A 226,182-nucleotide genomic window follows, 5' to 3' on the forward strand; every position below is an offset into this window, starting at 1 on the left:
GGACCGAGAATTTCGCCGAGCGCGTGGCCGAGATCACCAAAGGGCAGGGTGTGGATGTGGTGATGGATTCCGTTGGGGCGGACACGTTCGAGGGATCTTTGGATTCCCTCAAGCCGCTGGGCATGATGATTTCTTTCGGAAATGCTTCGGGCCCGGTGCCACCCTTCAATATCGGTGTTCTGGGTCAAAAGGGTTCACTTAAGATCACCCGGCCCACGCTGTTCACGCATATCTCGGATCATGCGGTGTGTCAGGCAATGGCCCGACGACTATTTGGCAAAGTTGAAGGCGGTGAGGTCAAGATCCATGTGGATCAACGCTTTGCGCTTGATCAGGTCGCTGATGCGCATCGCGCGCTTGAGGCGCGGCAAACAACCGGCAGCACAATTTTGGATGTGTGAGACGCGACCCGGCTGAAAAAGCCGGGTCATAAGTTTTCAGACAACAGTTATCAAAAACGATACGTCGCCCGGATCTGCAATGTGGTTGCGTCGACATCCACACCAGTTGCGTTGAAATTGTCGAATTCGTGGTACAGCAGTTCCCCACCGATGCTCACATTGGGTGCCACGATCTGCTCATAGCCCGCGCCGATGAACCAGCCGTCATCGCTGCCGAGGGTGTCTGTCCCGGCTTCGGCATACCCGACCGTGCCGTACAGAAGACCTTGTGGGTTAACTTTGTACCCTGCGCGCGCTTTCAGGCGCCATACGTCTTCGACGGTAGCGGCTCCGGCCAGATCCACATCGGTCCAGTCGTAATCAAAGCCGCCGCCAACAACCCAGGTTCCCAGATCATAGTCGTAACCCAGTACAATACCACCGATTGCGCCGTCTCCGTCGACGCCAGATACGTTGGTGTCCACGTCGATGTAACCCAACTGCAGACCACCGTAGAAGCCGGTCCAATTGCCCGAAGATTGCGCCAGCGCTGATCCGGCCGTCAGTGTCGCGGCTGTTGCGATGAGAGCCAATTTCAAAGTCATCTCATTTCCTTTCGTTCGAAACTCTGCACGAGCGAGCCTCTGCTCACCTATGCAAACCGATACGATCCAGCTTGGTCACCGGATCATTGATTTCTACGTATTCCAGCCCGAAATCCGGCGCTTGAAGATACAGGCAAGCGCCTGTGCCCTGTTCAGCCGGGCACTTAGTATACTGAAAAGATAGGAAAGGATCTGAGGTCTTCAAACGACATGCGGCGACGGAACGCTCCGCCGCCGACACGCCTGACATTTTCAGCGGATTATTGCGCTTGCAGCTCCGCAGGGGTCTTGTCAGCGATGGTTTCCCAATTTGCGCTGGCGCTTTCGATGAAGCCCGGGATGTCGCCTTCCCAACGTTCCTGGATATCTTGCGAAAGGTTCAGGTACAGCTTGTTGTCAACGATTTTCCAGTGGTTCGGGTCGCCGTCGAACTTGAAGCCCATGGCCGCGCCAAATGCACAGTAGCCACCGTATGCGGGCAGGTATGCTTCGGGGTTGGCTTCAAAAGCGGCTTTGTTTTCTTCCGACGAGAAACGGTACAGCGCTTCATCATGCAGCGTGGTGATGCGGTAATCGCCCTTGGTTGCTTCACCGGCGGTGAAGTAGGCAACCGGGTCATAGCCCTGCATCGCCAGGCCGGTCGAGCTTGCGTTGATTTCCACGCCTGCAGCCAAAGTCGAAGTTGCCAGCGCGACGGACAGAGCGACGCCGCCGATCAGAGATTTAAAAGTGTTCATTGCTTCACCTTTCGTGAAAGGAGCCTTGTCTTGGTGCAAGCGCAGGCCCCGGTTGTTGTCCTGTGCGGCCCGTAATTGACCGTCACGACAGCGATCTGGGAAGCGGGGTGATCACGTTCAAAGCAATGAATTGTGATTGTGCAGCAGCAAAGATGTCGTGTTCAAAAATGCAGAGCTTAGCAGATTTGGTCAGGCACAAGGCCCAGTACAAAAGTGATGACTTTGCTGGCGGGCATTTCACAGGGCCGCAGCAACGCCCCGCTGTCTCGCGTCTGGTACAGATTCAGGCTGATATAGTCCGCGCCGCCCCGCTCATGGGCGACCAGTTTGTGCGACTTGCCACCAGCCATCCGCTGCCGCACGACAACATAGCTGCGCCCATTCGAAGTGCCGGTAAAGCTGCCTTCCGGCAGCGCCAGAAACGCTGACAAGAACGCGTCGGGTGCCGTCACGGTTTCCCGATTTTCGGTTCTGTCCCGGCCTTGATCCGTGCCACATTCGAGCCATGACGCCAATAGATCAGAAGCGTCAGGATGATCCCCAGAATAAAGGTGGATCCGTTTGTAAGAACCAATACCCAGGTTGTCGACAGTGCCGCCGCAGCCAATGCGCCGACCGACGAAATCCGCCAGATTGCGGCCGCGACCAGCCAGCTCAGGCAGCAGGCCACACCGACGCGCCAGTCCAGCGCCAGCCACAGCCCCAGAAAGGTTGCCACGCCTTTCCCGCCTTGGAAGCCAAGCCAAATCGGGAAGCAATGGCCCACAAATGCCATAAGCGCTGCGATTTGGGCGGCATCTTCGCCCGCATAGGCGCGCGCAACAAGAACGGCCACAGCCCCCTTAGCGGCGTCAAACAGCAACGTCAGGGCTGCAGCGGCCTTGTTTCCAGTGCGCAGAACGTTTGTGGCCCCGATATTGCCCGACCCTATTTCGCGCAGGTTGCCCAGCCCCATGACCTTGGCCAGGATCAACCCAAAGGGGATGGATCCCAACAGGTATCCAATCAAAGCCCACAAGAGTAAATCCTCTGCCGAATTTCCGATAATGGGCATTAAGGTCTCCGGAACACTTCTTGGCCTGCAACATAAGTTGCTAAGACCTTACCTTGCATCCGCTGGCCGTCAAATGGCGTGTTTTGCGATTTGGATTTTAAGGCAAACCGATCAAGCAAAAAGGGCACATCCGGGTCGAAAAGAACCAGATCAGCCGGGGCGTCTTCGGCCAATCGGCCGCTCTTCAGTCCCAACCGTTTTGCGGGGTTGAGCGCCATGGCCCTAAAAAGGGTCGGCAGGTCCAGTTGATCTGCGTGATACAGGCGGAGTGCAGCAGGCAGCAGCGTTTCCAAAGCGACCGCACCCGAGGCCGCCTCTTCAAACGGCAGGCGCTTGCTTTCTTCGTCCTGCGGTGTGTGCATCGAACTGATGGTGTCGATCAGCCCTGTCCGCACAGCCTCGATCACCGCTTGCCGGTCATCCTCGGACCGTAGCGGCGGTTTGACCTTAAAGAAGGTGCGATAGTCGGCCACGTCCAACTCATTCAGGGTCAGATGGTGGATCGATGTGCCGGCAGTGATGTCCAGCCCATTGCGCTTGGCCCGTTCCAGCGCGGGCAGGGCGCGGGCGGTGGTGATCTGATCGGCGTGGTAGGTCGCTCCGGTCATCTCAAGCAGGGCAATATCACGATCCAGACCCATGCGTTCCGCCATCGGCGATACGGCAGGCAGGCCGCGCAACGCTGCGAACTTGCCGCTGGTCGCCGCCGCCCCGGCGCTGAGACCGGGTTCCTGAGGGTGGGCGATCACCAACGCGTCACAGGATTTTGCGTAGGTCAGCGCGCGGGAAAACACCTTGGTATTGGTGATGACATGATCGCAATCGGTAAAGGCCACAGCGCCTGCGTCCTGCAAAAACCCGATCTCGGTCATCTCACGCCCTTCGCGCCCTTTGGTCAGCGCAGCCATCGGCAGCACGTTGACAGGCGCATCCGCCTGCGCGCGCCGGGTCGCGAATTCCAACGTCTCAGGCGTATCCACTGCTGGCAGCGTATCGGGACGGGTGACGATGGTGGTCACACCACCGGCAGCGGCGGCCAGACCTGCAGACTTGTAGCTTTCCTTGTGCCGCTCGCCCGGTTCACACACTTTGACGCCGATATCGACGATACCGGGGGCAAGGCACTTTCCGTTGCAATCGATGATCTGCCCGTCAGAACCCGGCGCGTTTCCTTCCCCTCGGTCAACGATCCGGTCATCGGCCACCTGTAGCCAGCCGATTGTATCCGTCCCGGCCTCCGGGTCGATCAGGCGGGCGTTGGTGAAGAGAACGGTGCTCATGGCATGGCCCTTTCGATGGCGGCTTTGGTTGCGGCAGGGTCGGCTTGATACTTGATCAGGTGCTTGTCACCACTCTTGGTGACGATCTGAACAAAGCTGCCCATGGTGTTGACCGTTTGGATCTGGCTCAAAGGCACCTTGCGCGGGCCAGGGCCGGTTAGGGTGGTGTCCGACATTTCCCAATTGGCGACCAACTCTTCCGAGGCCAGATACCAGGCGCGGATGCCAATGGCGGCCAGACCTGCGGGAGCACCGGTCCAGATGTACGGATTTCCGATCAGCCACAAAACGAGCATGGCACCACCCATGGCGACAGCGGCCAGCCAGGCGTTGGTGCGGATATAGGCCCCTTTATCCGGGGCGAAGATCACAAGATCAGCCATATGACGCCTCCGATGACTAAAAGCGCGGCCAGCGCCAGAACAGCTGACCCGACGCGGCGGGGGTGGTCATCCGTAGGAGCGGCTTGCGGTGCCGAAAAAGGCTTGGCGCTTTCGGTTTCAATGACCCCACCGGTCCAGTTCGTGGCCTCTTCCGTGAACAGACCGATCAGGCGCAAACGAGGATCAGGTTTCAACGTCGCCGGGCGTCCTTGAAACGCAGCGCTGCGCAAGACTATAACCCAGCCGTCTATCGCGGCCAGAGCGTCCTGATCCAACTGATCTGAGGACACGCCGCAACCTTCGGTCAGATAGCCATACAGCCCAAGGTCTTCGAGGTCGGACACCGGGAAGATATCGATCTGCTCAGGATCCAACCCATCGACCCCAAGTACTTGGTCGGCAGCGCCGGGCTCGCGCAGAAACTTCGCCTCTTCCGGGCGCATGTCCAGCGTAAACAGGCGCAAGACGCCGCGTTCGTGGGGGGCGACGGTCAGATCGCTCATGCGGCCTCGCGCAGGTTGCGGGCCAGCAGATCCATCGCGGCCATACGAACTGCGACGCCCATTTCCACCTGTTCCTGAATGACGGACCGGTTGATGTCATCGGCCAGCGTGCCGTCGATCTCAACCCCTCGGTTCATCGGGCCGGGGTGCATGACAATAGCATCAGGCTTGGCCTGAGCCAGCTTTGCGGCATCCAGCCCATAGCGGTGATAGTATTCGCGTTCCGAGGGGATGAACCCGCCATCCATCCGCTCTTTCTGAAGGCGCAGCATCATGACAACGTCAACGTCTTTCAACCCCTCGTTCATGTCGTCATAAATCTCGGCCCCGAACTCGGCAAACTGGCTGGGCACCAGTGTCGGCGGGCCAATCAGGCGAATACGGTTTTCCATTTTGCCCAACAGGATCAGGTTTGATCGCGCGACGCGGGAATGGGCCACGTCGCCGCAAATCGCGATGTTCAGCCTGTGCAGGCGTCCCTTGGCACGTCGGATCGTCAAGGCGTCCAACAGGGCCTGCGTAGGGTGTTCGTGTTTGCCGTCGCCCGCATTCAGAACGGCGCAATTGACCTTTTGCGCCAGCAAGTCGACCGCGCCGGAATGCGGATGCCGGACCACCAGCAGATCCGGGTGCATTGCGTTCAATGTCATCGCAGTGTCGATCAGGGTTTCACCTTTTTTGATCGAACTGGCCTGCATTGCCATGTTCATCACATCTGCACCCAGACGCTTGCCCGCCAGTTCGAAACTGGCTTGCGTGCGGGTCGAGTTTTCAAAGAACATGTTGATCTGGGTCAGCCCCGACAGCACGTCTGAATGCTTGGTCGACTGGCGGTTCATGTCGACATAGGTCTCGGCCAGATCCAGAATTTCGGTGATATCGGATTGCGACAGATGCTCGATGCCAAGAAGGTGACGATGGGCGAAACGCATGGGCGGGCTCCTGTCTGACAATCGGGCCGCTTATAGAAAGCTGGGCGGCGCAAGGCAACCTAAGGTTCGGTACCCTCTGGCAGTTTTTCGCAGCCGCCCTCGGGCAGGCATTGTTCACCCGGCTTGCACCATTTGCCATAACCGCAGTCGATGGCCTTGATCGGCACGCAGCCCTGATGGGCCGAGCATTTGAAGCCAGGGCGGCATTGCGAACCGGTTTCTTCGCACAAGAACCACCCAGGGCGGGAACAGCCCCCGCCGGGCAGGCAGGAGGAGCCACGCGCGCAGGTGCGCCCGTCGTCGCACGTGGTGGGCGGCGTTGTGTCCAGGTCGGGTGTGATCCGTTCGCATTCGCCACGCCCGTTGCAAAAACTGTCGCCCGGGCAATCCAGGCGAGACGTGCATTTGTTCAGGCCCGCGGGTGCACATCTGGTTCCACCGGCCACGCAACGTTCGAACGGGCCGCAGGTGCGACCGCCACCACAATAGGTGCCGCCCAGCGGAATACAGTGGCCATCAAAGCTGCATCTTTGCCCGCCCGAACAGCAGGTGCTGCCACATTTGAACTGACCCGCACGGCACTGCCCATGTGTGTCGTGAAACGTCGCCAAAGCCGGATCGCCGGTAAGGGCCAGCACAAGACCAAGCAGGAGGAATCGCAGAATTCTGAGCATCGCGCCCTGATGGTCGGCGCGACAGAGCGACCGATCAAGCCCTATTCGCTTTCCCTCAGCGTTTAGGCAGGTAAATTATCCGTATGGAATCGGGCTTGGACTATTACTCTGCACGGGCGCTGCTGGAATGGCAGATCGAACTGGGCGCGACCGAGGCAATCGGGGATGCGCCGGTTGATCGGTATGCGTTGCCGGATACGTCGCCCAAGCCCAAGAAGGCAGAAGCGGCCTCCGCTCCTCAGACGAAACCTAAACAGGCTGACCCGGTTGCCGTAGCGCAGGCTGCAGCGCAGGGGGCAGGGTCTCTGGACCAATTGCGCGCGGCGATGGAGGCTTTTGATCATTGCGAGCTAAAGCGCGGGGCACGACAGTTGGTTTTTGCCGACGGCATCCCCGGCGCAAAGGTGATGATCATCGGCGAAGCCCCCGGCCGCGACGAAGATCGTGAAGGCAAGCCCTTTGTCGGTCGCGCCGGTCAGTTGCTGGACCGGATGCTGGCGGCAATTGATCTGGATCGCCGCGAAAACGTGTATATCACCAACGTACTACCATGGCGGCCTCCGCAGAACCGCGATCCCAAGCCCGAAGAAATCGGGATGATGAAACCTTTCCTTGAGCGTCACGTTGCGTTGGCCAAGCCCGAAGTTCTGGTGGTGATGGGCAATATCAGCTGTCAGGCAGTGCTGGGAAAACGGGGTATCACTCGTTTACGCGGCAATTGGGATCAGGCGATGGATTTGCCGGTGATCCCGATGTTCCACCCGGCCTATCTGTTGCGTCAGCCGCAGATGAAACGGCAGGCTTGGGCTGATCTGCTGGAATTGAAAGCGCGGCTGCGAGGCGCAACATGAAGGTTCTGGCCTTTTCCGATTTGCATATGGCGCGCAATCGCGCCGCGGATCTGGTAGCGGCCAGTGTTGACGCGGATTTGGTCATTGGCGCGGGTGATTATTGCAACATGCGTCAGGGTCTGGATGAGGCGATGCAAATGCTTGCGGGCATTTCTGCCCCGCTGGTGTTGATTCCAGGAAATGCAGAAAGCGCAGAAGAACTGGGCGATGCCGCGCCGGAAGGTGTTCATGTTTTGCACGGGTCCGGTATGACACTCGACGGGCTTCGCCTGTTTGGTCTTGGTTATGGCGTGCCGGCCACGCCGTTTGGCGAGTGGTCCTGCGACCTGACCGAAGGTGCTGCGACCGAGATGCTCGACCGGTGCGATGCGGCTGACGTCCTGATCGTGCATTCTCCGCCCAAAGGCTATGGGGATCAGACGTCGCAAGGTCTGTCGGTTGGGTCGACGGCAGTGCGCGATGCCATAGAGCGGCTTCAGCCAGGTTATACGGTCTTTGGACATGTGCACGAAAGTTGGGGCTATCGCGGAACGCTGGGCCGTACGCAATTGGCCAATCTGGGGCCAAAGCCGAATTGGTTTGAGGTAGAGCCATGATCGACACCATCACTTTTCTGGCTTTCATTCCGGCTGCCTTGGCGCTGAACTTCACACCGGGTGCGGATATGATGTTTTGCTTTGGTCAGGGGTTGCGCTCCGGCCCACGGCCTGCGGTGTCGGCCAGTGCCGGTGTGGCGGTCGGGTTGATGATCCATGTTCTGTTGGCCGGTCTGGGTCTTGGGGCCGCAGTCGCGGCGATGCCGTGGCTGTTCGACGTGATCCGCTGGATGGGCGTTACATATCTGCTCTATCTGGCCTGGGGCGCGATCCGTAACGGTGCGATCACCGAAGATGCGCCGGTCCGTCCAACGCATCTGGCATTTCGGGATGGGATGCTGGTCAACTTGACCAACCCCAAGGTCATCCTGTTTGTGCTGGCTTTCATCCCGCAGTTTGTGAACCCCGCCACGGGCTCTGTTCTGCTTCAGTTTCTAACCTTTGGTGTTATCATCGCAGTCGGAGCGTTTGTGGTAAACGGGCTGGTGGGCATATTCGCGGGCGGCGCGGGTCGGGTGCTGGTCGGCAACCCGCGCGCCTCTCGTATTATTGGCTGGGTTACAGGCGGTATTTTTGCCGCGCTTGCCATCCGGCTTGCGATTTTGGAAAGGGCCTGACGCAAGATGTCACGCATTGACGAAAACAAAGAGTTCATCCCAGTCAAAATTGCCGTCCTGACCGTGTCGGATACACGGTCGATGGACGAAGATCGCTCGGGTCAGACTCTGGTGGACCGGATCGAAAAAGCGGGCCACGTGGTGGCTGATCGCAAGATTATTAGGGACGAACGTGATCAGATTGCCGATCAACTGCGTGCCTGGGTGGAGGATGATCAGATTGACGTTGTGATCTCGACCGGAGGCACCGGTTTGACCGGGCGCGACGTGACCGTCGAGGCGCATCGCGACGTCTATGAGAAAGAGATCGACGCGTTCGGTACTGTGTTCACAATCATCTCGATGGAGAAAATCGGCACCTCGGCGGTGCAGTCCCGTGCAACGGGTGGGGTTGCCGGTGGTACGTATCTTTTCGCACTGCCCGGCAGCCCGGGCGCCTGCAAGGATGCGTGGGACGGGATACTCGAAAAACAGTTCGATTATAGGCATCGCCCCTGCAATTTTGTGGAAATAATGCCCAGATTGGACGAACACCTGCGACGGAAGTAGACTGGTCATACGTTCAAATCCGTGTAACCGCTTTGTGGCTTGGCATAATTCGTGATCCAGCTACATGTTGGGGACGGCAGCGTGGTGCAACCGGGGTAACTGACTGATGCGATTTTTGCGGCAAAGTCTTGTCGGTATTTTTCTGGCGTTTCTGACGCTGGCTTTGCTGTTTGTTGCCGCGCAGATAATTGTAAGCGCGGTGCAAGACGTTTTGACCCGGGAAGACGCTGCACCGCCTTCGCGTGAAAGAGTCTTTGCGGTTGCGGTGCGTCAGGCCGAGGCAGAAACCGTCACCCCCTATCTTGAGGCATTCGGAGAGGTTCAAAGCCGCCGCAGGCTGGAATTGCGTGCGGCGTTGGGCGGGCGCGTGGTTGCGCTGGCTGAAGACTTTGAGGATGGTGGCACAGTCTCGGCGGGTGAGGTGCTGGTTGAACTGGACCCGGCGGATGCGCAATCAGCACTGGATCGGGCCAAATCCGATCTTTTGGATGCCCAGTTTGAAGAACGTGATGCCGAACGGTCGTTACTACTGGCGCAGGACGAGTTGAAATCAGCCGAGGCGCAGGCGGACCTGCGTGAACGGGCGTTGCAACGTCAGCGTGACTTGCAATCCCGTGGGGTTGGTGCCGCGGCTAGCGTAGAAGAGGCTGAACTGGCTGCAACCTCGGCGCAGCAAGCGGTTCTGGCCCGCCGCATCGCGCTGGCGCAGGCAGAATCCCGTGTTGATCAGGCCATGACTTTGCAGTCCCGTGCGGTGATCGCATTGGAAGCGGCAGAGCGTGACCTAGAAGACATGACGGTGCGGGCTGGGTTTGGCGGCACGCTGACCGACGTGACACTGGTAGAAGGACGGCTGGTGTCGGCCAACGAAAAGCTAGCAGAATTGGTTGATCCCAACGCCCTTGAAGTGGCGTTCCGGGTCTCAACGGCGCAGTATGTCCGCCTGTTGGATGAAAACGACAGACTGATCAACGCCCCGGTTACTGTGTCGCTGGAAGTCACCGGCGCTGATCTGACTGCTGCGGGTCAGATCAGTCGCGACAGCGGTTCCGCCGGAGAAGGCCAGACCGGGCGGTTGATCTATGCTCGTCTGCAAGAGGCGTCAGGTTTCAAGCCCGGCGATTTTGTGACGGTTTCGGTTCAAGAACAACCAGTCGCAAATGTATACCGATTACCTTCTTCCGTGCTTGATGCGTCGGGTACGGTTCTGGTTCTGGGCGCGGACGACCGCCTGGAAAGTCTTCCGGTGCAGTTGGTTCGCAGGCAAGGGGATGAGGTCCTGTTGCGTGGCGACGGGCTTGAGGGGCGCGAAGTTGTCATCGGGCGTACGCCTCTGCTGGGCTCCGGCGTGCGGGTGCGACCGTTGCGTGTTGAGGCCGGTGCAGACCCGGACATGGTTGAGTTAAGCCCTTCGAAACGGGCCGCGCTTGTGGCGCAAATCGAGGCCAGCCAGACAATGCCGCAGGACGAGAAATCGCAGCTTCTGGGCCAATTGCAGGAAGCGCGCGTGCCGGCCGCTCTGATACGTCGTCTTGAAACCAAGGCCGGAGGCTGAGCGCCATGATGCGCGAGATACCCGGCGCAGCGGGCGGCATTCTCAGTTACTTCACCCGCCATCGGACCGTTGCCAATCTTCTGTTGCTGGTCATGCTGGTTTTGGGTGCGGCGGCCATTCCCAACATGCGAGCACAGTTCTTTCCCGACGTGGTCTTGGAGCGTGTCGATGTCAGCGTCACCTGGGACGGTGCTGGGCCGGAGGACATGGATGCGGGCATTGTCCAGCTTCTAGAACCTGCGTTGCTGGCAGTGGAAGGCGTAACCAGTACCGAGGCCAGTTCGCACCCTGGCTGGACACGAATACGGCTTGAGTTTGAGCCAAACTGGGACATGTCCCGCGCAATTGAGGACGTTCGAACCGCAGTAGATGGTGTCTCGGACCTGCCTGAAGACGCTGAAGAACCCAAAATCCAGCGCGGCGTTTGGCGTGATCGGGTGACGGATCTTATCATCAGCGGCCCATCAGACACGGCGCAACTGGCCAAACTGACCGATGAACTGATCAACCGCCTGTTCGCTGCCGGTGTCACCCGCACCAGTATCAGGGGTATTGCCGCACCGCAGATTATTGTCGAAGTGTCAACGGCGCAGTTGATCGCAAACGACATCACAATGGCCGAAATCGCGTCGGCTATCGGGGCCGAAGTTAATACGGACCCTGCGGGTGCAGTGGAAGGTGCAGGTGCGCGCATTCGGGCCGGAACCGAAAAGCGAAGACCTGAGCAGATCGAAGCCATTGCACTACGAACCAACGACGATGGGTCGAAGCTGCGGGTTGGCGACATAGCTCGCGTTAGGGTCGAAGGAGTAACGCGCGACCGCAGCTATTTTGTCGGTGATCACCCTGCCATGTCGATCCGGGTTGACCGGTCAAACCAGGGCGATGCCATCGAAATCCAGCACACGGTTGAAGATGTCGCCCGCGAGATGCAGGCAAGTGTGCCCGAAGGCGTAAAGATCGAGTTGATCCGTACCCGGGCCCAGGCCATCACAGACCGGCTGAACATCCTTGTCGACAATGGGTTGATGGGTTTGGGCCTTGTGGTCTGCCTGTTGTTCCTTTTCCTGAATGCCCGCATCGCTTTCTGGGTTGCGGCGGGTATTCCTGTGGCCATGTCGGCTGCCATTGCGCTGATGTATTTAGGTGGGTTGTCGCTGAACATGGTCTCATTGTTTGGCCTGATCATAACCCTTGGTATCGTGGTGGATGACGCCATTGTGGTGGGCGAACACGCCGATTTCCGCGCCCGTCGTCTGGGCGAGCCGCCTATGGTGGCCGCTGAACGCGCAGCCCGACGCATGGCGATGCCGGTTCTGGCAGCGACCGTCACGACGGTGATTGCGTTCTTTGGTCTGACCCTTGTAGGTGGTCGCTTCGGCGAGTTGATACGCGATATTCCGTTCACGGTGATTGCGGTTCTGATCGCGTCGCTGGTTGAGTGCTTTCTTATTCTGCCCAACCATATGGCGCACGCGATTGCGCATTCTGCCAAGGAACACTGGTACGATCTACCGAACCGTGTTGTGAACCGGGGCTTCCGCTGGGTGCGGGACCACCTGTTCCGTCCGTTGATCGCCTGGGTGATCTGGGCGCGATACGTTGTTGTGGCTTTGATGATCGCTATTCTGGCCAGTCAGGTTGCCCTGTTCATCCGTGGCGATGTGAACTGGCGATTCTTCAACGCGCCTGAACGCAGCTCCGTCAGTGGCGGGTTCATCATGCGCGAAGGTTCGACCCGGTCGGATACGCTGGAAATGATGCGCATTGTACAGGACGCCACCGACGAGCTGGGTCAGATTTATGAAGAACGTTATGGCCAGAATCCGATCGAATTTGTTCTGGCCGAGGTCGGGGGCACCGCGGGCCGTGGTCTGGCGGCGGCAGACGGCAAAGACGGCAGCGTGCTGGGTGGGATTTCGATCGAATTGATTGATGCCGACCTGCGGCCCTATTCCAGTTTTGAATTTGTGGGCGAATTGCAGGACTTCGTGCCACGGCACCCGAATGTCGAGGTGTTGACTTTCCGGGGCTGGCGGTCCGGCCCCGGCGGAGATGCCATTGATGTGCAATTTTATGGATCGGACGTGAATGTTCTGAAGGCGGCCTCAGAGGACCTGCAGACCGCGTTGTCGAAATTCCCCGAAGTCTCGGCGCTAGAAGACACTCTGGCCTATGACAAGGAAGAGTTCATTCTGGACCTGACGGCACAGGGGCAAGCTTTGGGCTTTCGGATCGAAACGCTGGGCCGCGCGTTGCGCAACCGCCTTAACGGGATCGAGGCCGCCACCTTCCCCGATGGCCCGCGTAGCACCGAAATTAGGGTTGAATTGCCTGAGGGCGAGTTGACGGCAGACTTCCTTGAACGCACCCTTATGCGTTCGCCTAATGGGGTTTATGTTCCGCTGGCCGACATCGTTTCCGTCGAACGAAAAACCGGGTTTTCCGTCGTCCGGCGCGAAAACGGACTGAGGGTGGTTTCAGTTACAGGAGATATTTCCGAAGACGACCCTGCGCGAGCGGCTGAAATAGAACGCATGATGCAGGACGAGATACTACCCAACATCGCCGCAGAACGTCAGGTTGAATGGCGTATGTCGGGTCTGAGTGAGCAAGAAAACGAATTCCTGGCCGAAGCGCGCACCGGGTTGATCCTGTGTCTGACCGGGATCTACCTTGTGCTGGCCTGGGTGTTTGCAAGCTGGTCGAGGCCGTTGGTGGTTATGGCGATTATCCCCTTTGGCCTCGTTGGGGCGATCTGGGGGCATTACATCTGGGATGTTCCGCTCAGTATGTTCACGGTGGTCGGATTGCTGGGAATGACCGGGATCATTATCAACGACTCGATTGTGCTTGTGACCACGATAGATGGGTATCAGCAGGATCGCGGTCTGGTGCCATCGATTGTCGAGGGCACGGCCGACAGGCTGAGACCCGTTATGTTGACCACACTGACAACGGTTCTTGGGCTTGCACCGCTGCTCTACGAGGGCTCGCAACAGGCGCAATTCCTGAAACCGACCGTGATCACCTTGGTCTATGGACTTGGGTTTGGGATGCTTCTGGTGCTGATCCTCGTGCCTGCCCTGCTGGCGATCCTCAACGATGTTGCACGCCCGATGACCGCCATGCGCCGCGCGTTTCGCGCGCCAGACCGGGTGGTTCGGGGCGCTTTGATGGCGACAGGAGCCGCTTTGGCGGTTTGGTTTTTTCTGACGATGATCTGGCCAACAGTTACCGGTGCGCCGATAGGTATTTTCCAGGGCCTTTATGCTGACGCAGACGGTATCCCGGTTTTGCAGATGGGGCTGGGCGCGTTCCTTGCCGGAGCCCTGCCTATTCTGGTGCTGAGCATGGTACTGTCTGCGTTGTTCTATGGTCGGTTCACCCGTTCAGCGGGAACTTAACCTTCACGCAGAGCGAATTCCATCAGATCGGCAACCCGCGCGCTCATCGGCAGGTCGCCTTCGCGTATTTGTTCGATCGGAAACCAACGTGCATCCAGTGCGTCGTCGCCAGCTTCGGGCGCGCCAGAGAGATACGTGCAGGCGACACCGACCAGAAGGTAGTGGGACAGGACTTGCCCATTGGGGTCGTGCCGCAGAAGATCCAGATTCTTGAGATAGTGTGACGGCTCTGCAATCACCGAGGTTTCCTCACGCAGTTCGCGCTGTGCTGCTTGCAGAACGGTCTCGCCCCATTCCACATGCCCGCCCGGAAAGCCCCACAACCCGGCATCTGGTTGTTTGCTGCGCTGTACCAGAAGCACCTGATCCTGACGCAGAACAACCGCCAAAGCGCCGATTTTTGGAGTTTGGATCACAAGGTCAGCCCGCGCTGCAACCCAGAATGTCGACCGCGTGATTGGCGCCCAGAACGGTGATCCGGATTTCAGATCGGTCCAGCGCGAAAGGTGCACCAGACGCGTTGATGATTTCAGCCTGCGCCACTAGCGTATTGCCCTCGCGTTGCGAGACCGGTTGCGATGCCCAGAGAACCGGGTTTCCGGGCTCGATCACGGCGACTTCGCGGCCCCCCGCAGATGGCATCGTCACCCGAGCTTCGATTTGAATTCCGTCTTGAGTTGGCGTGAGAGTACACGTGGCCTTGCTGACACGGGCTTCCTGCGCCGAGTAGGGACGTTGCGCCAGAGCCGCAGCAATGGCTGGGTTGCGGCCTGCTTCTGAGTCCAGTGTGTGGTCAAAGCCCAAACGTTCCGGGATACACACGTCTTTGCAAACACCCAGATCCATCTCACCTTGCAGGCGTACGGGTTTGGCAGGGTTTCGCGGTGTAATTTCAATCGGCAAGATCAACTGGTTTTCATATCCGATCGACTGCAAACCATTTTGGTCAAAAATCTCGGGCGCGGGCCAGGTGATGTCCACATGCCCAACGTTGCTTGAGCGTTTCCAGTCGAACTGGGGCGGGATGCCAGCATCACCGGGCGCCCGCCAATAGGTTTTCCAGCCGTCTTTGAGGGTTAACCTCAAGGCGCTCAGATACGTGCCGTTTGCGGTTCGACCGCCGTCCAGAACATCCAGTTTCACCACACCGTCCAAACTCTGTGCAGTGGCAGCAGAGGACAGGGTCAGGCAAGCAAACGCAAGGGCGGCTGTGGATTTGATCGACATCTTCATCCCTCATACATGCGCGGGCTGGGGCCGGATTCCAAGTCACGATCCGGTCACTGCAATGAAATCTGTCGAATTACCCGTTGTTCTCTTGCAAACACAGGGGTGGCGGGGCCATTGTTGACAGAGTTGAGAAAGAGATGACGTCCCATGGATCTGACCGGAAAACTGTTGATTGCGATGCCCGGTATGGGCGACCCGCGATTCGAACATTCGGTGGTTTACATGTGCAGCCACGGCGATGACGGCGCCATGGGGCTGATCATCAACAAACCCTCGGACCTGCGCATCAAGACCTTGCTGGGCCAATTGAACATTGCGTGCCGTATTCCGGTTGTTGGCGAACGGCTGGTTCATTTTGGCGGCCCTGTCGAGATGTCGCGCGGCTTTGTTCTGCACAGCGCGGACTATGAGGCCAACTTGCATTCGATGCAGATCTCGGAAGAGTTCAGCATGACCGCGACGCTGGATGTGCTGGAAGACCTTGCCTCTGGCGTCGGGCCGCTGAATTCGATGTTGGCACTGGGTTATTCCGGCTGGGGTCCAGGTCAGCTTGAAGATGAAATCGCGATGAATGGCTGGCTGACCACTGAAGCCGCTTCGAAGCTGGTCTTCGACGTGCCGGATGATGAAAAATGGGAGGCTGCGCTGGCAACCTTGGGCGTGGATCCTTTGACGTTGTCCGCCAGCGCCGGCCGCGCCTGATCAACTGTCGCGTGGCGCTGCCGCGCGTCGCAGCCGGTCGTTGATAGCTGCGCCCAATCCACTATCAGGGATCGTAGAAACGGCGATTGGTCGGCCAGTCTTGTTCAATTCATGCAAGCAGGCAAAAAGGTTTGCGGCGGCCTCAGTCAGGTTGCCGTCCACGGACAGGTTCAAATCACAATCTACTGGGCCAAAGCCCAGCAAGACCTCGTCCCCCTGGCGCGATTCCGCATTCAGGCGGACTGGCGCGTCCGGCGCGTAATGTGATTGCAACTGTCCCGGAGCGGTGAGCAGATCACCGGATTGATGCAGGTGCAGATGTACCCCCAGTTCCTGTTCGATCTGTTCCAGCGCGACGCCGCCGGGTCGTAGTAATGTGGGCTGTCCGGTCAGGCCGACGATTGTGGATTCCACGCCAACGCCGCACGGCCCGGCGTCCAGAATTGCGGCGATCCTGCCGCCCAGACCCGACCACACGTGATCTGCTGTTGTGGGGCTGATCTGCCCTGACGGGTTTGCCGAAGGCGCCGCAATCGGCCCGTCGAATGCTGTCAACAAGGCGCGCGCGGTGGGATGCGCAGGCACCCGAACCGCCAGCGTGTCCAAACCGGCCGTCACAAGCGAGGATATTCCGTGCCCCCCGCGCAGCGGTAAAACCAGAGTAAGTGGACCGGGCCAGAAGGCGCGCGCCAGTTGTTCGGCCTGATCGGACCATTGCACAAACCTTTGCGCCGCGCTGACCGAGGCGACATGGGCGATCAGCGGGTTGAAGCTGGGCCGCCCCTTGGCTTCGTAAATCGACGCGACGGCCTCTCCGTTTCGGGCGTCTCCGCCTAGCCCATAAACCGTTTCGGTGGGCAGGGCGACAAGAAGGCCTTGACGCAACAAATCTGCCGCCCGCGCGATGCCGTCGGGATCAGCCGTCAGTTCCTGAGTGCCGGATGAGATCATATCTGGTGACGCCGCGTTTTGGTTGCCTGAAACATGAGGAACAGTAGGTAATCGATCAAGACCCATACGCTTACCGGCGCTTGTCCCTGATTCCAAGCCCGTCGACGTATTCTGATCCTCTAGACGTTCGAGAGTTGTCATGCCCTATCGCGCCCCAATCTCAGACTATCAGTTTCTGCTGCACCATGTGGTCGGGTTCGACCAGATCGCTGCGACCGAAAAGTTCGCCGAGGCCAGCATCGATGTCGTGAACGCAATCCTGACCGAAGCCGGAAAGATGTGTGAAGAGGTTATGGCCCCGTTGCAGCGCACTGGTGATCTGGATCCTGCGCGTCTTGAAAACGGCGTGGTCAAAAGCCCCGAGGGATTTGCAGCGGGCTGGAAGGCGATTGCCGAGGGGGGGTGGATTGGAATGAGCGGTGATCCCGAACACGGTGGAATGGGCTTGCCGATAACCATCGCAACAGCCGTAAACGAAATGATGAGCGCAGCGTGCCTGTCCTTGCAGGTCGCGCCGTTGATGAGCCAGGGCCAGATCGAGGCGTTGGAACATCACGCCAGTGAAGACCTCAAGGCCCTTTATTTGCCCAAATTGATGTCGGGTGAGTGGTCGGGAACAATGAACCTGACCGAACCACAGGCTGGTTCGGATGTGGGCGCATTGACCACCAAGGCTGAGCCGAACAGTGATGGGACGTATGCGATCACAGGGCAAAAGATTTACATCTCGTGGGGTGACAACGACTTTGCCGGGAATATCTGCCACCTGGTGCTGGCTCGTTTGCCGGATGGTGTGCCCGGCACAAAAGGAATATCCCTGTTCTTGGTGCCAAAACACCTGCCGGATACAAACGGGAACCCTGGCGTAGCCAATGACCTGCATGTGGTATCTCTGGAGCACAAAATGGGCCTGCACGGCTCACCTACCTGTGTGATGCAGTATGATGGAGCCAAAGGCTGGCTTGTTGGACAAGAGCACGGTGGCATGGCCGCAATGTTTACCATGATGAACAACGCGCGTCTGGGCGTGGGCGGACAGGGCGTCGGCGTTGCGGAAGGCGCTTATCAACATGCGCTGGCTTATGCGCAGGATCGCAAGCAGGGCAAAACGCCGTCAGGTGCAATCATCGACCATGCGGATGTGCGTCGCATGCTGATGGACATGCGGGCTGATGTTTTCGCGGCGCGTGCCATTTTGGTGTCCAATGCTGCCGCGATAGACATGGCCGAGGCCACCGGAGACGCAGACTGGGTTGCGCGCGCGGCCCTGTTGACGCCGATTGGCAAAGCGTTTGGAACGCAAACAGGCATACGCGTGGCCGAAACCGGTGTTCAGGTGCATGGCGGCATGGGGTATATCGAAGAAACCGGGGCCGCGCAGTTCTATCGCGATGTCCGGGTGACTGCGATTTACGAAGGTACAAACGGAATTCAGGCGATGGATCTTGTCGCACGCAAGATGATGGATGGGGGCGAGGCAGCGTCGAACCTTCTGGACGAGATTGAGGATCAGGCCGAGCGCGCCCGCGCCACTATGCCCGATTTGGCGGGTCCGGTCTGGGAGGCCACTGAAACACTGCGCGAGGCGACCGAATGGCTTGTGGCGCAGGACAATATGAACGACCGCTTTGCAGGTGCGGCGGCGTATTTGCAGGCTTTTGCCCGCGTGCTGGGCGGGCATTACCACCTGACCGCAGCTCTGGCTGACCCTGATGGACCACGGGCCAAGTTGGCGCGATACTATATCAACGCTTTGCTTCCCGAACATTCTGGTCTTTTGGCCCGTGTTCAGGGTGGGGCGGATGATCTTTTTGCGCTGAGCGTGGACGAGTTGGCAGCCTGATGGACGGGGATCGCGTGTTGGGAATCAGATATCCGTGGGCTGAACCGCCCGCGACAGGTGAAGCCATCCAGATCGCCGACGGGGTTCTTTGGATGCGCCTGCCGCTGCCAATGGCTCTGGATCACGTCAATATCTATGCTCTGGACGATGGTGATGGCTGGACGGTAATTGACACCGGCCTGTCCTCGAACAAGACGCGGCGCATCTGGCAGACTTTGATGGACGGCCCTTTGGCGGGCAAACCGATAAAACGTGTGGTTGTCACGCATCATCACCCCGATCACGTGGGCAATGCAGGTTGGTTTCAGTCGGAACACGGGGCTGAGCTGGTGACCAGCAGAACCTCATGGTTGTTTGCGCGGATGCTGACGTTGGATGTGCAAGAGACATGGCCGCAGGAGACGCTTGATTTCTATCGCAGTGCTGGCATGTCACCCGAAGTGCTGAACGCAAGAATGCAGGATCGTCCATTCAATTTTGCCGACACGGTCTACCCCATGCCCTTGGGCTTTACCCGTGTAAAGCAGGGCGACGTGATCCGCATGGGCGGACGGGACTGGGATGTTCACATGGGCAATGGCCACGCCCCGGAACACGCCACTTTCTGGAGCCGCGATGACAATCTGGTTCTTAGTGGCGATCAGATCCTCAGCTCGATCAGCCCCAATCTGGGTGTCTATGCAACCGAGCCCATGGCCGACCCGGTTTCGGCCTGGATGGAGGCGTGCGAGCGACTTCAAGCACTGGCCCGGCCTGATCATCTTGTTCTGGGGGGTCACAAACTCCCCTTTACCGGTCTGCCTTTGCGCATGAAACAACTGATCGACAACCACCACAGCGCGTTGGAGCGTTTGCTGGACCATCTGGACGAACCGAAATCCGCCGCCGATTGTTTTCTGCCGCTATTCAAACGCACAATCCGCGAAGGTGAATATGGGCTCGCGCTGGTCGAGGCGGTTGCACATATGAATCATCTCTACCACATTGACGCTGTGACCCGAACGCAGCGTGCGGACGGGGCTTGGCTGTATCAGCGCAAAGGGTAGAAAAGAATGCAGGACCAGATTGAAACCTCGGCCGAGGCCGCCGAAGCCGCCGCCTTGCCGCGCTGCCATGAGGTTCACGCCGATCCAAAAGCCGAGTCCGGCACTAAAACCCTTCCTGAGCCTTTGAACAAGCCGGTGGAAAACAAAAGCCCCGCGCAATGGGCTTATGAACGACTGATCATGTATATCCAGAACTTTGAAAAAACACTGGATGGCGACCACGAGGTCGCAATGGGCTTTACCGGTGGGGATGCTGGTGTGATGCGGATCGAAGGTATGGGATATTTCGACCCCGATATGATCACGTTCTATGGCTCGGACGGGGCAGGGGCTCGCACGCAATTGGTGCAGCACGTCAGCCAGTTGAACGTAATGCTGCGTGCGTTGCCCAAATCGGTCGAAGATAAGCCCGCAAACCGCATCGGTTTCCGTCTGGCTGCTGATCTGGAAGACAGCTGACTTGCAATTCACGCTTGCGCGCCTTTGAATGAGTGCATCATTTCGGAGGCCGCCGCGTGAGCAGATTTTTTCAAGCCGTTTCACATGCCTATGCCGGGGCCTGGGCCCGGCGTATGGTCTTTGTCCCGATCTATATTGCTGTGCGTCTGCTGCTGGTGGCGTTGATCGCGCCAGGTGTCGCGGTGGCGGTCAACTTGGCGGTTTCGCTGTCGGATCAGACGGCGCTGACGGATCAGGACATTGCAATGTTCCTGTTGTCTCCGGCAGGGTTTATCGCGGGTATCGCGGTTCTCAGCCTGTTTTTGCTGGCCGAAGTCTTTGTGTTCTCGGTCATGGCCGGGTCTTTGCGCATGGGCGAAAGCGACCCTTGGCGCGCGGGCAGCGCGGCGCTGGCGCTGAACCTGTCCCGCTTTCCGGCGCTGTTTGGGTTTGCGGTTCGGTTTATTTTGCGCGTGCTGCTGCTTGCCCTGCCATTTGTGGCCGCCGCGGGGCTGATCGCGTGGTGGACGCTGACGGAATATGACATCAACTACTACCTGACTTTCCATCCGCCCGCCTTTCAGGTGGCGGTGGTCCTGATTGGATTGGTGGTTCTGGCGCTGGCTTGGGTTTTGATCCGACGTCTATCCGGTTGGGCACTGGCCCTGCATCTGGTGCTGTTTGAAGATGCGTCACCTCGAGTGGCTTTCTCGCAAAGCGAGCAGAGGATGGAAGGCCAGCGTGGGCGATTAAAGATCGAACTTGCCCTGTGGCTGGCGACGCGGCTTGTCATTGCGGCTTTGATCGCAGGGGTGGCCAGCCTTTTGTTTGCGCTGGTGCCGATACAGGAAGGCGGCAGCCTAAGGCTTGCGCTGATCTTCAGTCTCATCATCGCAGGGCTTTGGTCTTTGGCGGGGTTGGTTCTGGCGGCGACTGCGTTGGGCGCACTTGCCGTTTTGCTGGATGGTTTTTTTGACTCAGAGGCCAAGGAAGTTGCTCACCCTGAACCCAGGAAAATCCGCGCGCCCGTATTTTTAACCGTCGCAGCGGCGCTGGCCGCATTGGGTATTGGCCTTTGGTTCGGGCAGGGCCTGCTGGAACGTGTGCAGGCTCCGGATCACGCCGAGGTGATCGGCCACCGGGGTGCAGCGGCAATTCGGCCTGAAAACACCATGGCTGCGGTGTTGAAGGCGATCGAGGATGGCGCGGATTGGGTCGAGATTGACGTGCAGGAAACGGCCGATGATGTGGTCATCGTGGCCCATGACAGCGATTTCATGAAGCTGGCAGGCGTCAACCTGAAGGTCTGGGACGCCACTATGGAGGACGTGGCAGGCATTGATATTGGCAGCTGGTTCGGGCCGGAATATGCCTCGGAACGCACGCCGACCCTGCGCGAGGTTTTGGAAGCGGCCAAGGGCAAGTCCAAGGTCCTGATTGAGCTGAAATACTATGGTCACGATGTCGATCTGGAAAATCGGGTGATCAATCTGGTGGAAGAACTGGGGATGCAGGACGACATTGCCACCATGTCCCTGAAGTATCCGGCGGTGCAAAAGATGAAAAAGTTGCGCCCCGACTGGCGGTCCGGCGTGTTGGCGGCCACTGCCGTTGGGGACCTGTCGGGCCTGGAAGGCGAATTCGTCGCGGTCAATGCAGGGATGGTGACACCGGGTTTGATCCGCAAGGTGCAGGATGCGGGCAAGGATATTTACGTCTGGACGGTGAATGATCCGTTGCAGATGTCCAAAATGGCCTCGATGGGTGTGGACGGGCTAATCACCGACCGCCCCGCAATGGCCAACGAGGTTCTGCGTGTGCGTGCTGAAATGGGGCCAGGTGAGCGGCTGTTGCTGTGGCTGGCAACAACGTTTGGATTGCAGGTCGATACCGAGGCAATGCGTGATGAAAGCCCTTAATTTAACACTGTTCGTATCATTGCTGCCGCTGCCTGCCTTGTCTCAGGATCTGATGCGCAGTTTTGAGTTGCCGTCGCACCGTGCCCTTGTGGACCAAAGCCTAAGCGCCGAGTTGACCGCGTTTGAAACCGACGGCTGTTCGGGCGGACTGTCGGCCAGTTGGCGCTGGGTCGCCAAGCAGTTCCCCCAAGTCGGCGAGCTGTATGAAGAGCACCCGCCATGGGAATATTGTTGCTTGACCCATGACCAAGCCTACCACAACGCGGGCGGCGCGGCGACGGCAGAGGAAAGCTATGATGCGCGTCTTGCAGCGGATGACGCCTTGCATGCTTGTGTGGTGGAGCATGGAAAACGCTATGCTGAAGATTACGCCGACCGATACGACATGACGCCCAAGCAGATTCGCGACGTGCACGCGATTACAGCGGATGCGATGTATGGTGCCGTGCGATTTGGCGGTGGGCCATGCAGTGGCCTGCCGTGGCGGTGGGGGTTTGGGTATCCGGGGTGTTCGATCCTCAGGTAAGCACACCCTGCGCGCGAATGACGTGGTGACAGGCGTTTGGTTTTCTATTATCCAACAGATCAAACACGCGAACTGGGATTCTGAGACTCATGGCTGAACACAAGCACGGCGAAATGGACATCACCGTCCAAACCAAAACTTTCAACGGTTTCATCAAAGCCACCACATGGTGCGTGGTTGCGATTGCCCTTTTGTGCCTGTTCCTGGCGGTTTTCGCCTCCTAAGCATTTCGGGTGGCAACGTTGTTCAGGGTTTTGATCGCCTGCCTTCTGGCAGCAACTGTGGCTGGCTGCGCAAGCTCGAATCGCCCGCAGGCGGATCGGGCGGAAATCGTTGCGCGATCCTACAGCGCACAGGGTCCATCGACGCTGACACTGTACACGATGATCAACACACGCACTGGTTCAGGTGCGCATACATCCTTGATGATTTCGGGCAGCGAACGGGTGATCTTTGATCCAGCCGGTTCGTTTCGTGCGGACGTGGTTCCGATAAAGGACGACGTTCTTTATGGCATTACCCCGGCGGTCGAGCGCGCCTACCGCAGTTCGCACGCGCGCGAGACACATTATGCCCGCATTCAGACAATTCAGGTGACCCCGCAGCAGGCTGAAATTGCCCTGCAACTGGCCAAACAATCCGGCCCGGTTGCCGGGGCGTTTTGTACCAATTCAACCGCGCAACTGTTGAAGCAGGTGCCTGGGTTCGAGCAAATTGACGTAACCTTCTACCCGGTCAAACTGTCCGAGCAATTTGCACAACTGCCGGCCGTAACGACCGAAGAATATCGCGAAAACGATGATGCCGACCTGCAAAAAGGTCTGGCCGCCAATAACGCGCGCCTCAATCAGTTGGACGCTGCTTTATCCCAATAGATACAGCAACCCATACAGCGTGGCGGCCCCCGAAAAGATGGCCGCCAGAACGTTTTTGCTGATCACCCCCACAACCAATGCAACGGCTGCCGCTGACATGCGGGGCAGGTCCGGTTGCCCTTCGGTGGCCGAGGGCCAAACGACCAAAGGCGCTATCAGGGCGGGAAGAATGGCGACGGCCGTATAGCGCAGGTGACGCAGTAGCCAGGGCGGCATCGGGCGATCGCCCACAAGCCCGATAAAGGTAAAGCGCAGTGCGTAACTGCCCACCGCCAGGCCCACAATAATGATCCACATGGTGGTCGGGTCGATCTGGGTCATGACGGCGACCTCCGTTCCAGCATCAGTTCGGCTTGTGCACCGGCCATCATCCCGGCCATCCCGGCAATCAACAGACCCAGATTGTACGGCACACCCACTGTCAGCAGCGCGACAACTATGGCGACAAGGGCCGCAATCACATGCGCCAGGGTGCGCATCATTGGCCCGACCATGGCCAGAAAAGTAATCGGAAGAGCAAAATCCAGCGCCCAACTTTCCGGGAATTGCGCGCCAAGGACAGCGCCGATTATGGTCGCCAAGACCCAAAGCGGCGTGATCGGTGTAACCGAGCCGAAAAAATATGCAATGCGCTGGGGGATTGTCAGGTCAGGCTCTTTCTCGAACCGCACAATCGAACAGGCATAAGACTGATCAACGATCAGATAGGCGGCACAGGCGCGCTGCCACAGGGGGGCCGCACCCAGATAGGGCGTGAGTGACGCGGAATACATCGCGACCCTCAGGTTCACGGCCAGCGCCGAGATCAACACGATTATTGTTGGGGTTTGATCCTGTAAAAGTTGCAGCGCCGTGAACTGGGCGGCTCCGGCAAAAACGGTCGCCGAAAAGGCGATGGTTTGAACAATGTCCAACCCGGCTTCGGTCGCGAAAACGCCGAACAACAGACCAAAGGGGACGGCGACAAAGACAAAGGGTGTCCCGTCCCGAAAACCTTTCCAGAAGTACGACTTGGATGTGGCAGTGGCCATGGCTAAATCCTATGGTGACGCATGCAGCAGTAACTGTCTTGAGAAGGGGTTGCAATTGGCCACGGAATTCGACCTGTCAGACTATCTTATAGCGCCCGATCCCGGCGCCGCTCGCCTGACCCGTGCGGTTGAGGGTGTGGACCAGAACGGCGAGGTCAGCCAGATCTCGGTGGTCGAGGAACGCCCGTTGACGATCTTCCTCAATTCTCAGGAAATCGTGACGGCGATGACGATTGGTGACTATCCCGAATATCTGGCGCTGGGCTTCCTGCGCAATCAGGGGATGCTGCTTGCGGATGATCAGATTACCCGTGTGGAGTATGACGACGATCTTGAGACCGTTGTTGTGCGAACAGCGCGCGAGACATCATACGAAGACAAGCTGAAGAAAAAGACCCGGACCAGCGGCTGCGCCGTCGGAACGGTGTTTGGCGACATGATGGAGGGGCTTGAGGACGTGCAGTTACCGCAGGTTCAGGTGCGGACCTCATGGCTCTACGATCTCGCCTCAAAAATCAACCGCACCCCGTCGCTGTATCTTGAGGCGGGGGCAATCCATGGCACGGTCCTATGTAAGGAAAACCGCCCGCTGGTCTATATGGAGGATGTGGGCCGCCACAACGCCGTCGACAAGATCGCGGGTTGGATGCTGTCCGAAGGTGAAGGTGCGGCGGACAAGATCCTTTACACCACAGGTCGCTTGACATCCGAGATGGTGATCAAAACGGCTATGATGGGTATCCCGGTTTTGGCGTCGCGCTCAGGCTTCACCGCTTGGGGCGTCGAGATCGCGCGTGAGGTTGGGCTGACCCTGATTGGCCGGATGCGCGGACAGCGCTTTGTCTGCCTGTCGGGCGAGGACCGCCTGCTGCGCGACGTGGATCCGTCAACCGTTGCGGTCGAAGACAAGAAGCATCGTCGGAAGAGTGCGGGATGAGCGCGATGTATTTCTTTCTCTTGATCCCACCGTTTGTGATTTCTATCGGGTTGCTTTGGCTGATGCTCCGCGCCCATCGTCGCTATGAACTCTTTAAAAAAACGCTGGTCGATGGCATGGGAGTGCTTGATGAAGACACGCTCAGTGTTTTGGGCTGGAAAAGCCGCAGGTTCGTAAGTGGCTGGGAAACCCTTGCCGTATGGATGCCTGGATGGCAGTCCGTTGGGCTAGACTACCAACTGCAACAGCAAGACCTTCAGCGCCTAGCGATACGAGGGTTGCCAAAAGCAATTGCCCACACACCAACAGTTGAACTATCAGCGCGGAGGTATCGCTTGGGGTTCTGGTGCTTTGTAGCTCCTGGAACGTTCATAGTTCTAACTTTTGGATCGGTGCACGTTGCGCAATGGCTTGACGCTTCTTTGTCAATTTCACCAAGTGTTTCTTATTTGGTTCTTTTGGTTTTCTTTCTCGTTTCTGTTCTTTCGCCTCTGACCAAGTTCAAAAGATGGCCTGACATCGAGGACCAATCATGACCAAACCCCTCGGCATTATCCTCGCAGGTGGACAGGCGACCCGGATGGGCGGCGGTGACAAGGGCCTGTTGCAGATCAATGGGCAAAGCTTGCTCTCACATGTGATTGACCGTTTGTCCCCACAGGTCAGTGGGCTGGCTCTGAACGCCAACGGCGACGCCGAGCGGTTTTCCGACCTGAACCTGCCTGTGCTTCCTGACACAATCGAAGGGTTTGCGGGGCCTTTGGCCGGGGTTTTGGCCGGGCTCGACTGGGCGGCAGAGCAAGGCGCGGACAGCATTGTGACCGCTGCTGCTGACACGCCGTTCTTCCCACGCGATTTAGTGGTGCGGCTGCAAGATGCAGCAGCGGGGCAGGCGCACCCTCTGGTTCTGGCCACAACCCCGCGCACCGGGGACGAGGCGCTGAAATCCGGCGGTGGCAAGCGGGTTAACCGGCATCCAACCTTTGGCCTCTGGCCTGTCGCGCTGCGCGACGATCTGCGGGTGGCGCTGACGGACGGGCTGCGCAAGGTGGTGCTGTGGACCGATAAACATGATGGGCGAGAGGCTTTGTTCGACGCCGACCCGTTTGACCCGTTCTTCAACGTCAACACGCCGGCAGATCTGGATCGCGCCCGAACATTGTTGGAGCAGGCATGAGGGTCTTTGGCGTCACCGGCTGGAAGAATGCTGGCAAAACCGGACTGATGGAACGGCTGGTGGCCGAGATCACAGGCCGGGGCGTTACTGTGTCGACTGTCAAACATGCGCATCACAGTGTCGATGTGGATCAACTCGGCACCGACAGTCACCGCCACCGCATGGCAGGGGCCAGTGAAGTTCTGCTTGCCTCAGGTCAGCGCATTGCCGTGATGCAAGAGCTGCGCGGCACGCCAGAGCCCCCTTTGGCCGATCTTTTGGCCCGGCTTTCACCGGTTGATCTGGTGCTGATTGAAGGTTTCAAGCGCGAAGACCATCCAAAAGTTGAAGCTTTCCGCGCTGAGGCGGGCCATGCGCTGATGGCCCCAAAGAACAAGACTATTCGGGCCGTGGCCAGCGACACTCCGCTAGATCTGGACCGCCCGGTTTTCGACTTGAACGACACTGCCGGGATCGCCGACTTCATCCTCAAAGAGGTCGGTTTGTGAGTTTGTTCCAGACCTTTGCCATGGTGGATTGGTCTGGCGGAAACGACACCGGGCCGACCCCGCGCAAAGATGCGATTTGGGCCAGCATTGTGCGCGAAGGGCACGTTTTGCAACCCGAATACCTGCGCAACAGGGAGGTCGCCGAACAGTGGCTTCAGGCCCTGATCCGTACCGAGCTTGAGGCCGGTCGCCGCCTGTTTCTGGGGTTCGATTTCCCGTTTGGCTATCCAGCGGGGTTCGCCCGGGCGGTGACGGGTTCGGACGACCCTCTGGTTTTGTGGGACTGGTTCGAGCGGCATATTGAGGATACGCCCAAGGCGAATAACCGATTTGATCTGGCTGGCCGGATCAACCTGAAGTTTGGCGGAAAAGGCCCGTTCTGGATGAACGGTTTGCGTCGTGACATCGACGGTCTACCGCGCAGAAAAGCGGACTATTCTAATCCTTTCCCGGACCGCCGCGATGTAGAAACCTTGGCCAGGGGCAGCTTTACCTGCTGGCAGATGGCAGGTGCGGGGGCTGTTGGCGGGCAGGTGATGATGGGGCTTCCGGTTCTGAACCGCCTCCGCCACCTTTTCGCAGGAAAGATCGCGGTCTGGCCGTTTGAAACACTGGATGAGCCAGTTGCTTTTGTGGAAATCTGGCCCTCGCTCAATTTAGGCAAACCTCCTCAGGGCAGGATCAAGGATGCCTGGCAGGTCGAACAGGTCGCCTTGACTCTGTCACGTTTGACAGAGCAGGAGTTGGATGCGCAATTGAATGTCTCAGCGGCAGAGGAAGGTTGGATATTGGGTGTAGCTCAGGACAAGCCGAACATAGCCCCGCCGCCATTGCGAAACGATTGTTTCGCGTTGCCTGCCGGGGTGGAGTGGACACCTGTAGACGAGGCGTTGGCCTATCTGCGCGACAGATTGCATCCGATCACGTCAGTGGAAACGCTTGAGCTGTCCAAGGCAAGTGGCCGCATTCTGGCCGAGGATGTGATCGCCCAACGCTCAAATCCGCCCCAGCCTAACACGGCAGTGGACGGGTTCGGGTTTGCGGGTCCCGTCCCGGAAGGCGCTCAGGTCATGCCGTTGATTGATGGGCGCGCGGCTGCGGGGATGCCGTTTGATGGTCACGTGCCCGACGGCCTGGCCTTGCGTGTCCTGACGGGCGCAGCACTGCCTGATGGTGTGGATACGGTTATTCTGGAAGAGGATGTCACGGTCAAAGACGGGCATATTGCCTTCCGCGGTCCGCTGAAAAAAGGCGCGAACACGCGGCGCGCGGGTGAAGATGTGATGGCAGGTGATGTGGCTTTGCCCGCCGGGCGTCGGTTGACTCCTGCCGATCTCGCGTTGCTGTCTGCTGTGGGTATCGCGAAGGTGAATGTGCGTCAGCCGTTGCGTGTGGCGGTGGTCTCGACCGGTGATGAGTTGATCGAACCCGGAGAAAGCGCAGGTCCGGGACAGATTTTCGATGCCAACCGCCCTATGCTGCTTTCGTTGATCGAACGCATGGGATTTGTGCCAGTTGACATGGGGCGTGTTGCAGATGATCGGAATGCTTTGAGGGACCGGTTGGATCAAGCCTCAGCACGGGCTGATGTGATCCTGACCAGCGGAGGCGCATCAGCAGGCGATGAAGATCATGTGTCCGCCTTGTTGCAAGAGGCGGGGGCGATGCAGCACTGGCGGATCGCGTTAAAGCCGGGGCGCCCGCTGGCTTTGGGTTTGTGGTCAGGCGTGCCTGTGTTTGGCCTGCCGGGCAACCCGGTTGCTGCCATGGTCTGCACGTTGATCTTTGCGCGTCCTGCGCTGGGCCTGATGTCGGGCGAAGGCTGGACGGAACCGCAAGGGTTTGACGTTCCTGCCGCGTTTGAGAAACGCAAAAAACCGGGCCGCCGTGAATACTTGCGCGCCCGCATGCGGGATGGACGGGCCGAAGTGTTTCATTCGGAAGGCTCGGGCCGGATCAGCGGCCTCAGCTGGGCCGAAGGGCTGGTCGAAATCGAGGATGGCGCGCGGCACATCAAACCGGGCGATACCGTGCGTTTCATACCGTATGGGAGCTTTGGTATTTGACCATCGCGATTTCATCCGGCTTCGCTGATCACGAACGCGCGCAGGCAGCGGCGCTGTTCTGGCAGGCGTTTTCGGCCAAGCTGCATAAGGTCATGGGGCCAGATGAAAAGGGTTTGGCCTTCTTTGAAATCGCTTTGAACCCGAATTTCGCGCTCGTCGCGCGCGATGACGCGGGTCATATGTTGGGGCTGGCGGGGTTCAAAACGCGCGACGGCGGTTTGGCTGGTGGCAGGATGTCTGATCTTGCCGGAACCTATGGCTGGTTCGGGGCCGTGTGGCGCGCCTGTATATTAAGCCTGCTGGAACGTGAACTGAAACCGGAGGTCTTTCAGATGGACGGAATATTTGTCGCTGCTGATGCCCGAGGCAGAGGCGTGGGTACGGCCCTTTTGAATGCCATTAAACAAGAGGCCCGCGATCAGGGCATGTCCGAGGTTCAGCTGGATGTGATCGATACCAACCCGCGCGCCCGGGCCTTGTACGAGCGGGAAGGGTTCCGGCCAGTGGGTGAGGAAAAAACCGGGCCGCTCAAATACCTCTTCGGCTTTAGCAGCGCGACCAAGATGTCCTGGCCGGTGGCACATTCCTAGTCGAAGGTTCCTGCCACGCGACCCAGCAACATAAAGGCCCTTGCAGTACGCGTTTCACCCAACGCGCTGAGTTCCGCGTCGCTTGCGTTGGGTTCGAACTCGGCCATCATCTTGTCAAAACGGCGCAGGAAATGATGGGCAGCGTCGCGGAAAATCGGGTCCTGTTTCATCCGTGCTGCTGTCAGCGCCAGTGAGGACCTGTCGCGGACACCTCCTAACGCGGCCACTGCGCGGCCGCGTGTGCCTTGAGCGAATTGGCGCCAGATTTCTGGCCGGGCCATGTCGGGACGCAGGTCATCCATATAGATGCCTTCCTGACTGAGCAGAGTCAGAACGTCCTGCGAGGCTTGTACAAGCTGCGCTGTCTTGCGGTCTTTCAGCGCGACACGCAATGCGTTGAAGCCTTCGGTGTCATCCTGCGTTTCCGGGAAGTTCAGAGCACGGATGAAAATGGCTGTGCTGAGCGGCGGCGCGATGTCTTCCGCAGGTGTACCCAGCTCCAGCGAGGTTTGGTCGCCCAAAGCAGAAGCCTGCGTCGCACTTGTAGTCGGACTGGTGCGCTTGGTTGAAAACGTCGCCAGCGCGTTTTCCGTTTTCCGGGTGGCCGCTGCAATTTCGTCCAACTTTTTGCTTACAGCTGGCTCATAGGTGCTCGAGGCCCGCTGCTGCTGCGCCACATAGGCCTGCCGGATGGCATCAATCGCCGTTTGCAGCCGTGCGCTTTCTTCGCGCATGACCCGGCTGGCACGCATTGCCGTAGCTGCGACCCAGATCATGGCCACGGGCATAAACACCGCCAGAAAGGTAACGATGAACCCACCGTTTTGACCCTGTTCCGGAAGCACCAGAAAGACAACCGACACCACCAGCCAGATCAGGCTGAGCACCAGTGCGGCAATCTCAATTTCAGTCAAAGCCGGTGTCTTTGGGCGATCATAGATGCCCAGCGAGGTCGGTTTTTCAGTTTCCGGGTCAGGTTTGGGCCCCGACATTACATGCGCTCCGGTCAGGCGTACTCGATACTCAGAATTTCATAGGAACGCACGCCGCCGGGGGTGCGCACTTCAACACTGTCGCCTTCGTCCTTGCCAATCAGGGCACGGGCGATGGGGGATTTGATGTTCAGCAGGCCGGCTTCAATATTGGCTTCGTACTCGCCAACGATCTGCCAGGTTTTCTCTTCATCAGTGTCTTCATCGACCAGGGTCACCTTTGCACCGAACTTGACTGCCCCAGACAGCTTTGCCGGATCAATGACATCGGCCAGCGACAGAATGCCTTCCAGCTCTTTGATGCGACCTTCGATGAAACCCTGCTTTTCACGGGCCGAGTGATACTCGGCGTTTTCCTTCAGGTCGCCCAATTCGCGTGCCGAGGCAATCGCTTCGATGATCGCCGGGCGTTCAACGGATTTGAGGTTCTTCAGCTCAGCCGCAAGCGCGGCATTGCCCGCAGGCGTCATCGGGATCTTTTCCATACTCTCTACGTCCACGTATAAATTGAGTCGCCCCGCCGCACGGAAGCGTCGGGGCGAATGTAGGGTTGGCAGTTACCTGACCCAAATACTGCGTGAATTGCAAGAGGGGACAGCAGTTGCAGCGATCAATTCGCGACTTCGCGCCGTCGTGTGGATTTTGGCTGCGGTCTGTGGCGATGATCAGGGTGCCGGGATCTGTGCCATCGCTGCGAAGGGGTGCAAAGCCACATCATCTCAATCATATTGTACAACCTCGAATTCGATACCGTTATCGTCACGGAAGTAAAACCTGCGCCCCGGTTCGTAATCCGCGTGGTTATGAGGCTCAAACCCTGCTTTTCGAACTTTGGCTTCGGTCGCATCGATATCTTCAACCAGAACGCCCACATGATTGAGGCCGCCAACAACGTCATAGCTGCTGTTGGCCAGGGGTTTGGGGTCTTGCGGCGCATACAGCGCCAGATATGTATGCGTACTGCCCACATGGACAGTGTAGCCACCCAAGGTTGCCGGCCCTTCCCAGCGGGTTTTCCAGTCAAAGACCTGCTCCATCCATGCGGCTGAAGCCTGCGGGTCGCGGACAGTGAAGTTGGTGTGTTCAAGCGTTGCCATCATGGGATCTCCTGTTTTTAGGCTTGTCCCGACTCAAGCTAATTTCTAAACCTAACTTTAGGTCAAGGTATTTTTTTGAGGATGTGATGGCTGTTTCAGAAGGGCTGGCAATCGGCGCACTGGCCCGGCGTACCGGGCTGGCGGTGTCAGCTATCCGTTACTATGAGGCGCAGGGATTGATCTCGCCATGGCGCAACTCGGGCGGACAGCGGCGCTATCAGCGCGCAGATATTCGACGATTGAGCTTTGTGATGATTGCGCAGCAATTTGGTCTGACCCTGCCCGAAATCCGCGAGGTGCTGTCGGGTCTGCCCGGAAACCGCACCCCAACGCCGCAGGATTGGAAGGCCATAAGCGTGCAGTTGCGCGCTCATCTGGATCAGCGAATCGATACGCTGACGCGGTTGCGCGACAATCTGGATGGGTGCATCGGATGTGGGTGTCTCAGTCTGCCAAAATGTGCGCTTTACAACCCCGATGACCGGGTAAAATCCAATGGTAGCGGTCCCAGGTATCTGATGGGGGACACACCAGAGGCTTGAAGTGTCGAATAGCGGCATTGTTACGCCGTGTTTCGATTGACCAATGTCTTTGCAACCATGTAATCAGCCGTGAAACAAAATTGCGCCGACCGCATGTAGAAAGCGCCAATTCGGAAAGTTAGCTAAGGAGCCCGCGATGGCCGAGATTGAACGCGAAGCGATGGAATACGACGTGGTGATCGTGGGTGCAGGCCCCGCGGGCCTGTCGGCGGCCATCCGTCTGAAACAGCTGGATGCCGACCTGAACGTCGTGGTTCTGGAAAAAGGCTCGGAAGTTGGCGCGCATATCCTGTCGGGTGCGGTGCTTGACCCCTGCGGTTTGGACGCTCTGATCCCCGATTGGAAAGAAAAAGGCGCGCCGCTGAACGTGCCTGTGCACGAAGATAACTTCTACATGCTGGGCGAAGCCGGCAAGCTGCGTATCCCCAACTTCCCGATGCCGCCACTGATGAACAACCACGGCAACTACATTGTCTCGATGGGCAATGTCTGCCGCTGGATGGCGGAACAGGCAGAAGAGCTTGGCGTTGAAATCTTCCCGGGCATGGCGTGTTCGGAGCTGGTCTATGGCGAAAATGGCGAAGTCAAAGGCGTTGTCGCCGGTGTCTTTGGTCTGGAAGCTGACGGCTCGTACGGGCCTAACACTGAGCCGGGCATGGAGCTGCATGGTAAATATGTCTTCCTGTCGGAAGGCGTGCGCGGCTCGCTGTCCAAAGAAGTTATTGCCAAATACGATCTGCAAGCTGGCAAAGAAGTGCAGAAATACGGCGTTGGCATGAAAGAGATCTGGGAGATCGACCCGGCCAAGCACAAAGAAGGTTCGGTCACGCACACAATGGGTTGGCCGCTGGGCAGCAACGCGGGTGGTGGATCCTTCATCTATCATCTTGAAAACAATCAGGTCTATGTCGGTTTCGTGGTTCACTTGAACTACAAGAACCCGCACCTGTATCCCTACATGGAATTCCAGCGCTTCAAGCACCATCCGATGGTGGCCGACCTGCTGAAAGGCGGCAAGCGCGTGGCCTATGGTGCGCGTGCGATCACCGAGGGCGGCTATCAGTCGATGCCTAAGCTGGTGGCACCGGGTGTGGCGCTTCTGGGTTGCTCGGCGGGCATGGTCAACGTGCCGCGCATCAAGGGCAACCATAACGCGATGCTGTCAGGTAAGGCTGCGGCAGAGGCCGCGTTCGACGCCATCAAGGCCGAGCGTTCGGGTGATGAGCTGACCGCATACGAGACCGAAGTGCGCGATGGTCCCATCGGCAGCGACTTGAAGAAGGTCCGCAACGTAAAACCGATCTGGTCGAAATGGGGTCTGACCGCATCGCTGATGCTGGGCGGTCTGGACATGTGGACCAACACGCTGGGCTTTTCGCTGTTCGGGACGGTAGGACATGGCAAAAACGATGCAGACTCGACCGAAGATGCAAGCAAGCACCAGCCCATCGAATACCCGAAGCCAGACGGCGTGCTGTCGTTTGATCGCTTGACCAACGTGTCCTTCGCCGCGACCAATCACGAGGAAAGCCAGCCTTGCCACCTGCGTCTGGCCGACCCCGAAGTGCCGGTCAAAGTCAACCTGCCCAAGTTTGACGAACCGGCGCAGCGCTATTGCCCGGCTGGCGTTTACGAGGTGGTCGAGGATGAAACGGCGGGCCCGCGATTCGTCATCAACTTCCAAAACTGCGTGCACTGCAAAACCTGCGACATCAAGGATCCAAGCCAAAACATCACTTGGACCACGCCGCAGGGTGGGGACGGTCCGAACTATCCCAACATGTAAGCAAAAAACTGGGCACTGGCAGGGTCGTGAAGGCTCTGCCATTGCCTCTTGCCAGCCAAAGCCCTAGCTTGTTTGTCAGTCAACGATAGCAAGGCAGGATTTCGGTGGTTTCCCTGGTTCGTCGCGCGGCTCTGTCCGTGCTGCTCATGTCGTCGGTCGCAGTCCCGGCATTCTCAGACTCGGGCGCAGGGTCGTATCTGGCCGGGCGGCAGGCAATTTACGAAAGTGATTATACCGCTGCCGAGCGGTATTATGCACAGGCTCTGAAGTTCGATTCTCAAAACCCGTTACTCTTGGAAAGCGTTGTGGTGGCACGCCTTGCGCTGGGCGAGATTGAACGCGCCTTACCTGTTGCCGAGCAGATCGAAGAAGCGAACCTGCCCAGCCAGGCCGCGCGCATGGCGATTGCGGCCAATTTGGTTGCAGATGACAAGTATGACGTCCTTTTAACGCGCAATCCGGAAACTCAGGGCGTTGGACCGCTGGTGGACGGGTTGATGGTCGCCTGGGCCCATTTGGGCCAGGGTGAAATGACCAAGGCGATGCAGCAGTTCGATACTGTAGCCACGCAAGACGGCTTGAAAGAGTTTGCGTTGTATCACAAGGCTATGGCATTAGCCTCGATCGGCGATTTTGAAGGGGCCGAGGCCATCTTTGCAGACAATGACGGTGCGGTGGCGCGTTTTACGCGTCGGGCGGCTTTGGCGCGAGCCGAAGTGCTGTCCCAGCTGGATCAGAACGAAGACGCCCTTCAGTTTCTTGAGGACGTATTTGTTGCTGGTAGCGACCCGACCATCGAAACCTACACCAGCCAGCTGGAGGCGGGTGAAACACTCCCCTTCACCCATGCCCGCTCGGCGCGGGATGGCATGGCCGAGATTTTCTTTACCGTTGGTGCCGCGCTGAACTCTGAGGCGTCGCCGGACTACGTTCTGCTCTATACACGATTGGCAAGTTTTCTACGCCCTGACCACGTGGATGCCATTCTGTTGAGCGCCGATCTTCTAGATCAACTGGAGCAATATGATCTGGCGGTTGCGGCGTATCGTATGGTTCCAGCAGACAGCAACGATCATCACGCGGCCGAGTTGGGTCGCGCCGAAGTACTGGACCGCTCAGGCAAAACCGATGCCGCCGTTGAGGTTTTGCAAAACCTTGCAGCACAAGACCCTGACCTTCCGGGTGTGCACGTGGCTTTGGCCGATCTGCAGCGACGTCAGGAAAACTATCAGGCGGCAGTGACGTCTTATGACACGGCAATTGGGCTGACGGACAACGCAGCAGGCGGCAACTGGTTCTTGCACTATGCCCGTGGCATCAGCCATGAGCGGCTGAAGCAGTGGGATCAGGCCGAAGCTGACTTCCGACGCGCACTTGAGCTGAACCCCGATCAGCCACAGGTTCTGAACTATCTGGGCTATTCGCTTGTCGAGCGTAAAGAGAAGCTGGACGAGGCACTGGACATGATCCAGCGTGCCGTCGCGGCCCGCCCGGACAGCGGCTACATCGTCGACAGCTTGGGCTGGGTCCTGTTCCGTCTGGGCCGCTATGACGAAGCGGTTGAGCAGATGGAACGCGCCGTTGAGCTGATGCCTGTCGATCCGGTGGTGAACGACCATCTTGGCGATGTCTACTGGGCCGTAGGCCGTGCGCGCGAGGCTGAATTCCAGTGGAAACGGGCGCTGTCCTTCATTGATCCCGAAGATACCGATGGCGAAGCCGACCCAGAGCGCATTCGCCGCAAGATCGAAGTTGGGCTGGATGCCGTTTTGGCCGAAGAAGGTGCAGAGCCTTTGAAGGTCGCTAATGGAAATTAAGGCGTTTGCGCCAGCCAAGATCAACCTGACCCTACATGTGACCGGCCTCCGGACAGATGGCTATCACCTGTTGGATTCATTGGTGGTTTTTGCTGATTTGGGCGATCAACTGACGTTCAAACCCGGCCCCGCATTGTCCATGGATGTACGCGGCGAGTTTGCCGATGGCGTCCCCGCGGACAGCCGCAATCTGGTGTGGAAAGCTGCCGAAGGCGTGGGTTGGACCGGGCATATCGATCTCAGCAAGTCCTTGCCCCACGGAGCGGGCATTGGGGGCGGCTCGTCAGATGCTGCGGCCACGCTTGGGGCTTTGGCTGGGCAGGGTTATGACGCTCCGCCGGATCTGCCCCTGTCACTTGGGGCAGATGTGCCCGTCTGTCAGGAAGGCCGAGCGATCAGAATGCGGGGCATTGGTGATCAACTGGGTGCTGTAAACCTTCCGCGCCTGCCCGCTTTGTTGGTCAACCCGAATGTGCATGTGCCAACGGGGGCCGTTTTCAAGGCACTGGCCAGCAGAGACAATCCGCGGATGCCTGAGCATATCCCTGAGTTTCAAAACGCTACCGACTGCGCCTTGTGGCTAAGCGATCAGCGTAACGATTTGGAAGTGCCCGCCATGGGCGCTGCGCAAGAGATTGAACAGGTTCTAGACACACTGCAAACGACAAATCGCGCCCTCATCGCGCGTATGTCGGGGTCAGGGTCAACCTGCTTTGCGCTGTATCCGACGATGAAAGACGCGCATTTCGCAGCCTATGAGATCGGCGCAGCGCATCCTGATTGGTGGTGCCGCGCCACTCAGCTTAATTGAGACGCGAGACCACGTAGTCTGCCAGTTCACGCAGCAGGCTGCGAATTTCGTGATCCGGCAATACATCCAGCGACGCCTTGGCCTTGTTCGCCCAACCCAAGGCGTCCTGCCGGGTCTCTTCCAGCGTAGCGTATTTGCCCATCAAACGCAGCGCATGATCCAGATCGCCTTCCTGTTGACGGCCTTTTTCAATCGTCCGCTCCCAGAATGCGCGCTCGTCCGGTGTTGCTTGGGCCACGGCTTTGATCACCGGTAGGGTCAGCTTGCGCTCGCGGAAATCATCGCCCACGTTCTTTCCAGTTGCTTTGCTGTCGCCCTGATAGTCCAGCAGGTCGTCTGCAATCTGGAATGCAATGCCCAATGAGTCGCCATAGTCGAACAGAGCTTTAACTTGTTCTTCCGAAGCGCCAGCGATCACACCACCGACCTCAGTAGCGGCGGAAAACAGGGCGGCTGTTTTGCCGCGCACAACCTGCAGATAGACGCTCTCATCCGTACGCAGATCGGTAGCTGCTGTCATCTGCAGCACTTCGCCTTCGGCAATCGTGGCCGAGGCGTTGGCCAGAATGTCCAGCACCCGCAGCGAGCCTGTTTCGACCATCAGCTGGAAGCTGCGCGAAAACAGGTAATCGCCGACCAGAACGCTGGATTTGTTGTCCCACAGCAAATTTGCAGTGGGACGACCGCGCCGTTGGGCGCTTTCGTCTACCACATCGTCATGCAGCAGCGTCGCGGTGTGGATAAATTCGACCGTGGCCGCAAGCCGCACATGGTGATCACCGGTATACCCAAACAGGCGCGCCGCCGCCAATGTCAGCATCGGACGCAGTCGCTTTCCGCCCGCATCCACAAGATGTTGTGTCACCTCTGGGATTCGCGGCGCATGGTCCGACGCCATCCGCGTGCGGATCAGGCCGTTTACGGCCTCCATCTCGCCCGCCAACAATTCGGCGAGGCGCTCATGCGGTTTTGAAATCATGTCGACGGTCATCACACTCCTGATACAAGGCTCGACTTCCGCCTCGCCTTGCCCTTACATCCATCCCCATGAAAGAACTATTGCGCAGTACCGATCCGACAATCCTGGCCTTTGCATCCGCTCTTCTTGAAGGCGAGGATATAGACTGCTTTCAGATGGACGTAAATATGAGCATCCTCGAAGGTGGTATCGGAATCTTTCCGCGCCGCCTGATGGTGCGGTCCGAAGATCTGACTCGCGCCGAACGTGTGATGCGCGATAACGAGATTCCGCTGGGCCGATGACCCGCTTTGAAGACAAAGAACTGACCCGTAACGATTTCCTGGGTGGCCGGGTTCGACTGCTGCAACCCGAAGCCGGTTATCGCGCTGGCGTAGACCCCGTTTTTCTGGCCGCGTCAGTGCCTGCCCGGACCGGCCAGTCGGTGTTAGAGCTGGGCTGTGGCGCGGGGGCCGCTATTCTGTGCCTGTCCGCTCGGGTGCCGGGTCTTAAGCTGACCGGGGTCGAGTTACAGCCCGCCTATGCAGATTTGGCGCGTCGGAACGCAGAAATGAACGGTGTAGATCTGGATTTGGTCGAGGCAGACCTGACAGCTTTGCCAACAGCCATTCGGCAGCGTCAGTTCGATCACGTCATTGCCAATCCCCCCTATTACCTGGCCGGAGCACATAGTCGCGCCAACGACACCGGCCGCAGCATCGCGTTGGGAGAAGACACACCTTTGCAGGACTGGATTTCAGTGGCGGCCAAACGTCTGGCTCCACAAGGGTATCTGCATATGATCCAAAAGGCAGATCGCCTGCCGGATATGATAGTGGCCTGCACGGGCAGGCTGGGGTCGGTTGAAGTGTTGCCCCTTTGTGCGCGTACAGGTCGTGAGACCGAACTGGTGATTTTACGGGCGCGCAAAGGCGGTCGTGCGGCATTTCGCCTCCACGCACCTTTGATTCTGCACAAGGGTGAACGCCATGAAACGGATGGTGAAAGCTATACCGAGCAGGTTTCTGCGGTGCTTCGGCAAGCCGCCCCATTGCCTCGGTTCTGACGTCAATCGGCAATGACCAGCCGATTTTGTCGGATTTATTACAGATTCTGTGCTTGTGCAGCGTGACAGGGTGGAAACGATGTGCTCAACTTCTTACGTGAACTACAGACACGTAAACAAGGAGGATCGCAATGAGCGTGAGCGCACATCTGACGGAACTGAAGAAAAAGCACGAATCTCTCGGTCTCGAAGTGGAACAAGCCCAACGCTCGCCGGGCATTGATGATCTCCATATTGCTCAGTTGAAGAAACAAAAGCTTAAACTGAAGGAAGAGATCGAACGCCTGTCTGCCTAAGATTTCAGGCTGGCGCGGGCCGCGATCAGGGCCCCGCCGGTGATCAACAAGGCCGCGATCGCAAGCCCCCAGGATGGGGCGGCGATCCCGGCCACAACCAAAGCCAGCGTTGACAACAAAGGGGCCGCGTAAGACGAGGTTCCCAGCATTTGAATGTCGCCTTGCTTGACCCCGATGTCCCACACATAGAATGCAAGCCCGACAGGCCCAAGGCCAAGCGCCAGAACCGAGGCCCAGCCAAGGGGCGTGACCGGAAACACTGTGTCTTCCAAAGCCACATGCAGCAGGCCAGACGCCAGTGCGGCTGCAAGGCAAAACACTGCGACCGAACTGGTGGGCGTGTCGCCCAGCTTACGAGACAGAACGGAATAGCCTGACCATGTCAGAGCGCAGAGCAGGGCCAATGCATATCCGGGCAAGTGTTGGGCTTGAAAGCCTGCGCCGCCGCCACCTGCGATAATTACGGCGGCCCCTGCAAATCCAAGACAGGCACCAATCATATGCCCAACACGTAGATGTTCGCCCGGCAGCAATCCCGACATGAGCACGATGAGCAAAGGCCAGAGATAGGCGATCAGCCCAGCCTCGGCGGCTGGGGCCATGCGCAGGGCGGAGAAGTAAAGGGCGTGATACCCGAACAAACCCAAGGCTCCAAACAAGTAGGTGGTCCAGGGAACGCGTTTCAAACTGCTCAACCCGCCTGTGGCAGCGGCCCAGATCAATCCAAGCGTGCCACCAATCGTAAAGCAAATTGTGTTCAGCAATAAGGGCGGCGTGGGAGCAGAGCCGACCGTGAACAAAGCCAGCAAAGCCCACAGCAAGACGGCCACAAAACCGATGGCCGTTGCGCGCATTTTGGTCATCGGTTGGAAACCTCTTCAATCGGTATGATCTTGAACTCATCCGATATATGCGCGGTTTTTTCAATCTCGGTCAGAAACCAATCGCGAAACGCCTCGATCTGAGGTTTCTTCTCGGCCCCTGGAAGGCAAAGAAACCGGAACCGCCCCTGTGTTTCCAAAGCCACTTTGAACGGCGCGACCAAACGGCTTTCGGTCAAGTCCTTGAGAATCATGGCGCGTCGTCCAAGCGCCACACCAACTCCTGCGACGGCGGCATCAATCGCGTGATCGGCATTCGAAAAATGCGCGCCATGGGTCGGGGTGAAATCGATCCCTACTGCACGGAACCAAGCAGGCCAGTCGCAGGGCGGGGTCAGGAAATTGATCGAATCGTCATGGATCAACGGGGCGTGCCGTAGGCTTTCCGGAGTGGCGAATTGTTCTGCCAGTTCCGGTGTCATGACCGGGGTTAGCCATTCCTTTCGCACAGGGACGGAATACAGCCCTTCGTCCGCGGAATTGCCAAAGCGGATGGCGACATCCACATCGTCCCGCTCAAGGTCCATATTGCGCAGAGTAGCCGAGAACTTCAGATCGATCTCAGGGTGTGCGCGGGCAAACTCGTAAAGCCGCGGTGCCAGCCATTTGGCTGTTAGTGCGGGACCGGCGGTCACAGTCAGGCTGGTGTCATCTTCCTGCCTGCGCACGGCGCGCCACGCGGCTTGCAATGTAGCAAAGCCTTCGGCAGCACCGGGTGCCAGAGCGCGCCCGGCCTCTGTCAGCTCTACGGCCCGATTCAGGCGGCGAAACAACGGTCGGCCCAGATGTTCCTCAAGCGACTTGATCTGAAAGGACAGGGCCGCTGGCGTCACATGCAGCTCCGCCGCGGCTTTTGCGAAAGACATATGCCGGGCCGCGGCGTCAAACGCACGGAGCGCGGTAAGCGGGGGAAGATAGTCGCTCATAGTGAAGTAAATCTTAACTGAACACCCAAGAAAGCTCGTTTGTAGCTTTACCACGTAACCCTCATATTCATCTCAGGTCAAACAAAACTGATTTGAATAGGAGACAGCCATGATCGAGATGACGACAAATCCCGCCGCCCAGATGGCGATCCTGCGCGCCCACCAAGAACGCAGCCGTGTGGTTTGGCAGTTTTGGAAACGTATTTTCGGTTCCCGCTGATCGCAGCGCGCGTGATCTTACGGGATAAAAAAGGGCCGGTCCAAAAGGACCGGCCCGTTTTTTCTTCTGATAAATGGATCAGACGAAGAACTGCGCACCGTTGGCCGAGATGGTCGAGCCATTGATGAATTGGGAATCGTCCGAGGCCAGGAACGCCACACAGCGTGCGATTTCTTCGGGCTCACCCAAACGACCTGCCGGGATCTGGCCGATGATGGATTCGCGGACCTTTTCCGGTACGGCCATGACCATTTCAGTTGCGATGTAGCCGGGGCAGATCGCGTTGGCTGTGATACCCGCGCGCGCACCTTCCTGCGCCAAGGACTTTACGATGCCCAGGTCTCCAGCTTTGGTCGCGGCATAGTTCACCTGAGCAAACTGACCTTTCTGACCGTTGATCGAGCTGATGACGATCACGCGACCGAACTTACGCTCGCGCATGCCAGGCCAGACGGGGTGTACGGTGTTGAACACACCGGTCAGGTTGGTGTCGATCACGTCTTTCCACTGATCGGGTGTCATTTTGTGGAACGGCGCGTCACGCGTGATACCCGCGTTGGCGACAACGATGTCGATGGCGCCAACCTCGGCTTCGACTTTTTCGATGCCCGCTTTGGATTCGTCATAATCTGCGACGTTCCACTTATAGGTCTTGATACCGGTTTCTTCGGTGAACTTCGCGGCGGCTTCGTCATTGCCTGCATAGGTGGCGGCAACATTGTATCCTTCGGCTTTGAGCGCCTTGGAAATTGCTGCGCCAATGCCGCGGGAACCGCCGGTGACGAGTGCTGTACGTGCCATTTATGACTCCTTCAATTTTAGTCGTCTTGGTAATGCTGTTACTCTGAGAGGTGATCGTGCGCAATATTGTTTCGTCATGGATCTGATTTTTTCGGGTGGCAATATCGTCGCATCCAAGGGGTATGAGCCTTTTGTAACAAAAAAGGGCGTCCGACGGACGCCCTTTGATATTTAGGTTTCAGTGCACTTAGTCCCGCTCCACACACAGCGCGACACCCATGCCGCCACCGATGCAGAGGGTCGCCAGACCCTTCTTGGCATCCCGGCGCTTCATTTCGAACAGAAGCGTGTTCAGGACACGGCAGCCCGACGCGCCGATCGGGTGGCCAATGGCGATAGCGCCGCCGTTGACGTTTACGATCGACGGATCCCAGCCCATGTCCTTGTTCACGGCGCAGGCTTGCGCAGCAAAGGCTTCGTTGGCCTCAACCAAATCCAGATCGTCAACCGACCAGCCTGCCTTTTCCAGCGCCTTGCGCGAGGCGTAGATCGGGCCAACACCCATGATCGACGGGTCCAAACCGGCGGTTGCGTAGGACGCGATGCGGGCCAAAGGCTCAATCCCGCGTTTCTCGGCATTTTCAGCGGACATCAGCAGGGTCGCCGCCGCGCCGTCATTCAGACCCGAGGCGTTCGCTGCAGTGACCGAACCATCCTTGGTGAAGGCCGGGCGCAGTTTGGCCATGGCTTCCATGGTTGCGCCGTGGCGGATGTATTCGTCCTTGTCCATCACGATATCGCCCTTGCGGGTCTTGATGGTGAAGGGCACGATCTCATCCGCGAACTTGCCTGCCTTCTGGGCGGCTTCGGCCTTATTCTGTGAAGCAACAGCAAATTCATCCTGCATGTCGCGGCTGATCTGCCATTTTTCGGCAACGTTCTCGGCCGTTTGACCCATGTGATAGCCGTTGAAGGCGTCCCACAGACCGTCGCGGATCATGGTGTCGATGTACTTCATGTCACCCATCTTGTGGCCTGCACGCAAAGCGGCGGCGTGGGGTGAAAGGGTCATGTTTTCCTGGCCACCTGCGGCAACGATCTCAGCGTCACCCAACTGGATGTGCTGGGCACCCAGCGCGACAGCGCGCAGACCCGATCCACACACTTGGTTGATGCCCCAGGCTGCGCTTTCCTGCGGCAAACCGGCGTTGATGTGCGCCTGGCGTGCAGGGTTCTGTCCTTGGGCGGCTGTCAGAACCTGACCCATGATGGTTTCGCTAACCTCGCCTTTGTCCACGCCGGCACGTTCGACAACAGCTTCCAGGACGGCGGCGCCCAGATCATGTGCTGGGGTGTTCGCAAACGAACCACTGAAGCTGCCGACACCTGTACGTGCGGCGGATGCGATTACTACGTTGGTCATATGATCAGTCCTTTACCGTCATGGGCCAGCGGAAGTTCTGACGGCGCAGGTCGAGAGGAGCCCCCCGAAACAAGAGCGCCCCGTGTTCCCCGCTCAAGTACTCATGCAATAGCGTAATGCTGCACTTGCAGCAACGGACAGCTTGTCTCAGCGTTGAAAATGCACGATTTTTGCCGACTGACCCAAGGTCAACTTCCTGTTTTTGAAACGCTTTCCTGTTTCCAGGGGGCAGCGACACTTGGCGCGCCAAACAGGTAGCCTTGCAGGCAATCCACGCCGCTGGACGTCAAAAACGCGGCGTCGTCCTGTGTTTCAACCGATTCGGCGGTGATCAGAATTTCAAATTCACGGGCGACAGCGATCAGAGCGCGCACCAGTGTCTGATTGTCGGGGTTGTTGCTGATCCCCCTGACAAACTGCCCATCAATCTTGGCGGCATCGAACAAGAACTCGCGAAAATGGCGAAAGCAAAAATTACTGGCACCGAAATCGTCCAATGCAAAGGCAATGCCGCGATCCTGCAAGCGGTCCATGAAATCGATGACCAGTTCCGGCACTTGCATGGCCGAACTTTCCGAAATTTCAAGGATTAGCCGTTCGCCCAGTGCGGCGTCACGCTTTAAGAACCGATCCAGGGTCGCCGACCACCTGGAATACCCGATCGAGCGGGCGGACATATTGATCGAAAGCCTGATCTCAGGGTTTCTCACCAGTGTGCGCAACCCAAATTCCAGCGCAACGCAATCCAGATCCCGGCCAATCGGGGTGTTTTCGAGTTGCGGCATGAACTCGCGGGCGGGAATAACCCGCCCTGTTTCGTCCAGCACACGAATGAACCCTTCATAAAACGCAACGCCATTAGGAGCGTTTGCCTGCACGACAGGTTGAAATGCCAGCTTGCACTGTTTGTGCTTCACCGCTTCGGTTGCCATCTGAACAATCGAACGATCACGTGTCGACACCGCAGCGTTCAGCGGGCTTTCTGACCCATCGGGCACATTAAGTTGTTTCTTGTTTCCCATAGCGCCGATTCCCATCAGCCCGTGACAGACAGTATGTCCGGGGCAGGTGTTTCGACACAGTTTCGGGGTAAACAGATGAATCTGCGGTTAAGGAGCCAGCAGATTCAGGATTTATCGAGAGATGCTCCAAGCGCGGGCAAGGGACGACGCTGCACTCAGCACCGCTCCTAATACGCCTGTAACCATCAAAGCAAAGCCCAAGGCGATCCATGCCGGTGCAGTGCTGTTCAACGCTGTAACCATCGCGAGCAAAAGGCCGGACAAACCGACATAGGTTGAAATGACTGCCAAACGGTTCATGCCGACCCTCGTTCACTCTTTGACTACAGATGAGTGTCGATATAGCCCCCAAAGCCTGAATTTCAAGAGCGAAGGGTGTGCGCTCGCTGGTGTCAGACCTGCTCTGCCTGTCCAGTGGGCAGTTTTTCATCGAAACGCTCAAACCCGGGCGTTCCGCGATCTTCCGGATGACGGACCAGGTGTTTGGCTTTGATCTGTTCCGAGCTGTCGCGGCTGCCATCGTGGCTGTATCCCGGCGGGGCAAAGCAATAAGCAAGCCGTTGACGTAGTGTCAGACCGGGCTGGGTCGCGTCACGCCAGATTCCGACCCATTCGTGAAAGGCGACGCGCAACGGGTTGAATGTGCCGATATTGTGAACCAGTCCGAAATCGACCCGGTCGTTTTCCTGCTCTGGGACAAAGGTCCCGAACATCTTGTCCCAGATGATGAAGACGCCCGCATAATTGCAATCCAGATAGCGCGCATTCCGGCCGTGATGCGCGCGGTGATGGCTGGGCGTGTTCATAATGGCTTCGAACCAGCGGGGCATCTTTCCGATGGCCTCGGTGTGAATCCAGAACTGATAGATCAGGTTCAATCCACCGACAAACAGGACCATGGCCGGATGGAACCCGATCAGGATCAATGGCGCGCGCACGACCATCATCAGCGTGAAAGTATAAGTCCACGGCTGCCGCAAAGCGGTGGTCAGGTTGTAATGCTGTGAGCTGTGGTGATTGACGTGGTTTGCCCAAACCCAGCGGATGCGGTGGCCAAAACGGTGCACCCAGTAGTAACGGAAATCGTCCAGCACAAAGCACAGAATGATCACCGGGATCGACGTGCCGAGATCCAGCGGTGTGATCTGCCACAGCCACATGAAAAAGCCATACGCAATGAAGCCCAGCAGAAACCCGGACGCGATATTACCTGCGCCCATGATGAGCGAGGTTACTGCATCACGCGTTTCGTATCTCCCGCCTTTGCCTTTGACGGCGATCCACAAAAATTCCGCCAAAATCGCGGCCACAAAAAAGGGAACCGCCCACTGAACGGCATCGGGGAAACTGATCTGGTCGGTCATTCGGGCTCCATCAGGTGACGCCAGTGGGCGCGCTCTATTTCGTCCAGGTGGATAAGAGTGCCGGGGGTGCCGAAGTCGTGAAACTGGATTTCAAAGCCTTCGGGGTGTTCGATCCAATCGAAATCCAGCAAGTGCCGGGCCACAGTGTCGGCACCGAAGGACCACAGCAGCCCTGCGCCGGTTTCGGTACGCACCAGTGCCGCGTGGCGGTCATTCGAGATCGTAACATCAATGATGGTGTCGTCCGGTGCATGCCGCAGCCATTGCGCGCGTGCGGTTTCGGGTGTCAGCACAAAAGGTTCTGAGCGGCCCGTCAGATGCAAAAGCAATGTGATTCCGGCGATTCCTCCGACCACCAGAACCAATAGTATTTCCAACGGCATCCCATCCTCCTGCGGACACCCTGCAAAGACGCGTTGGGGCTGTCAAAGGTGGCGTTGCGTCAGGTACGTTCCAGACGTTCCAGAACTTCGTACTGAACAACACGTTGGACAAAGGGCACCAGCCCATCAGGGCCTGATGCCCGATCCTTAAGGTGAATGCAGATATCCGGACGACGGGCGGCAATGATGCCAACCATCTCTCCGCGAATCGTGTCATCCAGACCTGCCCCCAAAATGGCGCTGGTGATCCGAGGTTCGGCATCCAACTGCTTTCGGACTTCGTCCGTGTCATGCGCGCCCAGCCATTGAATCGGCAAGTGATCCAGTTGTCTGGCCACATCGCCGATCACGTTTGGCAGCTTCCCAATCAAAAGAACCACCGGTTTCATCGCAGCCTCCTTCCCACAAGGTTACAAACGAAAACCGACCCATTTGGGCCGGTTCAAGTGTAGCACAAACAGGGGAAAGCTGCGCAGGCGTCAGCTATTGGCTTCCACAAGCGTCGAAATAATTGCTTTGGCGCTGTCCGAATTCCATTCAGCATCGCCGATCAGGCGGGCAATTTCCTGACCTTCAGGGTCCAGGATGACTGTAATGGGCAGCGCGATCACGCCGAATTCCCGTGCAGCAGCTGAGCTTGGGTCCTGATGACGCGGGAGGTTTTTGATGCCATTTTCTTTAAAGAACTTGGTGATCCCGGCAGGAGAGTTGCGACCGGTGGCCAGTGTCAGGACCTGGAACTTATCGCCTCCGAACTCTTCCTGAAGCTCCGCGATCTGTGGCATCTCTTTGCGGCAGGGCGCACACCATGTGGCCCAGAAGTTCAGCAGCACGTATTTGCCTTCGTAATCCGCAAGCGTACCGACGCCGCCATCATCTTCTAGCTGGAATTCAATGGATTTGGCGGGTTTGGGTTCCTTATGCAGGATCAGGCGTTTCAGACTGTCTTCCCGCAGGGGGGCAAGCGTTTCCGCATCGGTCGCCAAAGCGGCGTTTGCACCCAGCGCAAGGGCCATATAAAGGGGGATCAGACGAAATAGGCGCATATCAACTCCGGGTTTTCTTACATGACCGATCAATCCTCGAACCAGATGTGGGGCGGCCGCTTTGCCGCCGGTCCAGACGCGATCATGGAGGCAATCAATGCCTCGATCGGGTTCGATCAGCGGATGGCAGCCCAGGACATCTCAGGCTCGCGCGCCCATGCCGCCATGCTGGCTGCCACAGGCGTCATAAGTGATAGTGACGCCGAGGCTATTCGGGAAGGGCTGCTCACCGTTTTGTCAGAAATCCAGAACGGGGAGTTTCAGTTTTCGACCGCACTGGAAGACATTCACATGAATGTCGAGGCGCGCCTGAAAGAGGTGATTGGTGAGCCCGCTGGCCGTTTGCACACAGGCCGCTCGCGCAATGACCAGGTGGCGACCGATTTCAAACTTTGGGTGCGGGATCAGTTGGACGCGGCGGAATCGGGCCTTTTGGCCCTGATCCGCGCGCTTTTGGCGCAGGCCCAGGCCGGGGCCGATTGGGTGATGCCCGGTTTCACGCACCTGCAAACCGCGCAGCCGGTAACATGGGGCCACCATATGATGGCCTATGTCGAAATGTTTGGCCGGGACCTGTCCCGTGTCCGCGATGCCCGTGCGCGCATGAACGAATCCCCGCTGGGGGCTGCCGCGCTAGCCGGGACCTCGTTTCCCATCGACCGCCATATGACAGCTGAGGCGCTGGGCTTTGATCGCCCCGCTGCAAACTCGCTTGATGCTGTCAGCGACCGCGACTTTGCCTTGGAGTTCCTGTCGACCGCGTCTATCTGCGCCGTCCACCTGTCGCGTTTTGCCGAGGAGCTTGTGATCTGGTCCTCGGCCCAATTCCGTTTTGTGACACTGTCCGACCGGTTCTCGACCGGCTCGTCGATCATGCCGCAGAAAAAGAACCCTGACGCGGCCGAGCTGATCCGCGCCAAGGTGGGGCGTATCTATGGGGCCAACACCGCGCTGATGATGGTGATGAAGGGCCTACCGCTGGCCTATTCCAAGGACATGCAGGAAGACAAGGAACAGGTCTTTGACGCTGCCGATAACTGGATGCTGGCGCTGGCTGCGATGGAAGGCATGGTCAAGGATATGACCGCCAATCAAGATAGCCTGGCTGCTGCTGCCGGGTCCGGTTTCTCGACCGCCACCGATCTGGCTGACTGGTTGGTGAGGGTTCTGGGCCTGCCATTCCGCGATGCGCATCATGTAACCGGGTCGCTGGTGGCCATGGCCGAAAGCAAAGGCTGCGATCTGCCTGACCTGACGCTGGAGGACATGCAATCGGTTCACGAAGATATCACCGATGACGTCTATTCTGTTCTTACCGTGCAAAACTCGGTAAACTCGCGCCAGTCTTACGGCGGCACGGCCCCCGATCAGGTGCGTGCCCAGATCGAACGATGGAAGGCGATGGTGTGATGACAGCTGTTCGTGCGCTGGCGATCGTGATGTCCGGCCTGATACTGGCCGGATGCGGGGCCGATGGTGAGCCGTCGCAGCCCACTGCAGTTCAACCTACAGCCAGCGCCACGATTGGGGTCGGCACCAGCGGGACCTATGTTGCAGGGGGCGTTGGCCTTAGCCGTGGGCCGCTGGGTATCTATCTAGGGTTCTGAACCTTTTGATATTGCGCACATAGGCCCGTTACCCCACTTAGGACGCGTGCAACAACGCGTCGATTCTCTCAACGAAAAGACACTGACATGAGAACAGTTGGACTGATTTTGGCATTTGCGGCACTGGCGGCATGTGAACCTTCCTCCGCGCGACGCCCCGAGCCTGCGGCAGAGCCCAAGCAATCTGGCAGCGGCATTTCAATCTCTGGCTATGGCCGTGTGGGTGTTTCCACCACAAATTAACAAGGACGCTGAGTGCGGAATCCATTGATCCGCAGTCGCCTTCTGGTCTAAGCGCGCGGGTATGGATCATTTTCTCTACCGCGACGGCGCGCTTTTCGCCGAGGATGTCCCTGTTTCCGAAATCGCTGCAGCGGTCGGAACCCCTTTTTACGTCTATTCGACGGCGACACTGCTGCGTCACTTCAAGCTGTTTGATGATGCGCTGGACGGCACCGATCATCTGGTCTGCTACGCGATGAAAGCGGCCAGCAACCAGGCCATTTTGAAGACCCTGGCACAGGCGGGTGCAGGAATGGACGTGGTTTCGGGCGGGGAATACTTGCGCGCCAAAGCTGCAGGCGTTTCAGGCGACAAGATCGTCTTTTCGGGTGTCGGTAAAACGGCGGACGAGATTCGCACCGCACTGACAGGTGGAATCCGCCAGTTCAACGTTGAATCCGAGCCAGAGATGGACGTGATCAACGCGGTCGCACTAGAGCTGGGCGTTGTTGCGCCGATCACTGTTCGGGTGAACCCTGACGTGGATGCCAAGACCCACGCCAAGATCGCGACCGGCAAGTCCGAAAACAAGTTCGGCATTCCGATTGCGCGCGCCTCCGAGGTCTATGCACATGCCGCCAGCCTGCCGGGGCTGGAGGTGATCGGGATCGACGTCCATATCGGCTCGCAATTGACCGAACTTGAGCCCTTCGAGTTGGCCTATTCCAAGGTTGCTGAACTGACCGAACAGTTGCGCGCTGAAGGTCACAACATACGCCGCCTCGATCTTGGGGGCGGGTTGGGCATCCCCTACACCCGCTCGAATGACGCGCCGCCGTTGCCGGTGGAATATGGCGCCCTGATCAAGAAAACACTCGGCCATCTGGGCTGCGAGATCGAGATCGAGCCGGGCCGCCTGATCGCGGGCAATGCCGGGTTGATGGTCAGCAAGGTGATTTACGTGAAGTCTGGCGAAGGTCGGGATTTCCTGATCCTGGACGGAGCCATGAACGATCTGATCCGCCCGGCGATGTACGAGGCGCATCACGACATCGTTGCGGTACAGGAACCGGCGGCCGGGGTTGAACAGCAACCCTATGACATAGTGGGCCCCGTGTGCGAATCGGGGGATACCTTTGCCAAGCAGCGCAATATGCCGCCTTTGAAATCAGGGGATCTGATCGCCTTCCGCAGCGCAGGCGCGTACGGAGCGGTTATGGCCAGCGAATACAACACCCGCCCGCTGATCCCCGAAGTTTTGGTGAATGGTGATCAATTTGCAGTCATTCGTGAACGGCCAAGCTTTGACGAAATCATAAACCGCGATACCATACCTTCGTGGCTCTGATGCGATAACCGCGCGGGCCCAACCCCGGAGGCCCGCCGTGACCAACAGATCAAACCTGCCCATTCCGCGCCTGTCCTTGTGGTTGACCCACATGGGCATGGTGGCTGAACAGGTATTGCGTGCGTTCTGGCCGCTGTTCTCGATCCTGATGGTCCTGCTTGCGGCGCTGATGCTGGGTCTGCAAGACCAATTTGCCGTTGAGGTCGTTTGGGGCGCGGGCGCGCTGTCGTTGATTTCGATCGTTGTGGCGGGTGTTTGGGGGTTGAGAAGAGTTAGCCTGCCGTCTCGTGCAGATGCGCTCATGCGGTTGGATGAGACGCTGCCCGGTCGCCCGATACAAGCCTTGATGGATGATCAAGCGATTGGGTCCACAGATCAGGACTCGGTCGCACTGTGGCAGGCCCACAAAGACCGGATGGCGCAGCGCGCTGCAGCTGCTGCACCCGCCAAACCTGACTTGCGGCTGGCGTCGCGTGATCCTTACGCGCTGCGCTATGCAGCGCTGTTGGCTTTTGTGGTGGCGGTTCTGTTTGGCTCTTTGTGGCGCGTAGGTTCGGTGGCCGATATGGCGCCCGGAACCGCAAATGCGGGGCAAGGCCCGACATGGGAAGGTTGGGTTGAACCCCCAAGATACACCGGCCTGCCAACGCTGTATCTTGCGGATCAAGCCGATACAGAGCTGTCAGTCCCGAAAGGCAGCCGCATTACCTTGCGGATGTATGGTGAGGTCGGCGCACATAGCCTGACCGAGAACAGTTCGACCTTGGGGACTGAGGCTGCAATCGATCCCGAACAGGAGTTCGTGGCTGAACGTTCAGGCCAAATGCGCATTGATGGCCCTGCAGGCCGCGAATGGGCCGTGCAGGTCATCGACGATGCAACACCAAAGATCGCCGTTGCCGGATCTGCCAAAGCCGAGGCGGGCGGGCAAATGAAGCTGCCCTATGTCGCCAGCGACGATTATGGCGTAGTCTCGGGATCAGCCCGGATCGAATTGGATCTGGCGGCGGTGGATCGCCGTCATGGCCTGACGATCAAGCCTGAGCCGCGAGAGGTGATTGAGATCGAATTGCCAATGCCGATCACCGGTGACCGTGCGGATTTCAGCGAAGATCTGATCGAAGATTTTTCACAGCACCCCTGGGCCCATCTGCCAGTGAAGATCACGTTGATGGCCGTGGATGCGGCAGATCAGCAGTCTGCGTCCGAGCCTTTTATGACTGCCTTGCCAGCCCGTCAATTCTTTGACCCGCTGGCGGCAGCGGTGATCGAACAGCGGCGTGATCTGCTCTGGTCGCGTTCCAACGCACCGCGCGTGGCACAGCTTTTGCGGGCTGTCTCTCATCTGCCAGAGGATCTGTTCCGGTCGGACACTGCTTACCTGCGCTTGCGGGTGGCCTTACGGCGGCTGGAAGCCTTCCAGACCTACGGAGCGCTGAACCCGGAGCAGCAGGAAGAGATCGCGCAAGCCCTGTGGGAGCTTGCCGTGTTGATCGAGGATGGCACCTTGGCGGACGCATTGGAACGTATGCGGCGCGCACAAGAGCGTTTGACCGAAGCGATGCAAAACGGGGCCAGCGACGAAGAAATCGCCGAGCTTATGCAAGAGTTGCGCGAAGCGACGCAGGATTACCTGCAGCAGCTACAACGTCTTGCTCAGCAGAATGGTCAGGAAGGCGAAAACCAGCCCGGACAGAGCGGTGAATCCCTACAGATGACGCAGGATGACCTGCAGCGCATGATGGACCGCATTCAGGAGCTGATGGAGCAAGGTCGGATGGCCGAGGCCCAGCAGGCGCTGGAAGAGTTCCAGCAGATGATGGAAAACATGCGCGTGACCCAGGGTCAGGGGCAAGGCCAACAATCCGAAGGGCAGCAGGCGATGGAAGGTCTGGCTGAAACCCTGCGCGAACAGCAAGGTCTGAGCGATCAGGCGTTCCGCGACTTGCAAGAACAGTTCAACCCCGGTGCGCAATCCGGTGAAAGTCAGGGCAATGAAGGCCGCAATGGCGGGCTTGGCCGGGGGCAAAGCCACGAAGGCCAGGGTGGTCAGGGCCAAGGCTCGGATCAGGCCGGAGAGGGCGAGCAGGGGCAGGGATCACTGGCGGACCGTCAGCAGGCCCTGCGCAATGAACTGAACCGCCAGCAGCAAAATCTGCCCGGCGCCGGTACACCTGAAGGCGACGCGGCCCGGGATGCGCTTGGCCGCGCCGGTCGCGCCATGGACGAGGCGGAACAGGCCCTGCGCGGGGATGATCTGGCCGAAGCCATCGATCGTCAGTCCGAAGCCATGGAAGCGCTGCGCGAGGGGATGCGTTCACTAGGAGAGGCCATGGCCCAGAACCAGCAAAACCAGCCGGGTCAGGGTACACAGGAAGGCGAGGCGCAAGCCAACAATCGCGATCCTCTGGGCCGCAACCCGGGGGCCGGTGGTTCGATCTCAACTGACGAAAACCTGCTGCAGGGCGAAGACGTTTATCGCCGGGCGCGCGAGTTACTGGATGAAATCCGCCGCCGGACCGGAGAAACGGACCGCCCCGAGATTGAGCTGGAATACCTCAAACGTCTGTTGGAGCGGTTTTAACTTTAGTTCTGAGCGCCAGCCTGAGCTTCAAGCCAGATGCGGGCCTGATCCACCAAGGACACATATGAGCTGAGCAGTGGGTCAGCCTGTGGCACGGCTTCGCCGATCTGCTGCGCGTTGCCGTAGATCAGGTACAGAACCACGCCGATGATCAGCATCAGCGCAAATCCGCGAAGGAACCCGCCTGATTTGCGCGGGGCGGGTCCTGCGTCTTCTGTCTCATCCGTGCGCATACTGGAATTGATCGCCTCGACATCCGGAAGCGCATCTTTTTGACCAGCGTCAACAGCGGTCTCCGAGGCGGCTGGTCGCTTGGGCTTGACCTTGGGCTCTGGCGGTTGATCCAATCCCAGATCGGGCTGGCTTTCCAGGTTGCTGCCTTCCTGCGCACGCAACTCCGCCTCGCGCTCGGCTTCTTCTTTAAGAATATTGGCAACTGACGGATCGACGTTGCCCGTAGATGCCGAAGTGTCCGCAACGTCAGAGGTGACCGCTTCTGTGGTCTCAGGCTCTTCTGTCGGCTGATCCGCCGCTTCAACCTGTTCCTGTTCCGGCGCTTCGGCGTCTTCGACTGGCGCGGTTACAGATCCTTCAGGGTGCTTGGGCTGAAACCAGGTCTGATCGCAGTTGGAACACTGCACGTCACGACCTTCCTCGGGGATAACCTCGTCAGGAACTTCGTACTGCGCACCGCAATTCGGACATGTAAGACGCATGCTGCCTCCCCGGCCGGGCGATGGGCCGATAATAGTTTTTTCAGGGATGATATTCCGTTAAGACCCGTCAGCAAAGGGCGTTTTCGGTTTCATGGGCCAAGTGTCACCAATTGGACTCGGTAGAGCCATTGAATCCGCCACCCTGCTCGGGCAAGAAGAGCGGCAAATAATGGGGGCACGTGTGATCGAGCTGGAAAATGTCAGCTACACCTACGGTGGCGGCGAATTGCTGAGCGACGTCTCGGTTCAATTGCAGCCGGGATCGTTTCACTTTCTGACCGGCCCGTCCGGCGCGGGCAAAACAACGCTGCTCAAACTGTGTTATGGGGCCCTGCTGCCAACCTCGGGGCGTCTGAGCGTATTTGATCAGGACATTTCCTCACTTGACCGGGATCAACTGGCTGTGCTGCGTCGTCGTGTCGGTGTCGTACATCAGGATTGTCAGTTCCTGGACCATATGACGCTTGCGGAAAACGTCGCTTTGCCACTGATGGTGTCCGGGCGCTCTGAAACGTCAGAACAGGACAATCTGAACGAATTGCTCAGTTGGGTGGGGCTTGGCGCGCGGCTTGAAGCACACCCGCCTGAATTGTCCGGAGGCGAACGTCAACGCGCTGCCTTGGCCCGTGCTGTTATCCTGTCGCCCGATGTCGTCTTGGCGGACGAGCCCACGGGCAATGTGGATTGGGAAATGTCCCAACGTCTGCTGCGCCTGCTGATCGAGTTGAACAGGATGGGCAAGACAGTATTGATCGCAACCCATGACATGAGCCTGATCCGAGCCGCCAAAAGTCAGGTTCAGGCACGCGTGCTGCGGATTTCTCAGCGCAAGCTGCATCTGGCGGGGGCCGACCTATGACCAGAGCTGAGGTAAATACCCTGCTGCGTGGCGATTCGCGGGCGAACCGTGTCGTTCCGCCAACCGGATACACTGCTCATCTGACTTTGTTTGTTGCCGGGGCGATGGCATTTCTGGTGGTGTTTGCACTGGCGTTGGCGCTTGCGTCTGGCCGGATTGCCGACCGTTGGGCCTCGGAACTGGCGGGGGCCGCAACCCTGAGGATCAATGCCCCCGCAGAGCAGCTTGCTGCGCAGACTGAAGCAGCCTTGTCGGTGCTCAGCCAGACACCTGGCGTCGCGTCTGCTCGCGCCTTAAGTGCCGAGGAACAGGCCGCGCTTTTGTCGCCGTGGTTCGGAATGGACCTGCCTTTGGACAGTTTGCCCATCCCGCAGCTCATCGAAATCACCGAAGGTGAACCGGGAATGGATGTGACGGGTCTGCGTTTGCGTCTGGGAGCCGAAGTGCCGGGCGCGGTGCTGGATGATCATACGCGTTGGCGTGAACCTCTTGTCGAGGCGGCTATGTCGCTACGGCGTTTGGGGTGGATCTCGATCCTGCTGATCGGAGGAGCAACCGCTGCCATGATCACGCTTGCGGCAAATGCGTCTCTGGCGGCCAATGCGCAGATCATCGAGGTGTTGCGTCTGGTTGGCGCGCGCGACAGATTTATCGCCGGGGCTTTTGTCCGGCGCTTTACCTATCGCGCCTTTTTCGGTGCCTTTATTGGGACCTTGCTGGGTATGACGGGCGTTTTGTTGCTGCCCGAAGCCTCGGATGCCGGCGGCTTTCTGAGCGGGGTGGGCTTTCAGGGCACCGATTGGGTGCTGCCCATTCTCATCCCCATTCTTGGCGCGGCTGTCGCCTTTTTCGCCACCTGGGCTGCGGCCCGACGCAAGTTGAAGGAACTTTCCTGATGTTCAAAGCCGTTCAGTGGGTGCGCTCTTTGGTCTTCATGATCGTGATCTACGCCTGGATGCTGATCCTTGGCATTGTATTTCTGCCTTACGCCCTGTTCTCGAAACGCGGGGCTCTGAGGGCGTGTAAAACGTACGCAAATAGCACCATGTGGCTGGCTCGTTGGATGGTGGGTATTCGGTGTGAGGTTCGGGGCACCGCGCCAACCAATGAAGTGGTCGTGGGTGCCAAGCATCAGTCGTTCCTTGATATCATCATGATCTTCAGCGCTATTCCCCATGGGAAGTTCATCATGAAGCGTGAACTCCTGTTTACACCGGTCATCGGAATGTATGCCCGTCGGCTTGGCTGTATTCCGGTCAATCGCGGCAAGCGCGGCGCAGCGGTTGCGAAGATGGTTAAGGACGTGGCGAAAGAGTTTTCAGAACCTGGGCAACTGGTGATCTACCCTCAAGGCACGCGCGTCGCACCAGGGGTTAAGAAACCGTACAAGATCGGTACAGCCGTTCTCTATGAAGGTCTCGGAGTACCCTGTGTGCCAGTGGCTACAAATGCCGGAGTGTTTTGGCCCCGGACCGGGGTCATGCGCAAACCCGGCCTCGCGATCGTGGATTTTCTTGAGCCAATTGAACCCGGGGTTGAGCGGGACGATTTTCTTGGTCGATTGGAAGATGTGATTGAAACACGCTCGAATGAACTGATGCGCGAAGTGGGGTTTGATCCTGATGGACACCATTGACGACATTGCAACGCTGGAAACCCACTATGGGAAACCCGGCGCACCATCTTTGCGTAAGGTCGTTCGTCATCTGACACCATTGTATCGCAAATGGATTATGGCATCGCGCCTTTGTGTGCTCACTACCGTCGGTCCGGAAGGCGTGGACGGCAGCCCGCGTGGCGATGATGGCCCGGTTGTGCTGGAATTGGACCCGCGAACACTGGCCATGCCAGATTGGCGTGGCAACAACCGTTTGGATTCCCTGCGGAACATCGTGCGCGACCCACGTGTTTCATTGATGTTTTTCGTACCCGGATCGAACACAGTCATTCGATTGAACGGAACCGCTAAACTCACGGCTGACGAAGAGCTACGCGCCCGGTTTGAAAAACATGGCAAGCGCCCGGCGACCGTTATTCTGATTGAGATCAGCGAAATTTACAGCCAATGCGCGCGCGCTTTGATGCGGGCTCGAACCTGGACCAGCGAGGATGAAAGCGCGCAGCTTCCAACCGTGGGAGAGCTGCTTGCCGAGGCATCCAGCGGCGACGAAGGTGGCGCACATTATGATGCGGAATGGCATGGGCGCGCCCGGAAAACCATGTGGTAACAGCGGTTCTGCCCTGCCACACCTGCCCTGGATAACTATGAAACAGACAAAGTCGGGATCCCCCGCTTCATCTGGCTCAAAATACCTCGGAGCGCGAGGCAGAGCCTCGCAATACTCCGGTTTCACAAGTATCGGATCAGGAGTGGATTGGCCCGTCACCGCAGGCCAGCGCGGCTTCGCGCACAGCCTCTGAATAGGTTGGGTGCGCGTGACAGGTCAGGGCCAGATCTTCTGCCGAAGCGCCGAACTCCATCGCAACGCAGACCTCATGAATCAGATCACCCGCAGCCGGGCCAATGATGTGAGCCCCAAGAATGCGATCTGTTTCCTTGTCGGCGAGGATTTTCACGAACCCGTCCGAGGCAAAGTTGGCCTTGGCGCGTCCATTGCCCATGAACATGAACTTGCCGACTTTATAGGCGCGCCCTTGTTCCTTCAGCGTTGCTTCGGTCTCACCCACATTTGCAACTTCGGGCCAGGTGTAGATTACGCCTGGAATAACGCCATAGTTCACATGACCATGTTTGCCTGCAACCTGCTCGGCTGCGGCCATGCCCTCGTCTTCAGCTTTGTGCGCCAGCATCGGGCCTTCGGTGACGTCGCCGATGGCATAGATGCCCGGCACGTTGGTTTGCCAGTCGGAACCCACCTTGATCTGGCCGCGTTGGGTCATCTCAACACCCAAGGCGTCCAGTCCCAAACCGTCGGAATACGGCTTGCGCCCAGTGGCGACCAGAACGGTATCGGCGTCGATCACGTGCTCGCTGTCATCCTTGAGCAGTTTGTAGGTGACCTTGGCCTTGGTCTTGGTCGCTTCGGTCTTTTGCACCGCGGCACCCATCACAAAGTTCAGGCCCTGCTTTTTCAATATGCGCTGGAACGTCTTTTGCACTTCGGGGTCCATACCCGGCGTGATTTCCTTGAGGAATTCAATCACCGTCACCTCAGCCCCCAGTCGGCTGTAGACCGAGCCCAGCTCAAGCCCGATCACACCCGCGCCGATGACGACCATTTTTTTCGGGATCTTGCCTAGCGACAGTGCGCCGGTTGAGGTCACAACGACTTTCTCGTCTACTTCGACACCAGGCAGCGAAGAGGGTTCGGACCCAGACGCAATGATGATGTTCTTAGTTTCGTGAACCTCATCGCCAACCTTGACCTGACCAGCGGCAGGGATCGATCCCCAGCCTTTCAACCAGTCGATCTTGTTCTTCTTGAACAGGAATTCGATGCCCTTGGTGTTGCCCTCGATCACCTCGTCCTTGTAGGCCTGCATCTGCTTCCAGTCGACCGAAGGTGCTTTGCCCTTAAGACCCATCTTGGCAAAGTTATGCTCGGCCTCGTGCAGCTGGTGCGAGGCGTGCAGCAACGCCTTAGACGGGATACAGCCCACGTTCAGACAGGTGCCGCCCAGCGTATCGCGCCCTTCGACCACGGCGGTTTTCAGACCAAGCTGAGCGCAGCGGATGGCGCAGACATAGCCGCCGGGACCGGCGCCGATTACGATAACGTCATAGTTTGCCATGGAAGATCTCCTTGAGAATTCGGGCTGTTGCAGGGCAGGAACCTCTGAACAGGATATGGGTTGGCGGTCTCATAGCAAAACCACCAAAAGCATGAGGGTTGTGGCCAGAAACCCGAAGAACCAAATGACGCTGCGCCATGGTTTCCAACCGAAATAGTATGCGGGAACATACATCACGCGCGCGGCCAGATAGGTCCAGGCGCAGGTGGCCGTCAGTGCGTTTTCCTTGCCTGAAACGGTGACGACGACACAAGCTATGGCAAACAGGATCAAGCCTTCGAAATGGTTGTTGAGGGCACGGTAGAGCCGCGCTGTCCCATCCGAGAGCTGATCTTCCAAGGACCCGCCCAATCTGGCCCTGTCACGAGCGGACATGGTTTTGCCCGGACCCAATTCCAGATTTGCAGGGACTGCCATAAGAACAAACTGCAGAACCTGTAGAAGGGCGGCCATGGTCAGTGCTGTCAGTTCTGCATTCATTGCAAGACGCCGTGTTGAGTACGTATGAGTTCTGTGGCGGAGCGTATGCAAAAGGTGTGTCACCCCTGATGCTCCGCCATCATGTTCAGACGGGTGTCAGAACTTTTGTGTGAATATGGGCCACGCCCCCACGTTCATGGTGCATGGCGAGCTCTTCTGACTCGATAAAGTTCTGCGCGCGCTCCAAATCGGTGATTTCGAACAATGCCACGGCATGATCTTTCTGCTCAGGGTCGCGCCAGATATGGAGGTCGCGGATACCCGCGGCCTCACGCATCTTTCGATCTTCCTTGAAGACTTTCAGCCAGACGTCGAAATCGGCCACATCGGCCTGCCAAAGTACATGTGTCGCCATGATTACAGATCCATCAGCAGGCGGCGTGGGTCTTCCAGCGCCTCTTTCACGCGGACAAGGAAGGTCACCGCGCCTTTACCATCGACGATCCGGTGGTCATAGGACAGCGCCAGATACATCATCGGGCGGATCTTGATCTCACCGTTGATGACCATCGGACGATCCTGAATCTTGTGCATCCCCAGAATACCCGACTGCGGGGGGTTCAGGATCGGCGACGACATCAGCGAGCCATAGACACCACCGTTCGAAATGGTGAACGTGCCGCCCTGCATTTCAGCCATGGACAGTTTACCGTCGCGGGCGCGCTTGCCCTTTTCGGCAATGGCTTTTTCGATCGCGGCAAAGGACATGCTGTCCGCATCACGGATGACCGGAACCACCAGACCTTGCGGTGTGCCAGCGGCGACGCCCATGTGGACGAAGTTCTTGTAGACGATGTCATTGCCGTCAATCTCGGCATTCACCTCGGGCACTTCTTTCAACGCATGGCAACAGGCCTTGGTGAAGAACGACATGAAACCAAGACGCACGCCATGTTTCTTCTCGAACTGGTCCTTGTACTGGTTCCGAAGGGCCATCACCTCGGTCATGTCCACCTCGTTATAGGTGGTCAGGATCGCGGCCGTGTTTTGCGCATCCTTAAGACGCTTGGCGATGGTCTGACGCAGACGGGTCATGCGAACGCGTTCTTCGCGGGCCTCGTCTTCAGCCGCAACCGGTGCTCGTGGAGCCTGAGCGGCCGGGGCCGGTGCCGTCGGTGCTGGCGCCGGAGCCGCGGCTGTAGCGACTGCTTTTGCCACGTCTTCCTTCATGATGCGACCATCGCGACCGGTACCAGTGACCTGATCTGCTGACAATCCGGCTTCGGCCATCGCTTTTTCAGCAGAGGGTGCATTCGCCACGTCCTTGCCGGTGCTTGCGGCTGCCGGGGCCGCTGCTGCCGCCTGAGCAGGTGCAGGTGCCGCGCCCGCGGCAGCGCCAGAGATTACGGCCAGTTTGGCGGTTGCATCCACAGTTGCACCCTCCGGCGCAACGATTTCAGCAAGAACACCCGCAGCCGGAGCCGGAACCTCGACCGAGACTTTATCGGTTTCTAATTCACACAACATTTCGTCCTGCGCGACGCTGTCGCCAACCTGTTTGAACCAGGTTGAAACGGTGGCTTCCGTGACGGATTCTCCAAGTGTAGGAACCATCACATCAACAGACCCACCCGCAGCAGCTGGCGCGGCAGCAGGGGCCGCTGCTGCAGCCGGGGCAGCAGCCGCGCCTTCGCCAGCCGTGATGGTGGCAAGCAGAGCATCAACGCCAACGGTGTCGCCTTCGGCGGCTACAATCTCTGCCATCACACCCGCAGAGGGAGAAGGCACTTCCACTGTGACCTTGTCAGTTTCCAACTCACACAGCATCTCATCCACGGCGACCGCATCGCCGGGCTTCTTGAACCATGTGGCAACAGTGGCTTCGGTGACCAACTCGCCAAGCGTGGGAACACGAACTTCAATCGTCATCGCTTACTTTCCTTTAATGCTCAGCGCTTCGTTCACCAGCGCTTCTTGTTGGGCTTTGTGTTGGCTGGCCAAACCCGTCGCGGGCGAGGCCGATGTTGCGCGACCGGCATAGACCGGACGTTTGTGTTTTGCGCCGATCCGGGTCAGAACCCATTCGATATTAGGTTCAATGAACGACCAGGCACCCTGGTTCTTGGGTTCTTCCTGACACCAGACCATCTCGGCTCCTTTGAAGCGCTCAAGCTCGTTGATCAGCGAATGCGCAGGGAAGGGGTAATACTGTTCGATCCGCATCAGGTAGATGTCGTCGATGCCACGCGCATCACGTTCCTCCAGCAGATCGAAATAGACCTTGCCCGAGCACATGACGACCCGCTTGATCTTGTCATCCGCTACCAGCTTGGTGTCCGAATTCCCTTTTTGCGCGTCATCCCACAGCACCCGGTGGAAGCTGGAACCGGTTGTGAAATCCTCGGCGGTGCTGACGGCCAGTTTGTGGCGCAGCAACGACTTGGGTGTCACAAGGATCAGCGGCTTGCGGAAGGTGCGGTGCAACTGACGGCGCAGGATGTGGAAATAGTTTGCGGGCGTCGTACAGTTCGCCACGATCCAGTTGTCCTGACCGCACATTTGCAGGAACCGTTCCAGACGCGCGGATGAGTGTTCGGGGCCTTGGCCTTCGAACCCGTGCGGCAGCAGCGTGACCAGACCGGACATCCGCAGCCATTTCGATTCACCTGAACTGATGAACTGGTCAAACATGATCTGCGCGCCGTTGGCGAAGTCACCAAACTGCGCTTCCCACAGGGTCAGGGCATTGGGTTCAGCAAGCGAATAACCGTATTCAAACCCAAGCACCGCATATTCGGACAGCATCGAGTCAATCACTTCGTAATGCGACTGACCTGCGCGAATGTTGTTCAGCGGGTAATACCGTTCTTCGGTTTCCTGATGGATGAATCCCGAATGGCGTTGGCTGAACGTGCCGCGCGTGGCGTCCTGGCCTGACAGACGCACCGGGTAGCCTTCGGTCAACAGCGATCCGAAGGCCAGTGCCTCACCGGTGGCCCAATCAAAGCCCGTGCCGGATTCAAACATCTGCTTCTTGTGGTCCAGCAGACGACCGACGGTTTTGTGCAGGGCAAACCCGGCCGGGGCGCGGGTCAGCGCGCCGCCGACCTCGGCCAGAGTCTCAGGCGTGATCGCTGTCTCACCGCGCATGTACTCGTCTTTGTTCTTGTCCAGATGCGACCAGCGTCCATCCAGCCAGTCGGCCTTGTTGGGCTTGTAGTCTTTTCCGGCTTCGAACTCGTCGTTCAGGTGTGCCTGGAAGGCGGCCTTCATGTCCTCGATCTCACCCTCGGGGATCAGGCCGTCTTTGACCAAACGCTCGGTGTACAGAGACAGCGTGGTTTTGTGCGTTTTGATCTTTTTGTACATGATTGGGTTGGTGAACATGGGCTCATCGCCCTCGTTGTGACCAAACCGGCGGTAGCAGAAGATATCCAGAACCACATCTTTGTGGAACTTCTGACGGAACTCAGTTGCCACCTTGGCGGCATGTACCACGGCTTCGGGGTCATCCCCGTTCACGTGGAAAATCGGCGCTTCAACCATCAACGCGATATCCGTCGGATAGGGGCTCGAGCGCGAGAAGTGCGGCGCAGTGGTAAAGCCGATCTGGTTGTTTACCACGATATGCATAGTGCCGCCGGTCTTATGACCGCGCAGACCAGACAGACCAAACCCTTCGGCCACGACACCCTGACCGGCAAAGGCCGCGTCGCCATGCAGCAGGATGGCCATGACCTTGGTGCGATCCGTGTCACCAAGCTGATCCTGTTTGGCGCGAACCTTGCCCAGAACCACCGGGTTCACCGCCTCAAGGTGCGAGGGGTTGGCGGTCAGTGACAGGTGCACAGAATTGCCGTCAAACTCACGGTCGCTGGATGCGCCGAGGTGGTATTTCACGTCGCCTGAACCATCCACATCCTCGGGCTTGAAGCTGCCACCCTGGAATTCGTTGAAGATGGCGCGGTACGGTTTGCCCATCACGTTGGCCAGAATGTTCAGACGCCCCCGGTGCGGCATCCCGATGACGATGTCGCTGAGGCCAAGCGCACCACCGCGCTTGATGATCTGCTCCATTGCAGGGATCAGCGCTTCACCGCCGTCCAGACCAAAGCGTTTGGTGCCCATGTATTTGACGTGCAGGAATTTCTCAAAACCCTCGGCCTCAACCATCTTGTTCAGGATCGCCTTGCGGCCTTCCTTGGTGAACGCGATTTCCTTGCCGTAACCTTCGATCCGCTCTTTCAGCCAAGCGGCTTCTTCGGGGTTCGAGATATGCATGTATTGCAGCGCAAAGGTGCCGCAATAGGTCCGCTTCACAATCTCGACGATCTGCCGCATCGAGGCCACCTGAAGCCCCAGAACGTTGTCGATAAAGATCGGCCGGTCCATGTCGGCGTCGGTAAAGCCGTAGGTCTTTGGATCCAGCTCTGGGTGATTGGATGCCGCGCGCATCCCCAGCGGGTCCAGATCTGCGGCCAGATGGCCCCGGATCCGATAGGCCCGGATCAGCATCAGGGCGCGCAGGCTGTCCAGCACGGCGCGTTTGATCTGGTCATCGCTAACCTCAACGCCCTTTGCTTCGGCCTTGTCCTTGATCTTCTTGCCCGCCGCTTTGGCGTCAATCTCGGCCCACTCCCCTGTCAATGCGCCTGTCAGATCATCGGCAGGCATGGGCGGCCAGTCGGTCCGCGCCCAAGAAGGACCTTCGGCCTCGCGCTGCACATCCGGCGCGGCGTCACCCATAGCCTTGAAGAACTCAACCCAGGCCGCGTCTACGGCACCGGGGTTCTTGGTGTATTGGGCGTAAAGCTGCTCCAGATATTCGGCATTGTGCCCCTGCATGAAGCTTGAGGCGTGAAAGGCAGAGTTGGGCGAGTGTTCGGTCATTGGGCTACCTCATATGGGTTGGGACCGTATTGGTTGGTGCCTGGTTGGCTGGGGCGGGTCAGCCACCACAGAACCAGGAGGGGCGACACAAAAAGAACGATAAGTGTCGGAATGACGATCAGCAATGTTGCGCGAGTAAACAATATGTCGAGCGTTCCGCCATGGAACTGGCTGGCAATACCAATGCCAAAGATCAGAACCGCAAAGGCGCCAAGGATCAGAAGGATCGGCAGCAAGGCGTAAAGCCCGCTGCGCCCAGTGTCATGCATCCGCCGCCATGCGACGGCCAGATGGGGGAAAAAGACGATCAGGCCGACAATGCTTTGGACCGGTTGGCTGGACGTGGCGGTGACGGATTTCACCTCATCGCTTTCGGTGACCGAGACCTGCGTGAAGAACTGCCAGTCGATGATCCCGGCGATGAAGCCCCAGATCACGACGAACAGGAAAAAGAACCAGTATTCGGGCCGCGATGCACGGCCCGAAAAAGTGAAGAATTTGGAGAAACACGTTCTGACAGCCTCACTAAAGGTCATATGTTCCGTTCCTCCCCGATTAGACAGCCGAAGCTGCTATATCAGCCAATCGCTTCCAGCACAGCTTCACCCAGCTGCGCCGGGCTTTCGGCTACGACAATACCGGCCGAGCGCATGGCTTCGATCTTGTCCTCGGCACCGCCCTTGCCACCGGCGACAATCGCGCCCGCGTGGCCCATGCGGCGGCCCGGAGGGGCTGTGCGGCCTGCGATGAAACCGGCGGTCGGCTTTTTGCGGCCCTTCTTGGCCTCATCCGCCAGGAACTGTGCCGCTTCTTCCTCGGCAGAGCCACCGATCTCACCGATCATGATGATCGACTCGGTCTCGTCGTCCGCCAGGAACCATTCCAGCACATCAATATGCTCGGTTCCTTTGATCGGGTCGCCGCCGATGCCCACGCAGGTGGACTGACCCAGTCCCACATCGGTGGTCTGCTTGACGGCCTCATAGGTCAGGGTGCCGGAACGCGACACAACGCCGACCGAGCCACGCTTGTGGATGTGACCGGGCATGATGCCGATCTTGCAGGCGTCAGGTGTGATGACACCGGGGCAGTTCGGGCCGATCAGGCGCGAGCTTGAGCCTTCCAGCGCGCGCTTCACCTTCATCATGTCCAGAACCGGGATGCCTTCGGTAATGCAGACGATCACCTCCATCTCGGCATCAATCGCTTCGAGGATCGAGTCAGCCGCGAAGGGCGGCGGCACGTAGATTACCGAGGCGTTGGCTTCGGTCACATGCTTGGCCTCGTGGACCGAGTTGAACACGGGCAGGCCCAGATGCTCCATCCCGCCTTTGCCGGGGGTTACGCCGCCGACCATCTTGGTGCCATAGGCAATGGCCTGTTCGCTGTGGAATGTGCCCTGCGAGCCGGTAAAGCCCTGACAGATCACTTTAGTGTTTTCGTCGATGAGGACTGCCATTTTGTCCCTTTCTCTAGGCGGTGTTGGATTGATTGGGTTCAGTCGCCGGCAGAACCTGCGGCGCATAAGGTATTTTTTCGAGCGTGGCACGACCCAAGGCCAGATTGGCCGTGGTGCGCAGCCCGCTGCTGATTTCAACAATGCCGCGCCGGATCTTTTGCCGGACCAATGGCCAGCCTTTGGGCCGACTGCGCGGTGCCCCCATATTGTATTCGCCGGGCGCTTCGTTGCCCTGTTCGACCATGGCCGGGATCACCTGATAGATGTTGATCTGACGGGCCGCTGGTGAGGCTGACGGGTTGAACAACAGCCCGTCCAACGTGATATCATAGGGTTTCTGTGCCAGAAAATGTTGTGCCGCTTGCCGTGTCAGCGCGTATGCGGCGCCTCCGGGATGGCGAGACCGCATCAGGCGCAGCTCCCGCCCCAGATGGATCAACCGCTTGCGCCCAAGCGCGACATAAAGCTTGGTGCTGCGCCAGCGTTCAAACCGCACGATATCGGCATCTGCGGGCCACCAGGACGGGTCATTCAGCCAATCGGCCAGTTCCGGTGACAGAAACACGTCATCCTCAAGGATCAACGCCTGTTCCGCGTCCGAGGCGATCAATGCTTCCCACGCTTTGGCATGGCTGAGGGTGCAGGCCATATCCTTGGTATGAAAATAACCCCACGGCCCCTCGGCCTTGCATTCGCGCAGGAAATCCTCACGGGTGGCGGCGTCGCAATCAACAGCATTAACGCGCGTAGCCGACAGGCCTGCCTTTTGCAGTTCCTGCTCCATCAAACGCGCCCGCCCTGTGGCGCGTTCTAGACCTATGAGGAAGATGGGGATGGTCATCAGATCGATTGCTTCTTTCGATTCCTCTCAACAAGAAACACTTGCTGAGTTGTTCGCGCTGTGGGGCGGGCTTTAAGCCAACCCCACCGCAAGCAGCTTAACCCTTAACAGCCTTCACGATCTTCTCGGCACCGTCTTTCAGGTTGTCTGCCGCGATCACGTCCAGGCCAGAGGTGTTGATGATCTCTTTGCCTTTCTCGACATTCGTGCCTTCCAGACGCACGACCAGCGGAACCTGCAGGCCGACCTCTTTCACCGCGGCGACAACGCCCTCGGCGATGACGTCACAGCGCATGATGCCGCCGAAGATGTTAACCAGAATGCCTTTGACCTGCGGGTCCGAGGTGATGATCTTGAACGCCTCGGTCACTTTCTCTTTGGTGGCACCGCCACCCACGTCGAGGAAGTTGGCAGGCTCAGCCCCGTACAGCTTGATGATGTCCATGGTGGCCATCGCCAGACCCGCGCCGTTGACCATGCAACCGATCTCACCATCCAGCGCGATATAGTTAAGGTCGTACTTGGAAGCTTCCAGTTCCTTGGGGTCTTCCTCGGTCGTGTCGCGCAGTTCTGCAATATCCGGGTGGCGGTAAACGGCGTTGCCGTCAAACCCGACCTTGGCATCCAGCACTTTCAGGTCGCCGCTGTCCGAGACGATCAGCGGGTTGATCTCCAGCATCTCCATGTCTTTCTCGACGAAGGCATTATACAGCTGGTTCATCAGTTTGACGCATTGCTTGACCTGAGCGCCTTGCAGGCCTAGCGAGAACGCGATGCGGCGACCGTGATAGGGCTGATACCCAGTCGCAGGGTCAACCGAGAAGGACAGGATTTTCTCGGGCGTCGCAGCGGCCACTTCTTCGATGTCCATGCCGCCTTCGGTCGAGCAGACAAACGAAATGCGGCTGGTCTGGCGGTCTACCAGAAGGGCCAGGTACAGTTCACGTTCGATGCCCGAACCAGCTTCGATATAGATGCGGTTGACCTGCTTGCCTGCGGGGCCGGTCTGATGCGTGACCAGCGTGCGGCCCAGCATCTTCTTGGCTTCCTCGGCGGCTTCTTCGACCGATTTGGTCAGACGCACGCCGCCTTTTTCACCGGCGTCGGCTTCTTTGAAGGAACCCTTGCCGCGTCCGCCTGCGTGGATTTGCGCTTTGACTACCCAAAGCGGGCCGTCCAGTTCACCGGCTGCGGTTTTGGCTTCCTCGGCGCGCAGCACGGCGCGACCATCGGAGACCGGAGCGCCATAGCTGCGAAGAAGAGCTTTGGCCTGATATTCGTGAATGTTCATCGAAATTGTCCCGTCTGACTGCGTTTAACCGTTATAGGGGTGTCTAGCGGTCAAGTTTAAAGGGTTTTTTGATGTCCAATGGGTTTTTAGCGAAGATTTTCGCTATTTGTGATCACGGGTTTTTAGCGTGTGATCACAAAAATAGCCAGCGGATGAATTGATTCGAAAAATCTGAACGAGGACCGAAAATCACATTCAAAAAAGGGATTTGCGACGTTTGCGCCAACATTCGCGACCCTGATTAATCTGGGCAAAAGAAAACCGGCCCAGAAATGGGCCGGTCTTGAGTTCCAATCTGAACGCAGTTTTACGCCAGCGAGCTGTCGATGCCTTTGCACGCGTCGATCAGGCCTTTCACGGCGTTGACCGAGTTGTCGAAACCGGCCTGCTCGTCTTCGTTCAGCTTGATGTCGACGATACGTTCAACACCGCCTGCACCGATCACAGTTGGGACGCCAACGTACAGACCATCAACACCCAGCTCACCACTGCAATAGGCAGCGCAAGGCAGAACGCGTTTCTGGTCTTTCAGATAAGCTTCGGCCATTTCGATTGCCGAAGTGGCAGGCGCGTAATAAGCGGAACCTGTTTTCAGCAGGCCAACGATTTCCGCGCCACCGTCACGGGTGCGCTGAACGATGGCGTCCAGCTTTTCCTGCGTGGTCCAGCCCATTTCGACCAGATCGGGCAGCGGGATGCCGGCAACTGTCGAATAGCGTACCGAAGGCACCATGGTGTCGCCGTGACCACCCAGCACAAATGCGGTGACGTCACGCATCGAGACGTTGAATTCTTCCGACAGGAAGTGTGCGAAGCGCGCCGAGTCCAGAACACCAGCCATGCCGCAAACCTTGTTGTGCGGCAAACCCGAGAATTCGCGCAGAGCCCACACCATCGCGTCCAGCGGGTTGGTGATACAGATCACGAAGGCATCGGGTGCGTGCGCGGCGATGCCTTCACCCACCGACTTCATGACTTTCAGGTTGATGCCCAGCAGGTCATCGCGGCTCATGCCTGGCTTGCGAGCCACGCCAGCGGTCACGATGCATACATCCGCACCAGCAATATCGGCATAGTCGCTTGTGCCCGTCATCGAGGCGTCAAAGCCTTCGGATGGGCCGGACTCGGCAATGTCGAGCGCCTTGCCCTGCGGCAGTCCGTCAGCGATGTCAAACAGGACTACGTCACCCAGTTCTTTGACAGCTGCAAGATGCGCAAGCGTGCCGCCGATGTTCCCCGCGCCGATCAGCGCAATCTTGGGTCTGGCCATTTGGAATATCTCCGGTCGGTTTTGAAATCGCGGTCGTGCTAGTCGCTAAAACGGCAATAGGCAAGGGTTCTGCGACGTGGCATACAACCGCATACCGTTTGCGGATCCATGTGTGATTGCGCTAAAGGGCCTTTGAGACAAGCCAAAACCGGGATCGGTGCATGTTCGAATTGAACCTGATGTTTTTTGCTGTGGCGATCCCTGCGGTGATATTTGCAGGTATCTCAAAGGGCGGTTTCGGCTCGGGCGTGGCCTTTGCGTCTTCGTCGATTCTGGCGCTGATACTGGAGCCAGGGCAGGCTTTGGCGCTGATGCTGCCGATTCTGATGGTCATCGATGTGGCCACTTTGGGGCCCTATTGGAAGAGGTGGAGTTGGGCAGATTCGTGGCTGCTGATTTTAGGGGGTGTACCGGGTGTTGCGCTGGGTGCATGGCTCTACCGGGCAACGGACGACGATCTGCTGCGGTTACTGATCGGCGGCATCTCGGTTGGTTTCGTCATCTGGCACGTCGCGCAGACCAAAGGGTGGGTGCGCGGTTTTGCCAACCGTCTACCCCCTTCGGCCGGTTTGTTTGCGGGGCTGGTAGCCGGTTTTACCAGCTTTGTCAGCCACGCCGGGGGTCCGCCGGCTGCTGTATACCTGTTGTCACAAAAACTGTCGAAAACCGAGTTTCAGGCCAGCACTGTGCTGGTTTTTTGGGTCATCAACATCACAAAGTTTGTGCCTTACGCCTTTTTGGGTTTGTTCACATGGCATACGGCACTGGCGGATTTGCTGCTGACACCTTTTGCTATTCTTGGGGCATGGATTGGCGTTCGGGCGCATTTCATCATGTCCGAACGCCTGTTCTTTGGAATTGCCTACGTGTTGTTGACCTTAACGGGCAGCAAACTGATCTGGGACGCGCTTACGTAATCAGGCATTCGGTGGCAAGGCGTCCGCGACTTCCTCATAAGCCTGGCCGGAGGCCACCAGGCACGTGATCCCGTTCGGCAGAGTCACCGTGATCGTCCAACTGCCGCTTTCGCTCGAAGCGAACAGCTCCATAACCGCGCCTTGCCGGGCCAGCCCAAGGCCCCGGCGCGTTTCGCCATAAGTTTCATGAAGCCGTGTCAACACGTCCTCTCGCGGCGCGCAGTTCTGGCCCGCAGCCTGTACCTGTTGTGCCGCCAGAACCATGATCCCCAGACCCATTGTCAACTTGAACAGTGTCTTGTCCATCCCGTACCCCTTCGATTCCATCTGTTGCTCAGGGTGGGGCCGAGGTGGCGAAATTCGGTTAAGGCAAAGCACGTTGCGTCGCTTTTGCTGCGCTGCGGCAAATTTCTTCTTGAACTTTCCGGCAAAAAATGCCCCATTCCGCGCAACTTTATTTCAATGGGAGTGGTCCATGGATCCTCGTCAGCGCCCCTATCGTTCGGTTCTTTACATCCCAGGTTCCAGAGACCGGGCTCTGGACAAGGCACGGACCCTTCCTGTGGATGCGATCATCTTTGATCTGGAGGATGCCGTCGCAGCAGATGAGAAGGACAACGCGCGCGAGACGCTCAAGGCAGCCTTGGCCACTGGTGGTTACGGGGCGCGGGTCAAGATCGTGCGGATCAACGGATTGGACACCAAATGGGGTCGTGCCGACGCCGAGGCTGTGCGTGACATGGATGCTGACGTTGTTCTGTTGCCCAAGGTAAACTCGGCGGCCGACGTGGATGCACTTGCAGCGATCACCGGAGATCTGCCGATTTGGGCCATGATGGAAACACCGCGCGGGATGCTCAACGCGGCAGAGATTGCCGCTCATCCTCTGATGGCTGGCTTTGTTATGGGCACCAATGATCTGGCGAAAGAGCTGCAAACCCGTTTCCGCCCGGACCGTCTGCCGCTTATGACGTCATTGGGTCTGTGCCTGCTGGCTGCCAAGGCCGAAGGTCTGATCATCGTTGATGGCGTGTACAACGCGTTCAAAGACGGCGACGGTCTGGCCGCTGAATGTGCGCAAGGCCGCGATATGGGCTTCGACGGCAAGACACTGATTCATCCGGCTCAGGTGGAAATCACAAATGCCGCCTACGCGCCGTCTGACGACGAGATCGATTTGGCCCGCCGTCAGATCACGGCTTTTGAAGAAGTCGAAGCACAGGGCCAGGGTGTTGCTGTTGTGGATGGGAAGATTGTTGAAAATCTGCACGTTGCAACGGCCCGCGAAATTCTGGCAAAAGCAGAGGCGATTTCAGCTTTGCAAGCGGGGTAAGCCAGCATGGGCTTTGTTCTTCTAATTCTTGGTGTGGCGCTGTGGTGGGCGGCGCACCTGTTCAAACGCGTTGCGCCTGAACGCCGCGCCGCAATGGGCGACAGCGGCATGGGCGCAGTTGCCTTGGCCCTGGTCGCGTCGATTCTGTTGATGATCTTCGGCTATCGTATGACCGATTTCATCTTTGTCTGGGCACCGCCGACCTTTCTGATCCACGTCAACAACCTGTTGGTGCTGATCGCGATCTACATGATGAGCCCTGCTGGCACAAAAGGCCGTTTGCTGAACAAGCTGCGCCATCCGATGCTGGGCGGCTTCAAGCTGTGGGCCTTTGCGCATTTGCTGGTGAACGGCGATCTGGCTTCGATCATCCTGTTTGGCGGGCTTTTGGCATGGGCCGTGGTCGAGGTGATCGTGATCAACAAGTCCGAACCCGAATGGAGCCCGGCTGAGCCCGGAACTTACGGTAAGGACGCGATGTTCTTTGTGGCCTCGATCGTACTGTTGGGGATCATCGGCTATATCCATGGGCTGGTCGGCCCGTCTCCGTTCGGCTCATAAGGACCTCAGGCAATGGCAAAACTCTATCGTTTGTTGACCGAAGAAGACACGTCTGCCTTCTGTCACAAAGTGTCTGACGCGCTGGCCAAAGGGTGGGAACTGTATGGCGACCCGTCCTATGCCTTCGACACAGCAAACAACGTGATGCGCTGTGCGCAGGCTGTGACCAAAGAGGTCGAGGCCGACTATTCCCCTGAAATGAAACTGGGACAGCAGTGATGGCAAAAACAAATCCGGGACGTTTTTTCGAGGACTACGCCGTCGGGCAGGTGCTGCAACATGCCGTACCGCGCACAGTGACCGAAGGAGAGCGTGGTTTGTATCACGCGCTATATCCCGCGCGTCATGCGCTGTATTCCTCGGATGAATTTGCTCGGGATTGTGGTTTGCCGGAAAGCCCGATCGATGATCTGGCGGCCTTCCATTTGGTGTTTGGCAAAACGGTGCCCGATGTTTCGCTGAATGCAGTTGCCAATCTTGGTTATGCCGAAGGCCGTTGGCTAAAGCCCGTCTATGCAGGCGACACGTTGCGTTCGGTGTCCGAGGTGATCGGGGTCAAGCAGAACTCGAACAGGAAAACCGGTGTTGTCTGGGTACGTACCCGCGGGCTGAACCAATTGGACGAGGTGGTCATCGAATATGTTCGTTGGGTTATGGTGCGCAAAGCGAATGTCGATGCACCTGCGCCTGAGACAGTTGTTCCCGAGTTGAAGAAGGTTCTTGATCCTCAGGACCTTATCGTGCCCGAGGGCCTTGATTTTTCGAACTACGATTTTGCATTGGCTGGTGAGCCGCATCGCTGGGGCGATTATGAAATAGGTGAGACCATCGACCACGTGGACGGTGTGACCGTGGAAGAGGCCGAGCATATGTTGGCCACGCGCCTGTGGCAGAATACCGCCAAAGTGCATTTCGACCTGACGTTTCGACCTGAGGGCCGCCTGATCTATGGGGGTCATGTCATTTCGATGGCGCGCACCCTGTCGTTCAATGGCTTGGCAAATGCACAGATGATCGTTGGCCTGAACGGTGGCGCGCATGCCAACCCTTGTTTTGCAGGTGATACCATCAAAGCGTGGTCCGAGGTTCTGGACAAGGCCGAGACTGGCGTACCCGGCGTGGGGGCGATCCGGTTACGTCTGGTCGCCACCAAAGGAGGCGCACCATTCGCGTTAAAAAATGACGAGGGTCGGTACGTGTCGGACGTACTTCTGGACCTCGATTATTGGGCGCTGATGCCGCAATAGGCGAACTGACAGTTATGTGAATGCAATGCGTGCAAGCCGTGCTAGGTTTGCACCATGCATACCCTTCGCGCGATAGTGGCCAGTCTGTTTCTGGCACCCGCAGCCCAAGCCTGTGATCTGGCTTTGGCCTTGGCCGTAGATGTGTCTGGTTCGGTCGACGGCAGCGAGTACCGCATCCAGATGGACGGTCTGGCCGCTGGACTGCGCGACCCGATCGTATCCGAGGCATTGGTCCGCGGTCAGGCACAGTTGATGCTGGTGCAATGGACCGGGTCGTCGCGTCAGCGGATCACGATCCCCTGGACCCGTATCGACAGTTTCGCAGCTTTGGATCGCTTTGCGGAACAGGTTTCTGAGGATCCGCGCATCTGGCGGAACTTTTCAACCGCGATTGGGGAAGCGCTTCAGACAACGCTCGACTCCTTCGAGCCTGTGTCCCACTGCACCCGACATCTGATCGATTTATCCGGCGACGGGGTATCCAATGAAGGCGTCGAGCCGACGCAAGTTCACGCCGCCCTGCGGGACAGAGGCGTTGTTGTCAACGCCCTGGCCATTGAGGAGAGTGAGCCGGACCTGACAGCATATTTCTTTGAGAATGTCATTGTGGGTGAAGGTGCATTTGTAGTTTCAGCGGCCGGATTTGCCGATTACCCGGAACGAATTCGCAGAAAACTGTTGCGCGAAGTGACGCAGCAAACCGCAGGGCTTAAGTGACGCGTCAAAAGATTCGTGATCACATCCTTTTGCCTTTGAAATCGCTAACATTGATGAAGGGGAATGTCATATGTGATCACGACATTATTTTGTGTGATCACATATTGGGAATATCCGCCGGTTTGAGCCGAATTTGCTGTATTTTGCAGCCGCAGCACGTGACAGTGTCGCAAAAAACAGTAAAACGTTCGGTAGCCAACCGAAAAGGAGCCGCCATGGCCGATGTAAATCGGGGCAATCGCCCACTTTCGCCGCATCTGTCGATCTATCGTCCACAGCTGACGTCGGTCACATCTATCCTGACCCGTATCACAGGAAACGCCTTACTAGTCGCGGGCCTGCTGATCGTTTGGTGGTTCCTGGCCGCTGCCACATCGCCCGAAGCGTTTGCCATAGCGAACGGGGTAATCACCTCGATGATCGGGGATCTGGTGATGGCTCTTTCCGTTTGGGGCCTGTGGTATCACACGCTGGCCGGTGTGCGGCACCTGATCTGGGACAACGCGCTTGGCTTGGACCTTCCAACAGCGACCAAACTGGGTTGGGCCGTTGTCATCGGATCGGTGGTGTTGACCCTTCTGACCCTTGTCATCGTCGCGTGATTGGAGGACTGAGATGCGTTATCTGACCGACCGCAAACGCGCCGCTGGCCTTGGCTCGGCGAAATCCGGCACCGCCCATTTCTGGGCCATGAAAGTCAGCTCGGTGGCGTTGCTGATCCTCGTGCCTTTGTTTGTCTTCACGTTTGGCCCGGTTCTGGGTCAGCCGTTTGATGTGGTTCTGGACTACTATTCACGGCCCTTCCCTGCGATTGTTGCAGCGCTGACGCTGGCGGTTGGCTTCAAACACTTCGCAGATGGCGCGCAGGTGATGTTGGAAGACTATGTTCACGGCACGCTTGAAAAGGTCCTGATCATTCTGGTGACCTGCCTGTCATACGGCGCAGCAGCGGCTGGCATCTTCGCCATCGCACGCATTGCCCTTTAATTCCCGGAGCTGAAAGAAATGGCTGCATACGAATACGAAACGCATGATTATGACGTGGTCGTTGTCGGCGCCGGTGGGGCCGGTCTGCGGGCAACGTTGGGTATGGCAGAACAGGGGTTGCGCACCGCGTGCGTGACCAAGGTTTTCCCAACCCGATCGCACACTGTGGCGGCTCAGGGTGGTATCGCGGCGTCCTTGTCGAACATGGGTCCCGACCACTGGCAGTGGCACATGTACGATACTGTCAAAGGGTCTGATTGGCTGGGTGATACCGATGCGATGGAATACCTCGCGCGGGAAGCACCCAAGGCCGTGTACGAGTTGGAGCATTACGGCGTTCCCTTTAGCCGCACCGAAGAAGGCAAGATCTATCAGCGCCCGTTCGGTGGTCACACAACCGAATTCGGTGAAGGCCCCGCCGTGCAGCGGACCTGCGCTGCTGCCGACCGGACTGGCCACGCGATCCTGCATACGCTGTATGGTCAGTCGCTGAAGAACAACGCCGAGTTCTACATCGAATATTTCGCCATCGATCTGATCATGTCCGAGGATGGGCAATGTCAGGGCGTCGTCTGCTGGAAGCTGGACGACGGCACGATGCATGTCTTTAACGCCAAGATGGTTGTTCTGGCGACAGGCGGCTATGGCCGCGCCTATTTCAGCGCGACCTCGGCCCATACCTGTACCGGTGACGGTGGCGGTATGGTGGCCCGCGCAGGTCTGGCATTGCAGGACATGGAGTTTGTGCAGTTCCACCCGACCGGCATCTACGGCTCGGGCTGTCTGATCACCGAAGGTGCGCGGGGCGAGGGTGGCTATCTGACAAACTCGGAAGGCGAGCGGTTCATGGAGCGTTATGCGCCCCAGTACAAGGACCTCGCGCCACGTGACTATGTCTCGCGCTCGATGACGATGGAGATCCGAGAAGGCCGTGGTGTCGGCGCGGAAGGGGATCACATCCACCTGAACCTGTCGCACCTGCCTGCCGAAGCTCTGGCAGAGCGTTTGCCGGGTATCTCGGAAAGCGCAAAGATCTTTGCGGGTGTCGACGTGACCAAGGAACCAATCCCGGTTCTGCCGACCGTTCACTACAACATGGGTGGCATTCCGACCAACTATTGGGGTGAGGTTCTGAACCCCACCGCCGAAGACCCGACCGCTGTTGTCCCCGGTTTGATGGCTGTGGGTGAAGCGGGTTGTGCCTCGGTCCACGGTGCGAACCGTCTGGGATCTAACTCGCTGATCGACCTCGTGGTGTTTGGCCGCGCGGCTGCGATCCGCGCTGGTAAAGTCGTGGATGCCGAAGCGCCGAACCCGGTTCTGAACCAGGCGTCGGTCGATAAAGCCTTTGACCGGTTCGATGAAGTCCGCAACGCAAGCGGCTCGGTCCCGACGGCGGAACTACGCCTTGAGATGCAGAAAACCATGCAAGCGGACGCAGCCGTGTTCCGTACGGCCAAAACAATGGCTGAAGGCGTCGAAAAGATGACCGCGATTGCTGCCAAAATGGACGATCTGAAAGTCACAGACCGTTCGTTGGTCTGGAACAGTGATCTGATGGAAACTTTGGAACTGACCAACCTTATGCCCAACGCGCTGGCGACCATCGTCGGTGCTGAGGCGCGTAAGGAATCCCGTGGCGCCCACGCGCACGAGGATTTCAGCGAGCGTGACGATGAAAACTGGCGCGTGCATACAGTCAGCCGCGTTGAGGGTAACGCAGTTGAGCTGAGCTATCGCCCGGTCATCGTTGATCCGCTGACGACCGAGGAACAGGGCGGTATCAGCCTTCAGAAAATCGCGCCCAAAGCGCGGACGTTCTAAGGGCAGGGAAAGCAGGCAATGCTGCACAAGCGCCAAATATCCGCGATCCTGAAGCAGGCAATTAGCCTGCGGATGGCGCGTACTTGGTGCTTGTCATGACGGTCGAAGTTTTGAAGTCCGGGTCAAGTGACCCCAAGATCATCCTGATCGGTTTGAACCGTTGTGCGACGACTTCGTTTCACAAGCTGTTTCTGAACAGCGGAATTCCGTCCGCGCATTGGGAAGATGAACAGGGACAAAACCTAGCGCATCGTATGATGACCAACATTGCCATGGGGCGCAGGCCCTTGGACGGGTTCGGTGCAGTCCGGGCATTCACTGACATTGCCTTTGTCAATTCACGCTTCATGCTGGACGGCGCTCGGCTCTTTCGTGAACTGCACGCGGCTTACCCGGATGCTTACTTCGTGCTGAACACGCGCAATTGCGAGGACTGGATTACGTCACGGGCCAGCCATTCCAGCGGTGGCTATCTGGAGCGGTGCTGCAAGGCAAATGGCCAAACGGCGGATGAGGTGAAACAGGGCTGGAGGCATATGTACGATGTGCACCATGCCGAAGTCGAAACCTATTTCGACGGAAATCCTCGCTTCCTGCGCTATGATATCGACAAAGATGACCCACAACGCGTTGCGGACTGGCTCTCACCGGATTTCGACGTAAACATTGCCCATTGGGGCCATTATAACCGAGGGGCGTCTGATCGCGCCCGGACAGGCTGAAAGGCGGCCTTGTGCTGAATGGAGAATTGACATGGTTCAACTGACCCTGCCCAAGAATTCCCGGATTACCACCGGCAAGACCTGGCCCAAGCCGGATGGCGCGAAGAATGTGCGCAAGTTCCAGATCTATCGCTGGAATCCCGATGACGGTCAGAACCCGCGTGTCGATACATATTTCGTCGACATGGATACCTGTGGCCCGATGGTTCTGGACGCGCTGATCAAGATCAAGAACGAGATCGACCCAACGTTGACCTTCCGCCGGTCGTGCCGCGAAGGCATCTGTGGCTCTTGTGCGATGAACATCGACGGGATCAACACACTGGCCTGCATTTACGGCATGGACGAGATCAAGGGCGACGTGAAAATTTATCCGCTGCCGCATATGCCGGTGGTCAAGGACCTGATCCCTGATCTGACCCACTTCTACGCGCAACACGCGTCGATCATGCCGTGGTTGGAAACCAAGACCAACCGTCCTGCGAAAGAATGGAAACAGTCGATCGAGGACCGCAAGAAGCTGGATGGTCTCTATGAATGCGTGATGTGCGCAAGCTGCTCGACCTCGTGCCCCAGCTATTGGTGGAACGGTGACCGGTATCTTGGCCCCGCCGCGTTGCTGCATGCGTATCGCTGGATTATCGACAGCCGCGATGAGGCCACAGGCGAACGTCTGGATGAGCTGGAAGATCCGTTCAAGTTGTATCGCTGTCACACCATCATGAATTGCGCCAAGACCTGTCCCAAAGGTCTGAACCCAGCCAAGGCGATTGCCGAAATCAAGAAGATGATGGTGGAACGCGCTGTATAAGCGACGTTGCGTTTTGCGTTAAGCGCATGTCAAACTTGCAAATTTAGGCGATGCAGCCCCGGCTGCGTTGCCTTATTTTTTTGAGCAGGGAGGAGTGATGAGATTAAGTCAGGATCACTCCAATGAGCAAGGACACTTCCAAACAAAAAACCGACGCGAAAGAAGCGTTGGAACTGCTTGAGCAGGCATGGGCGTATTACGTGTCAGAACCCGTGAAAGCTGACAAAGAACCTGAGTTGTTCGAATACGCAAACGCAGCCTGATACGGGCGGTAAGACTTGAATTACGACGGCTAATCGGCAAAGCAAGGCAATGCCTGTTCTTCTGCTTCTGCTGGCGGCCGGTGTATTCGGCTATTTTGTCTGGCGCGCTCGTCATTCTACGCTGACGCGTAATTGTCGGTGGCGCCAAGACAAAAGCCATGGCGTCTGGCGGTGCAGCTTCTGCGGCGCTGAAATCACTTCTCAGGACCAGCCTTTGCGGTGTTTGAGGGCGCGCGACAACTAATTATCTGCTTTTCGCAGGCAGCGTTATGCGCCAGTCTGCATCGCATGACACGTTCTGAACGCCCTATCCCCGTTCCTGAAGATGCTGAGGCGCGTCGCGCGCTGGCCCCCGTAATCTGCTACCCGAACGACGCGTTGCCACGACCAGATGTGTCGTGGATGCGAACCCTGCGCCAAAGCGCAATCAAAACGGGCGAGGTTCTGGTTCCCCCGCGCGATGCGCGATGTTTTGAGGTGCCGGCAGGGCACTTTTTTCGAATTACGTCCGTCGAAGGCCCTCAGGTCGGTGATTTGAACATATGGAATCGCAATGACCTGTCCGAGCGGTTCTATTCAGGTAAAACCCGCGCCCTGCATGGAACGCATCTGACTACCGGAGAACAGATGTGGTCCAGCTTTCCCCATCTGCGTCCTATGGCCACGATCGTTGAAGACACGCTGGAATGGTACGGGATCGACGCCTTTGGCGGGTCGGTCCATGACGTTATCGGTACGCGGTGCGATCCGTATACGGGCAACCTGTTGTCGGGTACGCAATACCACCACTGCTGCCATTCAAACCTGACCCGCGCGCTTGCGGACCATCTGGATCTTCCGCTGGCCGAGGCCGAACTTGCAGTGCATGATGTACTGAACGTCTTTATGTGCACCGGGTTTACGCGCGATACAGGTGAGTACTTTATGAAAGCCTCACCCGTGCGCCCGGGTGATTATCTTGAGTTCTTTGCCGAGATTGATCTGCTCGGCAATCTGAGTGCTTGTCCGGGCGGGGATTGTTCGTCCGAGCATTCCTCGGACACGGCCGCCTGTTTCCCATTGCTGGTCGAAACATTTGCACCCGCTGAAGGTGATTTGAAAGGATGGCAAAGCCCGGCGCGCAATGGGTATGATCGCACGCACGGGCGATAAATACGACAGGCATCTGGTGGTGCCTGCCTATTGTCAGGTGTTCGGGAAAGCCGCCTGAAGGGCGATTTCCACCATGTCACCAAAGCTGCGCTCGCGCTCAGACGACGGCAAAGCTTCTCCGGTCAAAAGGTGATCGGAAACAGTGAGTACGGCCAACGCCCGGCACTTGTGGCGTGCCGCCAGGATGTACAGCTCTGCAGCTTCCATTTCGACGCCCAGAATGCCGTGACGCACCATCTGCTCGTTCAGATCCGGGCGCTCGTCATAAAAGACGTCGGAGGAGTAAATTCCGCCAACATGCGTCGGTGTTCCTTTGGCCGCTGCCGCTGCTGCCGCCGCCTGCAACAAACCCCAGTCGGCGCAGGGCGCAAAGTTCAGCTCTTTCATGATGCCCCGCGAAGGGGTGCCGAGCGTAGTTGATGTCATTGCCAGAATGACATCCCGCACTTTAACGCTGTCCTGCATGCCGCCACATGAACCGATACGGATCAAAGTTTTAGCATCGTAATCGCGGATCAGTTCATTCACGTAAATGGAAAGAGAGGGCATCCCCATACCACTGCCCTGAATAGTAACAGGGTTTCCTTTCCATTTTCCGGTAAAGCCAAGCATTCCACGAACGTCATTGACCTGCTTTACATCTGTCAAAAACGTTTCAGCAGCCCATTTGGCCCGATAAGGATCTCCGGGTAAAAGAACCGTTTCTGCGATTTCGCCTTTTTCAGCGCCAATGTGAATGGTCATTTGTTCAGTTTACCTTGATCAAATTTCCAGTTCGGAAATATCCGCACCAGCTTTTAAGGCGTCATGCACCCATTGAGGTTTGCGGCCTCGCCCCGTCCAGGTCTGTTCCGGGTTCGACGGGTTGCGGTACTTCGCTTTGGTTTTAGGCGTTTTTCCGCCACGTGGCGCATCGCTGGACAATTCAGACAACGAAAAGCCGAACTCTGCCGCGGCTTTTTCTGCCGCCTTCAAAGCCTCTTGCCGTTCGCGTTTTTCGGCGCTGACAAGCGCTTTTTCTATTTCGTCACGTAAAGATAACAGTTCTTTTCGCGACATTTGTTCCAGATTGATCCCCATCAGTCCTCTCCGATTGAATTAAATTACGGTGCGCATTTGCGCGCACCGTATTTCCAAAAACAGGATTATTCCATCCCAAAGATATAAAGGACAGAAACGGGGAAAAAAGAAGTAAACGCCTCAATTATTCAGCGGCAAGCGTTTTGGGGTCTGCCAAAACGACGATATCGCCCATAATTGCGTTCAATTCAAAGTTCTTAGGGGTGTAAACTTTGGCCACCCCCATGGCTTTCAATTTTTCGGCATCTTCATCGGGAATAATCCCACCGACAACAACCGGAATATGGGACAGCCCTTCTTTTTGCAGGCGTGACAATACCTCTTCGACCAGCGGCAGGTGGCTGCCGGACAGGATGGACAGGCCGATCACATGCGCGTCGTCTTCGCGCGCGGCGTCCACGATTTCTTCAGGGGTCAGGCGGATGCCCTCATAGCTGATGTCCATACCGCAATCACGCGCGCGGAAGGCGATCTGTTCTGCCCCGTTGGAATGGCCATCCAAACCGGGTTTCCCGACTAGGAACTTGAGGCGACGACCCAGTTTGTCACTGACCGCGTCGACCGCAGCGCGCAGATCGTCCAACCCTTCAGTTTTGTTCGAAACAGATCCCGAGACACCGGTTGGGCCGCGATACGTGCCATAGACCTTGCGCATCTCTTCCGCCCATTCGCCAGTGGTGACACCTGCTTTGGCCGCAGCGATCGAAGGTTCCATCACGTTGGCTCCGGTCTGCGCTGCTTCGCGCAAGGCTGCCAAGGCTGCCGTGACTGCTGCGTCGTCGCGTTCTGCACGCCATTGGCTCAGGCGGTCGATCTGTTCTTGTTCAACCGCAGGATCGACAACCATGATGCCGCCATCTTCGGCCTGCAAAGGTGAGGCCTCACCTTCAATCCATTTGTTCACACCAACAACAACGGTTTCGTTCCGTTCGATCCGGTTCAGCCGGTCTGCGTTCGAGTCTACGAGGCGGGATTTCATGTACTCGATGGAAGCTACCGCTCCACCCATCGAGTCCAGGTTTGCCAACTCGGCCCGCGCACCTGTTTTCAGGTCTTCAACTTTGGCATCGACGGCGGGGTTGCCATCGAACAAATCGTCGAATTCCAGCAAGTCGGTCTCATATGCCAGAATCTGCTGCATCCGCATCGACCATTGCTGATCCCAGGGGCGCGGCAGGCCAAGAGCCTCGTTCCACGCGGGCAACTGCACCGCACGGGCGCGCGCGTTTTTCGACAGCGTCACGGCCAGCATCTCGATCAGGATGCGATAGACGTTGTTTTCTGGCTGCTGTTCCGTCAGACCCAACGAGTTCACCTGCACTCCATAGCGGAATCGGCGAAATTTGGGGTTCTCGACACCATAGCGTTGTTGCAGAATCTCGTCCCAAAGATCCACAAAGGCGCGCATCTTGCACATTTCGGTAACAAAACGGATACCCGCGTTTACGAAAAACGAAATCCGACCGCACAGCGCTGGAAAATCTTCTGCCGGTACGCGCGGGCGCAGTTCGTCCAACACGGCGATGGCAGTGGCCAACGCATAGGCCAGTTCCTGTTCCGGTGTCGCGCCAGCTTCCTGCAGGTGGTACGAACACACGTTCATAGGGTTCCACTTGGGGACGTTGGTATAGCAATACTCGGCCACGTCCGCGATCATCTTGAGCGACGGTTTGGGCGGGCAAACATAAGTGCCGCGGCTCAGATATTCCTTGATCAGGTCATTCTGAACCGTGCCCTGCAATTTCGACACATCTGCGCCTTGCTCTTCCGCGACAGCGATATAAAGCGCCAAAAGCCATGGGGCAGTGGCGTTGATCGTCATCGAGGTGTTCATCTGCTCAAGCGGGATTTGGTCGAACAGAACCCTCATGTCGCCCAAATGACAAACGGGAACACCTACTTTACCGACTTCACCGCGCGCCAAGGTGTGGTCGCTGTCATAGCCCGTTTGCGTCGGCAGATCGAAGGCCACGGACAGACCGGTTTGCCCTTTCGCCAGGTTCCCCCGGTAAAGCGCATTCGAGGCTTTGGCCGTGGAATGACCGGCATAGGTTCGGATGAGCCAGGGGCGATCTTTCTGCGTCTGCGTCATAGCGGGGCCTCGTGCTTCGGTGGGCAATAAAATTACGTCTTGGGGTTCTAAAGCGCAATTTTCGGGATATGTCAATTCGCTGCGTTGCGGCATCCTTCAATTGTTCAGATTGTGGGCAGTTGCGATTGGTGGCAATGTGCCGCCATGACGCAAACCGTGGAACTTCCGCTTTGGCTTTTCCTGCTGATCGTGGTCTTTGCCATGGTCACTTTTGCTTCGCATTTCCTGTTCCCTTCGGTGCGTTGGTTTTTTCGCCGCAGGTTGGAACGCGCCGTTTCGCGCCTGAATCAAAGGCTTCAACGCCCCATTCAACCGTTCAAGCTGGCGCGGCGGCACGACATGATCCAGCAGTTGATTTACGACCCTCAGGTCGGACGTGCGGTTCAACAACATGCACAGGACGAAGGCATTCCCGAGGCGGTCGCTTTTGAAAAAGCCCGTCGCTACGCGCGCGAGATTGTTCCGTCGTTTTCCGCTTTTGCCTATTTCAGCTTTGCCATCCGTCTCGCCCGTCTGTTGAGCAATACGTTTTACGAAGTCCGACTCAGCCATCAAGACGAGGCTGCGATAAAGAACATCGATCCGGACGCCACCGTGGTTTTTGTGATGAACCATCGCAGCAATATGGACTATGTGCTTGTGACCTATCTGGCGGCACAGCAATCTGCCTTGTCTTATGCTGTTGGCGAATGGGCGCGCGTTTGGCCGCTAAGCCGTTTGATTCGCGCGATGGGAGCTTACTTTATTCGACGCAAATCAGGCAGCGAGCTCTATCGGCAAGTGCTGTCCTGCTATGTGCGCCATGCGACCGAAGCTGGTGTGACGCAAGCCATGTTCCCGGAAGGCGGCTTAAGCCTGACCGGCGCACTGGGTCGCCCAAAGTTGGGTTTGCTGAAATACATTATGGATGGAACCTCGCCCGACGGGCGTGATGTGGTTTTTGTTCCCGTCGCATTGAACTATGACCGGGTGCTTGAAGATGCCATCCTGACCCGCGCAGCCTTGGGGTCAGAGCGCCGGTTTCGCGCTCGGATCGGCGTGATCTCGCGCTGGATTCTCAAGCAGCTCTGGCGACGTCTGATCGGGCGGTACAAGCGATTTGGCGTCGCCTCTGTACGATATGGAGTTCCGATTTCGCTGAAGGAATTTCGCGCTGTCAGCGATGACGATGTCATGACGGATTTGGCCCGAGAACTGATGCAACGCATCGGGCAGGCGATCCCGCTGGTTCCGGCCCCTGCGGCTTGCCGGTTGTTGCAACAGAACGGATCTTTGCCTGAAGAGGCCGTTCGATCCCAAATACTGTCTATGTTGGCCGAAGACGGCCACACGTCGGATCAGGACGAAACGGCAGTGGATAACGCCGTGAATCAGTTGGTCGAGCGCAGGATCTTAAGCCGCCAGTGGGACAATCTGACCCTTTCAGGTCAACGTGAGGATCTGTTGGGCTATTATGCAGCTTCTGTGCCAATCGACAGGAAATCCGATAATACTGCGGCTGCAAAATAACTTTCTGCATCCGCTGGGTCATAAAATTACAAATCAAGGCCGAAAACGGTTGCATTATTACTTGGCGGTCAATATTCACAGTCTGTGAAGCGCGCGATTCTGCGTTGCGGCAATGGTATTGAGAAAAAGGAGGCCAGCATGGCTTTGGACACCGAAAGCGGTATCGCGTCGTACGAGGCACCCGAAAAGGACCTCTATGAAATGGGTGAGATCCCTCCGATGGGATTTGTCCCCAAGCAGATGTATGCCTGGGCCATCCGCAAGGAACGCCACGGCGAGCCGAATACTGCAATGCAGCAGGAAGTGGTCGACGTGCCCGAACTGGACAGCAACGAGGTGCTGGTTCTGGTGATGGCGGCAGGCGTCAACTACAACGGTGTCTGGGCTGCTCTGGGGCAGCCGATCAGCCCGTTTGATGGTCACAAAGCCCCTTATCACATCGCCGGTTCGGATGCGTCAGGCATTGTCTGGGCCGTCGGCGACAAGGTGAAGCGGTGGAAAGTGGGTGATGAAGTCGTTATCCACTGCAACCAGGACGATGGCGACGACGAGGAATGCAACGGTGGTGATCCGATGTACTCTCCCAGCCAGCGAATCTGGGGCTATGAGACGCCGGACGGGTCGTTCAGCCAGTTCACTCGCGTTCAGGCGCAGCAGTTGATGCCGCGCCCCAAGCACCTGACCTGGGAAGAAGCAGCATGCTACACCCTGACTCTGGCGACCGCTTACCGGATGCTTTTTGGCCATGAGCCGCATGATCTGAAACCGGGCCAGAACGTTCTGGTTTGGGGTGCGTCGGGCGGTCTGGGGTCCTATGCGATCCAGCTGATCAACACGGCCGGTGCAAATGCGATTGGCGTGATCTCGGACGAAAGCAAGCGCGACTTCGTCATGGGCTTGGGTGCCAAGGGTGTTCTGAACCGCAAGGACTTCAACTGCTGGGGGCAATTGCCTACGGTGAACACGCCGGAATATGCCGAATGGTTCAAAGAAGCACGCAAGTTCGGCAAGGCGATCTGGGACATCACCGGCAAAGGCAACAACGTGGATATGGTGTTTGAACACCCCGGCGAAAGCACGTTCCCGGTCTCGACCTTTGTTGTCAAAAAAGGCGGTATGGTCGTGATCTGCGCCGGCACTACCGGCTTCAACTGCACCTTCGACGTGCGCTATATGTGGATGCACCAAAAGCGCCTGCAAGGGTCGCACTTTGCGCATCTCAAACAGGCGGCTGCCGCAAACAAGCTGATGGTAGAACGTCGCCTGGATCCCTGCATGTCAGAAGTGTTCACCTGGAACGATCTGCCCGAGGCGCACATGAAGATGCTGCGGAACGAACATAAGCCGGGCAACATGTCTGTCCTTGTGCAGGCACCCCGCACTGGCTTGCGCACCCTGGAAGAAGTTCTCGACGCAGATTGATCCCTCTTTGGGAACGTAGACAAAAAACACCCGCGAATCGCTTGGCCGGTTCGCGGGTGATTTGCGTTTTGACAGAGCCTTGCGGACTTTCAAACACTTACATTTTCTTCCCCCGCTATTTTTGGGGAGTAGAAACCGGTGAATAGGTCGAAAAAGATCATACATGTTATGGTTGTGTTAACGCTTCGTTAACTGTTTCAGAGAGACCCTAATGGCGCAGAATGAGTGGATATTGGACGTATTGTCGGACCTCAATGCTTTCGCCGTTGCGAACGGGTTGAGCGCGCTTGCCGAGCAGCTGGATGACACAAGGCTGATCGCTGCGGCCGAGATTGCGTCCCTGAAGAACGAGGCACGAGCGCCCGCGGATGGGAACGGAAGTCGAATTGGGTCAAATCCTACTGGATTTGGAAAACACCAACACGCTTGAAGAGCTCAGCAACGTTGCAGAGCGATTGCGTAGTATTCTTCAGGTCGAACATCTGACCTATCACTGGGTTGATGGCGCGGGCGATCAGTACGGTTACACCACGTATTCAGACACTTGGGACGAACGCTATCGGGACAAGAACTACCATCGGATTGATCCGGTTATTCTTGGGTGTTTCCAAAGATTTCATCCGGTCGACTGGAAATCTCTGGACTGGTCGAGCAGGATCGCAAAATCCTTTCTTCAAGACGCCCGTAACCACGGTGTTGGCAATCAAGGCTATTCCATTCCGATCCGAGGTCCGAACGGACAGTTTGCCCTATTCACCGTAAACCACAGTTGCGATGATCAGACCTGGCAACGCTTTATTTCGACCTACGGGCGGGATTTGATTTTGGTTGCGCATTTCATCAACCGCAAAGCGCTTGAGTTCGAAAAAGACAGGCAACCGGATTCCACGCGAAATCTGTCACCACGGGAAATAGACGCTATTACCCTTTTGGCTTTGGGCTACAGCCGTGCCCAAGTGGCGCATTCGCTGTCGATTTCAGAGCATACGCTGCGGGTCTATATCGAAAGCGCCCGATCGAAATTGGGCGCTCATAACACCACGCATGCAATCGCAACCGCGCTCAGCCGAGGATTAATAGTGGTTTAAGACCAGCGCGCACCCCACACGCAATATTAACCACGACTCTGTACCCCCTTCGTTCCTGCACAGGACGACAAGGGGAATAAGTCATGTTGCGTTATTTATATGCCGATGAGTTGCACAGATTTCCAACTCTGGCAGAGGGGATGTTCAAGGATCGAGCGGATCAGTTCAAAACCCGGCTGGGGTGGGATGTCCATGTCAATGAACAAGGGGAAGAGCGGGATGAGTATGACGCATTCAACCCGCTTTATGTCATCTGGGAAGAGCCAGACGGCAGTCATGGCGGTTCGATGCGGGTGTTGCCCACAACGGGTCGGGTGATGATCAACGAGGTTTTCGGGCATCTCAACGGCGGAAAACCCATTTGCAGTCCGTTGATCTGGGAAGTGACACGGTTCTGCCTGTCACGCAACGCAGGCCCTCATACGGCCGGGGCCATTATGCTGAGCGGTGGTGAAATGATGGAGGGCTTTGGCCTGACCCATATTGCCGGTGTGTTTGATGCGCGTATGATCCGTATCTATCGTCTGATCGGCTCATCGCCCGAGGTTCTGGGCACTCAGGGCAGTGGGCGGGATCAGATCTCGGTCGGATTGTGGCCTTATTCTGCGGATGATTGCAACCGCGTCGCGAAACGTGCTGGCATCCCGCGCGAACTGTCACGCCTGTGGTTCAACACGGCTTTTGGGCCCAAAAAGCAGCACCGGTTTGCCTTGTCCGCCTAAGCGGCTGAAATCGCCATTCCGCATCTGGTGATGGTCGGCGCGGCCCTGTAGGGTCGCGCCATGTCTTTGCAAAATGTAACCTTCTCTGATGATCAGGCCGCCGCATTTGACAGCATCGCTGAGATGCTGCGATCAGCAGGTGTCGATCTGGAAGATGATGCCCTTCTCAAACTGCCGGGGGCGGGGAAATCGGGCGTAATGGCCGTGATCGGCAAGGCTGGGTCTGGTAAAACCCTGCTGTTGGCTGAACTGTATAAGGCGCTGGCAGAGACCGGGGTGCAGATTGTGTCCGGTGACTATGAAAGTCGCAAGTCCAGGGACAAGCGTAGCCTTGCTATCCTGGCCCCCACCAACAAGGCCGCAAGTGTTCTGCGTCTGCGCGGCGTGCCCGCCACCACAATTCACCGCATTCTCTACACGCCTGTGTACGACCCGGAATACGAGCGCATCGCTGAATGGCTGGCGGGCAACGATGAACGTCCCGAGATTGAAGGACTGACCGATGAAGCCCTGGATCGGGCTGCGGCGTTTTATGAAAACAACAAATCCATGCCAGGGGCACTGGCTGCTGCCGGATTGCGGGGATCGGATTTCATCACGGGGTGGAAACGGCGCGACGAACCTTTGGACATCGGGTTTGTCGATGAAGCGTCGATGCTGGACGACCGTCAATTCGAGGATCTGAAAGAGATTTTTCCAACCCTTCTGTTATTCGGTGATCCGGCCCAGCTGGCACCGGTAAATCAATCGGGCAGCATGGTGTTCGAGGCCTTGCCCGAACCCAGAAAACTGACGCTTCAACGAGTTCACAGACAGGATGCAGACAACCCAATCCTCGATCTGGCCCATGCTCTGGCTGACCCGGCGATGGGGTTTGAAGACTTCGAGCGTTTGGTTGAAGAGACGGCGCGCCGCGACGACAGGGTGGTCTGGGGGCAGCGGGTCGAGGTCGACCTGATGGCGCGCAGCCCGGTTTTGGTTTGGCGCAACGCAACACGCATTCGACTTATTCAGGCGTTCAGGAACGTCCACGGCGCGCCAGAGACCGAGTTATTGGAAGGGGAACCGCTGATTTGTGACGGGATCGAGCTGCCGTTGAAACATCGTAAGAAACGGCTGGATCTTGAGGCGCGCGGGCTGATCAAGGGGGCTCAGGTAGTGTACCTGGGGCCGGGGCGAAAGCCGGGATTCTCGCGGCTGCATGTGATGGGTGCCGAAGACCCTCAGGTCAGCGCGGCGTCGATTGTGCAGATCGAGAAGCCGGATGAGGAAGAACCGTTCATTCCCTTTGCGGCGCGTATGGGCGCAACGTTCCTGCACGGTGCGGCAGTGACTATACATAAGGCGCAAGGTTCTCAGTGGGACACGGTTCAGGTTTTTGCACCGGACATCTACGCCGCAGCCCGAATGGGCCGGACCGAGGCAGGACAACCCTTGTGGAAACGTTTGGCTTATGTGGCGATCACGCGCGCGCAGGAACGTCTGATCTGGGTCGTCCGCAACCGATTGTCGAAGCCAACTTATCCGCTGCGAGTGGACGACCTGCGGGCTGTCCCGGCGGCGTCACTGACATTGGAGGCGGAAGAGACATGACATCCATTATCGTTACCGGCGCAAGCTCTGGTATAGGACTGGCCACGGCGGAACTGTTCCTGGCCCAGGGGTGGACCGTCGGCGTGTTGGCACGCAGTGCGGATAAGCTGAATGCCCTGGCACAAAAGCACGGCAACGCCGTTGCGCTGCCTGCGGATGTAACAGACCCTGAGGCTGTAAAGACTGCGTTCCGAAAGTTTACAGACGAGGTTAGGCGTTTGGACGTCCTGTTCAACAACGCAGGCATCTTTGCACCGGGCGGTACCATCGACGAAATTGCGCTGGAGGATTGGTATCAAAGCGTCAACGTCAACCTGAACGGCATGTTCCTGTGCGCACGCGAAGCCTTTGGGATCATGCGTCAGCAAGACCCTCAAGGAGGGCGGATCATCAATAACGGCTCGATTGCCGCCCATGTTCCGCGTCCGAACTCTGTGCATTATTCGGCGACCAAACATGCAATTACCGGGCTGACCCGCAGCCTGTCTCTGGATGGGCGGTGCTTTGGAATAGCCTGCGGGCAGATCGATATCGGGAACGCCCGGACACAGATGGTTCAGGGGCTGGTGGACGCGGCGCAGGCGGCGGGGGAAACGCCTGACCCGACCATGGCCGTCGAAGACGCGGCGCGATCAGTTCTGCATATGGCAACCCTGCCGCCCGAGGCGAATGTTCAGTTCATGACCGTCATGGCGACGACCATGCCCTATATCGGCAGGGGATAACCGTTACTTGTCGCGCAACAGACGGAATGCCGTCGAAGCGCCCCAGCCAGCAGCAATTGCGATGACCAGAGACATCAGACCGTACCAGACAGGTTGCTGACGCGACATGTTGTACAGGAACCGTTCCAGGCCAACTTTGCGAACATCGATGGTTGTTTCGTACTGCGAAACCACCTCTCCACCGCGCGTCAGGAAGATACGGGCGGCATAATCCCCCTCTGTCAGGTCAGCAGGCATGTCGATTGAGGTGCGGAACAGTGTTTGTTCGTCCACGGCGACCGTGTCTTCGCGGATGGAATACAAGTCTTCTTCCTCGCGAATGCGAACTACCGCGTCTGCGAAATCCTGCGCGCCGCGGATATGCATCGCGGCACCAACGGACCGGATCGCACGTTCTATCGAAATGCGATAACGAAGATCTTCGGTGTCAGTCAGAATGTCATCCAACGGTCCGCTGGTTGCGACCGCGTAAAAGCTGGGCGCAAGATCGACGAGAACACTGTCGGTGTTGACCCAGATCCCCAGCTTCCGTTCTTTGCGGCGTACCGTGACAGGCTCGGACGGACCAGCGACCGCAACGATGACCTCGACCGGTGGGCCGGATGGAATCGGGGTTTCCCGTTTGATGGCCCCGAAGATGAGAAGCTCTGAGCCGTCAAAGGTCGCTGTAATCGCAACGCGATCCTGGCTAAGACCAAGGACAACCTGTTCTTCCGCAGCAAACGCGGGCAGGCACATAAGACAAAAGGCGGCAATGAGTGAACGCAGCATTCTCAGTGCCCTCCGCCGGTTCCAAGCGAATAAAGCTCGGCAGGTTCAAGAAGCAGATCAAGCGCAAGCTTGCCGCACACCGCCAGAACCAAAGCAGCCAGCAAAACGCGCAGTTGTTCTGCCGGCATACGCGCGCCAATCACAGTACCGATCTGCGCGCCAATCACACCGCCAACCAGCAGCAGAACCGCCAGAACAATGTCAACCGTATAGTTCGTGGTGGCGTGCAGCATCGTGGTGAAGGCCGTCACAAAGATGATTTGAAACAGCGATGTGCCGACAACAACCTTTGTGGGCATGCCCAACAGGTAAATCATGGCGGGAACCATGATAAAGCCGCCGCCGACACCCATGATTGCAGACAAAACCCCGACGCAAAGCCCAACCAAAACGGGTGGAATGACCGAGATGTAAAGACCAGATGTGCGGAATCGCATTTTGAAGGGCAGGGCATGAATCCAGCCCCGTTGACGGCGTTTCGCGGCAACAGCTCCGCCTCGTTTTGCCTTTCGCAGCGCCCTGAGGCTTTCGACGAACATCAGGCTGCCGATGACGCCAAGGAAAACGACGTAACACAGTTTGACCAGCAGATCGACCTGACCCAGGCTTTTGAGATAGTTGAAGACAACCACACCCAAAGCGGCCCCGATCAGGCCCCCGACAAGCAACACAGTCCCCATCTTTAGGTCTACGGTTTTTCGTCGGAAATGGGCCAACACGCCGGAAAAGGACGAAGCAACAATCTGATTGGCCTCGGTCGCAACCGCCACCGCTGGTGGAATGCCGATGAAGAACAGCAGCGGCGTCATAAGAAAACCGCCGCCGACCCCGAACATTCCGGACAAGACGCCAACCATTCCACCCAAACCAAGCAGGAGGAATGCATTCACCGATACTTCGGCTATGGGCAGGTAAATGTACATAATACCGTCACTTTGTGTTTTGCGTCGCCGCGCTGCCGCATGCAGTCCATTGGTAAGCCATTGATGCAGTTTTTTGCATGTATATCATTGTCACATGCCTCCCGGCTCGATGAGCCCAAAGATGTCTTCTGATTGCAAAACGAGATCAGCTTTGATTTTGAAAGCACCGCCCAACGTTAGGGAAGCGCCGACAGAAACTTTGGCTATGGGCAGATAGACTTGCATACCCCCTTAGAGCGGGTGCGGCATGCAAAATCAACTCTGCATGCCGCTCTGCAGCGAACAGGACCCAGAATTGATCCTGAACTGGACTTATCAGCGTTCCTTTACGTATGGTTCGCCACCGGCGCGTGGGGGAACGGCTTTGCCGACAAACCCGGCCAGAATCACAACTGTCAGGATGTAGGGCAGGGCGTCCATCACCTGTACCGGGATCACAATTCCGCCCAGGTCGATATTCTGGAAACGCAGGGCAACGGCTTGCAACAGGCCAAACAGCAGACAGGCCCACATGGCATGCCAGGGGCGCCATTTCGCAAAGATGAGCGCCGCCAGTGCGATGAACCCGCGCCCGGCTGTCATTTCCTTGACGAACCCGGCCTGCAATGCGGTGGCCAGATAGGCACCCGCAATGCCGCACAAAACGCCACAGATCGCGACTGCTGCGAAGCGCAGGCCAACCACGGATACGCCCGCTGTATCAACCGCAGCGGGGTTCTCACCCACTGCCCGCAATCGCAGGCCAAAGCGGGTGCGATACAGAACCCACCATGTCGCCGGAACCATCAGAAACGCCACATAGACCAGGATCGAGTGACCCGAGAGCAATTCGGAATAAATCGGGCCGATAATCGGCACACCGCTGATTGCTTCCGCAAATGGGAAATTGATGGGCTCAAATCGCCCACCTCCAAACAGGGACGGTGTCCGCCCGCCTTGCTGGAACCAGCTTTGGGCGACCAGTACGGTCAAACCCGAAGCGAGAAAGTTGATCGCCACGCCCGAGATAAGCTGATTACCTCGGAATGTAATTGACGCCAGCCCGTGGAGCCCCGACAGCAACAATGAAGCTGCAATGCCCGCCAGCAAGCCCAACCAAACTGAACCGGTAACAGCCGCAATGGCTGCGGAAAAGAACGCCGCTATCAGCATTTTGCCTTCGAGGCCAATGTCAAAGATACCAGCACGTTCCGAATAAAGCCCGGCCAGACAGGCCAGCAGCAGCGGGGTGGACAGGCGGATGGTCGAATCCAGGACCTGGATGAGGGTAACGAAGAATTCCATCACTCAGCCCTCTTCCGCATACCAAGGAACAGTTTTTCAAGCGGCATTCGCACCATGTTGTCCAACGCCCCGGTGAACAGAATGACCAACGCCTGAATAACAACGATCAGCTCACGCGGGATCGAAGCCCACAAGGCCAGTTCCGCCCCGCCCTGATAGAGGAAACCAAACAGCAAGGCGGCCAGAAAAACGCCAAACGGGTGGGACCGGCCCATCAGTGCGACTGCGATACCAATGAAGCCCGCGCCCTCGGTCGAATTCAGAACCAGCCGCTCGGCCTCGCCCATCACGTTGTTGATGGCCATCAAACCAGCCAGCGCGCCTGAGATCAGCATGGCTATGATGGTGATCCGAACGGGCGAAATACCAGCGTAAACCGCCCCGGTTTCCGAGTGGCCATAGGCGCGGATTTCATACCCCAGCCGGGTCCGCCAGATCAGCGCCCAGACAACGACACAGGCCAGCAGCGCGATGAAGAACGTGATGTTCGCCGGAGCCCCGCGGAACACCACATTCTCAGCGGTTGAGAACATCGACTGGAAGGTCGGCAGGTGAACGGTTTCGGGGAATCGTGCGGTGGCTGGGTCCTGCGATCCTTGCGGGCGCATGATGTTGACCAGCATGTAGTTCAGGAACGCGGCTGCGATAAAGTTGAACATGATCGTGGTGATCACGATGTGGCTGCCGCGTTTGGCTTGCAAATAGGCCGGAATGGCGGCCCAAAATGCGCCGAACAGCATTGATGCGGCGCAGGCCGCAAGCAAGGCAATGCTCCAATGGGGCCAATCGACATAAAGGCAGACCATAGCGACGCCAAGCCCGCCCAGCATCGCCTGACCTTCGCCGCCGATGTTAAAGAGACGTGCGTGGAACGCCACTGCAACCGCAAGTCCGGTGAACATGAAGTTTGTCGCGTAGTAGAGCGTGTAGCCCCAGCCATAGGTCGACCCCAGCGCGCCGGTCACCATCAGCTGAACCGCTTCGATTGGGTTTTCTCCAATGGCGAGGATGACCAGCGCCGACAGGATTGCGGCCAGTATCAGACTGATCAGCGGGATCAGGATGACATCGGCCCATTTGGGCATTTTTTCCATGTTACGCGGCCTCTCCCGCAACACCGGCCATCAACAGGCCCAGTTCTTTTTCATCCGTCTCATGGGGCAGTCGTTCACCCATGATGTGTCCGTCAAACATCACCGCAATCCGGTCGGAAAGCGAAAAGATCTCTTCCAGCTCGACCGAGACCAACAGAATGGCTTTGCCCTGATCACGCAGAGCGACGATCTGCTTGTGAATGAACTCGATCGCACCGATGTCTACGCCGCGTGTGGGTTGTCCGACCAGCAGCAGATCCGGGTTGCGCTCGATCTCGCGTGCGACAACGATCTTTTGCTGGTTGCCGCCAGAAAAGCTCTTGGCCGCCAACCATGGATCGGGCGGGCGGACGTCGAATTTTTCAATCTTGGCTTCGGTATCGGCGCGCAAGGCGGCATTGTCCATGAAGATGCCGCGTTTGTATGCCGGGTCACGATGATAGCCGAAGGCGACGTTTTCCCACGCGTGGAAATCCATAATCAAACCTTCGCGCTGCCGGTCTTCCGGCACATGTGCGATATGCTGGGCGCGGCGGGCCTGACCGTCCGATCCTGCGCCACTCAGTGCCAAAGGCTGACCATTCAATTTGATCGAACCCTGGCCCGGGCGCATACCGCCCAGAACCTCAAGCAGCTCGGATTGTCCGTTGCCAGCCACCCCGGCGATGCCGACGATTTCACCAGCGCGGACTGTCAGGTCAATACCTTTGACTCGTTCCACACCTGTCGAATCGAAAACGCTCAGCTTTTCAATCTCAAGAATGGGTTTACCGGGTTTGGCAGGAACTTTGTCGACCTGAAGCAGAACCTTGCGGCCTACCATCAGTTCGGCCAACTCTTCGGGGCTGGTTTCGGACGTTTTGACAGTTGCCGTCATCTGTCCCCGTCGCATGACCGAGACGGTGTCGGTATTCTCCATGATCTCACGCAGTTTGTGCGTAATCACGATGATCGTTTTCCCCTCGGCCCGCAGGCGGTCGAGAATGCGGAACAACTGATCTGCTTCAGCTGGGGTCAATACGCCTGTTGGTTCGTCCAGAATCAGAATCTCAGCCTTGCGATACAACGCCTTCAGAATTTCGACGCGCTGTTGCATACCGACACCGATCTCGTCGATGCGTTTGTCTGGGTCGACGAACAGTTCGTACTCTTCTTCCAGGTCTTTCAACTCTTTACGCGCCTTGGACAAAGACGGGGCGAGCAGCCCGCCATCTTCGGCACCCAGCACGATATTTTCCAGAACGGTAAAGTTTTCAACCAGCTTGAAATGCTGGAATACCATCCCGATGCCAGCAGCGATTGCGGCCTGGCTGTCAGGGATATCTGTCTTGGATCCGTTGATCCAGATTTCGCCTTTGTCGGCTTTGTAGAAGCCGTAGAGAATGCTCATCAGCGTGGATTTGCCCGCGCCGTTTTCACCGATGATCCCGTGTATTGTACCGGGGGCGACACTGATCGAGATGTCTTTGTTGGCCTGAACCGGCCCAAAGGCTTTGGAAATCCCTTTGAGCTCAATGGCGGGGACGGTCATGTCTTGTCCTCAATTGCCGAAAGGGCCGCACGGACGGCGCGGCAGAGTGGAAAACGGGGCGGAGGAAACCCCCACCCCGTATGTATTTTTAGAACTGCAGTGCCGGGCAGCTGTCGTTCTCGTAATAGCTGACAACGTTGATGTCGCCGTTGATGATGGCGCTACGCGCATCGTCTACAGCGTCTGCCATGCGGACGGACACGAGTGCTTCGTTGTTTTCATCCATCGCAACGCCAACACCGTCTTCGGCCAGACCCATGGTGAAGATACCGGTTTCTACGTCGTCGCCTGCTTTCATTGCTTCATAAACGGCAACATCCACGCGCTTGAGCATCGAGGTCAGAACTTTGCCCGGATGCAGGTGGTTCTGGTTGCTGTCCACGCCAATCGACAGGATGCCTTCGTCGGCAGCGGTTTGCAGAACGCCAACGCCGGTGCCACCGGCGGCTGCGTAGATCACGTCTGCGCCTTGGCTGATCTGTGCCTTGGTCAGTTCAGATCCTTTCACAGGATCGTTCCATGCAGCCGGAGTGGTGCCGGTCATGTTGGCCACGACGTTGATGTCAGGGTTCACAGCCTTGGCACCCTGCGCGTATCCACAGCCAAAGTGACGGATCAGCGGAATATCCATACCGCCGATGAAACCAACAGTGCCCGATTCCGACGCCATCGCGGCCATCATGCCAACCAGGTACGAACCTTCATGCTCGGCAAAGCCAATCTGACGGATGTTTGGAATGTCCAACCAGTTCACGTCAACGGCGACGAACTTGGTATCCGGATAATCGCCCGCGACTGCTGACAGCGGATCAGCCATACCAAAGCCCATGGTGATGATCGGGTTTGCACCGGATTCGGCAAAGCGGCGCAGGGCCTGCTCACGCTGTGCTTCCGACTGGATTTCGATCTCACGGTACTTTCCACCGGTCTCATTTGCCCAACGCTGCGCGCCGTTATAGGCGGCTTCGTTGAACGATTTGTCAAATTTGCCGCCCAGATCAAAGATCAGCGCCGGTTCAGCCAGAGCGGCACCTGCAGTCAGAGCGACGGCAGCGGCAGCGCTCATCAAGGATTTCATCAGGGTCATTTCGGTCTCCCAGTTTTATGTTGGCACGGGATCAGATTAGTCCCGTTTACCCACGTTTAGCGAGCATAACTGTTGTGATGGCGGGTATTAAGGGGGTTTGCAACCGTCATGGTCAATTGATTCCTGACCAAATGGTCCAAAAAATGTTCACTTGCCCTTAGGGCAGGCGGCATTCCATCACAAGAGCGTCGGTTTTTATGCCCGTATCGCGCGAATAATACGCACGCCGCACGCCGCAGCGATGATACCCGCAGCGTTCATACAAGGCGATTGCCGCCACATTGTCAGCTGCGACGTCCAGAAAGGCCCGGTTTGCCTCCATGGCCGCGGCCTGACGGTGCCATTCACGCATCGTTTCCAGGGCCAGCCCCTGACGTTGTACCGAAGGGTGAGTCGCAATTGTCAGCAACTCGGCCTCTCCCGCGATCACCTGAAACAACGCAAAGCAGCGCGGATCACCAACGTAATACGTAAACGGGTTGTCCAGAAGACTTTCAAATTCGCTGGCAGACCAGGGGCGCGACTGCGTGAACGCAGCGGCATGGGTCGTTGCCATATCGTGAGGCGTCATTCGTCTAACAAGACCGGAGGCACATCACGCGACGGGGCCGCGTCTGCGGGCCGGACATACAGCGGTGCCGGCGGTGCGCTGACATCGCGCCAACGTTCAGCCGTCAGACGTGCAATGGCTTGGGCGTGTTGGTCCGGGTCATTGCAGGAAAACAGCGATCCAAGTGCCTCGGCCTCTACCCTGGGCATCAGGCGTGGATCATTGCTGACGGCCTGAACATAAACCTGATCGCGCGGGGCTGGTATACATGGAATCTGGTCCGCACCGCCGAGCTCCATCAAGGCATCGAAGCCTGAAACACCAACGGCAGGGACGCAGAGGCCCAAGGCAAGCCCGCGTGCGGCAGAGACTGAGATTCGAATTCCAGTGAAATTACCCGGGCCGACACCCACGCCTATGGCGTCAAGATCGGACCACGCGCAACCACCCTGGGCGAGTATGTCTTCGAGCATCGGCATCAGGCGTTCGGCTTGCCCGCGCGACATTACTTCGGCCCGAGAAGTTATGATTTCACGACCGCGCAACAAAGCGGCCGCGCAATGCGCGGCCGATGTATCAAATGCCAGGATCGTCGGGTCAGACGGCAACAGGGCGGACCTCGGTCACTTCGGGGATGTAGTGACGCAGCAGGTTTTCGATACCCATCTTCAGTGTCAGCGTCGAAGACGGGCAGCCTGCGCAGGCCCCCTGCATGTGCAGGTATACGATGCCGCGATCAAAACCATGGAAGGTGATGTCACCACCGTCCTGAGCCACCGCAGGACGCACGCGGCTGTCCAGCAGGTCTTTGATCTGGTTGACGATTTCAGCGTCTTCGCCAGTGTGCTCCGCATGGCCAGATGCGGCAGTTGCATCTGCACCCATAACAGGCTGACCGGATTGGTAATGTTCCATCACCGCACCCAGGATCGCCGGTTTGATGTGATCCCACTGAACCTCATCGGATTTGGTGACAGTGACAAAATCGTTGCCAAAGAACACGCCGGTCACACCGTTAACAGCAAAGATTCGTTTGGCCAGAGGAGATTTCTCGCCCGCTTCTGGCGTTGGGAAATCTGCAGTTCCAGCCTCAAGCACCGTTTGGCCGGGCAGAAATTTCAACGTGGCCGGGTTTGGGGTGGATTCGGTCTGGATGAACATGAGGCAGCTCCGTCTGATGTGCCTCTGATATGCGCGCAGGGACGCGGGAAGTCAAGATTTGGAACGGTTCTAAATTGAAGCCGCGTGTTCCAGCGCCTCATCCAGACGGTCATCGCCCCAATACAACTCTGCTTCGACCAGAAAACTGGGCGCTCCGAACAGATCAAGGTCTTTGGCGCGGTTGGATTGCGCAAACAGCGCAGCCTTGATGTCCGGGTCCTGCACGCGGCCCAAGGTGTCAGTTGGCAAGCCTGCCGTTTCCAGACAATCCATCAGCACATTCTGATCCGAGATATCGCGCCCCGCTCCAAACTCTGCGCTATAGACCGCCCTGACAAAAGCGGCCCGCTCTTTTTGACAATCAATAGCCAGCGAGAGACGTGCTGCCGAAAGAGAATTCTGCGGAAAGGGATCAGGTCGCACAAATGGCAACCCCCGCGCCGTACACAGGCGTTCCATGTCACGCCACATGTACCGCCCCTTGGCAGGGTAGAGGTTAAACGGAGACGTTTGCCATCCCTGAGCTGCAAAAATGGGACCAAGCAGAAAAGGGTGCCATTCGACCGAAACACCCCTGGCTTGCGCCGCGGCTTCTATTCGCATTGCGCTGAGATAGGAATAGGTCGACGCGAATTCGAACCAGAACTGTGTCGTCTTCGCCATCGTCGGTCCTCAGGTGATTTCTTCCAGCTTTTCTTTGCTCAGATCGCCGGGAACAATGGTGATCGGGATCGGAAGGCTGCCCGAGTTTTTCGTCAACTGAGTCACCAGCGGGCCTGGGCCCTTTTTGTCGGTGCCCGCCCCAAGTACAAGAACTCCGATTTCGGGATCAGACTGAACATGTTCTATGATCTGTGGCACCGGATCGCCTTCGCGGATGGCCAGTTCGGGTTCCACATTCTGTTTGTCGCGCATCCATTTTGCAAAAACCTCGTAATGCGCATGGATACGTTCACGCGCTTCTTCGCGCATGGTTTCGGCGACTCCGATCCAATGGTTGAACTCGTCTGGCGGGATCACCGACAGTATCGTCACTCCGCCACCGGTATGTGCGGCACGCATCGCGGCAAAGCGCATGGCGTTCAAGCATTCGCGGCTGTCATCCAGAACAACTAGAAACTTACGCATGGGTGTCCTCTTCAAGTTTCACAGATCATGCCCCAGCGGTTGCGTTGTGGCAACTCGGACACGTTCAAAGTGACATGCTAGCGTTCGCTTGCAGCCCAATCCCAGTAAAGTCCACGGGCGCGGCGGGCAATAGGGCCAACTTGAAATTGCGTATCGTCCAGAGCTGTAACAGGTGTCACCTTGTTCATGTTGCCTGACATGAACACTTCGTCTGCCCCGTGAAAATCCTCGAAACTCAAAACCGTTTCGTGGACCGCAACACCGTCGTCGCGCAAGTTCTTGATATGTCGCGCGCGCGTGATCCCCGCCAGAAACGTGCCGTTGGGGGCCGGGGTGAAGACCTCACCATCTTTGACCATAAAGATGTTGGCCGTTGCGGTTTCAGCCACGTTCCCCATCGCGTCAGCGACCAGAGCGTTCGAGAACCCCTTTGACCGGGCCTCTTGCAACATGCGTGCGTTGTTGGGGTACAGGCAACCGGCCTTGGCGTTTACAACTGCACTTTCCAAAACAGGGCGGCGAAACCTTGTGGTTGTCAAAGTGACCGAGGCTGTGTCCGGTGCCATCGGGATCTCTTCCAGACAAATGGCAAAGCCTGTGCTGTTTTCCTGTGGGACAATGGCGGTCTGGTCGCCGTCGATCCCCCAATACATCGGCCGAATATAGACAGCGGTATCTGCGTCGTAGGATTGCAACCCTTCGCGCACCAACTCCACCATATGTTCAGCTGTTACAGTCGGGGTCAGCATCAAAGCTTCTGCAGATCGGTTTACCCGCGCACAATGCGCGTGCAAGTCGGGTGCAAGGCCCTCGAAATATCGAGCGCCATCAAAGACGGAAGACCCCAACCAGGCCCCGTGATCGGCGGCGCGCATGATGGGGGCATCCCCTTCGTGCCACTGGCCTTCGAAATATGTGCGGATATTCTTGCCTGTTGCCATGATGCCCTCCCAAGCTTTGGGCAAACCTAGGAGGGCGTCAGAAAAAGGTCCAGTGCAATCAGCGTGATGCTGACCCAACCATGCCTACGATTTCGTAGGTCTTGTGCAGGATCGGAGCAGCAATCTCACGCGCACGCTCGGCTCCGCGTGCCAGGATGCGATCAATTTCAGCCTGATCTGCCATCAAACGAGACATTTCGGTCGAGATCGGCGCCAGTTTCGCCACCGCCAGATCGGCAAGCATCGGTTTAAAGTCACCAAACTGCTTGCCGCCGACCTCGGCCAGAACCTGCTCGACACTTTGATCGTTCAGCGCCGCGTAGATATTGACCAGATTGCGCGCTTCGGGGCGATCCTCGAGCCCATCAACATCCGACGGCAGCGCGTCCGGGTCGGTCTTGGCCTTACGGATTTTCTTGGCAATCGCGTCGGCATCATCGGTCAGGTTGATCCGGCTCATGTCTGACGGATCGGATTTTGACATCTTCTTGGACCCGTCCCGCAAGCTCATGACGCGGGTGGCCGCGCCTTCGATTACCGGCTCGGTGATTGGGAAGAAGTCGACGCCAAAGTCGTTGTTGAACTTGATGGCGATATCACGGGTCAACTCCAGATGCTGTTTCTGATCCTCACCGACCGGCACATGGGTCGCGTGATAGATCAGAATGTCAGCCGCCATCAGCGACGGGTAGGCAAACAACCCCAGCGAAGCGTTCTGCTGGTTCTTGCCTGCCTTGTCCTTCCACTGGGTCATGCGTTGCATCCAGCCCATCCGGGCGACGCAGTTAAAGATCCAGCCCAGTTGTGCATGTTCGGGCACCTGGCTTTGGTTGAACAAAATCGACTGTTCGGGGTCGATGCCCGCTGCGATGAAGCCTGCGCATAATTCGCGAGTGTTGTGGGACAGCGCGGCGGGGTCCTGCCATGTGGTGATCGCGTGCAGATCGACCATGCAATAGATGGTTTCGAAATCTGCACCCTGCATATCCACAAAGCGCTTCATTGCGCCCAGATAGTTGCCCAGGGTCAGCCCGCCCGAAGGCTGGATGCCGGAAAACACGCGCGGCGTGAACTGGGTCTCGGTCATCGAAGGGAACTCCCGTCTGGAAAAATCAGCCCCCGTCGCTTACCCATGAGGCACAGGGACGTCAACAGCCGCGAAAGGCCCGCCCAATGAGCAGTGAGCATTACACACCCGCCGTGAACCCTTTGCCGCCCGTTGTTGTGGCGCTGGTTCTGTTCATCATCGGCATTGAACTCGCCTTTACGCTGGGATCGCGCGGTTTGGTCGGAGGGCCAACAGCGGTCGGCTGGCGGCTGGACGCAATACAACATTATGCGTTTTCGGCGGATATCTTCGACTGGATGGTGCTGAACGGGCGCTGGCCGTTTGAACATGTGATCCGGTTCGTGACCTATCCGTTTGTCTCGGCCAATTTCACGCAGGCGGTGTTTGTTTGCGTCTTCGTTCTGGCCATGGGCAAGATGGTCGGTGAAGTGTTTGGCGGCTTCCCCATGCTGCTGATCTTTGTTGTCTCAGGGATCGGGGGGGCGTTGGCCTATGCCGTGCTGCTGGATCCCCGCTATCCTCTGATCGGAGGGTTTCCATCAGTTTACGGCCTGATCGGCGCATTTACCTGGTTGTTGTGGCGAAAGCTGTCTTTGGTTGGCGCAAATCAGGCACGGGCATTTCAGCTCATTGCCGTTCTTATGGGCATTCAATTTCTGTTTGGTCTGATCTTCGGCGGCAATTGGGAGTGGGTCGCCGATCTGGGCGGGTTTGCCACCGGTTTTGGCGTTTCTTTCCTTGTCGCACCCGGCGCCTGGGATCGAATCGTTGGGCGCATACGCCGCGATTGATCAGGAGCGGCGCAGGGCGCGTTTGAACTCGGAAAGTTTGAATGCGCCCAAGAGGTGGCCCAGGCCGAAGTAGGAAGTCGCAGCGACCATAATCAGGACAAGCAGCGCCAGATATCTCCAACCGGGAACATTCAACGTCCAACCAAACGCCAGAAGCGCCGCATACAAGACCACGCCCATGCCAATTGAGGCCAGCACGATCCGACCCGCGCGCTGTTTGAACCGGTCATCGAACCGGGCTTCGTCTCCCATTTTGCGCGCGCCTATGGCCAACAGAACGACCATGGCCCAACCCGCTGTTGATGCAGCAATCGCGGGTGCGATCCAGCCCACAAGCGGGAATAGGCCAAACGCCAGAGCCGCATTCACGATCATTGCCACGACAGCATAGTAAAACGGAGAGCGCGTGTTCTCGCGTGCGAAATACAATGGTTGCAGCAGTTTTTGCAGCATGAAGGCAGGTAGTCCGATGCCATAGATGGCAACGGCCAGCGCTGTGGCTGTGGTATCTTCAGTGGTGAATTGCCCCCGTTCGAACAGCACCGAGACCAGCGGGTTCGGGATGACCAGAAACGCCACGGTCGAAGGCAGGGTCAGCAGCAACATGAACTCTCCGGCTCGGGAAAACGCGTTGCGCGCGCCTTCTTTGTCTTCGGCGCGCAGACGGCGTGACAGGTCGGGCAGCAGAACAATACCGATGGCGATACCAACCACGCCAAGCGGCAGTTGGTACAGCCGATCTGCCGCAAACAGCCAGCTCACGGCCTTTTCGGTTTTCGACGCCACCAATTGACCGACCACCAGATTAACCTGCGTGACCCCCATCGCCAGAGCGGCAGGGACCGCGATGCGGACCATCCTGCGCATCTCGGGCGTGAGTTTAGGCAGGCCGGGCCGAATGCGGATACCAGCCCGTTCTGTTGCAACCCAGACCAGCGCCAATTGAGCGATACCTGCAGCCGGAATAACCGAGATCAGCCACCGAATGACCTCGCCGCCTGAAAGGGCTCCGGCGATCAGCGCCGTGCAGGCAAAGATGTTCAGCAAAACCGGTGCGGCAGCCGCAGCCGCGAACCGACCGGTTGCGTTCAGGACGCCGGAAAAGAGGGCGGCCAAAGACATGAACAGGATGTAAGGAAAGACGACATAGCCATAGTCCACCGCCAAGTCGAACCGCTCGTCGCCATAGAATCCTTCGGCTGTCAGCCAAACCAGACCGGGCATGAACACCAGCGCCAGCCCAACCAGTGCCAAAACGGCCAGCGCCAACAGGTTGAACGCATCCTGCGCAAAGCCCTGTGGGTTCTCATCCGCTTCCAGCCGCTTTGAGAACATGGGCACGAAGGCCGCGTTAAAGGCACCCTCGGCAAAAAAGCGGCGGAACATGTTCGGCAGGCGGAAAGCTGCAACAAACGCGTCCATCACCGGCCCGGGGCCGATCAGCGCGGTCAACAGAATTTCCCGCAGAAACCCAAGTATACGGCTGGCGAGTGTCCAGAAGCCAACTGTGAAAAATCCCGAAATCAACCGGATTTGCTTCATGATGCGGCACGCTCGGCGCCTTCGGTGATCGCCTTGCGCAGCTTCGCCTCCAGTCCGCGTTGTTTGCTCTCGGAATGGTATTTTAATCCGAACATGTCCTTGACGTAAAAGGCGTCCACTACCTGTTCGCCGTAGGTCGCAATCACAGCATTGGCAATGTACACATTCGCCGCCGCCAACGTCCGGGTCAGGTCATAGAGCAGACCGGGGCGATCGCGCGTATCAACTTCGATGATCGTGTAGATTTCGGATCCATCATTGTCGAAAGTGATATGGGTCGGCACGTTGAAGGCCCGTTCGCGTTTCTTGATTTTGTCGCGTGATTTCAGGGCTTCCTTGGCAACCACTTCGCCGCGCAGTGTCTTGTGGATCATCTGCGTCAGGCGGGGCAGGCGCGCGGCTTCGAAAGGACGTCCTTCAGCGTCCTGAATCCAAAACGCATCTGTGACGTAACCGTCTTTGGTTGTGTAACTTCGGGCATCCACGACGTTTGCGCCGACAAGGGCCAATGCCCCGGCAATGCGGGCAAAAATCCCTGGATGGTCGCCCATTGCAAAGCAAGCCCGCGTTGCGTCGCGATCTTCGTCAGGTTCAAGCCTGATCTCCATCGCGCCCGGATCACCACTTTGGTCCAGTGCGTGCAGCATCTCTGCAAACTCGACATGCGTCGCCATATTGAGGCCCTGCCAATACGGATCGTAGTGACGCGCTGTTTCAGTTTTGAGGTCTGACTTGGACCAGCCCGCCAATTCCGTGCGAAGTGCTTTCTTAGCCTCAGCCCCGCGATTGGCGCGGTTGAGGTCTTCCATACCAGTTTCCAGCGCACGCTTGGTTTCTGCGTGCAAGGCGCGCAGCAAGGTGGCTTTCCAATTGTTCCAGGTGTTGGGGCCGACGCCGCGAATATCACAGACGGTGAGAACGGTTAGCAGATCCAGCCGTTTGACCGTTTGTACGGCCTTGGCGAAATCACGAACGGTGCGTGGGTCTGAAATATCGCGTTTTTGCGCCATGTCTGACATCAGCAGGTGATACCGGACCAGCCATTCAACCGTTTCCGACTCTGATTTGCTCAGCCCCAATCGTGGGGCCACTTTGCGCGCGATCTGTGCACCCAGGATCGAATGATCCTCGGGCCGACCTTTGGCAATGTCGTGCAGCAGTAGCGCGACATACAGCACTTTTCGATTTACGCCGCGCTCAAGGATCGAAGAGGCAAGCGGCAAGGATTCCACCAGTTCTCCGCGTTCGATCTGGGCAAGGTTGATGATGCACTGGATGGTATGCTCGTCCACTGTGTAGCTGTGATACATGTTGAACTGCATCATCGCCACGATGTGTTCGAACTCGGGCAAAAAGGCCGACAGGACGCCCAATTCGTTCATCCGTCGCAAAGCACGTTCCGGGTTGCCGTGTTTCAGCAAAAGATCCAGAAAAATCCGCTTGGCTTCTTTGTCGTTGCGCATTTCGTCATCGATCAAATGCAGGTTGGCGCTGACCAGCCGCATCGCATCCGGATGGATCAACATTCCGGTGCGCAGCCCTTCTTCGAACAAACGAAGAAGGTTCAGTTTGTCCGACAGGAACGCATCGGGGTCGGCTACGTCGAGGCGTCCGTGAACCACTTTGTAGCCAGCCTTGACCTTTGGTCTTCTGCGGAAAATACGCTCCAACAACGGCGCGCCTTTCATGTGGAGCGCTTCGAGCTTGGTCAGGAAGATCCGTGTCAGCTCACCGACCCGAGTGGCCTCGCGGAAGTAGCGCTGCATGAACACTTCGACCGCGCGCCGCCCGGCGCGATCCTTATAGCCCATGCGTGCGGCCACTTCGACCTGCATGTCGAAGGTTAGCTGTTCGGTGGCGCGGCCCGTCACCAGATGCAGATGCGATCGCACGGCCCACAGGAAATCTTCGGCCTGAACAAAGGTCTCGAACTCTTCCGGGGTGAACAGACCCAGAGGAACGAGTTCTGCCACGTCCTGCACGCCATAGACATATTTTGCGATCCAATAGAGCGATTGAAGGTCACGCAGACCGCCTTTTCCTTCTTTCACATTGGGTTCGACCATATAGCGCTCACCTTGTTTGAGGTGGCGTTCGTCCCGTTCTTTCAGCTTAGCTTCGATGAATTCGCGTTCGGTTCCTTTGAACAAATCGCTTTTCAGACGTTGATCCAGCTCGTCCGCCAGGGCCTTGTCACCGGCCAGATAGCGTTGTTCCAACATGGCGGTGCGGATCGTGAAATCCTCGGCGCCCAGCCGCAAGCAGTCTTTTATCGTACGAGAGGAATGGCCGACTTTCAGCCGCAAGTCCCACAGAATGTAGAGCATCGATTCGATGACGCTCTCGGCCCAGGCTGTGATTTTGTAGGGGGTTAGGAACAGCAGGTCGACGTCCGAAGATGGCGCCATTTCCCCGCGCCCGTATCCGCCAACGGCCAAAACCGCAATCTTCTCGCCTTGGGTGGGCGTCGCAAGCGGATGTAGGCGTGTGCTGGACACCAGCATCGCCGTACCGACCAGCTGATCCGTTAGATAGGTGTAGGACCGCGTCAGTGCGCGCGCCGCAAAGGGTTGTTTGCCAAAGGCTTCGGCAATAGCAGCGCGCCCGGCCTTTTGCGCGTCGCGCAGAATACGCACCGTTTCAGACCGCATTTTGCTGTTGTCTGCGCATGACTCAAACGCCAGCGCTAGCGCGTCATTGACGCTGGCACTGTCGAAGATGTCTTCAGCGGGGCAGATTAATGAGGTTTCAGGCACAGGGCTGGCGCCCGGCAGATCAGAAGCCGGCGCCAGAGAAGCTTTGTGGGGCAGGGTCAATCACAACCACCTGTTTGTTCTGGATCGTGGCGACGGCCAGACCGCGTTCGTTGGTGCCGTTCGGACGCAGGCGGAATATGCCGCCAACGCCCTGGAAACCGGCGTTCTGAGTCAGGGCTGCAGAGGTCAGAGCATCGGATTTGCCCTGGCTGACCAACGCGCCGATGGCTGCGATACCGTCATAGGCCAACCCGCTGATCGGATGGGGCGCTTCGCCATATGTCGCGTTGTAACGTTGGCGGTAAGCTTGTGCCTTGGACGGATCAGGCAGGGCAAACCATCCACCCTGAACACCCGGCAGTTCCAATGTTTGCGGGGGAATATCCCAGCGCGTCAGACCGATGAATTGCGTCGTGGCCTGTGACACTCCAGCCTCGGGCAGCAATTGCGAGAACAATGGCAGCGCACCAGCCGTTGTGGCCGTCAGGAAAATCGAATCGGCCCCTGTCGAATCAACTGTGGCTTTGATGGAGGGCACCGAGTTGATAACGCCTTGCTGCGAGCGGTCGTATCCAACAGTGCCGGCGTTGTTGACCCGGCTGCTGGCCAGCGCGCTGGCAATGGCGGCTTGTCCCAGCTGACCTGCGGCGTCGTTGCTGTGCACGATCACCGTATTAGCCTTGCCCTGGCTGCCCGCATAGCTCACCAACCGGTTGGCCGTATTGTCAAACGTAGGGCCAAGGACAAAGACGTTCCCACCCGCTATGCTGGTGTTGTTCGAAAACGAAAGAACGTTGATATTGTTGTTCAATACCGCCAACCCGGCGGCATTTGCAGCCTGCGCGTAGACCGGTCCGATGATGATCTTGGCGCCGTCCGCAACGGCTTGCTGGGCCACCGCTGTCGCCGTGTTCGGGTTTCCGGCAGTGTCGTAAACGCGCAGGTCAATTGTCACGTTAGGCAGATCAGACATTGCCAGACGCGCTGCATTTTCCAGACTTTGCGCCAATGCCGCATCGCTTGACTGGCCAGATCCGCTGGGAACAAGTAAGGCAACCGGGACCGGAGCAGAGGTATTGATCGAAGGTCCACCCCCAAGGCCGCCCGGTTCACAGGCGGCCAGAAACGCCGCGGTTGTCAGGGCAGCAGCAGCTTTCGCCAACTTGCTAACGGGCTTGCAAACGGTGAACATCTAAATGAAAACTCCCTGATCCGACGGCTATGAATGCTTCTGTTCTGTCGAGCCGCGATAATAAACGTCACGCTGTGAGGGTCCAGCTTTGAATTTCCAAAAGATCAGATTGGCTGCGGGCCTGTATTTTGTTGCCACTCCGATTGGAACCGCGCGCGATATTACGCTCAGGGCGTTGGATGTTCTTGCTTCAGCCGACGTGATCGCAGCGGAAGACACCCGCAGTTTGCGCCGTTTGATGGAGATTCACGGCATCCCACTCGAGGGGCGCCGGATTCAAGCCTATCACGACCACAGCGGCGCAGGTGCGCGCGATAAACTCATGCAGGCATTGGCGCAGGGGCAATCGGTTGCCTATGCGTCCGAGGCGGGCATGCCGCTGATTGCGGATCCGGGCTATGATCTGGGCAAGCAGGCGGCTGAGGCCGGGCACATGGTGACCTGCGCCCCCGGTGCGTCGGCTGCCTTGACAGCGCTGACCTTGGCAGGTCTTCCGACCGACGCGTTCTTTTTTGCTGGTTTTCTACCCAATGCATCCGGCGCACGCCGCGCCCGGATTGAGGCATTGAAGGACATTCCCGGCACGCTTGTGTTCTACGAATCCCCAAAACGTGTCTCCACCAGCTTGTCAGATCTGGCCATGGTTCTGGGGGCGGATCGACAGGCAGCGCTGTGTCGCGAATTGACCAAGAAGTTCGAAGAGATCCGCCGAGGCACCCTGGCCGATTTGGCCGAGGAGTACCAAGACAAAACGGTCAAAGGTGAAATCGTTGTGTTGGTCGATCGCGGCCATTCGCAAAGCGTTAACGAATCCGATGTAGAAGAGGCACTGAAGCGAGCGTTGGAAAGCCACTCGGTTCGGGATGCGGCGGATCTTGTTTCAAAAATGTATGACCTGCCGCGCCGACCGATTTACCAGAAAGCTCTAAAGCTGGGAAAATGATGACATGGGTCGGCGGACAAATCAGGGCTCTGTTTCCTACCACGCCGGGCAGGCGGCAGAGCTTCGGGTTGCTGAGGATTATGAGCGCCGTGGCTTGACTATTCTGCATAGACGCTGGCGCGGCACGGGTGGTGAAATCGACCTGATCGCGCGCAACGGGGCTGGGCTTGTGTTCATCGAAGTCAAGAAAAGTAGCAGTTTTGACAAGGCAGCGGCCCGGATCAGCCCCAGACAGATTGATCGAATCTACGCCTCAGCTGCTCAGTTTCTAGAGAAAGAACCAAACGGGCAACTCACCGAAGTGCGCTTTGACGCAGCTCTGGTGGATGGGTCTGGCGCAGTTCAAATCATCGAAAACGCCTTTGGTCACAACTAAGCCCCATTGAACCCCAAGGCCTGCTGGGCCATGTATCTGGCGTGAAACTGAGGGACACGCCATGAAAATCGCCTTTCAAATGGACCCGATCGGGGCCGTGGACATCAACGCCGACAGCTCATTCCGGCTGGCGGAAGAGGCGCAGGCGCGCGGGCATTCGTTGTTTTTCTACGGGCCGGATCAACTGGCCTATCAGGAAGGTCGCATCACGGCGCGTGGCCACGACATGACAGTGCAGCGGGTCGCAGGTGATCCGGCGGTGCTGGGACCGGAACGCGAGGTTGATCTGGCTGATTTCGATGTGGTCTGGTTGCGACAGGACCCTCCGTTTGACATGCATTATATCACGTCCACGCATTTGCTGGATCGTCTCAAGGGTCAGACTCTGGTGGTCAACGACCCGTTCTGGGTGCGCAATTATCCGGAAAAGCTGTTGGTGCTGGACTTTCCTGATTTGACACCGCCAACAACGATTGCGCGTGATCTGCAGACGATCAAAGCGTTCAAGGAAAAGCACGGCGATATCATCCTCAAACCACTTTATGGCAATGGCGGCGCAGGCGTGTTCCGACTGGATGCCAATGATCGCAACCTGACGTCTCTGCACGAGCTGTTCACCGGCTTCTCGCGTGAGCCTCTGATTGTGCAGAAATTCCTGCCTGACGTTAGCAATGGCGACAAGCGGGTGATTTTGGTCGATGGTGAGCCCGTTGGCGCGATCAACAGGGTTCCTGCTGCGGGCGAGACACGATCGAACATGCATGTGGGCGGGCGTCCGGAAAAGATCGGTCTGTCAGAGCGTGATCTTGAGATTTGCGCAGCAATTGGCCCCCTGCTTAAAGAAAAAGGTCAGATCTTTGTCGGGATCGACGTCATTGGAGACTATCTGACCGAGATCAACGTGACCTCCCCCACCGGCATTCAAGAGCTTGAGCGCTTTGATGGCGTCAACATCGCCGAAAAAATCTGGCAGGCCATCGAAGCCAAAGTCTAAGCCATGACCCGGGCGCTGATGCGAAAGCTTAGCGCCTCGGCTACGTGCGATCTGTGGACGTTTGCGGATCCTTCCAAATCGGCGATTGTGCGCGCCACGCGCAGAATGCGATGAAACGCGCGGGCGGACAGGCCAAACCGGTCCGCCGCTTTCAGCAAAAGCTCTTTGCCTTCCGCATCGGGTGTTGCGATCTCCTCCAGAACCTTCCCTTCTGCATCCGCGTTTTGGCGCAGATGTGGCGTTTCTTGAAATCGATCCGCCTGAATGGCGCGCGCATTTTCGACCCGTTCAGCGACTGTGGCAGAGCTGGCGCCGGATGGCGGCAGGTCAAGATCGGTGAATTCCACCGGCGGTACTTCTATCCGCAGGTCGAACCTGTCCATCAACGGTCCTGAGATGCGGTTCAAATAGTCCTCACCACAGCCCGGCGCGCGTGAGCAGGCGCGAGAGGGGTCCGTCAGATAACCGCATTTGCAAGGGTTGGCTGCGGCCACCAGCATGAACCGGCAGGGATACTTCACATGCGCATTTGCGCGCGCCACCATGACTTCGCCGGTTTCGATGGGTTGGCGCAGCGTTTCTAGAACGGTGCGTGGAAACTCAGGAAATTCATCCATGAACAGCACGCCGTTATGAGCCAGCGAAATCTCACCGGGTTTCGCGCCTTTGCCGCCCCCGACGATTGCGGCCATCGAGGCCGTATGGTGGGGCTCGCGAAAAGGGCGCGTGCGATTGATGCCGCCTTCGTCCAGCAAACCGCACAAGGACTGGATCATCGAGGTTTCCAAAGCCTCTACTGCGGTCAGGGGGGGCAAGATGCCGGGCAGCCGCGCGGCCAGCATGGATTTACCCGATCCCGGCGTTCCGATCATGATCAGGTGATGACGTCCTGCGGCAGCGATCTCCAGGGCGCGTTTGGCGCGTTCCTGCCCTTTTACATCACGCAGATCCCGCGCGCTGGGCGTCAGGTTTACTTCGCCAGGTTGCGCGGCTGGTAGGGGGGATTGGCCCGAGAAATGGCGCACAACATCGCCCAGAGACCCCGCGCCGATCACCTGCGTTGCGTCGACCCAGGCCGCCTCGGCGCTGGAGGCGCGGGGGCAGAGCAACATACGATCATCAGATGCCGCCGTCATCGCCGCGGGCAGGGCACCAACCACCGGGACCAGAGAACCGTCGAGTGAAAGCTCTCCCAAAGCTACGGTGCTTTCAGCGGCGTCGGCTGGAATGATCTCTAGGGCCGATAGCAGCGCGACGGCTATGGGTAGGTCGAAATGGCTGCCTTCTTTGGGTAGGTCGGCGGGGGACAGGTTGATGGTGATCCGCTTTGAGGGCAAGGCGATTGCCATCGCGCTCAACGCGCTGCGCACGCGGTCGCGGGCTTCGGATACCGCCTTGTCTGGCAGGCCCACGATGGAAAAGGCGGGCAGGCCGGGGGATACGGCGCACTGCACTTCGACCGGGCGGGCATCGACCCCTTGGAAGGCAACGGTATGTGCACGGGCGACCATGGCAGTCCTGTTCTTGGTTAACAGGACGTTGCTGCCATGGTTGTGGTTTAAGAGTCGTTAACGGATGCGCGCAGGGCAGTGAATTTGGGCCACGCGCCGGGGTCAGCCACAGTTTTGTCGCGGCAGAATGGATTGCAGAACCCCCAGTATTGGCCATCCAATTCCAGAAAATCCGCAACCGGTTTGCCGGAATACGGACAAGTCTCGTTGAGGGAAGGGCCGCCTGATACCGGTTTGGCGTTCGAGTCCCCTCCGACCGGCCAGGGCATCGATGACAACTCTTGCGGATAGGGGAATGGGTCATACTTAACTGTCATACCCATTGCGCGCCATTGTCTGACGGCTGGGTCCGACAGGAGGTCTAAACAATAGGCCCGGTTCGCCTCGGACACGGGCAGCCCATAGCCGATGATCCGTGCTGCAACGGGCGTGTAGAACACATCTGCCAGCGAATAGGTGCCGAACAACGGACCGTCTTGCGCACCCGAGATACGCCGCGCGTGTGCCCAGAGTGTCTCAATTCGTTCAAGATCTGCCAGCGTTCCAGAAGACGGAACAAATCCTTCCCAAACGTGCCGCAACTGCATTGCGCATTGGCCGCGCAGGGCGCTGAAACTGGCGACCATTTCAGCGCAGAGCCAGCGGGCGGTTGCCCGTGCGGCGGGATCTTCAGGCCACAACTGTGCGTCTGGGTGACGCTCGGCCAGCGTCTCGGCCATGGCCAGGCTTTCGCCCACAACCGTTCCCTCGGGCAGGCGCAGCGCGGGAACCAGACGGGCTGGGGCCAGCGGTTCCATGTCTTGTTTCATGCTGCCCGAGTACAGGCCGATCATGTGGCTGCGATAAGGCACATTGAATTTCTCAAGCATCAACCAGCCGCGCATGGACCAGCTGGAGAAGAGGCGGTCACCGATGTACAAATCATAAGTCATACATGAACGATGCCGCAGGCCGGTGGCCCAGTAAAACAGTGATTTGTGCGGGGTTAGTTCACGGAAGGTGATTGATCTTGCCGACCGTCCATGAGTTGCCACCTAAGGTAATGTCCGTGACAGACAGATTATCGATCCTGTGCGAAAAGGTTTGCTGCCCGTCCAGATCCAAAGCGCGTTGTACTTGCGTGAGGATCACGCCGAAATGCGCGACGATCACCAGATCGCGCCCCGTGTGCTGAGCCACAAGCGCGTCGATTGCGGTATCGACCCGATTGCGGACGTCGTTCCAGCTTTCGCCCTTCGGTGGGCGGACGTCGCCGGGGTTATCCCAATAGGCAAAGGCCAGTTCAGGGTCTTCTGCTTCGATATCGGCGAATCCGCGCAATTCCCAGCTTCCAAAGTGGATTTCCCGAAGGTCCGGATTGTGAGGCAAGCGAAGGCGTGGCCCCTGAATTGCTGACGCTGTGTCTACAGCGCGCGACAAGTCGGAAGAGATCACAATTGCCTCGGACGGCAGATGATCATGCAGGCGTCTCAAGGCTGCTGTATCGCTCAGGTCCGCAGGCAGATCCGACCAACCGACCATGGTTTTTGCATGTGTCGGCCCGTGACGGACAAGATGCAGGCGCGTCATGGCAATTGGCCTTTCAGAACAGATGGTAATCCGGCTGTCACCTGTACGACCAGATCCGCCTGCGCCGCCAAGGCTATGTTCAGTCGCCCCTGCGCCTCGCGGAATTGGCGAGCGAGAGCGTTGTCCGGGACGATTCCGTGACCTACCTCGTTCGAGACAATCACAACCTGGGCCGGGCAGTCGTTGAGGGCGTCCAGCAGGTTGGTCTGTGCCACTTCCAGATCGGATTCCGCCAGAAGATGGTTGCTTAACCACATGGTGGCACAGTCGATCAGACAAATCTGATCGTGCGGCAGGCGGGCTAGCACCGGTCCCAGATCAAGTGGTTCCTCAAACGTGGTCCAGCCGTCGCCACGCTGTGTCAGATGGCGTTTGACCTTTTGGCGCATCTCGTCATCAAACACTTGTGATGTCGCAAGATAATTCCTGCTTTTCCCTGTGGAAACAATAAGTTCTTCAGCAAAAGCCGACTTGCCCGAGGCAGCCCCCCCAAGAACCAAGGTTAAATCCGACGACACATTTCTTACCTTTGGATGATCCACTTAGTGTTGTTTTGCGTATCGGTCATAGGTCGGCAAAGCAAGCCCGGCCAGCGCCTGCAAAACAGGGGAGAGGTTGATGGCACTGGATAACGCGACAGACTTTTCGATGTCCCGGCAAGCGATGAAGGCTGAGTTGCTGGATGCGGAAACCGAACTAAAGCTGGCTTACGCGTGGCGCGATGAGCGTGATGAACAAGCTCTGCATCGGTTGATCACTGCGTATATGCGGCTGGCGATTTCGATGGCTGCCAAGTTTAAACGCTATGGCGCGCCTATGAATGACCTTATTCAAGAGGCTGGGTTGGGTCTGATGAAGGCGGCAGACAAGTTTGACCCTGATCGCGGTGTGCGTTTCTCGACCTATGCCGTTTGGTGGATCAAAGCGAGCATTCAGGACTATGTGATGCGCAATTGGTCCATGGTTCGGACCGGGTCCACATCTGCCCAAAAGTCGTTGTTTTTCAATATGCGGCGGGTACAGGCCAGGTTAGAGCGTGAGGCGGCGACCGAAGGTTTGGAGTTGGATCGTCACCAGTTGCATCAGATGATTGCCACCGAAATTGGTGTTCCCCTGCGTGATGTCGAAATGATGGAAGGACGTCTTTCCGGTTCAGACTTTTCGCTGAATGCGGTGCAGTCTGCGGACGAAGACGGGCGCGAGTGGATCGATGCGTTAGAGGACGATCGCGAACAGGCTGCGGAATTTGTTGAACACAGCCATGACACAGCGCAACTGCGCGAGTGGTTGCTGATCGCGATGAACGCGCTGAATGACCGCGAACGTTTCATTGTACGTGAGCGCAAGCTGCGAGAGCCTGCAAGGACGTTGGAAAGCCTTGGAGATGAGCTGGGTCTGTCAAAAGAACGTGTGCGCCAGCTAGAGGCCGCGGCTTTTTCAAAAATGCGTAAGAACCTTGAAGGTCAGTCGCGCGAGGTGCAACACTTCATTGCATGAAACATCTTGCGATTCTTGTGTGTGTTCTGGGCTTTATGGTCGCCGCAGTGCGACCTGGCGGAGCAGAGGCTTTAATACCTGACACAGCTCTGACTGCGATGCAGGGCGCCGATGTCTTGATACTTGGTGAGGTACACGACAACCCCACCCATCACCACATTCAGGCCGCAGCACTGACCGCTTTTTCTCCTTCGGCTGTTGTGTGGGAAATGGTCACTGAAGAAGGTGCGCAGCGGTTGGCGCAAAAGGCAGTGTCGGACCCGGAAGAGTTGGGCCGTATCCTGAAATGGGCTGAAAGCGGATGGCCTCCGCTCAGCATGTATTATCCTGTTTTCCAAGCCTCAACTGCGCCCGTGTATGGGGCCATGGTGCCAAGGTCTGCCGCACGCGCTGCGATGGAACGCGGGGCGGCCACCGCTTTGGGCGCGGATGCGGCGCGATTTGGTTTGACGGTTCCTTTACCACCCGATGAACAGGCAGCGCGAGAGGCGGATCAACTGGCCGCTCATTGCGACGCGTTGCCTGCTGAAATGCTGCCTCAGATGGTTGCAATTCAACGCTTGCGTGACGCGGTGCTTGCCCGTGCAGTGGTGCGTGCGATGGAAGAAACCGGCGGACCGGTAGCCGTGATCACCGGCAATGGTCATGCGCGCAAGGATCGTGGGATCCCGACCTATCTTGCGCGCCTTCAGCCGGGATGGAAGGTTGTCGCAGTGGGACAATCCGAAGACGGGATTATCGATGGCGATTTCGACGTGGTAATCGATAGCCCATCGATAGAGCGCGAAGACCCCTGCGCGGCATTCCAGGTGCAAAATTAATCTCTGGAACTACCTGCTGGCCTTGCCTAATGTCGGGGCCGACCGGGACGGGAAGGGCTCAACATGCTGTCATCCAAACGCATTTTGCTGATCATTGGCGGGGGGATTGCGGCCTATAAGTCGCTGGATCTGATCCGCAGGCTGCGCGAGCGTGGAGCTGATGTGACGCCGGTTCTGACCCGCGCAGCAGAAGAATTTGTGACCCCCTTGTCCGTGTCCGCACTTGCAGGCGAAAAAGTCTATCGCGATCTGTTTGATCTGACCGATGAGGCTGAGATGGGGCATATTCAGCTCTCACGCTCGACCGATTTGATCGTCGTGGCCCCTGCAACGGCGGATCTGATGGGCAAGATGGCCTCTGGGCTGGCAAACGATCTGGCATCGACCCTTCTGATGGCGACAGACACGCCTGTTCTTTGCGCGCCCGCGATGAATGTACGGATGTGGGACCACCCGGCAACGCAACGCAACCTAAAGCAGCTGCAGGCGGATGGGGTGCGTTTTGTTGGGCCAAATGAAGGCGACATGGCCTGCGGCGAATACGGTCCGGGCCGCATGTCCGAACCGTTGGAAATCGTTGCGGCGATTGAGGCTCAACTGACAGCGGGAGCTTTGGCTGGCAAACGTGTGCTCGTGACCTCGGGCCCCACGCACGAACCGATTGATCCTGTGCGCTATATCGCGAACCGGTCGTCCGGTGCGCAAGGCTCCGCTGTGGCACGAGCGCTGGCGGATTTGGGGGCCGAGGTGATCTTTGTCACTGGTCCAGCAGATGTGCCCCCTCCGGCAGGTGTACAGGTCGTACCGGTCGAGACGGCGCAACAGATGTCTGACGCGGTCGATGCCGTTCTGCCCGTCGATGCGGGCGTGTTCGCGGCGGCGGTCGCCGATTGGCGTGTGGCGAGTGCATCGGACAAGAAACTGAAGAAAAGCCGGGATGGCTTGCCGGTTCTGGAATTTGCCGAAAACCCGGACATTCTGAAACGTGTATCCCAGATGGATGTGGGCCGCCCGCCGCTGGTGGTGGGCTTTGCGGCGGAAACGGACGATGTGGTTGAACACGCCACCGCCAAGCGCCTTCGCAAAGGCTGCGATTGGATCGTTGCGAACGATGTAAGCCCGGCCACCGGTATCATGGGTGGGTCCGAGAATGCGGTCATTCTGATTTCGGACAGTGGCGCCGAGGAATGGCCGCGTTTGGGTAAGGACGAAGTTGCCCGGCGTCTGGCGGCAAAGATCGCGGACGCATTGGCAGGCTGAAGGAAAGGCATGGGTATGGTTGCAATTCGAGTGATCCGCGAAGACGGTGCTGACCCTGCTGTCGCGCTTCCGTCTTATGAAACAGCTGGGGCCGCCGGGGCGGATGTGCGCGCCAACTTGCCAGGTGGCACCCCTATCGTGCTGGAACCCGGCCAACGCGCTCTCGTGCCAACCGGCCTGCGCATCGAAATACCTCAGGGGTACGAGGTTCAGGTCCGTCCTCGCTCGGGCCTTGCACTGAAACACGGGATTACACTGCCCAACACGCCAGGCACCATCGACAGCGACTATCGCGGACCCTTGGGGGTGATCGTGATGAACGCGGGCCAGGACCGTTTCGAAATTGCCCATGGTGAGCGCATCGCGCAACTGGTGGTCGCCCCTGTCGTGCAGGCCACATTCGAACTGGCTGAAGAATTGGGTGAAACCGGTCGCGGGTCTGGCGGCTTTGGCTCAACCGGGCGCGGCTGATGCTGCTGGTTTTTGTTCTGGCTGCGGGACTTTGGGGCGTTGGCTATATTGCCGGCACGTCAAAAACAGCGCGTGTGGCTTCGGTCAGTGTGTTGTTGGCCGGAGTGATCCTGTCTCATCTGATCTTGCCAGACGGGCATCCGCTGCGTCAGGCGACAGGCGGCTCGGCGGCAATGTGGTTGATCCTTGTAGGTTTCGGCGCGATTGTTTTGGTGTATGGCAGGGGGCTGAAAGCCCTGCGCAATCGCGCAGAGTCCGTTTCAGATCAGGAACCTGCCATGCCCACCGACCGATTTACCGAGACCGAGCTGGACCGCTATGCCCGTCACATCGTTTTGCGCGAATTGGGCGGTCCGGGGCAGAAAAAGCTGAAAAAAGCACGGGTTCTTGTGATTGGCGCGGGTGGTTTGGGTGCCCCGGCTTTGCAATATCTGGCTGCAGCGGGTGTGGGCACAATCGGTGTCATAGATGATGACGTTGTCGAGAACGCCAACCTGCAGCGGCAGGTCATTCACCGGGACACAGATATCGGCATGCCCAAGGTTTTCTCGGCACAGCAGGCGATGGAGGCACAGAACCCGAACGTGGTGGTTCTGCCCTATCATCGCCGGTTGAGTGATGAGATCGCGGCCGATCTGTTTGCCGATTTCGACCTGATCCTTGACGGGACCGATAATTTTGACACGCGCTATCTGGCCAACCGCACGGCCGTCGCGCTGGGCAAGCCGCTGATCTCGGGGGCTTTGTCGCAGTGGGAAGGGCAGCTGAGTGTGTTCGACCCGGCCAATGGCACCCCGTGCTATCAGTGCATTTTCCCCGAGGCGCCAGCCCCCGGTCTGGCCCCGTCCTGTTCCGAGGCCGGGGTGATCGGCCCCTTGCCCGGCATTGTTGGGTCGATGATGGCGGTTGAGGCGATCAAGGTGATCACGGGCGCAGGCATGGCGTTGCGTGGCGAGATGCTGATCTATGACGCTCTGTACGGCGAAAGCCGCAAGATAACGCTGACCCGTCGCGCCGATTGCCCAGTCTGCGGCACCGCGAACGATTAACCTTTCTTTACGCAGGCTTTGGGTTCTGGAACACCCGGCCTTGGCGACTTAGCTATAGGGTCAAAGGAGATCCGAATGACCAACCCGATCCTGTCCAGCTGGACCACCCCGTTTGACATTGCCCCCTTTGCCGAAATCTCAGACGATGATTTCGCCCCGGCGTTGGATCAGGCAATGACAACGCATAACGATCAGATCGCGGCGATTGCCGAGAATTCTGACGCGCCGACCTTTGCCAATACGATTGAGGCTCTGGAGGCTGCGGGCGAGCAGTTGGACAAGGTTCTTTCGGTCTTTTTCACGGTTGCAGGGGCAGACAGCAATCCCAGACGGGAAGAGTTGCAGCGAGAGTTCTCCCCCAAGCTGTCGGCACATTTTTCCGGCATTTCCTCGAACAAGGCGCTGTTCAAACGCGTGGCCGACCTATGGGCGCGGCGCGATGATCTGAACCTGAAAGAGGAACAGGCGCGTGTGCTGATGCTGACCCATCGCGGTTTCGTGCGTGCTGGCGCAGCACTGGCAGGGGAAGACGACACCCGGATGCAAGAGATCAAGTCGCGCCTCGCCTCTTTGGGGACGTCCTTTACTCAAAACCTGTTGGCAGATGAGCGGGACTGGTTCATGGACCTGACCGAAGAGGATCTGCAGGGCCTGCCGGATTTCGTCGTGGACGCGGCACGCGCTGCGGGGCAAGAGAAAGAGGCGCAAGGACCAGTGGTGACCCTGTCGCGGTCGCTGATTGTACCGTTCCTGCAATTCTCACCTCGTCGGGACCTGCGCGAAAAGGCATATCGCGCCTGGGCCGCGCGCGGGGCCAATGGGGGCGACACCGACAACCGCGACATCGCTGCCGAGATTTTGGCGCTGCGTGAGGAACGCGCCAAGCTGCTGGGCTATGACAGTTTCGCCGACTACAAGCTGGAAACCGAAATGGCCCGCACACCGGACCGTGTGCGTGAACTGTTGATGCAGGTGTGGGAACCGGCAAAATCCCGTGCCGATGCTGACGCCGAGATCCTGACACAGATGATGCAGGAAGACGGCATCAACGGCCCGCTGGAAGCCTGGGATTGGCGCTACTACGCCGAAAAGCGGCGCAAGGCGGAGCACGATCTGGATGAGACGGCCCTGAAACCCTATTTGCAACTGGACCGTATGATCGAGGCGTCTTTTGCCTGCGCAAACCGTCTGTTCGGGCTGGAATTCGCGCCGCTGGACGTTCCGCTCTATCACCCGGATTGCCGGGCTTGGGAAGTCACACGTGACGGGCAGCACATCGCCGTTTTCATCGGTGACTACTTTGCTCGGGGATCGAAGCGATCTGGTGCGTGGTGCAGCGCGATGCGGGCGCAGGCGAAGTTCCCGCAGGTTCAGGCACCTGTTGTGATCAATGTCTGCAATTTTGCCAAAGGTGATCCGGCGTTGCTGTCTTATGACGACGCGCGGACATTGTTCCACGAATTCGGCCATGCCCTGCACCAGATGCTGTCGAATGTAACCTATGAAAGCATTTCTGGCACCTCGGTTGCGCGTGATTTCGTAGAACTGCCCAGCCAGCTTTACGAACACTGGCTGGAAGTTCCCGAGGTTCTGGCCGAGTTTGCGACCCATGCCGAAACGGGCGAGCCAATGCCGCAAGAGATGCTGCAGAAGGTGTTAAACGCCGCCAACTTCGATCAAGGATTCCAGACGGTGGAATATGTTGCCTCCGCGCTCGTTGATCTGGCCTTCCATGATGGCGATGCCCCGGCAGATCCGATGGCAAAACAGGCCGAAGTTCTGGCGGAATTGGGGATGCCACATGCTATCGGAATGCGCCACTCCACGCCCCATTTTGCCCATGTCTTTGCCGGTGATGGCTATAGCTCTGGCTACTACAGCTACATGTGGTCCGAGGTGATGGATGCAGATGCGTTTGCCGCCTTTGAAGAGGCGGGCGGCGCCTTTGATCCCGAACGCGCCAAGGCGCTGGAAGACAACATCCTGTCCACCGGCGGGTCGCGAGAGGCGGAAGACCTGTATCTTGCGTTCCGGGGTCGATTGCCGGGTGTGAACGCCCTGTTGAAAGGCCGCGGTCTGATCGCGGCCTGATTTCAGTAGCCCAGAGTGCGGTCTACGAGGTGCACAAAGGGCTCTCCGGCCTCACCGCGCCGGATATTCTCGCAAATAACCTGCGCGGCTGTGATCGGGCGGGTTTCAGACGCGATATGCGGAGTGACGGTGACATTCGGGTGCGCCCAATAGGGGTGCTCGGCAGGCAAGGGCTCGACACGAAATACGTCCAGTGTTGCGTGACCGACGTGACCTGTGTTGAGGGCATCCAATAGCGCATCGTCATCGATCAGCGGGCCACGACCCGGATTGATGATCCGTGCGCCCTTAGGCAGCAAGGCCAGCGTTTCGGCGTTCAGTGCGTTTTCTGTGGCAGGTGTATCAGGAAGCAACAGCACCAAGATCTCTGCCTGAGAAAGCGCTTGCCGCAATCCTTCTGGACCATGCAGACAAACAATGCCGGGAATGTCTTTGGCGGTACGGCTCCAACCGGAGACTTGAAAGTTCAGCGCCGTCAGGGCTCGGGCTGCGGCCTCACCCAACGTGCCCAATCCCAAAATACAGACGTTACGCTCTTGGGCCAAGGGCGGGGCAACAGGGGTCCAGACGCCATCCTGAACGGTAATGTGCTGGTCCATGCCCAGATGGTAGCGCAGGACGTGGCCCACAACCCATTCGGTCATGCCCTGCGTCAGCCCGTGATCCACCATCCGCGCCAATGGGACAGTCAGCGTTTCATTATCCGCGATCTTCTCGACACCTGCCCAAAGGCTCAACACCGCTTTCAATCGCGTATAGGGGGTGAAGTCTTGCAAACCGCCATTCGGAGCATAGACGACATAGTCCGCTTGATCCGGCTCAAACTCGGTGCTCAGCCGTGCGTCGACATTGGCCTCTGCCAGGAAATTGGTCAGCAGCGGCTCATACACGGGCCAAAGCGCAGGGCGCGCGGAAAACAGGACGTTTGCGGGCATCGGGGGCCTTTCAGATCAACGGGGGCGGTGGATATGTGCGCTTTGGACGATGCCAAACGCGGCCATCAGCACCAACATGGCCGAGCCGCCATAGCTGACCATTGGCAGCGGCACTCCAACGACCGGCGCCATGCCCATCACCATCGACATATTGACGGCGAAGAACAGGAAAAAGTTCAGCGCAATGCCCAGAGTGACCAGCGAAGAAAACCGATCCTTGGTCGCAAGCGCCGTCACCATGCAGAACACAAGGATCAGCGCATACAGGATTAACAGGGTGATGCCGCCGACAAAGCCGAACTCTTCCGCCAGCGTCGTGAAAATAAAGTCGGTGTGCTTTTCAGGCAGGAAGTTCAACCGGGACTGTGTCCCTTGCATGAACCCACGTCCATTCCAGCCCCCCGACCCCAAGGCGATCTTGGACTGGGTGATGTGATACCCGGCCCCAAGTGGGTCGGTCGAAGGGTCCAGAAAGGTGTCAATCCGGCGGAATTGATAGTCCTTGAGCAATTGCCATTCGGTCCCGCGGCTGTTGAACACAGCGGCGATCAAACCTACCACCGCAGCGATAACAGCCGCAAAATACGCCCAGTGGACGCCTGCGAGAAACATCAAGCCGCCGCCTGCCGCCAACAACAGGATCGACGTGCCCAGATCGGGTTGTTTCAGAACCAGTAGGGTAGGCAATATGATCAGGGCTACCGGAATAAAGACCCATAGCGGTCGGGACGTTTTGTGGGATGGCAGCCAGTCGTAATAGGCTGCCAGGACCATGACCAGCGCGACCTTCATGACCTCTGAGGGTTGCAGGCGCATGAAGCCAAGGTCTATCCAGCGCTGCGCGCCCATGCCGATAGTGCCGAATAGCTCGACAAACACCAGCAACGCGACCGAGCCCAGATAGGCCAGAACGGACATGTTGCGCCAGAACCAGATTGGCACCAGTGCAATGATGAACATTGCAGTCAGGCCAAGACCGAACCGTTCCATCTGCGGCTCGGCCCAGGGCGTCCACGAACCACCCGCAACCGAATACAACATCAGGAATCCAGCGCTGGCCGTGCTGATCAGCAGCAGGGTCAGCGGCCAGTTCATGTACAGGAATTTGCGAAATCCAGATGGCGTGGATTTGACCGCGTACTCAAGATAGCTCATGCGCGGTCCTTTCCGTCAGGACGCGCTTTGGGGCGACGGTCGCCCTCAAGCCGTTTTTGCTGTTCCTTGATACGGTCACGGTCGCCTACCGGATACGCGTCGAGCGGTGGTGTGCCGTTATAAAGGGCCTGAAGCATGATGTCCCGCGCCACCGGGGCTGCCGCCTTGGACCCCCCGCCACCATGCTCGACCACGACGGCAATCGCGTATTTGGGTTTGTCGTACGGGGCAAAGCTGACGAACAACGCGTGGTCGCGGCGTTCCCAGGGTAAGTCTTCGTTCCGGATCACGCCTGCTGCACGTTCGGCCTTGGTAATGTTTCGTACCTGGCTGGTGCCGGTTTTACCCGCCATGCGGAAATCTTCCGCAATAATACGGCTGCGATAGGCCGTGCCGCGACGGTCGTTTGAAACAGACCACATCGCTTCGCGGATATACTTGAGATTGGCGGGGCTGATCTCAAGCGGTTCCCCCGCGCCGCTGGGCTGTTCAACCCCGTTGATCGACCGCACCAGACGAGGCGAAACCGCACGGCCAGTGGCGATCCGCGCGGTCATGACAGCCAATTGCATGGGCGAGGCCAACATAAAGCCTTGTCCGATGGATGCGTTTGCGGTGTCGCCGATCAGCCATTCTTCGCCGTGGATCCTTTGTTTCCATTCCTGATTGGGCGCCAGTCCAGCGCGTACAGCGGACATGGGAATGTCATGCTTGATGCCCAGCCCAAGCGTGTTGGCCATTTCAGAGATTCGGTCGATGCCGACCTTTATCGCCACGTCGTAGTAGTACACGTCGCAACTGCGTTTCAGTGAAGTGTTGAGGTCCACCATGCCATGGCCGCCACGCTTCCAGCAGTGGAAGCGACGGCTGCCGACTTTCAGATGGCCGGGGCAGTAAACGGTGTTTCCGGGGCCGACGACTCCGGCCTCAAGCGCTGCCAACGCCGTAACCATTTTAAAGGTCGAACCCGGGGGGTAAGTACCCTGAACTGTCTTATTTGCCAGCGGGCGGTACTTATCTTGCGTCAGCATCCGGTAATCTGCGACCGAGATACCACGCACAAACAGGTTGGGATCGAAACTGGGGGCCGAGGCCATCGCGCGCAGATCACCGGTTTCGCAATCGATGACGACGGCAGCGGCGCTTTCGCCAGCCAACCGGGCCTGTGCGTATTGTTGCAGGTCCGCGTCAACGGACAGCTGCAAGTCGGCCCCGGGCTGGCCTTCCTGTCGGTCCAGCTCGCGCATGACACGACCGGTTGCGTTGACTTCGACACGCTTTGCACCGGCCTTGCCGCGCAATGAGATTTCCTGTTTTGCCTCAAGACCCACTTTGCCGATCTGAAACCGGGGGATTCGCAGAACGGGTTCAGGGTCTTCGATCTGGCTGAGATCGTAGTCACTGACCGGTCCGACGTAGCCCACGATATGAGCAAAGTCTTCATAGCGTGGATATTGCCGCGTCAGACCCACTTCGGGTGTGACACCCGGCAAGGCGGGGGCATTGACGGCAACTTTCGATATGTCCTCCCACGTGACCTGATCGGCCAGCGTGACCGGCAGGAACGGGGCCGAGCGGCGCATCTCGGTCTGGGCGCGTTCGATTTCATCATCGTTCAGAGGGATCAGTTCTGACAGTTTTCCGATCACCTGATCCACATCGCCGGCATCTTCGCGCACAATGACGATACGGTAGGATGGAGAGTTCTGGCCAATGATCTGCCCGTTGCGGTCATAGATCCGTCCGCGATTTGGGGGGATCAGGCGGATGTTGATGCGGTTTTCTTCCGCCAACAGGCGATACTCATCGGCCTGATCCACCTGCATGAACCGCATACGTGCCGCCAGCCCGCCAATGAAGGCGGCCTGCAGGCCGCCCAACAACAGTGCTCGCCGTGGCAAGCGTTTATAGGCCAGGCCTTGTGATTTGGGCTTGCGCGGCTTCATGCCCGACCTCCTACCGCGCCGGTATCAGAAACGGTCATGCGACGGACACCGAACACGCTTTGGCTCAGTGCAACGATGACCGGATAGCAGGCAATTGTCAGCACGAGCTGGATCATGACAGGCAACAAAGCGGCCTGTTGCACAGACAAGATTGAAAGAATGATCCTGTTTGCGAAAAACACACCCGCAATAACCACGCCCACCGACATCCATTCTCCGACGAAACCGGCATCTTTCATACCCGGTGCCGCCGAACGCAGATAGGCTGATCCAAAGACAACCAGTGCCGCCAAAAGGCCCGGTGGGCGTTGCAGAAGAAGGTCGGCCATCAGCATCACGACAGCCACAAGCAAGGTCGGAACATAGTCAGGGCGACGCAACACCCAAGCGAAAGTCAGGGCAATCAGAACGTCGGGAAAAGGCCAGCGATCTGGTTGTGCATCCAGCGGCAACAAATGCAGGAACAGCACACCAAATGCCAGCGCTGTGTAGAGACCGCGCATCGCCCAGTTATGCGAGGCAGACTTATCCATCACTAAGCTCTTCAGGCGACAGGGCGGCTTCGGGCCGGGTTGGGCCGACTATACCGCCGGGGTCCCGAATGATCGGGGCCGAGTTGAAGCGTAGAACGCGCAGAAATTCCAGCCGTTCGAAATCAGCGGACAGACGCACCCGCAACCGACCGCCCGGATCCGTTGCGATCTGGCCGATCAGCAAACCAGCCGGGAAAACGCCACCGTCACCTGATGTAATAACCCGGTCGCCGGGACGGACCAGTTCACGGCTTTCAAGGAATTCGACAACCGGTGCCGACGTGTTGTCCCCTTTGATCAACGCGGTCTGGCCCGAGGGCTGGATGGTGGCAGGTATGGCGCTTGTAGCATCTGTCACCAGAATGACGCGGGCTGTATCGGAACCAACACCCGAGATCCGCCCAACAAGGCCGATGCCGTCCATCGTGGCCCATCCATCGACGATGCCGTCGCGTTCGCCCACATTCAGCAGAACGGATTGCCGGAAAGGTGAGCCGCTGTCGGCCATCACAACACCGGTGATATAAGTCAGGCGCGGATCAAGACGTACGTTGTTGAGATCCAACAAACGCGCGTTTTCCTGCTCCAGTTGCAGTGCCGCTTCTTTCCAGGCGCGCATCAGGCGAAGTTCGCTGCGCAGTTCGCGGTTTTGCTCGCTCAGGCGCTGATAGCTTTGGAAGTCACGAACAAGATTGACCGCGCCAGTCACAGGCACCATGGCCCATTCCATCGAGGGTACAACTGCATCCACCACTTGCGCGCGAAACCGTTCAACGCGCGGGCTGTCGATGCGCCAGATCAGGAAGATTCCCAACAGACAAAGGATCACGATCCCCAGCAACAAACGACGCAAGGGGGTTGTGTAGTCATCGTGCTGTGATCGGTCTTTTGCCACAGGTTACCTTCCCGTGCTGCTCGTGCCGAATTCAGACTGCAACTAAAAGGTGCGCGCCTCAGCTCTCGTAGTCAATCGCGTGGCGCAGCTGTTTTTCATATTCTAGCGCCTTGCCGGTGCCCAAAGCCACACAATTCAGGCTTTCGTCGGCAATCGACACGGCCAGACCGGTCTGTTCGCGCAGGGCCAGATCCAGATCACCCAGAAGCGCACCGCCGCCAGTCAGCATCACGCCTCGGTCCACAATATCCGCCGCCAGATCGGGCGGAGTGGTTTCCAGAGCGGTCATAACCGCCTCACAAATCTGCTGTACGGGTTCCGAGAGCGCTTCGGCCACCTGGGCCTGGCTGATCTCGATTTCCTTGGGCACACCATTTAGCAGATCACGCCCACGGATGTGCATCGACTGGCCACGGCCATCGTCGGGCATACGAGCGGTGCCGATGGTGGTCTTGATCCGTTCAGCCGTGGATTCGCCGACCAACAGGTTCTGTTGACGACGCAGATACGAAATGATGGCTTCGTCCATCCGGTCGCCACCGACGCGGACCGAGCGAGCGTACACGATGTCGCCCAGCGACAGAACTGCAACCTCGGTTGTGCCGCCGCCGATGTCGACGACCATGTTGCCGGTCGGGTCGGTGATCGGCATTCCGGCGCCAATCGCGGCTGCAATCGGTTCTGCGATCAGGCCTGCACGGCGCGCGCCTGCGGACAGAACCGACTGACGGATTGCGCGTTTTTCGACCGGGGTCGCACCGTGAGGTACGCAGACGATGATCTTGGGTTTTGAGAAGGTCGAGCGTTTGTGCACCTTGCGGATGAAATGCTTGATCATTTCCTCGGCGGTGTCGAAATCCGCGATCACACCTTCGCGCATCGGGCGGATGGCTTCGATTGAACCGGGGGTCCGGCCCAGCATCAGCTTGGCGTCTTCGCCGACAGCGAGAACCTTTTTCACACCGTCCTTGACGTGATAGGCAACCACCGAGGGTTCAGACAGGATGACACCGCGCCCCTTGACGTAAACCAGCGTGTTTGCTGTTCCAAGGTCGATAGCCATGTCCGCTGTGAACAGGCCGCCCAGATTGCCAAAGATCCCCATGTTTCCCCTGATCCTGTATGTCGGTTTTTCTACTGCCCGCGACTCGACGGTTCCGGGACGGATGACTTATAGGGTGCCATCACGCCCGGTAAAAGGGCTGATTCCGCGACAATCAGCACCTTTCCGCCTTATTGATTGGGACTTTAGAAGGCAAAATGCTCTCTTATCAACACATTTACCACGCCGGCAATCTGGCTGATGTCCAAAAGCACGCATTGTTGGCCTGGGTGCTGAATTATCTGACACGCAAGGACAAGCCGCTCAGCTATGTCGAAACGCATTCCGGGCGGGGTTTGTACAAGCTGGATGCCGAGGAGGCCGTGCGCACCGGAGAGGCCGCAGCGGGGATTAAGTGGGCGCAGCAGGAAGGGTGGTTCGGACCTGATCATCCGATGGCGCAAGTTTTGGAAAACGTTCAAAATCGTCACGGCAATGCCGCGTATCCGGGTTCACCCCTTGTTGCGGCCAATCTGCTGCGGGATCAGGACAGTTTGCATTTTGCGGAACTTCACCCACAAGAACATGCCGCTCTGGCCTTGGCCATGTCGCCCTATGGGGCCAAGGTTTACCAGCAAGACGGTTTTGCGCTGGCGCAATCCTTGCTTCCGCCCACACCACGCAGGGGGATGCTGCTGATCGATCCGAGCTATGAGGTGAAAACCGATTATGACCGCCTGCCCGGCATCATCGCCAAGCTGCACCGCAAATGGAACGTTGGGGTCATTGCGCTGTGGTATCCAATCCTCTCGGACAAGCGCCACCAGGTCATGGTCCGTGCTTTGAAGTCGCAAAACTTGCCCAAAGCTGTCTGTCACGAGGTAACGTTCCCCCCGGTTCGTGAAGGCCATCGGATGGTCGGCTCCGGCATGTTCATCATCAACGCCCCGTTTGGCATCGAAGACGAAATGGAGCGCCTGTCCGCTTTGTTTGACCAGCTTTGAAAAGAAGTTGGGCCCGGCAGCGCGCTCTAAGCGCGCTGCCGGGCCCAAAACCCAAGAAGGGACGGCGAAGCCGGGCCGCCGCGGGTGCGGGAGCCCTTGGGCCGTTCAGGTCAGGTCTTTATAGCTGATCTCACGCTTATCAGCACCGGGACCCGCTTTCTCACGCCGTACGATCAGGCGGTTCAGCGCGTGGATATAGGCTTTGGCAGAGGCCACAACCGTATCCGTGTTCGCAGACTGACCGGTTGCAATCATACCGTCCTCGCTCAGGCGAACTGAAACGGTGGCCTGTGCATCGGTGCCTTCGGTGACCGCGTGAACCTGATACAATTGAAGGCGGGCTGTGTTGGGATAGATTGCCCGGATCGCTTTAAAGGTCGCGTCCACTGGTCCGTCACCATGTTCAGTGGCGATAACGTCTTTGCCGTCCATTTCCAACTCGACCGTGGATTCTGCCTGACCACCCGTGCCGCAGGTCACTTTCATCGAGACAAGCTGCAGGTAGTCATCGTGCTCATCCATGGTCATCAAGGCGATGAGGTCGTCGTCAAACACCTCTTTCTTGCGGTCGGCCAGATCCTTGAACCGCACGAAAATGTCGCGCAACTGGTTGTCACCGACCTCAAAACCCAAAGTCTCAAGTTTGTCGCGCAAAGCCGCTCGGCCCGAGTGTTTGCCCAACGGCAGAGAAGTACCGGACAGGCCAATGTCCTCTGGGCGCATGATTTCGAAGTTTTCGCGGTTCTTGAGCATCCCGTCCTGATGGATGCCGCTTTCATGCGCAAAGGCGTTCTTGCCAACAATGGCCTTGTTGAACTGCACGTTGAACCCCGACACTGTCGCCACCCTGCGTGAGATGTGCATGATCTTGGTGGTGTCGATGCCGGTGCGCCAAGGCATGATGTCATTGCGGGTGCGCAGCGCCATGACAACTTCTTCCAGCGCTGTGTTGCCTGCACGTTCGCCCAACCCGTTGATTGTGCATTCAATCTGGCGCGCACCACCCGCAACGGCCGCCAGCGAGTTCGCGGTCGCCATGCCAAGGTCGTTGTGGCAGTGGGTGGCAAAGATCACCTCATCCGCGCCCGGAACCGTTTCGATCAGGCGTTTGATTAGGTCAGCGCTTTCGACCGGTGCGGTGTATCCCACGGTGTCCGGGATATTGATCGTTGTGGCCCCGGCTTTGATCGCAATCTCGATTACGCGGCACAGGTAGTCCCACTCGGTCCGCGTCGCATCCATTGGCGACCACTGAACGTTTTCGCACAAGTTGCGCGCATGGCTGACCGTTTCGTGGATCTTGTCGGCCATCTCATCCATTGTCAGGTTCGGAATGGCGCGGTGCAGTGGAGAGGTGCCGATAAACGTGTGGATCCGGTTTTGTTCGGCGTGTTTCACGGCCTCCCAGCAGCGGTCAATGTCGGCGAAATTTGCACGGGCCAGACCGCAGATACGGCTGTTTTTAGAACGTTGCGCGATCTCGGAAACGGCCTTGAAGTCGCCCTCGGATGCGATGGGGAAACCGGCTTCGATGATGTCGACGCCCATCTCGTCCAGCAGCTCGGCAATCTCCAGCTTTTCGTCATGGGTCATGGTCGCGCCGGGGCTCTGCTCGCCGTCGCGCAAAGTGGTATCGAAGATCAAGACGCGGTCTTGGTCGGTCACGTTGGTCATGGGAATCTCTTTCTTGTCTGTCCTAAAGCCTTCTTGGCGCGCTGGCGTCCTCCTCTGAGCGGGCGCGCCGGATGGCACGCTCAGAGGCGGATTAGGATCAGTAGGCCACGCAGAGACGCACCGCGCAGGGCGGTGTCGGCACAAAGGATATCTGCACGGTTGATCATGGGATTGAGGTTATACAGAGCCCGCCAGGAATGAAAAGACCAATTTGCGCCCAACAGGTCCTGCGCTGGCTTTCTAATTCCGGACCAACTTGATTGTGTCCTCTGCGCAGCTAGCTGGATGCAGATGAAAACAGCATTGATCATCGGAGCCTCGGGCGGAATTGGCGCAGCGGTTTGTAATACCTTAGAGAGGCAGGGTGTCTCGGTAACGGGTCTGTCGCGGTCATTGGATGGGTTCGATCTGACTGATCCCTACCGAGCGTTGCCGATCATTGATAAGCTAACCGATCCCTTTGACTTGATACTGGTCGCGTCCGGGGCGTTAGAGATCGAAGGGGCCGCACCGGAAAAGACAATTCGTGCGGTTTCAGCCAAGGCGATGATGGATCAGTTTGCGCTCAACGCGGTAGGTCCGGCTTTGGTGCTGAGCCGAGCGCACAGGCTTTTGCCCCGCAAGGGGCGGTCGGTTTTTGCGGTTCTTTCAGCGCGTGTGGGATCCATCGGGGACAATCGGATGGGGGGCTGGATCAGCTACCGGGCCGCCAAGGCTGCGGTCAATCAAGTTGTCCATACCTCGGCCATCGAACTGTCGCGAACGCATAAGCAGGCGATTTGTGTCGCCTTGCATCCGGGAACCGTGAAAACTGCCTTCACAAAAAAATACTTAAATCGGCATCCCGCCGTCGAGCCGGAGGTCGCCGCCAAAAACCTGTTATCCGTGATCAATGGACTTACACCAGCGGATACTGGCGGTTTCTTTGATTGGGCCGGGCAACCCGTTCCTTGGTGAGGGCTTACCCGTCGGAGGCCTCGGGCGTTTCGGCCTGATCGTCTGGCGCAGGCTGTGGATCCGGGGTGTCTGACTCGCTTTGCTGGTCAGAGGCCCGGCCCGGCAAGACTCCGTTTTCCCAAATACCGGTTTCTTCCTGCCCGTTGGCATAGCGCATCGTTCCGCTGCCCTGCCGTTTATTGTCGACAAAGTTTCCTTCGTACACATCGCCGTTCGAATAGGTGGCGACGCCCACGCCTTCGATCTTACCTTCGGACCAGTCGCCTACGTATTTGAAACCGGCAGGTGTTACGATTTCCCCAGCGCCATGCCGTTTTCCGTTCAGAAAATCGCCAGTATAGACGGTGCCGTCGGAATAGGTCGCTTTGCCCTTGCCTTGGCGAACGCCATCAACCCAGTCGCCGTCATAGACCGAGCCGTCTGCGCGGGTCACGACGCCCTTGCCATGGCTTTGCGCGTTCTTGAACTGGCCTTTGTAGATCATTCCGTTGGCATAAGTGGCCGTGCCCTGACCCTCGATCACGCCGGCAATCCAATCGCCTTCATAGGTTGACCCATCGGGATAGGTGATGCGGCCCGTACCCTCAGCCAAATCGGCAACAAAATCGCCGACATAAACCGAACCATCGGGATAAGTCAGCTCTCCCAGACCTTCGATCTGTCCCTGGTTCCAGTCGCCGGTATACACAAAGCCGTCCGTGCCGGTGAATGTACCCTTGCCCTGGCGGCGATCATCGACAAAATCGCCCTCGTACACGTCGCCTTGCGCGTGGGTCACTTTGCCTTTGCCCTGACGGCGCCCTTCTACCAGTTCGCCCTCATAGACATCGCCATTGGCATAGGTCAGACGACCGGTGCCGGTGATCTGATCCTGCGCCCATTCACCGGAATAGATCATGCCGTCGGGCATGGTTTGCTTGCCCGTGCCATCGCGCAATCCTGCGCTGACGTCCCCTTCATACACGCTGCCATCCGCATAGGTAATCTTGGCCTTACCTTGCCGCTGACCATCAACCCAGTCGCCATCATAGATGTATCCGTCGGGAAAAGTCAGAACGCCTTTGCCGTGCCGCTGGGCATTCCTGAACTCGCCTTCATAGCGCGTGCCATTGGCGAATTCGGCAACACCTGTGCCGTTGATCGACCCGTTGGACCATTCACCGTCATAGCTGCTGCCATTGGCATAGACGATCTTGCCGCGCCCTTCGGGCTGGCCCTTGGCAAAACTGCCTTCATAGATCGACCCGTCGGGATAGCGGGTCACGCCCTGGCCCTGAATCTCGCCTTCAACCCACTCGCCCGTGTATTCAAACCCGTTGGGCAGCCGGTAGGTTCCCGTCCCGTGGCGCAGCCCGTTTTCATAGGTGCCTTCATAGACGCCGCCAACTTCGTCATCTTTGATGATGACTGTTCCGTCCTGTGCAAACGCCGTCACTGCGGACAGACTGAGCCCCGCTGCCAAAATCGAATATCGGATCACGTTCATTTTCGGTCCTGCCTGCCGGGTCATCGCTGGTTGCATCTTTGGAGGCAAAACTAGGATACCGTCGAGGGCAGGGCAACGGCTTTTGCCGCATTGGCCTTTTACTCGCGCGGTGATCTGCTAAATGGCAATAGGACTGACGAGGCAAGAGGGCAGCATGGCCGACCGTTTCCGTATCACTCTGGCGCAACTGAACCCCACTGTGGGCGACATTGAAGGCAATGCAGCCAAGGCGTTTACCGCTTGGGAGCAAGGCAAAGCAGCCGGTGCTGATCTAGTAGCCTTCCCCGAGATGTTCATAACCGGGTACAACACGCAGGATCTGATCCAGAAGCCAGTGTTCCACCGTGCGGCCATGGCGGCGGTCGAGGCGTTGGCCAAAACATGCGCAGACGGACCAGCGATTGCCATTGGCGCGCCTTGGGCGGAAGAGGACAAGTTGTTCAACGCCTACCTGATCCTCAAAAACGGGCGGATCACCAGCAAGGTCTTGAAACATCATTTGCCGAACGAAACCGTTTTTGACGAAGTGCGCCTGTACGATGCCGGTCCGCTGGGTGGGCCGTATTCGGTTGGGAACTTCCGAATTGGCAGCCCGATCTGCGAAGATGGGTGGCACCCGGACGTGGCGGAAACGCTCGAAGAAACCGGGGCCGAGTTTCTACTGATCCCCAACGGATCGCCCTATTTCCGCGACAAGTATGACGTACGCCTGAACCATATGGTGGCGCGTGTTGTCGAAACGGGTTTGCCACTGATTTACCTGAATATGGTGGGTGGGCAGGACGATCAGGTCTTTGACGGAGCCAGCTTTGGCCTGAATCCGGGTGGAGAGCTGGCCTTTCGGATGCCTGTTTTTGACGAAACTGTCTCACACGTGGATCTTGAGCGTGGTGACGATGGCTGGCTGATCGCGCCTGCCGAAATCGTTCCTCAGCCTGATGTGTGGGAGCAGGATTATCGCGCGATGGTGCAGTCGTTGCGCGACTATATGGGTAAGACGGGTTTCAAGAAGGCGCTTCTTGGTCTTTCTGGCGGGGTCGATTCCGCGTTGGTTGCAGCCATCGCGGTCGATGCCATCGGGGCCGAAAACGTGCGCTGCGTGATGTTGCCGTCGGAATATACCAGTCAGGCTTCGCTGGATGATGCCGAGGCCGTCGCCAAGGCATTGGGCGTGCACTATGATTTTGTGCCGATTTCCGAGGGCCGGGCCGCGGTAACGAATACTCTGGCGCCGTTGTTTGCGGGGCTGGACGAAGGATTGACCGAGGAAAACATTCAGTCCCGTCTGCGGGGGCTGCTGCTGATGGCGATCTCGAACAAGTTTGGTGAAATGCTGTTAACCACCGGCAACAAGTCTGAGGTCGCGGTGGGCTATGCCACGATCTATGGTGACATGAACGGCGGCTATAATCCGATCAAGGACCTGTACAAAACCCGCGTGTTTGAAACCTGCCGTTGGCGCAACGCCAATCATCGTGACTGGATGATGGGTCCCGAGGGCGAGGTGATCCGCCCGTCCATTATCGACAAACCGCCAAGTGCCGAGTTGCGGGAAGATCAGAAAGACAGCGACAGCTTGCCCGACTACCCGGTTTTGGACGGTATCCTTGAGATTTTGGTCGATCAGGATGGCTCAATCGCCGACTGCGTCGCTGCCGGGTATGACGAAGCCGAGGCCCGGCGGGTCGAACATCTGATTTACATCAGTGAATACAAACGGTTCCAGTCCGCACCCGGTACGCGCCTCAGCAAGCGGGCGTTCTGGCTGGATCGGCGCTATCCAATTGTGAATCGTTGGTGCGATCAGACCTGAGTTTCACGGCAAGGTTAGATTGCGCGGAAACAGTCGTGCACAAATGTGTCGATTGTTCTTAAATCGTGGGAAATCGGGTGCGATTTGAGGCACTTAAAGCTGCCTCAGACTTGTTCCGGTGACATTTTTCTGCCACATTTTTGCTTAGAAGTTGCCCGATGTGGGGCGGGTGCGACGCAATTTAATCTGTACGCGTAAAATTGGTTCGCGGTACGAGCGACGCATCCCGGGTTGGATGTCTGAGTGAACGGTGTGGTGGTAAAATGTACAAGGAATATGACAATTCGCTTCATGCTCCTATGCGAATGCGGACGATGGAATCTCCGCCTCAGGAGCTGAATGAAGAAAAGTTGGATGCAGCAATAGCCGATATGCTGGACGAGCAGCGGGAATTGGACGAGCAAGCCGCCGCCCATTTCCGCACAGAGTTTCCAAGATTGCTGCCTCAGAAAGACGTGACTGCACAGGCCGCGCGCAAGCAAAGCGGGCTGTCTGCGATCCTGCGCCAGAAATGGGCAGAGTTGTCCGGCGCGGCTTAATACGCTTTTTGCTGACACTGATTTCGGCACCTGGGCCACAGGTGTCGAAAATACTGCAAGAGCGCTCGGAATTCACATTGCTTATCCACGGTAGGCAGGTCTCCATACTGGTCCAAGCGACTGATGTAAGACCTGTTAATGACCGCACCCAAACCAACCCCCGTCGAATCTAATCTGGCCCTGCCCAAACGTGTGGATGTTGTCGTCATTGGCGGAGGTATCATTGGCGTTTCAACAGCATTAGAGCTGGCTGAACGCGGCGCTTCTGTTCTTTTGTGTGAAAAGGGTCAGATTGCAGCAGAGCAGAGTTCGCGCAATTGGGGTTGGGTGCGTCTGGGTATGCGAGACCCAAGGGAAATTCCCCTGATGCAAGAGGCGTTGCGCATCTGGCAAACGCTGGACGAGCGTTTGGGGCGCGAAACAGGCTATACCCAATCCGGCATCCTTTTTGGGGCCTCTGGCGCAAGAGACGCAGCCAACCTGCAAAAGTGGATGCGCCATGTTGAGGGATTGCAGACCGGGGCCAGGATGGTGTCCGGCGGTGAGCTTTCCGATTTGCTGCAAGGGCACCAAACAGGTTTGACAACAGCGCTTTACATGCCGCAGGACGGTCGGGCCGAGCCGCAATGGGCTGCCCCGGCCATTGCCGAGGCTGCACGAAACCGGGGTGCAGTGATCATGACGCAATGCGCCGTACGTAGTTTGGATACTCGTGAGGGGCGTGTCGCGGGTGTCTTTACAGAACGTGGAAAAGTGGCCTGTGACCGGGTTGTCCTGGCTGGTGGGGCCTGGTCGCGGTTGTTTGCAGGCAACGCAGGTGTCGCAGTGCCGCAACTCAAGGTTTTGAACACGGTCCTTCGCACATCTCCCGTGCACGATGGGCCTGGACCCGCGTTGTGGTCCGACGATTTTGCCATCCGCAAGCGCGCTGACGGCGGCTATACCATCGCGTCTGGCCACGAAAACACAGTGGACATCGTGCCCGACAGTTTCCGGCTTGCGAGGCAGTTTCTTCCTGCCTTTGCGCAAGAGTGGAAGTCTCTGCGTTTTCGTTTGTCCAAACGCTGGACGATCGAAGCGCGACACGATCGGCGCTGGCTGCCCACCGATGTGACGCCGTTCGAGCAGTGCCGAATTTTGGACCCTGAGCCATCGCAGAAAACGTTGCGGCACGCTTGGGGCCGCGCCTGTAAGGGGTTCCCGGCGCTGGTTAACAGCGAAGTTGTGCAAAGTTGGGCCGGAATGATCGACGTTACGCCTGACGCCATTCCGGTGATCTCAGGTGTGGATGAGTTGCCGGGTCTTTTCATTGGCACAGGATTCTCAGGCCATGGATTTGGCATTGGTCCGGGTGCCGGGCGATTGATCGCCGATCTTGTCGCTGAAACGACGCCTTGCGTGGATCCGGCCGCGTTTTGCCTGTCGCGGTTCACCGACGGTTCGAAAGTGCGACCGGATCCGGGGTATTAACGGCTTAGCCCATCATCTGATAGCTGACCGGAACAAAGCGGAAGCCTTCGCCACGGGTTTCAACAAAGCCAGCTGCTGGAAACGGCATGTGATAGCCGATCATCGGCACCTTGTCTGCGGCCAGCATGCCCAGAACGTTGCGCCGCGATGCGGTCGCAGCCTCTTTGTCGGCGTCAAAGCTAAAGCCCCATTCCGGGTGCGCAAAGGACCAGACATAGTGGTTGGCCAGATCGGCCGTCAGAACCAGCCGCTGACCGTTGCTTTCGAGATGGAAAACCGTGTGACCCGGCGTATGTCCATAAGCAGCGATGGCTGTGATGCCAGATGACACTTCTCCGCCATCCTCGACAAAGGTCATCTTTTCGGCCAATGGTGTGACCTTGGCCGCGACCATGTCGCCGACACGGTTTCCGGCTTCCATCCCGGACCAGAAATCGTATTCGGACGATGCCGTGACATAGCGTGCATTCGGGAAGGTAGGCGCGTCATTTGTGGTCATGCCGCCAATGTGGTCGGGGTGCATATGAGTGATAACAACCACGTCGATCTGATCGGGCGTGACGCCCGCATCGGCCAAAGCTGTCTGAATACCGCCTTGTCCCAGGCCGGTGTCAAACAGAACAAGTTCGGATCCTGTATTGACCAGCGTTGGGGTGAAGAAGAACTGCGCCACGTCGGGTGAGATGAAGTTTTCGGCGGATACCTTTGCGAAATCTTCATCTGACACGTCCTGGCCAAACAGCGCTTTGGCGTCATCACGGGGGACGCTGCCGTCCAGCAATGTGGTGACAGTGAAATCACCCAGAGCAAACGATCTGGCGATGGTTGATTTCGCTTTGGTTTCAGTTCCCGCAGCCAGAATTGGCGTAGCGGCAGAGGCAAAAGGTAAAGCCGCTGCCGCACCAAGTGCTGCCCGGCGGGTCAGTTTGATAGTCATTTTAGGGTCTCCCTGTCTGTGCCAGCAATTCTTTAGATAGGTCCTGTCCGTGAACTTGCCACCTGACGTTGCTGTGAACAGGTCTGCCGACTGGACAAATAGCCGATCCTGTGACAAGAGCCGCGCCAACAGGAGACATCCATGACAACTACCCGTTTCGCCCCGTCGCCCACCGGTTACATCCATGTGGGCAACCTGCGCACCGCCCTGATGAACTATCTGATCGCCCGCAAGGCTGGCGGTACATTCATCCTGCGTATTGACGATACTGACCCCGAGCGCTCGAAAGAAGAATATGTCGATGCCATCAAGCAGGATCTGGAGTGGCTGGGTCTGCATTGGGACAAGGTCGAGCGACAGTCGGACCGCTTGGACCGCTATGCCGAAGCCGCCGATAAGCTGCGTGAAATGGGTCGGTTCTATGAGGCGTTTGAGACGCCGACCGAGTTGGACTTGAAACGCAAGAAGCAATTGAACATGGGCAAGCCACCGGTTTATGACCGGGCCGCGTTGAACCTGTCAGATGCCGAAAAAGACGCCCTGCGCGCCGAACGTGGCAACGGTGTATGGCGCTTCAAGCTGGATCATGAGCGCATCGAATGGAATGACGGCATTTTGGGCGACATCTCGATTGATGCTGCTTCGGTGTCTGACCCCGTATTGATCCGCGGTGACGGTCAGGTGCTTTATACAATTGCGTCCGTTGTGGACGATACCGAAATGGGTGTAACCGACGTTGTACGCGGCTCAGACCACGTGACCAACACTGCAACGCAGATCCAGATCATCGAAGCGCTGGGCGGACAGTGCCCCCGTTTTGCCCACCACTCGCTACTGACCGGCCCGCAAGGTGAGGCATTGTCGAAACGTTTGGGAACACTGGCTCTGCGCGATCTGCGTGAACAGGGCGTGCAGCCGTTGGCTCTGCTGAGCTTGATGGCGCGTTTGGGGTCGTCTGACCCGGTTGAGTTGCGCTCGGACATGGCGGAATTGATCGAAGGGTTTGATGTGAACCGGTTTGGTGCGGCACCAACCAAGTTCGACGTACAGGACCTGTTCCCGCTGACCGCCAAGCACCTGCAATCGCTGCCGCTGTCAGATGTCGCTGATGCGGTAGAGGATGCTGGCGTTCCGGCTGATTTGGCGGAACCCTTCTGGGCCATGGCGCGCGAAAACATTACCACCTTGGCCGATCTGAAAGGCTGGTGGGAACTGTGCCGCGATGGGGCCGAGCCTCTGATTGCCGATGAAGATCGCGAATTTATTGCCGACGCGATCGCTTTGTTGCCCGATGGCCCGTTTGATGGCGAGACCTGGGGTATTTGGACCAAAGCGGTGAAAGAGGCGACAGGCCGCAAGGGCAAAGGCTTGTTCATGCCGCTGCGCAAAGCCCTGACCGGGATGGAACGGGGCCCAGAGATGGCGGCTCTGCTGCCCTTGCTGCAAGTGATCCGCGCACGGGGCTGATCGCCCCGTACCGAAACGATGTAAGCTTAGAATTTGAAAGAGGCAGGCAAATCGTCTGCCTCTTTTTGTTGGTGTGGTTGGATAATCTTCACTGATGCGCGTTCCAGGCGGTTATCTACAAACGCTGTTTCGTCAGGTTTGAGCTGTTGGTGGCGGGGATATTTCGGCTCGGCCCGGTCATTCACAACAGGCGCGTCCCAGCCGTCGGTTGTGGCAAAGAACCGGTCCGCACCATCTTGTCCAAACGCCTTCAGGTATCCCTGCACAACGACATCAATATAACTGAGCAGCAAGGGATGGTGATTGCTGGGTGCGGTGTGCCGGTCATGGGGCACCGCATAAACCGCGATTTCGACATCATGCGTCAGGGTGTGTGAAATCGAATTCGTTGCCGTAACTCGGTCATAGGCCCATTCCCGCTGATCCAGTGCGGCCCAGTCGTTTTTAGGCACATGGGCGATCATGCCTTCGATCTCAGACTCGGGGTCGGGAATTGCGGTCAGGAACGCGACCGGACGCAGATCGGTATGGCGCCATGCCCGTTTCCAGCCTTTCAGTTTCGCGGGGCGCGGGTCGGGAAAGTCATGGGTGGCAAGGTTCACAAGGCTGCCATAGCCAAAGAAATAGGGGTCAGGCATGGATAAGGCGTCCTTTTGATCGATTGATGTATGTCAAACCGCTTTTTTCCCGGACATGCAATAAGGCTGCATCTAGAATTCAGGGAGGCCCTCATGCGGATTACCAAACGGACGAATATCGCTGTGCGCCTGTTGATGTATTGCGCAGCGCACCCGGACAGGTTGGTCACGAAGGCGGAGATCGCCGAAGTGTGCAACATCTCGGAAAACCATCTGGCACAAGTGATCAATCAACTGAGCCAGTTGAACTATCTGAGCACGCAACGGGGTCGCAATGGCGGCATGTCCCTGGCGCGCCCGGCGGAAGAAATTCGGATCGGTGCCGTTTTTCGGCATGTCGAAGGGGCCTTGCCCATTGCCGAGTGTTTTGCGGATGCGGACAATACCTGCCCCTTGACGGATGCCTGCCGGTTGCGGCTGGCGCTGCAAGACGCGGCCGAGGTGTTTTACGCCTCTCTCGATGAGGTTTCGCTGGATGCCTTGGTCTGTGACAACGATCCGTTGCTGAAGCTTCTGCAGCCCGTGGCCTGTGTACGCTGAACTCAGTCGCTGGCGCGTAAAATGCGGGCCGGTCGGGCCGAAAGCGGGCGCAGCGCGAAGGCAAGGCCTGCGCAAAGCGTGACGCCGATCCCGGCCAGAACAATGCCGAGGGCCGAAGACCAGATGATCGCAAAATCCGTCTCGAATATGTAGGTGGCAACGGCCCATCCGCCCAGAATGCCAACCAGCAAGGCGACGCAGCCTGCGGCAGCCCCCAACAAGACAGAGCGCAGGCCAAAGCTGCGCAGGATGCGGCCCCGGTTGGCCCCGAGGGTTTTCAGGATTGCCGCTTCGTATCTGCGGGCAGGTTCGCCTGCCGCTGCGGCTCCGATCAAGACCAGAAATCCGGTTAGCAAAGACACACTTGCGCCGTAAGAAGTGGCGGCGGCGATACCGGCCAGCAGGCCCGAGACACGGTCGATGGCATCGCGTACTCGAATGGCGGTTATGTTGGGGAACTGACCTGCGAGATCCCTGAGGATGGCGGCCTCGGCCTGCTCTTCAGCATAGACAGTGGCGATGAAACTATGCGGTGCACCGGACAGGGCAGAGGGATTCATCGACATAATGAACCCCATGCCTGCGGTCGAGAAATCCACTTCGCGCAGGGATGTCAGTTCTGCCGTAATGTCTCGGCCAAGGATGTTGACGGTCAGTTGGTCGCCAAGTTGCAGGCCCATTTCGGCTGCTTCTTCTGCGGCAAAGCTGACTTGGGGCGTGCCCGAATAATCCTCGGCCCACCACTCCCCGTCGGTTACATTCGCGTTTGCCGGGGGCTGAGCGGAGTAGGTAACACCACGGTCGCCTTCGAGAACCCAATGATCACCAGCCACATCACGGGCAGGGCGGCCATTGATCTGCGTGATGATCCCGCGCAGCATTGGCGCGCTTTCGATGCGGCTGACGGCAGGGTCCGAGGTCAGGCGGTCGGTAAAGCCCGGCATCTGATCTTTCTGGATGTCGACGAAGAAATATGAGGGCGCAACGTCCGGTAGATTGCCAGAGATCGCGTTGCGCAGCGTGCCGTCGATCTGTCCAACGGCGGCCAGAACGGACAAGCCCAGACCGAGCGACAGAACAACCGAGCCTGCACCTTCACGCGGGTCTGAAATGGCGGACAAGGCCCATCGCAGGGCGGGGCGGCCGCGTGCCAGAGGTGCTCCGGCCCGTGCCAGTTTGCGAATGGCATAGGCTGAGAGGGTCAGCAAAACCAACGCGCCCACAAGCCCGCCGCTTGTCCAAAGGGTCAATCGGGTGGATCCGCTGAACCAGGCGGCAACGGCGACAAGCAATACAAGTCCAATTCCTGTGGCGATGACAAAGGTCGGGCGAGGGATCGCTCGGGCCGTGCTCAGCGCATCGCGAAACAGGGTTGCGGCCCGCACGTCTTCGGTTCTGGCCAATGGCCAAAGCGTGAACAGAAATGCGGTGAGCAGCCCATAGATTGCGGCCTCAATCAGTGGTTGCGGATAGAGCGAGAATACTGCCGGAACCGGTAACTGGCTTTCCAACAGAGGCGCCAGAAGCAGCGGAGCCAGCCCACCCAGCGCCAGGCCGAGCGCAATTCCGATCACAGACAGCACGCCGATCTGAAGCATGTAGGTTTGAAAAATCGTCGCGCGATCAGCCCCCAAAGTGCGCAGGGTCGCGACGGTTTCCGTTTTTTGGCTCAGGTACGCGCGCACGGCGGCAGAAACTCCGATACCACCTACGGCAAGGCCCGACAGACCAACAAGAACCAGAAAGGCGCTGAGGCGGCTGACAAACTCGGAAATACCGGGGGCACCGTTACGCGCATCGCTCCATCGCATTCCCGTGCCGTCGAAGGCTTTGTCAGCTTCGGCTGCGATTTCGGAAAGAACAATCGTGTCTGGCAGGTTCAAACGGTATTTGGTTGAGAACAAAGTACCGGGCTCCAGCAACCCGGAGGTCTGTAGCGCTTCGGTCCGCACCAATGTGCGCGGTCCAAGGCCAAACCCATCTGCTGCGCTGTCGGGTTCGTTCACCAGTGCGGCTGTCAGGATAAATTCCTGTGTCCCAAGCTTGAAGCGATCACCGACAGTCAGCCCAAGCCGGTCGATCAGCACTTGCTCCATGATCGCTCCGGGCAAACCGGATGTCCCGTTTAGAGCGTCATCCAGCGTGATGTCTGGCTCAAGCTTAACCGAACCAATCAGGGGATACGCAGTGTCAATGGATTTGACCTGGGTAAGTGCGCGCTCCGGTCCGTCGGCACGGGGTACAACAGCCATCGAGCGGAAATCGACGATCTCGGACACCTGCTCGGATGCTTGCTGCATCCAGGCGCGCTCTGCCTCGTCGGCAAAGCGATAAGTGAACTCAAGCTGCGCATCGCCGCCCAAAAGCGAAGCACCTTCCTGCGCCAATCCGGTTTGAATGGCTTGCCGTACCGACCCTACAGCTGCGATGGCAGCAACGCCGAGGGCCAGACAGGCCAGAAAGATCCGAAATCCCCGCAAGCCGCCGCGTAGCTCGCGACGGGCGAGCCGCCCCGCCAGTCGCAGGCTCATTCGGCGGCCTCCTGCAGGGTTTCTTCTGCAATCCGTCCATCGCGCAAACGGACGACACGATCACAGCGTTCCGCCAGAGAGCGGCTGTGGGTGACAAGAACGAGGGTGGCCTCGTATTTCTGGCGCAGTCCGAACAGCAGATCGACAATCGCGGCGCCATTTGTTTCGTCCAAATTCCCGGTCGGTTCGTCCGCCAACAAAATCTTGGGGCGCGGCGCTGAGGCACGGGCAAGTGCCACCCTTTGCTGTTCACCGCCCGACAATTGCGCCGGGTAATGATCGCGCCGATGCGACAGGCCAACAGCTTCCAGCTCGGCCTCGGCACGGTCGAACGCGTCCTTTTGGCCCGCCAGTTCCAGCGGTGTTGCCACGTTCTCAAGCGCAGTCATGGTCGGGATCAGGTGGAAATTCTGAAACACCACGCCCATGTTGTTGCGTCGAAAGCGGGCCAGAGCATCTTCGTCCATGCTGGTTAGGTCCTGATCCAGCGCGGTGATCTGCCCACTGGTCGCTTGTTCCAACCCACCCATCAACATCAGCAGCGAAGATTTGCCCGACCCGGACGGCCCGATCAGGCCCAGTGTCTCACCCTTGGTCACAGACAACGTAATGTCATGCAGAATATCGACCCGTCCGGCATTGCCATCCAGAGACAAAGCAGCATTTTGGAGAGTGAGAACAGCAGGTGTCATAGGTTTACCCGATTAAGGAGCGGTCTTTTGGGATATGGAGCGATCACCACATTGCGCAAGGCTCTGATGACAGGTCTGTTTATCTTCTGCGGTTTCACGGCCACAGCCGAGCAAGTGGTGATTGCCGCCTTGGGGGATTCGTTGACGCAAGGCTATGGGCTGGTGGAAGAAGACGGGTTTGTACCTCAGCTTGACCGTTGGCTTGAGGGCCAAGGAGCGGATGTGCAGGTGATCAACGCCGGTGTCTCGGGTGACACAACGGCGGGTGGGGCCGCGCGGGTGGAATGGACCCTGACACCGGACGTGGATGGAATGATCGTTGCCTTGGGGGGAAATGACCTGCTGCGCGGGATCGATCCTGCCGTATCGAGAGCCAATTTGAGCAAAATCCTTGAGGTTGCACGGGCAGGTGATGTCGCCGTTCTGCTCATCGGTATACAGGCCCCCGGCAACTATGGGGCCGAGTACAAGCAGGCTTTTGACGCCATGTATCCCGAATTGGCTCAGGAGTATGGAGCATTGTTTGTCAGCAGTTTCTTTGACGGGCTGACAGCCGAGGGCGATCCCGGCGCAGTGTCGCAGTTCATGCAGGCCGACGGCATTCATCCAAATACCGCCGGAGTCGCCCTGATTGTGGATGCGCTGGGCCCGTCCGTTCTGGAGCTTGTAGGGCAGGCAGCGGCCCCCTGACTTTGATCAGACGACAGTGACCACTGTTCCGATTGGGACACGATTGTATAGGTCAATGACATGTTCGTTCAGCATACGGACGCACCCGTTTGACACTGCATGACCAATGGTTTGCGGCTGCGTTGTGCCGTGGATGCGGAAATATGTGTCGACGCCGTTCTGGAATAGATACAGCGCCCGCGCGCCCAGCGGGTTATCTCCGCCACCGGGTTGGACATAGTCATTGTCTTTGAATTTTGCGTAGGCCACCGGGTCCCGTTCGATCATTTCATCGGTCGGACGCCAGGTGGGCCATTCCTTTTTCACATCGATGGTCGCCGATCCAGTAAATTCCAGCCCCGCCTTTCCAACACCACAACCATAGCGGATCGCTTTGCGTGGTTCGGTCACGTAGTAGAGATAGAACGACCGGGGGGCGACCAGAAGCTGCCCAGGCACAAATTGCTTTTTGATGCGCACGAATTGCGGCGTCGGATCATACTCGACCGCTTTCTTGGCGCTGGCAATTCCCGGCAACAGGCTGGCTGCTGTTCCGGCCAGAAAAACACGGCGTGTAAACATCGAAAACCCTCATCGAATGACCAATGAAACTTAAGAACAGTTTCAGTATGATATGATATTTGGTCAATTCTGGGGCAAACATCACGTGGTCGTGATGTGTTCCGGCCGCCACGTAGGCGAGCAGGAGGGAAAGGGCAAGGCCATGCCTTACCCTTAGACTGGCTTAGGCCAGCTGGATGTTGTCGGCGCTTTCACGACCGTCACGACCAGCGCGCAGTTCATACGTGACCTTCTGGTTGTCGGCCAGACCGGTCAGGCCCGAACGTTCGACAGCCGAGATGTGAACGAAGATGTCTTTGCCGCCATCTTCGGGTGCGATAAAGCCGTAGCCTTTGGTGGTGTTGAACCATTTTACGGTGCCTGCGGGCATATCCGTGTCTCCTGTTTGGTGCTGCCCGCGTGGATGCGGCAGCCTGGCGTCGTTGTCTGGATCGATAGACTGAGCGCCGTAAAAGGAGACAGTGGGTCGAAATAGAAAAACGTAAGCTCCTTTCATATGGCATTGAGGTGGCCATGTGGCAAGGGATGATCGCCTGGATTGAACCTTGGCCCCAGAGCCTATTGCGGTGTTTCAAGGGGTTTTTGATCAAAGGGTTGGACTTGCCGTGCCCGGCTCATACGACCGGTGGTTATCCCCGTTTCCGAATAAACGCATAACGAGACAATTGAGAATCGCAGCTTTGCTTGCGGCCCTTTGAGGTACGGAATCAGAGTCGTCTTGCTAAGACGGTATCCTTTGATCTCATAAGTCTTCATTTTAATTCAATTATTGTGATGTTTGAAAAATGACGCTGGGATGCTATGTTTTATGCCAGTGTCGTGGGGGCGATTATGAGAGTTATTTGCACATTAGCGGTTCTGTTTTGGGCCGGAGCGTCAGAAGCTTTGACCGTTTCAGATGGGTCGGAACGTTCGACTGCTGATGGTGATCAATTTTCATCCGAGCTTTTCCCAGGCTTTGATAGCGAAAGACATCGTGAAGAATTGGAATGGGAAAATCTCCGTTTGACCCAAGCACCCGAACCCTCTGAACATGACCGGCATCTTGAAGAGTCGGAGCTATTGCGGGAACGCACCAACCAAGAGCAGGGCGTAACGGAAGGCGCCGTGGCGCAGGCAAACCTTGCAGCTGTTCCGATACCAGCCAGTTGGTTGCTGCTGCTCGGCGCTTTGGCCGGGCTGTTTGGTCTGGGCAAACTTCGCGGAAACCGGTTAGCTTGAGGGCTGCAACTGCTATCATCCATTAGAGCTTTGACTGGGACGCCGGAGTTTGGTTGCTTCGCGCGTAAGAGTCGAAAAACCCAATTCCGTAAGCCGGGCTTCAGCCCGGCTTTCACCATGGCGTTCGGATCGATTGGAGGGTTTCGGTGCGGGTCATTGGCCGATGCTGTTAAATGCGCTTGTATTGCGGGGAGAGCCGGGCCGAAGCCCGGCCTACCAATATGTAAGTGACGCGTTCAAGCAAACATCCAAGTGCTACTCGGAGACTCCTAAGTCCTTTCGCATAACATGCAGTACATTCTGCACGGCGATCGTGCGTTCATGTGATCCGGGTTTTGTATCAACCAGCGCTTTCACCGCCAAGCGTACTGGATGCGGGGCTACGAGTTCGCATCGAGCGATCCAATGGCCTACAAGTAGAGCAGCTTCTTCTGTGCGCTCGATTTCTGAGCGATGCATCGCTTGCCATCGGCCCACATACGCATCTTTGCGTTCCTGAAATCTTAGCTTCTTACGAATATCAGCACGAGTGAGAAGCCATTGAGTGATCACTGTTGCCAGTGATCCAAGCCCCAACGCGCCAATGATGGTAATCCATTCGTTCACCGCGCAAACTTCTTATGCTTCAACCGCTTGGGCTCCAGCGCGTCCGGTCCCAGACGGCGCTTTTTGTCCTCTTCGTAATCCTCAAAGTTGCCCTCGAACCACTCGACATGCGCGTCACCCTCAAACGCCAGAATATGCGTACAAATCCGGTCGAGGAAGAAGCGGTCGTGCGAAATCACAACGGCGCAGCCGGCGAAATCGACCAGTGCGTCTTCCAGCGCGCGCAGGGTTTCGACGTCCAGATCGTTGGTCGGTTCGTCGAGCAGCAGGACGTTGCCGCCCTCTTTCAGCAGGCGGGCCATGTGGACGCGGTTGCGCTCACCGCCTGACAGCAGCGAGACCTTCTTCTGCTGGTCGCCGCCCTTGAAGTTGAAGGACGAGCAATAGGCGCGGGAATTGACCTGAGCATCGCCCAGTTGGATGATCTCGGCGCCGCCGGTGATCGCTTCCCACACGGTGTCGTTGTCTTTGAGGTCATCGCGGGACTGGTCGACATAAGACAGCTCGACCGTGTCGCCCAGTGTGATGGTGCCGCTGTCGGGCTGTTCCTGACCGGTGAGCATCTTGAACAGCGTCGATTTACCCGCGCCGTTGGGGCCGATGACACCGACGATGCCGCCGGGGGGCAGGGCGAAATCCAGTCCTTCGATCAGTTGCTTGTCGCCCATGTGTTTCGAAAGACCCTCGACCTCGATCACCTTGCCGCCAAGGCGCTGACCGTTTGGAATGACGATCTGGGCGCGCGTCAGCTTTTCGCGCTCGGACTGCTCGGCCAGTTCGTTATAGGCGTTGATCCGGGCCTTGGATTTGGCCTGACGGGCCTTCTGGCCCTGACGCATCCATTCCAGTTCGCGCTGCAGGGTCTTCTGCTTGGACTTGTCCTCGCGGGCTTCTTGCTCCAGCCGTTTGGCTTTTTGTTCCAGCCACGCGGAATAGTTACCCTCGTAAGGAATACCCCGGCCACGGTCGAGTTCCAGAATCCAGCCGGTGATGTCATCCAGGAAATAACGGTCGTGAGTGACGATCAGGATGGTGCCCTTGTAGTCGATCAGGTGCTGTTGTAGCCAGGCGATGGTCTCGGCGTCCAGGTGGTTGGTCGGTTCGTCGAGCAGAAGCATGTCGGGCGCTTCGAGCAGCAGCTTGCAGAGCGCCACGCGGCGTTTCTCACCACCCGAGAGGTTGGCGATATTGGCATCGTCCGGCGGGCAGCGCAGCGCCTCCATCGAAACGTCGATCTGGCTGTCGAGGTCCCACAGGTTTTCCGCGTCGATCGCGTCCTGCAGGGTGGTCATTTCCTCCATCAGTTCGTCCGAGTAATTCTCGGCGATCTCCATGGCGATTTCGTTGAAGCGGTCGACCTTGGCCTTTTTCGCGGCGACGCCCAGCATGACATTTTCGCGGACGGTCAGCAATTCATCCAGCTGCGGCTCCTGCGGCAGATAGCCGACCTTGGCACCTTCTGCGGCCCATGCCTCACCAGTGAAATCGGTGTCGAGACCGGCCATGATTTTCATCAGCGTCGATTTACCCGCGCCGTTGACGCCGACGACACCGATTTTCACGCCGGGCAGAAAGCTCAGGTGGATGTTTTCAAAGCACTTCTTGCCACCGGGATAGGTCTTGGAGACACCCTGCATGTGGTAGACATATTGATAGGCGGCCATGTCGCGTCCTCTGGGTAGGGGAAATTGAGTTGAAACGTTGGATATCCGAGGCGGGCGTGCTGGGCAAGCTGGTGGTTTTGTGAATTTCGATTAGTGCCGGTTTCACCTAAACAGGCTTGATCATACAAGGGGTATAGATTGTCTGAATTGGCAAAGTTGATTGAAGGTTGGGCGCAGCCGGGGCGTGTCGAATGGATCGGCCTTCGGTCTGAGAGGCGGTCAGAGATGACTATAGCGGACGAGGTATTGATCGCCACTGACGGGCTCGACGGCGACCGAGGCCGTGCGGGCAAGCGGGCAGTGACTTTGATCCAGCAGGAGCATCTGGCGGCGATTGGCTCGTATTTGGGGCAACAGCCGGTTGCGCCTGAAATCCTGCGGCGCAATCTAGTGGTTTCGGGGATCAATCTGGCGGCGCTCAAGGGGCGCGAGGTGCAGGTGGGCGAGGCCGTTCTGCGCTTTACCGTGATCTGCGCGCCGTGCAGTAGGATGGAAGAGGCTCTGGGTCAGGGCGGTTACTCTGCCGTGCGCGGGCACGGGGGGTGGTGTGCCGAAGTCCTCCGCCCGGGGCGTGTCAAGCTGGGTGATGCGGTGCAACCTGTTGATTGACAACCCCTCTCAGTTCTGAACATCAGCAAGGGATGGAGCGTTACCATATTCCATATGCGCGACCGGGGCAGGTTGTTGGGCTGTTCGGCGGGTCTTTTGATCCTCCGCACAAAGGCCATGTGCACGTCACGCGTGAGGCGACGAAGGCGTTTGGCCTGGATCGGGTGTGGTGGCTGGTCTCGCCGGGCAATCCGTTGAAAGAACATGGGCCAGCCCCGATGGCGCGGCGGTTGCGAGCCGCAAAAGCTGTGATGCAGCACCCGAAGGTTGACGTGACGGATATCGAGGCGCTGACGGGTACGCGGGCGACGGCGGATACTCTGGCAGCGCTTAGGCGGCTGTATCCGCAGGTTCGGTTTGTCTGGTTGATGGGGGCTGACAATCTGGCGCAGTTCCACAAATGGAAAGACTGGCGGCTGATCATGGATAGCGTGCCTGTTGGAGTGGTGGCGCGGCCGGGGGATCGGATCTCGGCCCGGATGTCACCGGCGGCGCGGCTTTATGCGAAGTACCGGATCGACGGGCAGGCGCGGCATCTGCTCGGTCGCGCGCAAGCCCCGGCCTGGTGTTTCGTCAATGTGCCGATGGTTGATGTCAGCTCGACCGAAATCCGGACGCGCGGAGAGTGGCGCGCGCAAGTGTTGCCGGAATAGCCCCTATGGGCGCATAATCTCAGCGAGAGGTTGTGTGATTTTATTCAGTAGGATTTTAATTCAGCTATGGCTGATCGATTTTCACGTCGTGTGTTTCTGGGGGGATTGGGGGTATCTCTGATCCCGGCAGCAGGTCTTGCGCAGGCCCCGCTAGTTTCTCTCAGGCCGCAGATCCGTGGGGTGCCGTTAAGCGGGGCCGAGCGTCTGGTGGCTGCCGCTGGATTAAAGGGCGAGGTTGTGTTTGCGGTTGCGGATGTAGCGACCGGGGCGCAGCTGGAGGTGTTTGGCGATGGGGCCGCCTTGCCCCCCGCCAGTGTCGGCAAAGCGTTGACCGCACTTTATGCGCTGGATGTTCTGGGCGCGGATCACCGGTTTGAAACCCGTTTGGTGGCCGATGGTCGGATCGAAAACGGTATTCTGCATGGCGATTTAATCCTTGTAGGCGGTGGAGACCCCTTGCTGGACACAGATGCGCTGGCCACGATGGCGGCCAACCTGCGCGAGGCTGGGATTACCGAGGTGCGCGGTGCGTTCAAGGTCTATGACGGGGCACTGCCATTTGTGTTCAGCATCGACCCTGGACAGCCGGATCATGTGGGGTACAGTCCTGCCATCAGCGGGATTTCGTTGAATTTCAACCGGGTGCACTTTGAGTGGAAGCGCGCGGGCAAAGGATATGACGTCAGTATGGACGCACGCAGTGCGCGTTATGTTCCTGCGGTCGACGTGGCCTCGATGCGGGTCGAGAGCCGAAGCCTGCCGATTTATACCTATCAACCAAGCGCGCGACAGGATCGCTGGACCGTGGCCAAGGGTGCGCTGGGCAATGGTGGGGCTCGCTGGTTACCGGTGCGCAAACCCGCGCTTTACGCTGGCGATGTGTTTCGAACATTGGCGCGATCAAACGGGATTGTGCTGGGACGGGTGCAGGTGACACGAGAGCGCTCGCAGGGCTTGGATCTTGTGGTGCATCGCAGTGATCCCTTGGAGAGCATTCTAAGCGGGATGTTGAAATATTCGACCAATCTGACGGCTGAGATGGTCGGAATGGCTGCGACAAAGGCACGGGGAGTTTATCCGGGGAACTTGGCAGAGTCGGCGGCCGAGATGAACCGATGGGCCTTGGAGAGCTTTGGCGTCAGCGGTATTGCGATGGTCGATCATTCCGGTTTGGGCGATGCCTCGCGCATCGTGCCCGCAGATCTGGTTTCGGCCTTGGTGGTCGCACAGAAGGCAGGGATATTGCGCCCCTTGATGAAGCCTTTTGCCTTGACCGATCGGAATGGTCGAGTCGTCAAGAACCACCCAGTTAAGGTTGACGCCAAGACCGGGACACTGAACTTTGTTTCCGGGCTGGGCGGTTTCCTGACAACAGCAGACGGGGTCGACCTGGCCTTTGCTATCTTCACGGCAGACGTGGCGAAACGCGCGAAAATACCACGTGCTCAGCGTGAACGTCCGGATGGTGCGCGCAGCTGGAACCGAAGGTCGCGAAAGCTGCAACGCGCACTGCTTGAAAGGTGGGGTTCGCTATATGGCAGTTAAGCTGTGAAACCCGACGACGCCTGTTGTCAGACGGCGTGACGCGCGCGGGCACCGCGTTCAATTGCGGCTGCGTGCAGGCGGTCGATACTCAATTCGTACCGGATTTCTTCCAGCAAACGCAGCTCGGTCTCGGCCAGCGATCCATCTGCGGCGGCAACATCACAGGCCAGCGCATAAGCTGTTTCGTTCAGCCGTTCAGGAAGGTTGTCGCGGATCAGGCCAAACAGAGCATCCAGCCCGTCTTCCTGTTCAAACAAATCAAACACGATCTGTGACACGTGGCGCATCCGGTCGATGTCATACCCGGCGAAGACCGGCAGCATATTCACCGCCACTTCGATCTTGACCAGTTCAGCAGTTCGGATCGTTTCGTCAGATGCCGAAATCGCAACCATGATCGCCACAAGGCAATCCTGTGGGGACATCGGGTGGGGAACTTGCTCGGTCATTCGGTGCATCCTGCTTGGGGTTCTTCAAAAGCGCAGGATAGAAGGGGGGCAGGGCAGGTTCAACATCTTGTTTTGCCGCGCTTGTGCGGAAGGTTGCACCGGTCAGGTATTCATCACTGCCATTCCGCTCAGCAAAAGCCCGGCCCCGATCCAGTAGCGCAGCCCCAGCGTTTCGCCGAAGAACAGCCACGAGGCGAGGGGAACCAACACAAAACTAAGCGCCATGAATGGATAAGCTTGCGACAGAGGCACATGTCTAAGCACATAAATCCAAAGGATGGTAGCGGATCCGTAGATCGCAAGTGCGACAAGCAAAAAAGGGTCAAAAAGGGTGTGTACTACGCCCACTAAGCCTGTGGCGTCGCGTCCGTCGATCCGCCCACCTGCGAGCTTGAACAACACCTGACCGGCGGAAATCATGACAGGTGTCAGCAGCAAGCCTGTCCAGATCAATACCGTTGGCGCGGTGGCGCTCATGCCGCCTGATCCTTTACGGGCTTTTCGTTGCTTTGATCCACAGGGCAATCTTCGCAGTAATAGATGTCGCGCCCGATATCTTCGCAGACATGTACGCTCGGGCTGGGATGTACAGCGCGCAAAAAGCTGTGGGTGTAGGGGAAGAAGTTAAAGTGCGGATTGAAGCTGTAGCGGTATTCCCTCTCACGCGGGACCACAATGATGACGCGCTTGCGCGCGACCCGGCGCAGTTCAGCAATCGCTTGGCGATAATCCAGCAGGTGCTCGATCACATGAGTGCAGATAACGGTGTCGAAGCTGTTGTCGTCAAAGGGCAGATCTTCGATCCGCGCGGCGACATAGGTAATGTTGTCCAGAGCTTCCGCGTCGTCGACCACAAAATCCACGCCGGTCATGGCGGCTATGTCTGGGCGCTGGGCACGGATACGCTGTAAAAGAACACCAGTGCCGCAACCGACATCGCAGATGCTGTCGCCCACGATGTCTTTGGCAATCCGATCTATGCAGGCTTCGGAATTGTCGGTTCCGTTATGAACGCGCGGATGGTCGCGATACAGGGTTTCGTATTCTTCGTCTGTCAGAAAAGGCGCACGTTCACGGAATGCCGCCAGCCGGGTTATATGTTCACCCCAGACCCGACGAGCAAGCCAGTGAAAGGCGGCGCTGTCGCGTAAGATTGGCGGTACGATGTCTTCAAGCACAAAGCGGATCAGATTGGTCGTTTCGCGTCGCATCTTTTGTCCTGTGGTCCGGTAAGCTTCCTGATCTTGCCCTAGTCATACATGGCCCGAGAAGCCCGTGAAATATTCGGGCCAAGTCAGAGCGTACGGCCCGTGTCTTTTTTGTTTCGGAGAGGACAATCGCCCCAGCATTGTGGCTTCAGTAAGGCTGAGCTGTGAAACCTGTGTCTCGGGCCTATTGAAGACAGCGTTCGGGTATTCGGAGTAGTGCAGGAGACTTTAGCCCTTTGAGCATGGGAAAACACCGGCTTCTGGTCAGTTATGGCAGGAAACGGGCCAGTGCTTTATTGACTCATGCTGCACTGGCACAATAGGAGGGGCCGGTCCGGTTGCATGGGGCAACCAAGGCACCTTTCCCGATGGAGCACATTGAAATGTCTGAACTGCGTGAAACCGCGATGTCGTCCAAGGCCTGGCCTTTTGAAGAGGCGCGCCGGTTGCTCAAACGCTATCAGAAAGGTGCTCCGGAAAAGGGGTATGTGTTGTTTGAAACCGGCTATGGCCCTTCGGGTCTGCCGCACATCGGTACCTTCGGTGAGGTTGCGCGGACCACAATGGTAAAGCGTGCGTTCGAAGCGCTTTCTGACATTCCGACCAAGCTGATCTGTTTCTCGGATGATTTGGACGGGATGCGGAAGGTGCCCAGCAATGTGCCGAACCCGGAGATTCTGGAGCAGCATTTACAGCGCCCTTTGACCTCGGTGCCGGATCCGTTTGGTGAATATGACAGCTTTGGCGCGCATAACAACGCGATGCTGCGGCGTTTCCTAGACACATTTGGGTTTGAGTACGAATTCTACTCGGCCAAAGAATTCTATGAGTCCGGGCAGTTTGACGAAATCCTCAAACGTGCGGTTGAACGCTATGATGAAATCATGGCGATCATGCTCAAGAGTTTGCGGGAAGAGCGCCAGCAGACCTATTCGATTTTCCTGCCGCTGCACCCTGAAAGCGGGCGGGTCATGTATGTGCCGATGAAAAAGGTCTGCGCTGAAACATACACCGTGACCTTTGACGATGAGACAGGCAAGGAATGGACCGTTCCCGTCACCGGGGGCCATGTGAAGCTGCAATGGAAGCCGGACTTTGGCGCGCGCTGGGCCGCTCTGGGTGTCGATTTCGAGATGTACGGCAAAGAGCACGCGACGAACGAAAAGATCTATGACTCGATCTGCCGTGCGCTTGGCGGCCGTGCGCCCGAGCATTTCAGCTATGAGCTGTTCCTGGATGAAAACGGTCAAAAAATCTCGAAGTCGTCCGGCAACGGCGTGTCGATTGACGAATGGCTGACCTATGCGCCAACCGAGAGCTTAGCGTATTTCATGTATCAAAAGCCCAAAACAGCCAAGCGGATGCATTTTGATGTGATCCCGAAAGCATACGATGAGTATCATCAGCAGTTGCGTGCCTATCCGGGGCAGGATTTGAAGGCGCAGTTGAACAACCCGGTCTGGCATATCCATGGTGGTGACGTTCCTGAATCGACGCTGATCGTGCCCTTTGCGATGTTGCTGAACCTCGCATCCGTATCGGGGGCGGAGGACAAAGAAACGCTATGGGGCTTTATTCGCCGCTATGCGCCCAACGCAACGGCCGAGAGCCACCCTGACCTGGATCAGGCGGCTGGGTTCGCTGTGCGTTATTTTAACGACTTCGTCAAACCGACGCGCAAGCACCGCGCACCGACGGATCAGGAACGCGAGGCACTGGAGGCACTGAAGGCTGCGCTTGAAGCCTATGATGGCCCCACCGAGGATGAGGCGCTGCAGTCGGTGGTCTATTCGATCGGGCGCGAGCGGTTTGACCCGATGCGCGGCTGGTTCACAGCCCTTTACGAAGTGCTTCTTGGCGCGTCGCAAGGCCCGCGTTTCGGGGGGTTCATCGCGCTGTATGGTGTGCCGGAAACAATTGCTCTGATCGACAAAGCACTGGCCGGAGAGCTGGTCTGATTTGACCTGAACAGGTCTGGGGCTACCCTATCTGCAGGAGGTGGCCCCATGCGTCGATTATTGCTTGCTCTTTCCTTGAGTGCCGGACTGGTGTCGGGGGCGTATGCCCAAAGTTCTGAAATCGAAGCGAACATCGCGGCGCAGATACAAGCCTTCAAGGCCGATGATTTCGCGACGGCCTTTACTTTCGCCAGCCCAAACATTCAGCGGCTCTTCCAAAATCCGGACAACTTTGGAGCAATGGTCCGCAACGGGTATCCCATGGTTTGGCGACCTGCTGATGTACGCTTTCTGGAACTGCGCGAGATTGCCGGGTCATTGTGGCAGAAAGTCATGATCACCGACGGCGATGGGCGCGTTCACATTTTGGACTACCAAATGATCCCTTTGGAAGGTGGTTGGAAAATAAATGGCGTTCAATTGTTGGGTAACGCTGACCCTGCGGCTTGAGGCAACACCACCGTCACGGTGAGATGAGCCGTGGTTAATTCCCTTTCGGTATCCAGACTTTCGCGTTCGGGGTGGACCTGAACACGGGGTTTGGACGCGTCGCATGACCTGCGCGACGCGATTGAGAAAGGGATTTCAATGAACAAGGCAATCACTGACGGCATCGTGTTCATGCCACCTCAATTCGCGAATGGCCTGACAGTCTGGTCTGCCGGGGACGGGACTCCGGGCTCGCCGACCTATGGCGGGTCCGGCACAGGGGTTTTTGCGCCTTCGGATGCGGATTTTGGTGGCTGTCTTGAGATTCTGAAAGTGAACACAACACAGCAGCTGCGCTATATGGGGCAGACGCCGATATTGCCCGGTTGTTACCTGCAGATCAAAGCGCGTGTCAAAGCGATTAGCGGGCCATTGCCTTCGGTGCGGATTGCCGCTTGGGCCGGGGGTGCAGGGGATGCACATGTTGCAGGCGTTGTGGAGCAGGGTCCGGCAACTCAGCTATCGGGTTATGGTTCAGTGCATGAAATTACGGCGATAGTTGGCACCGGCCAACGTCCGGGGGTGGATATGCCTTGGGGTCTTGCCGCGTTGTATGGGCATTTTGGCTTGGACATCGAAGGGGCCAACGGTGCCTTGGTGCGCGTGGATGATCTTGAGATATCCGACGTCACCAATGTCTTCCTTCGTGAAATGATCAGTCTGGTGGATGTTCGGGATTATGGCGCGGTCGGTGATGGTGTTACGGACGACTCCACCGCGTTTGAGGCCGCAGATCAGGCCGCTGGCGGGCGTCGCGTCTATGTTCCGCAGGGAAACTACTATCTTGGGGAAAACACCAGCATGACCTCTGAGATGGAGTTTGAAGGCACCGTTACGATGCCGGATGACAAGATGCTGTTGCTGACCAAAGACTTCCATCTGCCAAGTTACATTGCGGCCTTCGGTGATGAAGAGCTTGCTTTCAAAAAGGCGTTTCAGGCGTTGCTGAATAACGCGGATCATGAATCGCTTGACCTGGGCGGTCGCAAAATCTCGGTAACGGCTCCGATTGACATGGCCGCAGCGGTTCCGAACAAACAAGGCTTTTCCACCCGCCGAGTGATCCGCAACGGTCAGTTCGATGTCAAGAGCAGCACGGCCTGGGATACCGAGACCTTCACATCGGTGGCAACCTATGATCCTTCGGATAGAACGCGACTGACCAATGTGGCCAATGTGGCGAATATTCCTGTGGGTTCGTTGGTGCAGGGCAGTGGTGTGGGCCGCGAAATCTATGTGCGGTCAAAGAACATTGGTGCTGGTGAGATCATCCTGAACGCGCCAATCTATGATGCGTCGGGCACGCAGACGTTCACGTTCCACGCGTTCAAATACCTTCTGGATTTCAGCGGCTTCAATACACTGCGTAAATTCGGCATGGAGCAGATCGAGTTTCAGTGCAACAGCAGATGCAGCGCCATTCGGCTGGCGACTTCGGGCGGCACATTCCAGTTGAAAGATTGTTTTGTCAGCCGCCCGAAAGACCGGGGGATCACCTCGATTGCGACAGGGTGCAAGGGGATGCTGATCGACAATTGTCAGTTCCTGTCGGCGGAAGAATCCTTGCCTGTGACGGATCGATCGTCAATCGGGCTGAACACCAATTCGAACGACGTGAAACTGCGCCACAACCAGGCCGTGCGCTTTAAACACTTTGCCGTTCTGGGCGGTGACAACAACATGGTTCTCGGTAATCATTTTTTCCAAGGTGATGGCATTCCGCAAGGCGTACGCACCGCCGGGTTGATCATGATCGGCACGTATAACAGTTCCACTATTGCCGAAAACTATGTCGACAATTGTTTCATCGAATGGACCAATGAACGGGACGCGTCGCCCGCTTTCACCAGCGGTTTCTCGTTCAGTGCCATGAGCATCACGGACAATATCTTCTATTCAAGTCAGGCGCCGTCCTGGTTCAGCTTTATCATTATTCGTCCATATGGGGCCGGGCATTTCCTGAATGGTTTGGCTGTGACTGGAAACAAGTTTCGGGCCACTAGTGGTTCGATAAATCGGGTGGAAAGGGTGGACACATCTTTTGCGGATCTCAACAACAACAGGCACACGAATGTGACGTTCCGGAACAACACCTACCACGGTGTCACAAAAATGACCGCGCACCCGCTGAGAGTCCGGCGTCAGCAAAACTCGGTCGCAAGTTATTGGCCAGTTTTGTCGAATGGAGAACTGCCGTTCAATGGTAAAGCGCGTAGTTGCGATAGTATTACCGTGCTCGGTGGGCTTACCGGGGTTTTCAATAACCAGGTTTTTGCGGCACCTCACGTCCTGCCCGAGCAGGGGTCGCTGGGTGCTAGCCTGACCCTGAGATGGCCTGAGCAGGTTAAGGGCGAAGTCACTGCGTTGATTCGGATGGAAAAATAATGGCAGCACTGGCCGCTCTAAATAGGGCGGCCAATTCTTCGGGTTTGCCAGGAACACCTCGAGTTGCTTTGCGGTGTGACAGGAAATAGGCGACGTTTTTGTTGGGTGTGCTAGGCTGAGGAAAGCAAATGGAGAATCCCGATGCCGAAAATCGCCAAAGATGCCAGTGTTCAAACAGTTATCACAACCTTCGAAATGACGCCGGGTACTTGTCAGGACCTTTTGGAAGCCTTGACCGACGCTTATGCCGAATTCATTTCCAAGCAGCCGGGTTTTGTTTCCGCAGGGCTGCATGTGAACGACGCGCAAACCCGAATCGCCAACTACTCGCAATGGGAACGGCGCGAAGATTTTCTGGCCATGTTGCGGACGCCTGAGATGCGCGACCGCAACCGCAAGATCAACGAACTATGCAAAAGCTTTGAGCCGGTCATGTATGACGTGGCCGAGACATTCTGAAATTCCTGACCTGAATCAAAGCCTGCAGTATTAATTTGTTTCAAAGTGAGCCTGCAAAACGGAGGCTCACGCTATGTATCACAACATTCTTGTCCCTATCTCATTCGATGCTGAAAGAGACACCTCCGGGCCGTTGAAACTGGCTCAACTGTTGGCCACACCAGACGCGCAGGTGACATTGCTGCATGTGGTCGAGCATATTCCGAACTATGCGATTTCGTATATGCCGCCCGAATACCTGACCGAAGCACGCAAGGCGATTCAGACGGAATTGGATGAATTGGCAGCGCAGTTGCCAAATGCGCGTGGATTGGTGATCGAAGGACACTCTGGCCGCACAATTCTGGATTGGGCCGAAGCCAACTCTCCCGACCTGATCATCATGGCGTCGCATCGACCGGGCATGCAGGATCTGCTGCTGGGTTCAACTGCTTCACATGTCGTACGACATGCTGGGTGTGCTGTGCATGTGGTGCGCTGAACGTCAGAAATCACTTGCTGTCAGGCGATAGGCTTTGCCAAAACCTCCGTTCAGCAAACCATCCTGGATGGTGAACCTGACAAAACTGAAATCGGCGAAATCGATATACAGTTTTGCCTTAGGCCGCAGGCTCAGATACCGCTCACGCAGCGGGGCATACTCTGGCATGTCCCGGTATACCCAATGCGCCACAGCGTGAAGTGTCAGACGGGGATGGGTCAGCGGGTCGCCTTTGTCTTCGGGCTCTCCGACCAGAAGGGCACAATTCGGGTTGGCGTTCAGGGCTTGGGTGTGTTCGGCCAGTGACGAGATCAGCGTGACAGGGCAGCCATCCGTATCCGTAGCCAGCGCGATACGGGACAGTGTTGGCAAACCCGTCTGAGGATGCAAAACCGCCAACGCAGCAAACCGCGCCTGCTCCAAAAGCTCTTTGGCCTGCGCGCGGACCGTTTCGTCTGGGGTTTGGTAGGGACCGGTCACGGTTTGGCGAGACCTCGCAATCAGGGTTTGGCAGTGACACTAAAGCGTAAATCGGCGGCCCGCCAACCTTTCGATCCGATTGCCTCGGCTTTGCCACATATCCATCGTAAGACCCAGGCATGCTGTTCAAGAAACCCATGCAGGACGCGCCTGACCTGAACCCAAGATCAACCCGCCGACACCAGCGGGCCGAGGCCACGCGTCGGCAGGCACTGTCTCCGGTACGCATACTGATCATGGTACTATTGCTGCCCCTCACGACTGTGCTGATCGCGGTGGGCGTTTTCATTCGGGTGTCTGAGTATAATAGGGATGAGGCCGTGATCCACCTGATCGCGCTGGCAGGGTGTGACGCGACGCAGGCCATGGGGATCGGGCCGTTCCGGGAAGGTCAGCCGGGGTACCACACGCGCAATGACCCGGATGGAGACGGCGTTGCCTGTGGGTTTGCCGAGACGCCTGCACCGCAGGCCGCGCAATCTGAAAGCCGCCCAGAGCCGCAACAACGTGCGGTCGGTAACGCCAAATTCGTGCGCCCATAGCGGGCAAAGGGAACCCGTTCAGGACAAATGCGCGCCTGCACAGGTGCGAAAGATTCGCACCTGCGGCGCTGCATCGATCAGGGGAAATTCTGCGACCCCGTCTTGTGTGAAAGCATAGGCGACCTGGTTGTACTCCAACCCATCCAGCACGTTCCCAAAGCCGGTATCCGTCACCGTCAACGCAGATCCTCCGTCGGACAAGACATGGCGTGGGGTGGCGATTTCGATGGGGTTTCGTCCTTCGAACCGCATGGCAAACCACGGGGACTGAGCCCAGACCTGATCTTTCCGAGTAACCGTCAACGTATAGAGCGGCGCAGACGGGTCATAGGTCAGGAAGATCGTCGCCGCACCTGTGTCATGCGAAAGCGTGCAGATATCGCCCACCGTCGCCTCCCACGCGAAAGCCGGGGTGGCCAGGATCAGAGAAGTCAGGATTGCACGCATGGATGGGGATGTAGCCGCTGAACAGGGCAAGACAAGGCCCCGGGGACGCTGGGCTGCAACCCTGAAGTGTCAGAGGCTTGCGCGCAGTGAGGCGCGTGGTTGAAAATGGCCGAAAATCCTACGTATCAATCTGAGATTTCAAGCCCCTGTGCTAGGATGCGCGCGGCGCGGCCGTTCTGGCTGCGCCACATGACAGTTCTGTCACGTGAGGGAGGAAAGCAATGTTTGCACGTATTACCCAATTCAAAATGAAGCCCGGAACGCGCGAGGCCGCCACGGCAAAAATGAACGAATTGAAATCCGAGATCATGGGCATGCCCGGCATGCATTGCTTTACCAACGTGATGAACGAGGACGGATCGGGCTATGTGATCTCGGTGGTGGAAAGCGAAGCGACCTCGAACGCAAACGCGCCCAAAGTGGCCGAGCTGTGGGGCCATTTCGCCGAATTCATGGAAGGCCCGCCCTCACCGGTCGGATACGATGTGATTGCCCATTGGGATAAGGGGTAAAGGTTAGGGCGGGGGTTACCCGCCCTTTCTTTTGGTTGGAGGGAGCAGCGCTTTTGACATCATGCGTGCTGGGCACGGGTGTTCGTCATGCCAAACGTTTGGAATCACAATCTGTGATTTCAAACGTGGAGGAGGGTGAAGCGGGATGCAAAGGTGGAGTATGGGGCGGTGACTTCGTGAGCTGAGAGTAAGGAAACCGCCTTCAATCCCAGTTGATGTCGTCTTGATCAATGAAGCCTGTAACAAAGTTATTTTTGTCGCCTTCCTGAAAAAGCTCTAGAACATACCAAAAGACGCCTGAACCCTCGAGGCCAGGAGAAGAGTACATTGTCGCCGCCTTTTCCATGTTTTCAGGAACCTTTTGAAGCACTTTGCTATTTCTGCTTGCCTTCTCAAAAATTGGCGCACCAGACTTCGGAAAGACTTGGTAATTTATCGACCTTCTTACCCAGCGCAATGATCTTTGAAACGCTTCTTTCTTCCGAATTACGTCAACAGTGTTTTCGAATACGTATGCCGCACGTTGCTGGAGGCCGTCCTCCTCAAAGATATCTAAGGCATTCTTCTCGACCCATTCATCCTCTGATGAATGCCGATACACTTCTGGCGTTAGCCGCCAAATATTCCACCACACTCCATGATCGATCTGTAGCTTAGTGAGTTCTGCGTCAATCCTCCCATGATCAAGCACAATATAGTCAAAAGGGCATTTTACGTGCTCATTGATATACTCGGAGTTGCGAGTGTAGTTCGGCGCAAAGCAACCAAGAGTAACGAATACATTGACGGAGGTTTCACTAGTTTGTTCAAATGCTTTGACATCGTATGGTTTTTCGAACTCTAGAAAAAAGGCTCTTCTAGCAAGGATCAAAACATCTCGATATCGCTCCATCGACAGTGCTTGCTCGCACTCCTTTAGAATGTCTTTTGCCTCACCATCGTTGAGAGTGTCCACCAAACTCAGTGACCAGAAATCCTGATCGAACACCGCGTTAGTAGCTTCGGTAAAGAACTCCTTACAAACACCGAGGTATCCCATTAGTTCGGTGTGATCTGGCCGAACTCCATGATGTTTGGAATTCACGCGAACCTTATTTATTTGAATAAGGCGACTCCTGTACGGCAGTTCTACATCGTTAGGCAGTTTTTCGTTTATTTTGTCGAGATAGCCAGAAAATTCAGTATGCGGCTTAACACTCGAGTTTAGAAAGTCAGCTCCGGCAATAAGAAAAGTTTCGAGCGCGTCGTGAAGTAGGGAAATACATGCAATTACTGCTGGGTTTCGATCAATTGCTGCTTGGTCACTGGCCAATTGATAGAGATATCTAGTAGCAATGAGCTGTTTAATTTGCTTCTCATCAAGTTTCAACTGTTTCACCTAGTTCCTCTTCCGCCGCTTTACATTCCCACCCCGCTGCCCCGGCCTGCCAGCCGTTGAGCGCCCTCGCGACTTCACCGCGTCTTCCGAGGCTTTCTCGACCGCCCATTGGCGTGCCATGGGGTCGTCGGCGACGGCCAGATCGACCGCTTCCAGACGTTTGATCTCATCCCGGATATTGGCGGCCTCTTCGAATTCCAGGTTTTCGGCGGCCTTGCGCATCTTCTCACGCAACCCGTCCAGGTGCGCTTCCAAATTCGCGCCGTGCATCGGTTTGTCGATGGTGGCGGTGACGCGGTTCATGTCGACGTCGCCTTCGTAGAGACCGGCCAGGACGTCCTCGACATTCTTTTTCACTGTCTCGGGCGTGATGCCGTGTTCCTTGTTATAGGCAAGCTGTTTGGCGCGGCGGCGGTTGGTCTCGTTCAGCGCACGCTCCATCGAGCCGGTGATCTTGTCGGCATACATGATCACCCGGCCATCGGCGTTGCGCGCGGCGCGGCCGATGGTTTGCACCAGTGAGGTCTCGGACCTTAAAAAGCCCTCTTTATCCGCGTCCAGAATGGCTACCAACCCGCATTCGGGGATGTCGAGCCCCTCGCGCAGCAGGTTGATGCCGACCAGCACATCGAATGCCCCCAGCCGAAGGTCGCGCAGGATTTCGATGCGTTCCAGCGTGTCGATATCCGAGTGCATGTAACGCACCTTGATGCCCTGCTCGTGCAAATATTCGGTCAGGTCCTCGGCCATGCGTTTGGTCAGCGTGGTGACCAGCGTGCGGAACCCATTGGCGGCGACCTTACGCACCTCGTCCAGCAGGTCGTCGACCTGCATGGAGACAGGGCGGATCTCGACCTCGGGGTCCAGCAGGCCGGTTGGGCGGATGACCTGTTCAGTGAAGACGCCGCCGGTTTGCTCGATCTCCCACTTGGCAGGCGTGGCCGAGACGAAGACCGATTGCGGGCGCATGGCGTCCCATTCCTCGAACTTCAGCGGTCGGTTATCCATGCAGGACGGCAGGCGGAACCCGTGTTCGGCCAGCGTGAATTTGCGCCGATAGTCTCCCCGGTACATGCCGCCGATCTGCGGAACGCTGACGTGGGATTCGTCGGCAAAGACAATGGCGTTGTCGGGGATGAATTCGAACAGGGTCGGGGGCGGTTCACCCGGAGCGCGGCCTGTCAGATAGCGCGAATAGTTCTCGATCCCGTTGCAGACGCCAGTAGCCTCGAGCATTTCCAAATCGAAATTGGTGCGCTGTTCCAGCCGTTGAGCCTCTAACAATTTGCCTTCGCCCACCAGTTGGTCCAGCCGGATGCGAAGTTCCTTTTTGATCCCGATGATCGCCTGCTGCATCGTGGGTTTCGGCGTAACGTAGTGCGAGTTCGCATAAACGCGCACCTGCTCCATCGTCGCGGCGCGTTCCCCGGTCAAAGGGTCGAACTCGGTGATCTGTTCCAGTTCCTCGCCGAAGAAGGACAGCTTCCAGGCGCGATCCTCAAGGTGGGCGGGCCAGATTTCCAGTGAATCGCCCCGCACCCGGAAGGACCCACGCTGGAATGCCTGATCGTTGCGGCGGTATTGCTGGGCGACCAGATCGGCCATTACCTGCCGCTGGTCGTATTCATTGCCGACCTTCAGATCCTGCGTCATCGCCCCGTAGGTTTCGACCGAGCCGATACCGTAGATGCAAGACACTGACGCCACGATGATCACATCGTCACGTTCCAGCAGCGCCCGCGTGGCCGAGTGGCGCATCCGGTCGATCTGTTCGTTGATCTGGGATTCTTTCTCAATGTACGTGTCCGAGCGCGGCACATAAGCTTCGGGTTGGTAGTAGTCGTAATACGAGACGAAGTATTCCACTGAGTTTTCGGGGAAGAAGCCTTTGAACTCTCCGTAAAGCTGTGCCGCCAGTGTTTTGTTCGGTGCAAGGATGATGGCTGGGCGCTGGGTTTCCTCGATCACTTTGGCCATGGTGAATGTTTTACCCGTCCCCGTCGCACCCAACAGCACCTGATCGCGCTCGCCGTCCAATACGCCGCCAGCCAGTTCCCTGATGGCCGTCGGTTGGTCACCTGCCGGGTTGAACTCGGTGTGCATCACAAACTGCTTGCCGCCTTCCAGTTTCAGGCGGGCGCGCACGTCGTCGGCGGTCAGTTGGGTCTTGTCGGAATGGGCGTAAGGCATCGGCAGGCTCCGCAGTCAGGCCCCTACATTTGTTCTTATTTTGTCCGTCTGCAAGGGCTGATCCGGATTCATTGCGCTCTCCACAGTCGGATGCCATGCGGTTGGTGATTCATTGTGATGTCCCAGCGTTTGATAGGTCTCTGATTTATCCCGGGCCAATGACAATTTCTGACATTAGGTCGCGGGCAACAGCCGCGACAATTGCAATCTTGCCCCCGGACGCTCTCTGACGCATAAACGGCTGAGCCAAGTGAGTACGGAGAGGCGACATGCGCGCACGGATTTACCAGCCTTCGCGAAACGCGATGACTTCGGGGATGGCCAAAACCCGCAAATGGGTTCTGGAATACGCCCCGGCCTCAGCGCGTGAGGTCGATCCGCTGATGGGCTGGACATCGTCCAATGACACGCAGACGCAGGTGCGCCTGAAATTCGACACCAAGGAAGAGGCTTTGGACTACGCCAAGGACAACGGTATCGAAGTGCTGGTCAGCGAACCGCACAAGCGCAAACCAAATCTGCGCGCCCGTGGCTATGGCGAGAATTTCGCCACCGACCGGCGCGGCCCCTGGACCCACTGAATGATTGAGATTCGCAGGGCCGATCCAACCTCGGACGCCCTTCGCGCCGTGGTGGACGCGCATTTTGCTCATAGCGAAACGGCAGGTCCTGCCGAAAGCAACCATACAATGGACGCCGAGTCGCTGGCCGGGCCGGGGATTCGGTTCTGGGCGATTTATGAGGGTCAGCAACCTTTAGGGTGTGGCGCGATGAAGATGCTGCCCGACGGAACCGCCGAGGTAAAGTCAGTGCATATTCTGGCGCAGGCGCGGGGCCGTGGTTTGGCGCGGCTGATGATGCAGCACTTGGCAGACTTGGCACGTGCCGAGGGGATTGAGGCCCTGGTTCTGGAGACCGGAGCAGCCCATCTTTCCGAATATGAAGCCGCCCGCAAGCTCTATGAGATATTGGGATATTCCTATTGCGGCCCGATCTTTGGCTATCAGGACGACCCAAACAGCGCCTTCATGCGCTTGGCCCTTGAACCCGGACAATAAAAACCGCAAGAAGGGCGCAGCGGTCCCTTAGCTCAACTGGATAGAGCAGCTGACTTCTAATCAGCAGGTTGAGGGTTCGAGTCCTTCAGGGATCGCCATCTTCATACGAAACACTTGAAACCAATGAAGCGCTCAGGCTCGTTTTGCTCTGTCGCCAAAACGACTCGTTGTTTCGTTGGGTGCGGGCATGTTTCTGAAGCCACCATGCGGCAGGTTGATCAGCACAGGTATCGGAAAGTTTAAGGGGCTGGACGAGGGGGTCATGCCAGCCCCTTTTAAGGGGTCACAGAGTGGTAGTGTGTGTTCCTTAATCGAACCCTACCCTGATTCACCGCGTTCGGAAATTGGGGGATTCCCGTAGACGCGCAAATGCGCGGAATTCGGCGCGTGGTGTATCATCGGAAGACCACGGTAGACCTTGTTTGGCGACCCCTTCGCGTGGGGCGTCGCAAAGATTTCTGATCCATTGAAAAAAGATATTGCAACCGGTTGCAAACAGAATCATTGTTACGTCCAACAACTAGATTCGGGAGAGCTGCATGTTGAAGGTTGGTTTGCTGGGCGCCGGACGCATCGGACGGGTACATGCGCAGGCCATTTCGGCCCACCCAAACAGCAAGCTCTGTGCTGTTTCAGACGCAGTGCCAGAAGCGGCAGAAAGCCTTGCCGGCGAATACGGGGCGCAGGCGCGTGGGTCGGACGAGATCATTGCAGACCCCCAAATTGATGCTGTTCTGATCGCAACGCCAACCGATACGCATTCTGACTTGATTGAAGCTGCCACAGCCGCAGGCAAAGCCGTATTGTGTGAAAAGCCTGTTGATCTGAGCCTGGAACGTGCTGCGCAATGTCTAAATGCTGTGTCCGGGCGGGGTAAGCCTGTGATGATTGGGTTTAACCGCCGGTTCGACCCCAATTTTTCGGCGTTGAAAGCAGGTTTAGAGGCGGGTGAAATCGGCAAAGCAGAGCTGCTGTCGATTACCTCGTTTGACCCGGCACCGCCTCCAGTCAGCTATGTCAAAGTGTCGGGTGGGCTGTTTCGGGACATGATGATCCACGATTTCGACATGGCAAACTATCTTATGGGCGAGGTTCCGGTTGTCGTTACTGCCGTCGGGTCGTCTCTTGTAGATGCCGAGATTGGCGCGGCTGGTGATGTGGATACCGCTGCGGTGACAATGACTTATGCAGATGGTCGTATTGCTGTTATCAAGAACTCGCGCCGTGCGGCCTATGGATATGACCAGCGGGTCGAGTTGCTGGGTTCAGGCGGATTGCTGCAAGCGCAGAACATGCTGGAAAATACGGTGGTCAAATCGACAGCAGAGGGCGTTGTCGGGGCAAAGCCAACCTATTTCTTTCTCGAACGTTACATGCCCGCTTACAAGGTGGAATGGGCCGCGTTTGTCGACGCTGTTGTGAACGGTTCAAAGGTTCCTGTTTCGTTGAAAGACGGTGTTGCCGCGCTTGCCATGGCCGAGGCCGCGACTCTGTCGATGCAATCCGGACAACCGGTTCGGATGGAAGAAATTTTGAAACCGGTTGCAAAATGATCGAAATTCTTCAAACTTACGTCAGCTCGGTTTTTGTGCCGCAGCCAATCAGATTCGGCACAGCCGGATGATCGGGGTTGGTCCCCCGACTTAAGATCAGACTGAAATCATGGGAGGAAACTGAAATGAAGAAATTTGTGAAAGGCGCGCTAGCTGCAGGGGCTTTGGCCCTGGCGACACCTGCGTTTGCACAGGAAATCGTGGTCGTGTCGCACGGCCAGGCCAACGACGCATTCTGGAACGTTGTGAAAAACGGCGTCGAGCAGGCTGGTAAGGACGTCGGCGTGAACGTCGAATACCGCGCACCAGAAACTTTTGACATGGTGGCGATGTCGCAGTTGATCGATGCTGCCGTGAACCAGGAGCCCGACGGCCTGATCGTCTCGATCCCGGATGCGGATGCGCTTGGCCCGTCAATTGAACGTGCCGTAGCTGCCGGTATCCCGGTGATCTCGATCAACTCGGGTTCGGACGTTTCGAAAGATCTGGGTGCTTTGCTGCACGTGGGTCAGGACGAGTTTGACGCGGGCAAAGCTGCAGGTGCCGAGCTGGCATCGATGGGCGGCAAAACAGCAATTTGTGTTAACCACGAAGTCGGCAACGTTGCGCTGGATCTGCGCTGTGCAGGTTTCGCGGAAGGTTTCGGCGGTGACGTCGAAGTGCTGCCGACCTCGAACGACCCGTCGGAAATCGAGTCGAAAGTTGCCGCTGCTCTGGCTGCAAACGAAGCCGTCGATACCGTGATGGCATTGGGTGCAAGCTCGGCCGGTGAGCCGACTGTTGCAGCCGTCAAGGGCTCGGGCCGGGATGTGAATGTTGCGTCCTTTGACCTGTCGGCCAACTTCCTGCAGTCGATCGCGGACGGTGACGCCGCCTTTGCCATCGATCAGCAACAGTATCTGCAAGGGTATCTTGCAGTGAACTTCATGGGCCTGCACGCCAAATACGGCCTGATGCCTGGTGGTAATGTTCCTTCAGGTCCCAACCTGGTGACTCAGGAGAAGGCCGCTCAGGTGATCGAACTGTCCTCGCAGGGCATTCGCTGATCCATTCCGGAACCTGAATAAACTGGGGCGGCGCAGCAGCGCCGTTCCAACCCAAATGGGAGGAAACGATGAGTGACTCAGCTCAAGTCGCCGGGGACGAAAGGGTCAAAAAAGAGCCTTTCATGACCAAACTCATGAAACGGCCCGAACTCGGTGCGATGGCCGGTGTCGTGCTGGTGGTAATCTTTTTTGCCATCACAGCAGACGACTCGATGTTTACCCTGGCCGGGATCATGAACTTCATGACACCTGCCGCACAGTTGGGAATTCTGGCCATCGGTGCCGCGCTGTTGATGATCGGGGGCGAATTTGACCTGTCCATCGGCTCGATGGTGGCGTTTGCGGGCCTGTTCTTTGGCGTCTGTGTGGTCACCTGGCAGTTGCCGCTGATCGTCGCGATCCCAATGACTTTTGTTTTCGCAGCATTTGTCGGGGCGATAAACGGAAACATCGTGATCCGGTCAGGTCTGCCGTCCTTCATCGTGACGCTGGCTTTCCTATTCATTCTGCGCGGTCTGTCGTTGGTTGGCCTGAAGGCCGCCACCGGAGGATCGACCCAGTTGCGTGGCGTTCGTGACGTGGTTGAGAACGACTGGCTGGCTCCGTTCTTTTCAGGCGAGGCTTTCGGCGGCCTGTTTACCTGGCTGGCCGAGAAAGGCATGATCGACACCTTCAAAAGTGGTGCGCCCAAAGTGCCTGGCATCCCGGTTGAAATCCTGTGGTTCATCGTTCTGGCGCTTGCAGCAACTTACGTGCTGCTGCGAACCCCGGCAGGGAACTGGATTTTCGCGTCGGGCGGCGACAGCACGGCGGCGTCAAACTCTGGTGTGCCGGTAAACCGGGTCAAGGTTTCGCTGTTCATGCTGACCGCCTGCTGTGCAGCGCTAGTGGCCATCATCACTGTGATCGACGCTGGTTCGACCGACGCACGTCGTGGGTTCCAGAAAGAGTTTGAGGCGATCATCGCAGCCGTGATCGGCGGCTGTCTGCTGACCGGCGGTTATGGCTCGGCCATTGGCGCGTTCTTTGGTGCGATCATCTTCGGTATGGTTGTCATCGGACTGACCTACACGGACTTCGATCAGGACTGGTTCCAGGTTTTCCTTGGCGCGATGCTGTTGATTGCGGTTCTGTTCAACAACGCGATCCGTAAACGCGTAACCGGGGAGCGTTGATATGACCGAAGATACCAAGTTCCACCACGGCGATGCGGCGACTGATGTGGCGCCCATCGTGGAAATGAAGAACATCGAAAAGCACTTTGGCAACATCATCGCTTTGGCGGGCGTCAGCTTTGACGTCAAACCGGGTGAATGTCATTGCCTGCTGGGCGACAACGGTGCAGGGAAATCGACCTTCATCAAGACCATGTCGGGCGTGCACAAACCCACCAAGGGCGAGATCTTCTTCGAAGGCAAACCGCTGCATTTCGACACGCCTCGGGATGCGATGGAGGCGGGCATTGCGACCGTGTTCCAGGATCTGGCGATGATCCCGCTGATGAGCGTCACGCGCAATTTCTTCATGGGGCGCGAACCGACCAAAGGTAAGGGCCTGATGAAGCGCTTCGATGTCGAACAGGCGAATGATGTCTGCATGGAAGAGATGCGCAAAATGGGCATCAACCTGCGCGGGCCGGATCAGGCCGTGGGCACCTTGTCAGGTGGCGAGCGGCAGACCGTCGCCATTGCTCGTGCCGTGTATTTTGGTGCCAAGATTCTGATCTTGGACGAACCGACCTCGGCCCTTGGCGTACGTCAAACCTCGAACGTTCTGGCGACTATCGACAAGGTACGCAGTCAGGGGGTTGGCGTGGTCTTCATCAGCCATAACGTGCGCCACGCTTTGGCAGTGGGTGACCGGTTTACGGTGCTTAATCGCGGCAAAACGCTGGGTACGGCGACCCGTGGTGAGATTACCCCTGAACAGTTGCAGGACCTGATGGCCGGTGGTCAGGAAATGGCCGAGCTGGAAGGGTCTTTGGGCGGTACAGTCTAAACTTTGAACACCCGGATGCCCTTTCGAGGGCATCCGAACGGGCGGTGACACCTGAGCTCACACTCAATTCAGGCTTGAGGCATTGGCCTGACATCTTCGTAAAAAAGCAACCTGTGGGCCGCTGGCAGCGGTTTCAAGTTGAAAGGGATCATGATGAGCAAGACAGTCCGACTGACAGCGGCGCAGGCTCTGGTGCGTTATCTTGGGGCGCAGATGAACGAGGCTGGAGAGCCCTTTATCGCAGGTGTCTGGGCCATTTTCGGCCATGGCAACGTTGCCGGTTTGGGTGAGGCGCTGCATGGTGTGAAAGACAGCCTGCCCACCTATCGTGGCCATAACGAACAGACCATGGCGCATTGTGCGATTGCCTATGCCAAGCAACTGGGCCGCAAACGGGCGATGTCTGTGACCTCGTCGATCGGACCGGGGGCGACCAATATGGTTACTGCTGCAGCTCTGGCCCATGTGAACCGCCTGCCTGTTTTGCTGCTGCCCGGCGACGTGTTTGCAACCCGTGGGCCCGATCCAGTGCTTCAGCAACCCGAAGTATTCTCGGATGGAACCATCAGCGCGAATGATTGTTTCCGACCGGTCAGCCGCTATTTCGACCGCATCACGCGCCCGGAACACCTGCTGACGGCTTTGCCGCGCGCCTTCCGTACCATGACGGACCCGGCGGACTGCGGTCCGGCCACCTTGGCCTTTTGCCAGGATGTACAGGCCGAGGCATATGATTATCCCGAAAGCTTCTTTGAGCCTCGCGTCTGGTATCAGCGTCGCATTCGCCCGGATGAGGGTGAGCTGGCGCGGGCTGTGGCGGCAATCAAGGCGGCCAAACGCCCTGTGATCGTCGCGGGTGGCGGCGTGCATTATTCGGACGCAACCCCCGCACTGCAAAGCTTTGCCGAGGCGCACAACATCCCGGTGGCCGAAACACAGGCGGGGAAATCCGCATTGGCATGGGATCATCCGCTGAACCTGGGGCCCATTGGTGTGACTGGTGGCGAACCCGCCAACGACATCTGCGCCGAGGCTGATCTTGTGCTGGGCGTTGGCACTCGATTTCAGGATTTCACCACCGGGTCCTGGGGTCTGTTTGCCAACCCCGAACGTGAACTGATCAGCCTGAATACCGCCGCTTATGATGCCGAAAAGCATGGCGCAATGCCGTTGCAATCCGACGCGCGCGTTGGTTTGGGAGAACTCACTGAAGCGCTGGGTAACCATCGTGCGCCGGACCTGCCTGCGACGTTGAAGTCCGACTGGTTTGGCAAGGTTGATGCGCTGACCGATGCGCCAAAAGACAGCAATGCGCTGCCGACGGATATGCAAGTGATCGGTGCGGTGCAGCGGGCCGCCAATGAAAACACCGTGGCGATGTGTGCCGCAGGTACGATGCCGGGCGAGCTGCACAAGCTGTGGAAAGCACCGCGCCCAGGGGCCTATCACATGGAATACGGTTTCAGCTGCATGGGCTATGAGATTGCGGGTGCCATGGGGATCAAGATGGCCCAGCCGGATCGAGATGTGATCTGCTTTACCGGTGACGGCACTTACATGATGGCGAATTCCGAAATGGCGACGGCAGCGATGATGGGGATATCCTTCACCGTTGTTGTCACCGACAACCGCGGTTTCGGCTGCATCAACCGCTTGCAGATGGGCACGGGCGGGGCCGAGTTTAACAACCTTCTAGACCACACAGTCCACGAAACGGCTTCTGCCATCGACTTTGCAGCCCATGCGGCAGCGATGGGGGCGACCTCTGTCAAGGTCAGCTCAATTTCCGAGCTTGAGGACGCGCTGGCCAAACGCAGCGACGTCAAAGGCCCTTACGTTGTGGTGATCGACACCGACCCGTACCCCTCGACCGAGTATGGCGGAACGTGGTGGGAAGTGGCTGTGCCCGAGGTCAGCATCCGCCCCGAAGTGAATGAAAAACGCGCGGCTTATGAAGTCGCCATCAAGGAAAGAAACACGAAATGAGCGTGAAGATCGGTATCTCTCCGATTGCGTGGCAGAATGACGACCTGCCGGATTTGACTGCGGCCTATACGATGGAACAGGCGCTGAAAGAAGCGCGCGAGATTGGCTATACCGGCGTCGAGCGTGGCCAGCGGATGCCCGGCGACACCGAAGGCTTGCGCGCCTATCTGGACGCAAACGACATCGCGCTTTGTGGCGGTTGGTGTTCGGGCGCAACCTTGGTCAACGACTTTGACGCCGAGGTTGCCGCTGTTCGTGAGCAAGTAGAGCAGTTTGTTGCACTGAACAGCCCGTGCATCGTTTATGCCGAATGCTCCAACACCGTTCAGGGGCAGATCGGCACGCCGGTCAATGCCCGCCCCAAATTGTCCAAAGACGAGGTTCTGGCCTATGCCGCCAAGCTGAGTGAGTTGGCCAAGTGGAAGGCTGATCAAGGTATGCCGATGGCATATCACCATCACATGGGCACGATCATCGAAAGCGAGGATGAGGTGAACTGGCTGATGGAGGGGTCAGGCACCGAACTGAAGCTGTGTTTCGATACCGGCCATTTGCTGTTCGGTGGTGGCGATGTGATGGCCACGCTGAACCGCTGGGGTGATCGCGTACATCACGTTCACTTCAAGGACATCCGCCCTGATGTTGTGCAAGACACGCGTGAGAACAACCGCAGCTTCCTGGATGCAGTGATCGCAGGAGCCTTCACCGTGCCTGGCGATGGCTGCATCGATTTTCAGGCCGTCGCAAATGCATTGAAAGCGATGGATTACAACGGTTGGATCGTGGTCGAGGCAGAACAGGACCCTGCCAAAGCGCCGCCCTACGAGTACTCCAAAATGGGCTACGACCACATCGTCGAAGTTTGCGGCAAGGCAGGTTTGGAGATCAGCACTTAAATCACCGCCCCACGGGGCAACACCGAAGCCATGAGAGAGGAGTATGTCATGGTGCATCAAGAACTTGGGTATGTCGGCTATTTCGACCGGGAATCCTGCGATCTGGATGAATTCAAGGTGCTGACCTCGCAAAACTTGACAGCCGATGCGGTTCCTCATGCCGTAGCGGTGGAAAAGAACGTGCCTGTCTACGACATGGACGTGTTGCGCACTGCGTTGACAGATGCCGATCAGCGAAAGTCCCTTCTGGCAGAATGGGCAAGGGTTCTGGGCAAATCTGCTGGCGTGATCGTTCTAAAAGGTGCCTATGCAGATACTTCGGTGATCGACCGGGCAAGCGACGTCTTCCGCGAGATCATCGAAGAAGAGCGCGAGGGCGCTGGCGGCGAGGGCGATCACTTTGCTGCGTCGGGTGCCAATGACCGGATCTGGAATGCGCTGCAAAAACAGTGCCTGCGTGATCCGGAAGGGTTCGCACTCTATTTCGGCAATGCTGCAGTTGCAGCGGCGTGTGAGGCGTGGCTGGGGCCGAATTACCAGATGACCGCGCAGGTCAATCAGGTGCGTCCGGGCGGCAAAGCACAGCAAGCGCATCGGGATTACCATCTTGGGTTCCAGAATGCGGACAGCGCAGCGCGGTATCCGGCGCATGCCCATCACCTGACGGCTGCGCTAACCCTGCAAGGTGCAGTGGCGCATTGCGATATGCCGGTCGAAAGCGGGCCAACCAAGCTGCTACCATTTTCGCAGCTTTACGCGCCCGGATACCTCGCCTTCCACGACCCCGCGCACAGGGACCATTTCGAGCAGGCCTACATCCAGTTGCCACTGAACAAGGGCGATGCGGTGTTCTTCAACCCCGCGCTTTTCCACGCAGCGGGGGAAAACAGCAGCAACGGCATTCACAGGATGGCCAATCTGCTTCAGGTGTCGTCAGCTTTCGGGCGCGCGATGGAAGCCGTCGACCGTGCCGCCATGTCTCAAGCGGTGTTTCCTGCACTTGCGGCCTTGAAACAACGTGGTGATCTGAGTGCCTTGGAAATCAAAGCTGCGATCGGAGCAACCGCCGAGGGGTATCCGTTTCCAACCAACCTCGACACCGATCCACCAGTTGGTGGCAATGCGCCGGACAGCCAGGCCGATATCCTGCGCCGCGCTGTGTCAGAGGGATGGAGCGAGTCGGAATTGGCCGATGCTTTGTCAGCCTTTCGTAACAGACAGGCCGCATAAGGCCCAATCGGGCGGGTCGTTGAGCCCGCCCCAATCGGAGAAGAACTATGGCAGACCTGCTCAAAAAACCCTTTGGCTCCCGTGGCAAGGTGCATGACATCACCCCGGCCAGCGCCGGATGGCGGTATGTAGGGTTTGGGCTTTATCACCTAAAGGCCGGGGACCGGGCAGCTGAAGTCACAGGAGACCGGGAAGTCATTCTGGTGATGGTCGAAGGCAAGGCGAAAATCACTGGTGCCGGGCAGGATTGGGGCGTGTTGGGCGACCGGATGAACGTGTTCGAAAAGACGCCGCCGCATTGCTTGTACCTGCCCAACGGCACCGAATGGGAAGCTGTCGCCGAGACCGATTGCGTAATGGCCGTCTGCTCAGCGCCGGGCAAAGGCGGTCATCAAGCGCGCCGGATCGGGCCTGATGGCATCACACTCACCGAACGCGGCAAGGGTGTGAACACGCGATACATCAATAACATCGCAATGGAGAATGAGGACTATGCCGATAGCCTTCTGGTGACAGAGGTCTTCACACCAAACGGGCACTGGTCTTCGTACCCTAGTCATCGCCATGACGAGGATGACTTCCCCAGGATCACCTATCTGGAAGAGACCTATTACCACCGGCTCAACCCTGCCAATGGGTTCGGGATACAGCGGGTTTACACCGATGACGGTCAACTGGATGAAACGATGGCCGTATCCGATGGCGATGTTGTGACTGTCCCGCGCGGTCATCACCCTTGCGGCGCACCCTATGGGTTTGAGATGTACTACTTGAACGTCATGGCCGGACCTTTGCGAAAATGGCGTTTTGTACCGGCCCCTGAGGTCGAATGGATCATGGAGCGTGACGGATGAGCAAAGATTTCGCCAATTACCCATGCCTTGCAGGCAAGACGGTTTTCATTACAGGTGGGGCCGGAGGAATTGGTGCGGAAACTGTTCGGGCCTTTGCTGAACAGGGGGCCAAGGTCGGGTTTCTGGATCTCAATGCGGATGCCGGACTTGCCTTGTTGTCGGATCTAGAGGGCGAGCGCGCGTTTGCCCAATGCGATTTGCGTGACATTGAGGCAATGAACACTGCAATGGGGCAGTTGGTTGAAGAGTTGGGTGAAGCGGATGTGTTGGTCAACAATGCCGCCCATGATGACCGCCACGACTGGCGCGATGTGACGCCCGAGTATTGGGATGAGCGTATGGCAACCAATATCCGACATATGTTCTTTGCCATTCAGTCGGTAGCTCCCGGCATGATCGCGAAGGGTGCGGGTTCGATCATCAATATCGGGTCAAACTCATGGTGGGAGGCTGGGGCGGGTTTCCCGGCTTATGCTACGGCCAAGTCAGCAGTACACGGCCTGACCCGCACGATGGCGCGCGAGTTGGGCGATTATCGAATCCGTGTGAATGCGGTCGTGCCCGGTTGGATCATGACCGACCGTCAGAAAGACCTGTGGGTCACGCCCGAAGCGCTGGCCAAGCAGGTGGACCGGCAATGCCTGCCGGACCCGATTGAACCGGTTTATGTCGCCCGAATGGTGCTGTTTTTAGCCTCGGACGACGCCGCAATGTGCAGCGCCGGGAACTTCATGGTCGAAGGTGGTTCGATCTGAGAACGTCGAAACATCTGGAGAGCTGACATGCCTCAACCCTTTCAGCTTGCGGCGTGCGCTGAAATGCTTTGGCTAGACAAACCCATGGACTGGCGTGCCGCGCGGCTGACCGAAATGGGGTTCGGAGTGGGCCTTTGGAACTGGCCTTCGTGGGATCTGGGCAAGCTGGAAAGCGTTGGCGCGAACTACACGATAATGAACGGGTATCTTCAGGGGCGCCTTGCTGACAAAGAAGGCGCTGACATGCTGCTGCGATCTGCGCGCGAGACAGCGCGGATTGGTAAGCGCTTGGGTGTGGATCGTCTGAACCTACACGGTACTGGTTTGGGCGATGGTGGAATTCCAATCCGGCAGCACGAGGTCGTGACCGGAGACATGTGGCTGAGGGCACGGGACACATTGCAACGTATCTGTGATCTGGCGGAACAGGAAGATGTTGTTTTCACGCTGGAAAACCTAAACCTGCTGGACCATCCCGGCTGTCCCTTTGGGTCGACCGAAGACGTTCTGGCACTGGTTTCGTCTGTCAATCATCCACGTTTGCGCATCAATCTGGATCTTTATCACACGCAAATCGGTGAAGGGGATCTGCTCCGTTGGTGCAAGAAATGCCTGCCATGGATCGGAGAAGTTCAGGTTGCTGACAATCCCGGCCGGTGTGAACCCGGAACCGGTGAGATCAATTATGCCGCCGTTGCAAGGGCGCTGGATGACATGGGGTATCATGGACCTGTCGGTCTGGAGGCTTTCGCAGCAGACAACCCGGAAACGGCGCTTGAGGCCTTCCGGGTTGCTTTTACGATTTAAAGGCGCTCGCGGACGTTATCGTTGGGGTGGCGCGCCAAAGGCACGGATTACGGTGCGGGCAGCGGCCTCGACCAGGTCGTGGGTTTCCTTCAGTATGGTGACCCGATCAAACCTTTCAGGATCACGATTGACGGCGTCTCGCATGGCGTGACCAAACGCCATACGCAGTTCCGTCCCGATGTTGAACTTGCAGATCGAGGTCTCTCGCGCCAGTTTCATGCGCTGTTCTACCGGCACGCCTGACCCGCCGTGAATGACCAAAGGCACCTCGGTCAAGGCATCAATCTCGGCGATGCGCGCCTCGTCCAAGCCCCCTTCTTTGTTTTGCTGCAAGTGAACATTGCCAACCGAAATCGCCATCGCGTCCACCCCGCTTTCACGTGCGAACTGTGCGGCCTCTTCGGGATCGGTGCCGTTTGAACCTTCACCGCCCGAGTACCCGACAAAGCCGATTTCGCCTTCGCAGGAAATCCCTGCTGCGTGGGCCATTTCGGCAATTGCGGCGGTCTCATCAATATTCTGTTGCAATGGCTTGCGGGACCCGTCGAACATCAAAGAGGTAAACCCGCTGTCCAGCGCGATCTTGCAGTCTTCGAACGTGTACCCGTGATCCAGATGAGCCACGACCGGGACTGAGGCATTTTCAGCCAGATAACGGAACATCTTGCCTAAAATGGGAAGTGGTGTGTGTTCGCGACAGCTGGGTCCGGCCTGCAAAATCACAGGCGCATTCTCGGCTTCAGCAGCGGCCACATACGCGCGCATGTCTTCCCAACCGAGTGTAACCAGCCCGCCAACGGCGTAACCCTGTTCATAGGCAGGTTGCAGGACGTCTTTCAGTGTGACGAGGGTCATTTGAACTTCGCGATCATGTCTTTGATGCCCGGGATCGTTTCGATCTGATAGGCATGTGTGGGTTGGAAATACTGCACCAGCGAGCGTTGGCTCAGCCCGCCGAGGATGGTGAAATAATACATCTCATAGCCCGGCAGAACGCAGCACGGATGATAGCCCTTGTCGATGCAGATCGTTGAGCCATCGACGATGTGATAGGCGTCGCCGGGTTCGTTATCTTCGCGTTGCAACATCTGTAGCCCCGAACCCCAGTTGGGTTTGAAACGGAAATTATAGGTCTCGTCGTGGCGCGTTTCGTCCGGCAGGCGGTTGGTGTCGTGCTTGTGGCTGGGAAAGCCCGACCAGCCGCCCTGACCAACTGTAAACAGCTCGCTCACCAACAGGCGGCCGACTTTGTCGTGCTGTTTTTGCCCGAGGATATGTTTGATCTTTCGATGGGTTTTGGTGCCGTCGCTGCCGTATTGAACAAGGTCGTGCTGGCGCACATCAAACGGGTCCAGCACCTTGTCGTATTTGGCGCCGGCAATGAACACTTCGGTCTCATCCGACACGCAGATCATCTGCACTTTCGCGCCGACAGGCACATAGACGCCTTCGGGTTCGCCATCCCAGACATCTTCGCCCCGGTTACCCAGCTTCGGGAAGGCAACGCCTTCGACGTCGACATCGACGCTGCCGGTGGCTGGAACGATGCAGGTTTCATAGCCGGGAACCTGGTATTCGAACGCCTCACCCTTTCTCAGCTTAACGATGTTGAAATAATTCAGCGGAACCGTTGGGTCATCGGCATCGACGATGGGCTTGTTCTGATTGTCATAGGGCGCGATGTGCATGAGTGTCTCCTATGTGGTCGGGCCGGGGTGTGAGGCAAGGAACGCGTCTAATTCCGAGGTTATCGGCATGGCTGGCGCGCATCCTGGCTGGGATACAACGATCGATGCGCAGGCCGAGCCGCGCATGACAGCATCCCTCAAGTCATGGCCCGCAGCAATTGAGGCCAACAGACCCGCCATGAAACTGTCTCCTGCCCCATTGGGTTTGACGGCCGTGACCGGATAGATGCCGGTTTCGATCTCTTGCCCGTCCACCAACGTGACGGCACCTTTTTCGCCCATTTTGTAGATGACGATCCGACCGGGTTTTTCTGCCAACTGCTTGGCCTTGGCAAAGCCCTTGTCGATACCGCCAGCCATGAACCCGAACTCTTCGTCATTGCCGACGATCAGGTCGCTGGCTTCACCGGCCCGCGACAAGACTTCGGCGGCTACCTCGGGCGAAGGCCAGCTGTAGGGGCGGTAGTCGATATCGAATATGATTGGCAGGCCAACAGCACGCGCGTTTTCGAACGCACGGAATGTGGCGCTGCGTGATGGTTCGGATGCAAAGACCGTGCCCGCCGAGATGACTGCCGAAAAGGACGAATAATCGACCTTGTCCATGTCCTCTTCGGTGACCTGAAAATCGACGGCCCCGTTGCGGTAGATGACATTCTGAAAGTTTTCGATCCGGCTTTCGTAGACGGCCAGCGACATACGGTATTCACCGCCCAAAACGCGGATATAGGTGGTGTCTACGCCATAGTGGCGCAGGCGGTTCAGGCAGAAACGACCGACCGCATCGTCTGAGACTGACGTGATCAGAGAGGCCTGACTGCCCAATTTGACCAACCCGGCGCAAATATTTGCTGAAGAACCACCCAGATCAGCATGGAAGGTGTCGGCATCCTCGCTTTTGACACCGATCGGGTCCGCATACATATCCATGCCAGCACGCCCAAAAACGGCGAAGCGGTTTCCTTTGATACCGTCTATCAAAGCGCTCAAGTCATGTCCTCCGGCAAAGTGGGGTGTGCAAAGTTTGGACCTTGCGCTGAATCGATTCACACGATACTGATTTTGCAACCGGTTGCAAATGATATGTTCGGAGCCGTTGCAGATGCCTGAAATCGGAATTGGAATTGTGGGTGGCGGCTATATGGGCAAGGCTCATTCCGTTGCCATGTCGGCCGTTGGCGCGGTTTTCAACACCGCATTAAGGCCCCGGCTTGAAGTCATTTGTGCGTCCAGCCCCGAAAGCGCTGAACGTTACCGCCTGGCCTATGGTTTTGAACGCGCGACTGACGATTGGCGTGTGCTGGTTAAAGACCCCATGGTCGAAGCCATTGTGATCGCCTCACCGCAATCCACGCATCGTCAGATTGCCGAAGCAGCTTTTGGTCTGGGTAAGCCCGTGTTGTGCGAAAAGCCCTTGGGTGCATCGCTGGAAGACAGTCAGGCCATGGTTGCAGCGGCCGAAGCCGCAGGCGCTGTGAACATGGTTGGGTTCAACTATATTCGCACGCCCGCCAGCCAGTTTGCCCGCCAACTGATCGCCGATGGAGAGATCGGCGACATCACGTGGTTCCGGGGTGAGCACACCGAGGACTTTTACGCTGATCCGCAGGCCCCCGCCACGTGGCGCACAACGGGCATGGCCAATGGCACAATCGGCGACTTGGCCCCGCATATGGTGAACGGAGCGATGGCTCTGGTTGGTCCGATTGCGCAGGTGATGGCCGATGTGGAAACCGTGCATAAAACTCGGCCCGGAGGTGAAGTCACGAATGACGACCATGCCCAGATAATGTGCCGGTTCGAAAACGGCGTTATGGGCAACCTGTATTTCAGCCGCGTCGCGACGGGTCGTAAAATGGGCTATGCGTATGAAATATCAGGCACAAAGGGCGCAATCCGGTTCGATCAGGAGGATCAGAACGCGCTGTGGCTGTATAAGCGGGAAGGGCCCGAAGCCGCGCGTGGGTTCACCAAGATCCTGACAGGTCCCGCGCATCCGGATTATGAACCCTTCTGTCAGGGCCCGGGTCACGGCACCGGCTATCAGGACCAGATCATCATCGAGGCCAAGGACTTTCTGCAGGCCATACATACCGAAGAAGCGATCTGGCCGACCTTCCGTGTCGGGCACGAGGTCAACCGCGTGCTGGCCGCCGCCTTGGCGTCGTCAGACCAGCGACAATGGAAAGACATCAGCGATTTCTGATCGCTCAATCTATGAAATTCTAAAGAGAGACGATGACCATGGCTAAGTTGAGTTGGGGCATGATCGGAGGCGGTGAAGGCAGCCAGATTGGGCCTGCCCATCGATTGGGCGCGCAGGCTGACGGGCTGTTTGAGTTTGCTGCTGGCGCGCTGGACCACCGGCCTGAAGCGGGCCGCGAATACGCGCAACGACTGGGTGTTGCTGCCGACCGTGCATATGGCAACTGGCAAGAGATGCTGGCGGGCGAGAAAGACCGGGATGATCGAATTGATCTGGTGACCATCGCCACGCCAAACTCGACTCATTTCGAGATCGCCAAGGCGTATCTTGAGGCGGGCTTTAACGTCTTGTGCGAAAAGCCGATGACCATGACGGTAGAAGAGGGCGAAGAGATCGTCCGCGTGGCGGAAACTTCAGGCAAGATCTGCGCGGTGAACTACTGCTATTCCGCGTACCCAATGGTACGTCAGGCCCGCGCGATGGTGCGTGCAGGCGACATCGGTAAGGTGCGGTTGGTTGTGACGAACTTCAGCCATGGCCACCATGGCGATGCGACCGACGCAGACAACCCACGTGTGCGCTGGCGCTATGATCCTGCGATGGCAGGTGTCTCGGGGCAGTTCGCAGATTGCGGGATCCACGCACTGCATATGGCCAGCTTTATCTGCGATGACGAGGTGAAGACCCTTTCCGCCGATATGGCTTCGACCATCGCGAGCCGTGAACTGGAAGACGATGCAATGATCAACTTCCGGATGGAGGGCGGCACGGTTGGACGCCTTTGGACGTCATCGGTGGCAATCGGGCGGCAACACGGCTTTGACATTCAGGTCTTTGGCGAAACCGGCGGGTTACGCTGGGCGTCCGAGCAACCCAACCAGTTAATCTATACCCCGGTGGGTGGGCGCACTCAGATCATCGAAAAGGGTGAGGGCGGACTTCACGACGAGGTTCAGCGCTTGTCTCGGGTCGCAATCGCGCACCCCGAAGGGTTCCCGCTGGCTGTTGCCAATATCTATTGCGATCTGGCCGATGCAATTCGTGGTGAAAGCCGGGATGGGCTGCCGGGGGCGGCTGATGGGGTCCGCTCCATCGCCGCTGTCCATGCGGCTGTTGCTTCGGGCAAAGCGGATGGTGCGTGGCAGGATGCCCGCCCGCCAATGTTTCGCTGATCAGGGGCGGGGCCGCAACGTGCCCCGCTCAATCACCCGGCAGGGGAAAATACGGGCCTCGGGATAGCGCTGGGGCTCTTTCAACATCTCGACAACTAGATCGACGGATGAGGTAATGATCTGCTTGATCGGCTGGTGAATCGTCGTCAGATCGATGCTCTCCCAGCGCGACATTTCCATGTCGTTCAACCCAATGATTCCAACATCTTTGCCCGGCTGCAAACCGTGATCTTTCAGCGCTGAAAGTGCGCCAATCGACAGGATGTCGTCACCGCAGAAATAAGCCTGAGCTGGGTTGTCGGCCAAAAGGCCCAGCATCTCGGCCCGCCCTGCCTCGAAAGAGTAAGCCCCAGCAAAACAATGGTTTACTTTAATCTCCGGGTGCTCAGCCATCTCTTCCATAAAGCCGCGACGTCGATCCAGGGCCGAGGTCGCGTCTTTGGGCCCGCCCAGATAGCCGACGCGTGTGTACCCGCGTGCCAAAAGTTCACGGGCGGCCATACGCCCGCATTCCACGTTGTCGATGCCGACGACGTGCACTTCGGGTGAAGTGGCCGAACGTCCAAATGTATGCACCACGGGCACGCCCGCGTCGTGAAAAGCTTTGGCAAAGCTGGGCGGCAGCGTTGACGACGCCACGATGGCAGCATCCACCGAGTATTGCCGCAACATGCGGACGGAATTGGCGGGCTCGGTCTCGTCCGTTAAGTTCACGATCAATGGGCGCAGGCCGCGTTCCTGCAAGGCGCGTGTGAATTGATCGAAGACCTCAAGGAAAATGGGGTTGTGGAAGTTGTTCGAAATCAAGCCGATCAGTTTTGTCCGCCCCGTCGTCAAAGACGAAGCAAGTGCGTTGGGGCTGTAACCCAACTCGCGCGCCGCTTTTTCGACTTTGCTGCGTGTTTTTGCCGAAACCGAAGCGCCTTCGGTGAAGGTGCGAGAGACAGCAGATCGCGAAACACCGGCAAGGGCAGCGACGTCTTTGAGTGTCACGCTCAAGGGTGGCTCCAAGGGCAAAAGGGAAGGGGCATTGAGGCGATTGTCATTGTAAGTTCATTATGCATTATCGACCAATTCCCGCAACCGGTTGCAAAACATCGAAAGACAGATATTCAGTCGTAAAATCTTCATCGAAATGTGAATTATGTGTTCCGAAACAGCACGGATGCCAAGACTTTGCCTTTCGGTTCAGTTGCCTTGGCCTAAGACACACTGGAAACGGACGCAAATGCAACTGCGCTCAGCACCCAGTGATCAAAAATGTCTATTTCGCGGAAATGGGCGCTGTGTGTTCAATTGAAACATAACCCTTGGTATTTTCCGTCAACGTCAGAAGAAAATCTTCGTTTTGGTTCATTTGAACACTGTGGTACTTCATGTGAACGTTACAGAATCGCTTTACAGGGCGGTCAGGCGTCAATCTTGACACGACCTGCCCCAACATTGCTTTGTGACCCAGCCTGGAGGATCCAATGAAAACAACGACGAAATACGCTGCTGCGACCGCTGCGATTTTCGCTGCGCCTACCGCCTTTGCCGCCGATAGGGCAGAAGTTCAGTTCTGGCACGCCATGGGCGGCCAGTTGGGCGAAATCACCGACAAGTTTGCCGATGATTTCAACGCACAGTCGGACAGCTGTGTGATCAACTCGACTTACAAAGGCAACTACACCGAGAACATGACCGCCGCCATCGCCGCCTTCCGCGCGGGCGAGCAGCCGCATATCGTTCAGGTTTTTGAAGTTGGCACTGCAACCATGATGGCCGCAGGCGACAAGGGTGCGATCTATCCTGTCTACAAGCTGATGGAAGACGCGGGCATCGAATTCGATCAGTCGAAATATCTGCCGGCTGTGATTTCATATTACACGGACACCGACGGCAACCTGCTGTCGCTGCCTTTCAACTCGTCGACCCCGGTTTTGTGGTACAACAAGACCGCTCTGGACGCGGCGGGTGTTGCCGTTCCGACGACATGGGATGAAGTGGAAGAGGTGGCGCGCGCGCTGAAGGCCAACGGTGTTGAAAAGCCGTTTTCTTTCGGCTGGCAGTCGTGGTCGAACCTCGAAAACTATTCGGCTTGGCATAACATTGACTTTGGCTCAGAAGAAAATGGCTTTGCCGGCCTGTCGACCGAATTCACCTTCAACAACGACGCGGTTGTAAACCACATCCAACGTATCGCCGATATGGGCAAAGAGGGTCTGTTCGTCTATGGCGGTCGTCGGGGTGACAGCCGCGGTCAGTTCGTGAACGGTGAAACCGCGCTGTGGATCAACTCGTCGGCTTACTATGGCGGCTTCAAGAACGACATCAAGGATTTCGAGTTCGGTCAAACCATGTTGCCGTTGGATTCCGCTCTGGCTGATGCCCCGCAAAACTCGATCATCGGTGGCGCGACCCTTTGGGTTCTGAACGGACACGAACAGCCCGAATACAAGTGCGCGGCCGAGTTCTTCCAGTTCCTGTCAGAGCCTGAGCAGCAAGCCAATTGGCATCAGACCACGGGTTACGTTCCCATCACCACAGCTGCGTATGAGCTGTCAAAGGAACAGGGTTTCTATGAGACCGATCCGGGCACCGATACCGCCATCAAACAGCTGAGCCTGAACGAGCCCACACCGGCTTCGAAAGGTCTGCGCTTTGGCAACTTCGTTCAGATCCGTGACGTGATCAACGAAGAGCTAGAAGCTGTCTGGTCGGGTGAAAAAGACGCTCAGACCGCAATGGATGACGCTGTTGAACGTGGTAACGCCCTGTTGCGTAAATTCCAGGACGCAAACAGCTAAAATACCCCCTCATGGCGCGGTCCCCTTTGGTTTGAGGGGGCCGCGTTCTCGATCCTACTGACTACTGAGATCCGACATGCAGAAACGCGTCGTCTTCCGATCCAAGCTGCTGCCTTACCTTCTGGTGGCACCACAGATCGCCATCACGCTGATCTTCTTTTTCTGGCCATCCTATCAGGCGTTGGAAAGCTCTTTCTTTGTTGAAGATGCGTTTGGGTTTTCCCGCAACTGGGTTGGAATGCAGAATTATGCAGAACTGTTTGCCGACCCCGGTTATCTCAGATCATTCAAAACCACGCTGATTTTCAGCGTTTCGGTTGCCGCCCTCGCCATGAGCATCTCGCTGGGCCTGGCCGTTGCGGCCAACCGTGTGATCCGGGCCGCGACCGCGTATCGTACCCTGCTCATCTGGCCCTATGCGGTTGCGCCCGCTTTGGCCGGGGTGATCTGGTATTTTCTGATGAACCCAAGCCTTGGCATTGTCGCCTATTGGCTGAAAGGGTTGGGGGTGAACTGGAACCATTATGTGAATGGTGATCAGGCGCTGTTGCTGGTGATTGTCGCGGCGGCGTGGAAGCAGATCAGCTATAACTTCCTGTTCTTTTTGGCCGGTTTGCAAAGCATCCCGAAATCGCTGATCGAGGCTGCTGCCATTGACCGCGCCAGCCCGGCGCGGCGGTTCTGGACGATTGTGTTCCCGCTGCTGACGCCCACCACATTCTTTCTGCTTGTGGTCAACCTTGTCTATGCCTTCTTTGACACCTTTGCCCTGGTCCACGCGACAACAGAAGGGGGCCCGGTCGATGCGACCTCGATCCTTGTCTATCGCGTTTATTCCACCGGCTTCGTCGGTCAGGATTACGGCAGTTCAGCTGCCCAGTCGGTTATTCTGATGGCACTGGTGGTTGGCATGACCTTCATCCAATTCCGCTATATCGAGCGTAAGGTGAACTACTGATGGTCGAAAATCGCCCCTTCCTGACCTTCTTGACCCATGCTGCGCTGATCATCGGTGTGCTGTTTCTGTGCTTTCCGGTCTGGATGGCGCTGGTGGCATCAACACACAGTGCCGGTGCGCTGTCCTCGTCCCCCATCCCGATGTGGTTTGGCAATCAGGGCTGGCAGAACTATTCCCTGTTGATCAGCCAGGGCCTGCCCGAAGCGGGCGGAGTACCGCTGGGCCGCATGATGCTGAACAGTGCGATTATGGCCTTTGGGATCACCTTCGGCAAAATCGCCATCTCGATCATCTCGGCCTATGCAGTGGTCTATTTCAAGTTTCCGTTCCGCATGGTCTTTTTCTGGATGATCTTCATCACCCTGATGCTGCCGGTCGAGGTGCGCATTCTGCCCACCTTTGATGTGGTCACCAAAATGGGGCTGCTCAACAGCTATGCAGGGCTGATCGTGCCGCTGATTGCCTCGGCCACAGCAACGCTTCTGTTCCGTCAGTTCTTTCTGACCATCCCTGATGAGCTGGTCGAGGCCGCGCGGATTGATCGTGCCGGGCCATTGCGCTTCTTCTGGGACATCCTGCTGCCGCTGAGCCGCACAAACATCGCGGCGCTGTTCATCATCCTTTTCATCTTTGGCTGGAACCAATACCTGTGGCCGCTTTTGGTGACCACGGACGAAGGTCTCTACACCATCGTTATGGGCATTCAGCGCATGGTGAATTCGGGTGAAAGCCTGCCGGTCTGGCATCTGATCATGGGTACGGCCGTTCTGGCGATGATCCCGCCGGTTCTGGTTGTGATTGCAATGCAAAAGCTCTTTGTCAAAGGGCTTGTGGAAAGCGAGAAATAATATGGCCAATCTGAGCATCAGATCCCTGGGCAAAACCTATCCCGGCGGCGTGTCGGCTGTGCGCGACGTCAATGTCGAGATCCAGGATGGTGAGTTCATCGTACTGGTCGGCCCATCGGGCTGTGGCAAGTCGACTATCCTGCGGATGATTGCAGGACTTGAAACCATCACGACGGGTGATCTGGATATTGATGGTCGCCGTGTGAATGATCTGGAACCCGGAGATCGGGACATTGCAATGGTGTTCCAGAACTATGCGCTTTACCCGCATATGACCGTGCGCGCGAATATGGAATATGGCCTGAAAAACGAAGGTCTGCCGAAAGACGAGATTGCCGAGCGCATTGCCGAGGCATCGCGTACGTTGCGCCTGTCGGAGTATCTGGATCGCAAGCCGCGCCAGCTTTCGGGCGGGCAACGCCAGCGCGTAGCCATGGGACGCGCCATCGTACGCAAACCAAAAGTGTTCTTGTTCGATGAACCGCTGTCTAACCTCGACGCCAAGCTGCGTACCCAATTGCGGGCCGAGCTGAAGGCCCTCCATGCCAGGCTGAACGGCACCTTTATCTATGTGACCCACGATCAGGTCGAAGCGATGTCGCTGGCAGACCGCATCGTGATCATGAGCGAGGGTCAGATCGAACAAATCGGCACACCGATGGACCTGTATCTGCGCCCTGCAACGCGCTTTGTCGCAGAGTTTATCGGCACACCGGCGATGAACTTTATCGACGCAACGGTTGGGTCTGATGGGCATTCTTTGCAGATCGGAGAGCAAATGATTGCGTCCGACGCGCCCATTCAGGCACCGGCAGGCACATCGGTGAATGTTGGTATTCGCCCGGAACATCTTCACCGTGGGCACGGTCACGCGATGCACGTGAAGCTCACAACCGGTTTTGTCGAACAGCTTGGCGCGGACACGATCGTGCATGGCGAAGTGTCTACCAACGGCACGCCTTCGCCTCTGGGTGTTCGTCTTCAGGGTGTTCACATGCCTGAACCTGGCAGTGAACTGGAACTTGGGGCGGCTTTGTCAGATCTGCATCTATTTGATGCGGCCTCTGGGCGTCGTTTGAATACATGAGCGCTGACACAAGCACGCGGTCATCGATCCCATCTAAAGAGCCATCGGGACCCATATGGGACGACATCTCGCGTGCCGTCACGCCGGATATGGCGTTTCGCTGGTACGAAGACATTCGCGATCGCCTGCCCGCAGCGCCAAGCCAAACGGGCGCGTTGCAACATATCCCCGATCTGGGGGAAATTGCAGATCATGCCGACGTGTTCGTCTTTGATGCGTATGGTGTGCTCAATACGGGAACGATCCCGATACCGGGTGCGGCCCGGCGCGTCTCTGACCTGCGCGCTGCTGGTAAATCAGTGTTTGTGCTGACCAATGCTGCCAGTTACGCGGCCACCCAAGCGCGCGAAGTTTTCCGTGATCTGGGCTTTGATTTTACGTTGGAAGAGATCGTTTCCAGCAGAATGGTGTGCGAGCGACATTTGCCGCATCTGCCAAGCGGTGAGAGTTGGGGTGTTGCTGCCCCTGCTGATTGGGCTGGGGATGAGGTCGATGTGCCCACATTACAACTGCTGGACAATGTTGAAGTCTACGATCGGGCGGGCGGCATCCTGTTTCTGAGCACGCTGGACTGGAACAGCGATCGTCAGGCGCTGTTGCTCGACAGTCTGGCCCGCAATCCTCGGCCCGTTGTTGTGGCGAACCCGGATCTGGTTGCGCCGCGTGAAACCTGCCTGACGCGCGAGCCCGGATTTTACGCACATGACTTGCAATCCCGGCTTGGGCTGAAGCCGCAGTTTCACGGCAAACCCTTTGCATCCGTGTATCGTGAGGTCGAACGCAGGTCGGGCGCGGTCGACCTGCGTCGTATTGTCATGGTCGGGGATACGTTGCATACCGACATTCTGGGGGCGCAATCGCATGGCTGGAGATCGGTTCTGATCACCAATCACGGCCTTTTTGCCGGCCAACGCGTGCAAAAATACATTGATGACAGCGGGTTGTACCCGGATTGGATCGCACCAAACATCTGAAAGGGGCGGGGTCTTGGACTTGAACGACAGGCAAAGGACGATCCTGGATCTGGTCCGTCAGTCGGGTCTGCAATCAATTACGGACTTGTCCCGGCAATTCGACGTGGCCACACAGACCATTCGACGCGACATCAATGCGCTGTGCGACGAGGGTCTTGCGCGTCGGGTACATGGCGGGGTGGTTGCCCCCAGCAATCCGGTCAATCTGAACTTCAGATCGCGTCGAGTTATGAACGAAGGGGCCAAGCGCGCCATCGGTCAGGCCGCCGCTCAATTGATCCCGCAGGGGGCAACGGTGATGCTGGGCATCGGAACCACCGTGCAATACGTGGCCGAGGCCTTGCTGGAGCATTCCGATCTGACTGTTGTCACTAATAACCTTGAGGTCGCGACCATCTTTTGCGGTTCAGTCACGGCCGAGGTCCATTTCACTGCTGGTGTCCTGCGGCCTGAAGATCGCGATGTGGTAGGCGGGCAAACATTGCTGGATTACCAAAGGTTCCGCGCAGATTTTGGTGTGATCGGGGCAGGTGGCTTGTCACCGAACCATGGGCTGCTGGACTACAAGGCCATTGACGCGGATGTCAGTCGCATGATCCTGCAGCAATCCCGTCAAGCGCTGTTGGTGGCTGACGCGGGCAAGTGGAACAGATCGCCGAAGTTTCAGGTCGCGGGTTTCGACAGGATCGACACCATGGTGACAAATGAAGCACCACCTTGCGAAATTGAGGGCCTCAGCCTGCATCACGTTGCAGAGCAGCACCTCTGAATCTCCATCTGCGGTTCTTCATGGCAAAGAAAAAGGCCCGCAGAAAACCTGCGGACCTTTTCATGGTACTTTCCGAGCAACTTACTGCGGGATTTCGCCTTCCAGCCCTTCGACATAGAAGTTCATGCCGGCCAGAGTTCCGTCATCAGCCACTTCGCCTTCAGCCAGCCAGTCGCTGCCGTCCTGCTTTTTCAGCGGACCGGTGAAGGGGTGGTACTCGCCCGCAGCCATGGCGGCTTTCAGTGCCAGGGCTTCTTCCTTCACATCAGCCGGAACGGCGTCTGAAATCTCGCCAATTGCAACCATGCCTTCGCGGATGCCATCCCAAGTGTTGGCGCTTTCCCATGTGCCATCCATGACGGCCTGGGTCCGGGCAATATAGTAGGGAGCCCAATCATCGATGATCGACGAGACGCGCGGGAACGGGGCGTATTCGCTCATGTCAGACGCCTGACCAAAGGTAACAACATTGCCAGCCTCTTGTGCAGCAGCCTGCGGCGCGGTCGAGTCGGTGTGTTGCAAGATCACGTCTGCACCCTGTTCGATCAGAACGGTGGCGGCGTCAGCTTCCTTCGCAGGATCAAACCAAGTGTAGGCCCAAACGATCTTGAACTCGACATCCGGGTTCACCTTCTTGGCGTGGATATAGGCCGAGTTGATTCCACGGATCACTTCGGGGATCGGGTAGGACCCGATATAGCCGATGATGTTCGACTTGGTCATGTTACCCGCGATGTGGCCCTGAACGGCGCGGCCTTCGTAGAAACGTGCTGAATAGACCGAGACGTTGTCAGCGGTCTTATAGCCGGTCGCGTGCTCGAATTTCACGTTCGGGAACTTCTTAGCCACGTTGATGGTTGGATCCATATAGCCGAACGAGGTGGTGAAGATCAGATCAGCGCCTTCCAGTGCCATCTGGGTCATCACACGCTCAGCATCGGGACCTTCTGGAACCGACTCCACAAAGACGGTTTCAACCTTGTCGCCAAAGTGGTCCTCGACAGCCAGACGGCCCTTGTTGTGCTCATAGGTCCAGCCGCCGTCACCCACGGGGCCGACATAGACGAAGCCGACCTTGGTTTTGTCTTCGGCCATGGCCCCCGAGGCCAGGCCCAGTGCCATGGCGGCACTTGCCAGAAGTGTAGTGAATTTCATGTGTTACTCCCCAAGTTGGTTCAGTTGGCCCCTAGTGCGAGGCATGGAAGGTCCGGCCCAGTGAGGCAGGTGCGCTGCTCTTGTCGGCCGAAAGGATCACAAGCACAAGGATCGTGATGATGTAAGGCGACATTGCCAGATACTCGACAGGAATGGCAACGCCCGCTGCCTGCAAATTAAGCTGCAACACGGTGATGCCGCCGAACAAATAGGCACCCAGCAAGGCGCGCCACGGTTTCCAGCTGGCAAACACCACCAAGGCCAGAGCGATCCAGCCCACACCGGCTGTCATGCCTTCGGTCCACTGCGGCACGCGGATCAGGCTGATATAGGCACCGCCCAGACCCGCACAGGCCCCGCCGAACAGGATTGCCATGATGCGGATCTTGATGACCTTGTAGCCCAGCGCGTGTGCGGCATCGTGGTTTTCGCCAACCGCGCGCAGGATCAGGCCGACGCGGGTGTATTTCAGCGTCGCCCAGACCGCTGCGGTCAAAGCGATACCGACATAAAGGATTGGGTCATGCTGGAACAGGATCGGGCCTATGATCGGGATATCGCTGATCACCGGGATATGGATGTCGCCCATACTCGGGGGTTTGACACCCACATAGCTTTGCCCCATCAGCGCGCTGAATCCCAGCCCGAACAGGGTCAGGGCAAGACCACTTGCCACCTGATTGGCCAAGGCCACCTGTGTCAACAAAACAAACAGCAGTGACAGCACCGCCCCCCCAATGGCCGCCGCGACAAAGCCCAACCAAGGCGAGCCAGTCTCGACCGAGATCGCAAAGCCACTGATCGCGCCTACGATCATCATGCCCTCGACGCCAAGGTTCAGAACACCTGCTTTCTCAACGACCAGCTCTCCGATTGCGGCCAGCAGCAGGGGGGTTGCGGCCACCATCAGCGAGGCAACCAGAAGGACGGGATTGATTTCACCAAGGTCCATTATGCCACCTCGCTACGCGCCGCACGGATGCGGTAGTTTGTCAAAAGATCGAAAGCCAGAAGGAAAAACAGGAGCATCCCCTGGAAGACTTGGATCGCGGCGGCGGGCAGACCCAGCTGAGACTGCGCGATTTCCCCGCCAATATAAGTCAGCGCCATCAGACCCCCCGCCAGCAGGATGCCCACTGGATGCAGCCGGCCCAGAAAGGCCACGATGATCGCGGTGAAGCCATAGCCAACGTTGAAATCGATGCTGACAACGCCCGAAGGCCCTGAGACCTCGAACATCCCTGCCAGCCCGGCCAGTGCCCCGGACAGACCCAGACAGAACAAGATCAGCCGCGCCGGATTCACACCCGCGAATTTCGCCGCACGTGGCGCTTCACCTGTCAAACGGATGTGAAAACCCAGCATGTGCCGGTTCAGCAGCACATAGGCAAAGATCACAGCAATCAGTGCTGTAACCACGCCCCAATGCATCCCAGACCCGGCGATCAACTCGGCATTATGCGCGCTGTCATATTGCTGCAGGTTGCGCGATCCGGGAAAGCCAAAACCTTCGGGGTTCTTCAGCAGACCCAGCGAAACCGAGGCCAGCATCTGCTCGGCCACATAGACGAGCATAAGCGACACAAGGATTTCATTGGTGCCAAAACGCACTTTCAGAAAGGCCGGTATCATCGCCCAAATCCAGCCGCCGAACGCGCCTGCGATCACCATGATCGGGAAGATGTAAAACGTATCCAAAGGATAAAAGGCCAACCCAGCCCCGGCGCCAAAGATGGCACCCATGATGTACTGACCTTCAGCGCCGATGTTCCAGATACCAGCCCGAAAGCCCAGCGACAGACCGATGGCAATCAAAACCAACGGCGCGCCTTTGACCAACAATTGTGGGCGATAATAGAAGGCAAACTCGCCAAACAGCGGTTCCCAGAAAATGGTGCCAATGGCTTCGATCGGGTTCTTGCCCAGAATGGCAAACAGCACCCCTCCAAACACCATTGTCGCCAGCACCGCCACCAGAGGGGTCGCATAGGACCACGCCTTGGACGGCTGTGGCCGTTTCTCCAACACAATCACCTGCTCATCCCCCTGCGTTCTTCATCTTTTTTAAAATACTCTCGCCGAAGGCGACGCCACAGTTCACACATGCGCCACCTCCATGCCATGGGCACCGCCCATCATCAGGCCGATCTCGTCCACGGTTAGTCCTGTAGTCGCGCGCGGTGCGCTTAGCCGTCCTTCATTCAACGCCGCAAAGCTGTCCGAGATTTCCATCAGCTCATCCAGATCCTGGCTGATGCAGACCACGGCAGTCCCTTTGGCGGCCAGATCCAAGATGGCTTGCCGGATTGCTGCCGCCGCCGCCGCATCCACGCCCCAGGTGGGCTGGTTTACAACCAGAACATCGGGGTTTTGCAGCACTTCACGACCGATCACGAATTTCTGCAGGTTCCCGCCAGACAAAGACCGGGCGGCATTTTCAGGACCCGGCGTGCGGACGTCAAAAGCGCTGATGATCTTTTCGGCAAAGCTCTTGGTTTCGGCCCACTTGAGGAAACCGTTGCTTTCCAGCCCTTCCCGCACCGATCCGGTCAGCAAGGCGTTTTCCGTCAGGCTCATATCCGGGGCTGCCGCATGACCCAGCCGCTCTTCGGGGGCCGTCAGCACACCCAGCTTGCGCCGCGCGGTGGGGCCGAGCTTGCCGATCCGCTGGCCGTTGAACTTGATCGCATCCGCGGCGGTCAGGATTTCACCGGACAACACGCCCAGCAATTCATCCTGCCCATTCCCGGCAACGCCACCGATGCCCAAAACCTCACCCTTGCGGACGGTCATGTGAATGTTCTTCAACGCAGTGCCGAATTCCGAGGGCGACGGGACGGACAGTCCACTGACATCCAGCGCAACTTCACCAAATTCACGCCCCGACCGTTCAGGCGTTTGCAGGGTTGATCCCACCATCATCTCGGCCATGTCCCGCGCGGAAGTTTCAGCAGGCACGCATTCGCCCACATTCTTGCCCAGCCGCAGGATCGTCGCGTGATCACACAGCGTGCGGATTTCTTCCAGCTTGTGCGAGATGTACAGGATCGACGTCCCTTCGGATCGCAGTTTGTTCAGCGTTTCAAACAGAATATCAACCTCTTGCGGGGTCAGCACGCTCGTCGGTTCGTCCATGATCAGCAGTTTGGGGTCCTGCAACAGACAACGGATGATCTCGACCCGCTGGCGTTCACCAGCCGACAGATCGCCAACCGTGCGGTATGGGTCCAAAGGCAATCCGTAGGTCTCGGACACTTCGCGGATGCGCGAGGCCAGATCGCCCATCGGTGGCGGGTTCTCCATCCCCAACGCAATATTCTCGGCCACGTTCAAAGCGTCGAACAACGAGAAATGCTGGAATACCATCGCGATCCCGTCCGCCCGCGCGGCGCGCGGCTCGGGCGGCGCAAAAGGCTGACCGCGCAGCAGCATCGTGCCGCTGTCGGGCTTCACCAACCCATAGATCATCTTGACCAGCGTGGATTTGCCCGCGCCGTTTTCCCCCAGCAGGGCGTGAACTTCGCCCTCGCCGATGTCAAAAGACACCTGATCATTGGCCACGACACCGGGATAGGCTTTGGTCAGCCCTTGCAGGCTCAGAAGTGGAGTGGTCACGCGCTCAGGTCCTTCTTCAACTCGTTCTGCCGGGCCGGGCGCAACAGCTGCGCGGCAACGCCGACGGCGATCATCTGCGGGTGTTTGCCCAGGTTCGGATCACCAATTGGACAGGTGATCCGGCTGATCCGCTCGGGCGAATGCCCAAGGGCCGCCAGCCGCGATCGGAATCGCGCCCATTTCGTAGCCGAGCCGATCAGTCCCGCAAAGCGGAAATCATGTAAAAGCAGCCTGTTGCACAGCTCCAGGTCCAAATTGTGTGAATAGGTCAGCACAAGATGCTCGGCATCGGTCGGTGCGTGCCGAACCAGTTCGGCCGGTTTGGTAGCTGGAACCGTGGTAACTCCGGCGGCAATCGTGTCGGGAAACCGATCCAAGCCGGTGTCGATCCAGGTGATTGCAAGGTCGGGCAGCGGTGAGAGAACATCCACCAAGGCCCGTCCGACATGACCGGCACCCCAAATCCAAAGGTTCCGGTTTGGTTTGTGCACTGGCTCAATCATCCAGCCGTCAATCATCTGGGGTTCAGGTGTGATCCCCTGACCACGCGCAGTTGCCAGCACTCGTTTGACCGACAGCGGCATCTCTTCGCCTGATGTGGCGCGCGCGATGAGAGTTTCATCCAGCGTTTCCAGCGACGCGCGGTCATAGACCTCGCTGAGCAACGAAACCGCGCCACCACAACATTGACCCATCTCGGGTCCAAGCGCGTGATGTGTCAGGCGCGAAGCCTGGGTCTGTGCCCGCGCCGCCTTGGCTGCTTGATATTCCAGCGTCCCTCCGCCGATGGTGCCGCTTTGACTGTCCTTCCAGACAAGCATGGCCGTGCCAACCTCGCGCGGAGACGATCCTTTGATCCCGGCAATAACCACCCGGACCACTCGTCCATGGGTTTCGACCGCCTCCCTCAAAGCCTCCAGGTCAAATCCCATCAGATGCCTCCCTTCATCCTTTGGACACCGCGCCAGACTTCTTCGGCCGTGGCAGGTGCGTCGAGCGCGGGGTAGGTATCGCCACATGCCGCGACCGCGTTCGACAAGGCCAGCCATGCCGAGATGCCCAACATAAAGGGCGGTTCGCCAACCGCTTTCGAGCGATAGATCGTGTCTTCGCGGTTCGCGCCAACCCAAAGCGCGACATTGAAAATGTCAGGCCGGTCAGAGCAGGCAGGGATCTTGTAGGTCGAGGGCGCATGTGTGCGCAGGTTGCCCTTGCCATCCCAGACCAGTTCCTCGGTCGTCAGCCACCCCGCACCTTGCACGTAACCGCCTTCGACCTGCCCGATATCCAGCGCCGGGTTCAGCGATGCGCCCGCGTCATGCAGGATGTCCGTGCGTAGAATGCGGTTTTCACCGGTCAGAGTATCGACGGCAACCTCGGTGACGGACGCGCCATAGGCGAAGTAGAAGAACGGGCGTCCGCGTCCTGCGATCCGGTCCCATTCGATCTTGGGCGTTTTATAGAATCCGGTTGCCGACAAGCTGATCCGGCCCTGATAGGCCAGCGCTGCAGCTTCGGCGAAGGTGTACTTTTCTTCCCCAACCATAACGCGACCATCGGAGAAACTGACCATCGATGGATCAGCCTGATGCCGTTCCGCCAGATAATCTGCCATCCGGTCGCGGATCGTATCACAAGCGGCTTTCACTGCCATGCCGTTCAGGTCACTGCCCGAGGAAGCCGCCGTGGCCGAGGTATTGGGCACCTTGGCTGTATCCGTGGCGGTGATCCTCACCATCTCAAGCGGAATGCCGAAGCGCGACGCGGCGACTTGCGCGACTTTCTGGAACAGGCCCTGTCCCATTTCCGTGCCGCCATGGTTCAGGTGGACCGAGCCGTCTTGGTACACATGCACCAGCGCACCTGCCTGATTAAGGTGGGTCAGCGTGAAGGAAATCCCGAACTTGACCGGCGAGAAGGCAATACCTTTCTTGATCACGCTGTTTTTGGCGTTCCATTCCGCAATGGCGGCTTTTCGCGCGGCGTAGTCGCTGGATTTCAGCAGTGCATCGGTCATTCCGTGCAATTCGAAATCGCTGACTTCCATGCCGTAGGGTGTGGTGTTGCCACCGGCAGTAAGGGGGCGCACCGGCGCGTTCCCGGTTTCCACCGCGCCGCGGCTGGTCAGGTCCTCATGCGGGTCGGGGTGGCCCAGAGGCTTCTCTGTTGGTGCGACCTCAGCAACCGTATGCGCGGGTTCATAGTAGTTCCGGCGACGCAGCTCGACCGGGTCCAGCCTCAGTTCATGCGCGGCGTGATCCATCACGCGCTCGATCCCAACCATCCCCTGCGGGCCGCCAAAGCCGCGATAGGCGGTGGCGGATTGGGTGTTCGTTTTCAACCGGTGGCTTTCGATCCGGGCGTTGGGCAGCAGATAAGCATTGTCGGAATGCAGCATGGCGCGGTCGGCGACGGGCAGGGACAAGTCCTGCGCCCAACCGCAGATGGCGTAGTGAAGGAACGAAACGCCCTGAATATGCCCATGCTCATCGAACCCAGCCTTGTAGGAAATGCGGAACGCGTGACGCTTGCCGGTGATGATCATGTCATCGTCGCGGTCATAGCGCATCTTGCAGGCCTTGCCTGTGGCGCGCGCGGCTATGGCGCAAGCGACAGCCAGCGCGTTGCCTTGGCTTTCCTTGCCGCCAAAGCCGCCGCCCATGCGCCGGGTTTCGACCCGGACAGCGTGCATCGGAACGCCCAACGCGTCCGCCACCTTGTGCTGAATTTCAGTCGGATGCTGGGTGGAGCTGTGCACCAGCATATCCGCGCCTTCATTTGGCACTGCCAAAGCGGCCTGACCTTCCAGGTAGAAATGCTCCTGCCCGCCCAGTTCGAACATGCCTTCAATCACATGTGCCGCGCCTGCGATTGCGGCATCCGCATCGCCTTTGGCGTAAATACGCGGGCCATCCTCGAACCGGCTGTCCGCGGCAAGCGCTTCTTCGACCGTCAGGATTGGTGTTTCTTTGGCATAGTCGATCTTGCCCAGACGTGCGGCCTTGCGCGCTGCCAGATGGCTGGTTGCGACGACCAGAAATACGGGCTGGCCGATATAGTGAACCGTCCCGTCCGACAGCAGCGGCTCATCATGGATCGAAGGCGAGACGTCATTGGCGAAAGGCAGGTCCTCGGCCGTCATCACCATCACAACTCCTTCGGCGGCCTTCACACCCGACAGATCCATCGTGGTAATCTTACCCTTGGCAATCGGGCTAAGGCCAAATGCCAGATGCAGCGTGCCTTTGGGTGTCGGGATGTCGTCCACATATCGCGCCGAGCCGGACACGTGCAGCGGTGCCGCGTCGTGGGGGAGGGGTTTGGTCACGCTCATGCCGACACCTCCAGCACGTTGGTGATCTCGCCCTGGTCTTCGAGGAAATAGCGTTCCAGCATCGCTTTGGCCGTTTCCAGACGATAGATGGCCGAGGCGCGCATGTCCGTGAGTGGTGAATAGTCTTCGGCAAAAGCTGGCAGCGCGGCCGCAACGGTCTCGCGTGTCCAGGGTTTGCCGATCAGTGCGGCCTCGACATGGGTTGTCCGTTTCGGGATACCGGCCATGCCGCCAAACGCGATACGCGCCTGTGTGACGGTGCCGTCCGAAACGGTGACATTGAAACAACCGCAAACGGCCGAGATATCCTGATCGAACCGTTTGCTGAGCTTGTATGCCTTCAGCCTGTCAGGCTGACGCGGGAAGCTAACGGCTTCGACAAATTCTCCCGGCGCACGATCCTGCTTGCCATAGTCGATGAAGAACTCTTCCAACGGGATCGAGCGGCGCGCATCCCCTTTGCGCAGATGTAGTTTTGCATCCAAAGCAATCAGGGCAGGTGGGTTGTCTCCGATAGGAGAGCCATTGGCGATGTTGCCTCCAACGGTTGCTGCATGGCGCACCTGAACGCTGGCATAGCGGCGGATCATCTCGGTATAGGATGGGTGAAGGTCGGCCAGGGCCTCTCCCATGCGGTTCATGTCGACCATTGCACCGAAGCGGGCTTCGGTATCGGTGATCGTGATTTCTTTCAAGTCATCGCAACGGTTGAGGAATATGACCGGGTCCAGATCACGCAGCTGCTTGGTGACCCAAAGACCTACATCGGTTGCGCCGGCAACCAGGGTGGCGCTAGGGTGCTCGGCAAACAGAGACGCCAGTTCGTCAGCGCTGTTGGGGAGGAAGGGGGGCTCTGCCCCCTGGCCTGCGGCCTCCCCCCGAGGTATTTGTGAACAAGAGAAGGACCGGTCGTCAGTGATCCATTTTGGGGTTGGTTCAGCCTCGGCGGTTTTGGCAGCGCGGATGATTGGCGCGTAACCGGTGCAGCGGCACAGGTTCCCTCCAAGCTGGGTGTCGTGATCTGTTGCGCCATTTGCATGACTGGCGACCATCGACATCACAAAACCGGGGGTGCAGAACCCGCACTGAGATCCGTGCAGATCCACCATCGCCTGTTGCACCGGGTGGGCTTCGCCATTCGGGCCCCTAGCGCCTTCGACGGTGCGGACGGCTTTACCATGCAATTGGGGCAGGAACAGGATGCAGGAATTCAGTGCCTTGTGGCCGTCTTCATCCGTGACCATAACGGTGCAGGCCCCGCAATCGCCTTCGTTGCAGCCTTCTTTGGTGCCAGTCAGGCCGCGATCCTCGCGCAGCCAATCCAGCAGGGTCGCCGTTGGATTGACATCCGCCAGCTCCACTGTCTCTCCGTTCAGAAGAAACGTGATATTCATTCGAGAAACCCGTCGCGTTACCCTGTTGCGCCCCTTAGGCCCTCCTTCGATGCGACGTAGAAAGAGCGGCGGGCGAAGTGCTTGCCGTAAGATGTTAGAAACAGCGCGGCTTATCTGGCAAGAAAAACTGCCTATATGATGTACCATTAAGAACGCACAGCATGCTTTTCCTGCTTTTGTGTAGAAGGCAGGCACCTGTAAATAAAGCGCTTTTTGAATGCGCAGCCCGTTCAATCCCGAAGCACCTTCTGAAAAAGCCGAATAATCAACGCCGATTTTTTGTGCATTCCAAAGCTGCGGTTCGCGCTTTTGCAACGCGACAGGCTGGGGTAGCTTAACCCGCATGAGCAGCAATCCTCGATTCATTCACCTCCGCGTTCACACCGAATATTCACTGTTGGAAGGCGCTGTGCGGCTGAAAAAGCTGCCCGCTTTGTGCGAGAAGATGGAGATGCCCGCCGTAGCCGTGACGGACACCAATTCGATGTTCTCGGCATTGGAGTTCTCGGTCACCGCAAGCGGCGCGGGTGTGCAGCCGATCATGGGGTGTCAGGTTGACCTGACCTATGTGCAGGCGCAACCGGGTGAGAAGCCCAAAGCGCCCGCGCCTTTGGTGTTACTGGCGCAATCCGAGGCTGGGTATGAAAACCTGATGAAGCTGAGTTCCTGCCTTTACGTGGACAAGGGCGGACAGCTGCCGCAGGTTACTTTCGAAGAGTTAGCGGATCGGTCGGACGGTTTGATTTGCTTGACCGGCGGTCCGGACGGGCCGGTTGGGATGCTGCTGCAACAGGGTCAACGTCCTGCGGCTGAGGCGCTGGTGGATCGGCTGGCGGGTATGTTCCCGGATCGCCTTTATATTGAGCTTCAGCGCCATCCGGGTGAGGACGGCCAGCCAGAAGCGGAACGCCTGACCGAGCGCGGCCATGTAGAGATGGCTTATGCCAAAAACCTGCCGCTGGTTGCCACCAATGACGTCTATTTTCCGACCTCGGACATGTATGAAGCGCATGATGCGCTGATCTGTATCGCCGAAGGGGCTTATGTTGACCAGCAAGATGGCCGCCGCCGCCTGACCGCGCAGCATTACTTCAAGTCGCAGCAGGAGATGGTGACGCTGTTCGCGGACCTTCCAGAAGCGATTGAGAACACGGTCGAGATTGCCAAGCGTTGTGCCTTTATGGCCTATCGCCGCGATCCGATCCTGCCGAAATTCGCCGATGACGAGGTCGCAGAACTGCGCCGTATCGCCAACGAGGGGTTGCAGAAACGTCTGGCAGTGATCCCACACGCGGTGACGCCCGAGGAATATCAGGAACGGTTGGATTTCGAACTGGGCATTATCGAAGGAATGGGGTTCCCGGGCTACTTCCTGATCGTTGCCGACTTTATCCAATGGGCCAAGGATGAGGATATCCCGGTGGGGCCTGGACGGGGCTCGGGCGCGGGTTCGCTGGTGGCCTATGCGCTCACAATCACCGACCTTGATCCGCTGCGCTATTCGCTGCTGTTCGAACGTTTCCTGAACCCCGAGCGGGTTTCGATGCCGGATTTCGATATCGACTTCTGCATGGACCGCCGCGAAGAGGTGATCCGTTACGTGCAGCAGAAATACGGGCGCGACAAGGTGGGGCAGATTATCACCTTTGGTGCGCTATTGTCGAAGGCCGCCGTGCGCGATATCGGGCGGGTTTTGCAGATGCCTTACGGGCAGGTGGACCGTTTGTCCAAGATGATCCCGGTTGAGGGCGTCAAACCTGTTTCCATTGAAAAAGCGCTGAAAGACGAGCCACGCCTGCGGGAAGAGGCGCGCAATGAAGAGGTGGTGGATCGCCTTCTGACCTACGGCCAACAGGTCGAAGGATTGCTACGCAACGCGTCGACCCACGCAGCGGGCGTTGTGATCGGGGATCGGCCTTTGGACGCGCTGGTGCCTTTGTATCAGGACCCGCGCTCGGACATGCCTGCGACTCAGTTCAACATGAAATGGGTGGAACAGGCCGGGCTGGTCAAATTCGACTTTTTGGGTCTGAAAACCCTGACCGTCATCCAGAACGCCATGGACCTGATCTTCAAGTCCGGTCGCCCTCTGCATATCGCTGCCGATGGCACCGAGCTTTACGAACCCGCTGAAGGGGCTGAGAACCAGATCAACGCCATCCCGCTGGACGATGAAGCTACATACAAGCTCTACTCGGCAGCCAAAACGGTGGCGGTGTTCCAGGTAGAATCTTCGGGGATGATGGATGCGCTCAAGCGCATGAAACCCACCTGTATCGAGGATATCGTGGCCCTTGTGGCGTTGTACCGTCCGGGTCCGATGGAAAACATCCCGACCTATTGTGAGGTGAAAAACGGTCTTCGCGAGATCACCTCGGTTCATCCACTGATCGACCATATCCTTGAGGAAACACAGGGCATCATCGTTTACCAGGAACAGGTGATGCAGATTGCACAGGTCATGGCGGGATACAGCCTTGGCGGTGCTGACCTGTTGCGCCGCGCGATGGGTAAGAAGATCAAGGAGGCGATGGACGCTGAGCGCCCCAAGTTTGAAAAAGGCGCGGGCGAGAACGGCGTGGATGCCAAGAAGGCCAGCGAGGTTTTCGACCTGCTGGAGAAATTCGCCAACTATGGCTTCAACAAATCCCACGCGGCCGCCTATGCGGTGGTCAGTTATCAGACCGGCTGGCTGAAGGCGAACCACCCGGTCGAGTTCATGGCGGGTGTCATGAACTGCGATATCCATCTGACCGACAAGCTGGCGATTTACTTCGAAGAAGTTCGTAAGGGGCTGGAATTGCCCTACGTGCCGCCATGTGTGAATCGTTCCATCGCGACGTTCGATGTAGTGAACGGTGAACTGGTTTATGCGCTGGGCGCGCTGAAAAACGTGGGCGTCGAGGCGATGAACCTTGTGGTTGAAGGGCGCGCGAAAAAACCGTTCGTCAACCTGTTTGACTTTGCGCGTCGTGTGGATCTGAAGAAAGTCGGCAAACGCCCGTTGGAAATGTTGGCGCGGGCCGGGGCGTTTGACGAGCTCGACAAAAACCGCCGCCGTGTGTTCGAAAGCCTTGATCGTCTGGTGCAGTATTCGGCGGCGATTCATGAACAAAAGAACTCGAACCAAGTGTCTCTGTTTGGTGAAGCCGGTGATGACCTGCCTGAACCTCGCCTTTCGCCGACACCGGATTGGCTGCCTGCTGAACGGTTGAGCGAAGAGTTCAAGGCGATCGGTTTCTACCTCTCCGGCCATCCGCTAGACGATTACATGCCTGCGCTTAAACGCAAACAGGTCCTGACGTTGGATGAGGTGATGGAAAAGGCCCGCTCTGGCCCACTGATCGCCAAGATGGCCGGTGTTGTCGCCGGACGGCAGGAACGGAAATCGGCCAAGGGCAACCGCTTTGCTTTTGCACAGCTCTCGGACCCAACAGGCGCTTATGAGGTCACGCTGTTTTCAGACACATTGGAGAAATGCCGCGAGTTTCTGGAAACCGGGGCGCAGGTCGTGTTGACGGCTGAGGCGACGATGGAGGCCGACCAGCTCAAGCTGCTGGGTCGGTCGGTTGGACCAGCGGATTCGCTGGTGGCCGAAGCCGGGGCAACCGGGCTGCGTATTTTCGTTGATGAGGCGCAGGCGGTGTCAACCGTCGCCAAAGTGCTGGAAGACGCCGCGACTGCTGCCAAAGGCGCAGCGCGAGGTCCGATCCAACTGCTGCTGCTGGACCCAAGCCTGCCGGGTGACGTTGAAATGGATCTTGGGCGCGAGTTTCCGATCAACCCGCAGATCAAAGGGGCGATCAAATCGCTGGAAGGTGTGATGAGCGTCGAAGAGATCTGACACCGCTTTGTTGCCAGACAGTTAGCGCCTCGTTAGGCTGATCTGATAGAAATGTCTTTAGGTCATGCCATGGGAGGGCATTGATATGACGTTTGCAGGTCTCACGTTCAGAACAGTTCTATTTGGTGCGGCAGCATCGCTGGCTTTGGTGTCCGCCTCAGCGGGTCTGGCGGATGACAAGGATGACAAGAAGAAAAAGCAGACGATTGAAGGTGCTTTGATCGGTGCTGGCGTAGGCGCTTTGATCGGTGACGGCAAAGGGGCGGCCATCGGCGGTGTAGCCGGTGCAATTATCGGACATAACTGGAAGTGATCGCCATGCGTATGACCCTAACCAAGACCTTTGTTGCAGGGATTAGCGTGTCTCTATCCGGCGCTGCGCTGGCTGATGAGGCGGCGGAGCAGATGGTGCAGGACGCACTACCTGTTATGCACTACACCTGCGCCTCGATTGCGGAAGAGGCAGATGGCGACGAAGCTTTTGTTGTGTCCGTTGTTGAGAAGATGACGGCTCTTTCAATCTACAACCGGCAAATCAACATCGAAGACCACGCGACGACTGATGAGGAAAAAACCCAGCTGCGCGAAACCTTCATCGCTGCTTTGTCCGAGGGGTGCGCGGCAGACAAGAACGCCCTTTTGGGTGGTGTCGTCGATAATGCGGTGAAATCAACGCTGGGGCTGTAGCGCCTCAGTAATGTGGCGGTCGTTCGTCACCAAAGACAACGCCGCCTGATCCTTCCTGCGCGCGTTCTGCCTCTCGTTGCAACAGCATCTCGACCCGACGCGTCAGGCGGTCGATCTCACCTTGCTGACGGGTGACAACCGTGTTCAGTTCTTCCACGGTACGGGTCAGATGGGCGATCTGTTCTTCCAGATGTTGCATAGGGTACTCCTTGATGTGCTGGTCATAGCGACCCTGTGCCGCCATGGCCAGCGAAAGCGCGCCTTGCCCCGATGCGGGCCATGGGATAGACCGCGCGCGGAACAAGGACACTCCCGAGGACGCCCCACATGGCCAAGCCCAAGAAACAGCCCCGCCCCAAGGCCGTAACGCCAAAAGGGTTTCGTGACTATTTCGGCGAGGAAGTCACGCAGCGCACCGAGATGCTGCGGACGATTGCGGGCGTGTATCATCGTTACGGGTTTGACGCCTTGGAAAGCAGCGCGGTTGAGACAGTCGAGGCGCTGGGCAAGTTCCTGCCCGACGTGGATCGCCCAAACGAAGGCGTCTTTGCCTGGCAGGAATTCGACGAAGGCGGCAACGGCGATTGGATGGCCCTGCGCTACGACCTGACCGCTCCGTTGGCCCGCGTCTACGCACAACACCGCAACGATCTGCCGACGCCCTATCGCCGCTATGCGATGGGTCCGGTCTGGCGTAACGAAAAGCCGGGGCCAGGGCGGTATCGCCAGTTCTATCAGTGTGATGCGGATACGGTCGGAACGGCCTCGATGGCTGCAGACGCCGAAATCTGTGCGATGCTGTCGGACACGCTCGAGACTGTAGGTATTCCGCGCGGTGACTATCTGGTGCGGGTCAATAACCGCAAGGTTCTGAACGGCGTGCTCGAGGCGATGGGCCTGGGCGAGGACGCCGCTGCCCGCGACAACGTTCTGCGCACCATCGACAAGTTCGATAAGGTGGGTGAGGCTGGCGTGCGTGAACTGCTGACCAAAGGCCGGTTGGATGCCTCGGGTGCGTTTATTGACGGCGTGGGTCTGAGCGACGATCAGGCCGAGCCGGTGATTGCGTTTTTGACCTCAAAGGCTGCGGATACTGCCGGAACGCTGGCCAACCTGCGCGCCGCTGTGGGCGACAGCAAGATCGGCGCGGATGGCATCGCCGAGTTGGAACAGATTGGCGCGCTGCTGGATGCAGGTGGCTATGGTTCGGACCGGATCGAGATTGATCCTTCGGTTGTACGTGGTCTGGGTTACTACACCGGCCCTGTCTACGAAGCCGAACTGACATTCGAGATTTTTGACGAGAAAGGCCGCAAGCGGCAGTTCGGGTCGGTCTCGGGTGGAGGGCGCTATGACGATCTGGTCAAACGCTTTACCGGGCAGGAGGTACCTGCGACCGGTATCTCGATCGGCGTTGACCGTCTACTGGCTGCTCTGCGTGAAAAGGGGCGGATCGCTGCCCAAGCAACAGGGCCTGTGGTTGTCACGGTCATGGATCGCGACCGGATGGCCGACTATCAAGCAATGGTGGCGGAGCTGCGTAACGCGGGCATTCGCGCCGAGGTCTATCTGGGCAATCCCAAGAACTTCGGCAATCAGCTAAAATACGCGGACAAGCGGAATTCTCCAATAGCAGTGATTGAAGGCGGTGACGAAAAAGCCAATGGCATCGTGCAGATCAAGGACCTGATCCTTGGTGCCAAGATCGCCGAAAGCGCCACGCTGGAGGAATGGAAAGAGCGCCCCAGCCAGTTCGAAGTGCCACGCGGTGATCTGGTCGCGAAGGTGCGCGAAATTCTGGACAGTCAGGACTGACCCATGCCCAACCGTTCCCAGATACAGGCCCGCGCCGCAATGATGCGTGTCCGGTTCGAGGCGGCTGGCGCTCAGGTCGTGGACACGCCCCTGTTGCAGCCGGCGGAAACTTTGCTGGATCTTTACGGCGAAGATATTCGCGCGCGCGCCTATGTGACGTCGGACGCCCTGCGCGGTGAACAGATGCTGCGCCCGGATTTCACGTTGCCCGTAGTGCAGATGCATATGAGCGACGGGGCCGAGCCCGCGCGCTATACCTATTCGGGTGAGGTTTTCAGGCGGCAGGAACACGACCCGGACCGGGCCAATGAGTACATTCAGGTCGGCTATGAAGTGTTTGACCGGAACGATCCCGCCGGGGCCGATGCCGAGGTCTTCTCGCTTTTTGCGCTACAACTGCGCGGTTTGCCGTTGCGCGCGGCCACCGGGGATATCGGTATCCTGACGGCCGCTGTGGCCGGGTTGCGCACGACCGAACGTCGCAAGGCCGCGCTGATGCGCCACCTGTGGCGGCCACGCCGGTTCCGTGTTCTGCTGGATCGTTACGCGGGCAGGACGCCAGAGCCCGAGCTGCGGTCTGATCTGCTGAACGCCACCGAACCGATGGTGTTTGGCGCGCCGATGATCGGTAAACGTCGGGCCTCGGAAATAGAGGCGCGGATCGAAGCTTTGCGCGAGGATCGTGAAACTCCGCCGATTTCTGACAGTGAGCTTGTCGGCTTGGAAACGCTGTTGAATGTGCGTGAGACTATGCCCTTCGCAATGGAGCAACTGCGCGACGTCGCGGTGGACTTGCCGCAGATCACCCCGGCGCTGGACCGGCTGGAGGCCCGCGTGGCCGCGTTGCAGGCGCGCGGTGTCGATGTCGCGCGGTTGGATTTTGAGGCCGCCTATGGCCGGACCTCGATGGAATATTACGACGGGTTTGTTTTTGGTTTTTATGCCGAAGGCCGCCCCGATCTGCCTCCGATCGCGACCGGCGGGCGCTATGATGCGCTGACGCGGCAACTGGGTAACGGGGCCGAAATCCCGGCCGTTGGGGGCGTGCTGCGGCCCGACCTGATGCTCGAGATCGAGGAGGGCGCGCAATGAGCCTGAAACTGGGTGTGCCCTCGAAAGGCCGGTTGATGGAAAAGACCTTCTCGTGGTTCGAGAAGCGCGGCATTGCTTTGTCCCGCAGCGGATCAGATCGGGAATATGCGGGCAAGGTCGAAGGGATCGATGGGGTCTCGCTGGTTCTGCTGTCTGCCGGAGAAATCCCGCGCGAACTGGCGGCGGGGCGGATCCACATGGGTGTCACCGGTATTGATCTGGTGCACGAGAAACTGCCGCGTTGGGAACAGCAGTTGGAAGAGATCTCGCAGCTGGGCTTTGGCAAGGCGGATCTGATCATTGCAACGCCGGCCTGTTGGGTCGATGTCGATACGCTTGACGATCTGGATGCCGCAGCTGCGGCGTTTCGCAAGACCCATGGCCACCGCCTTCGCATTGCGACCAAGTATCACCGGCTGGTGCGCGAGTTTCTGACCGATGCAGGTGTGGCCGATTACACTCTGGTCGACAGCCAAGGTGCGACCGAAGGCACGGTAATGAACGAAACCGCTGAGGCGATTGCCGACATCACCTCGACTGGCGAAACGCTGCGGGCCAACCACCTGAAAATCCTGTCTGACGGTCTGATCCTGCAATCGCAGGCCACGTTGTGGCGTAGCCGGGTTGCTAAATACGACGCGACGGAGAAGGCGGTTCTGTCTGACCTGCTGGATCGGCTGCGTTAAAGCACGCCTATCTCTGCCAGCGCGCGGTTGAGGTCATCCGGCAGGGCATCGTCCTGCTCGCGGTTTTTGGGCAAATCAGCTGGTGTGTCCTCAGGCTTGAGATAACGCCATCCCTGAAACGGGCGCTTCAGGGCGTTCTGAGTCCGATGGACCTCGGGGTCTAGCACAATAGCACAACGGCGGATGCCGTCCTCTCCGATCACCTCATCCAATCGCAGGATGCGCTGACGACACTGGATCACGCCTTTGATGACCCAATAGATTGAGCCGCCATTTAGAATCTCAGCCTCGCGCTTGGGCCACATGCGGGTCACGTGGCGCGGACAGCCGTCCTGATACAGGGGCTTTCTGCTGTCCTGCCAGGCTATCAGCGTATCGACGCTTTCTGACCCGACAGACAGTTTTATGAGGTTTACGTACTTATCCACAGCTTTCCCACAGAGTCGTCCCAAGGTCGATCTTTATATTGTAGCTCGTCATGCGCAGTCATCAAGGTGTTGTGGTCTGGGTGTGATTTAGGGTACTCTGGATACCTCTTTCAAAACAGGGAATCACCAATGAGCCGCTTTGCCGCCCCCATCGCCGAGCAGATCTGGGACATGAAATACCGCTTTAAACAAGCGGACGGCACACCCATCGATCAGACGGTCGAAGACAGTTGGCGACGTATTGCCCGCGATCTGGCGCGGGTCGAAAAAGACCCTTCGCATTGGGAAGAAGAGTTCTATCAGGCGCTGGAGGATTTCCAATACCTGCCAGCCGGGCGGATCACGGCGGGTGCGGGCACGGCGCGGCAGGTGACACTGTTCAACTGCTTCGTCATGGGCACCGTGCCCGACAGCATGGGCGGCATTTTCGATATGCTGAAAGAGGCCGCGCTGACCATGCAGCAGGGCGGGGGGATAGGGTATGATTTCTCGACCATCCGACCGCGCGGTGCAGATGTTAAAGGCGTCGCGGCAGATGCCTCGGGCCCGCTGAGCTTCATGGATGTTTGGGATGCGATGTGCCGCACGATCATGTCCGCAGGCTCGCGCCGTGGGGCGATGATGGCGACCATGCGCTGTGACCACCCTGATATCGAACAGTTTATCACCGCCAAGTCCGACCCGGCCCGTCTGCGCATGTTCAACATGTCGGTGCTGGTAACCGATCCTTTCATGGAGGCCGTCAAGGCCGATGGCCCGTGGGAGCTGGTGTTTGGCGACAAGGTCTATCACACCGTTCAGGCGCGTGATCTGTGGAACAAGATCATGCAGGCGACTTATGATTACGCCGAGCCGGGCGTGATTTTCATCGACCGCATCAATCAGGCCAACAACCTCAGCTATGTTGAGACTATCGCAGCCACCAATCCGTGTGGCGAGCAGCCTCTGCCACCTTATGGCGCGTGTCTGTTGGGCTCGATCAATCTGGCGCGGCTGGTCGCGGACCCGTTTGAGGACGCAGCCCATCTGGACGAGGAGGCTTTGCAAAAGCTTGTCGCCACCGCTGTTCGGATGATGGATAACGTGGTGGATGCCTCGAAATTCCCGCTGGCTGAGCAAGAAGCCGAGGCCCAGGACAAGCGCCGTATCGGTCTTGGCGTAACCGGTCTGGCGGATGCGCTGCTGATGCTGGGCTTGCGCTATGGCTCGGACGAGGCGGCGCGCCAGACCGAGCGCTGGTTGCACGCAATCGCCCGCGCCGCGTATCTGGCGTCGGTCGACTTGGCGAAGGAAAAAGGGGCGTTCCCCCTGTTCAACGCCGAGAAATATTTGGCCAGCGGTACAATGCTTCAGATGGATGAGGATGTGCGCGGTGCGATCCGAGATCATGGTATCCGCAATGCGCTTCTGACCTCGATTGCGCCGACCGGGACGATCTCTTTGTATGCGGGCAATGTGTCGTCGGGAATCGAGCCGGTCTTTGCCTATGCTTATACGCGCAAGGTTTTGCAGAAAGACGGTTCGCGGACCGAAGAAGAGGTCGTGGATTACGCGGTGCAGATGTGGCGCGACAAGTTCGGTGACACAGAACTGCCGGACTATTTCGTCAACGCGCAAACCTTGTCCCCGTCCGATCACGTCAAAATGCAGGCGGCGGCGCAGAAATGGATCGACAGTTCGATTTCCAAGACGATCAACTGCCCCGAAGATATCAGCTTTGACGCCTTTAAAGACGTCTATATGCAGGCTTGGGATCAGGGCTGCAAAGGCTGCACCACCTACCGCCCGAATGATGTGACCGGCTCGGTCCTGACCGTTTCGGAAAGCGATGATAAAGCGCCGGGAGAAAGCGCGGATGCACCGCATGAGGTCGATGGTGGAGACGTGATTTACATGTCTGAACCGCTGGACCGTCCGCAGGCATTGGAAGGGTCCACATACAAGTTGAAGTGGCCCGACAGCGAGCATGCGATTTACCTGACCATCAACGATATCGTCATCGGAAGTCGCCGCCGCCCCTTCGAGGTGTTCATCAATTCGAAGAACATGGAGCATTATGCCTGGACGCTGGCGCTGACCCGCATGATCTCGGCCGTGTTCCGGCGCGGTGGGGATGTGTCCTTTGTCGTCGAAGAGCTGAAGGCCGTGTTCGACCCGCGCGGTGGGGCCTGGGTGCAAGGGAAATACATCCCGTCGATATTGGCCGCTATTGGCGGTGTGATCGAGCAGCACATGATCAATATCGGTTTTCTGGAAGGCGAGGGGATGGGTCTGAAATCCGACCCGCAGGCACAAGTCGTCAACATGGACGCGCCACGCGGCAAAGCCTGCCCGTCCTGTGGTCAGTATGACATGGTGATGATCGAGGGTTGCATGACCTGCCGCAGTTGCGGGCATTCTAAATGCGGCTAAACCGTCGCCTGCCGCACTAATGTGATATTGCGAAAGCGCGCATCAGTCTGCAACTTAACCAGTTGCAGATTGAAGTTCTGAACACAAAAGATTGCCATCGCTCTCTGAGGGCGGTGGCTTTTCTGTTTCGAACCGGACAGCGCTTCCACCATTTGCTTCGAGCCGGGTGATCTGCGAAGCGCACAGATTGCAGCGTATCGATTTTTCTGAGTTGAATCTTAACCCCAACCAACATGCGATCCTGGAAGGAAAGAGCGACCTTAAACTGAGCGCTCAGACTTTAAATTCAAAAAACACTATGTAGAAATGCATTTAAAGGTATTGTGGTGTTATGAACTCGTTAACCAGAATAACACGAGGGATAGGCGTCGCCTTTAAGGATGGCAGGGTGAAGGGCCTGCTAGCCTTCACTACTGGTATGATCCTGTGGGCATCGGTGTTTTACCATTATGTCGAAGGTTGGAGCTGGCTGGATTCTATCTACTTTTCTGTTGTGACAATCTCCACGGTTGGGTTCGGTGACTTTTCTCCTGAAACCGCGGCGGGGAAGATTTTTACGATGGTGTATATCATTGTTGGCCTCGGTATCTTTGTAACCGCAGCGACAACTGTGGCGGATACGATCCTGTCGCAGGACGACGACAAAAAGCAAAAATAAGCAGCGCCAAGTTGAGTCGGTTCTTCTACGGCGCAGACTGCAATGCGCTTCATGAAATTGAATCGCAGCCGGGCTTCTCAAAACTCTTCAACTTACTAACGTCTTTTGCGGGCTAAAAAATATACATATTACGTTTTTTGAGTATAATCTACACAAAACAAGTTTTTGGAGGGATGGTATGGAAAAGACTCAAGATGCGAAGATTGTCGATCTTGCGATACGGTTGCTCTTTCTCGGATTGTTCCTCTACAGCGCTTTGGTCATGGTTGCCCCGCTTGCCAGTGTGGTCATCTGGGCCACGATCCTGTGCGTCGCGCTCTATCCTGTTTTCGATTGGCTGCAATCCAAGATGGGAGGGCGGAAAAAGCTTGCTGCGACAATCCTTGTTTTACTGGGCCTGGTATTGACCCTTGGACCGGTCGCAACGGCTGTATCCGGTGCCGCAGAACTTGGGTCAGATTTTGCAGAACAAGCCGACAGAGGTGAGTTGAAAATCCCACCGGCACCAGAAGGCCTTAAGGAACTGCCGTTGGTCGGAAATAAAATTTCCGAAGTTTGGGGAATGTTTGAGCGCAATCTGGACGGCGCGTTGGCAAAATACGGTGCGCAAATCCTTGAGATCACCAAGTCGCTTTTTGGAAAGGTTCTGGGGATCGGTATCGGACTACTCGGTCTTGCTTTATCCGTTTTGATCATGGGGGCCCTGTTCAGCCCCGGACCAACACTGGTTCAAGGTTTGCAGCGTTTTGCGAACCGTGTTTTCGCTCCGCGTGGCGGCGAATTCATTACACTGGCCGGAGCAACAATCCGAAACGTGACCAAAGGCGTGATCGGCGTGGCGGCCATTCAGGCCTTCGTTGTTTGGATATTGCTGGTTCTCTTTGGGATTTCATCGGCTGCAACGTTGGCATTTATCTGCCTGATACTCTCGATCATTCAGATTGGGCCCGGTTTGGTTCTTTTGCCAGTTATCATCTACGCATGGAGTTCGATGTCCGGGGGTGCGGCTTTGATCTTCACAATATTGGCCATTCCCGTTGCCATAATGGACAGCTTCCTGAGACCAGTGTTCATCTCAAAAGGTCTTGAGACACCCATGCTGGTTATCCTGATCGGTGTTCTCGGAGGCATGATGGCTTACGGTCTGATCGGCATATTTATGGGGCCGGTTCTGTTCGCCGTCTTTTATGAGTTGTTCAAGGTCTGGATCGACTCCCCACCCGCAACTGAAGGTGTTGCGGACGGAGAAGCAAAATGAGGAAGACGATTTGGACAACTCTGGCCGTCATTCTGATCTTTCTGATCTGGTACCTCGTCGCTGACCGAAAAACACCGTTCACCGGAAATGCCAGAGTAAAGGCCATCGCGACCCAGATCGTACCGCAGGTCACTGGGACAGTGACCGAGGTTCTTGTTGAAAACGGTCAGGTCGTATCGGCAGGAGATGTACTGGTTCGGATTGACCCAAGACCTTATGAAATCGACCGCGACAAGGCCGAAGCTGATCTGGAAGCAGCCACACAGGAAGTGGGGGCATCCTCGGCTGAGGTAAGTGCTGCACAAGCCAAACTGGCCAGGGCGCAAAGTGATCTTGATACGATGCGTATTCAAACCGAGCGTGTGTTTGCCCTTGAAAAGAAAGGGTTGATCGCCGTTTCAAAGGCCGATGACGCACGCGGTCAGCTTGCAGAATCTGAAGCGAATTTCGAAAATGCCAAAGCGGATTTGGAAAAAGCCAAGCAAAGGCTGGGTGATGACGGTATAGAAAACCCAAAAATTCAGCGCGCGTTGGCGGCGTTGGCAGATGCAGAGCTGAACCTTGAATGGACGGAATTGCGGGCCCCGGCGACGGGCGTGATATCCAATCTTTTGATCGCCCCCGGTACATATGCCAGATCCGGTCAGGACCTGTTGACGTTTTTGGATGCAACGGATGTCTGGGTTGAGGCTTACTTTACCGAGAATAACCTTGGCCGCGCTTCGGTGGGATCGCCGGTTGACGTCGTGCTGGACATGCACCCCGGCAAAATTGTACCGGGTGTGATTGAGAGTTTTAGCGCGGCCGTATCCCTGAGTGGTGGGGATGAGCCGGGACAATTGGCCAGCCCGCCCAGCACCAAAGGCTTTCTGCGCGAACCGGAACGATTTCCGGTGCGGATCGTTCTGCCAGGATATGAGGCCGGAAACGCCGAAGATGATCTTCGCTTCCAACTTAACGGCCAGGCTGATGTGATAATGTATCTGAGCGACAACTCGCTTCTGAACATGGTCGGTCGGACCTACATTCGCCTGGTTTCCATCCTGTCCTATGCGTACTGAGGACAGGAATTCCGTTATCCGGCTTGCACTGGGTGTGACCGGTGTCTTCGCCTTGGGCTTGTTTTTGGGGTGGCCGCTTGCCGTGGTTGGGGCTGTGTTCACCGCCCTTTTCCTTCAGGCCCCTGCTGCGTTGCCGTTGGCGGCCTTCGCGAAACTGTTCGTCTTTTCGATCGGATTGATGTTCATTTCCTTCCTGCTGTCGTCGGTCTTTGCGCCATATCCCGTTGTGTTCCTCATTCTGGTGGCCATCGGGATTATCCTGTCCTTCATGTGGTCGGTTTCAGGGGCAGGCGTTCTGCCCGGTGTCATCGCCCTGATGGGGGCATTGATGATTCCAAATCTTGTTTTGCAATCACAGGATTTGGCGTTGGTGCTTGTGTTCTGGATACCATTGAACCTGCTATTTGCAGGTTTCGTATCGACCCTGATGTTTGTGTTGCTACCCGCCGAACCTCAGACGGGTGCTCAGAAGAAAGCCGCGGCGTCTTCGGACTTTGATCCCAATCGGCGGATTGTAAGAATGTCGCTTGTTACGGTGCCGTTTGCCATGGCGTTTTTTATCTCTGGCGCGTCTGCTTTGTTGGTCCTGTTCTTTGTTGCGCTTCTGAGCCAGCAACTTGCTGCAATGCCATCGATGGGCAAAACGGTTGCCAAAGCCATGCTGACGGCAAACCTTCTCGGAGCGGCAATATCAATCATCTGCTACGAGCTAAACGTCATCGCGCCAGTCATTCTGACACCGATCCTGGTATGCCTGTTTTTCTGCCTGTCACTCGGGGCCCTTGGAAAAACTCAGACCCCGCTGGCTGCAGCGGCAGGTTCGGCGTTAACGACGGTACTTATCGTTTATGGCGGGTCGATTTCTCCGTTTTCGGATGAGGCGGACGTCAAAAGCATCACGCGCGTTTTTCAAGTCGCCAGCGCCGCTTTCTTTGTCATTGCGGCATATGTCGTTGTTGATGAGTTCTGGCCGGAAAGAAAGCAACGCGCAGCTCAGTGACCTCCCGAGGTAAACCGGGTTTGCCAAAAGTCCGGCAATTGCTCAGGCGATATTCGCGCAAACGGAACGTAAGCGGATGCAGCGCGGGATATTGCGTGTTTACTTTGACTTCTGTTCCAAGCGGTACTGCGTCGGCGTTGTGCCGGTTTGCCCGCGGAAAAACCGGGTGAAATGGGACTTGTCCGAATAGCCGAGCGTTAGTCCAATCTCGGCAATTGTCATTGCACCCTCTTTCAGATGTTCTTTGGCGACATCGACGCGCAGCCGTTTTATTTCGCGGGGCAGTGTTGTGGCTTGCTGCTGGAGTGCTCGGGAAAACCGTTCTGGTGGTATACCCAGCAACCCGGCCACCACCACTGGCCCTAAATCGGCTTCATCCAACTTGTCGCGCAAGACAGATCGCAATGCGGCGACCACGGTCACTTCTTCCTTTTCCCGAACTGAGGCGATAGGCGCGGTCGATGCGTTTGAAACGTGGTTCAGGAACAGCCATTCCACGGGAAAACTGATTTGCATCCCGGGGTCGGTTCCAAGGCCGACCTCGATCCCTTTGTAGTCTAGTGGCAGGCCGTTGATGTATCTGCTTTCCCAACGCACTTGCGCGGGGTCCCAGGAACTTCCGACAACGGTTTGCAACAGACGCACGTATATTGCGGCCCCAAAACCTGTGACCTGAATAGGTTGAACCGTTGGTTCCTGTTGTCTCTCGATCCGATAAATCGCTTTGTCGGCTTCTATAACGAGACTGTGCCGCACAGAGTTGGATTCCTGCGGAACAAGCCCAACAAAACGCGCAAAAAATTCGAAAAGCGTTGTTGTCGATTGCAAGGCATCAGCGAACGGAGGCCATCCTTGCAGATCGAATGTTTCCCCTACATTCAGTCCAAGAAATCGGTCGCCCGACAATTCAGAGAAGGCGTTCAACAGACCATAGACCAACTCTGAGTGGACATAGACAGAAGGGTCAGACAACAGTTCAGCTTTCAATCCGACCTGATCCAAAGCTGGTTGTGGATTGATCCCTCGGGTGGTGAGAAACTGCAAAAACGGGGCCGCTAAAGCAAGGCGGATAAAGCCTTCGCTGTGTTCTTGAAAGGTTGAGTTGAACGGCAAGCTTGTCACCTTTGGTTGGACCAGCAGTTTTACTCGGTGGCCACTTTAGCCTTCATATTCGAACATCTTAATGCAAAAGTGGCAACCGACCTAAAAGTTTCCACTCTACAGTTATAGAAACATGAATATGAGGAGAGACCTTATGTCTGGCTCACGAATGTCCTTTTTCGCGTCAGTGACTGCCGCATCGGTTTTGATTTTTCCATTGGTTGCTTCGGCTCAGGATCAGGACGAGCCGCAAACGTTGTTCACCAACGTCCATGTCTTCGATGGCGTGAATGAGCAGCGTATCGAAAATGCGAGTGTTCTTGTTGAAGGCAACCTGATCAAGGCGGTTTCCGTCGACGCGATCGATGCACCCAACGCAACTGTCATTGACGGTGGTGGGCGAACGCTGACGCCCGGCTTCATTGAACTTCACGCTCACCTTATGCTGATGGGTCCGACGCTGCCGGCGATGGAGGCCAACACGACATGGGAGGATTTTGCCATTCACGGTGCGCGGATGGCCGAGATGTATTTGATGCAGGGTTTCACCACAGTCAGGGATGCGGGTGGCGCCAATGGCGGGCTGCGAAGGGCCATTGATGCAGGGCAAATCGACGGCCCCCGGTACTATCCTTCCGGGGCATTTATCGGAACACGGGGTGGCCACGCAGACTTCGCAAATTTCACTGCTCCACCGGGCGCTGAAACGAACATGGGCCGTCTGAACCTGGCGCAAGAGATCAGCGGTGTCGATGACGTCTATAAGTTCGCGCGCAACAACTTTCGCATGGGCGCAACGCAGTTGAAATTCATGCAATCCGGCGGCGTGGTTTCGGCCTTTGATCCATGGCAATTGCTGGCTGGATCGCCAGAGGAAATCAAAGCAGCCGTGCAAGTCGCAAATGAATATGGCAGCTACGTCATGGCGCATTCTTACCGAAAAGAAGCAATCTTGAATGCGCTGGATGCAGGTGTGATGTCGATCGAACATGGGTTCTCGTTCGATTGTGAAATCGCTGAGGTCATGAACGAAAAGGGGGCATACATCACGACCAACCTGACAGCCTTTGATCCCGGTTTGCTTGATATTCCTGCGGTGGCAAACGTCCCGTCCAGCCTTGCCAAAGCGAAATCCGCCTCGGCCACATTTGCGGGCTATATCGACAACATGAAGGAATGCCCGGTGAAGCGAGGGTTCCAGACAGACTGTGTAGGGTCGGTGGAGGCGTGCAATATCCAGATTGCCTACGAAAAACACCTGAACAATGAATTTTTCGGCCCGTTCACCTCGTTGGTGACGCTGACATCGACAGGTGGAGAGGTGGTCGCTTTGTCAGGTGACTTTATGAACCCGTATACGGCTGGAAAGCTTGGTGTGATCGAAGCTGGCGCTTATGCCGACATCCTTTTGATTGATGGAAATCCTCTCGAAGACTTCTCTGTCGTCGGGACGGGCGATCAATGGTTTGGTGCGGACCCAAGGCCGGAAAGCCCTGAAACGATCCGCCTGATTATGAAGGATGGCGTGATATACAAAAATACGCTGGACTGATTGATTCCGCAGCCGGAGGGTGTTCATGCGCAATTGGTTACGATCCATAATAGTCGCAGGGTTGGTTTGGTGTGCTCCCCCCGCGTTGGCCGCGAATGGGGTTGCGGTGGACTGGGCGGACCTTCCAGACCCATCCGCGCAAGTCTTTGAAGACCCTTATCGAGATCTCAGCCCGGAACAGTTTGACGATGTTCTGTTTGTTGTCCGACTGCGCGGCAGGATAGAGCAGGGCAATGGCAGCGAAGAAGAACGGCAGAAATGGCAAGAACTGCTGGCTGAGACTGAGGATGCTTTGGCCGCAGAGGACATTGATATCGACTGGCTGCTCGATCAGCGAGAGGTCGTGACAGAACGCCGAAGAAAAGCAGCAACGGATGGAAATCCGCAACATAACGGCCAGATCGTCACACTGGCCGGCTTTGCCATTCCAGCCCCAAGTGATCCTGACGGGCGACCTGTGGCCTACTTGGTGCCAGAGCGTGGGATGTGCAGCCACATGCCTCCGCCTCCTCCTAACCAGATGATCCGTGTGCGGTTGAACGACGATTGGGCACCTAGCTATTATCATGAACCGGTAAGACTGACGGGCAGGCTGACAATTGACCCGTCCGTTCACAGCATGATGGTCGTGGATGGCCTGATGCCCATGAGCGCGACATTCCAACTGGAAACGGACAGTGTTGAAACCCTAGAAACCGAGGCGGACAGGTTGGAGTGGAAACAGCGTGCCGCTGATCGCATCCGCGCGGCAGGTGATCGCAAGACGGGCGGGGCAAGAGCGTCCGAATGATAAAGAACCTGCTTACTGCCTTGGTCATTTCATCCGCTGGCACGGCCTCGGCCCAAGGATTGTCTGGCCCCTCTTCGGTGCAAGCCGAGCTTGAACCCGGCGACGGATTGACCGATCCGCAATACCGTTCAGATTTTCCGCGCAACGTAGCCCCGGGTTGGTTTTCGTGGAAAGACCGGCTGGCCGAGGATGGGTTTCGGTTCAACATTGATTACTTGGCACTTGGGCAAACCACGAATGCTGATCTGGGCACTGGTGAGGCAGCCAGCGGAATTGCTCGGTTCTATGGCAGTTGGCAGGCAACCGAGCGTGGCTCTGTGACATTCAAGATCGAGCAGCGACACAGTTATACCGGCGTTGCCCCCCAATTTCTCGGGCTTGATGGTGGTGCCCTTTCGATCACGGGGACAGCGTTCAACGATAGCGGTTTGTTACTTACCAACCTGTTTTGGACCCAAAGGGCCGAGAACGGTTCATGGACGCTGCAAGTTGGGCAGATCGATGTCACGGACTTCGTGGACATCTATGGGTTGGTCAGTCCCTACAGCGGGTTCCAGAACCTGTCCTTCAACACCAACCCGACGATCAATACACCCAATCAAGGATTGGGGATCGCAGGTGGGGTTAAGCTAAGCGAAAATTTCTACGCTGTTGCGAGCGTGTCGGACGCGAACGCCGACCCGTCTGACCCTAATTTCGATGTGTTCAGCGACGGCAATCTCTTCAAATCGCTCGAACTTGGGTACACTTCCGGCTTTGATCGTATCTATTTTGACAATATTCACCTGACTTTGTGGCATGCGGATGCGGCTGATGATGGCAGCCGAGCGGAAGACTATGGCGCGGCGTTTTCTGCGGCATGGTTTGTCGACAATAAGTGGATGCCGTTCTTTCGGGCAGGGGCCTCAAAAGGAACGGCAGCGCTGTATGATCGGTCGATCTCTGCCGGTCTGGGATATTACGGTCGCAATACCGATCTGGCCGGCCTTGGCCTGAACTGGGCCGAAGCCAGGGGCATAGACGGGACACAGTTCACGCTTGAAGCTTTCTACCGGTTTTCAATCTCACCGGGATTGCAGATCACACCATCGGTGCAGTTCATTTCCAACCCACTGCTGAACCCCACTCAGGACAGCATTACGCTGTTCGGCCTAAGAACCCGGATCGTTTTCTGAGGGGGGTAATGCAGCCGCAAAACAAAGAAGCTAAGGCGGCTTTGCCAAGAAGACCCTGTTGGCCTTAGGCGGGCAACCGGAGGCGCGTAAATGAACATCGAGCCTGCCAGAGTGCCTCGAGATTAGAGACAAACGCTGCGCCGAAGTTGGAGGTTGCCGTGTAATGGCTCCGTTGTGTCAAAAATAATGTAAGAGAAAAAGAGTTAAATATGAGGCGAGTGTTACACCCTGCGGAGATCACGAAACCCCTTCCGGGTATGTCATGCCCCGCTAGCTAAACTTTTTCTCCGGAACACTCATCCTGAAGTGTATCCTGTCATAAGGGGGGGGAACTAAACCTTCAGGGGGGGAACTAAACCTTCATTTCCATGAACGCAGAGCCGACCATCAATCGTCTGGTTGGTTTTTCCTTAAGACGCCCAAGAACGGCGACTTCGGCGCGCGGCGTCGCAGCATCTTTTGTATTGGTTGGATGATAGCTTCGGGCCGTCGACGCTGGTATTCGTCGCGACGCCGTTCCGTATTGTCGCTATGGCCCCCACTGCAGAAAGGATCCCATTCTCTCATACGCAGCGCTGTGCACAAATGTTAGCTCTTGAAGCAGAGCATCGGTAACCGTATCGCATATAGCTGATCAAAGTTCCCAGCTGAAACCAGTCGCCTTTTCGGATACGTTCCATAGCTGAACCATGACATCTTTTTCATAGGCATGCGGGTTTAATGTGCCCCTGCCGACCGGGCCAACGGCTTCAAAGCGACCTGTTGGTCCATAAAGCGCGCGTTGTTCGGTCAAAGTCTCTTCAGTGGCGCACATGACTTCGGGATAGGACCCTTGTTCAGCCGTTTGAACCATCGGCGTCATGGTCATGAGCCACCAGATGAACCGCATCGTCCGGCTGCCATTGGTGCTGATCAGTGACGTTGCCGACGAGCCGGGATGGCAGACATAGACCTCGGCTTCGGTGCGCCCTGCGCCGGCAAGCCTGTCCTGCAATTCGAAAGCGAACATCATTTGCGCCAACTTGCTTTGCGAGTAGGCGGTGTTTGGGCCGTAACCCTCTTCCCAGTTCATGTCGTCGAACTTTATCGTCTTCAGCCCCAAATTATAGCCGAGACTGGCGACAACGACGATCCGACCTTTCGTGGCTTCGATCCGTTCGAATAGCATCCCGCAAAGCAGGAAGTGACCATAATGATTGGTGCCGAGCTGGCTCTCGAACCCATCCTCAGTCAGCTTTCGGGTTGGCACCTGCGCGATGGCCGCATTGCAGATGAGCGCATCGATCCGGGTAAGGGAATTAAGGACCTCGCCCGCAGCTTCACGCACGCTTGCAAGCGAGGCCAGGTCTATGCGAATGAAGCTCACTTCCGCCTCGTTGCCGAACTCACTTTTAAGGTCCGCAACAGCGGCCTGAGACTTCTCAGCTGAGCGGTTCAACATCACGACTTTAGCGTTCTTTTTAAGGAGCGTCCGCGCAGCCTGGAGTCCGGCACCGGCGTTGGCACCCGTGATGAGGTAGGTCTTGCCGGAGAGGTCGCTGAGACGTTCGGGTGTCCAGCCGTTCGGTCCGAATGTGGTATCTGGCATCTTTTGTCTCCTATCTGCGTGGGCGCGGGGACCGAGTGAATAGTGTTTTAACTTGGAAATGCAGATAACTCTCGCTTGAACTCTGAAATAGGCGAGATCATCGCAAATACTTGCCCAATTGTATCAAGGTAGTTGCCAGTTTCGATCTGGAGCCTTTACACCTCTCTTATGAGCAAGGATCAGATCAAGCAAATCATCGCAGACCGAACCGAAACGGACGGCCTGACCGAGACGGGTATCAAGGGTGTACGCCTGTTTCGCGCCACGCAATCAATCCCCTGTGTTCCAGCCGTTTACGAGCCCTGCATCGTGGCCATCGTGAGCGGGGTGAAGGAAGCCGTTCTGGATGGCCGAAGATACGAATACGACAACAGTCAATACCTCTGCTGCCCAATGTCGATGCCGGTCAAGGCGGGGACGCCTTTGGCTTCGCATGACAAGCCGCTCTACGGGGTTATGATCTCACTGGAACAACGTGTTATGGCCGAGCTGGCGATGGAGATGGATAATGCCGGGGGCGCGCTTCCTTCGGTCAAAGGCGAACTGCGGGAGCCGGGAATTAGGCTCGCACGATGGGACGATGGGTTCACAGAAGCGCTGCTGCGGCTGCTGCGGCTCGGAGACAGCGAGACGGATACAGCGGTTCTCGGCGAGGCGCGATTGCGTGAGGTGCTCTATGTGATTCTGAAGGGAGAAGCTGGCGACTTCGCACGGCAGGCATTCGGCGCTGGCAACGCTATCGCACGTTCCATTGCGCATGTGTCGTCACACTTGGATGCGCCGATCTCGATTGACGATATGGCACGTCGAGCGGGCATGAGCCGTGCGGTCTTCCATCGCAAATTCAAGCAGGTCACGACGATGGCTCCAATCCAGTTCGTTAAGTCGATGCGTCTCAACAACGCCGCCATGAAGATCGCGGGCGGGATGCCGGTGAACGAAGCCGCAATGGACGTTGGTTATGTCAGCCCGTCCCAATTCAGTCGCGAGTTCAAGCGCATGTATGGGCAATCGCCGAGGCAATGGGGTGACGCACAGAAGCTAATGGTCAAAGTTGCTTTAGGCTGACTTGTCAGCGTTTTACACTTAGCAGTCCTCATAATTTGTACTTGCAGCGGATGTCAGCAATGCAGGCTCGGAGAGCAGCAATTCTGGTTTTTCCGAATGAAGGGAAAGGGCCGCCCACGAGAGCGACTCGTTAGCGTTAGATCTCTATCGCTTCGGCGATTACTAGGGCATCCTCGAGTTCGACGCCGATACATCGAACTGTGTTGTCCATCTTAGTTTGGCCAAGAAGAAGCCGAACCGCTCGAAAGTTTCCGGTCTTCATATCGATTTGAGTGATCTTGGTTCTCCTAATTGAATGTGTTCCGTAGGAGCTTGCTTTGAGGCCGATCGACGTGGCCCCTTCGCGGACAAGCCGTACATATTGACGCGTCGAGATGTGCAGTCGTACGTGGAGTCAGCTGGACCAAGGGTACTCCGATCCGACCATTAGCTCGTCTTCCATACACTTCTCTGCAGAGGCTCTTGTGCCTTCAGATAATTCAAAGCGTACGTGTATCTGCGCCTTGCTTTGAAGGACCGAATCCCGTTCCTTGATCTGACCCGATGACATGACTTCGGCGACCTTCATCTTCATCAGATCGCAGTCGCGGAACTTACTGTCGAATGCCTTGTTGAAGAGCGTAAGATCGCGATGGTTTTCAGAAAGCTCATGGCGCACTCGGATCGCCCAGACACCTTTTGGTTTCAGAGGGCGTTTTGATCTACCACACGCCCATTATTCCAAGCTGGACGAAGTGCACGAATGGCAGGTAAGTTTGGGTTTTCCATGGTTGATCCTCTGATCCACCATGCCGGCCGGCAATGACAACACGACGTTGACGTAATACAATGTCATAGAATGTTGCACGCTGCGCGGATGACGGTGAAGTGCAGAAACCAAGTTTAGCAAAGTCCGGCTTGCGGCCCATAACGGAACTCGAACCTTGCGTCGAACAACGACGGATTTGAAACATACCACCTCGCAAAGCGAAGTAGTCTCAATCCTCATTCTGCCACAAGCGCGACAATTGCTTCTTGAGGCTGGGAATGTTGGTTGTTTGCCTCAAGCGGTTTGTTGAGCTTGCCACGATACATCAACGCAAACACGGGTGGGGTGAAATAGAAGGATACAACAGTCGACAACAGTACGCCCCCGGCGATTGCAACGGCGAATGGCGGCCAAAATGCTCCTCCAGCTATGATCAGGGGTAGGAAGCCGCCAAAGGTTGTGATTGTTGTCGAGATGATGTGCCGACTTGAACCAGTCACAACGCGCGCCATGGCCGCTCGGTCCCCTTGGCTTGCGTCAGCGTCTTGTTGCAACCCGGTCAGAATGATTATCGCCGCGTTGATCGAAACCCCGATCGATCCGATGACCCCGATGATCGCCGTAATTCCGAACGGGAATTGCATAACGGCCAGCGACAGCATTGAAAGGCCTGCAGACAACACGCACACGACCAAGGTCACAAGGGTCAGCCGGAACGAGTTAAAGGTCAGAACGATGGTCGCGATGGAGAGTGTCACAATCAAACCAACAGAGGCAAGCAGATTGCCAACGGTGTTGGATCGGGCATCACTGTCGCCGCCTAAGGACATCGAATAACCTTGCGGCAACACAAACCCGGACGCATCAAGTGCTTCTAGTACGTCCTGCAACGCCTCTTCGGGCAAAATACCGGGTACGATAAACGCCTGAATAGTGTTTTCGCGCGTACCGTCCGTTCGAGTTATTACGCTTTCTGCCGGTTCAATCACGGGCTTGGCCAATTCCGACAGCGGTACCGCTGGGAAGGCTCCAGTCGCAGATATCGCAGCTGCATTTGGCAGTAGGATAGGCATACTGAAAATCGCGCTTAGATCTGACCGCACCTCGTCACCTAAGCGAACGCGCACCGGCAACTGTTCAGTCCCTTCGATCAGTGATCCACCGGTGATGCCAACAAGCGCCGTGTCCAGCTGACCAGCTATATCCGCAACGTCCAGTCCCAGCAGACGCGCTTTGACCTCATCAATCTCGAACCGGATTTGAGGGTTGCCTCCGTTCACGCTGGCGCGCGCCTGGGTTACCAGATCGAGATTGGCCATGACTGAACGCACCTCGTCGCCCAGATCACGCAATACCGTGATGTCCTGCCCCTGAATTTTGACTTCAACCGGTGCGTCGACCGGAGGGCCCTGAACAAGACTGCGAACGATGATCTGCGCGTCAGGAAAGCCAGTATCCAGACGACTCTGCAACGTTCCAACAAGGCGGGCGGCGTCGTCGGCCGTGTCGGTCGTGATCATAGCTTGTGCGAACCCAGGCTCGCGTGAGCGGTTTCCAACGATGTTGTAGTAGAATGCCGGGCCGGACTCTCCGACAGTCCAGTAGACACTTTTGACGCCGTCGTCAGCCAGCAGCATTTCATCGATCTGGCGGGCAGTTGCTTCGGTGGTGGCAATTGACGTTCCACCCGGCATATCGACTTCGATATAGAATTGGTTGCGGTCGACGCCCGGGAAGAATTGCGCGGTCAGCGTTGGAAAGGCCGCAAAGCCAAGCACCGGCAAGATCAATGCCAACGCGATGGATCGCACAGGATTAGCAACAGACAATCGAATTGAGGCCTCGAACATACGGGCAAGTGGCGGGATGCTGATACCGCGGCTCAGCATTCCTGCGTCTGGGCGATCGGACAGTAGCCAGCCCGCAATCGCCGGAGTCACAGTCAAGGCCACAACCAGGGACCAGACAAGCATAAGAACCACGGCGATAGCGATGGCGCCGACAAAATCGCCTGCGGGTCCCGGCAGCAATATCATCGGCGTGAAGGCAAGCGCCGTTGTCACGGTCGATGCCAGCAGTGGCGCGGCCAACCTGCGAACAGCATCTCGTACGGCTGCAAGTCGCTCCATCCCATCCTGCAGACGACGTCGGATTTCATCGGTCATCACGATGGCTGCGTCAACGAGCAGTCCGAGGGCAACAATCAGTCCGGTCACAGACATCTGATGAATTGGCAATCCAATCATGTTCATCGTCGCCAGGGTCGCCAATGAGACAACCGGCAAAACCAAAGCCACAATCGCGGCTGCCCGAACCCCTAACGTAACAAACAAAACTGCCACGACCAGAGCCACGCCAATGGCCATGTTGACCCCAACCTCTGACAAACGATCCGTCGTGTACTGGCTTTGATCAAATAGCAGTATTTCCTGCATGCCCAAAGGTACCGACGCGGCGCCGGCATCAAGCTCATCCCGAAGGAAGCCTGTCCAACGGTCGATCTGTACGCCGTCCTGCGCCAGAATCCCGACCAAAACGGAGGGCTTTCCGTTGGCAAACGCGATTGAGGACCGCGGTTCGCGTGCGCCACGGTCTACGCTTGCAATATCTCCGAGCTTCACCACGGCACCGCCTGCGTTTTCACGCAGGACGATGCTCCGAATGCGATCCAAACTCTCAATTTCTCCGCTGACGCCGATGGTCAGGTCGACATCAGATTGCAACCGCCCAGACTGAACCTTTCCGTCTGCTTCGGCGATCCGCTGGGAAATCTCGGCAGCGCCAAGCCCAAGCGCAGCGGCCTTGTCCATATCGACGCTTACGAGCACCTCTTCTTTCGGCTGACCGAAATAGTCCACTGCTCGCGTGGCAGGTATCGCACGCAATCTGTCGCCCAGTGCTTCGGCATGACGTGACAACAATGTTAACGGAAAGTCTGGATCCTCGGCCGCAACTGCAATGACCGCAGAATAGGCAGAAATGCCCTCGGCATCGAATTCCGGCGGAAAAACTCCTGCCGGAAAGTTCTGGCGCGCATCTTCGACGGCATCCCGAGCCTCGGCCCAAACCTGCTCAATGGTGGCTTCGTCTAGCGTTTCCAGCAATTCTACCGAAACGACCGACACACCCGAGCGGGAGACTGAACTGATCTCATCCACCTCGGCGATTTTACGCAGTTCTTCTTCGATTTCTGCAGTGACCAGCGCTTCAACCCGTTCTGGATCTGCACCCGGGAACTGTGTCGTTACAGTTGCGAAGAGGTTGGTGATCGTAGGGTCTTCTTGTCGCCCAAGAGACAGGAACGAAGACAGACCTGCGGATACAAGCACTAAAACGATTAGGGCAACCAGCCTGGGGTGGCGAAAGGTAAGGGTTTCCATCAGATCGCTCCGTTACTCGCCAGTGTTGAAGGCAACGCGTTGACCAACGCTGACTCGCTGCGGCCCCTGATCGATCAGGACGGTGCCGTCCGGAAACGCGCCACGCACAAAGACGCGGTCGTCTTCGGCATGCAGCACTTCGACCGCCGCTAGCCGCACAGTTTTTTGCGCGTCGGCAACGAGCAATGTCCATTGCCCGCGCGTTCCTTCCTTCAGAGATGTTGTAGGCACCCAGGTCCCCGCACTTTGGACGGGATCGAGTACATGCACACGTGCGGTTTGTCCGAAAGCAACGTCCGGCGCGTTCTTCAAACCGAATAGCGCGGTGCGGGTTCGGGTCACCGGGTCAATATCGGGCCGTAAAGTTGCAAGCTCAGCCTGATAGCTTTGACCTGCAATTTCGATTTCAACGTCAGTCAGCAGCGCCGGATCAATATCGAGAGGGATACCTATCCGAACCTGCGGCGACACGACCTCGACCATACCCAGAACCAACTCGCCCGAGCGCAAAGTTTCACCGCCATCCACGTGTCGCGCGGTTATTCGACCGGCAAACGGGGCTTCGATACTGGATTTCTCGATTCGAACGGTCACATCACGCAAGCCCGCATCTAACTCGCCAATCCTGGATAGCAATTCATCCTGCTGAGAAACGGCCTCGTCCAAACGGGCTTGGCTGGTAAAGCCTTGTTCAATTAGTTTCGCGTTTCGCTCGACCGTTTTCTTTGCAAATGAAAGTTGGGCTGCAATGGCGTCACGTGATGCTGTCAGACGGTCGCGTTCGACCTCCAGCAGTGCGATGTCCAGTGTCGCAAGAAGTTGACCCTTGGCAACCTCATCACCTTCATCGACCAGAATTTGATCCAGCGTCCCGTTCAGTTCGAAAGAGATATCTGCCGAACGCTGAGGTTCGACCTGCCCGATGAATACACGGTCGACTGTGTAAGCGCTCTCGGACGTGATCGGTGTCACGGACACGGGTGTCACAGCGGCGGCATCTGGTGCGGGTACAGCGTCCGCTCTACGGGTGAGCTCGGATGCGCCAAAGTAAACGGCGGCCGCTGCAACAGCTATAAAACTGACGGTCACTCCCAGGCGCACAGTGCCGCGCAACACACGTGCAAGTGGGCTCGGTTTGGTCGCTTCAGTAGATGAAATTGCAGGATTCGGCATTTGGGGACCTCATCAAGTTAGCGTCTCTAACATATGTTAGAAGTTCTCACTTTGACAAGAGATACGTGATCTGGCACATGTTGGATCATGAGCAGCACCGAAAAAAATCGTCCGACAAACAGACAAGCGGCTGGTCTTTCCGTTAGCAAGAAAGCCTATCATCACGGCGATCTCCGCGCTGCACTGATCGAAGCAACCCGACAGTTGGTTGAAGAAAAAGGTCCGGACAGTTTTTCTGTATCCGAGGCGTGCAGACGCGCGGGCGTATCAACCGCGGCACCTTACAAGCACTTCAAAGACAAGACAGAAATGCTGGTTGCCACTGTCCTTGAAGGAATGGATCGGCACCGAGACAAAATGCTTGCCGCGCTGGAAGGTGTTCCTGAAGGATCTCCCGAGCGCCTTACTGCCATAGGAATGGAGTATATTGCCTTCGCGTTAAATGAGCCCGGAATCTTCAGACTGAAATTTGGCGGCTTCACAGACCGTATTGCGGACCCCCGACTGGAGGAAGGCGGCCAGCAAAGCTTCGGGATTCTTTTGACTGAAGTAGCAAAGTGTCTCGGTGAACCGGGAATCACAGACGAAGTTCGCCGCCGTGGTTTTTTGTTGTGGAGTTTCGTGCACGGGCTGTCGTTCATTCTGCATGACAAAGGGCTTGCGGAAAAAGGCGAAGAGTTCGATCTTCATGCCCTTCTTGAGGACGTTTCGGAAAGAATGCTGAGTTGAGCGTTCTCACGCCAAAACGAACTCAACCAAGCACTGATAGCAGACGATCTATGCCGCTATCGCGCCTGCGCCTAAACGATTGCTTTGGTTCACGTAGAAGACATTTTTGGAAAGCGCCGCGAATGTCCGCTATCCAGAAGCGCAAGGTCTCGTCGTGAATGTCGGCTTCGGGTTGAGCCAGTATTACAAGGTAAGGTGTACGGCAGAGGCTTTGTACCAAAGCCTCCGTTTCGTAACCCGGAGCTATGCACGCGCGTTCGTTAGCTGGGAACGTCCGCTGGCGCCAGGATTGTCATTCCCACTCGGTCCGCTACGGCCATGATCGCCGGAATGTCTGGTGGTCCATCTGGCGCTGGGATATCGGTCGTGCCATCAGGCATTGTTTCACCGGCTTCAGTAAAGAAAGTGTCATGCATCGCGCCGGGGGCGTTGATGCAAAGTAGCCGGCCAGGCCGCTCTCCGGTGCATGTAAAGGCGTGCACTGCGCCGTCTGGAACCTTAACGAAGTCACCACATTTGACGTTGACTGTCTCACCATTCAAAAAGAACTCGAATTCACCATCGAGCACATAGAAGCTCTCATCTTCGCCAGCATGATGATTGGGTGGTGCACCGGCACCAGGTGCCGTCTTTATCTCAACAATTGTGCAACGATCTCCTGTCTCATTGGGAAAGGCATGAAAAGTCAAAAGGTTCCCAAGAAGATGATAAATTCGCGGGCGAGATTCAGTCATTACTGCGACTCCCTTTACTTGAAACATACCTCTCTTATGATACATATATCTACTTATGAGACAAGTGTATCACAAAAGGCTTGAAATTGGCGCCTCGTACAAATCAAATCAACCGAACGCGAGAAGTACTTCTTTCGGCTGCACGTGACCTGATGTCGGAAGGCAAGGAAGTCACGCTGGCAAAAGTCGCTGAACGCGCCAAAATCAGCCGTGCGACGGTCTATCGCTACTTTTCTGACCCGAGTGTCTTAGCCTTAGATGCGACGCTGGATCTTGACGTCACGCCTACGTCGGAACTTCTTGAGGGACTGGATGACGTTAGGAGCCGTGTACATGTGGTCGCGCGTTACTATCTGGAATTTTCTCGGGTTCATGAGGCGCACTTCCGGCAGTTTCTGGCGGAATCACTCAAGGCATCTCTTGAAGATGGAACGGTCAAAATGCGTGGTGCTAGAAGAGTGGCGGCTTTTTCGGAAGCACTTGCGCCAGTTCACCGATTGCTTGAGCCGA

At 57.5% G+C, this 226,182-nt stretch carries 226 protein-coding genes, 1 tRNA gene and 1 pseudogene (2 of these 228 only partly in view); 123 read left to right on the top strand and 105 right to left on the bottom strand.

The genetic code is table 11. The features are described from left to right. Positions 1-401 carry the 3' end of a quinone oxidoreductase family protein gene (locus ACXADZ_RS01920; RefSeq protein WP_475192311.1) on the top strand. The gene continues 583 nt to the left of window position 1, outside the view, so 401 of the gene's 984 nt are visible here — the last part of the coding sequence; its start codon lies off the left edge, out of view; it ends in the stop codon at positions 399-401. 50 nt (positions 402-451) lie between these two features. Here ACXADZ_RS01920 and ACXADZ_RS01925 read toward each other — a convergent pair whose 3' ends face one another. The 9 genes from ACXADZ_RS01925 to ACXADZ_RS01965 all read right to left on the bottom strand — a co-directional run bounded on the left by ACXADZ_RS01925 (position 452) and on the right by ACXADZ_RS01965 (position 6,548). Further along, on the bottom strand, positions 452-985 hold the full coding sequence (locus ACXADZ_RS01925) for an outer membrane protein (RefSeq protein WP_171093803.1): 534 nt from the start codon (positions 983-985) through the stop codon (positions 452-454). Positions 986-1,245: 260 nt separating this feature from the next. Next, a complete protein-coding gene (locus tag ACXADZ_RS01930; protein WP_171093801.1) occupies positions 1,246-1,722 on the bottom strand; it encodes a YHS domain-containing (seleno)protein in 477 nt (158 codons plus the stop codon). A gap of 176 nt (positions 1,723-1,898) precedes the next feature. Then, positions 1,899-2,174, bottom strand: coding sequence for a hypothetical protein (locus ACXADZ_RS01935; protein ID WP_475192314.1), 276 nt, complete (start codon positions 2,172-2,174; stop codon positions 1,899-1,901). Next, positions 2,171-2,776, bottom strand: a complete 606-nt coding sequence (gene plsY / locus ACXADZ_RS01940) for a glycerol-3-phosphate 1-O-acyltransferase PlsY (RefSeq protein ID WP_171183852.1) — start codon at positions 2,774-2,776, stop codon at positions 2,171-2,173. The genes ACXADZ_RS01935 and plsY overlap by 4 nt, the downstream gene beginning before the upstream one ends. Then, positions 2,776-4,056: a dihydroorotase gene (gene pyrC, locus ACXADZ_RS01945; RefSeq protein WP_475192316.1), complete on the bottom strand. Its 1,281-nt coding sequence runs from the start codon at positions 4,054-4,056 to the stop codon at positions 2,776-2,778. Before pyrC ends, plsY begins: the two co-directional genes overlap by 1 nt. Beyond that, positions 4,053-4,439: a hypothetical protein gene (locus ACXADZ_RS01950; RefSeq protein ID WP_475192317.1), complete on the bottom strand. Its 387-nt coding sequence runs from the start codon at positions 4,437-4,439 to the stop codon at positions 4,053-4,055. The genes pyrC and ACXADZ_RS01950 overlap by 4 nt, the downstream gene beginning before the upstream one ends. Next, positions 4,424-4,942 (bottom strand): hypothetical protein, encoded by a 519-nt coding sequence (locus ACXADZ_RS01955; protein ID WP_475192319.1) that lies wholly within the window; start codon positions 4,940-4,942, stop codon positions 4,424-4,426. The genes ACXADZ_RS01950 and ACXADZ_RS01955 overlap by 16 nt, the downstream gene beginning before the upstream one ends. Beyond that, positions 4,939-5,874, bottom strand: coding sequence for an aspartate carbamoyltransferase catalytic subunit (locus ACXADZ_RS01960; RefSeq protein WP_171093790.1), 936 nt, complete (start codon positions 5,872-5,874; stop codon positions 4,939-4,941). Before ACXADZ_RS01960 ends, ACXADZ_RS01955 begins: the two co-directional genes overlap by 4 nt. A 59-nt stretch (positions 5,875-5,933) precedes the next feature. Then, positions 5,934-6,548 (bottom strand): scavenger receptor class F, member 2, encoded by a 615-nt coding sequence (locus tag ACXADZ_RS01965; protein WP_171669057.1) that lies wholly within the window; start codon positions 6,546-6,548, stop codon positions 5,934-5,936. 83 nt (positions 6,549-6,631) lie between these two features. Here ACXADZ_RS01965 and ACXADZ_RS01970 point away from each other — a divergent pair, with 83 nt between their 5' ends. From ACXADZ_RS01970 to ACXADZ_RS01995, 6 genes are all read left to right on the top strand, one after another. Next, entirely contained in the window at positions 6,632-7,399 is a 768-nt protein-coding gene (locus tag ACXADZ_RS01970) for a uracil-DNA glycosylase (protein WP_475192320.1), read from the top strand. Next, positions 7,396-7,995: a metallophosphoesterase family protein gene (locus ACXADZ_RS01975; RefSeq protein ID WP_475192322.1), complete on the top strand. Its 600-nt coding sequence runs from the start codon at positions 7,396-7,398 to the stop codon at positions 7,993-7,995. The genes ACXADZ_RS01970 and ACXADZ_RS01975 overlap by 4 nt, the downstream gene beginning before the upstream one ends. Then, a complete protein-coding gene (locus tag ACXADZ_RS01980) occupies positions 7,992-8,612 on the top strand; it encodes a LysE family translocator (protein ID WP_475192325.1) in 621 nt (206 codons plus the stop codon). Before ACXADZ_RS01975 ends, ACXADZ_RS01980 begins: the two co-directional genes overlap by 4 nt. Before the next feature lie 6 nt (positions 8,613-8,618). Next, entirely contained in the window at positions 8,619-9,161 is a 543-nt protein-coding gene (gene moaB, locus ACXADZ_RS01985) for a molybdenum cofactor biosynthesis protein B (protein WP_475192326.1), read from the top strand. Positions 9,162-9,267: 106 nt separating this feature from the next. Continuing rightward, a complete protein-coding gene (locus tag ACXADZ_RS01990) occupies positions 9,268-10,716 on the top strand; it encodes an efflux RND transporter periplasmic adaptor subunit (RefSeq protein WP_475192328.1) in 1,449 nt (482 codons plus the stop codon). Between the two features lie 5 nt (positions 10,717-10,721). After that, positions 10,722-14,123 (top strand): efflux RND transporter permease subunit, encoded by a 3,402-nt coding sequence (locus ACXADZ_RS01995; protein WP_475192329.1) that lies wholly within the window; start codon positions 10,722-10,724, stop codon positions 14,121-14,123. On the opposite strand, the gene ACXADZ_RS02000 is transcribed toward ACXADZ_RS01995, so the two are convergent. Both ACXADZ_RS02000 and ACXADZ_RS02005 read right to left on the bottom strand, forming a co-directional pair. Then, complete coding sequence (locus tag ACXADZ_RS02000) at positions 14,120-14,539, bottom strand: NUDIX hydrolase (RefSeq protein ID WP_475192331.1); 420 nt, start codon at positions 14,537-14,539, stop codon at positions 14,120-14,122. The two genes, ACXADZ_RS01995 and ACXADZ_RS02000, sit on opposite strands and share 4 nt — an antisense overlap. Positions 14,540-14,543: 4 nt before the next feature. Continuing rightward, the gene (locus ACXADZ_RS02005) at positions 14,544-15,350 is read right to left on the bottom strand and encodes a protein-disulfide reductase DsbD domain-containing protein (protein WP_475192332.1); all 807 of its coding nucleotides are present in this window, start codon (positions 15,348-15,350) and stop codon (positions 14,544-14,546) included. Positions 15,351-15,500: 150 nt separating this feature from the next. On the opposite strand from ACXADZ_RS02005, the gene ACXADZ_RS02010 reads away from it, so the two are divergent. Beyond that, complete coding sequence (locus tag ACXADZ_RS02010; RefSeq protein ID WP_171093771.1) at positions 15,501-16,055, top strand: YqgE/AlgH family protein; 555 nt, start codon at positions 15,501-15,503, stop codon at positions 16,053-16,055. On the opposite strand, the gene ACXADZ_RS02015 is transcribed toward ACXADZ_RS02010, so the two are convergent. Then, a complete protein-coding gene (locus ACXADZ_RS02015; RefSeq protein ID WP_475198458.1) occupies positions 16,056-17,006 on the bottom strand; it encodes an L-threonylcarbamoyladenylate synthase in 951 nt (316 codons plus the stop codon). It abuts the gene before it with no gap. Positions 17,007-17,145: 139 nt separating this feature from the next. Here ACXADZ_RS02015 and ACXADZ_RS02020 point away from each other — a divergent pair, with 139 nt between their 5' ends. The 7 genes from ACXADZ_RS02020 to ACXADZ_RS02050 all read left to right on the top strand — a co-directional run bounded on the left by ACXADZ_RS02020 (position 17,146) and on the right by ACXADZ_RS02050 (position 23,653). Beyond that, positions 17,146-18,849 (top strand): acyl-CoA dehydrogenase, encoded by a 1,704-nt coding sequence (locus tag ACXADZ_RS02020; RefSeq protein WP_475192334.1) that lies wholly within the window; start codon positions 17,146-17,148, stop codon positions 18,847-18,849. Further along, a complete protein-coding gene (locus ACXADZ_RS02025) occupies positions 18,849-19,895 on the top strand; it encodes an MBL fold metallo-hydrolase (protein ID WP_475192335.1) in 1,047 nt (348 codons plus the stop codon). The genes ACXADZ_RS02020 and ACXADZ_RS02025 overlap by 1 nt, the downstream gene beginning before the upstream one ends. 6 nt (positions 19,896-19,901) lie before the next feature. Then, positions 19,902-20,354, top strand: a complete 453-nt coding sequence (locus ACXADZ_RS02030) for a DUF6173 family protein (protein ID WP_171093764.1) — start codon at positions 19,902-19,904, stop codon at positions 20,352-20,354. A gap of 113 nt (positions 20,355-20,467) precedes the next feature. After that, positions 20,468-22,252, top strand: a complete 1,785-nt coding sequence (locus ACXADZ_RS02035; protein WP_475198461.1) for a glycerophosphodiester phosphodiesterase family protein — start codon at positions 20,468-20,470, stop codon at positions 22,250-22,252. Then, the gene (locus tag ACXADZ_RS02040) at positions 22,239-22,778 is read left to right on the top strand and encodes a hypothetical protein (protein ID WP_475192339.1); all 540 of its coding nucleotides are present in this window, start codon (positions 22,239-22,241) and stop codon (positions 22,776-22,778) included. The genes ACXADZ_RS02035 and ACXADZ_RS02040 overlap by 14 nt, the downstream gene beginning before the upstream one ends. A gap of 89 nt (positions 22,779-22,867) precedes the next feature. Further along, positions 22,868-23,002, top strand: coding sequence for an aa3-type cytochrome c oxidase subunit IV (locus ACXADZ_RS02045; RefSeq protein ID WP_475192341.1), 135 nt, complete (start codon positions 22,868-22,870; stop codon positions 23,000-23,002). 18 nt (positions 23,003-23,020) lie between these two features. Continuing rightward, positions 23,021-23,653, top strand: coding sequence for a hypothetical protein (locus ACXADZ_RS02050; protein WP_475192343.1), 633 nt, complete (start codon positions 23,021-23,023; stop codon positions 23,651-23,653). On the opposite strand, the gene ACXADZ_RS02055 is transcribed toward ACXADZ_RS02050, so the two are convergent. After that, positions 23,642-23,974, bottom strand: a complete 333-nt coding sequence (locus tag ACXADZ_RS02055) for an AzlD domain-containing protein (RefSeq protein ID WP_171093759.1) — start codon at positions 23,972-23,974, stop codon at positions 23,642-23,644. The two genes, ACXADZ_RS02050 and ACXADZ_RS02055, sit on opposite strands and share 12 nt — an antisense overlap. Continuing rightward, the gene (locus ACXADZ_RS02060; protein ID WP_475192344.1) at positions 23,971-24,684 is read right to left on the bottom strand and encodes an AzlC family ABC transporter permease; all 714 of its coding nucleotides are present in this window, start codon (positions 24,682-24,684) and stop codon (positions 23,971-23,973) included. Before ACXADZ_RS02060 ends, ACXADZ_RS02055 begins: the two co-directional genes overlap by 4 nt. On the opposite strand from ACXADZ_RS02060, the gene ACXADZ_RS02065 reads away from it, so the two are divergent. Genes ACXADZ_RS02065 through ACXADZ_RS02090 form a run of 6 tightly spaced genes read left to right on the top strand, consistent with a single transcriptional unit; the run spans position 24,683 to position 29,942 of the window. Then, positions 24,683-25,621 (top strand): formate dehydrogenase accessory sulfurtransferase FdhD, encoded by a 939-nt coding sequence (locus ACXADZ_RS02065; protein WP_475192346.1) that lies wholly within the window; start codon positions 24,683-24,685, stop codon positions 25,619-25,621. The genes ACXADZ_RS02060 and ACXADZ_RS02065 overlap by 2 nt on opposite strands. Further along, positions 25,618-26,157, top strand: a complete 540-nt coding sequence (locus tag ACXADZ_RS02070) for a hypothetical protein (protein ID WP_475192348.1) — start codon at positions 25,618-25,620, stop codon at positions 26,155-26,157. Before ACXADZ_RS02065 ends, ACXADZ_RS02070 begins: the two co-directional genes overlap by 4 nt. Next, positions 26,154-26,798: a molybdenum cofactor guanylyltransferase MobA gene (gene mobA / locus ACXADZ_RS02075; protein WP_475192350.1), complete on the top strand. Its 645-nt coding sequence runs from the start codon at positions 26,154-26,156 to the stop codon at positions 26,796-26,798. Before ACXADZ_RS02070 ends, mobA begins: the two co-directional genes overlap by 4 nt. Next, positions 26,795-27,286, top strand: a complete 492-nt coding sequence (mobB, locus tag ACXADZ_RS02080; RefSeq protein ID WP_475192352.1) for a molybdopterin-guanine dinucleotide biosynthesis protein B — start codon at positions 26,795-26,797, stop codon at positions 27,284-27,286. The genes mobA and mobB overlap by 4 nt, the downstream gene beginning before the upstream one ends. A gap of 20 nt (positions 27,287-27,306) precedes the next feature. Continuing rightward, entirely contained in the window at positions 27,307-29,352 is a 2,046-nt protein-coding gene (locus tag ACXADZ_RS02085) for a molybdopterin-binding protein (protein ID WP_475198464.1), read from the top strand. Further along, positions 29,349-29,942, top strand: coding sequence for a GNAT family N-acetyltransferase (locus ACXADZ_RS02090; RefSeq protein ID WP_475192353.1), 594 nt, complete (start codon positions 29,349-29,351; stop codon positions 29,940-29,942). The genes ACXADZ_RS02085 and ACXADZ_RS02090 overlap by 4 nt, the downstream gene beginning before the upstream one ends. Here ACXADZ_RS02090 and ACXADZ_RS02095 read toward each other — a convergent pair. The 3 genes from ACXADZ_RS02095 to ACXADZ_RS02105 form a co-directional block, all read right to left on the bottom strand. Next, positions 29,939-30,934 (bottom strand): hypothetical protein, encoded by a 996-nt coding sequence (locus tag ACXADZ_RS02095; RefSeq protein ID WP_475192355.1) that lies wholly within the window; start codon positions 30,932-30,934, stop codon positions 29,939-29,941. The genes ACXADZ_RS02090 and ACXADZ_RS02095 overlap by 4 nt on opposite strands. Before the next feature lie 14 nt (positions 30,935-30,948). Continuing rightward, positions 30,949-31,419 (bottom strand): transcription elongation factor GreA, encoded by a 471-nt coding sequence (greA, locus tag ACXADZ_RS02100; RefSeq protein ID WP_171669074.1) that lies wholly within the window; start codon positions 31,417-31,419, stop codon positions 30,949-30,951. A 234-nt stretch (positions 31,420-31,653) separates the two neighbouring features. Next, positions 31,654-32,034 carry a VOC family protein gene (locus tag ACXADZ_RS02105; protein WP_171183909.1) on the bottom strand — a complete coding sequence of 127 codons (381 nt, stop codon included), beginning with the start codon at positions 32,032-32,034 and terminating at the stop codon, positions 31,654-31,656. Positions 32,035-32,117: 83 nt separating this feature from the next. Between ACXADZ_RS02105 and soxR the strand changes: the two genes are divergently transcribed. The 4 genes from soxR to ACXADZ_RS02125 all read left to right on the top strand — a co-directional run bounded on the left by soxR (position 32,118) and on the right by ACXADZ_RS02125 (position 36,987). Continuing rightward, entirely contained in the window at positions 32,118-32,573 is a 456-nt protein-coding gene (gene soxR, locus ACXADZ_RS02110; protein ID WP_171647400.1) for a redox-sensitive transcriptional activator SoxR, read from the top strand. Positions 32,574-32,709: 136 nt separating this feature from the next. Continuing rightward, complete coding sequence (locus ACXADZ_RS02115) at positions 32,710-34,359, top strand: electron transfer flavoprotein-ubiquinone oxidoreductase (RefSeq protein WP_475192357.1); 1,650 nt, start codon at positions 32,710-32,712, stop codon at positions 34,357-34,359. A gap of 146 nt (positions 34,360-34,505) precedes the next feature. Then, entirely contained in the window at positions 34,506-36,176 is a 1,671-nt protein-coding gene (locus ACXADZ_RS02120) for a tetratricopeptide repeat protein (protein ID WP_475198467.1), read from the top strand. Beyond that, positions 36,166-36,987 carry a 4-(cytidine 5'-diphospho)-2-C-methyl-D-erythritol kinase gene (locus ACXADZ_RS02125; protein ID WP_475192359.1) on the top strand — a complete coding sequence of 274 codons (822 nt, stop codon included), beginning with the start codon at positions 36,166-36,168 and terminating at the stop codon, positions 36,985-36,987. Before ACXADZ_RS02120 ends, ACXADZ_RS02125 begins: the two co-directional genes overlap by 11 nt. Here the strand turns inward: ACXADZ_RS02125 and ACXADZ_RS02130 are convergent. Further along, entirely contained in the window at positions 36,980-37,978 is a 999-nt protein-coding gene (locus ACXADZ_RS02130; protein WP_475192361.1) for a polyprenyl synthetase family protein, read from the bottom strand. The two genes, ACXADZ_RS02125 and ACXADZ_RS02130, sit on opposite strands and share 8 nt — an antisense overlap. Before the next feature lie 56 nt (positions 37,979-38,034). On the opposite strand from ACXADZ_RS02130, the gene ACXADZ_RS02135 reads away from it, so the two are divergent. The 3 genes from ACXADZ_RS02135 (at position 38,035) to ACXADZ_RS02145 (ending at position 39,307) form a co-directional block, all read left to right on the top strand. After that, positions 38,035-38,250, top strand: a complete 216-nt coding sequence (locus tag ACXADZ_RS02135; protein ID WP_152456800.1) for a putative signal transducing protein — start codon at positions 38,035-38,037, stop codon at positions 38,248-38,250. Beyond that, positions 38,247-39,011: a tRNA1(Val) (adenine(37)-N6)-methyltransferase gene (locus ACXADZ_RS02140; RefSeq protein WP_475192362.1), complete on the top strand. Its 765-nt coding sequence runs from the start codon at positions 38,247-38,249 to the stop codon at positions 39,009-39,011. The genes ACXADZ_RS02135 and ACXADZ_RS02140 overlap by 4 nt, the downstream gene beginning before the upstream one ends. Positions 39,012-39,142: 131 nt before the next feature. Further along, the gene (locus ACXADZ_RS02145; protein WP_083445267.1) at positions 39,143-39,307 is read left to right on the top strand and encodes a YdcH family protein; all 165 of its coding nucleotides are present in this window, start codon (positions 39,143-39,145) and stop codon (positions 39,305-39,307) included. Here ACXADZ_RS02145 and yddG read toward each other — a convergent pair. The 10 genes from yddG to ACXADZ_RS02195 form a co-directional block, all read right to left on the bottom strand. Then, entirely contained in the window at positions 39,304-40,170 is an 867-nt protein-coding gene (gene yddG / locus ACXADZ_RS02150) for an aromatic amino acid exporter YddG (RefSeq protein WP_171183920.1), read from the bottom strand. The genes ACXADZ_RS02145 and yddG overlap by 4 nt on opposite strands. Beyond that, positions 40,167-41,114: a transcriptional regulator GcvA gene (locus ACXADZ_RS02155; RefSeq protein ID WP_475192365.1), complete on the bottom strand. Its 948-nt coding sequence runs from the start codon at positions 41,112-41,114 to the stop codon at positions 40,167-40,169. Before ACXADZ_RS02155 ends, yddG begins: the two co-directional genes overlap by 4 nt. A 298-nt stretch (positions 41,115-41,412) precedes the next feature. Next, positions 41,413-42,135, bottom strand: coding sequence for an acetoacetyl-CoA reductase (gene phbB / locus ACXADZ_RS02160; protein WP_475192367.1), 723 nt, complete (start codon positions 42,133-42,135; stop codon positions 41,413-41,415). Between the two features lie 187 nt (positions 42,136-42,322). Then, positions 42,323-43,498: an acetyl-CoA C-acetyltransferase gene (locus tag ACXADZ_RS02165; protein WP_171093726.1), complete on the bottom strand. Its 1,176-nt coding sequence runs from the start codon at positions 43,496-43,498 to the stop codon at positions 42,323-42,325. 188 nt (positions 43,499-43,686) lie between these two features. Continuing rightward, positions 43,687-44,520 carry an EAL domain-containing protein gene (locus ACXADZ_RS02170; RefSeq protein WP_475192369.1) on the bottom strand — a complete coding sequence of 278 codons (834 nt, stop codon included), beginning with the start codon at positions 44,518-44,520 and terminating at the stop codon, positions 43,687-43,689. A 111-nt stretch (positions 44,521-44,631) separates the two neighbouring features. After that, positions 44,632-44,820, bottom strand: a complete 189-nt coding sequence (locus tag ACXADZ_RS02175; RefSeq protein ID WP_475192371.1) for a hypothetical protein — start codon at positions 44,818-44,820, stop codon at positions 44,632-44,634. A gap of 92 nt (positions 44,821-44,912) precedes the next feature. Beyond that, positions 44,913-45,884 carry a sterol desaturase family protein gene (locus ACXADZ_RS02180; RefSeq protein ID WP_475192373.1) on the bottom strand — a complete coding sequence of 324 codons (972 nt, stop codon included), beginning with the start codon at positions 45,882-45,884 and terminating at the stop codon, positions 44,913-44,915. After that, entirely contained in the window at positions 45,881-46,267 is a 387-nt protein-coding gene (locus ACXADZ_RS02185) for a hypothetical protein (protein ID WP_171093718.1), read from the bottom strand. Before ACXADZ_RS02185 ends, ACXADZ_RS02180 begins: the two co-directional genes overlap by 4 nt. Positions 46,268-46,326: 59 nt before the next feature. Next, complete coding sequence (locus tag ACXADZ_RS02190; protein WP_475192375.1) at positions 46,327-46,656, bottom strand: hypothetical protein; 330 nt, start codon at positions 46,654-46,656, stop codon at positions 46,327-46,329. A gap of 90 nt (positions 46,657-46,746) precedes the next feature. Next, entirely contained in the window at positions 46,747-47,313 is a 567-nt protein-coding gene (locus ACXADZ_RS02195; protein WP_475192377.1) for a TlpA disulfide reductase family protein, read from the bottom strand. A 21-nt stretch (positions 47,314-47,334) separates the two neighbouring features. Here ACXADZ_RS02195 and argH point away from each other — a divergent pair, with 21 nt between their 5' ends. The 5 genes from argH (at position 47,335) to ACXADZ_RS02220 (ending at position 53,074) form a co-directional block, all read left to right on the top strand. Further along, the gene (argH, locus tag ACXADZ_RS02200; RefSeq protein ID WP_475192379.1) at positions 47,335-48,723 is read left to right on the top strand and encodes an argininosuccinate lyase; all 1,389 of its coding nucleotides are present in this window, start codon (positions 47,335-47,337) and stop codon (positions 48,721-48,723) included. Beyond that, the gene (locus ACXADZ_RS02205) at positions 48,723-48,920 is read left to right on the top strand and encodes an argininosuccinate lyase (RefSeq protein ID WP_475192381.1); all 198 of its coding nucleotides are present in this window, start codon (positions 48,723-48,725) and stop codon (positions 48,918-48,920) included. Before argH ends, ACXADZ_RS02205 begins: the two co-directional genes overlap by 1 nt. 87 nt (positions 48,921-49,007) lie before the next feature. Next, entirely contained in the window at positions 49,008-49,163 is a 156-nt protein-coding gene (locus ACXADZ_RS02210; protein WP_171179102.1) for a hypothetical protein, read from the top strand. Between the two features lie 61 nt (positions 49,164-49,224). Then, positions 49,225-50,490, top strand: coding sequence for a diaminopimelate decarboxylase (lysA, locus tag ACXADZ_RS02215; RefSeq protein WP_475192384.1), 1,266 nt, complete (start codon positions 49,225-49,227; stop codon positions 50,488-50,490). Positions 50,491-50,581: 91 nt separating this feature from the next. Continuing rightward, complete coding sequence (locus ACXADZ_RS02220) at positions 50,582-53,074, top strand: TIGR02302 family protein (protein ID WP_475198471.1); 2,493 nt, start codon at positions 50,582-50,584, stop codon at positions 53,072-53,074. A 2-nt stretch (positions 53,075-53,076) separates the two neighbouring features. On the opposite strand, the gene ACXADZ_RS02225 is transcribed toward ACXADZ_RS02220, so the two are convergent. Continuing rightward, positions 53,077-53,790, bottom strand: a complete 714-nt coding sequence (locus tag ACXADZ_RS02225; protein WP_475192386.1) for a zinc-ribbon domain-containing protein — start codon at positions 53,788-53,790, stop codon at positions 53,077-53,079. Between the two features lie 181 nt (positions 53,791-53,971). Between ACXADZ_RS02225 and ACXADZ_RS02230 the strand changes: the two genes are divergently transcribed. From ACXADZ_RS02230 to ACXADZ_RS02245, 4 genes are read left to right on the top strand one after another with little or no spacing between them, the layout of a single operon-like run. Then, a complete protein-coding gene (locus ACXADZ_RS02230; RefSeq protein WP_171093705.1) occupies positions 53,972-54,649 on the top strand; it encodes a cell division ATP-binding protein FtsE in 678 nt (225 codons plus the stop codon). Next, positions 54,646-55,545: a cell division protein FtsX gene (locus ACXADZ_RS02235; protein ID WP_475192388.1), complete on the top strand. Its 900-nt coding sequence runs from the start codon at positions 54,646-54,648 to the stop codon at positions 55,543-55,545. The genes ACXADZ_RS02230 and ACXADZ_RS02235 overlap by 4 nt, the downstream gene beginning before the upstream one ends. After that, positions 55,545-56,285, top strand: a complete 741-nt coding sequence (locus ACXADZ_RS02240; RefSeq protein ID WP_475192390.1) for a lysophospholipid acyltransferase family protein — start codon at positions 55,545-55,547, stop codon at positions 56,283-56,285. The genes ACXADZ_RS02235 and ACXADZ_RS02240 overlap by 1 nt, the downstream gene beginning before the upstream one ends. Next, positions 56,272-56,877, top strand: coding sequence for a pyridoxamine 5'-phosphate oxidase family protein (locus ACXADZ_RS02245; RefSeq protein WP_475192392.1), 606 nt, complete (start codon positions 56,272-56,274; stop codon positions 56,875-56,877). The genes ACXADZ_RS02240 and ACXADZ_RS02245 overlap by 14 nt, the downstream gene beginning before the upstream one ends. Before the next feature lie 136 nt (positions 56,878-57,013). Here ACXADZ_RS02245 and lpdA read toward each other — a convergent pair whose 3' ends face one another. From lpdA to mdh, 10 genes are all read right to left on the bottom strand, one after another. Further along, positions 57,014-58,402, bottom strand: coding sequence for a dihydrolipoyl dehydrogenase (gene lpdA, locus ACXADZ_RS02250; protein WP_171093697.1), 1,389 nt, complete (start codon positions 58,400-58,402; stop codon positions 57,014-57,016). Between the two features lie 69 nt (positions 58,403-58,471). Further along, positions 58,472-58,882, bottom strand: a complete 411-nt coding sequence (locus ACXADZ_RS02255; protein ID WP_475192394.1) for an MAPEG family protein — start codon at positions 58,880-58,882, stop codon at positions 58,472-58,474. Positions 58,883-58,967: 85 nt separating this feature from the next. Then, on the bottom strand, positions 58,968-59,237 hold the full coding sequence (locus ACXADZ_RS02260) for a hypothetical protein (protein ID WP_171093694.1): 270 nt from the start codon (positions 59,235-59,237) through the stop codon (positions 58,968-58,970). Positions 59,238-59,239: 2 nt separating this feature from the next. Beyond that, positions 59,240-60,751, bottom strand: a complete 1,512-nt coding sequence (gene odhB / locus ACXADZ_RS02265; RefSeq protein WP_475192396.1) for a 2-oxoglutarate dehydrogenase complex dihydrolipoyllysine-residue succinyltransferase — start codon at positions 60,749-60,751, stop codon at positions 59,240-59,242. A gap of 3 nt (positions 60,752-60,754) precedes the next feature. Continuing rightward, entirely contained in the window at positions 60,755-63,712 is a 2,958-nt protein-coding gene (locus ACXADZ_RS02270) for a 2-oxoglutarate dehydrogenase E1 component (RefSeq protein WP_171093689.1), read from the bottom strand. Beyond that, positions 63,709-64,248 (bottom strand): DUF805 domain-containing protein, encoded by a 540-nt coding sequence (locus tag ACXADZ_RS02275; RefSeq protein WP_171093687.1) that lies wholly within the window; start codon positions 64,246-64,248, stop codon positions 63,709-63,711. Before ACXADZ_RS02275 ends, ACXADZ_RS02270 begins: the two co-directional genes overlap by 4 nt. Positions 64,249-64,289: 41 nt before the next feature. Next, entirely contained in the window at positions 64,290-65,171 is an 882-nt protein-coding gene (gene sucD, locus ACXADZ_RS02280) for a succinate--CoA ligase subunit alpha (RefSeq protein WP_117870362.1), read from the bottom strand. Between the two features lie 13 nt (positions 65,172-65,184). Then, positions 65,185-66,012 carry a glycosyltransferase family 25 protein gene (locus ACXADZ_RS02285; RefSeq protein ID WP_475192398.1) on the bottom strand — a complete coding sequence of 276 codons (828 nt, stop codon included), beginning with the start codon at positions 66,010-66,012 and terminating at the stop codon, positions 65,185-65,187. 97 nt (positions 66,013-66,109) lie between these two features. Next, complete coding sequence (gene sucC / locus ACXADZ_RS02290) at positions 66,110-67,303, bottom strand: ADP-forming succinate--CoA ligase subunit beta (protein ID WP_171183956.1); 1,194 nt, start codon at positions 67,301-67,303, stop codon at positions 66,110-66,112. A gap of 307 nt (positions 67,304-67,610) precedes the next feature. After that, positions 67,611-68,573 carry a malate dehydrogenase gene (gene mdh / locus ACXADZ_RS02295; protein ID WP_475192400.1) on the bottom strand — a complete coding sequence of 321 codons (963 nt, stop codon included), beginning with the start codon at positions 68,571-68,573 and terminating at the stop codon, positions 67,611-67,613. A 161-nt stretch (positions 68,574-68,734) separates the two neighbouring features. Here mdh and ACXADZ_RS02300 point away from each other — a divergent pair, with 161 nt between their 5' ends. Next, positions 68,735-69,490: a sulfite exporter TauE/SafE family protein gene (locus ACXADZ_RS02300; protein ID WP_475192402.1), complete on the top strand. Its 756-nt coding sequence runs from the start codon at positions 68,735-68,737 to the stop codon at positions 69,488-69,490. Here the strand turns inward: ACXADZ_RS02300 and ACXADZ_RS02305 are convergent, their stop codons facing one another. Further along, entirely contained in the window at positions 69,491-69,796 is a 306-nt protein-coding gene (locus tag ACXADZ_RS02305; RefSeq protein ID WP_475192403.1) for a hypothetical protein, read from the bottom strand. It abuts the gene before it with no gap. A gap of 169 nt (positions 69,797-69,965) precedes the next feature. Here ACXADZ_RS02305 and ACXADZ_RS02310 point away from each other — a divergent pair, with 169 nt between their 5' ends. The 12 genes from ACXADZ_RS02310 (at position 69,966) to ACXADZ_RS02365 (ending at position 79,107) form a co-directional block, all read left to right on the top strand. Beyond that, a complete protein-coding gene (locus ACXADZ_RS02310) occupies positions 69,966-70,823 on the top strand; it encodes an HpcH/HpaI aldolase/citrate lyase family protein (protein ID WP_171093673.1) in 858 nt (285 codons plus the stop codon). Between the two features lie 6 nt (positions 70,824-70,829). Further along, positions 70,830-71,384 (top strand): NnrU family protein, encoded by a 555-nt coding sequence (locus tag ACXADZ_RS02315; RefSeq protein WP_475192404.1) that lies wholly within the window; start codon positions 70,830-70,832, stop codon positions 71,382-71,384. A gap of 12 nt (positions 71,385-71,396) precedes the next feature. Next, positions 71,397-71,603: a DUF1737 domain-containing protein gene (locus ACXADZ_RS02320; protein ID WP_171093669.1), complete on the top strand. Its 207-nt coding sequence runs from the start codon at positions 71,397-71,399 to the stop codon at positions 71,601-71,603. Beyond that, on the top strand, positions 71,603-72,631 hold the full coding sequence (locus tag ACXADZ_RS02325; RefSeq protein ID WP_475192406.1) for a MaoC family dehydratase: 1,029 nt from the start codon (positions 71,603-71,605) through the stop codon (positions 72,629-72,631). Before ACXADZ_RS02320 ends, ACXADZ_RS02325 begins: the two co-directional genes overlap by 1 nt. A gap of 54 nt (positions 72,632-72,685) precedes the next feature. Further along, positions 72,686-73,348 carry a DUF1194 domain-containing protein gene (locus ACXADZ_RS02330; protein WP_171093665.1) on the top strand — a complete coding sequence of 221 codons (663 nt, stop codon included), beginning with the start codon at positions 72,686-72,688 and terminating at the stop codon, positions 73,346-73,348. A 215-nt stretch (positions 73,349-73,563) separates the two neighbouring features. Continuing rightward, on the top strand, positions 73,564-73,950 hold the full coding sequence (gene sdhC, locus ACXADZ_RS02335; RefSeq protein WP_171093663.1) for a succinate dehydrogenase, cytochrome b556 subunit: 387 nt from the start codon (positions 73,564-73,566) through the stop codon (positions 73,948-73,950). 13 nt (positions 73,951-73,963) lie between these two features. Beyond that, positions 73,964-74,335, top strand: a complete 372-nt coding sequence (sdhD, locus tag ACXADZ_RS02340; protein WP_050604070.1) for a succinate dehydrogenase, hydrophobic membrane anchor protein — start codon at positions 73,964-73,966, stop codon at positions 74,333-74,335. A gap of 18 nt (positions 74,336-74,353) precedes the next feature. After that, positions 74,354-76,159 carry a succinate dehydrogenase flavoprotein subunit gene (sdhA, locus tag ACXADZ_RS02345; protein ID WP_475192408.1) on the top strand — a complete coding sequence of 602 codons (1,806 nt, stop codon included), beginning with the start codon at positions 74,354-74,356 and terminating at the stop codon, positions 76,157-76,159. A gap of 95 nt (positions 76,160-76,254) precedes the next feature. Continuing rightward, positions 76,255-76,881, top strand: coding sequence for a sulfotransferase (locus ACXADZ_RS02350; RefSeq protein ID WP_475192410.1), 627 nt, complete (start codon positions 76,255-76,257; stop codon positions 76,879-76,881). A 31-nt stretch (positions 76,882-76,912) separates the two neighbouring features. Beyond that, entirely contained in the window at positions 76,913-77,692 is a 780-nt protein-coding gene (locus tag ACXADZ_RS02355; RefSeq protein WP_050604073.1) for a succinate dehydrogenase iron-sulfur subunit, read from the top strand. A 122-nt stretch (positions 77,693-77,814) separates the two neighbouring features. Beyond that, positions 77,815-77,955, top strand: a complete 141-nt coding sequence (locus tag ACXADZ_RS02360) for a hypothetical protein (RefSeq protein WP_475192412.1) — start codon at positions 77,815-77,817, stop codon at positions 77,953-77,955. A 288-nt stretch (positions 77,956-78,243) separates the two neighbouring features. After that, complete coding sequence (locus ACXADZ_RS02365) at positions 78,244-79,107, top strand: urea carboxylase-associated family protein (RefSeq protein WP_475192414.1); 864 nt, start codon at positions 78,244-78,246, stop codon at positions 79,105-79,107. 33 nt (positions 79,108-79,140) lie between these two features. On the opposite strand, the gene deoD is transcribed toward ACXADZ_RS02365, so the two are convergent. The 3 genes from deoD to ACXADZ_RS02380 all read right to left on the bottom strand — a co-directional run bounded on the left by deoD (position 79,141) and on the right by ACXADZ_RS02380 (position 82,279). Further along, positions 79,141-79,851 carry a purine-nucleoside phosphorylase gene (gene deoD / locus ACXADZ_RS02370; RefSeq protein WP_171093653.1) on the bottom strand — a complete coding sequence of 237 codons (711 nt, stop codon included), beginning with the start codon at positions 79,849-79,851 and terminating at the stop codon, positions 79,141-79,143. An 18-nt stretch (positions 79,852-79,869) separates the two neighbouring features. Further along, on the bottom strand, positions 79,870-80,187 hold the full coding sequence (locus tag ACXADZ_RS02375) for an H-NS histone family protein (RefSeq protein ID WP_171093651.1): 318 nt from the start codon (positions 80,185-80,187) through the stop codon (positions 79,870-79,872). Between the two features lie 124 nt (positions 80,188-80,311). Further along, a complete protein-coding gene (locus tag ACXADZ_RS02380) occupies positions 80,312-82,279 on the bottom strand; it encodes a protein meaA (RefSeq protein WP_475192415.1) in 1,968 nt (655 codons plus the stop codon). Between the two features lie 144 nt (positions 82,280-82,423). On the opposite strand from ACXADZ_RS02380, the gene ACXADZ_RS02385 reads away from it, so the two are divergent. The 6 genes from ACXADZ_RS02385 to ACXADZ_RS02410 all read left to right on the top strand — a co-directional run bounded on the left by ACXADZ_RS02385 (position 82,424) and on the right by ACXADZ_RS02410 (position 89,338). After that, positions 82,424-83,788, top strand: a complete 1,365-nt coding sequence (locus ACXADZ_RS02385) for a 1-acyl-sn-glycerol-3-phosphate acyltransferase (RefSeq protein WP_475192417.1) — start codon at positions 82,424-82,426, stop codon at positions 83,786-83,788. Between the two features lie 138 nt (positions 83,789-83,926). Then, a complete protein-coding gene (gene ccrA / locus ACXADZ_RS02390) occupies positions 83,927-85,210 on the top strand; it encodes a crotonyl-CoA carboxylase/reductase (RefSeq protein WP_171093644.1) in 1,284 nt (427 codons plus the stop codon). A 368-nt stretch (positions 85,211-85,578) separates the two neighbouring features. Beyond that, positions 85,579-86,298, top strand: a complete 720-nt coding sequence (locus tag ACXADZ_RS02395) for a helix-turn-helix transcriptional regulator (protein WP_171183979.1) — start codon at positions 85,579-85,581, stop codon at positions 86,296-86,298. Positions 86,299-86,381: 83 nt separating this feature from the next. After that, complete coding sequence (locus ACXADZ_RS02400) at positions 86,382-87,020, top strand: acyl-homoserine-lactone synthase (RefSeq protein ID WP_475192420.1); 639 nt, start codon at positions 86,382-86,384, stop codon at positions 87,018-87,020. 60 nt (positions 87,021-87,080) lie between these two features. Continuing rightward, complete coding sequence (locus ACXADZ_RS02405; RefSeq protein WP_475192422.1) at positions 87,081-88,613, top strand: ATP-dependent DNA helicase; 1,533 nt, start codon at positions 87,081-87,083, stop codon at positions 88,611-88,613. Then, the gene (locus tag ACXADZ_RS02410) at positions 88,610-89,338 is read left to right on the top strand and encodes an SDR family oxidoreductase (protein ID WP_475192423.1); all 729 of its coding nucleotides are present in this window, start codon (positions 88,610-88,612) and stop codon (positions 89,336-89,338) included. The genes ACXADZ_RS02405 and ACXADZ_RS02410 overlap by 4 nt, the downstream gene beginning before the upstream one ends. 3 nt (positions 89,339-89,341) lie before the next feature. On the opposite strand, the gene ACXADZ_RS02415 is transcribed toward ACXADZ_RS02410, so the two are convergent. The 13 genes from ACXADZ_RS02415 to trpS all read right to left on the bottom strand — a co-directional run bounded on the left by ACXADZ_RS02415 (position 89,342) and on the right by trpS (position 100,895). After that, positions 89,342-90,109 carry a TIGR02186 family protein gene (locus ACXADZ_RS02415; RefSeq protein ID WP_475192425.1) on the bottom strand — a complete coding sequence of 256 codons (768 nt, stop codon included), beginning with the start codon at positions 90,107-90,109 and terminating at the stop codon, positions 89,342-89,344. 2 nt (positions 90,110-90,111) lie between these two features. Then, positions 90,112-91,032 carry a sulfite exporter TauE/SafE family protein gene (locus ACXADZ_RS02420; protein WP_171093632.1) on the bottom strand — a complete coding sequence of 307 codons (921 nt, stop codon included), beginning with the start codon at positions 91,030-91,032 and terminating at the stop codon, positions 90,112-90,114. A gap of 315 nt (positions 91,033-91,347) precedes the next feature. After that, positions 91,348-92,316: an ABC transporter permease gene (locus ACXADZ_RS02425; protein WP_171093630.1), complete on the bottom strand. Its 969-nt coding sequence runs from the start codon at positions 92,314-92,316 to the stop codon at positions 91,348-91,350. Beyond that, positions 92,316-93,410, bottom strand: a complete 1,095-nt coding sequence (locus tag ACXADZ_RS02430; protein ID WP_171093627.1) for an ABC transporter permease — start codon at positions 93,408-93,410, stop codon at positions 92,316-92,318. Before ACXADZ_RS02430 ends, ACXADZ_RS02425 begins: the two co-directional genes overlap by 1 nt. 1 nt (position 93,411) lies before the next feature. Then, the gene (locus ACXADZ_RS02435; RefSeq protein WP_171647382.1) at positions 93,412-94,941 is read right to left on the bottom strand and encodes an ABC transporter ATP-binding protein; all 1,530 of its coding nucleotides are present in this window, start codon (positions 94,939-94,941) and stop codon (positions 93,412-93,414) included. 88 nt (positions 94,942-95,029) lie between these two features. Then, the gene (locus ACXADZ_RS02440) at positions 95,030-96,028 is read right to left on the bottom strand and encodes a BMP family lipoprotein (protein ID WP_171093623.1); all 999 of its coding nucleotides are present in this window, start codon (positions 96,026-96,028) and stop codon (positions 95,030-95,032) included. 157 nt (positions 96,029-96,185) lie between these two features. Next, entirely contained in the window at positions 96,186-96,599 is a 414-nt protein-coding gene (locus tag ACXADZ_RS02445) for a GNAT family N-acetyltransferase (protein WP_475192429.1), read from the bottom strand. Further along, positions 96,596-97,186: a tRNA (adenosine(37)-N6)-threonylcarbamoyltransferase complex dimerization subunit type 1 TsaB gene (gene tsaB / locus ACXADZ_RS02450; RefSeq protein ID WP_475192431.1), complete on the bottom strand. Its 591-nt coding sequence runs from the start codon at positions 97,184-97,186 to the stop codon at positions 96,596-96,598. Before tsaB ends, ACXADZ_RS02445 begins: the two co-directional genes overlap by 4 nt. Then, on the bottom strand, positions 97,176-97,739 hold the full coding sequence (locus ACXADZ_RS02455; RefSeq protein WP_171647376.1) for a NifU family protein: 564 nt from the start codon (positions 97,737-97,739) through the stop codon (positions 97,176-97,178). Before ACXADZ_RS02455 ends, tsaB begins: the two co-directional genes overlap by 11 nt. 69 nt (positions 97,740-97,808) lie before the next feature. Next, a complete protein-coding gene (locus ACXADZ_RS02460; protein WP_475192433.1) occupies positions 97,809-98,402 on the bottom strand; it encodes a DsbA family protein in 594 nt (197 codons plus the stop codon). A gap of 9 nt (positions 98,403-98,411) precedes the next feature. Continuing rightward, entirely contained in the window at positions 98,412-98,867 is a 456-nt protein-coding gene (locus ACXADZ_RS02465; RefSeq protein ID WP_171093614.1) for a universal stress protein, read from the bottom strand. Positions 98,868-98,944: 77 nt separating this feature from the next. Continuing rightward, a complete protein-coding gene (locus tag ACXADZ_RS02470; RefSeq protein ID WP_171093612.1) occupies positions 98,945-99,808 on the bottom strand; it encodes a branched-chain amino acid aminotransferase in 864 nt (287 codons plus the stop codon). A 58-nt stretch (positions 99,809-99,866) separates the two neighbouring features. Then, the gene (trpS, locus tag ACXADZ_RS02475; protein WP_475192435.1) at positions 99,867-100,895 is read right to left on the bottom strand and encodes a tryptophan--tRNA ligase; all 1,029 of its coding nucleotides are present in this window, start codon (positions 100,893-100,895) and stop codon (positions 99,867-99,869) included. 86 nt (positions 100,896-100,981) lie between these two features. On the opposite strand from trpS, the gene ACXADZ_RS02480 reads away from it, so the two are divergent. After that, complete coding sequence (locus ACXADZ_RS02480; RefSeq protein ID WP_475192437.1) at positions 100,982-101,668, top strand: rhomboid family intramembrane serine protease; 687 nt, start codon at positions 100,982-100,984, stop codon at positions 101,666-101,668. Here the strand turns inward: ACXADZ_RS02480 and murJ are convergent, their stop codons facing one another. The 3 genes from murJ to ACXADZ_RS02495 are packed head-to-tail and all read right to left on the bottom strand — an operon-like array spanning position 101,669 to position 107,158. Beyond that, positions 101,669-103,210 (bottom strand): murein biosynthesis integral membrane protein MurJ, encoded by a 1,542-nt coding sequence (murJ, locus tag ACXADZ_RS02485; RefSeq protein ID WP_475192439.1) that lies wholly within the window; start codon positions 103,208-103,210, stop codon positions 101,669-101,671. It lies immediately after the preceding gene. Then, positions 103,207-106,026, bottom strand: coding sequence for a [protein-PII] uridylyltransferase (locus tag ACXADZ_RS02490; RefSeq protein ID WP_475192441.1), 2,820 nt, complete (start codon positions 106,024-106,026; stop codon positions 103,207-103,209). The genes murJ and ACXADZ_RS02490 overlap by 4 nt, the downstream gene beginning before the upstream one ends. Next, complete coding sequence (locus ACXADZ_RS02495) at positions 105,986-107,158, bottom strand: penicillin-binding protein activator (RefSeq protein ID WP_475192442.1); 1,173 nt, start codon at positions 107,156-107,158, stop codon at positions 105,986-105,988. Before ACXADZ_RS02495 ends, ACXADZ_RS02490 begins: the two co-directional genes overlap by 41 nt. A gap of 88 nt (positions 107,159-107,246) precedes the next feature. On the opposite strand from ACXADZ_RS02495, the gene rsmI reads away from it, so the two are divergent. The 3 genes from rsmI to gshB all read left to right on the top strand — a co-directional run bounded on the left by rsmI (position 107,247) and on the right by gshB (position 109,471). Next, entirely contained in the window at positions 107,247-108,101 is an 855-nt protein-coding gene (gene rsmI / locus ACXADZ_RS02500; protein ID WP_475192443.1) for a 16S rRNA (cytidine(1402)-2'-O)-methyltransferase, read from the top strand. A gap of 4 nt (positions 108,102-108,105) precedes the next feature. Then, positions 108,106-108,477: a YraN family protein gene (locus ACXADZ_RS02505; protein WP_475192445.1), complete on the top strand. Its 372-nt coding sequence runs from the start codon at positions 108,106-108,108 to the stop codon at positions 108,475-108,477. 61 nt (positions 108,478-108,538) lie between these two features. Next, on the top strand, positions 108,539-109,471 hold the full coding sequence (gshB, locus tag ACXADZ_RS02510) for a glutathione synthase (protein ID WP_475192446.1): 933 nt from the start codon (positions 108,539-108,541) through the stop codon (positions 109,469-109,471). On the opposite strand, the gene ACXADZ_RS02515 is transcribed toward gshB, so the two are convergent. The 4 genes from ACXADZ_RS02515 to cobU are packed head-to-tail and all read right to left on the bottom strand — an operon-like array spanning position 109,468 to position 113,069. Continuing rightward, positions 109,468-110,982, bottom strand: coding sequence for a YifB family Mg chelatase-like AAA ATPase (locus tag ACXADZ_RS02515; protein WP_475192448.1), 1,515 nt, complete (start codon positions 110,980-110,982; stop codon positions 109,468-109,470). The genes gshB and ACXADZ_RS02515 overlap by 4 nt on opposite strands. A 47-nt stretch (positions 110,983-111,029) precedes the next feature. After that, a complete protein-coding gene (locus ACXADZ_RS02520) occupies positions 111,030-111,914 on the bottom strand; it encodes a glutathione S-transferase (RefSeq protein ID WP_475192449.1) in 885 nt (294 codons plus the stop codon). Between the two features lie 58 nt (positions 111,915-111,972). After that, positions 111,973-112,551, bottom strand: coding sequence for a histidine phosphatase family protein (locus tag ACXADZ_RS02525; protein ID WP_475192451.1), 579 nt, complete (start codon positions 112,549-112,551; stop codon positions 111,973-111,975). Next, on the bottom strand, positions 112,548-113,069 hold the full coding sequence (gene cobU, locus ACXADZ_RS02530; protein WP_171184015.1) for a bifunctional adenosylcobinamide kinase/adenosylcobinamide-phosphate guanylyltransferase: 522 nt from the start codon (positions 113,067-113,069) through the stop codon (positions 112,548-112,550). Before cobU ends, ACXADZ_RS02525 begins: the two co-directional genes overlap by 4 nt. Before the next feature lie 100 nt (positions 113,070-113,169). Here cobU and ACXADZ_RS02535 point away from each other — a divergent pair, with 100 nt between their 5' ends. From ACXADZ_RS02535 to ACXADZ_RS02560, 6 genes are all read left to right on the top strand, one after another. Further along, positions 113,170-114,048: an RNA polymerase factor sigma-32 gene (locus ACXADZ_RS02535; protein WP_475192454.1), complete on the top strand. Its 879-nt coding sequence runs from the start codon at positions 113,170-113,172 to the stop codon at positions 114,046-114,048. Continuing rightward, positions 114,045-114,869 carry a ChaN family lipoprotein gene (locus ACXADZ_RS02540; protein WP_475192456.1) on the top strand — a complete coding sequence of 275 codons (825 nt, stop codon included), beginning with the start codon at positions 114,045-114,047 and terminating at the stop codon, positions 114,867-114,869. Before ACXADZ_RS02535 ends, ACXADZ_RS02540 begins: the two co-directional genes overlap by 4 nt. A 63-nt stretch (positions 114,870-114,932) precedes the next feature. After that, entirely contained in the window at positions 114,933-116,129 is a 1,197-nt protein-coding gene (coaBC, locus tag ACXADZ_RS02545; protein WP_475192457.1) for a bifunctional phosphopantothenoylcysteine decarboxylase/phosphopantothenate--cysteine ligase CoaBC, read from the top strand. A 15-nt stretch (positions 116,130-116,144) separates the two neighbouring features. Continuing rightward, positions 116,145-116,600: a dUTP diphosphatase gene (dut, locus tag ACXADZ_RS02550; protein WP_475192459.1), complete on the top strand. Its 456-nt coding sequence runs from the start codon at positions 116,145-116,147 to the stop codon at positions 116,598-116,600. Beyond that, entirely contained in the window at positions 116,600-117,649 is a 1,050-nt protein-coding gene (locus tag ACXADZ_RS02555; RefSeq protein WP_475192460.1) for a HesA/MoeB/ThiF family protein, read from the top strand. Before dut ends, ACXADZ_RS02555 begins: the two co-directional genes overlap by 1 nt. Before the next feature lie 75 nt (positions 117,650-117,724). Then, positions 117,725-119,740 (top strand): M3 family metallopeptidase, encoded by a 2,016-nt coding sequence (locus ACXADZ_RS02560; RefSeq protein WP_475192462.1) that lies wholly within the window; start codon positions 117,725-117,727, stop codon positions 119,738-119,740. A gap of 2 nt (positions 119,741-119,742) precedes the next feature. On the opposite strand, the gene ACXADZ_RS02565 is transcribed toward ACXADZ_RS02560, so the two are convergent. Genes ACXADZ_RS02565 through ACXADZ_RS02590 form a run of 6 tightly spaced genes read right to left on the bottom strand, consistent with a single transcriptional unit; the run spans position 119,743 to position 126,309 of the window. Further along, a complete protein-coding gene (locus tag ACXADZ_RS02565) occupies positions 119,743-120,675 on the bottom strand; it encodes a 2-hydroxyacid dehydrogenase (protein ID WP_475192464.1) in 933 nt (310 codons plus the stop codon). A 15-nt stretch (positions 120,676-120,690) separates the two neighbouring features. Then, the gene (gene rodA / locus ACXADZ_RS02570) at positions 120,691-121,830 is read right to left on the bottom strand and encodes a rod shape-determining protein RodA (RefSeq protein ID WP_171093572.1); all 1,140 of its coding nucleotides are present in this window, start codon (positions 121,828-121,830) and stop codon (positions 120,691-120,693) included. After that, the gene (gene mrdA, locus ACXADZ_RS02575; RefSeq protein WP_475192466.1) at positions 121,827-123,776 is read right to left on the bottom strand and encodes a penicillin-binding protein 2; all 1,950 of its coding nucleotides are present in this window, start codon (positions 123,774-123,776) and stop codon (positions 121,827-121,829) included. The genes rodA and mrdA overlap by 4 nt, the downstream gene beginning before the upstream one ends. Next, complete coding sequence (locus ACXADZ_RS02580) at positions 123,773-124,309, bottom strand: rod shape-determining protein MreD (RefSeq protein ID WP_171093568.1); 537 nt, start codon at positions 124,307-124,309, stop codon at positions 123,773-123,775. The genes mrdA and ACXADZ_RS02580 overlap by 4 nt, the downstream gene beginning before the upstream one ends. Beyond that, positions 124,302-125,204 carry a rod shape-determining protein MreC gene (gene mreC / locus ACXADZ_RS02585; RefSeq protein WP_475192468.1) on the bottom strand — a complete coding sequence of 301 codons (903 nt, stop codon included), beginning with the start codon at positions 125,202-125,204 and terminating at the stop codon, positions 124,302-124,304. Before mreC ends, ACXADZ_RS02580 begins: the two co-directional genes overlap by 8 nt. A 58-nt stretch (positions 125,205-125,262) precedes the next feature. Continuing rightward, the gene (locus tag ACXADZ_RS02590; RefSeq protein ID WP_039523195.1) at positions 125,263-126,309 is read right to left on the bottom strand and encodes a rod shape-determining protein; all 1,047 of its coding nucleotides are present in this window, start codon (positions 126,307-126,309) and stop codon (positions 125,263-125,265) included. 155 nt (positions 126,310-126,464) lie between these two features. On the opposite strand from ACXADZ_RS02590, the gene ACXADZ_RS02595 reads away from it, so the two are divergent. After that, positions 126,465-127,250, top strand: a complete 786-nt coding sequence (locus ACXADZ_RS02595) for a 23S rRNA (adenine(2030)-N(6))-methyltransferase RlmJ (protein ID WP_475192470.1) — start codon at positions 126,465-126,467, stop codon at positions 127,248-127,250. Between the two features lie 105 nt (positions 127,251-127,355). Here the strand turns inward: ACXADZ_RS02595 and ACXADZ_RS02600 are convergent, their stop codons facing one another. Beyond that, the gene (locus ACXADZ_RS02600; protein WP_475192472.1) at positions 127,356-128,924 is read right to left on the bottom strand and encodes a 2-isopropylmalate synthase; all 1,569 of its coding nucleotides are present in this window, start codon (positions 128,922-128,924) and stop codon (positions 127,356-127,358) included. 291 nt (positions 128,925-129,215) lie between these two features. On the opposite strand from ACXADZ_RS02600, the gene ACXADZ_RS02605 reads away from it, so the two are divergent. Next, the gene (locus ACXADZ_RS02605) at positions 129,216-129,881 is read left to right on the top strand and encodes an SDR family NAD(P)-dependent oxidoreductase (RefSeq protein ID WP_475192473.1); all 666 of its coding nucleotides are present in this window, start codon (positions 129,216-129,218) and stop codon (positions 129,879-129,881) included. A 4-nt stretch (positions 129,882-129,885) separates the two neighbouring features. Here ACXADZ_RS02605 and ACXADZ_RS02610 read toward each other — a convergent pair whose 3' ends face one another. Next, the gene (locus tag ACXADZ_RS02610) at positions 129,886-131,367 is read right to left on the bottom strand and encodes an MORN repeat-containing protein (protein ID WP_475192475.1); all 1,482 of its coding nucleotides are present in this window, start codon (positions 131,365-131,367) and stop codon (positions 129,886-129,888) included. 154 nt (positions 131,368-131,521) lie between these two features. Between ACXADZ_RS02610 and ACXADZ_RS02615 the strand changes: the two genes are divergently transcribed. The 3 genes from ACXADZ_RS02615 to ACXADZ_RS02625 all read left to right on the top strand — a co-directional run bounded on the left by ACXADZ_RS02615 (position 131,522) and on the right by ACXADZ_RS02625 (position 135,189). After that, positions 131,522-133,180 (top strand): NAD+ synthase, encoded by a 1,659-nt coding sequence (locus tag ACXADZ_RS02615; RefSeq protein WP_475192476.1) that lies wholly within the window; start codon positions 131,522-131,524, stop codon positions 133,178-133,180. Between the two features lie 314 nt (positions 133,181-133,494). Then, positions 133,495-133,719, top strand: a complete 225-nt coding sequence (locus ACXADZ_RS02620) for a hypothetical protein (RefSeq protein ID WP_171093553.1) — start codon at positions 133,495-133,497, stop codon at positions 133,717-133,719. A gap of 138 nt (positions 133,720-133,857) precedes the next feature. Beyond that, positions 133,858-135,189: an NAD(P)/FAD-dependent oxidoreductase gene (locus ACXADZ_RS02625; RefSeq protein WP_475192478.1), complete on the top strand. Its 1,332-nt coding sequence runs from the start codon at positions 133,858-133,860 to the stop codon at positions 135,187-135,189. Positions 135,190-135,193: 4 nt separating this feature from the next. On the opposite strand, the gene ACXADZ_RS02630 is transcribed toward ACXADZ_RS02625, so the two are convergent. Continuing rightward, complete coding sequence (locus ACXADZ_RS02630; RefSeq protein ID WP_171647354.1) at positions 135,194-136,126, bottom strand: MBL fold metallo-hydrolase; 933 nt, start codon at positions 136,124-136,126, stop codon at positions 135,194-135,196. A gap of 141 nt (positions 136,127-136,267) precedes the next feature. On the opposite strand from ACXADZ_RS02630, the gene gltX reads away from it, so the two are divergent. After that, entirely contained in the window at positions 136,268-137,593 is a 1,326-nt protein-coding gene (gene gltX / locus ACXADZ_RS02635) for a glutamate--tRNA ligase (RefSeq protein ID WP_475192481.1), read from the top strand. Positions 137,594-137,619: 26 nt separating this feature from the next. On the opposite strand, the gene ACXADZ_RS02640 is transcribed toward gltX, so the two are convergent. Beyond that, positions 137,620-138,231, bottom strand: a complete 612-nt coding sequence (locus tag ACXADZ_RS02640; RefSeq protein ID WP_475192482.1) for a gamma-glutamylcyclotransferase family protein — start codon at positions 138,229-138,231, stop codon at positions 137,620-137,622. 93 nt (positions 138,232-138,324) lie between these two features. On the opposite strand from ACXADZ_RS02640, the gene ACXADZ_RS02645 reads away from it, so the two are divergent. Continuing rightward, positions 138,325-138,771: an RrF2 family transcriptional regulator gene (locus ACXADZ_RS02645; protein ID WP_171093544.1), complete on the top strand. Its 447-nt coding sequence runs from the start codon at positions 138,325-138,327 to the stop codon at positions 138,769-138,771. Between the two features lie 2 nt (positions 138,772-138,773). Here the strand turns inward: ACXADZ_RS02645 and ACXADZ_RS02650 are convergent, their stop codons facing one another. After that, the gene (locus ACXADZ_RS02650; protein WP_475192484.1) at positions 138,774-141,302 is read right to left on the bottom strand and encodes an ABC transporter permease; all 2,529 of its coding nucleotides are present in this window, start codon (positions 141,300-141,302) and stop codon (positions 138,774-138,776) included. After that, positions 141,299-141,994, bottom strand: a complete 696-nt coding sequence (locus tag ACXADZ_RS02655; RefSeq protein ID WP_475192486.1) for an ABC transporter ATP-binding protein — start codon at positions 141,992-141,994, stop codon at positions 141,299-141,301. The genes ACXADZ_RS02650 and ACXADZ_RS02655 overlap by 4 nt, the downstream gene beginning before the upstream one ends. Before the next feature lie 51 nt (positions 141,995-142,045). Between ACXADZ_RS02655 and ACXADZ_RS02660 the strand changes: the two genes are divergently transcribed. Continuing rightward, positions 142,046-142,684 (top strand): arylesterase, encoded by a 639-nt coding sequence (locus ACXADZ_RS02660; RefSeq protein ID WP_475198473.1) that lies wholly within the window; start codon positions 142,046-142,048, stop codon positions 142,682-142,684. Positions 142,685-142,690: 6 nt separating this feature from the next. On the opposite strand, the gene ACXADZ_RS02665 is transcribed toward ACXADZ_RS02660, so the two are convergent. Then, the gene (locus ACXADZ_RS02665; protein WP_475192487.1) at positions 142,691-143,245 is read right to left on the bottom strand and encodes a L,D-transpeptidase; all 555 of its coding nucleotides are present in this window, start codon (positions 143,243-143,245) and stop codon (positions 142,691-142,693) included. Between the two features lie 163 nt (positions 143,246-143,408). Then, positions 143,409-143,615: a cold-shock protein gene (locus tag ACXADZ_RS02670; RefSeq protein ID WP_171093536.1), complete on the bottom strand. Its 207-nt coding sequence runs from the start codon at positions 143,613-143,615 to the stop codon at positions 143,409-143,411. 461 nt (positions 143,616-144,076) lie between these two features. Between ACXADZ_RS02670 and ACXADZ_RS02675 the strand changes: the two genes are divergently transcribed. Then, positions 144,077-144,466, top strand: a complete 390-nt coding sequence (locus ACXADZ_RS02675; protein ID WP_475192489.1) for a hypothetical protein — start codon at positions 144,077-144,079, stop codon at positions 144,464-144,466. 255 nt (positions 144,467-144,721) lie between these two features. Here the strand turns inward: ACXADZ_RS02675 and ACXADZ_RS02680 are convergent, their stop codons facing one another. Continuing rightward, positions 144,722-145,072, bottom strand: coding sequence for a hypothetical protein (locus ACXADZ_RS02680; protein WP_475192490.1), 351 nt, complete (start codon positions 145,070-145,072; stop codon positions 144,722-144,724). Continuing rightward, complete coding sequence (gene ettA, locus ACXADZ_RS02685; RefSeq protein WP_475192492.1) at positions 145,069-146,736, bottom strand: energy-dependent translational throttle protein EttA; 1,668 nt, start codon at positions 146,734-146,736, stop codon at positions 145,069-145,071. The genes ACXADZ_RS02680 and ettA overlap by 4 nt, the downstream gene beginning before the upstream one ends. Before the next feature lie 138 nt (positions 146,737-146,874). Here ettA and ACXADZ_RS02690 point away from each other — a divergent pair, with 138 nt between their 5' ends. From ACXADZ_RS02690 to dacB, 3 genes are all read left to right on the top strand, one after another. After that, complete coding sequence (locus ACXADZ_RS02690; RefSeq protein ID WP_475192494.1) at positions 146,875-147,345, top strand: MOSC domain-containing protein; 471 nt, start codon at positions 146,875-146,877, stop codon at positions 147,343-147,345. A gap of 32 nt (positions 147,346-147,377) precedes the next feature. Next, complete coding sequence (locus tag ACXADZ_RS02695) at positions 147,378-147,998, top strand: nicotinate-nucleotide adenylyltransferase (protein WP_475192495.1); 621 nt, start codon at positions 147,378-147,380, stop codon at positions 147,996-147,998. A 66-nt stretch (positions 147,999-148,064) separates the two neighbouring features. Continuing rightward, the gene (gene dacB, locus ACXADZ_RS02700; RefSeq protein ID WP_475192497.1) at positions 148,065-149,543 is read left to right on the top strand and encodes a D-alanyl-D-alanine carboxypeptidase/D-alanyl-D-alanine endopeptidase; all 1,479 of its coding nucleotides are present in this window, start codon (positions 148,065-148,067) and stop codon (positions 149,541-149,543) included. Between the two features lie 26 nt (positions 149,544-149,569). Here the strand turns inward: dacB and ACXADZ_RS02705 are convergent, their stop codons facing one another. The 3 genes from ACXADZ_RS02705 to ACXADZ_RS02715 form a co-directional block, all read right to left on the bottom strand. Beyond that, on the bottom strand, positions 149,570-149,992 hold the full coding sequence (locus ACXADZ_RS02705) for a tellurite resistance TerB family protein (protein ID WP_171093520.1): 423 nt from the start codon (positions 149,990-149,992) through the stop codon (positions 149,570-149,572). A 102-nt stretch (positions 149,993-150,094) separates the two neighbouring features. After that, a complete protein-coding gene (locus tag ACXADZ_RS02710; protein WP_171093518.1) occupies positions 150,095-150,469 on the bottom strand; it encodes an EamA family transporter in 375 nt (124 codons plus the stop codon). Next, positions 150,466-151,203, bottom strand: coding sequence for a class I SAM-dependent methyltransferase (locus tag ACXADZ_RS02715; protein WP_475192499.1), 738 nt, complete (start codon positions 151,201-151,203; stop codon positions 150,466-150,468). The genes ACXADZ_RS02710 and ACXADZ_RS02715 overlap by 4 nt, the downstream gene beginning before the upstream one ends. 380 nt (positions 151,204-151,583) lie before the next feature. On the opposite strand from ACXADZ_RS02715, the gene ACXADZ_RS02720 reads away from it, so the two are divergent. The 5 genes from ACXADZ_RS02720 (at position 151,584) to ACXADZ_RS02740 (ending at position 156,972) form a co-directional block, all read left to right on the top strand. Continuing rightward, on the top strand, positions 151,584-153,158 hold the full coding sequence (locus tag ACXADZ_RS02720) for a lysine--tRNA ligase (protein WP_171647344.1): 1,575 nt from the start codon (positions 151,584-151,586) through the stop codon (positions 153,156-153,158). A 48-nt stretch (positions 153,159-153,206) separates the two neighbouring features. Next, a complete protein-coding gene (locus tag ACXADZ_RS02725; protein ID WP_171184075.1) occupies positions 153,207-153,608 on the top strand; it encodes a DUF4864 domain-containing protein in 402 nt (133 codons plus the stop codon). Positions 153,609-153,746: 138 nt separating this feature from the next. Further along, entirely contained in the window at positions 153,747-156,032 is a 2,286-nt protein-coding gene (locus ACXADZ_RS02730) for a glycosyl hydrolase family 28-related protein (RefSeq protein WP_475192502.1), read from the top strand. A 141-nt stretch (positions 156,033-156,173) separates the two neighbouring features. Next, positions 156,174-156,491, top strand: coding sequence for an antibiotic biosynthesis monooxygenase family protein (locus ACXADZ_RS02735; RefSeq protein ID WP_171093509.1), 318 nt, complete (start codon positions 156,174-156,176; stop codon positions 156,489-156,491). A 73-nt stretch (positions 156,492-156,564) separates the two neighbouring features. After that, on the top strand, positions 156,565-156,972 hold the full coding sequence (locus ACXADZ_RS02740; RefSeq protein WP_171093507.1) for a universal stress protein: 408 nt from the start codon (positions 156,565-156,567) through the stop codon (positions 156,970-156,972). Positions 156,973-156,975: 3 nt separating this feature from the next. Here ACXADZ_RS02740 and ACXADZ_RS02745 read toward each other — a convergent pair whose 3' ends face one another. Then, positions 156,976-157,452: a HugZ family pyridoxamine 5'-phosphate oxidase gene (locus tag ACXADZ_RS02745; protein ID WP_475192504.1), complete on the bottom strand. Its 477-nt coding sequence runs from the start codon at positions 157,450-157,452 to the stop codon at positions 156,976-156,978. A 119-nt stretch (positions 157,453-157,571) separates the two neighbouring features. Between ACXADZ_RS02745 and ACXADZ_RS02750 the strand changes: the two genes are divergently transcribed. Further along, positions 157,572-157,994, top strand: coding sequence for an excalibur calcium-binding domain-containing protein (locus tag ACXADZ_RS02750; protein WP_475192506.1), 423 nt, complete (start codon positions 157,572-157,574; stop codon positions 157,992-157,994). An 18-nt stretch (positions 157,995-158,012) separates the two neighbouring features. Here ACXADZ_RS02750 and ACXADZ_RS02755 read toward each other — a convergent pair whose 3' ends face one another. Beyond that, a complete protein-coding gene (locus ACXADZ_RS02755; protein WP_171669147.1) occupies positions 158,013-158,441 on the bottom strand; it encodes an excinuclease ABC subunit B in 429 nt (142 codons plus the stop codon). 221 nt (positions 158,442-158,662) lie between these two features. On the opposite strand from ACXADZ_RS02755, the gene ACXADZ_RS02760 reads away from it, so the two are divergent. Then, a complete protein-coding gene (locus tag ACXADZ_RS02760) occupies positions 158,663-158,953 on the top strand; it encodes an antibiotic biosynthesis monooxygenase family protein (protein ID WP_171620929.1) in 291 nt (96 codons plus the stop codon). A gap of 202 nt (positions 158,954-159,155) precedes the next feature. Here ACXADZ_RS02760 and ACXADZ_RS02765 read toward each other — a convergent pair whose 3' ends face one another. Continuing rightward, positions 159,156-160,331, bottom strand: a complete 1,176-nt coding sequence (locus ACXADZ_RS02765) for a hypothetical protein (protein ID WP_475192509.1) — start codon at positions 160,329-160,331, stop codon at positions 159,156-159,158. After that, a complete protein-coding gene (gene uvrB / locus ACXADZ_RS02770; RefSeq protein ID WP_475192510.1) occupies positions 160,332-162,521 on the bottom strand; it encodes an excinuclease ABC subunit UvrB in 2,190 nt (729 codons plus the stop codon). A gap of 269 nt (positions 162,522-162,790) precedes the next feature. On the opposite strand from uvrB, the gene ACXADZ_RS02775 reads away from it, so the two are divergent. The 13 genes from ACXADZ_RS02775 (at position 162,791) to ACXADZ_RS02835 (ending at position 174,704) form a co-directional block, all read left to right on the top strand. After that, positions 162,791-163,102 carry an ETC complex I subunit gene (locus ACXADZ_RS02775; protein WP_475192512.1) on the top strand — a complete coding sequence of 104 codons (312 nt, stop codon included), beginning with the start codon at positions 162,791-162,793 and terminating at the stop codon, positions 163,100-163,102. Continuing rightward, positions 163,103-163,579, top strand: coding sequence for a GNAT family N-acetyltransferase (locus ACXADZ_RS02780; protein ID WP_475192513.1), 477 nt, complete (start codon positions 163,103-163,105; stop codon positions 163,577-163,579). Positions 163,580-163,600: 21 nt separating this feature from the next. Next, a tRNA-Arg gene (locus tag ACXADZ_RS02785) sits at positions 163,601-163,677 on the top strand. 441 nt (positions 163,678-164,118) lie between these two features. Further along, positions 164,119-165,132, top strand: coding sequence for an inositol 2-dehydrogenase (iolG, locus tag ACXADZ_RS02790; protein ID WP_475192515.1), 1,014 nt, complete (start codon positions 164,119-164,121; stop codon positions 165,130-165,132). Between the two features lie 125 nt (positions 165,133-165,257). Next, on the top strand, positions 165,258-166,178 hold the full coding sequence (locus ACXADZ_RS02795) for a sugar ABC transporter substrate-binding protein (protein ID WP_475192517.1): 921 nt from the start codon (positions 165,258-165,260) through the stop codon (positions 166,176-166,178). A gap of 68 nt (positions 166,179-166,246) precedes the next feature. Beyond that, a complete protein-coding gene (locus ACXADZ_RS02800) occupies positions 166,247-167,353 on the top strand; it encodes an ABC transporter permease (RefSeq protein WP_171234881.1) in 1,107 nt (368 codons plus the stop codon). Between the two features lies 1 nt (position 167,354). Next, a complete protein-coding gene (locus ACXADZ_RS02805; RefSeq protein ID WP_171093484.1) occupies positions 167,355-168,176 on the top strand; it encodes an ATP-binding cassette domain-containing protein in 822 nt (273 codons plus the stop codon). 153 nt (positions 168,177-168,329) lie between these two features. Next, positions 168,330-170,162, top strand: a complete 1,833-nt coding sequence (gene iolD, locus ACXADZ_RS02810; protein WP_475192519.1) for a 3D-(3,5/4)-trihydroxycyclohexane-1,2-dione acylhydrolase (decyclizing) — start codon at positions 168,330-168,332, stop codon at positions 170,160-170,162. Beyond that, positions 170,159-171,058 carry a myo-inosose-2 dehydratase gene (gene iolE, locus ACXADZ_RS02815; RefSeq protein ID WP_475192521.1) on the top strand — a complete coding sequence of 300 codons (900 nt, stop codon included), beginning with the start codon at positions 170,159-170,161 and terminating at the stop codon, positions 171,056-171,058. The genes iolD and iolE overlap by 4 nt, the downstream gene beginning before the upstream one ends. Positions 171,059-171,106: 48 nt before the next feature. Next, a complete protein-coding gene (locus tag ACXADZ_RS02820) occupies positions 171,107-172,288 on the top strand; it encodes a phytanoyl-CoA dioxygenase family protein (protein WP_475192523.1) in 1,182 nt (393 codons plus the stop codon). Positions 172,289-172,335: 47 nt separating this feature from the next. Then, on the top strand, positions 172,336-173,142 hold the full coding sequence (iolB, locus tag ACXADZ_RS02825) for a 5-deoxy-glucuronate isomerase (protein ID WP_475192524.1): 807 nt from the start codon (positions 172,336-172,338) through the stop codon (positions 173,140-173,142). Further along, positions 173,139-173,897 carry an SDR family NAD(P)-dependent oxidoreductase gene (locus ACXADZ_RS02830; protein ID WP_475192526.1) on the top strand — a complete coding sequence of 253 codons (759 nt, stop codon included), beginning with the start codon at positions 173,139-173,141 and terminating at the stop codon, positions 173,895-173,897. Before iolB ends, ACXADZ_RS02830 begins: the two co-directional genes overlap by 4 nt. A gap of 27 nt (positions 173,898-173,924) precedes the next feature. Beyond that, complete coding sequence (locus tag ACXADZ_RS02835; protein ID WP_475192528.1) at positions 173,925-174,704, top strand: TIM barrel protein; 780 nt, start codon at positions 173,925-173,927, stop codon at positions 174,702-174,704. 15 nt (positions 174,705-174,719) lie between these two features. Here the strand turns inward: ACXADZ_RS02835 and ACXADZ_RS02840 are convergent, their stop codons facing one another. From ACXADZ_RS02840 to iolC, 3 genes are read right to left on the bottom strand one after another with little or no spacing between them, the layout of a single operon-like run. Further along, positions 174,720-175,559, bottom strand: a complete 840-nt coding sequence (locus ACXADZ_RS02840) for a class II fructose-bisphosphate aldolase (protein WP_475192529.1) — start codon at positions 175,557-175,559, stop codon at positions 174,720-174,722. Continuing rightward, on the bottom strand, positions 175,556-176,392 hold the full coding sequence (locus tag ACXADZ_RS02845) for a 5-deoxy-glucuronate isomerase (RefSeq protein ID WP_475192531.1): 837 nt from the start codon (positions 176,390-176,392) through the stop codon (positions 175,556-175,558). Before ACXADZ_RS02845 ends, ACXADZ_RS02840 begins: the two co-directional genes overlap by 4 nt. Positions 176,393-176,401: 9 nt before the next feature. Beyond that, positions 176,402-177,382 (bottom strand): 5-dehydro-2-deoxygluconokinase, encoded by a 981-nt coding sequence (gene iolC / locus ACXADZ_RS02850; RefSeq protein ID WP_475192532.1) that lies wholly within the window; start codon positions 177,380-177,382, stop codon positions 176,402-176,404. Positions 177,383-177,494: 112 nt separating this feature from the next. On the opposite strand from iolC, the gene ACXADZ_RS02855 reads away from it, so the two are divergent. Together ACXADZ_RS02855 and ACXADZ_RS02860 are read left to right on the top strand one after the other, a co-directional pair. Beyond that, entirely contained in the window at positions 177,495-178,598 is a 1,104-nt protein-coding gene (locus ACXADZ_RS02855; protein WP_475192533.1) for a Gfo/Idh/MocA family protein, read from the top strand. A gap of 38 nt (positions 178,599-178,636) precedes the next feature. After that, a complete protein-coding gene (locus ACXADZ_RS02860; RefSeq protein WP_475192535.1) occupies positions 178,637-179,770 on the top strand; it encodes a Gfo/Idh/MocA family protein in 1,134 nt (377 codons plus the stop codon). Here the strand turns inward: ACXADZ_RS02860 and ACXADZ_RS02865 are convergent, their stop codons facing one another. Continuing rightward, positions 179,771-180,769: a LacI family DNA-binding transcriptional regulator gene (locus tag ACXADZ_RS02865; protein WP_475192536.1), complete on the bottom strand. Its 999-nt coding sequence runs from the start codon at positions 180,767-180,769 to the stop codon at positions 179,771-179,773. Positions 180,770-181,242: 473 nt separating this feature from the next. On the opposite strand from ACXADZ_RS02865, the gene ugpB reads away from it, so the two are divergent. The 6 genes from ugpB to ACXADZ_RS02895 all read left to right on the top strand — a co-directional run bounded on the left by ugpB (position 181,243) and on the right by ACXADZ_RS02895 (position 187,195). Next, a complete protein-coding gene (gene ugpB, locus ACXADZ_RS02870; protein ID WP_475192538.1) occupies positions 181,243-182,559 on the top strand; it encodes a sn-glycerol-3-phosphate ABC transporter substrate-binding protein UgpB in 1,317 nt (438 codons plus the stop codon). 76 nt (positions 182,560-182,635) lie between these two features. Beyond that, positions 182,636-183,517 (top strand): sn-glycerol-3-phosphate ABC transporter permease UgpA, encoded by an 882-nt coding sequence (gene ugpA / locus ACXADZ_RS02875; protein ID WP_475192540.1) that lies wholly within the window; start codon positions 182,636-182,638, stop codon positions 183,515-183,517. Then, positions 183,517-184,365: a sn-glycerol-3-phosphate ABC transporter permease UgpE gene (gene ugpE, locus ACXADZ_RS02880; RefSeq protein WP_171669161.1), complete on the top strand. Its 849-nt coding sequence runs from the start codon at positions 183,517-183,519 to the stop codon at positions 184,363-184,365. Before ugpA ends, ugpE begins: the two co-directional genes overlap by 1 nt. A gap of 1 nt (position 184,366) precedes the next feature. Further along, positions 184,367-185,452: a sn-glycerol-3-phosphate ABC transporter ATP-binding protein UgpC gene (gene ugpC / locus ACXADZ_RS02885; RefSeq protein WP_171093452.1), complete on the top strand. Its 1,086-nt coding sequence runs from the start codon at positions 184,367-184,369 to the stop codon at positions 185,450-185,452. Next, a complete protein-coding gene (locus ACXADZ_RS02890; protein WP_475192544.1) occupies positions 185,449-186,426 on the top strand; it encodes an HAD-IIA family hydrolase in 978 nt (325 codons plus the stop codon). The genes ugpC and ACXADZ_RS02890 overlap by 4 nt, the downstream gene beginning before the upstream one ends. Before the next feature lie 13 nt (positions 186,427-186,439). Continuing rightward, positions 186,440-187,195 (top strand): DeoR/GlpR family DNA-binding transcription regulator, encoded by a 756-nt coding sequence (locus ACXADZ_RS02895; protein ID WP_475192545.1) that lies wholly within the window; start codon positions 186,440-186,442, stop codon positions 187,193-187,195. A gap of 81 nt (positions 187,196-187,276) precedes the next feature. Here the strand turns inward: ACXADZ_RS02895 and ACXADZ_RS02900 are convergent, their stop codons facing one another. The 7 genes from ACXADZ_RS02900 to xdhA all read right to left on the bottom strand — a co-directional run bounded on the left by ACXADZ_RS02900 (position 187,277) and on the right by xdhA (position 196,693). Continuing rightward, entirely contained in the window at positions 187,277-188,350 is a 1,074-nt protein-coding gene (locus ACXADZ_RS02900) for a BMP family ABC transporter substrate-binding protein (RefSeq protein WP_171234870.1), read from the bottom strand. 31 nt (positions 188,351-188,381) lie between these two features. Then, positions 188,382-189,302, bottom strand: coding sequence for an ABC transporter permease (locus ACXADZ_RS02905; RefSeq protein ID WP_475192548.1), 921 nt, complete (start codon positions 189,300-189,302; stop codon positions 188,382-188,384). Next, positions 189,302-190,384 carry an ABC transporter permease gene (locus tag ACXADZ_RS02910; RefSeq protein WP_475192550.1) on the bottom strand — a complete coding sequence of 361 codons (1,083 nt, stop codon included), beginning with the start codon at positions 190,382-190,384 and terminating at the stop codon, positions 189,302-189,304. The genes ACXADZ_RS02905 and ACXADZ_RS02910 overlap by 1 nt, the downstream gene beginning before the upstream one ends. 63 nt (positions 190,385-190,447) lie before the next feature. Continuing rightward, positions 190,448-191,965: an ABC transporter ATP-binding protein gene (locus ACXADZ_RS02915; protein ID WP_475192552.1), complete on the bottom strand. Its 1,518-nt coding sequence runs from the start codon at positions 191,963-191,965 to the stop codon at positions 190,448-190,450. Then, entirely contained in the window at positions 191,962-192,897 is a 936-nt protein-coding gene (gene xdhC / locus ACXADZ_RS02920) for a xanthine dehydrogenase accessory protein XdhC (RefSeq protein ID WP_475192554.1), read from the bottom strand. The genes ACXADZ_RS02915 and xdhC overlap by 4 nt, the downstream gene beginning before the upstream one ends. After that, positions 192,897-195,299 carry a xanthine dehydrogenase molybdopterin binding subunit gene (gene xdhB, locus ACXADZ_RS02925; protein ID WP_475192555.1) on the bottom strand — a complete coding sequence of 801 codons (2,403 nt, stop codon included), beginning with the start codon at positions 195,297-195,299 and terminating at the stop codon, positions 192,897-192,899. The genes xdhC and xdhB overlap by 1 nt, the downstream gene beginning before the upstream one ends. Beyond that, positions 195,296-196,693, bottom strand: a complete 1,398-nt coding sequence (gene xdhA / locus ACXADZ_RS02930) for a xanthine dehydrogenase small subunit (RefSeq protein ID WP_475192557.1) — start codon at positions 196,691-196,693, stop codon at positions 195,296-195,298. Before xdhA ends, xdhB begins: the two co-directional genes overlap by 4 nt. Before the next feature lie 343 nt (positions 196,694-197,036). Between xdhA and dnaE the strand changes: the two genes are divergently transcribed. The 3 genes from dnaE to ACXADZ_RS02945 all read left to right on the top strand — a co-directional run bounded on the left by dnaE (position 197,037) and on the right by ACXADZ_RS02945 (position 201,224). Further along, positions 197,037-200,537, top strand: coding sequence for a DNA polymerase III subunit alpha (dnaE, locus tag ACXADZ_RS02935; RefSeq protein WP_475192559.1), 3,501 nt, complete (start codon positions 197,037-197,039; stop codon positions 200,535-200,537). An 85-nt stretch (positions 200,538-200,622) separates the two neighbouring features. After that, positions 200,623-200,850 carry a YMGG-like glycine zipper-containing protein gene (locus ACXADZ_RS02940; RefSeq protein ID WP_171093435.1) on the top strand — a complete coding sequence of 76 codons (228 nt, stop codon included), beginning with the start codon at positions 200,623-200,625 and terminating at the stop codon, positions 200,848-200,850. Positions 200,851-200,855: 5 nt separating this feature from the next. Beyond that, positions 200,856-201,224 (top strand): hypothetical protein, encoded by a 369-nt coding sequence (locus ACXADZ_RS02945; RefSeq protein WP_475192562.1) that lies wholly within the window; start codon positions 200,856-200,858, stop codon positions 201,222-201,224. Between the two features lie 4 nt (positions 201,225-201,228). Here the strand turns inward: ACXADZ_RS02945 and ACXADZ_RS02950 are convergent, their stop codons facing one another. After that, positions 201,229-201,423: a SlyX family protein gene (locus ACXADZ_RS02950; protein ID WP_170573549.1), complete on the bottom strand. Its 195-nt coding sequence runs from the start codon at positions 201,421-201,423 to the stop codon at positions 201,229-201,231. Positions 201,424-201,551: 128 nt separating this feature from the next. Here ACXADZ_RS02950 and hisS point away from each other — a divergent pair, with 128 nt between their 5' ends. The 3 genes from hisS to hisG are packed head-to-tail and all read left to right on the top strand — an operon-like array spanning position 201,552 to position 204,817. Next, positions 201,552-203,039 (top strand): histidine--tRNA ligase, encoded by a 1,488-nt coding sequence (gene hisS, locus ACXADZ_RS02955; RefSeq protein WP_475192564.1) that lies wholly within the window; start codon positions 201,552-201,554, stop codon positions 203,037-203,039. Positions 203,040-203,042: 3 nt separating this feature from the next. Next, positions 203,043-204,131 (top strand): ATP phosphoribosyltransferase regulatory subunit, encoded by a 1,089-nt coding sequence (locus tag ACXADZ_RS02960; RefSeq protein ID WP_475192565.1) that lies wholly within the window; start codon positions 203,043-203,045, stop codon positions 204,129-204,131. After that, a complete protein-coding gene (gene hisG / locus ACXADZ_RS02965; protein ID WP_171093427.1) occupies positions 204,128-204,817 on the top strand; it encodes an ATP phosphoribosyltransferase in 690 nt (229 codons plus the stop codon). Before ACXADZ_RS02960 ends, hisG begins: the two co-directional genes overlap by 4 nt. Here the strand turns inward: hisG and ACXADZ_RS02970 are convergent. Continuing rightward, complete coding sequence (locus tag ACXADZ_RS02970; protein WP_171093426.1) at positions 204,814-205,245, bottom strand: DUF1489 family protein; 432 nt, start codon at positions 205,243-205,245, stop codon at positions 204,814-204,816. The two genes, hisG and ACXADZ_RS02970, sit on opposite strands and share 4 nt — an antisense overlap. A gap of 129 nt (positions 205,246-205,374) precedes the next feature. Between ACXADZ_RS02970 and ACXADZ_RS02975 the strand changes: the two genes are divergently transcribed. The 5 genes from ACXADZ_RS02975 (at position 205,375) to ACXADZ_RS02995 (ending at position 211,634) form a co-directional block, all read left to right on the top strand. Next, positions 205,375-207,657, top strand: a complete 2,283-nt coding sequence (locus ACXADZ_RS02975; RefSeq protein WP_475192569.1) for an adenosylcobalamin-dependent ribonucleoside-diphosphate reductase — start codon at positions 205,375-205,377, stop codon at positions 207,655-207,657. A gap of 388 nt (positions 207,658-208,045) precedes the next feature. Then, entirely contained in the window at positions 208,046-208,315 is a 270-nt protein-coding gene (locus tag ACXADZ_RS02980; RefSeq protein WP_475192571.1) for a potassium channel family protein, read from the top strand. A gap of 178 nt (positions 208,316-208,493) precedes the next feature. After that, positions 208,494-209,573, top strand: a complete 1,080-nt coding sequence (locus ACXADZ_RS02985) for an AI-2E family transporter (protein ID WP_475192574.1) — start codon at positions 208,494-208,496, stop codon at positions 209,571-209,573. Beyond that, positions 209,570-210,634 carry an HlyD family secretion protein gene (locus ACXADZ_RS02990; RefSeq protein ID WP_171669173.1) on the top strand — a complete coding sequence of 355 codons (1,065 nt, stop codon included), beginning with the start codon at positions 209,570-209,572 and terminating at the stop codon, positions 210,632-210,634. The genes ACXADZ_RS02985 and ACXADZ_RS02990 overlap by 4 nt, the downstream gene beginning before the upstream one ends. Further along, positions 210,624-211,634 carry a DUF2955 domain-containing protein gene (locus tag ACXADZ_RS02995; protein WP_475192576.1) on the top strand — a complete coding sequence of 337 codons (1,011 nt, stop codon included), beginning with the start codon at positions 210,624-210,626 and terminating at the stop codon, positions 211,632-211,634. The genes ACXADZ_RS02990 and ACXADZ_RS02995 overlap by 11 nt, the downstream gene beginning before the upstream one ends. A 99-nt stretch (positions 211,635-211,733) precedes the next feature. Here ACXADZ_RS02995 and ACXADZ_RS03000 read toward each other — a convergent pair whose 3' ends face one another. Next, the gene (locus tag ACXADZ_RS03000) at positions 211,734-212,747 is read right to left on the bottom strand and encodes an AraC family transcriptional regulator (RefSeq protein WP_475192578.1); all 1,014 of its coding nucleotides are present in this window, start codon (positions 212,745-212,747) and stop codon (positions 211,734-211,736) included. 142 nt (positions 212,748-212,889) lie between these two features. Between ACXADZ_RS03000 and ACXADZ_RS03005 the strand changes: the two genes are divergently transcribed. From ACXADZ_RS03005 to ACXADZ_RS03015, 3 genes are read left to right on the top strand one after another with little or no spacing between them, the layout of a single operon-like run. Continuing rightward, positions 212,890-214,287 (top strand): amidohydrolase family protein, encoded by a 1,398-nt coding sequence (locus ACXADZ_RS03005; RefSeq protein ID WP_475192580.1) that lies wholly within the window; start codon positions 212,890-212,892, stop codon positions 214,285-214,287. Positions 214,288-214,312: 25 nt separating this feature from the next. Then, on the top strand, positions 214,313-215,077 hold the full coding sequence (locus ACXADZ_RS03010) for a DUF3299 domain-containing protein (RefSeq protein WP_475192582.1): 765 nt from the start codon (positions 214,313-214,315) through the stop codon (positions 215,075-215,077). Then, entirely contained in the window at positions 215,074-216,252 is a 1,179-nt protein-coding gene (locus ACXADZ_RS03015) for a carbohydrate porin (protein WP_475192584.1), read from the top strand. Before ACXADZ_RS03010 ends, ACXADZ_RS03015 begins: the two co-directional genes overlap by 4 nt. 634 nt (positions 216,253-216,886) lie before the next feature. Here ACXADZ_RS03015 and ACXADZ_RS03020 read toward each other — a convergent pair. Continuing rightward, positions 216,887-217,840: an SDR family oxidoreductase gene (locus ACXADZ_RS03020; protein WP_475192586.1), complete on the bottom strand. Its 954-nt coding sequence runs from the start codon at positions 217,838-217,840 to the stop codon at positions 216,887-216,889. Positions 217,841-218,008: 168 nt separating this feature from the next. On the opposite strand from ACXADZ_RS03020, the gene ACXADZ_RS03025 reads away from it, so the two are divergent. Further along, entirely contained in the window at positions 218,009-218,908 is a 900-nt protein-coding gene (locus ACXADZ_RS03025; protein ID WP_475192588.1) for an AraC family transcriptional regulator, read from the top strand. Between the two features lie 136 nt (positions 218,909-219,044). Here ACXADZ_RS03025 and ACXADZ_RS03030 read toward each other — a convergent pair. The 3 genes and pseudogenes from ACXADZ_RS03030 to ACXADZ_RS03040 all read right to left on the bottom strand — a co-directional run bounded on the left by ACXADZ_RS03030 (position 219,045) and on the right by ACXADZ_RS03040 (position 224,209). After that, a pseudogene (locus ACXADZ_RS03030) lies at positions 219,045-219,676 on the bottom strand (site-specific integrase). 216 nt (positions 219,677-219,892) lie between these two features. Then, positions 219,893-223,036, bottom strand: a complete 3,144-nt coding sequence (locus tag ACXADZ_RS03035) for an efflux RND transporter permease subunit (protein ID WP_475192589.1) — start codon at positions 223,034-223,036, stop codon at positions 219,893-219,895. A 12-nt stretch (positions 223,037-223,048) separates the two neighbouring features. After that, on the bottom strand, positions 223,049-224,209 hold the full coding sequence (locus ACXADZ_RS03040; protein WP_475192591.1) for an efflux RND transporter periplasmic adaptor subunit: 1,161 nt from the start codon (positions 224,207-224,209) through the stop codon (positions 223,049-223,051). Between the two features lie 87 nt (positions 224,210-224,296). Here ACXADZ_RS03040 and ACXADZ_RS03045 point away from each other — a divergent pair, with 87 nt between their 5' ends. Next, positions 224,297-224,938 carry a TetR/AcrR family transcriptional regulator gene (locus ACXADZ_RS03045; RefSeq protein ID WP_475192592.1) on the top strand — a complete coding sequence of 214 codons (642 nt, stop codon included), beginning with the start codon at positions 224,297-224,299 and terminating at the stop codon, positions 224,936-224,938. Positions 224,939-225,198: 260 nt separating this feature from the next. On the opposite strand, the gene ACXADZ_RS03050 is transcribed toward ACXADZ_RS03045, so the two are convergent. Beyond that, positions 225,199-225,699: a cupin domain-containing protein gene (locus ACXADZ_RS03050; RefSeq protein ID WP_253284750.1), complete on the bottom strand. Its 501-nt coding sequence runs from the start codon at positions 225,697-225,699 to the stop codon at positions 225,199-225,201. A gap of 59 nt (positions 225,700-225,758) precedes the next feature. On the opposite strand from ACXADZ_RS03050, the gene ACXADZ_RS03055 reads away from it, so the two are divergent. Then, positions 225,759-226,182, top strand: the 5' portion of a protein-coding gene (locus ACXADZ_RS03055) for a TetR/AcrR family transcriptional regulator (protein ID WP_475192593.1). 158 nt of this gene lie beyond the right edge of the window; only the first 424 of its 582 coding nucleotides appear in the window; the start codon lies at positions 225,759-225,761; its stop codon lies off the right edge, out of view.

This window comes from Ruegeria sp. ABM4_193 (assembly GCF_056158705.1).

Coding starts and splice junctions, on each gene's coding strand:
- ACXADZ_RS02495 (WP_475192442.1), bottom strand. CDS start 107,158: ATGTTCACCGTTTGCAAGCCCGTTAGCAAGTTGGCGAAAGCTGCTGCT.
- ACXADZ_RS02905 (WP_475192548.1), bottom strand. CDS start 189,302: ATGGACCTTGGTGAAATCAATCCCGTCCTTCTGGTTGCCTCGCTGATG.
- ACXADZ_RS02220 (WP_475198471.1), top strand. CDS start 50,582: ATGGGCATGGTGGCTGAACAGGTATTGCGTGCGTTCTGGCCGCTGTTC.
- ACXADZ_RS02740 (WP_171093507.1), top strand. CDS start 156,565: ATGTATCACAACATTCTTGTCCCTATCTCATTCGATGCTGAAAGAGAC.
- lpdA (WP_171093697.1), bottom strand. CDS start 58,402: ATGGCAAACTATGACGTTATCGTAATCGGCGCCGGTCCCGGCGGCTAT.
- ACXADZ_RS02480 (WP_475192437.1), top strand. CDS start 100,982: ATGAGCAGTGAGCATTACACACCCGCCGTGAACCCTTTGCCGCCCGTT.
- ACXADZ_RS02985 (WP_475192574.1), top strand. CDS start 208,494: ATGGAAAAGACTCAAGATGCGAAGATTGTCGATCTTGCGATACGGTTG.
- ACXADZ_RS02610 (WP_475192475.1), bottom strand. CDS start 131,367: ATGAACGTGATCCGATATTCGATTTTGGCAGCGGGGCTCAGTCTGTCC.
- ACXADZ_RS01990 (WP_475192328.1), top strand. CDS start 9,268: ATGCGATTTTTGCGGCAAAGTCTTGTCGGTATTTTTCTGGCGTTTCTG.
- ACXADZ_RS02120 (WP_475198467.1), top strand. CDS start 34,506: ATGTCGTCGGTCGCAGTCCCGGCATTCTCAGACTCGGGCGCAGGGTCG.
- coaBC (WP_475192457.1), top strand. CDS start 114,933: ATGCTGTCATCCAAACGCATTTTGCTGATCATTGGCGGGGGGATTGCG.
- ACXADZ_RS02945 (WP_475192562.1), top strand. CDS start 200,856: ATGCGTATGACCCTAACCAAGACCTTTGTTGCAGGGATTAGCGTGTCT.
- ACXADZ_RS02800 (WP_171234881.1), top strand. CDS start 166,247: ATGAGTGACTCAGCTCAAGTCGCCGGGGACGAAAGGGTCAAAAAAGAG.
- ACXADZ_RS02620 (WP_171093553.1), top strand. CDS start 133,495: ATGGAATCTCCGCCTCAGGAGCTGAATGAAGAAAAGTTGGATGCAGCA.
- ugpB (WP_475192538.1), top strand. CDS start 181,243: ATGAAAACAACGACGAAATACGCTGCTGCGACCGCTGCGATTTTCGCT.
- ACXADZ_RS03005 (WP_475192580.1), top strand. CDS start 212,890: ATGTCTGGCTCACGAATGTCCTTTTTCGCGTCAGTGACTGCCGCATCG.
- ACXADZ_RS02840 (WP_475192529.1), bottom strand. CDS start 175,559: ATGACCCTCGTCACACTGAAAGACGTCCTGCAACCTGCCTATGAACAG.
- ACXADZ_RS02590 (WP_039523195.1), bottom strand. CDS start 126,309: ATGGGGATCTTTGGCAATCTGGGCGGCCTGTTCACAGCGGACATGGCT.
- ACXADZ_RS03045 (WP_475192592.1), top strand. CDS start 224,297: ATGAGCAGCACCGAAAAAAATCGTCCGACAAACAGACAAGCGGCTGGT.
- ACXADZ_RS02830 (WP_475192526.1), top strand. CDS start 173,139: ATGAGCAAAGATTTCGCCAATTACCCATGCCTTGCAGGCAAGACGGTT.
- ACXADZ_RS02640 (WP_475192482.1), bottom strand. CDS start 138,231: ATGCCTGACCCCTATTTCTTTGGCTATGGCAGCCTTGTGAACCTTGCC.
- ACXADZ_RS02630 (WP_171647354.1), bottom strand. CDS start 136,126: ATGACTATCAAACTGACCCGCCGGGCAGCACTTGGTGCGGCAGCGGCT.
- ACXADZ_RS02650 (WP_475192484.1), bottom strand. CDS start 141,302: ATGAGCCTGCGACTGGCGGGGCGGCTCGCCCGTCGCGAGCTACGCGGC.
- ACXADZ_RS02270 (WP_171093689.1), bottom strand. CDS start 63,712: ATGACCGAACACTCGCCCAACTCTGCCTTTCACGCCTCAAGCTTCATG.
- ACXADZ_RS02515 (WP_475192448.1), bottom strand. CDS start 110,982: ATGGTCGCCCGTGCACATACCGTTGCCTTCCAAGGGGTCGATGCCCGC.
- ACXADZ_RS02190 (WP_475192375.1), bottom strand. CDS start 46,656: ATGAAACCGGTGGTTCTTTTGATTGGGAAGCTGCCAAACGTGATCGGC.
- hisS (WP_475192564.1), top strand. CDS start 201,552: ATGGCCAAGCCCAAGAAACAGCCCCGCCCCAAGGCCGTAACGCCAAAA.
- ACXADZ_RS02025 (WP_475192335.1), top strand. CDS start 18,849: ATGGACGGGGATCGCGTGTTGGGAATCAGATATCCGTGGGCTGAACCG.
- ACXADZ_RS02240 (WP_475192390.1), top strand. CDS start 55,545: ATGTTCAAAGCCGTTCAGTGGGTGCGCTCTTTGGTCTTCATGATCGTG.
- ACXADZ_RS03025 (WP_475192588.1), top strand. CDS start 218,009: ATGAGCAAGGATCAGATCAAGCAAATCATCGCAGACCGAACCGAAACG.
- ACXADZ_RS02525 (WP_475192451.1), bottom strand. CDS start 112,551: ATGACGCGCCTGCATCTTGTCCGTCACGGGCCGACACATGCAAAAACC.
- ACXADZ_RS02950 (WP_170573549.1), bottom strand. CDS start 201,423: ATGCAACATCTGGAAGAACAGATCGCCCATCTGACCCGTACCGTGGAA.
- ACXADZ_RS02330 (WP_171093665.1), top strand. CDS start 72,686: ATGCATACCCTTCGCGCGATAGTGGCCAGTCTGTTTCTGGCACCCGCA.
- ACXADZ_RS02375 (WP_171093651.1), bottom strand. CDS start 80,187: ATGGGGATCAATCTGGAACAAATGTCGCGAAAAGAACTGTTATCTTTA.
- ACXADZ_RS02565 (WP_475192464.1), bottom strand. CDS start 120,675: ATGCCCGCAAACGTCCTGTTTTCCGCGCGCCCTGCGCTTTGGCCCGTG.
- ACXADZ_RS02255 (WP_475192394.1), bottom strand. CDS start 58,882: ATGAATGCAGAACTGACAGCACTGACCATGGCCGCCCTTCTACAGGTT.
- ACXADZ_RS02180 (WP_475192373.1), bottom strand. CDS start 45,884: ATGACCGACCAGATCAGTTTCCCCGATGCCGTTCAGTGGGCGGTTCCC.
- gshB (WP_475192446.1), top strand. CDS start 108,539: ATGAAAATCGCCTTTCAAATGGACCCGATCGGGGCCGTGGACATCAAC.
- ACXADZ_RS02205 (WP_475192381.1), top strand. CDS start 48,723: ATGACAGCTGTTCGTGCGCTGGCGATCGTGATGTCCGGCCTGATACTG.
- ACXADZ_RS02540 (WP_475192456.1), top strand. CDS start 114,045: ATGAAACATCTTGCGATTCTTGTGTGTGTTCTGGGCTTTATGGTCGCC.
- ACXADZ_RS02145 (WP_083445267.1), top strand. CDS start 39,143: ATGAGCGTGAGCGCACATCTGACGGAACTGAAGAAAAAGCACGAATCT.
- iolB (WP_475192524.1), top strand. CDS start 172,336: ATGGCAGACCTGCTCAAAAAACCCTTTGGCTCCCGTGGCAAGGTGCAT.
- ACXADZ_RS02135 (WP_152456800.1), top strand. CDS start 38,035: ATGAAAGAACTATTGCGCAGTACCGATCCGACAATCCTGGCCTTTGCA.
- ACXADZ_RS02085 (WP_475198464.1), top strand. CDS start 27,307: ATGGTGGATTGGTCTGGCGGAAACGACACCGGGCCGACCCCGCGCAAA.
- ACXADZ_RS02055 (WP_171093759.1), bottom strand. CDS start 23,974: ATGACCCAGATCGACCCGACCACCATGTGGATCATTATTGTGGGCCTG.
- ACXADZ_RS03035 (WP_475192589.1), bottom strand. CDS start 223,036: ATGGAAACCCTTACCTTTCGCCACCCCAGGCTGGTTGCCCTAATCGTT.
- ACXADZ_RS02245 (WP_475192392.1), top strand. CDS start 56,272: ATGGACACCATTGACGACATTGCAACGCTGGAAACCCACTATGGGAAA.
- ACXADZ_RS02465 (WP_171093614.1), bottom strand. CDS start 98,867: ATGCGTAAGTTTCTAGTTGTTCTGGATGACAGCCGCGAATGCTTGAAC.
- ccrA (WP_171093644.1), top strand. CDS start 83,927: ATGGCTTTGGACACCGAAAGCGGTATCGCGTCGTACGAGGCACCCGAA.
- ACXADZ_RS02845 (WP_475192531.1), bottom strand. CDS start 176,392: ATGCACATCGCGCCCTATGACAATCAGAACAAGCCCATCGTCGATGCC.
- ACXADZ_RS02710 (WP_171093518.1), bottom strand. CDS start 150,469: ATGAGCGCCACCGCGCCAACGGTATTGATCTGGACAGGCTTGCTGCTG.
- greA (WP_171669074.1), bottom strand. CDS start 31,419: ATGGAAAAGATCCCGATGACGCCTGCGGGCAATGCCGCGCTTGCGGCT.
- ACXADZ_RS02600 (WP_475192472.1), bottom strand. CDS start 128,924: ATGACCAACGTGACCGACCAAGACCGCGTCTTGATCTTCGATACCACT.
- ACXADZ_RS02125 (WP_475192359.1), top strand. CDS start 36,166: ATGGAAATTAAGGCGTTTGCGCCAGCCAAGATCAACCTGACCCTACAT.
- xdhC (WP_475192554.1), bottom strand. CDS start 192,897: ATGGGATTTGACCTGGAGGCTTTGAGGGAGGCGGTCGAAACCCATGGA.
- ACXADZ_RS02555 (WP_475192460.1), top strand. CDS start 116,600: ATGCTGCTGGTTTTTGTTCTGGCTGCGGGACTTTGGGGCGTTGGCTAT.
- hisG (WP_171093427.1), top strand. CDS start 204,128: ATGAGCCTGAAACTGGGTGTGCCCTCGAAAGGCCGGTTGATGGAAAAG.
- sucD (WP_117870362.1), bottom strand. CDS start 65,171: ATGGCAGTCCTCATCGACGAAAACACTAAAGTGATCTGTCAGGGCTTT.
- ACXADZ_RS01995 (WP_475192329.1), top strand. CDS start 10,722: ATGATGCGCGAGATACCCGGCGCAGCGGGCGGCATTCTCAGTTACTTC.
- soxR (WP_171647400.1), top strand. CDS start 32,118: ATGGCTGTTTCAGAAGGGCTGGCAATCGGCGCACTGGCCCGGCGTACC.
- ACXADZ_RS02210 (WP_171179102.1), top strand. CDS start 49,008: ATGAGAACAGTTGGACTGATTTTGGCATTTGCGGCACTGGCGGCATGT.
- ACXADZ_RS02705 (WP_171093520.1), bottom strand. CDS start 149,992: ATGACCGAGCAAGTTCCCCACCCGATGTCCCCACAGGATTGCCTTGTG.
- ACXADZ_RS02435 (WP_171647382.1), bottom strand. CDS start 94,941: ATGACCGTCCCCGCCATTGAGCTCAAAGGGATTTCCAAAGCCTTTGGG.
- ACXADZ_RS02445 (WP_475192429.1), bottom strand. CDS start 96,599: ATGACGCCTCACGATATGGCAACGACCCATGCCGCTGCGTTCACGCAG.
- ACXADZ_RS03020 (WP_475192586.1), bottom strand. CDS start 217,840: ATGCCAGATACCACATTCGGACCGAACGGCTGGACACCCGAACGTCTC.
- murJ (WP_475192439.1), bottom strand. CDS start 103,210: ATGAAGCAAATCCGGTTGATTTCGGGATTTTTCACAGTTGGCTTCTGG.
- ACXADZ_RS01980 (WP_475192325.1), top strand. CDS start 7,992: ATGATCGACACCATCACTTTTCTGGCTTTCATTCCGGCTGCCTTGGCG.
- ACXADZ_RS02595 (WP_475192470.1), top strand. CDS start 126,465: ATGCTCTCTTATCAACACATTTACCACGCCGGCAATCTGGCTGATGTC.
- ACXADZ_RS02605 (WP_475192473.1), top strand. CDS start 129,216: ATGAAAACAGCATTGATCATCGGAGCCTCGGGCGGAATTGGCGCAGCG.
- ACXADZ_RS02400 (WP_475192420.1), top strand. CDS start 86,382: ATGTTGCGTTATTTATATGCCGATGAGTTGCACAGATTTCCAACTCTG.
- xdhA (WP_475192557.1), bottom strand. CDS start 196,693: ATGAATATCACGTTTCTTCTGAACGGAGAGACAGTGGAGCTGGCGGAT.
- ACXADZ_RS02720 (WP_171647344.1), top strand. CDS start 151,584: ATGTCTGAACTGCGTGAAACCGCGATGTCGTCCAAGGCCTGGCCTTTT.
- ACXADZ_RS02395 (WP_171183979.1), top strand. CDS start 85,579: ATGGGAACGGAAGTCGAATTGGGTCAAATCCTACTGGATTTGGAAAAC.
- ACXADZ_RS02995 (WP_475192576.1), top strand. CDS start 210,624: ATGCGTACTGAGGACAGGAATTCCGTTATCCGGCTTGCACTGGGTGTG.
- ACXADZ_RS02070 (WP_475192348.1), top strand. CDS start 25,618: ATGAGCGCGATGTATTTCTTTCTCTTGATCCCACCGTTTGTGATTTCT.
- iolD (WP_475192519.1), top strand. CDS start 168,330: ATGAGCAAGACAGTCCGACTGACAGCGGCGCAGGCTCTGGTGCGTTAT.
- ACXADZ_RS02300 (WP_475192402.1), top strand. CDS start 68,735: ATGTTCGAATTGAACCTGATGTTTTTTGCTGTGGCGATCCCTGCGGTG.
- ACXADZ_RS02325 (WP_475192406.1), top strand. CDS start 71,603: ATGGCAAAAACAAATCCGGGACGTTTTTTCGAGGACTACGCCGTCGGG.
- ACXADZ_RS02365 (WP_475192414.1), top strand. CDS start 78,244: ATGACACGTTCTGAACGCCCTATCCCCGTTCCTGAAGATGCTGAGGCG.
- ACXADZ_RS01960 (WP_171093790.1), bottom strand. CDS start 5,874: ATGCGTTTCGCCCATCGTCACCTTCTTGGCATCGAGCATCTGTCGCAA.
- ACXADZ_RS01925 (WP_171093803.1), bottom strand. CDS start 985: ATGACTTTGAAATTGGCTCTCATCGCAACAGCCGCGACACTGACGGCC.
- ACXADZ_RS02195 (WP_475192377.1), bottom strand. CDS start 47,313: ATGCGCCTATTTCGTCTGATCCCCCTTTATATGGCCCTTGCGCTGGGT.
- mobA (WP_475192350.1), top strand. CDS start 26,154: ATGACCAAACCCCTCGGCATTATCCTCGCAGGTGGACAGGCGACCCGG.
- ACXADZ_RS02355 (WP_050604073.1), top strand. CDS start 76,913: ATGGTTCAACTGACCCTGCCCAAGAATTCCCGGATTACCACCGGCAAG.
- ACXADZ_RS02470 (WP_171093612.1), bottom strand. CDS start 99,808: ATGGCAACAGGCAAGAATATCCGCACATATTTCGAAGGCCAGTGGCAC.
- ACXADZ_RS02665 (WP_475192487.1), bottom strand. CDS start 143,245: ATGTTTACACGCCGTGTTTTTCTGGCCGGAACAGCAGCCAGCCTGTTG.
- ACXADZ_RS01970 (WP_475192320.1), top strand. CDS start 6,632: ATGGAATCGGGCTTGGACTATTACTCTGCACGGGCGCTGCTGGAATGG.
- ACXADZ_RS02730 (WP_475192502.1), top strand. CDS start 153,747: ATGAACAAGGCAATCACTGACGGCATCGTGTTCATGCCACCTCAATTC.
- rodA (WP_171093572.1), bottom strand. CDS start 121,830: ATGAGCTATCTTGAGTACGCGGTCAAATCCACGCCATCTGGATTTCGC.
- ACXADZ_RS02750 (WP_475192506.1), top strand. CDS start 157,572: ATGCTGTTCAAGAAACCCATGCAGGACGCGCCTGACCTGAACCCAAGA.
- sucC (WP_171183956.1), bottom strand. CDS start 67,303: ATGAACATTCACGAATATCAGGCCAAAGCTCTTCTTCGCAGCTATGGC.
- ACXADZ_RS01965 (WP_171669057.1), bottom strand. CDS start 6,548: ATGCTCAGAATTCTGCGATTCCTCCTGCTTGGTCTTGTGCTGGCCCTT.
- ACXADZ_RS02430 (WP_171093627.1), bottom strand. CDS start 93,410: ATGGAAAAAATGCCCAAATGGGCCGATGTCATCCTGATCCCGCTGATC.
- ACXADZ_RS02670 (WP_171093536.1), bottom strand. CDS start 143,615: ATGCCCGCAGGCACCGTAAAATGGTTCAACACCACCAAAGGCTACGGC.
- ACXADZ_RS03040 (WP_475192591.1), bottom strand. CDS start 224,209: ATGCCGAATCCTGCAATTTCATCTACTGAAGCGACCAAACCGAGCCCA.
- ACXADZ_RS02065 (WP_475192346.1), top strand. CDS start 24,683: ATGGCTAAATCCTATGGTGACGCATGCAGCAGTAACTGTCTTGAGAAG.
- ACXADZ_RS02140 (WP_475192362.1), top strand. CDS start 38,247: ATGACCCGCTTTGAAGACAAAGAACTGACCCGTAACGATTTCCTGGGT.
- sdhC (WP_171093663.1), top strand. CDS start 73,564: ATGGCCGATGTAAATCGGGGCAATCGCCCACTTTCGCCGCATCTGTCG.
- ACXADZ_RS02015 (WP_475198458.1), bottom strand. CDS start 17,006: ATGATCTCATCCGGCACTCAGGAACTGACGGCTGATCCCGACGGCATC.
- ACXADZ_RS02130 (WP_475192361.1), bottom strand. CDS start 37,978: ATGACCGTCGACATGATTTCAAAACCGCATGAGCGCCTCGCCGAATTG.
- ACXADZ_RS02305 (WP_475192403.1), bottom strand. CDS start 69,796: ATGGACAAGACACTGTTCAAGTTGACAATGGGTCTGGGGATCATGGTT.
- ACXADZ_RS02440 (WP_171093623.1), bottom strand. CDS start 96,028: ATGACCCTGATGAAATCCTTGATGAGCGCTGCCGCTGCCGTCGCTCTG.
- mrdA (WP_475192466.1), bottom strand. CDS start 123,776: ATGAAGCCGCGCAAGCCCAAATCACAAGGCCTGGCCTATAAACGCTTG.
- ACXADZ_RS02655 (WP_475192486.1), bottom strand. CDS start 141,994: ATGACACCTGCTGTTCTCACTCTCCAAAATGCTGCTTTGTCTCTGGAT.
- ACXADZ_RS02415 (WP_475192425.1), bottom strand. CDS start 90,109: ATGCTGCGTTCACTCATTGCCGCCTTTTGTCTTATGTGCCTGCCCGCG.
- ACXADZ_RS02975 (WP_475192569.1), top strand. CDS start 205,375: ATGAGCCGCTTTGCCGCCCCCATCGCCGAGCAGATCTGGGACATGAAA.
- ACXADZ_RS02735 (WP_171093509.1), top strand. CDS start 156,174: ATGCCGAAAATCGCCAAAGATGCCAGTGTTCAAACAGTTATCACAACC.
- ACXADZ_RS02260 (WP_171093694.1), bottom strand. CDS start 59,237: ATGGCGACACATGTACTTTGGCAGGCCGATGTGGCCGATTTCGACGTC.
- gltX (WP_475192481.1), top strand. CDS start 136,268: ATGACAACTACCCGTTTCGCCCCGTCGCCCACCGGTTACATCCATGTG.
- ACXADZ_RS02460 (WP_475192433.1), bottom strand. CDS start 98,402: ATGGCGAAGACGACACAGTTCTGGTTCGAATTCGCGTCGACCTATTCC.
- ACXADZ_RS02285 (WP_475192398.1), bottom strand. CDS start 66,012: ATGACCATCCCCATCTTCCTCATAGGTCTAGAACGCGCCACAGGGCGG.
- ACXADZ_RS02755 (WP_171669147.1), bottom strand. CDS start 158,441: ATGCGTGCAATCCTGACTTCTCTGATCCTGGCCACCCCGGCTTTCGCG.
- odhB (WP_475192396.1), bottom strand. CDS start 60,751: ATGACGATTGAAGTTCGTGTTCCCACGCTTGGCGAGTTGGTCACCGAA.
- ACXADZ_RS02520 (WP_475192449.1), bottom strand. CDS start 111,914: ATGACTTATGATTTGTACATCGGTGACCGCCTCTTCTCCAGCTGGTCC.
- ACXADZ_RS02320 (WP_171093669.1), top strand. CDS start 71,397: ATGGCAAAACTCTATCGTTTGTTGACCGAAGAAGACACGTCTGCCTTC.
- ACXADZ_RS02645 (WP_171093544.1), top strand. CDS start 138,325: ATGCGGATTACCAAACGGACGAATATCGCTGTGCGCCTGTTGATGTAT.
- ACXADZ_RS02940 (WP_171093435.1), top strand. CDS start 200,623: ATGACGTTTGCAGGTCTCACGTTCAGAACAGTTCTATTTGGTGCGGCA.
- ACXADZ_RS02535 (WP_475192454.1), top strand. CDS start 113,170: ATGGCACTGGATAACGCGACAGACTTTTCGATGTCCCGGCAAGCGATG.
- ACXADZ_RS02860 (WP_475192535.1), top strand. CDS start 178,637: ATGGCTAAGTTGAGTTGGGGCATGATCGGAGGCGGTGAAGGCAGCCAG.
- ACXADZ_RS02175 (WP_475192371.1), bottom strand. CDS start 44,820: ATGAACCGTTTGGCAGTCATTTCAACCTATGTCGGTTTGTCCGGCCTT.
- ACXADZ_RS02820 (WP_475192523.1), top strand. CDS start 171,107: ATGGTGCATCAAGAACTTGGGTATGTCGGCTATTTCGACCGGGAATCC.
- xdhB (WP_475192555.1), bottom strand. CDS start 195,299: ATGAGCGTGACCAAACCCCTCCCCCACGACGCGGCACCGCTGCACGTG.
- ACXADZ_RS02805 (WP_171093484.1), top strand. CDS start 167,355: ATGACCGAAGATACCAAGTTCCACCACGGCGATGCGGCGACTGATGTG.
- moaB (WP_475192326.1), top strand. CDS start 8,619: ATGTCACGCATTGACGAAAACAAAGAGTTCATCCCAGTCAAAATTGCC.
- ACXADZ_RS02030 (WP_171093764.1), top strand. CDS start 19,902: ATGCAGGACCAGATTGAAACCTCGGCCGAGGCCGCCGAAGCCGCCGCC.
- ACXADZ_RS02990 (WP_171669173.1), top strand. CDS start 209,570: ATGAGGAAGACGATTTGGACAACTCTGGCCGTCATTCTGATCTTTCTG.
- ACXADZ_RS02580 (WP_171093568.1), bottom strand. CDS start 124,309: ATGGATAAGTCTGCCTCGCATAACTGGGCGATGCGCGGTCTCTACACA.
- ACXADZ_RS02505 (WP_475192445.1), top strand. CDS start 108,106: ATGGGTCGGCGGACAAATCAGGGCTCTGTTTCCTACCACGCCGGGCAG.
- ACXADZ_RS02725 (WP_171184075.1), top strand. CDS start 153,207: ATGCGTCGATTATTGCTTGCTCTTTCCTTGAGTGCCGGACTGGTGTCG.
- ACXADZ_RS03010 (WP_475192582.1), top strand. CDS start 214,313: ATGCGCAATTGGTTACGATCCATAATAGTCGCAGGGTTGGTTTGGTGT.
- ACXADZ_RS02405 (WP_475192422.1), top strand. CDS start 87,081: ATGTCTTTGCAAAATGTAACCTTCTCTGATGATCAGGCCGCCGCATTT.
- ACXADZ_RS02275 (WP_171093687.1), bottom strand. CDS start 64,248: ATGACCTTTAGTGAGGCTGTCAGAACGTGTTTCTCCAAATTCTTCACT.
- ACXADZ_RS02615 (WP_475192476.1), top strand. CDS start 131,522: ATGGCCGACCGTTTCCGTATCACTCTGGCGCAACTGAACCCCACTGTG.
- mdh (WP_475192400.1), bottom strand. CDS start 68,573: ATGGCCAGACCCAAGATTGCGCTGATCGGCGCGGGGAACATCGGCGGC.
- pyrC (WP_475192316.1), bottom strand. CDS start 4,056: ATGAGCACCGTTCTCTTCACCAACGCCCGCCTGATCGACCCGGAGGCC.
- iolE (WP_475192521.1), top strand. CDS start 170,159: ATGAGCGTGAAGATCGGTATCTCTCCGATTGCGTGGCAGAATGACGAC.
- deoD (WP_171093653.1), bottom strand. CDS start 79,851: ATGACCATTCACATTGGCGCTGAAAAAGGCGAAATCGCAGAAACGGTT.
- trpS (WP_475192435.1), bottom strand. CDS start 100,895: ATGACCGAGACCCAGTTCACGCCGCGCGTGTTTTCCGGCATCCAGCCT.
- ACXADZ_RS02010 (WP_171093771.1), top strand. CDS start 15,501: ATGGATCTGACCGGAAAACTGTTGATTGCGATGCCCGGTATGGGCGAC.
- ACXADZ_RS02060 (WP_475192344.1), bottom strand. CDS start 24,684: ATGGCCACTGCCACATCCAAGTCGTACTTCTGGAAAGGTTTTCGGGAC.
- plsY (WP_171183852.1), bottom strand. CDS start 2,776: ATGCCCATTATCGGAAATTCGGCAGAGGATTTACTCTTGTGGGCTTTG.
- ACXADZ_RS02890 (WP_475192544.1), top strand. CDS start 185,449: ATGAGCGCTGACACAAGCACGCGGTCATCGATCCCATCTAAAGAGCCA.
- ACXADZ_RS02170 (WP_475192369.1), bottom strand. CDS start 44,520: ATGGGAAACAAGAAACAACTTAATGTGCCCGATGGGTCAGAAAGCCCG.
- ACXADZ_RS03050 (WP_253284750.1), bottom strand. CDS start 225,699: ATGTTTCAAGTAAAGGGAGTCGCAGTAATGACTGAATCTCGCCCGCGA.
- ACXADZ_RS02835 (WP_475192528.1), top strand. CDS start 173,925: ATGCCTCAACCCTTTCAGCTTGCGGCGTGCGCTGAAATGCTTTGGCTA.
- lysA (WP_475192384.1), top strand. CDS start 49,225: ATGGATCATTTTCTCTACCGCGACGGCGCGCTTTTCGCCGAGGATGTC.
- ACXADZ_RS02425 (WP_171093630.1), bottom strand. CDS start 92,316: ATGGAATTCTTCGTTACCCTCATCCAGGTCCTGGATTCGACCATCCGC.
- ACXADZ_RS03015 (WP_475192584.1), top strand. CDS start 215,074: ATGATAAAGAACCTGCTTACTGCCTTGGTCATTTCATCCGCTGGCACG.
- ACXADZ_RS02560 (WP_475192462.1), top strand. CDS start 117,725: ATGACCAACCCGATCCTGTCCAGCTGGACCACCCCGTTTGACATTGCC.
- ACXADZ_RS02625 (WP_475192478.1), top strand. CDS start 133,858: ATGACCGCACCCAAACCAACCCCCGTCGAATCTAATCTGGCCCTGCCC.
- ugpA (WP_475192540.1), top strand. CDS start 182,636: ATGCAGAAACGCGTCGTCTTCCGATCCAAGCTGCTGCCTTACCTTCTG.
- ACXADZ_RS02115 (WP_475192357.1), top strand. CDS start 32,710: ATGGCCGAGATTGAACGCGAAGCGATGGAATACGACGTGGTGATCGTG.
- ACXADZ_RS01950 (WP_475192317.1), bottom strand. CDS start 4,439: ATGGCTGATCTTGTGATCTTCGCCCCGGATAAAGGGGCCTATATCCGC.
- ACXADZ_RS01975 (WP_475192322.1), top strand. CDS start 7,396: ATGAAGGTTCTGGCCTTTTCCGATTTGCATATGGCGCGCAATCGCGCC.
- ACXADZ_RS02020 (WP_475192334.1), top strand. CDS start 17,146: ATGCCCTATCGCGCCCCAATCTCAGACTATCAGTTTCTGCTGCACCAT.
- ACXADZ_RS02185 (WP_171093718.1), bottom strand. CDS start 46,267: ATGCCGTTGGAAATACTATTGGTTCTGGTGGTCGGAGGAATCGCCGGA.
- argH (WP_475192379.1), top strand. CDS start 47,335: ATGACCGATCAATCCTCGAACCAGATGTGGGGCGGCCGCTTTGCCGCC.
- ACXADZ_RS02310 (WP_171093673.1), top strand. CDS start 69,966: ATGGATCCTCGTCAGCGCCCCTATCGTTCGGTTCTTTACATCCCAGGT.
- ACXADZ_RS02035 (WP_475198461.1), top strand. CDS start 20,468: ATGGTCTTTGTCCCGATCTATATTGCTGTGCGTCTGCTGCTGGTGGCG.
- ACXADZ_RS02165 (WP_171093726.1), bottom strand. CDS start 43,498: ATGACCAACGTAGTAATCGCATCCGCCGCACGTACAGGTGTCGGCAGC.
- ACXADZ_RS02760 (WP_171620929.1), top strand. CDS start 158,663: ATGTTTGCACGTATTACCCAATTCAAAATGAAGCCCGGAACGCGCGAG.
- uvrB (WP_475192510.1), bottom strand. CDS start 162,521: ATGCCTTACGCCCATTCCGACAAGACCCAACTGACCGCCGACGACGTG.
- sdhD (WP_050604070.1), top strand. CDS start 73,964: ATGCGTTATCTGACCGACCGCAAACGCGCCGCTGGCCTTGGCTCGGCG.
- ACXADZ_RS02960 (WP_475192565.1), top strand. CDS start 203,043: ATGCCCAACCGTTCCCAGATACAGGCCCGCGCCGCAATGATGCGTGTC.
- ACXADZ_RS01930 (WP_171093801.1), bottom strand. CDS start 1,722: ATGAACACTTTTAAATCTCTGATCGGCGGCGTCGCTCTGTCCGTCGCG.
- iolG (WP_475192515.1), top strand. CDS start 164,119: ATGTTGAAGGTTGGTTTGCTGGGCGCCGGACGCATCGGACGGGTACAT.
- ACXADZ_RS02360 (WP_475192412.1), top strand. CDS start 77,815: ATGAGCAAGGACACTTCCAAACAAAAAACCGACGCGAAAGAAGCGTTG.
- ACXADZ_RS01955 (WP_475192319.1), bottom strand. CDS start 4,942: ATGAGCGATCTGACCGTCGCCCCCCACGAACGCGGCGTCTTGCGCCTG.
- ACXADZ_RS02420 (WP_171093632.1), bottom strand. CDS start 91,032: ATGTACATTTACCTGCCCATAGCCGAAGTATCGGTGAATGCATTCCTC.
- ACXADZ_RS02105 (WP_171183909.1), bottom strand. CDS start 32,034: ATGATGGCAACGCTTGAACACACCAACTTCACTGTCCGCGACCCGCAG.
- ACXADZ_RS02695 (WP_475192495.1), top strand. CDS start 147,378: ATGGAGCGTTACCATATTCCATATGCGCGACCGGGGCAGGTTGTTGGG.
- ettA (WP_475192492.1), bottom strand. CDS start 146,736: ATGGCCGCCTATCAATATGTCTACCACATGCAGGGTGTCTCCAAGACC.
- ACXADZ_RS02385 (WP_475192417.1), top strand. CDS start 82,424: ATGACGCAAACCGTGGAACTTCCGCTTTGGCTTTTCCTGCTGATCGTG.
- ACXADZ_RS02095 (WP_475192355.1), bottom strand. CDS start 30,934: ATGTCGGGGCCCAAACCTGACCCGGAAACTGAAAAACCGACCTCGCTG.
- ACXADZ_RS02350 (WP_475192410.1), top strand. CDS start 76,255: ATGACGGTCGAAGTTTTGAAGTCCGGGTCAAGTGACCCCAAGATCATC.
- ACXADZ_RS02715 (WP_475192499.1), bottom strand. CDS start 151,203: ATGCGACGCGAAACGACCAATCTGATCCGCTTTGTGCTTGAAGACATC.
- phbB (WP_475192367.1), bottom strand. CDS start 42,135: ATGGCACGTACAGCACTCGTCACCGGCGGTTCCCGCGGCATTGGCGCA.
- ACXADZ_RS02775 (WP_475192512.1), top strand. CDS start 162,791: ATGCGCGCACGGATTTACCAGCCTTCGCGAAACGCGATGACTTCGGGG.
- ACXADZ_RS02155 (WP_475192365.1), bottom strand. CDS start 41,114: ATGAGCGACTATCTTCCCCCGCTTACCGCGCTCCGTGCGTTTGACGCC.
- ACXADZ_RS02380 (WP_475192415.1), bottom strand. CDS start 82,279: ATGACGCAGACGCAGAAAGATCGCCCCTGGCTCATCCGAACCTATGCC.
- sdhA (WP_475192408.1), top strand. CDS start 74,354: ATGGCTGCATACGAATACGAAACGCATGATTATGACGTGGTCGTTGTC.
- ugpE (WP_171669161.1), top strand. CDS start 183,517: ATGGTCGAAAATCGCCCCTTCCTGACCTTCTTGACCCATGCTGCGCTG.
- ACXADZ_RS02005 (WP_475192332.1), bottom strand. CDS start 15,350: ATGTCGATCAAATCCACAGCCGCCCTTGCGTTTGCTTGCCTGACCCTG.
- ACXADZ_RS02455 (WP_171647376.1), bottom strand. CDS start 97,739: ATGTTCATCCAGACCGAATCCACCCCAAACCCGGCCACGTTGAAATTT.
- ACXADZ_RS02675 (WP_475192489.1), top strand. CDS start 144,077: ATGAGAGTTATTTGCACATTAGCGGTTCTGTTTTGGGCCGGAGCGTCA.
- ACXADZ_RS02410 (WP_475192423.1), top strand. CDS start 88,610: ATGACATCCATTATCGTTACCGGCGCAAGCTCTGGTATAGGACTGGCC.
- ACXADZ_RS02900 (WP_171234870.1), bottom strand. CDS start 188,350: ATGAAATTCACTACACTTCTGGCAAGTGCCGCCATGGCACTGGGCCTG.
- mobB (WP_475192352.1), top strand. CDS start 26,795: ATGAGGGTCTTTGGCGTCACCGGCTGGAAGAATGCTGGCAAAACCGGA.
- ACXADZ_RS02045 (WP_475192341.1), top strand. CDS start 22,868: ATGGCTGAACACAAGCACGGCGAAATGGACATCACCGTCCAAACCAAA.
- dut (WP_475192459.1), top strand. CDS start 116,145: ATGGTTGCAATTCGAGTGATCCGCGAAGACGGTGCTGACCCTGCTGTC.
- ugpC (WP_171093452.1), top strand. CDS start 184,367: ATGGCCAATCTGAGCATCAGATCCCTGGGCAAAACCTATCCCGGCGGC.
- dacB (WP_475192497.1), top strand. CDS start 148,065: ATGGCTGATCGATTTTCACGTCGTGTGTTTCTGGGGGGATTGGGGGTA.
- ACXADZ_RS02780 (WP_475192513.1), top strand. CDS start 163,103: ATGATTGAGATTCGCAGGGCCGATCCAACCTCGGACGCCCTTCGCGCC.
- yddG (WP_171183920.1), bottom strand. CDS start 40,170: ATGACCAAAATGCGCGCAACGGCCATCGGTTTTGTGGCCGTCTTGCTG.
- ACXADZ_RS02855 (WP_475192533.1), top strand. CDS start 177,495: ATGCCTGAAATCGGAATTGGAATTGTGGGTGGCGGCTATATGGGCAAG.
- ACXADZ_RS02225 (WP_475192386.1), bottom strand. CDS start 53,790: ATGCGTCTTACATGTCCGAATTGCGGTGCGCAGTACGAAGTTCCTGAC.
- ACXADZ_RS02315 (WP_475192404.1), top strand. CDS start 70,830: ATGGGCTTTGTTCTTCTAATTCTTGGTGTGGCGCTGTGGTGGGCGGCG.
- dnaE (WP_475192559.1), top strand. CDS start 197,037: ATGAGCAGCAATCCTCGATTCATTCACCTCCGCGTTCACACCGAATAT.
- ACXADZ_RS02795 (WP_475192517.1), top strand. CDS start 165,258: ATGAAGAAATTTGTGAAAGGCGCGCTAGCTGCAGGGGCTTTGGCCCTG.
- ACXADZ_RS02235 (WP_475192388.1), top strand. CDS start 54,646: ATGACCAGAGCTGAGGTAAATACCCTGCTGCGTGGCGATTCGCGGGCG.
- ACXADZ_RS02040 (WP_475192339.1), top strand. CDS start 22,239: ATGAAAGCCCTTAATTTAACACTGTTCGTATCATTGCTGCCGCTGCCT.